Annotated in this window: 191 protein-coding genes and 1 pseudogene (2 of these 192 only partly in view); 145 read left to right on the forward strand and 47 right to left on the reverse strand. The window is 46.4% G+C overall.

Features of this window, described 5'->3' with window-relative positions; genetic code table 11:
* The 8 genes from ACE04G_RS08085 to ACE04G_RS08120 all read left to right on the forward strand — a co-directional run.
* A protein-coding gene (locus tag ACE04G_RS08085; protein WP_145321190.1) for a glycerol dehydrogenase crosses the window boundary here: on the forward strand, positions 1-939 show its 3' portion. It extends 204 nt beyond the left edge of the window; the window shows 939 of its 1143 coding nt (coding positions 205-1143); the start codon falls outside the window, past its left edge; the stop codon is at positions 937-939.
* Positions 939-2708 carry a dihydroxyacetone kinase subunit DhaK gene (gene dhaK / locus ACE04G_RS08090; protein WP_449005194.1) on the forward strand — a complete coding sequence of 590 codons (1770 nt, stop codon included), beginning with the start codon at positions 939-941 and terminating at the stop codon, positions 2706-2708. The genes ACE04G_RS08085 and dhaK overlap by 1 nt, the downstream gene beginning before the upstream one ends.
* A 395-nt stretch (positions 2709-3103) precedes the next feature.
* Entirely contained in the window at positions 3104-4141 is a 1038-nt protein-coding gene (locus tag ACE04G_RS08095) for a siderophore ABC transporter substrate-binding protein (RefSeq protein WP_449005195.1), read from the forward strand.
* 31 nt (positions 4142-4172) lie between these two features.
* Positions 4173-5183 carry an ABC transporter permease gene (locus ACE04G_RS08100; protein WP_372238406.1) on the forward strand — a complete coding sequence of 337 codons (1011 nt, stop codon included), beginning with the start codon at positions 4173-4175 and terminating at the stop codon, positions 5181-5183.
* A complete protein-coding gene (locus tag ACE04G_RS08105; protein ID WP_449005196.1) occupies positions 5180-6244 on the forward strand; it encodes an iron chelate uptake ABC transporter family permease subunit in 1065 nt (354 codons plus the stop codon). The genes ACE04G_RS08100 and ACE04G_RS08105 overlap by 4 nt, the downstream gene beginning before the upstream one ends.
* Positions 6241-6993, forward strand: a complete 753-nt coding sequence (locus ACE04G_RS08110) for an iron ABC transporter ATP-binding protein (RefSeq protein WP_449005197.1) — start codon at positions 6241-6243, stop codon at positions 6991-6993. The genes ACE04G_RS08105 and ACE04G_RS08110 overlap by 4 nt, the downstream gene beginning before the upstream one ends.
* A 260-nt stretch (positions 6994-7253) precedes the next feature.
* Positions 7254-8432, forward strand: coding sequence for an alanyl-tRNA editing protein (locus tag ACE04G_RS08115; protein WP_237176853.1), 1179 nt, complete (start codon positions 7254-7256; stop codon positions 8430-8432).
* A 106-nt stretch (positions 8433-8538) separates the two neighbouring features.
* A complete protein-coding gene (locus tag ACE04G_RS08120; RefSeq protein ID WP_449005198.1) occupies positions 8539-9843 on the forward strand; it encodes a DUF1963 domain-containing protein in 1305 nt (434 codons plus the stop codon).
* Between the two features lie 73 nt (positions 9844-9916).
* Here ACE04G_RS08120 and ACE04G_RS08125 read toward each other — a convergent pair whose 3' ends face one another.
* Positions 9917-10264 carry a DUF1801 domain-containing protein gene (locus tag ACE04G_RS08125; RefSeq protein WP_221818844.1) on the reverse strand — a complete coding sequence of 116 codons (348 nt, stop codon included), beginning with the start codon at positions 10262-10264 and terminating at the stop codon, positions 9917-9919.
* Positions 10261-10836 carry a GNAT family N-acetyltransferase gene (locus tag ACE04G_RS08130; protein WP_339182190.1) on the reverse strand — a complete coding sequence of 192 codons (576 nt, stop codon included), beginning with the start codon at positions 10834-10836 and terminating at the stop codon, positions 10261-10263. Before ACE04G_RS08130 ends, ACE04G_RS08125 begins: the two co-directional genes overlap by 4 nt.
* Before the next feature lie 255 nt (positions 10837-11091).
* On the opposite strand from ACE04G_RS08130, the gene ACE04G_RS08135 reads away from it, so the two are divergent.
* Together ACE04G_RS08135 and ACE04G_RS08140 are read left to right on the forward strand one after the other, a co-directional pair.
* Positions 11092-11547 carry a GNAT family N-acetyltransferase gene (locus ACE04G_RS08135; protein ID WP_449005199.1) on the forward strand — a complete coding sequence of 152 codons (456 nt, stop codon included), beginning with the start codon at positions 11092-11094 and terminating at the stop codon, positions 11545-11547.
* 433 nt (positions 11548-11980) lie between these two features.
* Entirely contained in the window at positions 11981-13333 is a 1353-nt protein-coding gene (locus ACE04G_RS08140; protein WP_215075598.1) for an amino acid permease, read from the forward strand.
* Between the two features lie 355 nt (positions 13334-13688).
* Here ACE04G_RS08140 and ACE04G_RS08145 read toward each other — a convergent pair whose 3' ends face one another.
* Complete coding sequence (locus tag ACE04G_RS08145; protein WP_221818847.1) at positions 13689-14576, reverse strand: SDR family oxidoreductase; 888 nt, start codon at positions 14574-14576, stop codon at positions 13689-13691.
* Between the two features lie 307 nt (positions 14577-14883).
* On the reverse strand, positions 14884-15231 hold the full coding sequence (locus ACE04G_RS08150; RefSeq protein ID WP_313771415.1) for a winged helix-turn-helix transcriptional regulator: 348 nt from the start codon (positions 15229-15231) through the stop codon (positions 14884-14886).
* 444 nt (positions 15232-15675) lie between these two features.
* Between ACE04G_RS08150 and ACE04G_RS08155 the strand changes: the two genes are divergently transcribed.
* The gene (locus tag ACE04G_RS08155) at positions 15676-17430 is read left to right on the forward strand and encodes a methyl-accepting chemotaxis protein (protein ID WP_449005200.1); all 1755 of its coding nucleotides are present in this window, start codon (positions 15676-15678) and stop codon (positions 17428-17430) included.
* A gap of 114 nt (positions 17431-17544) precedes the next feature.
* Here the strand turns inward: ACE04G_RS08155 and ACE04G_RS08160 are convergent, their stop codons facing one another.
* Complete coding sequence (locus tag ACE04G_RS08160) at positions 17545-18456, reverse strand: LysR family transcriptional regulator (protein ID WP_221818850.1); 912 nt, start codon at positions 18454-18456, stop codon at positions 17545-17547.
* Between the two features lie 116 nt (positions 18457-18572).
* On the opposite strand from ACE04G_RS08160, the gene ACE04G_RS08165 reads away from it, so the two are divergent.
* Positions 18573-19616, forward strand: a complete 1044-nt coding sequence (locus ACE04G_RS08165) for a 2,3-butanediol dehydrogenase (protein ID WP_221818851.1) — start codon at positions 18573-18575, stop codon at positions 19614-19616.
* 140 nt (positions 19617-19756) lie between these two features.
* On the opposite strand, the gene ACE04G_RS08170 is transcribed toward ACE04G_RS08165, so the two are convergent.
* Complete coding sequence (locus ACE04G_RS08170; RefSeq protein ID WP_221818852.1) at positions 19757-20269, reverse strand: GNAT family N-acetyltransferase; 513 nt, start codon at positions 20267-20269, stop codon at positions 19757-19759.
* A gap of 129 nt (positions 20270-20398) precedes the next feature.
* Positions 20399-21163, reverse strand: a complete 765-nt coding sequence (locus tag ACE04G_RS08175) for a helix-turn-helix transcriptional regulator (RefSeq protein WP_221818853.1) — start codon at positions 21161-21163, stop codon at positions 20399-20401.
* Between the two features lie 182 nt (positions 21164-21345).
* Between ACE04G_RS08175 and ACE04G_RS08180 the strand changes: the two genes are divergently transcribed.
* The 5 genes from ACE04G_RS08180 (at position 21346) to ACE04G_RS08200 (ending at position 28307) form a co-directional block, all read left to right on the forward strand.
* A complete protein-coding gene (locus ACE04G_RS08180; RefSeq protein WP_339306967.1) occupies positions 21346-23667 on the forward strand; it encodes a beta-L-arabinofuranosidase domain-containing protein in 2322 nt (773 codons plus the stop codon).
* A 267-nt stretch (positions 23668-23934) separates the two neighbouring features.
* Positions 23935-24318 (forward strand): Uma2 family endonuclease, encoded by a 384-nt coding sequence (locus tag ACE04G_RS08185; RefSeq protein ID WP_486094357.1) that lies wholly within the window; start codon positions 23935-23937, stop codon positions 24316-24318.
* Positions 24319-24714: 396 nt separating this feature from the next.
* Positions 24715-25446 (forward strand): hypothetical protein, encoded by a 732-nt coding sequence (locus tag ACE04G_RS08190; protein WP_313771416.1) that lies wholly within the window; start codon positions 24715-24717, stop codon positions 25444-25446.
* A 12-nt stretch (positions 25447-25458) separates the two neighbouring features.
* Positions 25459-27147, forward strand: a complete 1689-nt coding sequence (locus ACE04G_RS08195) for a vWA domain-containing protein (protein WP_221818857.1) — start codon at positions 25459-25461, stop codon at positions 27145-27147.
* A 20-nt stretch (positions 27148-27167) separates the two neighbouring features.
* Positions 27168-28307 carry a toxic anion resistance protein gene (locus ACE04G_RS08200; RefSeq protein ID WP_449005201.1) on the forward strand — a complete coding sequence of 380 codons (1140 nt, stop codon included), beginning with the start codon at positions 27168-27170 and terminating at the stop codon, positions 28305-28307.
* 121 nt (positions 28308-28428) lie between these two features.
* Here ACE04G_RS08200 and ACE04G_RS08205 read toward each other — a convergent pair whose 3' ends face one another.
* Both ACE04G_RS08205 and ACE04G_RS08210 read right to left on the reverse strand, forming a co-directional pair.
* Positions 28429-29055, reverse strand: a complete 627-nt coding sequence (locus ACE04G_RS08205) for a hypothetical protein (protein ID WP_449005202.1) — start codon at positions 29053-29055, stop codon at positions 28429-28431.
* Positions 29056-29198: 143 nt separating this feature from the next.
* On the reverse strand, positions 29199-29792 hold the full coding sequence (locus tag ACE04G_RS08210) for a TetR/AcrR family transcriptional regulator (protein ID WP_237176837.1): 594 nt from the start codon (positions 29790-29792) through the stop codon (positions 29199-29201).
* A gap of 192 nt (positions 29793-29984) precedes the next feature.
* On the opposite strand from ACE04G_RS08210, the gene ACE04G_RS08215 reads away from it, so the two are divergent.
* Positions 29985-30743 (forward strand): SDR family oxidoreductase, encoded by a 759-nt coding sequence (locus ACE04G_RS08215; protein WP_339182225.1) that lies wholly within the window; start codon positions 29985-29987, stop codon positions 30741-30743.
* A 171-nt stretch (positions 30744-30914) separates the two neighbouring features.
* Here ACE04G_RS08215 and ACE04G_RS08220 read toward each other — a convergent pair whose 3' ends face one another.
* Positions 30915-31949: a LacI family DNA-binding transcriptional regulator gene (locus ACE04G_RS08220; protein WP_449005203.1), complete on the reverse strand. Its 1035-nt coding sequence runs from the start codon at positions 31947-31949 to the stop codon at positions 30915-30917.
* 445 nt (positions 31950-32394) lie between these two features.
* Here ACE04G_RS08220 and ACE04G_RS08225 point away from each other — a divergent pair, with 445 nt between their 5' ends.
* From ACE04G_RS08225 to ACE04G_RS08240, 4 genes are all read left to right on the forward strand, one after another.
* Entirely contained in the window at positions 32395-33681 is a 1287-nt protein-coding gene (locus tag ACE04G_RS08225) for a sugar ABC transporter substrate-binding protein (protein WP_221818861.1), read from the forward strand.
* A gap of 259 nt (positions 33682-33940) precedes the next feature.
* The gene (locus ACE04G_RS08230; RefSeq protein WP_336758888.1) at positions 33941-35296 is read left to right on the forward strand and encodes a sugar ABC transporter permease; all 1356 of its coding nucleotides are present in this window, start codon (positions 33941-33943) and stop codon (positions 35294-35296) included.
* Positions 35293-36129 carry a sugar ABC transporter permease gene (locus ACE04G_RS08235; RefSeq protein WP_017690474.1) on the forward strand — a complete coding sequence of 279 codons (837 nt, stop codon included), beginning with the start codon at positions 35293-35295 and terminating at the stop codon, positions 36127-36129. The genes ACE04G_RS08230 and ACE04G_RS08235 overlap by 4 nt, the downstream gene beginning before the upstream one ends.
* A 148-nt stretch (positions 36130-36277) precedes the next feature.
* Positions 36278-37564 (forward strand): MFS transporter, encoded by a 1287-nt coding sequence (locus ACE04G_RS08240; protein ID WP_449005204.1) that lies wholly within the window; start codon positions 36278-36280, stop codon positions 37562-37564.
* A 156-nt stretch (positions 37565-37720) separates the two neighbouring features.
* Here ACE04G_RS08240 and ACE04G_RS08245 read toward each other — a convergent pair whose 3' ends face one another.
* Complete coding sequence (locus ACE04G_RS08245) at positions 37721-39877, reverse strand: alpha-amylase family glycosyl hydrolase (protein WP_449005205.1); 2157 nt, start codon at positions 39875-39877, stop codon at positions 37721-37723.
* Positions 39878-40330: 453 nt separating this feature from the next.
* Here ACE04G_RS08245 and ACE04G_RS08250 point away from each other — a divergent pair, with 453 nt between their 5' ends.
* The 3 genes from ACE04G_RS08250 to ACE04G_RS08260 are packed head-to-tail and all read left to right on the forward strand — an operon-like array spanning position 40331 to position 44498.
* Entirely contained in the window at positions 40331-41710 is a 1380-nt protein-coding gene (locus ACE04G_RS08250; protein ID WP_449005206.1) for an alpha/beta hydrolase, read from the forward strand.
* Complete coding sequence (locus tag ACE04G_RS08255; RefSeq protein ID WP_449005207.1) at positions 41707-43122, forward strand: cysteine peptidase family C39 domain-containing protein; 1416 nt, start codon at positions 41707-41709, stop codon at positions 43120-43122. Before ACE04G_RS08250 ends, ACE04G_RS08255 begins: the two co-directional genes overlap by 4 nt.
* Positions 43119-44498: an ANL family adenylate-forming protein gene (locus ACE04G_RS08260; RefSeq protein WP_339182244.1), complete on the forward strand. Its 1380-nt coding sequence runs from the start codon at positions 43119-43121 to the stop codon at positions 44496-44498. Before ACE04G_RS08255 ends, ACE04G_RS08260 begins: the two co-directional genes overlap by 4 nt.
* A 356-nt stretch (positions 44499-44854) precedes the next feature.
* On the opposite strand, the gene ACE04G_RS08265 is transcribed toward ACE04G_RS08260, so the two are convergent.
* Both ACE04G_RS08265 and ACE04G_RS08270 read right to left on the reverse strand, forming a co-directional pair.
* A complete protein-coding gene (locus ACE04G_RS08265; RefSeq protein WP_449005208.1) occupies positions 44855-46627 on the reverse strand; it encodes an alpha-glycosidase in 1773 nt (590 codons plus the stop codon).
* Between the two features lie 261 nt (positions 46628-46888).
* Positions 46889-47470: a hypothetical protein gene (locus ACE04G_RS08270; protein ID WP_237176826.1), complete on the reverse strand. Its 582-nt coding sequence runs from the start codon at positions 47468-47470 to the stop codon at positions 46889-46891.
* 424 nt (positions 47471-47894) lie between these two features.
* Between ACE04G_RS08270 and ACE04G_RS08275 the strand changes: the two genes are divergently transcribed.
* From ACE04G_RS08275 to ACE04G_RS08335, 13 genes are all read left to right on the forward strand, one after another.
* The gene (locus ACE04G_RS08275; RefSeq protein WP_449005209.1) at positions 47895-48908 is read left to right on the forward strand and encodes an ABC transporter substrate-binding protein; all 1014 of its coding nucleotides are present in this window, start codon (positions 47895-47897) and stop codon (positions 48906-48908) included.
* A 97-nt stretch (positions 48909-49005) separates the two neighbouring features.
* Entirely contained in the window at positions 49006-50019 is a 1014-nt protein-coding gene (locus ACE04G_RS08280; RefSeq protein WP_449005210.1) for a FecCD family ABC transporter permease, read from the forward strand.
* Entirely contained in the window at positions 50016-51059 is a 1044-nt protein-coding gene (locus ACE04G_RS08285; RefSeq protein ID WP_449005211.1) for a FecCD family ABC transporter permease, read from the forward strand. Before ACE04G_RS08280 ends, ACE04G_RS08285 begins: the two co-directional genes overlap by 4 nt.
* A gap of 13 nt (positions 51060-51072) precedes the next feature.
* Positions 51073-51894, forward strand: a complete 822-nt coding sequence (locus ACE04G_RS08290) for an ABC transporter ATP-binding protein (protein WP_100526515.1) — start codon at positions 51073-51075, stop codon at positions 51892-51894.
* A 542-nt stretch (positions 51895-52436) separates the two neighbouring features.
* Positions 52437-53462: an ATP-grasp domain-containing protein gene (locus ACE04G_RS08295; protein WP_449005212.1), complete on the forward strand. Its 1026-nt coding sequence runs from the start codon at positions 52437-52439 to the stop codon at positions 53460-53462.
* A 68-nt stretch (positions 53463-53530) separates the two neighbouring features.
* Positions 53531-54886 (forward strand): diaminobutyrate--2-oxoglutarate transaminase, encoded by a 1356-nt coding sequence (locus tag ACE04G_RS08300; protein WP_449005213.1) that lies wholly within the window; start codon positions 53531-53533, stop codon positions 54884-54886.
* Positions 54887-54897: 11 nt separating this feature from the next.
* Positions 54898-56313 carry an MFS transporter gene (locus tag ACE04G_RS08305; protein WP_486094359.1) on the forward strand — a complete coding sequence of 472 codons (1416 nt, stop codon included), beginning with the start codon at positions 54898-54900 and terminating at the stop codon, positions 56311-56313.
* A complete protein-coding gene (locus ACE04G_RS08310; protein WP_449005344.1) occupies positions 56291-58078 on the forward strand; it encodes an IucA/IucC family protein in 1788 nt (595 codons plus the stop codon). The genes ACE04G_RS08305 and ACE04G_RS08310 overlap by 23 nt, the downstream gene beginning before the upstream one ends.
* Positions 58053-60032, forward strand: coding sequence for an IucA/IucC family protein (locus ACE04G_RS08315; protein ID WP_449005215.1), 1980 nt, complete (start codon positions 58053-58055; stop codon positions 60030-60032). Before ACE04G_RS08310 ends, ACE04G_RS08315 begins: the two co-directional genes overlap by 26 nt.
* Complete coding sequence (locus tag ACE04G_RS08320; protein WP_449005216.1) at positions 60029-60805, forward strand: HpcH/HpaI aldolase family protein; 777 nt, start codon at positions 60029-60031, stop codon at positions 60803-60805. The genes ACE04G_RS08315 and ACE04G_RS08320 overlap by 4 nt, the downstream gene beginning before the upstream one ends.
* The gene (locus ACE04G_RS08325) at positions 60802-62127 is read left to right on the forward strand and encodes a type III PLP-dependent enzyme (protein ID WP_449005217.1); all 1326 of its coding nucleotides are present in this window, start codon (positions 60802-60804) and stop codon (positions 62125-62127) included. Before ACE04G_RS08320 ends, ACE04G_RS08325 begins: the two co-directional genes overlap by 4 nt.
* Complete coding sequence (locus ACE04G_RS08330; protein WP_449005218.1) at positions 62087-63934, forward strand: IucA/IucC family protein; 1848 nt, start codon at positions 62087-62089, stop codon at positions 63932-63934. The genes ACE04G_RS08325 and ACE04G_RS08330 overlap by 41 nt, the downstream gene beginning before the upstream one ends.
* Positions 63935-64248: 314 nt before the next feature.
* Positions 64249-67731, forward strand: coding sequence for a glycoside hydrolase family 2 TIM barrel-domain containing protein (locus ACE04G_RS08335; RefSeq protein WP_449005219.1), 3483 nt, complete (start codon positions 64249-64251; stop codon positions 67729-67731).
* A 267-nt stretch (positions 67732-67998) separates the two neighbouring features.
* Here ACE04G_RS08335 and sstT read toward each other — a convergent pair whose 3' ends face one another.
* Entirely contained in the window at positions 67999-69228 is a 1230-nt protein-coding gene (gene sstT, locus ACE04G_RS08340) for a serine/threonine transporter SstT (RefSeq protein WP_237176813.1), read from the reverse strand.
* A 738-nt stretch (positions 69229-69966) separates the two neighbouring features.
* Between sstT and ACE04G_RS08345 the strand changes: the two genes are divergently transcribed.
* The 5 genes from ACE04G_RS08345 (at position 69967) to ACE04G_RS08365 (ending at position 73891) form a co-directional block, all read left to right on the forward strand.
* Positions 69967-70851, forward strand: coding sequence for a DUF4183 domain-containing protein (locus ACE04G_RS08345; RefSeq protein ID WP_449005220.1), 885 nt, complete (start codon positions 69967-69969; stop codon positions 70849-70851).
* An 82-nt stretch (positions 70852-70933) separates the two neighbouring features.
* Positions 70934-71218 carry a DUF4183 domain-containing protein gene (locus ACE04G_RS08350; protein ID WP_036606220.1) on the forward strand — a complete coding sequence of 95 codons (285 nt, stop codon included), beginning with the start codon at positions 70934-70936 and terminating at the stop codon, positions 71216-71218.
* Positions 71219-71473: 255 nt separating this feature from the next.
* Positions 71474-72634, forward strand: a complete 1161-nt coding sequence (locus ACE04G_RS08355) for a CdiA C-terminal domain-containing protein (protein ID WP_449005221.1) — start codon at positions 71474-71476, stop codon at positions 72632-72634.
* A gap of 18 nt (positions 72635-72652) precedes the next feature.
* Entirely contained in the window at positions 72653-73141 is a 489-nt protein-coding gene (locus ACE04G_RS08360; protein WP_221818887.1) for a hypothetical protein, read from the forward strand.
* An 87-nt stretch (positions 73142-73228) separates the two neighbouring features.
* On the forward strand, positions 73229-73891 hold the full coding sequence (locus ACE04G_RS08365) for a hypothetical protein (RefSeq protein WP_449005222.1): 663 nt from the start codon (positions 73229-73231) through the stop codon (positions 73889-73891).
* 118 nt (positions 73892-74009) lie between these two features.
* Here the strand turns inward: ACE04G_RS08365 and ACE04G_RS08370 are convergent, their stop codons facing one another.
* Positions 74010-74882 (reverse strand): SHOCT domain-containing protein, encoded by an 873-nt coding sequence (locus tag ACE04G_RS08370; protein ID WP_449005223.1) that lies wholly within the window; start codon positions 74880-74882, stop codon positions 74010-74012.
* Positions 74883-75042: 160 nt separating this feature from the next.
* Between ACE04G_RS08370 and ACE04G_RS08375 the strand changes: the two are divergent.
* The 5 genes and pseudogenes from ACE04G_RS08375 to ACE04G_RS08395 all read left to right on the forward strand — a co-directional run.
* Positions 75043-78018 (forward strand): annotated as a pseudogene (locus tag ACE04G_RS08375) (DUF3427 domain-containing protein); the annotation flags it as partial.
* Positions 78019-78458: 440 nt separating this feature from the next.
* Positions 78459-79586 carry a hypothetical protein gene (locus ACE04G_RS08380; protein ID WP_449005224.1) on the forward strand — a complete coding sequence of 376 codons (1128 nt, stop codon included), beginning with the start codon at positions 78459-78461 and terminating at the stop codon, positions 79584-79586.
* 34 nt (positions 79587-79620) lie between these two features.
* Positions 79621-80001 (forward strand): hypothetical protein, encoded by a 381-nt coding sequence (locus ACE04G_RS08385; RefSeq protein WP_221818891.1) that lies wholly within the window; start codon positions 79621-79623, stop codon positions 79999-80001.
* Between the two features lie 256 nt (positions 80002-80257).
* Complete coding sequence (locus tag ACE04G_RS08390) at positions 80258-80578, forward strand: hypothetical protein (RefSeq protein WP_449005225.1); 321 nt, start codon at positions 80258-80260, stop codon at positions 80576-80578.
* Between the two features lie 580 nt (positions 80579-81158).
* Positions 81159-81716, forward strand: coding sequence for a restriction endonuclease (locus ACE04G_RS08395; RefSeq protein ID WP_486094363.1), 558 nt, complete (start codon positions 81159-81161; stop codon positions 81714-81716).
* Positions 81717-81796: 80 nt separating this feature from the next.
* Here the strand turns inward: ACE04G_RS08395 and ACE04G_RS08400 are convergent, their stop codons facing one another.
* Positions 81797-82138, reverse strand: a complete 342-nt coding sequence (locus ACE04G_RS08400; protein ID WP_076253421.1) for a helix-turn-helix domain-containing protein — start codon at positions 82136-82138, stop codon at positions 81797-81799.
* Between the two features lie 141 nt (positions 82139-82279).
* Between ACE04G_RS08400 and ACE04G_RS08405 the strand changes: the two genes are divergently transcribed.
* From ACE04G_RS08405 to ACE04G_RS08435, 7 genes are all read left to right on the forward strand, one after another.
* Positions 82280-82795 (forward strand): HEPN domain-containing protein, encoded by a 516-nt coding sequence (locus tag ACE04G_RS08405; RefSeq protein WP_339182300.1) that lies wholly within the window; start codon positions 82280-82282, stop codon positions 82793-82795.
* 578 nt (positions 82796-83373) lie between these two features.
* The gene (locus ACE04G_RS08410; protein ID WP_339182304.1) at positions 83374-84489 is read left to right on the forward strand and encodes a WXG100 family type VII secretion target; all 1116 of its coding nucleotides are present in this window, start codon (positions 83374-83376) and stop codon (positions 84487-84489) included.
* Positions 84490-84501: 12 nt separating this feature from the next.
* A complete protein-coding gene (locus tag ACE04G_RS08415) occupies positions 84502-84813 on the forward strand; it encodes a hypothetical protein (protein WP_339182306.1) in 312 nt (103 codons plus the stop codon).
* Between the two features lie 74 nt (positions 84814-84887).
* Positions 84888-85358, forward strand: a complete 471-nt coding sequence (locus ACE04G_RS08420; protein ID WP_486094365.1) for a hypothetical protein — start codon at positions 84888-84890, stop codon at positions 85356-85358.
* A gap of 47 nt (positions 85359-85405) precedes the next feature.
* The gene (locus ACE04G_RS08425) at positions 85406-85903 is read left to right on the forward strand and encodes a hypothetical protein (protein ID WP_449005228.1); all 498 of its coding nucleotides are present in this window, start codon (positions 85406-85408) and stop codon (positions 85901-85903) included.
* 226 nt (positions 85904-86129) lie between these two features.
* Positions 86130-86456 (forward strand): nucleoside triphosphate pyrophosphohydrolase, encoded by a 327-nt coding sequence (locus tag ACE04G_RS08430; protein WP_339182312.1) that lies wholly within the window; start codon positions 86130-86132, stop codon positions 86454-86456.
* Positions 86440-88878: a DEAD/DEAH box helicase family protein gene (locus tag ACE04G_RS08435; RefSeq protein WP_449005229.1), complete on the forward strand. Its 2439-nt coding sequence runs from the start codon at positions 86440-86442 to the stop codon at positions 88876-88878. The genes ACE04G_RS08430 and ACE04G_RS08435 overlap by 17 nt, the downstream gene beginning before the upstream one ends.
* A 396-nt stretch (positions 88879-89274) precedes the next feature.
* Here the strand turns inward: ACE04G_RS08435 and ACE04G_RS08440 are convergent, their stop codons facing one another.
* Positions 89275-89619, reverse strand: a complete 345-nt coding sequence (locus ACE04G_RS08440; protein ID WP_449005230.1) for a hypothetical protein — start codon at positions 89617-89619, stop codon at positions 89275-89277.
* Positions 89620-89693: 74 nt separating this feature from the next.
* On the opposite strand from ACE04G_RS08440, the gene ACE04G_RS08445 reads away from it, so the two are divergent.
* From ACE04G_RS08445 to ACE04G_RS08460, 4 genes are all read left to right on the forward strand, one after another.
* Positions 89694-91064: a Tle-like phospholipase domain-containing protein gene (locus ACE04G_RS08445; protein WP_449005231.1), complete on the forward strand. Its 1371-nt coding sequence runs from the start codon at positions 89694-89696 to the stop codon at positions 91062-91064.
* Positions 91065-91079: 15 nt separating this feature from the next.
* On the forward strand, positions 91080-91355 hold the full coding sequence (locus tag ACE04G_RS08450) for a hypothetical protein (protein ID WP_449005232.1): 276 nt from the start codon (positions 91080-91082) through the stop codon (positions 91353-91355).
* Between the two features lie 156 nt (positions 91356-91511).
* Complete coding sequence (locus tag ACE04G_RS08455; RefSeq protein ID WP_449005233.1) at positions 91512-92456, forward strand: copper amine oxidase N-terminal domain-containing protein; 945 nt, start codon at positions 91512-91514, stop codon at positions 92454-92456.
* Between the two features lie 12 nt (positions 92457-92468).
* A complete protein-coding gene (locus ACE04G_RS08460; protein WP_449005234.1) occupies positions 92469-95792 on the forward strand; it encodes a DUF5704 domain-containing protein in 3324 nt (1107 codons plus the stop codon).
* Between the two features lie 292 nt (positions 95793-96084).
* On the opposite strand, the gene ACE04G_RS08465 is transcribed toward ACE04G_RS08460, so the two are convergent.
* The 3 genes from ACE04G_RS08465 to ACE04G_RS08475 are packed head-to-tail and all read right to left on the reverse strand — an operon-like array spanning position 96085 to position 99078.
* Entirely contained in the window at positions 96085-96861 is a 777-nt protein-coding gene (locus tag ACE04G_RS08465; RefSeq protein ID WP_449005235.1) for a MerR family transcriptional regulator, read from the reverse strand.
* A complete protein-coding gene (locus ACE04G_RS08470) occupies positions 96836-97762 on the reverse strand; it encodes a DUF2268 domain-containing putative Zn-dependent protease (RefSeq protein WP_449005236.1) in 927 nt (308 codons plus the stop codon). The genes ACE04G_RS08465 and ACE04G_RS08470 overlap by 26 nt, the downstream gene beginning before the upstream one ends.
* Before the next feature lie 59 nt (positions 97763-97821).
* Positions 97822-99078 carry an MFS transporter gene (locus ACE04G_RS08475; protein WP_449005237.1) on the reverse strand — a complete coding sequence of 419 codons (1257 nt, stop codon included), beginning with the start codon at positions 99076-99078 and terminating at the stop codon, positions 97822-97824.
* Between the two features lie 276 nt (positions 99079-99354).
* Between ACE04G_RS08475 and ACE04G_RS08480 the strand changes: the two genes are divergently transcribed.
* Positions 99355-100653 carry a galactokinase gene (locus ACE04G_RS08480; protein ID WP_449005238.1) on the forward strand — a complete coding sequence of 433 codons (1299 nt, stop codon included), beginning with the start codon at positions 99355-99357 and terminating at the stop codon, positions 100651-100653.
* A 165-nt stretch (positions 100654-100818) separates the two neighbouring features.
* Positions 100819-101100 (forward strand): hypothetical protein, encoded by a 282-nt coding sequence (locus tag ACE04G_RS08485; RefSeq protein ID WP_405131497.1) that lies wholly within the window; start codon positions 100819-100821, stop codon positions 101098-101100.
* Between the two features lie 806 nt (positions 101101-101906).
* Here the strand turns inward: ACE04G_RS08485 and ACE04G_RS08490 are convergent.
* Together ACE04G_RS08490 and ACE04G_RS08495 are read right to left on the reverse strand one after the other, a co-directional pair.
* Positions 101907-102440 carry a hypothetical protein gene (locus tag ACE04G_RS08490; protein WP_100526550.1) on the reverse strand — a complete coding sequence of 178 codons (534 nt, stop codon included), beginning with the start codon at positions 102438-102440 and terminating at the stop codon, positions 101907-101909.
* A gap of 340 nt (positions 102441-102780) precedes the next feature.
* The gene (locus tag ACE04G_RS08495; RefSeq protein WP_405131498.1) at positions 102781-103077 is read right to left on the reverse strand and encodes a hypothetical protein; all 297 of its coding nucleotides are present in this window, start codon (positions 103075-103077) and stop codon (positions 102781-102783) included.
* Positions 103078-103223: 146 nt separating this feature from the next.
* Between ACE04G_RS08495 and ACE04G_RS08500 the strand changes: the two genes are divergently transcribed.
* Genes ACE04G_RS08500 through ACE04G_RS08515 form a run of 4 tightly spaced genes read left to right on the forward strand, consistent with a single transcriptional unit; the run spans position 103224 to position 105897 of the window.
* The gene (locus tag ACE04G_RS08500; protein ID WP_405131499.1) at positions 103224-104666 is read left to right on the forward strand and encodes a lipase family protein; all 1443 of its coding nucleotides are present in this window, start codon (positions 103224-103226) and stop codon (positions 104664-104666) included.
* Positions 104667-104701: 35 nt separating this feature from the next.
* Positions 104702-104995, forward strand: a complete 294-nt coding sequence (locus tag ACE04G_RS08505; protein ID WP_100526553.1) for a hypothetical protein — start codon at positions 104702-104704, stop codon at positions 104993-104995.
* A gap of 30 nt (positions 104996-105025) precedes the next feature.
* A complete protein-coding gene (locus ACE04G_RS08510; RefSeq protein ID WP_405131500.1) occupies positions 105026-105397 on the forward strand; it encodes a hypothetical protein in 372 nt (123 codons plus the stop codon).
* A complete protein-coding gene (locus ACE04G_RS08515; RefSeq protein ID WP_405131501.1) occupies positions 105394-105897 on the forward strand; it encodes a hypothetical protein in 504 nt (167 codons plus the stop codon). Before ACE04G_RS08510 ends, ACE04G_RS08515 begins: the two co-directional genes overlap by 4 nt.
* Positions 105898-105980: 83 nt before the next feature.
* Here the strand turns inward: ACE04G_RS08515 and ACE04G_RS08520 are convergent, their stop codons facing one another.
* From ACE04G_RS08520 to ACE04G_RS08530, 3 genes are read right to left on the reverse strand one after another with little or no spacing between them, the layout of a single operon-like run.
* A complete protein-coding gene (locus tag ACE04G_RS08520) occupies positions 105981-107144 on the reverse strand; it encodes a Ger(x)C family spore germination protein (RefSeq protein WP_449005239.1) in 1164 nt (387 codons plus the stop codon).
* Positions 107141-108643 carry a spore germination protein gene (locus tag ACE04G_RS08525; protein ID WP_449005240.1) on the reverse strand — a complete coding sequence of 501 codons (1503 nt, stop codon included), beginning with the start codon at positions 108641-108643 and terminating at the stop codon, positions 107141-107143. Before ACE04G_RS08525 ends, ACE04G_RS08520 begins: the two co-directional genes overlap by 4 nt.
* On the reverse strand, positions 108615-109736 hold the full coding sequence (locus ACE04G_RS08530) for a GerAB/ArcD/ProY family transporter (RefSeq protein ID WP_449005241.1): 1122 nt from the start codon (positions 109734-109736) through the stop codon (positions 108615-108617). Before ACE04G_RS08530 ends, ACE04G_RS08525 begins: the two co-directional genes overlap by 29 nt.
* A 195-nt stretch (positions 109737-109931) precedes the next feature.
* On the opposite strand from ACE04G_RS08530, the gene ACE04G_RS08535 reads away from it, so the two are divergent.
* From ACE04G_RS08535 to ACE04G_RS08635, 21 genes are all read left to right on the forward strand, one after another.
* Positions 109932-110825: an NAD(P)-dependent oxidoreductase gene (locus tag ACE04G_RS08535; RefSeq protein ID WP_449005242.1), complete on the forward strand. Its 894-nt coding sequence runs from the start codon at positions 109932-109934 to the stop codon at positions 110823-110825.
* 277 nt (positions 110826-111102) lie between these two features.
* Positions 111103-111834, forward strand: coding sequence for a nuclease-related domain-containing protein (locus tag ACE04G_RS08540; RefSeq protein ID WP_017690394.1), 732 nt, complete (start codon positions 111103-111105; stop codon positions 111832-111834).
* A gap of 265 nt (positions 111835-112099) precedes the next feature.
* The gene (locus ACE04G_RS08545) at positions 112100-112990 is read left to right on the forward strand and encodes a hypothetical protein (protein WP_221818913.1); all 891 of its coding nucleotides are present in this window, start codon (positions 112100-112102) and stop codon (positions 112988-112990) included.
* A 228-nt stretch (positions 112991-113218) separates the two neighbouring features.
* Positions 113219-114994 (forward strand): cache domain-containing sensor histidine kinase, encoded by a 1776-nt coding sequence (locus tag ACE04G_RS08550; RefSeq protein ID WP_449005243.1) that lies wholly within the window; start codon positions 113219-113221, stop codon positions 114992-114994.
* On the forward strand, positions 114991-116055 hold the full coding sequence (locus ACE04G_RS08555; RefSeq protein ID WP_339307066.1) for a response regulator transcription factor: 1065 nt from the start codon (positions 114991-114993) through the stop codon (positions 116053-116055). The genes ACE04G_RS08550 and ACE04G_RS08555 overlap by 4 nt, the downstream gene beginning before the upstream one ends.
* Positions 116056-116326: 271 nt before the next feature.
* The gene (locus ACE04G_RS08560) at positions 116327-117244 is read left to right on the forward strand and encodes an ABC transporter permease (RefSeq protein ID WP_449005345.1); all 918 of its coding nucleotides are present in this window, start codon (positions 116327-116329) and stop codon (positions 117242-117244) included.
* Positions 117245-117257: 13 nt separating this feature from the next.
* Positions 117258-118127, forward strand: a complete 870-nt coding sequence (locus tag ACE04G_RS08565; protein ID WP_036606256.1) for a carbohydrate ABC transporter permease — start codon at positions 117258-117260, stop codon at positions 118125-118127.
* 60 nt (positions 118128-118187) lie between these two features.
* Positions 118188-119843: an extracellular solute-binding protein gene (locus ACE04G_RS08570; protein ID WP_221818916.1), complete on the forward strand. Its 1656-nt coding sequence runs from the start codon at positions 118188-118190 to the stop codon at positions 119841-119843.
* A gap of 343 nt (positions 119844-120186) precedes the next feature.
* Positions 120187-120633 carry a tellurite resistance TerB family protein gene (locus ACE04G_RS08575; protein ID WP_221818917.1) on the forward strand — a complete coding sequence of 149 codons (447 nt, stop codon included), beginning with the start codon at positions 120187-120189 and terminating at the stop codon, positions 120631-120633.
* A gap of 35 nt (positions 120634-120668) precedes the next feature.
* On the forward strand, positions 120669-121262 hold the full coding sequence (locus tag ACE04G_RS08580) for a TerD family protein (RefSeq protein WP_145321026.1): 594 nt from the start codon (positions 120669-120671) through the stop codon (positions 121260-121262).
* Between the two features lie 91 nt (positions 121263-121353).
* Complete coding sequence (locus ACE04G_RS08585; RefSeq protein WP_221818919.1) at positions 121354-121929, forward strand: TerD family protein; 576 nt, start codon at positions 121354-121356, stop codon at positions 121927-121929.
* A 93-nt stretch (positions 121930-122022) separates the two neighbouring features.
* On the forward strand, positions 122023-122604 hold the full coding sequence (locus ACE04G_RS08590; RefSeq protein WP_221819295.1) for a TerD family protein: 582 nt from the start codon (positions 122023-122025) through the stop codon (positions 122602-122604).
* A 25-nt stretch (positions 122605-122629) separates the two neighbouring features.
* Positions 122630-123886, forward strand: a complete 1257-nt coding sequence (locus tag ACE04G_RS08595; protein WP_221818920.1) for a TerD family protein — start codon at positions 122630-122632, stop codon at positions 123884-123886.
* A gap of 119 nt (positions 123887-124005) precedes the next feature.
* A complete protein-coding gene (locus tag ACE04G_RS08600) occupies positions 124006-125226 on the forward strand; it encodes an HpcH/HpaI aldolase/citrate lyase family protein (protein WP_256704287.1) in 1221 nt (406 codons plus the stop codon).
* The gene (locus tag ACE04G_RS08605) at positions 125156-126589 is read left to right on the forward strand and encodes a phosphoribosyltransferase family protein (protein WP_405131509.1); all 1434 of its coding nucleotides are present in this window, start codon (positions 125156-125158) and stop codon (positions 126587-126589) included. Before ACE04G_RS08600 ends, ACE04G_RS08605 begins: the two co-directional genes overlap by 71 nt.
* Positions 126586-127737 carry a cysteine protease StiP family protein gene (locus ACE04G_RS08610; RefSeq protein ID WP_449005244.1) on the forward strand — a complete coding sequence of 384 codons (1152 nt, stop codon included), beginning with the start codon at positions 126586-126588 and terminating at the stop codon, positions 127735-127737. Before ACE04G_RS08605 ends, ACE04G_RS08610 begins: the two co-directional genes overlap by 4 nt.
* On the forward strand, positions 127737-128585 hold the full coding sequence (locus tag ACE04G_RS08615) for an HAD family hydrolase (protein WP_449005346.1): 849 nt from the start codon (positions 127737-127739) through the stop codon (positions 128583-128585). The genes ACE04G_RS08610 and ACE04G_RS08615 overlap by 1 nt, the downstream gene beginning before the upstream one ends.
* Positions 128586-129635: an ATP-grasp domain-containing protein gene (locus tag ACE04G_RS08620; RefSeq protein WP_449005245.1), complete on the forward strand. Its 1050-nt coding sequence runs from the start codon at positions 128586-128588 to the stop codon at positions 129633-129635. It begins immediately after the preceding gene.
* A gap of 84 nt (positions 129636-129719) precedes the next feature.
* Positions 129720-130475 (forward strand): hypothetical protein, encoded by a 756-nt coding sequence (locus ACE04G_RS08625; RefSeq protein WP_221818924.1) that lies wholly within the window; start codon positions 129720-129722, stop codon positions 130473-130475.
* A gap of 11 nt (positions 130476-130486) precedes the next feature.
* Entirely contained in the window at positions 130487-131590 is a 1104-nt protein-coding gene (locus ACE04G_RS08630; RefSeq protein WP_036606281.1) for a toxic anion resistance protein, read from the forward strand.
* A gap of 138 nt (positions 131591-131728) precedes the next feature.
* Positions 131729-132295: a hypothetical protein gene (locus ACE04G_RS08635; protein WP_449005246.1), complete on the forward strand. Its 567-nt coding sequence runs from the start codon at positions 131729-131731 to the stop codon at positions 132293-132295.
* A 209-nt stretch (positions 132296-132504) separates the two neighbouring features.
* On the opposite strand, the gene ACE04G_RS08640 is transcribed toward ACE04G_RS08635, so the two are convergent.
* Positions 132505-133236, reverse strand: coding sequence for a hypothetical protein (locus ACE04G_RS08640; protein WP_486094370.1), 732 nt, complete (start codon positions 133234-133236; stop codon positions 132505-132507).
* Between the two features lie 345 nt (positions 133237-133581).
* Between ACE04G_RS08640 and ACE04G_RS08645 the strand changes: the two genes are divergently transcribed.
* The 4 genes from ACE04G_RS08645 (at position 133582) to ACE04G_RS08660 (ending at position 139119) form a co-directional block, all read left to right on the forward strand.
* The gene (locus ACE04G_RS08645) at positions 133582-134634 is read left to right on the forward strand and encodes a CotH kinase family protein (protein WP_486094372.1); all 1053 of its coding nucleotides are present in this window, start codon (positions 133582-133584) and stop codon (positions 134632-134634) included.
* A 244-nt stretch (positions 134635-134878) separates the two neighbouring features.
* A complete protein-coding gene (locus ACE04G_RS08650; RefSeq protein WP_339182380.1) occupies positions 134879-136687 on the forward strand; it encodes an ABC transporter ATP-binding protein in 1809 nt (602 codons plus the stop codon).
* A complete protein-coding gene (locus ACE04G_RS08655; RefSeq protein ID WP_339182382.1) occupies positions 136668-138506 on the forward strand; it encodes an ABC transporter ATP-binding protein in 1839 nt (612 codons plus the stop codon). The genes ACE04G_RS08650 and ACE04G_RS08655 overlap by 20 nt, the downstream gene beginning before the upstream one ends.
* Before the next feature lie 277 nt (positions 138507-138783).
* Positions 138784-139119 carry a hypothetical protein gene (locus tag ACE04G_RS08660; protein WP_339182384.1) on the forward strand — a complete coding sequence of 112 codons (336 nt, stop codon included), beginning with the start codon at positions 138784-138786 and terminating at the stop codon, positions 139117-139119.
* A 92-nt stretch (positions 139120-139211) separates the two neighbouring features.
* Here the strand turns inward: ACE04G_RS08660 and ACE04G_RS08665 are convergent, their stop codons facing one another.
* Positions 139212-140816, reverse strand: coding sequence for a bifunctional metallophosphatase/5'-nucleotidase (locus ACE04G_RS08665; RefSeq protein WP_339182386.1), 1605 nt, complete (start codon positions 140814-140816; stop codon positions 139212-139214).
* A gap of 258 nt (positions 140817-141074) precedes the next feature.
* Here ACE04G_RS08665 and ACE04G_RS08670 point away from each other — a divergent pair, with 258 nt between their 5' ends.
* The 5 genes from ACE04G_RS08670 to ACE04G_RS08690 all read left to right on the forward strand — a co-directional run bounded on the left by ACE04G_RS08670 (position 141075) and on the right by ACE04G_RS08690 (position 145225).
* Positions 141075-142073: a phosphate/phosphite/phosphonate ABC transporter substrate-binding protein gene (locus ACE04G_RS08670; protein ID WP_373428267.1), complete on the forward strand. Its 999-nt coding sequence runs from the start codon at positions 141075-141077 to the stop codon at positions 142071-142073.
* A 177-nt stretch (positions 142074-142250) separates the two neighbouring features.
* Positions 142251-143048, forward strand: a complete 798-nt coding sequence (gene phnC / locus ACE04G_RS08675) for a phosphonate ABC transporter ATP-binding protein (protein ID WP_062837418.1) — start codon at positions 142251-142253, stop codon at positions 143046-143048.
* Entirely contained in the window at positions 143045-143896 is an 852-nt protein-coding gene (gene phnE / locus ACE04G_RS08680) for a phosphonate ABC transporter, permease protein PhnE (protein ID WP_260632567.1), read from the forward strand. Before phnC ends, phnE (ACE04G_RS08680) begins: the two co-directional genes overlap by 4 nt.
* Positions 143893-144699 carry a phosphonate ABC transporter, permease protein PhnE gene (gene phnE, locus ACE04G_RS08685; RefSeq protein WP_221818930.1) on the forward strand — a complete coding sequence of 269 codons (807 nt, stop codon included), beginning with the start codon at positions 143893-143895 and terminating at the stop codon, positions 144697-144699. The genes phnE (ACE04G_RS08680) and phnE (ACE04G_RS08685) overlap by 4 nt, the downstream gene beginning before the upstream one ends.
* A 265-nt stretch (positions 144700-144964) precedes the next feature.
* Positions 144965-145225, forward strand: a complete 261-nt coding sequence (locus ACE04G_RS08690; protein WP_405131521.1) for a hypothetical protein — start codon at positions 144965-144967, stop codon at positions 145223-145225.
* Positions 145226-145321: 96 nt separating this feature from the next.
* On the opposite strand, the gene ACE04G_RS08695 is transcribed toward ACE04G_RS08690, so the two are convergent.
* Positions 145322-148108, reverse strand: a complete 2787-nt coding sequence (locus ACE04G_RS08695) for a DUF5689 domain-containing protein (protein ID WP_449005347.1) — start codon at positions 148106-148108, stop codon at positions 145322-145324.
* A gap of 222 nt (positions 148109-148330) precedes the next feature.
* Complete coding sequence (locus tag ACE04G_RS08700) at positions 148331-148807, reverse strand: RNA polymerase sigma factor (RefSeq protein ID WP_076213502.1); 477 nt, start codon at positions 148805-148807, stop codon at positions 148331-148333.
* Positions 148808-149022: 215 nt separating this feature from the next.
* Between ACE04G_RS08700 and ACE04G_RS08705 the strand changes: the two genes are divergently transcribed.
* The 8 genes from ACE04G_RS08705 (at position 149023) to ACE04G_RS08740 (ending at position 161665) form a co-directional block, all read left to right on the forward strand.
* Positions 149023-149736, forward strand: coding sequence for a response regulator transcription factor (locus tag ACE04G_RS08705; protein ID WP_036606313.1), 714 nt, complete (start codon positions 149023-149025; stop codon positions 149734-149736).
* Positions 149733-151199, forward strand: coding sequence for a sensor histidine kinase (locus ACE04G_RS08710; protein WP_221818933.1), 1467 nt, complete (start codon positions 149733-149735; stop codon positions 151197-151199). Before ACE04G_RS08705 ends, ACE04G_RS08710 begins: the two co-directional genes overlap by 4 nt.
* Positions 151196-152359 carry a hypothetical protein gene (locus ACE04G_RS08715; protein ID WP_221818934.1) on the forward strand — a complete coding sequence of 388 codons (1164 nt, stop codon included), beginning with the start codon at positions 151196-151198 and terminating at the stop codon, positions 152357-152359. Before ACE04G_RS08710 ends, ACE04G_RS08715 begins: the two co-directional genes overlap by 4 nt.
* Positions 152360-152578: 219 nt before the next feature.
* The gene (locus ACE04G_RS08720) at positions 152579-153262 is read left to right on the forward strand and encodes an ABC transporter ATP-binding protein (RefSeq protein ID WP_221818935.1); all 684 of its coding nucleotides are present in this window, start codon (positions 152579-152581) and stop codon (positions 153260-153262) included.
* 18 nt (positions 153263-153280) lie between these two features.
* Entirely contained in the window at positions 153281-154651 is a 1371-nt protein-coding gene (locus tag ACE04G_RS08725; RefSeq protein ID WP_221818936.1) for an ABC transporter permease, read from the forward strand.
* Positions 154652-154679: 28 nt separating this feature from the next.
* On the forward strand, positions 154680-155756 hold the full coding sequence (locus ACE04G_RS08730) for an efflux RND transporter periplasmic adaptor subunit (protein WP_221818937.1): 1077 nt from the start codon (positions 154680-154682) through the stop codon (positions 155754-155756).
* 570 nt (positions 155757-156326) lie between these two features.
* The gene (locus tag ACE04G_RS08735) at positions 156327-158771 is read left to right on the forward strand and encodes a glycoside hydrolase family 6 protein (RefSeq protein ID WP_221818938.1); all 2445 of its coding nucleotides are present in this window, start codon (positions 156327-156329) and stop codon (positions 158769-158771) included.
* A gap of 557 nt (positions 158772-159328) precedes the next feature.
* Complete coding sequence (locus ACE04G_RS08740) at positions 159329-161665, forward strand: rhamnogalacturonan lyase (protein WP_221819300.1); 2337 nt, start codon at positions 159329-159331, stop codon at positions 161663-161665.
* 202 nt (positions 161666-161867) lie between these two features.
* On the opposite strand, the gene ACE04G_RS08745 is transcribed toward ACE04G_RS08740, so the two are convergent.
* Positions 161868-162494, reverse strand: a complete 627-nt coding sequence (locus ACE04G_RS08745) for a histidine phosphatase family protein (protein WP_221818939.1) — start codon at positions 162492-162494, stop codon at positions 161868-161870.
* A gap of 181 nt (positions 162495-162675) precedes the next feature.
* Here ACE04G_RS08745 and ACE04G_RS08750 point away from each other — a divergent pair, with 181 nt between their 5' ends.
* From ACE04G_RS08750 to melA, 5 genes are all read left to right on the forward strand, one after another.
* Positions 162676-163692, forward strand: a complete 1017-nt coding sequence (locus tag ACE04G_RS08750) for an AraC family transcriptional regulator (RefSeq protein WP_221818940.1) — start codon at positions 162676-162678, stop codon at positions 163690-163692.
* A 283-nt stretch (positions 163693-163975) separates the two neighbouring features.
* Positions 163976-164827 carry a BglG family transcription antiterminator LicT gene (gene licT / locus ACE04G_RS08755; RefSeq protein ID WP_221818941.1) on the forward strand — a complete coding sequence of 284 codons (852 nt, stop codon included), beginning with the start codon at positions 163976-163978 and terminating at the stop codon, positions 164825-164827.
* Positions 164828-165024: 197 nt separating this feature from the next.
* Positions 165025-166866, forward strand: coding sequence for a beta-glucoside-specific PTS transporter subunit IIABC (locus tag ACE04G_RS08760; RefSeq protein WP_221818942.1), 1842 nt, complete (start codon positions 165025-165027; stop codon positions 166864-166866).
* Positions 166867-166893: 27 nt separating this feature from the next.
* A complete protein-coding gene (locus ACE04G_RS08765) occupies positions 166894-167658 on the forward strand; it encodes a carbohydrate deacetylase (protein ID WP_221818943.1) in 765 nt (254 codons plus the stop codon).
* Between the two features lie 171 nt (positions 167659-167829).
* Complete coding sequence (melA, locus tag ACE04G_RS08770) at positions 167830-169335, forward strand: alpha-glucosidase/alpha-galactosidase (protein WP_405131526.1); 1506 nt, start codon at positions 167830-167832, stop codon at positions 169333-169335.
* 48 nt (positions 169336-169383) lie between these two features.
* Here melA and ACE04G_RS08775 read toward each other — a convergent pair whose 3' ends face one another.
* The gene (locus ACE04G_RS08775; protein ID WP_405131527.1) at positions 169384-169983 is read right to left on the reverse strand and encodes a hypothetical protein; all 600 of its coding nucleotides are present in this window, start codon (positions 169981-169983) and stop codon (positions 169384-169386) included.
* 80 nt (positions 169984-170063) lie between these two features.
* Between ACE04G_RS08775 and ACE04G_RS08780 the strand changes: the two genes are divergently transcribed.
* The 6 genes from ACE04G_RS08780 to ACE04G_RS08805 all read left to right on the forward strand — a co-directional run bounded on the left by ACE04G_RS08780 (position 170064) and on the right by ACE04G_RS08805 (position 174133).
* Positions 170064-170423 carry a PadR family transcriptional regulator gene (locus tag ACE04G_RS08780; RefSeq protein ID WP_047841826.1) on the forward strand — a complete coding sequence of 120 codons (360 nt, stop codon included), beginning with the start codon at positions 170064-170066 and terminating at the stop codon, positions 170421-170423.
* Complete coding sequence (locus tag ACE04G_RS08785; protein ID WP_339182409.1) at positions 170420-171115, forward strand: permease prefix domain 1-containing protein; 696 nt, start codon at positions 170420-170422, stop codon at positions 171113-171115. Before ACE04G_RS08780 ends, ACE04G_RS08785 begins: the two co-directional genes overlap by 4 nt.
* Positions 171112-171669, forward strand: coding sequence for a DUF4825 domain-containing protein (locus ACE04G_RS08790; protein ID WP_339182411.1), 558 nt, complete (start codon positions 171112-171114; stop codon positions 171667-171669). The genes ACE04G_RS08785 and ACE04G_RS08790 overlap by 4 nt, the downstream gene beginning before the upstream one ends.
* Positions 171670-171801: 132 nt before the next feature.
* Complete coding sequence (locus ACE04G_RS08795) at positions 171802-172572, forward strand: amino acid ABC transporter substrate-binding protein (protein ID WP_237176757.1); 771 nt, start codon at positions 171802-171804, stop codon at positions 172570-172572.
* A 112-nt stretch (positions 172573-172684) separates the two neighbouring features.
* Positions 172685-173344 carry an amino acid ABC transporter permease gene (locus ACE04G_RS08800; protein WP_221818950.1) on the forward strand — a complete coding sequence of 220 codons (660 nt, stop codon included), beginning with the start codon at positions 172685-172687 and terminating at the stop codon, positions 173342-173344.
* Between the two features lie 33 nt (positions 173345-173377).
* On the forward strand, positions 173378-174133 hold the full coding sequence (locus ACE04G_RS08805; RefSeq protein ID WP_339182415.1) for an amino acid ABC transporter ATP-binding protein: 756 nt from the start codon (positions 173378-173380) through the stop codon (positions 174131-174133).
* 79 nt (positions 174134-174212) lie between these two features.
* Here the strand turns inward: ACE04G_RS08805 and ACE04G_RS08810 are convergent, their stop codons facing one another.
* A complete protein-coding gene (locus tag ACE04G_RS08810) occupies positions 174213-174425 on the reverse strand; it encodes a hypothetical protein (RefSeq protein ID WP_076213543.1) in 213 nt (70 codons plus the stop codon).
* Between the two features lie 274 nt (positions 174426-174699).
* On the opposite strand from ACE04G_RS08810, the gene ACE04G_RS08815 reads away from it, so the two are divergent.
* Positions 174700-175023, forward strand: a complete 324-nt coding sequence (locus tag ACE04G_RS08815; RefSeq protein WP_449005249.1) for a DUF4190 domain-containing protein — start codon at positions 174700-174702, stop codon at positions 175021-175023.
* Between the two features lie 142 nt (positions 175024-175165).
* On the opposite strand, the gene ACE04G_RS08820 is transcribed toward ACE04G_RS08815, so the two are convergent.
* A complete protein-coding gene (locus tag ACE04G_RS08820) occupies positions 175166-177352 on the reverse strand; it encodes a YhgE/Pip family protein (RefSeq protein ID WP_339185341.1) in 2187 nt (728 codons plus the stop codon).
* A gap of 76 nt (positions 177353-177428) precedes the next feature.
* Positions 177429-178007 (reverse strand): TetR/AcrR family transcriptional regulator, encoded by a 579-nt coding sequence (locus ACE04G_RS08825; RefSeq protein ID WP_339182418.1) that lies wholly within the window; start codon positions 178005-178007, stop codon positions 177429-177431.
* 650 nt (positions 178008-178657) lie between these two features.
* On the opposite strand from ACE04G_RS08825, the gene ACE04G_RS08830 reads away from it, so the two are divergent.
* The 3 genes from ACE04G_RS08830 to ACE04G_RS08840 all read left to right on the forward strand — a co-directional run bounded on the left by ACE04G_RS08830 (position 178658) and on the right by ACE04G_RS08840 (position 180490).
* Entirely contained in the window at positions 178658-178918 is a 261-nt protein-coding gene (locus ACE04G_RS08830) for an AbrB/MazE/SpoVT family DNA-binding domain-containing protein (RefSeq protein ID WP_100528578.1), read from the forward strand.
* Positions 178919-178920: 2 nt separating this feature from the next.
* On the forward strand, positions 178921-179319 hold the full coding sequence (locus tag ACE04G_RS08835; protein ID WP_221818954.1) for a type II toxin-antitoxin system VapC family toxin: 399 nt from the start codon (positions 178921-178923) through the stop codon (positions 179317-179319).
* A 394-nt stretch (positions 179320-179713) separates the two neighbouring features.
* Entirely contained in the window at positions 179714-180490 is a 777-nt protein-coding gene (locus tag ACE04G_RS08840) for a hypothetical protein (RefSeq protein WP_339307094.1), read from the forward strand.
* A 177-nt stretch (positions 180491-180667) separates the two neighbouring features.
* Here ACE04G_RS08840 and ACE04G_RS08845 read toward each other — a convergent pair whose 3' ends face one another.
* Entirely contained in the window at positions 180668-182404 is a 1737-nt protein-coding gene (locus tag ACE04G_RS08845; RefSeq protein WP_101314730.1) for a methyl-accepting chemotaxis protein, read from the reverse strand.
* 458 nt (positions 182405-182862) lie between these two features.
* Between ACE04G_RS08845 and ACE04G_RS08850 the strand changes: the two genes are divergently transcribed.
* The 3 genes from ACE04G_RS08850 (at position 182863) to ACE04G_RS08860 (ending at position 187561) form a co-directional block, all read left to right on the forward strand.
* Positions 182863-184821, forward strand: a complete 1959-nt coding sequence (locus ACE04G_RS08850) for a CotH kinase family protein (RefSeq protein WP_449005250.1) — start codon at positions 182863-182865, stop codon at positions 184819-184821.
* Between the two features lie 371 nt (positions 184822-185192).
* On the forward strand, positions 185193-186881 hold the full coding sequence (locus ACE04G_RS08855; protein ID WP_221818958.1) for a methyl-accepting chemotaxis protein: 1689 nt from the start codon (positions 185193-185195) through the stop codon (positions 186879-186881).
* Between the two features lie 35 nt (positions 186882-186916).
* The gene (locus ACE04G_RS08860; RefSeq protein ID WP_339307100.1) at positions 186917-187561 is read left to right on the forward strand and encodes a Vat family streptogramin A O-acetyltransferase; all 645 of its coding nucleotides are present in this window, start codon (positions 186917-186919) and stop codon (positions 187559-187561) included.
* Positions 187562-187901: 340 nt separating this feature from the next.
* On the opposite strand, the gene ACE04G_RS08865 is transcribed toward ACE04G_RS08860, so the two are convergent.
* Both ACE04G_RS08865 and ACE04G_RS08870 read right to left on the reverse strand, forming a co-directional pair.
* On the reverse strand, positions 187902-188174 hold the full coding sequence (locus ACE04G_RS08865) for an HU family DNA-binding protein (RefSeq protein WP_036606368.1): 273 nt from the start codon (positions 188172-188174) through the stop codon (positions 187902-187904).
* Between the two features lie 103 nt (positions 188175-188277).
* Entirely contained in the window at positions 188278-188478 is a 201-nt protein-coding gene (locus tag ACE04G_RS08870; protein ID WP_017690333.1) for a cold-shock protein, read from the reverse strand.
* Between the two features lie 169 nt (positions 188479-188647).
* On the opposite strand from ACE04G_RS08870, the gene ACE04G_RS08875 reads away from it, so the two are divergent.
* The 7 genes from ACE04G_RS08875 (at position 188648) to mglC (ending at position 198439) form a co-directional block, all read left to right on the forward strand.
* Positions 188648-189550: a tyrosine-type recombinase/integrase gene (locus ACE04G_RS08875; protein ID WP_221818960.1), complete on the forward strand. Its 903-nt coding sequence runs from the start codon at positions 188648-188650 to the stop codon at positions 189548-189550.
* Between the two features lie 334 nt (positions 189551-189884).
* Positions 189885-191618, forward strand: a complete 1734-nt coding sequence (locus ACE04G_RS08880; protein WP_221818961.1) for a response regulator — start codon at positions 189885-189887, stop codon at positions 191616-191618.
* The gene (locus ACE04G_RS08885; RefSeq protein ID WP_221818962.1) at positions 191615-193441 is read left to right on the forward strand and encodes a cache domain-containing sensor histidine kinase; all 1827 of its coding nucleotides are present in this window, start codon (positions 191615-191617) and stop codon (positions 193439-193441) included. The genes ACE04G_RS08880 and ACE04G_RS08885 overlap by 4 nt, the downstream gene beginning before the upstream one ends.
* Positions 193419-194591, forward strand: a complete 1173-nt coding sequence (locus ACE04G_RS08890) for a substrate-binding domain-containing protein (RefSeq protein ID WP_221818963.1) — start codon at positions 193419-193421, stop codon at positions 194589-194591. Before ACE04G_RS08885 ends, ACE04G_RS08890 begins: the two co-directional genes overlap by 23 nt.
* A gap of 171 nt (positions 194592-194762) precedes the next feature.
* Complete coding sequence (locus ACE04G_RS08895) at positions 194763-195824, forward strand: galactose ABC transporter substrate-binding protein (RefSeq protein WP_036606548.1); 1062 nt, start codon at positions 194763-194765, stop codon at positions 195822-195824.
* Between the two features lie 74 nt (positions 195825-195898).
* A complete protein-coding gene (locus tag ACE04G_RS08900) occupies positions 195899-197404 on the forward strand; it encodes a sugar ABC transporter ATP-binding protein (protein WP_221818964.1) in 1506 nt (501 codons plus the stop codon).
* Positions 197405-197419: 15 nt separating this feature from the next.
* Positions 197420-198439, forward strand: a complete 1020-nt coding sequence (gene mglC, locus ACE04G_RS08905) for a galactose/methyl galactoside ABC transporter permease MglC (protein ID WP_221818965.1) — start codon at positions 197420-197422, stop codon at positions 198437-198439.
* A 240-nt stretch (positions 198440-198679) separates the two neighbouring features.
* Here mglC and ACE04G_RS08910 read toward each other — a convergent pair whose 3' ends face one another.
* On the reverse strand, positions 198680-199015 hold the full coding sequence (locus ACE04G_RS08910) for a hypothetical protein (protein ID WP_221818966.1): 336 nt from the start codon (positions 199013-199015) through the stop codon (positions 198680-198682).
* A 415-nt stretch (positions 199016-199430) separates the two neighbouring features.
* Here ACE04G_RS08910 and ACE04G_RS08915 point away from each other — a divergent pair, with 415 nt between their 5' ends.
* On the forward strand, positions 199431-200846 hold the full coding sequence (locus ACE04G_RS08915) for an ATP-binding protein (protein WP_221819310.1): 1416 nt from the start codon (positions 199431-199433) through the stop codon (positions 200844-200846).
* A gap of 360 nt (positions 200847-201206) precedes the next feature.
* On the opposite strand, the gene ACE04G_RS08920 is transcribed toward ACE04G_RS08915, so the two are convergent.
* From ACE04G_RS08920 to ACE04G_RS08930, 3 genes are all read right to left on the reverse strand, one after another.
* On the reverse strand, positions 201207-203039 hold the full coding sequence (locus ACE04G_RS08920; protein ID WP_221818967.1) for an ABC transporter ATP-binding protein: 1833 nt from the start codon (positions 203037-203039) through the stop codon (positions 201207-201209).
* Complete coding sequence (locus ACE04G_RS08925; protein ID WP_221818968.1) at positions 203032-204822, reverse strand: ABC transporter ATP-binding protein; 1791 nt, start codon at positions 204820-204822, stop codon at positions 203032-203034. The genes ACE04G_RS08920 and ACE04G_RS08925 overlap by 8 nt, the downstream gene beginning before the upstream one ends.
* A gap of 68 nt (positions 204823-204890) precedes the next feature.
* Positions 204891-205325 (reverse strand): MarR family winged helix-turn-helix transcriptional regulator, encoded by a 435-nt coding sequence (locus ACE04G_RS08930; RefSeq protein ID WP_221818969.1) that lies wholly within the window; start codon positions 205323-205325, stop codon positions 204891-204893.
* Positions 205326-205565: 240 nt separating this feature from the next.
* Between ACE04G_RS08930 and ACE04G_RS08935 the strand changes: the two genes are divergently transcribed.
* The 4 genes from ACE04G_RS08935 to ACE04G_RS08950 all read left to right on the forward strand — a co-directional run bounded on the left by ACE04G_RS08935 (position 205566) and on the right by ACE04G_RS08950 (position 208552).
* Entirely contained in the window at positions 205566-206504 is a 939-nt protein-coding gene (locus ACE04G_RS08935) for an NUDIX domain-containing protein (protein ID WP_449005253.1), read from the forward strand.
* Between the two features lie 90 nt (positions 206505-206594).
* Complete coding sequence (gene ybiA, locus ACE04G_RS08940) at positions 206595-207080, forward strand: riboflavin biosynthesis intermediates N-glycosidase (protein WP_449005254.1); 486 nt, start codon at positions 206595-206597, stop codon at positions 207078-207080.
* Positions 207073-207984, forward strand: coding sequence for a TIGR02452 family protein (locus tag ACE04G_RS08945; RefSeq protein WP_449005255.1), 912 nt, complete (start codon positions 207073-207075; stop codon positions 207982-207984). The genes ybiA and ACE04G_RS08945 overlap by 8 nt, the downstream gene beginning before the upstream one ends.
* A gap of 145 nt (positions 207985-208129) precedes the next feature.
* Positions 208130-208552, forward strand: a complete 423-nt coding sequence (locus ACE04G_RS08950; protein ID WP_449005256.1) for a macro domain-containing protein — start codon at positions 208130-208132, stop codon at positions 208550-208552.
* A 134-nt stretch (positions 208553-208686) separates the two neighbouring features.
* Here ACE04G_RS08950 and ACE04G_RS08955 read toward each other — a convergent pair whose 3' ends face one another.
* The 4 genes from ACE04G_RS08955 to ACE04G_RS08970 all read right to left on the reverse strand — a co-directional run bounded on the left by ACE04G_RS08955 (position 208687) and on the right by ACE04G_RS08970 (position 213617).
* Entirely contained in the window at positions 208687-209634 is a 948-nt protein-coding gene (locus ACE04G_RS08955) for an iron-hydroxamate ABC transporter substrate-binding protein (protein WP_449005257.1), read from the reverse strand.
* Between the two features lie 60 nt (positions 209635-209694).
* Positions 209695-210711 (reverse strand): FecCD family ABC transporter permease, encoded by a 1017-nt coding sequence (locus tag ACE04G_RS08960; RefSeq protein ID WP_221818971.1) that lies wholly within the window; start codon positions 210709-210711, stop codon positions 209695-209697.
* A 2-nt stretch (positions 210712-210713) separates the two neighbouring features.
* Positions 210714-211787: a FecCD family ABC transporter permease gene (locus ACE04G_RS08965; protein ID WP_449005258.1), complete on the reverse strand. Its 1074-nt coding sequence runs from the start codon at positions 211785-211787 to the stop codon at positions 210714-210716.
* A 99-nt stretch (positions 211788-211886) separates the two neighbouring features.
* Positions 211887-213617, reverse strand: a complete 1731-nt coding sequence (locus ACE04G_RS08970; protein WP_221818973.1) for an AraC family transcriptional regulator — start codon at positions 213615-213617, stop codon at positions 211887-211889.
* A gap of 496 nt (positions 213618-214113) precedes the next feature.
* Between ACE04G_RS08970 and ACE04G_RS08975 the strand changes: the two genes are divergently transcribed.
* Together ACE04G_RS08975 and ACE04G_RS08980 are read left to right on the forward strand one after the other, a co-directional pair.
* Positions 214114-215115, forward strand: coding sequence for a Gfo/Idh/MocA family protein (locus ACE04G_RS08975; protein WP_036672452.1), 1002 nt, complete (start codon positions 214114-214116; stop codon positions 215113-215115).
* A gap of 20 nt (positions 215116-215135) precedes the next feature.
* Positions 215136-215759: a pyroglutamyl-peptidase I gene (locus ACE04G_RS08980; RefSeq protein ID WP_449005259.1), complete on the forward strand. Its 624-nt coding sequence runs from the start codon at positions 215136-215138 to the stop codon at positions 215757-215759.
* Positions 215760-216594: 835 nt separating this feature from the next.
* Here ACE04G_RS08980 and ACE04G_RS08985 read toward each other — a convergent pair.
* Together ACE04G_RS08985 and ACE04G_RS08990 are read right to left on the reverse strand one after the other, a co-directional pair.
* The gene (locus ACE04G_RS08985) at positions 216595-217437 is read right to left on the reverse strand and encodes a 1,4-dihydroxy-6-naphtoate synthase (protein ID WP_036672450.1); all 843 of its coding nucleotides are present in this window, start codon (positions 217435-217437) and stop codon (positions 216595-216597) included.
* Positions 217434-218339 carry a futalosine hydrolase gene (locus ACE04G_RS08990; protein WP_449005260.1) on the reverse strand — a complete coding sequence of 302 codons (906 nt, stop codon included), beginning with the start codon at positions 218337-218339 and terminating at the stop codon, positions 217434-217436. Before ACE04G_RS08990 ends, ACE04G_RS08985 begins: the two co-directional genes overlap by 4 nt.
* Before the next feature lie 1210 nt (positions 218340-219549).
* Between ACE04G_RS08990 and ACE04G_RS08995 the strand changes: the two genes are divergently transcribed.
* The 10 genes from ACE04G_RS08995 to ACE04G_RS09040 form a co-directional block, all read left to right on the forward strand.
* Positions 219550-219939, forward strand: coding sequence for a GntR family transcriptional regulator (locus ACE04G_RS08995; RefSeq protein ID WP_449005261.1), 390 nt, complete (start codon positions 219550-219552; stop codon positions 219937-219939).
* A complete protein-coding gene (locus tag ACE04G_RS09000) occupies positions 219932-220834 on the forward strand; it encodes an ABC transporter ATP-binding protein (protein ID WP_047841850.1) in 903 nt (300 codons plus the stop codon). The genes ACE04G_RS08995 and ACE04G_RS09000 overlap by 8 nt, the downstream gene beginning before the upstream one ends.
* Entirely contained in the window at positions 220809-222836 is a 2028-nt protein-coding gene (locus tag ACE04G_RS09005) for a hypothetical protein (RefSeq protein WP_449005262.1), read from the forward strand. The genes ACE04G_RS09000 and ACE04G_RS09005 overlap by 26 nt, the downstream gene beginning before the upstream one ends.
* A 288-nt stretch (positions 222837-223124) precedes the next feature.
* Positions 223125-224228 (forward strand): hypothetical protein, encoded by a 1104-nt coding sequence (locus tag ACE04G_RS09010; RefSeq protein ID WP_449005263.1) that lies wholly within the window; start codon positions 223125-223127, stop codon positions 224226-224228.
* An 80-nt stretch (positions 224229-224308) separates the two neighbouring features.
* The gene (locus ACE04G_RS09015; protein WP_339307137.1) at positions 224309-225328 is read left to right on the forward strand and encodes an alpha/beta hydrolase; all 1020 of its coding nucleotides are present in this window, start codon (positions 224309-224311) and stop codon (positions 225326-225328) included.
* Positions 225329-225380: 52 nt separating this feature from the next.
* Positions 225381-225914 (forward strand): nickel-responsive transcriptional regulator NikR, encoded by a 534-nt coding sequence (nikR, locus tag ACE04G_RS09020; protein ID WP_339307139.1) that lies wholly within the window; start codon positions 225381-225383, stop codon positions 225912-225914.
* Positions 225915-226198: 284 nt separating this feature from the next.
* Positions 226199-227857, forward strand: coding sequence for an ABC transporter substrate-binding protein (locus tag ACE04G_RS09025; RefSeq protein WP_339307141.1), 1659 nt, complete (start codon positions 226199-226201; stop codon positions 227855-227857).
* A 42-nt stretch (positions 227858-227899) separates the two neighbouring features.
* Complete coding sequence (locus tag ACE04G_RS09030) at positions 227900-228895, forward strand: ABC transporter permease (protein ID WP_449005265.1); 996 nt, start codon at positions 227900-227902, stop codon at positions 228893-228895.
* The gene (locus ACE04G_RS09035) at positions 228892-229899 is read left to right on the forward strand and encodes an ABC transporter permease (protein WP_449005266.1); all 1008 of its coding nucleotides are present in this window, start codon (positions 228892-228894) and stop codon (positions 229897-229899) included. Before ACE04G_RS09030 ends, ACE04G_RS09035 begins: the two co-directional genes overlap by 4 nt.
* Before the next feature lie 2 nt (positions 229900-229901).
* Positions 229902-230686 carry the 5' portion of an ABC transporter ATP-binding protein gene (locus ACE04G_RS09040; protein ID WP_449005267.1) on the forward strand. Its footprint extends 172 nt past the window's final position, so 785 of the gene's 957 nt are visible here — the first part of the coding sequence; its start codon is at positions 229902-229904; the stop codon falls past the right edge of the window.

A 230686-nucleotide genomic window follows, 5' to 3' on the forward strand; every position in this document is an offset into this window, starting at 1 on the left:
TCCCGTGAGGAAGTTGCTCGTCTGCAAGAGATTGCGAAGGAAAAAGGTTGTCACTCTACCATTGGTCTAGGTGGCGGTAAAGCGATCGATGCTGCCAAATGTGTAGCTGAAGGCGAAGCATTGATCATCTGTCCAACCATTGCGGCAACGGATGCACCGACAAGTCACTCTGCTGTGTTGTACACACCGGAAGGTGCTTTTGATGACTATGCTTACTTCAAACAAAGCCCAAGTGTGGTTCTTGTCGATACAACGGTAATCGCCAATGCACCAACACGTTTCCTCGTATCCGGTATGGGAGATGCGCTCTCTACATACTTCGAAGCAAGAGCAACAGCGAAATCCTATTCCCGTGTAAATGCAAGTCTGCCAATGGGTTCCCGTGAAGGATATACCCCATCTGCAGTAGGGACGAATGCGGCACTTGCACTGGCAAAACTGTGTTATGAAATGCTGCTGACTGACGGTGCAAAAGCGAAAGTAGCGAGTGACAGCAACGTCGTGACACAAGCACTGGAAAACATCGTGGAGACCAACATTTTGTTGTCTGGTCTTGGATTCGAAAGTGGCGGTCTGGCCGCAGCACATGCAATCCACAACGGTTTGACTGTTCTGGAGGGAACACATCACTTCTTCCACGGTGAAAAAGTATCCTTCGGTACGATCGCACAACTCGTACTCGAAAATGCACCAACCGAAGAGCTGCACGAAGTCATGGACTTTTGTCTCGAAGTAGGACTACCTATTAGCTTGGCGGATATCGGTGTAGACACGATTAGTCAGGAAGAGTTGTTGAAAGTTGCAGAGATCGCTTGTATTCCGGAAGAATCCATTCACGCGATGCCATTCCCGATCACCGTTCCTGAAGTGGCTGCTGCCATTGCAGCGGCTGACCGCATGGGCCGTGAGTACAAAGCAGCTCGCCGGGAGGCAAAATAATGAAGAAAATTATTAACCAAGCAGAACATGTTGTTATGGAAATGTGCAACGGAATCGCGCTCGCGCATCCGGAGCTGGAATTCCTGAAGAAATATAAAGTCATCAAGCGCAGAGAGATTCAGGCCGATAAAGTCAGCCTAATCAGTGGTGGCGGCAGCGGACATGAACCGGCTCACGCTGGTTATGTGGGTAAAGGCATGCTGGATGCAGCGGTGTGTGGAGATGTATTCGCATCTCCTTCCCAAATCCAGGTGTATCAAGCGATCAAGGCAACAGCCAGCAACAAGGGTACACTCTTGATCATCAAGAACTACAGCGGCGACATGATGAACTTCAAGAATGCAGCGTATCTGGCTGAAGAAGATGGCATCGACGTACAGTATGTGCGTGTTGAGGATGACATCGCTGTACAAGACAGCTTGTATACCGTTGGACGTCGCGGCGTTGCCGGAACTGTACTGGTTCACAAAATTGCCGGAGCAGCAGCGGAGGAAGGCCGAAGTCTGGCTGATGTGAAGTCCGTTGCTGAGAAAGCAGCTCAGAACGTGCGCAGTATTGGTTTTGGATTCACATCCTGTACCGTACCCGCCAAAGGCACGCCTACATTCGAAATTGCTGAAGATGAGATGGAATTCGGCGTAGGGATTCATGGTGAGCCAGGAATTCGTCGGGAGAAAATTGTATCGGCTGATGAATTGGCAGGGCGTATGATCGAAGCATTGCTTGCCGATATGAAGCTGGATACGGATGATTCTGCTGAGATTGCCGTGCTGGTGAATGGGTTTGGCGCAACACCTTTGCAAGAGCTGTACCTGCTCAACAACTCGGTTCAGCGTGAGTTGTCACAGCGTTCAGGCCTCAATGTAGCTACTACATTTGTAGGCAACTACATGACAAGTATCGATATGGCGGGTGCATCGGTTACGATCCTGAAACTGGATGATGAACTGAAGTCATTGTTATTTAAGGAAAGTGATACCCCTGCATTTAAAGTATCCGGTCCTCCTGTAGCACAAGTGGCGTATTCCGAAGCGCTGGAAGCTGTCGTGGGTGAAGAGGCTCCCGTATCTTATGAAGTGGAGACGCCTGCAACATCTGCGGTGATCAGCAACAATCAATTTTCACTGGACAACATCGTCTATCTGATCGATAAAATGGGTGAGATCATCATCAAGAACGAGGTACCGTTCTGTGAACTGGATTCCCATGCCGGTGATGGCGATTTCGGTATGAGTGTGGCAAAAGGCTTCCGCCAGTTGAAACGCGAATGGAATCACATTATTAACGAAGATAAAAAAGACATCGGATCATTCCTGGATGCATGTTCCTTGGTCATCATGGAATATTGTGGCGGCGCATCCGGCCCAATCTGGGGTTCGGCATTCCGTGCGGCTGGCAAAGCAGTAGGGGATAAACAGCAATTAAACGTTGCTGAATTCGCCGAGATGATCCATGCAGCGGTGCAAGGGATTCAGTCTACAGGAGAACGTTCCTTCGGACGTGGCGCCGTTGTAGGTGATAAAACCTTGATCGATGCACTCGTTCCGTGTGCCGATTCCTGGACTCAAAGTGCGGAGTCTGGCGATGACTTCAAAACAGCATTTGCCAAAGGTGCAGCAGCAGCCGTTGAAGGTGCGAAGAAAACCGAAGACATCGTGGCACGTATGGGACGTGCAGGTGCTGTCGGCGATCGTAGTCTGGGCTACCCTGACGCTGGCGCATATGCGTTAGGTGTTATTTTCACAGAGCTGTCTGAGTCGATGAAATAAGGAATGTTGGTAAAAAATTAGATTATTTCGATGAGAAATATAAAAGTATAAAGTGTTCTTACCGCAAAAGAAGTATCACACAGTGATGCTTCTTTTTTTGTATTGAAATGTCGATTTTTATGCATATAAATACATACAATAGAATATTTGGTTCATAATTTCGCCATGAATTAAAACAATTAGGTTGTTGAAAATGCCTTCTAACTTGTTATAATATAACCTATTGATATTGATAATCACTATCATTTGTTGTTTTGTTACTCAGCACTACAGTGAAAAGGGGTTAAGTTTATTCTCTAAATTTACGTCTGAGGAGGTATATGATACTGAGTTTATCCAACACAGTACGCTGCGTTGGAATCCAAATTTTCTAAATCTAGGGGGATATAAATTAAATGAGAAAGTCTATTTCTTCAAAATTAATGTTTATCATGGTTGCAGCTATAACTTTGGTGTTGGCAGCTTGTTCAAGTAATGAACCTGCTTCGACGGATACGGCTAATACAGAGGCTGCAACTTCTGATGCTGCTACTACAGCTACAGCCACAACAGTTGAAATTACGGATGCTCATGGAACGGTAACTGTGCCTGTAAATCCAACGAAGGTCGTTGCTCTGGATAACAGAACATTTGAGACTCTGTCCACTTGGGGCGTCAAATTAGCAGCAGCGCCGAAGGATGTAATGCCTGCGGATTCACCATATGTGGCGGATGAATCGGTAATAAATATTGGAAATCATCGCGAACCAAACCTTGAACTATTGGCATCAATACAGCCTGACCTTGTCATTGTTGGTCAACGATTTGCTGGCTTTTATGAAGACATCAAAAAATTAGTACCTAATGCAGCAGTAATAGACCTTAATATTGAGCTTGAAGAAACAGCATCACCTGGGGAAAACTTTGTTAATGGACTTAAAGATGCAACAACCAATCTAGGTAAAATTTTTGAAAAGCAAGAAGAAGCTGCCCAACTGATTGCTGATTTTGATAAAGCTATTGAAGAAGCTAAGGCTGCTTATAATGGTGAAGATAAAATTATGAGTGTTGTCGTTTCTGGTGGAAACATCGGTTTCTCGGCTCCGCTTACTGGACGTGTGTGGGGACCGTTGTATGACATTTTCGGCTGGGTTCCAGCACTAGAAGTGGACAAATCTTCTTCTGATCATCAAGGTGATGATATTTCTGTTGAAGCGATCGCCCAAAGCAATCCGGATTGGATTTTCGTACTGGATCGGGATGCAGCTGTATCTGCTGAAGAAGGTGCCGTTCCGGCTCAGGACGTTATTGATAATTCACCTGCTCTGCAAAACACCACTGCTATTACTCAAAAACAAATCGTTTATGCTCCAAACGACACGTACACCAATGAATCCATCGAAACTTTCTTGGAGTTGATTAACAACCTTACGAAAGCTTTAGCTAAACAGTAAAAAGGAGTATGCTGCAGTGCAGAAAAATTTAATACCAAAATTAGCTGGGGTTGAGAATTCTCAACCCCAGCGTCATAACCCCAAAAAGCTATGGACCATACCTTTTATCATTGCGATTATAGCCACTATTATTTTAGGCATTACATCACTGCTTATTGGAGTCTATGACATACGAGGACAAGCGGATGGAATGGAGATGTTCTTCATTACTCGTGTCCCAAGAACTGTTGCATTAATGCTTACCGGTGCCGCCATGGCAATGGCAGGACTGGTCATGCAGCTTATTACACAGAATCGCTTGGTGGAACCTACCACAACCGGAACAATGGAATGGTCAGGACTGGGGATCATGTTTATTTATCTGGTCTTTCCTGCCCCGAGCTTAACGCTAAGAATGACTGGTGCAATCATTTTTTCTTTTATAGGGACGATGATTTTTTTTATGTTTCTAAAGAAAGTTAAACTCCGTTCGTCTTTAGTTGTCCCGATTATTGGGATGATGCTTGGAGCTGTCATTTCTGCATTTTCAACTTTCGTCGGGCTTGTGTTCCAAATGACTCAAAATATCGAAAGCTGGTTTGCAGGCTCCTTTTCATCTGTGCAAATTGGCAGGTATGAATATTTATGGCTCATCGTATTGGTGACTATTCTTATATTTGTTTTTGCTGATCGGCTGACATTAGCCGGACTAGGGGAAGACGTCGCTACCAGTCTTGGCGTAAATTATGACAGGATCATTCTTTTGGGTACTGCGCTTATTTCACTAGCCGTTGGAATCGTTGCAGCGGTCATTGGGAACTTGCCTTTTCTAGGGTTAATAGTCCCCAATATTGTTTCCATGTTTAGGGGGGACGATCTCAGGAGCAATTTGCCATGGGTGTGCTTATTAGGGATGGGCAGCATCATTGTGTGTGATATCCTGTCTCGTGTCATTATTATGCCTTTTGAAATACCTGTCTCGATGATCCTTGGAACAGTGGGAGCCGTCGTATTCATTGTCATTTTGTTAAGACAAAGGCGGTCAACAAGGAGGGTAAGATGAGCAACTTAGCAAGTAGAAATCCACTGAGTATCGAAATCGATTCTAGCCGTCGTCCTAAAAAAAGATCAGCTAGAGCCTTCCGTACCAAGAAAGAAGAAAAGCGCTATTGGATTTTGCTGATAACATTAATTGTTCTGGGCGTTTTTGCATCGGTTGGACTACTGGTTTATAACAATCCGGTCCCTGTGTCTTCGCCTTCTTTCATACCTGTTGTTACAAGAAGGGTAGTTGCTCTGGTTTCAATGCTGATCGCTGCAATCTGCCAAAGTTTGTCCACGGTTGCTTTTCAATCGATTACGAATAACAGAATTATAACTCCGTCCCTTTTAGGTTTTGATGCTATTTATTCAACCATTCATACGAGTACTATATTTTTCCTTGGTGCTACGGTATTTTTGAATTTTAGCGGTGTTGATTCCTTTTTATATCAAGTTGCTGCAATGGTCATCATGTGTTTGATTCTTTATGGATGGCTGCTTTCCGGAAAATACGGCAATTTACAACTTCTGCTTCTGGTCGGCATTATCATTGGCACCGGGCTGAGGTCCGTATCCTCGTTTATGAGAAGACTTCTTGCACCGTCCGAGTTTGATATTTTACAGGCAAGAATGTTTGCTTCCGTGAATAATGCGGATTCTGCCTATTTCCCGATTGCGATTCCTATCGTCATCATTGCAGCAATTCTGCTGCTTGCTAATGCCAAGAGGTTAAATGTACTGTCGCTGGGTAAGGATGTCTCGACTTCCTTGGGAACTAAACATCAAAGTAGTGTGATTTATACGCTGGTTCTGGTTTCCATTTTGATGGCCATTTCGACGGCTTTGGTTGGACCACTTACATTCTATGGATTTTTAGTTGCGATTTTGAGTTATCAGGCCGCGCAAACCTATGATCACAGATATGTTTTCCCAATGGCTCTTGCGATAGGGTTTGTGATCTTAACCGGTGCATACTTTATTATGAATCATGTTTTCAATGCCCAAGGTGTTGTTTCCATTATTATAGAATTGGTTGGCGGACTAACATTTTTAATTGTGATTTTAAGGAAGGGTTCTTTATGATACAGATCAATAATGTCAAAAAAACCTATGCAACCGAGGTAGAGATAGGCCCTTTGAATATTCATATACCCAAAGCCGGTCTTACTTCTTTAATTGGGCCCAATGGTGCGGGGAAGTCGACGACACTTCTCATGATCGGAAGACTTTTGGATTTGGATGAAGGTCAAATTAAGGTTGCCAATATGGATGTTTCTACGACCAAGTCAAAAGACTTGGCTAAAATAGTAACGGTTTTACGACAAGAAAATCATTTCGTCACAAGGCTTACCGTTAGACAACTTGCCGGATTCGGACGGTTTCCTTATTCTAAGGGAAGATTAACGGATGAGGATGAAGCTATTATCTCTAAATATATTGATTTTCTAGACTTAACTGATCTGGAAAATAGATATTTAGATGAGCTTTCTGGTGGTCAGAGGCAAAGAGCTTATGTCGCCATGGTTTTGTGTCAGGAGACGGAATATGTACTTTTGGACGAGCCTCTGAACAATCTGGATGTTGCTCGTTCTGTTCGGATGATGGAGCATTTGAGATATGCCGCTAATGAATTTGGAAGAACCATTCTGACGGTTTTGCATGATATTAATTTTGCAGCCAAATATTCAGATCGAATATGTGCGATGAAAGATGGACAAATCGCCGCTTTTGGAACCGTAGAAGAAGTGATGGACCCCGAAATTTTAACAGATATTTTTGAAACGAAAATTGAAATTATTGATGGTCCGTACGGACCGATAGCGATCTATTAGATACAGGGCTTCATAAAAAGTTGTTTGTTAAAACAGTTTTCAGAAAGTAGAGTGATTATTCACTCTGCTTTTTTTTGATCAATGTCGAGCATCCTCCTGCAAAATTTTTCTTTCTTATTCAAAAAGTATTTTCGCTCACAGAGCGTTCTTTTGGATATGGAAAGCAATTTTGCATGCCATAAATTGGCTTGAGGGTTCCAGATAGTGTAATCTGGAGATTATGAAAACCCATTTGAACGAGAAGGGATCGGGATGATTCAATGACGCAAAAAATCTATTATGACTCAGCTTATACAAGAGAGTGGCATACAACAATTACAGGCAAAGTGGAGAAGGAAGACGGTGTATATGTCACGCTGGCGGAGACTGCTTTTTACCCGCATGGGGGTGGACAGCCTTGTGATCTGGGACAAATTGGCGGCATCGCTGTTCTGGATGTGAACATCGAAGAGGGCGAGGTGTGGCATAAGCTGGAACGCACCCCTGAGCAGAACGAAGTACATTGTGAGATTGACTGGGAGCGAAGATTCGATCATATGCAGCAGCATACGGGTCAGCATTTGTTATCGGCAATCACGCTAAAGCTGACGGAAGCGATGACGCTCAGTTTCCATCTTGGTACGGAGTATGACACGATTGATGTGGCTGCGGCTGAACTGGGAGCGAATCAATTAACCGCCATTGAACAAGAAGTGAATCGTCAGATCTATCGTAATGCTCGCATCAACACGTCCTGGGTTACAGCAGAAGAGGTTGCACAATTACCACTGGTGAAGCAGCCTACGGTAACGGAAGACATTCGCATCGTTGAGATCGAGGGTGTGGAGTATAACGCCTGCGGTGGAACTCATGTGTCGGCGACAGGCGAGATTGGGATCATCAAACTGTTGAAAACCGAAAAAGTGAAGGGCGGCACCCGCATTTATTTCAAATGTGGAACAAGGGCGCTGAATGAATTCACAGCTACACAAAATGTGCTCAACAGCATCATGGTTAAATTAAAGACAAGTAAGGACGAGTTATTGGAGCGTATTGAGAAAATGGAACTGGAGCAAAAGCAGCTGCAAACTGAGCTGAATGCAGTGAAAACAACGAATGATGCCTATTATGCGGAGGAACTTCTGGCCGCTCGGCAAGGGCTGGTGATTGCTCAGGTCTTTGAAGACAAATCGCTCAAGGATATGCAGAGCCTGGCCACCAAGCTGACCGCAGACCATGAGGGGCTTGTACTCTTTGTGAGCATCTCGGAGGCCAAAGTAGTTCTGGCACAGAACGGCCAACCGCCTGAATGGGCTTGTGGACCTTTCTTCAAAGGCAATCTTGGAGCATACCAAGGCAAAGGTGGCGGCAGTGAAAAGATAGCTCAGGCAGGCTTTGCCAGCAGTGAAGATGCGCTTGCCTTTTACGAATTCACCAAGGACCAGTTGGGACATCACTGATTGCGTCTTGCGATATAAGACCGACAGCATTTAAATATGGAGTAAGGGACAAACACGTCACATTGTGGCGTGTTTTCCATTGCCGATAGTTGAAGGAGGTTGGAATATGACAGAACGAATTCCGTGTATACGGGAGGGGTGTGCAAATACCGTTTTACCAACAACAGCAGCGAAAACGGGTGGTTATTGCATGCCTTGCAAACAGGAGATGGAACGTGAGGAGCGCCAGAGATACATTGAAGCGAATCGACGTGACGTGAACTTGTATGCAGGTATCACAGACCCGGTCGAAATTTTGAAAATCATGCACAAACCTCAGGTTCGCGATCCACTAATTCGTTATACACCCTATGAACAATCCGAGGAACAGGTATATCTGTCTTTGTCTGTAGAGCAACAAGATCAGATGAAGGATTACGCGATGCAACGGATTCGTACAGGTGATGAAGATACGGGCAAAGACATTCTGGTATATCTGGTCTGCTACCATGATATATCGTTGACTGCTGAAATTCCTGAGCTGCTGGAACAGGAGATCTATTATCCTGCCATTTTGTATGAAGGTGCCTCGGGTGAGGTTCGTGATCGTCTCTTGCAGCAGGTGAACACCGATGATGAGAATCGGAACCATATTTTGCTCATGCTGGCCCATATCGGGGATGATGTTGTCGTGCAGCAGTTCCGGCAATGGAGAGAGTCTCCGCCATCTTGGGCGAGCGAATTGTACGTGGCGCCAGAGCATTACACCACTGAAGCTGGTTGGGAGCTTACAAAAGACGGGCAGCGCAGGGAATTATTCACCACCCCAAGTTATTCACTCTATAAAGTAAAAGAGAATGAAGGAGCTAACGTGGAGTTAACCGGAAATTCACTATCGATGCTGAACCCTAGCAAAAATTGCTGTCCATGGTGTGGCAATGCGTTAACCACCTTAATTAGTCTGGATGTTAAACATCCCGCTCTGAAGGACGTGTCTTGGCATGCCCAGCAACTTCAGATACAGACTTGCGTGATATGCAGCAGTTACGGTGTGGTTTACATGGAGCTGGACGTAGCAGGGGAACCGATATGGAGTTCACATAATGTCATGCCTGTGGGAATGGACGAGATTGACCTGGACGACTATGGTAAATTTGCACCGGATGTTGGCCGGCAGTTTCGAATTGCGAATGCATCACGTCATGCATTCCATGCCAGTGAGTGGGCGATGGAACCATCGCTATCTCAGGTCGGCGGCCATCCAGGATGGGTTCAGGATGCGGAGTACCCAACATGTCCACGCTGTTCCACGAGAATGAAGGCTGTCGCACAACTGGATTGGGGCGAGGTTGAGGAATATGGTGAGGGTATGTATTACATGTTCATATGTGAGCCTTGCCAGATGACCGCCGTATCGTACCAGCAATCTTGATGGTGGAAGCAATGAGGCATCCCGTAAGTTCTTGAACTTCATGGGATGCCTATTTAATATACGTCAGATTTTCCTACAATTCTGCAGATGCCTGCTTCAGCAGTCCCGACAGCCATTCATAATCCGGCGTATCTTTTTCCTTGAGCTTGATCGTTTTGCGCTCTTCCGGGCCTTCGAATATCCCATCGGGCAGATCGAGTCCGGTTGCATGGAAGATGGTGAAGGATACGGCCTGTTTGGATGGCGAGATGACCGCAGCGTACTTCCCGTTTTTTAGAAAATGAGGTTTCTTGTATTGCACGCGTTCCTGAACGTCAGGGATGGAATCATGTACCAACTGACGCAGTTGTTCAGCGATTTGTACTTGCCAAGGTATCTGAATCTGTTCAATAAACTCAGTGACTTCTGCATTCTTGGTCATGCTTGTTCACCCTCCGTATGGATCTGATTGTGTGCTTCCCATTCTGGTCTTAGAATTCCCATCATCAAGCGGTCGTAACGCTTACCATCACGATATACAGCTGAGCGTGCCCGACCTTCCAACTGAAAACCAACCTTCTCATAGGAACGGATTGCTTTGGCATTGTAGGCGATGACGTCGAGGCCAACCCGGTCCAGATTCATCTCATGGAACGCATATCGTAAAATAAGATTCAACGCTTCCGTACCATATCCCTTGTTACGATGTTTGGCAAGTCCGATGCCAATAGCAAGTTGTCCGCAGCGGTTATTCCATTCAATGCTGTGAATGACGACAAAACCAATCAGCGTATCCTCTTCATGCGTGCGCAGTCTGAAGTAAACTTCCTTGTTCTTCGTTTCGCCCTCATCTTCCAACTGTTTCTCTGAATAGGGAATGGCCAGATCAGTATCCACATTCCGAAGGTACTCCGGGTCTTCGTTCCATTGCAGCATGGTCTCCACGTCTTCAGGACGTGGGGGCGTCATTTTTAATCGTTGGCTATAAAACAGGTTGTCCGTACTTAGTGTCATAGGGGTCTCCTTTAAAATAGGTTAAGATGGCTTCACCTTGGTTTCACATTTAACTCTATGTATAATTCGCAATAGACCTCGCCCCTTTGGCATCTGATAGCCTCATCATACTGGAAATTATAGGTGAATCACAATAGCGTATTTCAGTGGATATAAGCAACCTCTTGTCATAAAACCTAACACGGTAGTAAGATGAAATGATTGATATACATTCAGTGATAAAAACAATAAAAATGTCGGCGGGAGTGGTACGTTATGGAGATCAAAGTGGATGATTTGAGTGGAGTCCAAGTTAAGGCTTTAATTGCGGAGCACTTGCAAGGGATGGCGGTAGATTCGCCTCCAGAGAGTATACATGCGTTGAATCTGGATGGACTCAAGAAGCCCGAAATTACTTTCTGGTGTGCTTGGGAAGGGGGCGACTTGCTCGGCTGCGGGGCTATCAAAGAACTTGATTCAGACCATGCAGAGTTGAAGTCGATGCGTACCGCTTCGGCTCATCTGAGAAAAGGCGTAGCGAGAAAAATTTTGGCTCATATTAAGAAGGTTGCCACAGACCGTGGTTATAAGCGAATCAGTCTGGAGACGGGTTCAATGGATTCATTTATCCCGGCACGGAAATTGTACGAAGACTTCGGTTTCGAATATTGCGAACCATTCGCAGATTATATATTGGACCCGAACAGCATGTTTATGACAAAAACAATCTAAGTGGAATCGCATGAGAAACCAGAATTCTGTTTTTTTACAGGATGCTGGTTTTTTTTATTGTGCAACATATCGTACATTTTAAGAGTTGGAAAACGAGTAGAATAAACTAAATAATACAGCATTAAAGCAACGTGGCCTTGTGACGAAGAATGTGGAGGGAGTCGTGCAGGATATATTGGTTGTTCGATCATATGAATCCGCTGTTTGCTGTCTTTATGTTATGTCCCATCATTGCTGTGGTGCTAACCTGGATTGTGCACAGATTGCTTCATGCGATTGTGGGGTATAAAACATAGGTTATGTCCCTATACGTTTGGGATGAATTGGCCATAAGGAACTTCTGGGCTGATTGATGGACAATAGGGTATACTGGACATTATGTCTATGAAACAAGACAGCATTACAGACGTTTTTTACATCAGGAGGACTTGAATTGGCTCAGACAGAAGGAACATTACAGAAGAAGCTTAAACCAAGACACATCAGTTTTATGGCTATGGGTGGTGTCATTGGAACAGGGATTTTCAAAGGTAGCGCAGAGACGATTGGACTCGCAGGTCCGGGCGTGATTGTCACGTACATTTTTGCTGGATTATTGCTGCTGGTTGTTATGGCCGCGATGGCTGAGATGGCTACGGTGTACAAGAACAAAAATATGAAAGACTTCGTGCAGGAGGCATTTGGTAGCCGAGTATCCTTTGTTATGGGATGGATGTATTGCTTTCTATGGTTATCGGTATGTGTCATTGAGGTGATTGCTGCCGGGAGTTTTTTGCAGTATTGGTTCGCGGAAGTACCGCTGTGGATGCTGAGTCTGGCTTGTGCGGCGTTCATTATACTCGTTAATCTGTTAAGTGTAGGTGTGTTCGGGGAATTTGAGTTTTGGCTGGCCGGGATCAAAATTGCCATGATCATTATTTTTATCTTCCTGGGTGCAGGGTTGATCTTTGGTATTATCCCAAGTGATAACACGCCATATCTGCAGAATTATACGCAAGCAGGAGGCTTCTTCCCGAACGGATGGTCATCGATCTTCTCGGCACTGCTTGTGGTTATGTTCTCTTACGGGGGATCGGAGCTGATTGGTCTGACCCTGACCGAGACGGAAAATGCAGAAAAAGTTATGCCCAAAATCGTGGGCAATTTCATGCTCAGAATTATTCTGTTCTTCACCTTGCCGATTCTCATCATCTGTGGTCTTATCCCATGGAATGAAATTGGGCCGGAGAGCAGTCCGTTTGTACAGGTGCTTGCCTCTACAGGCCTGCCGGGAGCAGCACATATAATGAACTTTATTTTGGTGACGGCAGTTCTGTCTGCTGCGAATTCAGGGATTTATGGTGCATCTCGGATGATGCACTCCATGGCAGTGGGCGGGGAAGCTCCGAAGGCATTGTCACAGACCAATCGCAACGGTAGCCCTGTTAACACACTTCTGGTGTGCTCAGTAGTTTTGCTTGGAGGTTCCTTGCTCGGCCTGTTCGCGCAGGATCAACTGTTCCGCGTATTGCTCGCAGTTCCGGGGTTTGTCGTAATCCTTGTGTGGATCTGTATTGCCTCATCACAGTTGAAACTGCGGAAGAAATATCCGGTTCAACCGACCTTCAAAGTTTGGGGATTCCCTTATATAACCGGAGTCGTGGTACTATGTCTCAGTGTGATTGCGGTGATGTTTGTGTTTGATGAAGGTAATCGGTTCAGCATTAGCATCTGTCTTGCCGTGCTTGCGTTGCTGATTATCTGGTCTCTGATTCGATTCAGGAAGACGAATGGACGAACAGTTTAGTATGGTTAGGTAGTCATAATTAATGAGAAAACTTTATAAGTAAGATAGGGACTGCTTTCAGCAGTCCCTATTTTATACACTTCTAAGCCCTACAACAGTAAACTGAAACAACTTGGAATGCTAAGAAGTCACTCTAGGCGTGAGAATTGCCTGGACAATGCCTGTATCGAGTCATCTTCTCTCATTTAAAGACTGAGAAAATTACTTGAATGAAGCAGTTAGCAAAAGCGGATGTTGAGCAGCAAGTGAGCGAATATATTTTGTTCTATAACCAGAACCGATTGCTAGAATGTACGTTAACACGTTCAAAATAACTCTGATTTTTCTTAGAGTCAGGTTAGTAACATGTCAGCTTTCAATCTTCAACTTTAGAAAACTGAGATTTGATTCTAAAGAATTCCTTATATGTCATTGGTTTTCGGCCAATCAGACGTTCAAGATCCCCAGACGTCTCCGAGAATTCTCCAGTGTTGATTCCTCGCACCCAACCTAATAAGAAATCAGTCATAAGAACAGGTAAGCCATTTGTTACCATAGTGTCTATATATTCTTTTTCGCTAATTGCCTCATAAGGGATATTTATCTCACTAATCTCCGAGAGGGCTGCAGCGATGTCTGCAAAAGAGCTTCCCTCGCTGCCACTTAGAGTATATGACTTATTTTCGTGCCCGTTTTGGGTGAGAACGGCTACGATGGCTGCCGCCAAATCATCCAGAGATGCAGCGGCTACTTTACCGGAACCCTCTGGTACTCGCACGCCAACTTTAAGCGCATCTCCGAAATACGAATGCATGACTTCAAGATACGGTGGATTCCGCAGAATGGTATAGGCTAATCCAGATGCTTTAAGTGTTTGTTCAGCAAATAGGTCTGACGTCGATACTTCGGGCACAATAAGATTTGAATTTTCTCTTCGTATGATCGACGTAAAGAGGACTTGTTTAACACCAGCCTGCTTTGCAGCTGCGATTACATTGAAATGTTGCGTATTGCGGTCGGTAAATGCTTGCGCGGAAATAAGCATCACTTTTTCAACACCACTAAAAGCTCGCAGAAGGGAGTTATAATCAAAATAGTCGCCCTGGTAAGCTTTCACACCTTCTTTAACAAACCTTTCCACTTTATCAGATTCCGGATCACGGACCAATATAGCGACCTGACTTGACGGAACTTTTTTAAGAAGAAGCTCTAGTGTCCTGCTACCGAGATTACCTGTTGCTCCAGTAATAAGTATTTTACCCATATTAATAACCCCTTTGGACTTTTATTAATATACTGCTGTAAATCTTACAATTAGAAACTAATCTAATCATTACTCTCCGATCGTTCACCAGTTGTATGACCATAGACTGTCGCAGAAAACTCCTTCCTTACCAGGTTTAAATTTTGAAACGCGTATTAGAATTACTATTTTTTGATTTTCTTCATGGTCACAAGTCTCATTATGTACCATGTATTACTTTTAAAATAGTACGTACTTTTAGGTTATATAGTAACTAAAAGGTGATAATTGGGACGAAGTACAAAATAACTTGGTTTTTGAAATTACTCTATTCTACATTTATTCTCTGATATTCATCCTTGCTCAATGTCTTCTCTGCATAATTCTTACCCCATTCACAAAGAGCTCGCAGAGTGGGTTCAAGTGACATACCCATTTCTGATATTGAATATTCCACTTTTGGTGGTACCTGATTATACATTTTTCTTATAACCAGATTATCACCCTCCAACTCCCGTAATGACTGGACTAACATTTTCTGAGAAATTGTTGGCATGAGCCTTTTCAATTCACCGGTCCGTTTAGGACCTTTTAATAAGTAATACAGAATAAGAGGTCTCCACTTTCCACCAATGACATCCAAGGTAATTTCCAGATCACAATAAAAAGTTTTCAATTGAGAAACACCATCCCTCATTTAATTTCCATTATTATAGTACATGTGTTGATTCAATCTGAAAAATGCAATCTCCGTGTAAAGGATGTAAAAAATGAACTTTATATTCAACACAGATAACTCAATAGTGTATACACAAAACTCCTAATACCGAATAAACATAACTCATGAATTCCTTATGAAAGAAACCTGTAATTAATATCTGCATGGTCAGTTATAATGACGCAGATTTTGTTTGGCAAACAAACTGAGATAAAGCCTGAATGCAACTCCAATGAATAAAGCTATCACGGCTATGATAGCGTTTTTACGTTAACCCAATATTTTCTTGCCTAATTCGACATATTCGTTTACTATTTTCCCATACATAGTGCTTCAAGCATGCGTTTTTTGGGTAGCGACTAGTCAAAAAGGCTTGGGTTCACGGGAGAGGAAGAGGAGCGGATGATTGGTTTTTTTAGAAAACGTTTGGTTGTGCGCATTGTTGCAGTAGTCACATTGGTCATTACGATTATAGCCGTTGGAAGCATGCTGTTACAGGTGGCCAATATGAAACTAGCTGCACAGGAGGCCATTTCGAGTTACAACATCCAGATTGCTCAGAGTTATGTGAATCAGCTGGATACAGCATCTTATGCCGAGTTTGCCAAGGACCCCAAGGAGAATGACGAATTCTTGAAGATTCGTGATGAACTGGATGACTTTCGCGTAAGCATTGGTGCAATGTATGTGTATTTTGTCAAAATAGATGAAAAAGGTACGCCACTAATTATGGTGGACGGCATGAAGGATGCAGATAAAGCCTCACCGATTAATGAAGTAACGGATGTCCCTCAGGAGGCTGTTCAGAAGCTGTTGCAGGGGCAAACAGCCAGTTCTTCGATCATTAACAATGAGGAGTACGGAGACTATATTTCCTCTTACGCTCCCATGCTGGATAGTAATGGCGCTGTAACAGGTATAATTGGTATTGATACGGCGGTATCGGTGATCGGGAGTATTGAATCGGATATTATGAAATCGAGTATTCCTTTCTATGCTTTGTTACTTTTAATTACACTTATAGGCATTGCTGTTGTCACGTGGTTTATCGTAAGAGGACTGCGACCACTTCAACCGCTGAAGGCGAGTGTGGAAAAGATGGCACAAGGTGAGCTTGCAGAAGCTAATCGAATTCTGACGTCGTATCGTTTACGCAGCCAAGATGAGATTGGAACAACATATCAAGCGATGATACATATGTCCGGGAACTTGAATAAGATTGTGAGTAACATGGTTGAAGGCGTAGCAGTAACCACAGATATTTTATCGGAATCAACGAAGGAATTTAATCGCAGTACCGAAGAGATGCTTGAGATGGGCAAGACGGTTGATCAATCTGTCGAACAGATTAGGCAGGGTGCACATACGCAGAAGCAGGGTGCAAGCGATAGCGCGAATGCGATGGAAGAGATTGCAAAAGGTATAACGGATATTTCCGAATCCTCGATGATTGTATCTGATGCAGCAACAAGTGCACTTGCTACGGCGGAGTCTGGTAAACAGAGCATGACACTGATGAAAACACAGATGGAGAGCATCTCAAATGTCTCAAGTGAAGTTGTAGCGATGGTCCAGGTGCTGAATAACTACTCCCAGGAAATTGGTGGTGCCCTGCACATGGTTCGTGATTTTGCGAGTCAGACGAAGCTGCTTGCGCTTAATGCATCCATTGAGGCAGCACATGCAGGAGAACACGGCAAAGGTTTTGCGGTTGTGGCGGATGAAGTTCGGAAGCTTGCAGAGGCCTCAAGCACATCCATGGAACGGATCTCCGACTTGCTGCTTCGTATTCAACAAGAATCACAACAGATTGGCTCACAGATGGGGGTTACTGCAACCGAGATTGGACAAGGGGTTACAATTACCGCAGAAGCGGAGCAAGCTTTCGCCCATGTGGTTGATGCGTTCCAACTGGTGACCAGCCGCATTCAGGAAGTCTCCGCTGCGGCAGAGGAAATCTCGGCAGGATCGGAAGAGGCTGCAGCCTCCGTCAATACGATCTCGCAGATATCAGCCGGGGTATCGGATCATTCGGATGAAATCTATCGCTTGATGCGTGAACAGTCGGCCATGTTCAACAGAGTGGCGCAGACCTCAACCATGTTGGAGCAGCAGACGAACGAGATGAGTGAAGCCGTACGCAAAGTTAAAGTATAGTTTGAGTAAGGTGTAGTAATAGTAACGCAAGAGGTAGTCAGAAAAGTGTTCCACTCTTGGAGAAGTTGGTGTTCATCCCAAACTTCATTCAAAGGGTGGAGCACTTTTTTAGATTTAAACTGTTAAATGATCCAGCTCTATCGCCTGTCTGAAGCGTCGGGCGAATCGTTCTGCGGCTACGGCGACCTCCTTGGATTCCGTCTGCACGAAGCCAATTTGCATTTTCGGTTGATCAATTCCAGCGATCTCTACCATCTTCACCAGACCTTCTTTCCATAAGGAATTTTGGTGAAAGGAAAAGTCGTGACCAATTGTGGCGGCAATATCGTTTCTTAACACCATGTTGATGGCTTCTGAATTATTTGTTTTGAACAGAATGGACAGAGATCCATGATCATACGTGAATTCCTTGATGAAGTCTTCAATGAAACCATCTCGATACAGTGCCAGTTTGTGTTCTTTTAATTGATCCGGTGTAACGCGGCTGTGCTTGGCAAGTTCAGACAGGTGATGAGTACCGACGACCAGCTTGCCCGAGTACATGGGACTGAAGTGAAGTCCATCGAATTCCCGCAATTGTTTCGCATAGATCGCGATAAAGCCCAGATGGGTTTTGTTGTTGCGAATATCTTCGATGATTTCCATGGACCCTTTCTCTTCAATGGAGATGTTAAGTTGCGGGTGCTCACGCTTCATATCCGCAGCAGACTGGACAAGATAGGGCATGACACTTGGAAAAGTAGCCACATGAAGCTCTCCGCTAAGAGAGGAGGCTTCTGCGTTCAGGGATTTCAATTCATCAATCCGCTGCAAAATGTCCAGTGCCTTGGCAATGAATTGTTTTCCTTCGGGAGTGGGATGAGTTCCCTGCCGCGAGCGTTCGAACAGGATGATACCCAATTCTTTCTCCAGACGATGAACCGATTGGCTGATCGCCGATTGTGTGACATGCAGATGCTCCGAGGCGGCGGAGAATGATTGCGTTTTCGCGATTTCAACGACATATTCGAGCTGTTCCAGATTCATGATTTCATCTCCATTTAGCATTAATACAACTAATGTTAACATTAGTATCTATAAATATGAATAATACATGAACAGCGATATAATATATAGACAATCATACAAAGGGGATGAACTTCATGAAAGCAGCAGTATGGTATGCCCATAAAGACGTGCGTGTAGAAGAGCGGGATATTCCGGTTGCTCAAGCGGGTCAGGTCAAAATCAAAGTGGAATATGCAGGGATCTGCGGCAGTGACCTGCATGCCTATCATCATGGTGTGGGGATTCAAGAAGGCGAGAATCATCCGCTCTCAGGACAAAAAGCACCGCTGACACTGGGTCATGAATTTGCAGGAACCGTGAGTGAATTGGGAAGTAATGTAAGCGGTATCAGCGTAGGGGATCGTGTTGTGGTAGAGCCGTTGTACCACTGTGGAAAATGCGAATACTGTATCCAGGGTCGTTATAACCAATGTACTCAATTTGGATTCGTTGGACTGAATGGTGATGGTGGTTTTGCAGAGTATGTTGTTGTTGAAGCATACATGGTTCATCCCATACCGGATAACGTATCTTTCGAAGAAGGCGCGCTCGTAGAGCCTACGGCAGTAGCCTTTCACGCGGTTCGTCACAGCAAGTTGAAAGTGGGGAACAAGGTAGCTGTATACGGAGCAGGTCCAATTGGATTATTGACCATTCTGTCTGCCAAAGCAGCAGGAGCCTCTGAAATCTATGCAGTTGATGTATTTGGGGAACGTCTGGACCTGGCAGCCAAGCTGGGAGCGATTCCGGTGAACAGTGCCAAAGTCAATGCAACCGAGGTGATCTTGCAACAATCGGGTGGCATCGATGTGGCCTATGAAGCAGCAGGTGTGCAACCAACGATGGACAGCGCCATTGCGGTGGTCAAAAAAGGTGGAGAAGTTGTTGTCATCGCTGCGATACCCAATCCGCTTCAAGTGAACTTCTTCGATCTTCTGGTCAAAGAAGCGAATCTGACGGCAACGCTGGCTTATCGCCACATTTTCCCTGAAGTAATTTCATTAATTGCGGAAGGATCTCTCGATGTGAAACAGGTCATTACCAAGAAAATCAAACTGGACGACATCGTGCAGGAAGGACTTGAACTGTTGATGAGCGACAAGAGCCATGCGAAGATTTTGGTGGAGATTGGCGGCTAAAAAAATCAATAGCGATGCATCATTTCAGATGCTGATTGATCATTTATAAACGTAGAAAAGACCGTCATGAAGATGATCGGTCTTTTTTACATTTCATTCTCGGCTGGCTGATCCCGTGTTGCTGTTACCCAACACTATCACTAGGAATCATAACGGTAACAGATCGCCTTGCCCCCGCCACTCTCGGAGCTGAATTCCTCATCCTCTGTAAATCCAAAACGCTCATATAAACGGATGGCATTGACCATCTGACCGCCCGTATATAAATACACCATATTTTTGCCCATTTCTTTGGCAGAATCTACGCATTGCTGGAGCAATACTCTGGCAATCCCGTGACCTCTCCATTTTGGATCAACACCCAGCAGCCGAATAAACGGATAATCAATTGGCAATTCAAAGTTGGGATAAGCGTTGCGTGCTGTTTCGAATAATTGGACTGTACCAACAATCTGATCATCAATCTTCGCGATCCATAATTGTGTCAGGTACGGATTAACCACAGACTCTCGAATATCTTTTAGGTAGGCCTCCCATCGTTCATTTTGCTCAAAAGTCTCCCGATACTCGGCATAACTTGCAACAAGGATATCTACAATCTCTGGATGGTCTGCTTCTGTGGCAGGATGAATCGTAACGGCAGCCGTTGTCATTGTATAATTCCTCTTCTCTTATAGGTAAAGTGTGGAATATAGTTTTCTTGCATTTTACCACAATTGACTCCATCTGATTAATTCGAATTTTCTATAGTTAACTCAGTCATTTCTATGGATCAGAGCACATCAGCGATTAAGCTGTGTGGAATACAGATGATTGCGATATTCGGTTGGCGTATTGCCTTCGTATTGTTTGAACATGCGCAGGAACAGCTTGTAGTCGGAGAAGCCGCATTGTCCGGCGATTTCTTTTACACTGGCATTGGTGTTCAGCAGCAATTGTTTCGCCCGGCGAATTCGTTCTGTGAGGATATAGGTTTTGAGTCCAGTACCTTTCTCACGTTTCACCATTTTGGAGATATAGTCTTTATTAAAATTAAAATTTTCCGCAATCTGACTCACCGTGATGTTTGTATGCAGATGAATATCGACCCACTTACAGATATGGTCCACAATTGCATTGTGCGGGCGATAATCCGCCTCTATATTCCGCTCCAGTTCTCTGAACAACAATAACAAAGCAGCGTTGGCTTCCTCGGGTGAGAAGGATGACACATGCAGCAATTGCTTGAATAACTGATTGGCCATGGAAGGGACCTGTATTGTGGCATGTGTCCTAAACCGGTTGAATTCTGGCAACATGGCATCATAGTGAACCCAGTAAAAGCTGACGGGGGCGTCGCTGATCTGGTAACCGTAATGGGTGCGACCAGCGCGCAGAAACAACAGATCGTTGGCACGAACGACATGTTGTTTCTCTTCTTCCGCGATGTACATCTCACCTTCCAGCATCAAAATGATCTCGTGAACGGGCATGCTGCGTCTCATGTGGCTCCAGTTGCCTTCGGATATGAACTTGCCGCACAGGTAATGTTCCAGTGGCTTTTGCATAGGACGGATTTATCCACCTTTTCTTGGATTATGAGTCTGATGTAATTGTATTTTATTTGATAATATGAGGATATTCAAGCTCTGAAGTAGATTGTTGAGTATTAGCCTTATGGAACAGAACACGGATTTTACCCCTCAAGAATGAATGGATATCTATTACATCCCGAGAAGGAGTGAGTGTCATGATTGATACGAAAAAAGGATTTCTGGGACCGGAACATGTAGATCTGTTAAATGGTGTGTTCCAAACATCACAAGAAGTGGGGGAGCGTTACCTGTTATCGCTGGATATGGATCGATTCCTGGCTCCATGCTTCGAAGCTCATGGGTTACCGGCCCGAAAAGAACGCTACGCGGGGTGGGAGGCACGTTCCATCAGCGGGCATTCCCTCGGCCACTATCTGTCGGCGCTGGCTGTAACGTATCAAGCTACCGGAAATATTACATTAAAAGAAACGTTGGATTATGCAGTTACCGAACTGGCGAGAATCCAGCAGACTACGGGGAGCGGATATATCGGCGGTTTGTCCGAAGAAGCATTCCACATGGCTTTTCGAGCAGAGAATATCGGTGGATTCAACATCGGTGAATACTGGGTTCCCTGGTATAGTGTGCACAAAATCTATCGCGGCCTGATTGATGCCTATAAACTGACTGGCAACGGACAGGCACTTGAGGTGGTTACTCGATTTGCAGATTGGGCAGTAGAAGGTTTGCTCCCGATGACAGAAGAACAGATGCAGACGATGCTTCAAAGTGAACACGGGGGCATGAATGAAGTATTTGCACATTTGTATGGGATTACCGGCAAAGCCTTATATCTTGAGATTGCTAACAAGTTCACCCATCAATTGATCCTGAGACCCTTGGAGCGCAAACAGGACGATCTTCAAGGCAAACACGCCAATACGCAGATTCCCAAAGTGATCGGTGCAGCCGAAATCTACAATCAGGACCATACTCATGAGAGTTATCGGACAGCGGCAGAGTTTTTCTGGAACACCACGGTGCATCATCGTTCTTACGTATTTGGTGCAACGAGCATATCGGAGCATTATGAAGCGAAGGGTATGGAGAGTCTCGGGATCAAGACAGGAGAGAGCTGCTGTACCCACAACATGATGCATCTGACGAAACAACTTTTCGCCTGGAATCACGATAGCGCCTACATGGACTATTATGAAAACGCCCTCTACAATCACATCCTGGGCACGCAGGACCCGGATACGGGGAACAAAACGTATTTTGCCTCAACGCTGCAAGGTCACTACAAAATCTATGGTACACACGATACGGCTTGGTGGTGCTGTACAGGATCAGGCATGGAGAATCCGGGCAAATATGCCGAGGCCATCTATTTCGAAGACGAGCAAGACCTGTACGTCAACCTGTATATCGCTTCCCAGCTGGATTGGACGTCTCAGGGTATATCCCTGAAGCTCGAAACCGACTTTCCTTATTCGGAAAAGGTAACCCTGACGATCACCGGAGGCAGCGCCTCGGCCCATCTAAGACTACGGTTGCCCTCATGGCTACAAGAGCCAATGACGGCAACCGTCAACGGGGATACGGAGCATCCGTATACACGGATGGAACCCGGCTATCTTTCCATCGACCGCACATGGACAGCGGGCGATGTCATCACAATCACACTGCCGATGTCACTCCGCCAGTACACTTCACGGGATGATGCCCACAAAGTGGCATTCCTGTACGGACCAATAGTGCTCGCTGGTGCACTAGGAAACGAGGGGCTCCCTGAGGATACGATTGTGGACGAAACAGCGCTGAATCCCAAGACTGCTTCCGTACCTGTGATCTGGACAGAACAGGAGGATGTACGAGAGTGGATTAAGGTTGTAGATGCAGATACGTTAACATTTGAACTTAGCAAGGATGTCACTTCGACGGGCGAAGCCGTGAAGCTCATTCCTTTCTATGATGTGCATCATGAATTTTATACCGTTTACTGGCCGTTTAACGATGAAGGAGATGCGCTGGAGAAAGAATTGAACGATATCACGATCGACAGGGTTCAAGCTGACGGTCAGCAGGATGAGATTGGACATCAACTGGACAGCAACTGCCGGGGTGAGCATCACAACGGTTCAACCACAGATGGACGTAAGAAGTTGCATATGTGGCGAGAAGCTTTTGGCGTCAATGGGGCTTACTTCAGTTACCAACTGGCAGTGGATCGAACGGCATCCAATTATCTATGTGTGGCCTATTGGGGCGGAGATCATTCCACGTTTGGATGGGAAGGTACGTTATATGACAGACAATTCGCCATTACCGTGGATGGAACACTCGTTGGTGAGCAGCGAATTCACATGAACAAAATCGGCGAAGTGTTCTATGTGACCTATGATATTCCTGAGGCGGTTACATCAGGCAAAGACAGCGTTACGGTAATGTTCCAGGCGAAGGGCGACAATGGTTGTGCCGGGAAAGTTGTAGAGGTACGCACCACGCGGAGCAAACCGGAATCCATCTTTTCATAATAAGAGGCATGGTGTGAAAAGGCGCAAAACACAATGTTATAATGGAGATAAATTACGGTTCGTTGGAAGAGGAGGATGGAAGTGTGGCAAAACCCGACGATAAAGGTACTTATAACTTTCAGGATTGGTTAACATGGGAAGGATCTTGGGAATTAATTAACGGCAAAGCTTTTAATATGTCGCCAGTACCTACTTCATCGCACCAGTTTATTGTGGGTGAGCTGTACTTCTCCTTGCGGACTTTTTTATCAGAATCGGAAATGTTTCGTGTTTGTAGCCCCTTTCGATGTGTATTTTAGCGAAAATGAACAATATGATGTACCAGATCAAATTGTACAACCTGACCTATCGGTGGTGTGCTCGAAAGACCAGATTTCCAAAAGTGGCTGCCACGGTGCACCTTCTTTAATTATAGAGGTGTTATCGCCTTCTACTGCGTTAAAGGATTTCAACGAAAAATTTAACTTGTATCAGAAATATGGTGTGAACGAATATTGGATTGTTGACCCCGGCAATCAAACCGTCCATGTGTACACGCTGGAGGATGGCAGTTACCAGACCCGTCATCTATATACAGAGCAGGAAACGATTCAATCCGTCGTGTGTCCTGACTTGCGCATTTCGCTGGAGTCGTTGTTCAAACTGAGGTAGTGGAAGCACGAAAATGATGAACCAACGCAAAAGGGACGAAACCGGATGAGCTCCGATTTGTCCTTTTTGCATTACTCCTTTTCAGACAAGTCTTATATAAAAAATGACACGCATAGCTATTTTCCACGTATTACCTGATAACATTTCTTCTCCACAATCTGCTGTCTCGTAAAACTCACTTTTAATGGATTGACCACCAAATTTCCTGCCAAGTTCTACGTTGTCCCTGAAAATATGAAATGGGATAAGCCCAAACCACGTATATTATGAGTATCCAAATATCCAATCATATCCACCTGAGAGCGTTAACATCATGTACAATAAGAATAAGTTGAACAGGAAAATTACGACATCAAGCACCAATATATAACATGAAAGGAGGTCGGATGATTGAACATGATCAAGTACATAAAATTGTTCGGATTAATCCTCTGTATTGTGGCTGTGAATGTTCTGGCATTCTCACCCGGCTTCATCGGGCTGAACTTCGATGAGGGTGCATTCACAACTGCACTATCCGTTACCCTTCTGTTCGGCAGTGCAATGGCACTCCTATATGGGAGTTACACCTTGCTGTTCAGACAACCGGTAGTCCTGCCTGTGAAGCATATTGAAACGCATGAAGATTATGTGGAAGCCTTATCTTTTTATAGGCGCATTAAAGTTCTCGAAGAAGATATTACGCTGGGGCTGTCCCAACTTAGTCGAATGAAAAAGAAAAAAGAAACCCTCCTGAATGTGCTTCATCAACGGTTTGATCCAGGAGAACTGAGCTACAAGAAATTTGCTTCGGTCACACTGGAAGTGGAGAAGCTGTTGTACCTGAACATCCGCAGTGTGCTGAACCGATTGAATGTATTTGATGAAGCTGACTATGCCAACATGATGAAATCCAAATCCTCAACACTTCCCCAGAAGCTTTTTCAGGAAAAAACCAAGGTATACAACGATTATCTGTCTTATGTGAAAAATGCATTACACACCAATGAGGAAATCTTGCTCAAGCTCGATCAGTTGTTACTGGAGATTTCACGCCTCGACAGCTTTGAAGCCGGAGATATTGAACAGATGCCTTGTATGCAGGAGATTGATCAGTTAATCAAGCACACCAAATTATACAGACAGTGAGGGGTTGCTCGTATGGCCAAGAAGGGAAAGTTTTTTTTCATATCAATCGTGATGCTGGTACTCGTATTTGGTCTGGTCTATGCAGGAATTACACTAACATCGAACTTTGGCAAGTCAACCACACAGGTGAGCACAGAGAATGCAGGTAAGGAACTGGGGAAACTGTACGCGGACATTGCGCCAGCGACGGCGGAACCGGTCAAAGGACAGATTGATCTCGACCCGGTCGATGTGGCAGAATCACTGCCGGATATCTCCAAATTCGCAATTGCTGTAGAGAATACAACAAATGATTACGTCGAAATCTTTTCTTCCACAGAGAAGTCGGGCAGCGGGGTAGACGGCTGGTTAACCGAAGTGGGCGAGGAGTTCAACAAAGCTAATATTACCATTGGTGGCAAACAGGTGTCGGTCAAAATTCGCAACATTGCCTCTGGTACGGCCACCGATTATATCAAGTCTGGTAAGTATATGCCGGATGCATTCACACCTTCCAATGAACTGTGGGGCGAGATGGTTGAGGCTAGTGGGGTGAAGACGGAGATGGTATCCGAGCGATTGGTTGGGAATGTTCCGGGTATTGTCATCTCCAAAGCCAAATATGATGCACTGGTTGATACGTACGGTTCCGTTAATGTAAAAACCGTAACCGAAGCCATTGCCAACAATGAACTCGCGATGGGATATACCGATCCATTTGCCAGCTCCACAGGACTTAATTTCCTGGTGACTGCACTGAATACGTATGACAGCGCCAACCCGCTTGGCGAGAAGGCCATTGAAGGGTTTGAAAAATTCCAGACGAATGTACCGTTTACAGCCTCAACAACGATTCAGATGCGGGAAGCTGCCAAGTCAGGCAGACTGGATGCCTTTGTACTCGAATACCAGACGTATGTGAATACCGCTGATCTGAAGAGTGGATACGTCTTTACACCATTTGGTGTGAGACATGATAGCCCGTTGTATGCATTGGGACAATTGCCGCAGAACAAACAGGAGATTATCCAGAAGTTTGCGGAATTCGTAACCCAGGCGAAGTACCAACAATCGGCGGAAGAATTTGGTTTCAACGGTTTGCAGGATTACAAATCCGAATTGGCTACCGTGGATGGCGGTACGTTGCTGTCCGCGCAGAAAGTCTGGAAAGAGAAGAAGAATGGCAGTAAACCTATTGCTGCCGTGTTCGTGACAGACGTGTCCGGAAGTATGGACGGCGAGCCGCTTAACCGACTGAAGGAGTCTTTGCGCAAAGGTCAGAAGTATCTGGGCACAGAGAACAGTATTGGATTGGTTTCTTACTCTAGCGGGGTAACTGTGAATCTGCCAATTGCCAAGTATGATACGAACCAGCAGTCCATGTTTGTCGGAACAGTCGATAGTCTGCAAGCTGGTGGCGGTACGGCGACTTTTGATGGGATCGTAGTGGCAATGAAGATGCTGGAAGATTATATGGCTGCTAATCCAAACGTGAAGCCGTTGATTTTTGTCCTGAGTGATGGTGAGACCAACGAAGGTCATACCCTGAAGGATATCCGGGATCTGGTCGAGACGTACAAAGTGCCGATCTATACGATTGGATACAATGCGGACATCAAGGCTTTGGAGAGCATCTCCAGCATTAACGAGGCTGCAAGCATCAATGCCGATACCGACGATGTCGTATACAAGATCGGAAACCTGTTTAACGTACAGATGTAAATTTAAAGGGGGAACTGTAGATGTCATTTTCAATGGAAATACCGAGCCAGAAGGAAATTCAGAAGGTCATTGAGGAAGAGATGAAACCCGTGCCCGCCGAGGTCGCGGAGCTTCAACAAGTGGCAAATGCCAACGTAGAGATGATCATGACACTGGATCTCGAATCCCTGGAGAAACGCAAAGAGATTTTGCAATCCATTGACGGCTTTGGCATGAACACGATGAGATCCTCTTCTGAGAAAAACGCCTTGCTTCAAGTCTCCGTTGGACATCTGTCCAAGACGGGAGACGAGGGCGGTCAGGTCGCCAAAGGTTTGACCGAGCTGCATATGCAATTGAAGGATCTCGACCCAAGCGTGGTCGACTTTGCCAAGACCGGTTTCCTCGGGAAATTGTTTAATCCGCTTCGCGCCTATTTCCTGAAATACCAGAAGGCTGACGCAGTCATCGCTGACATCGTAACCTCTTTGGATAAAGGCAGATCTACCCTGCGTAACGATAATACAACGCTGGAGATTGAACAGCAGAATCTACGGGAACTCACCAAACGATTGCAAAAGGAAATCCAACTTGGTGTACTCATGGATGAATCCATCGATGGCCAGATTGAAGCGGCCAAGGTCCGCAATGAAGACCCCGAGAAAGTTCGTTTTATTACGGAAGAAGTGCTGTTCCCGCTCCGTCAGCGTGTGATGGACCTGCAACAGATGTTGGTTGTGAACCAGCAGGGCATCATGGCGATCGAAGTAGTGATCCGCAACAACAAGGAACTGATCCGAGGCGTAGACCGGGCGAAGAATGTAACGATCTCGGCATTGAAGATTGCCGTTACAGTAGCGAGTGCTTTGTATAATCAGAAGATTGTATTGCAGAAGATTGAGTTGCTGAACCAGACAACCAACGATCTGATCGCCGGAACATCCAAGATGCTCAAAGATCAGGGGATTGCCATTCAGAAGCAGGCATATGAAGCCAGCATCTCCGTGGATACGATGAAACAGGCGTTTACCGATGTGTTGTCAGCACTCGATTCAATCAGTCTTTATAAGCAGGAAGCTCTGCCAAGAATGCGCGAGACGATTAACCAGTTCCGTGAACTTGCGGATACCGGAGAGCAGCAGATTCAGCGGTTGGAGAAAGGGCAGAAACTGGGGCTGTAATTTTAGAAGAAAAAAATAATTTTGCGTATTAGATTGGTTATCTTCTTTTATAATTAGAAAAAGCGACCGTTCCTCATTAAGCATGGGGAATGGTCGCTTTTTGGATTTATGAAGATTGGTACTAACTGTCATACCCGATATTCCGTGCATAAGGGTATATCTGTTGCTCGTATTGGTCGAGGAGAACGCCAGCCGCACGTACTTTGGCACGACCTTGTTGCAGTATCTTAGAATTCACTTTGTTTTTGGAAACGGCTTGTTTGTACAACAAGTATCCTTCCAGCTGAAGGTAGCTTCCCTTGACATAATAGGCATGTATTTTCTTAAGTTCAGGATTGGAAGGTTTGATTTGTTTTAACATGGAGACCGTTTTTGTATAATTAGGGATCACCGTATTCGTAAGTTTGAGGTACATGGACTTGCGATTGGTTGAATTCACCTCACCTCCCACACTACCCAACGTGTCGATTGCTTTATTCTCATAAGGTACCAGACGAGATATTTGTTCAAGGTATTTTTCGAATTCCTTTTGATCTTTAGTGAGCTCCTGTTCGGCATCATCTAATTCTAATTCGTCCATAAGTTCTTCGTGCAAATAATCATCTTCACTATAACTCTGATCTGAATATGTAGAGGTTGCTACTTTGGCTGCATCAGCAGAAGTGGCTGGAGAGAGAAGCACTCCGCCAAGCAAAACAAAACTGGTAATCAATGATATAATCCACGACTTCTTCAAATGTAATGTCATCCTCCTTTTGTTTGTATTCCATTGGATAACCTAACATATCATTACTAGAAATTACAGGAATGCATTTACATAATTTTGGTGGTGAATCTTTCTTAAATCACTCTCAATCACCCTGCTATAGGGAAGTAAGACAATTCAGAATCTCAGTTTCTCAACACGACATTATCCGGCTTGTAATGGATGATCTTGAACAACTCCTCGGCCATGTAAGCGGGGCTGTGTTTGAAATCCTGTCTGATCCACTCCATGATCATGCCGAATATCGCATGAGATTGGTAACTTGCCAATATTTCATGGTTGATGTGCTGCGGGAAGATGTGGTTCAGATCCTGTAAGGCCAGATCCCGAAGAACATCACAGATCATACGCTGGAAGTTGGAGGAGGCCTCAGATTTTACAACCAATGTGTAGAATTGTGCATGTTGGTGCACATGCTCAAATATAGTGATCGCCGAAGAGGGCATCAGATTGACTTGGAACTCTTCCTCATCCTGATAGGGTTTACGAAAAGAAGTCACCAGATCCTGAATCACATCATTGATGATTTCGTTGAACAGGTCTTCTTTGTACTGATAGTGCCTGTAGAAAGTTCCCCGATTCAGGTCGGCACGCTGCACAATATCCGTAATCGAAATTTCTTTAAAGGGATGTTTTTGCATCAAATGGATGAGTGCATCCTTCAGTGCAGCTTTTGATTTTTTAATTCTTCGGTCCATCGAATTCATAGTTTCAGACATCTATTTACCTCCTCGCGAGTTCACTTTATTAATTAAAGTACATTCGGGCTTAATAGTGTTGTTTAACGTACAACTGGGCAAGCTTTTACTGATTGAAGTAAAACGCTATGACTTATTATACTAAGGATAAGAGTTAATGAACATTTGTTTGTTAACTTATTGTAAACGAATACACAAAGGAGGATACATGGAATGAAACTTCAAGATAAAGTTGCAGTTGTTACAGGTGCTGGTTCAGGTATGGGGAAAGCAATTGCCACGTTGTATGCTCAAGAAGGCGCGAAAGTCGTCGTATCGGATATTAACGAAGAGTCCGCACAAGCGGTAGTTAATGATATTAAAGCACGGGGCGGAGAAGCAATTGTCGTTCTGGCCAATGTAGCCAAAGAAGAAGATGTGCAAAATCTGATCGATACGACAGTTAGCACATACGGTACAGTAGATATTCTGGTTAACAATGCGGGAATTATGGATGGCATGGAGCCGGCAGCAGATGTAACGGATGAGAAGTGGGAGAGATTGTTCGCTGTGAACACAACCAGTGTGATGCGGACAACACGTAAAGTATTGCCGATTTTCCTGGAAAAACAAAAAGGTATCATCGTGAATATTGCTTCGGCAGGGGGCCTACACGGCGGACGTGCAGGGGCAGCCTATACGGCGTCCAAACATGCGGTTGTGGGCTTCACCAAAAATACAGGCTATATGTATGCTGAGCAAGGCATTCGCTGTAATGCAATCGCTCCAGGCGCTGTGGCAACCAATATCAGCTCTTCCATGACAGGTATTAGCCATTTCGGTGCAGGGCGGCAACAGCTTGGGATGGCAATTAACCCACGCATCGGGACGAGCGAAGAGATCGCCAAAGTGGCTTTGTTCCTTGGATCTGACGAGTCCAGCTTCGTGAATGGAACTGTCGTTACAGCAGATGCTGGGTGGAGCTCTTACTAATCCATTCAAGCGCAGACAAGCATGGAGTACGGAAATAGTGTGTGAATTAAGGAAGCCGCATGTGTATATGCGGCTTCTTTTTTGCACCTATGCACCTACGTACGGTGGATAACAGCATCATATTCCGTGTAGGACAAACGTTTGCATTACTACGCGAATACTCGAAATGAATCAATCTAAGGGTGGCTTTGGCTTGGAAAAGAGTGAGGATTCGCGCACGATCAGACGATGGGGGATAATGACCGGATTATGAAGCTGTGGTTCCCCACTAAGAATTTTTAACAGTACCTGAACGGCTGTATAACCAAGCTGATAAGTCCCGATGTCGATAGAGCTTAGGGGTGGAGAAGCCAGTTCCGATAATGCAATATTGTTAAAACTGACCACACTGATATCTTCAGGCACCAGATAATGAAGCTCCGCAAGAGCCCTCAATACCCCGAAGGCCACATTGTCATCGATGACAACAATTGCGGTGGGTCTGTCCGGCAAGGACATGAACAGCGACATCGCTCTAAATCCACTTTCCTGCAGAAATTCACCTTCCACAATCCAGTCACTATCCGCATCCAGCCCGGCGTGGGCAAGCGCTTTTTGGTATCCTAACATACGATCATGCGATAACGTAATGTCCGGAGGACCGCTGACAAATCCGATTCGGGTATGGCCCTGAGCGATCAGATGATGAGTCGCATCATAAGCGGTCTGCACATTATTGTTATCCACCATGGGGGCATTTGGATGAGCTTCACTGCGACCGATTAACACAAAAGGAAACTTTTCCGCTTCCAAAAAAGAAATGATGGGATCGTCTCGTTTGGACCCAAGCAGTAGAATGCCATCCACTCTACGGCCATGAACAAGGCGTGATATTGCATGCAGTTCATTGTCTGATGATGTTTCGGTTGTTAGCAGCAATTCATAATTCATACGGGTGGCATGTGTAATAATACCTCGCAGCAGTTCCCCGAAAAAGTAATTCTGAAACAACTCTTCTGCAGGACGCGGAAGCATAATCCCAAGGGTATGTGTTGTTTTGGAAACCAGGCTCTTCGCGATGATGTTGGGATGGTAGTTTAATTCTTTCATGATTTGCTTCACTTTGAGAGATGTCTTGGTGCTGATTCTGGGATGGTTGGAAATCACCCGTGACACTGTAGAAGGGGAAACACCCGCCAATTTGGCAATATCCTTGATCGTAATCATGTAAAAAATCCCTTCTGAACAATCGTATAAATATTCTCCTATGGTAATCCAAAGGATACGAGAAATCAATTGCTAACTGCCGAGTAAGGGATACTCATGAAGTAATATTAAGGAAGAAAGAGTCAGAACAAGGAAACAGGAAATTACTGTAGGTAGAAGAAAAAAAATGGTTGAAATTGAGCAAATATGGCTTGTGCAAACGTTTGTGCAAATAAAGTTTGTTATTGTATGATGTGATTGTTATTGTAGCGCTTACATCAGTGGATTTACATACTTCTTGACTTTTTTACCCCTACATATTGAACGGAGAGGTCATCTTGTCTTCCATTTGAGCAAACGTTTGTACAAAAGGGGATATGGGGTGCAGAACCTGACAACATACGCAGACAAAAGGGTGAAAAGCGCGAACTTTGTTGGACCAAGCAGAGGGAAGGGGACATTTTACATGAGAAAATGGCAAGGGGCAACATTGTCCGTCATGATGGCTTTTACACTGGCTGCGTGCGGGGCTGGAGGCGGAAGTCCATCTCCAACAACGGCAGGTGAGAATCCGGAGGAAGTTGTAGAGCTGACAGCCGAGAACCTTCAACCGGAAGAAGGGGCGACCCTGGTGATCTGGGAGGATAAAAATCAAAGCAGCTTTATTGAACAAAGGGTCAAAAAATTCGAAGAAAAATATGGGGTAACGGTCAAAATGGAGGAATTACCTCCAACCGATCAGGTAACCAAGCTGACGACGGATGGCCCAGCGGGTCTGGCGGCAGATGTTGTTGTTTTCCCGCATGATAAGATTGGTAGCGCTTCAGAGGCGGGACTTATTCTGCCCAATGACATATTCGAAGCAGAAACCGTAGAGAACACCAGCGACAACGCGCTGAAGGCAGTGACGTTCAAGGATATCCTGTACGGCTATCCGTACAGCGTGGAGACCTACGCCCTTTTCTATAACAAGGCACTCTATCCGGAAGCTCCGAAAAACTTTGATGAGATTATCAGTTTCGCCAAGACGTTCAATAATGTGAAGTCCAATCAGTACGCACTGATGTGGGAATTGCAGCAGTTTTATTATAACTATGCATTCCTGGCTTCACAGGGCGGTTATATTTTTGGAGACAACGGAATGGACAGCGCGGATCTCGGTCTGAATAACGAAGGAGCCCAGAAGGGTGGACAGTTCCTGCAGACGCTGAAGTCGGAGGTGCTGCCGCTTAAGATGGGTGACGTGAACTATGATATCAAAAAAGGATTATTCTCCAGCGGAAAACTCGCTATGGACATTAATGGTCCGTGGACCATTGCCGATTATCGCAATGCAGGTATTGATTTTGGCGTTGCTCCGCTTCCGGCAATTGATGGCAAACCGATGACCTCCTTCTCAGGCGTTAAAGCCTATTATGTGAATGCATTTACGCAATATCCGAATGCGTCGAAGCTATTGGCAGCGTTCCTTTCCAATGAAGAGGCCCAGATGGAGAACTTTGACCTGAACGGTACACTTCCTGCGAACAAAAACGTAGCTGCTGATCCGAAGTTGCAAGAGGACTCAATCAACAAGGCGTTCCTGGAACAGTTCAACAACTCAACTCCAATGCCTTCGCTTCCTGCCATGGACAGCGTATGGGGACCGATCACTTCGGCCATTACGGATATATGGGATACCGAAAAGGACGTGAAGGCATCACTGGATAACGCCGTGAAACAGATCCAGGAAAGCCTTGCAACCGTCCAATAAGGACGAACGACGAATGCGAAGATATGCATAAGAGCTGCATAAATTGAACTTCATATTTACACAAAAACGTAGAGGACAGAAGAAAGATGAAGAAGTAAAACGTGCGCCTTTATCACCGGATTTTCCCTTTTGGAAAAGGGATCGAAAAAAATCTGGGGATAACAGCGATCGGAAGCTTATTCTGTCATCGGAGTGGTCAGTGTAAGTACACTTTTGTTCAATGTATGCAGGTTAGCAATAGGCGGGGAGGAGAGAGCGAATGCAACAGCAGCATGTCCCGGTGCCTGTTGGACCGAACACGGAAAGACAGCATCGGATGACAGCGGCCATATGTTCCATCATACTGCAAGGTCTTGGACAGCTGTACAATCGACAATGGATTAAGGGGATTTGTCTACTGTTACTGGAGGGAGCAGGGCTTGCGTACCTGCTTCCTCGCCTGTCACAGGCCGTATGGGGCATATGGACACTGGGGGAAAATACACAGCGTTTTGTCAAAGTGAATGGGTCCACTGTACTTCAAAGGGGAGACCATTCCATCTTTTTGCTGCTTGATGGCATTATCGTACTGCTGGTGTTTTTTGTGTTTATCTTAATCTACATCTTGAATATTCGGGATGCGTACGTCACGGGGCTTGCGAGGGAGGAAGGCAAACAGACCCTAGGCGCAGCGGCATCGCTTCGGAACATGATGGACAAAAACTTTCCGTATCTGTTCCTGTCCATCCCGGCCCTGGGCATTCTTTTCTTCACCGTTATGCCCATCCTGTTTACGATCACGATCGCGTTTACCAACTATTCGGCCCCGGATCATATTCCGCCAGCAAAACTCGTGGACTGGGTAGGCTTCAAGACGTTCAGTGATCTGATCCAGCTGAAATCCTGGAGTCAGACATTCTACGGCGTTCTGACCTGGACGGTCATCTGGGCCATCTTGGCGACAGTCACCACCTATTTTGGCGGCGTGTTAGTAGCACTGTTGATTGAACAGCGTGGCATACGCTTCAAAAAGCTGTGGCGGACGATTTTTATTTTGCCTTATGCGATCCCACAGATCATCTCCTTGCTGCTCATGCGTAATCTGTTCAATGGTCAGTTTGGTCCGATCAATACGTACATGAGAGCATTTGGGCTGGAGGGATTACCCTGGCTGACAGATCCGTTCTGGGCTAAAGTCACCGTCATTGTTGTCAACATGTGGATTGGTATTCCGGTCAGTATGGTGCTGATTCTGGGTGTATTGACAGCCATCCCTCGTGATCTCTACGAGGCTGCCGAAGTGGACGGAGCATCTGCGTTTCAGAAATTCCGGATCATTACCATGCCGTTCATTCTTTTTGCCACAACCCCGGTACTCATCATGCAATTCGCCGGGAACTTCAACAACTTCAACGTCATCTTCCTGCTGACCAATGGAAATCCACTGCGGGGAGACTATCAATACGCAGGGGCAACGGACCTGCTGGTGACCTGGCTCTACAAGCTCACGCTCGACAATAACAAATTCAACATGGCTTCAGCGGTAGGCATTATCATCTTCCTCATTATCGCTTCATTCTCTATCTGGAACTTCCGCCGCTCCAAATCATTCAAGGAGGAGGACATGATTCAATGAAGACACGTAATAATCCGCTGCGTTTGGCCCTGAGTTATGTGCTGTTGCTGATCATCGCCGTTGTCTCCATCTATCCGGTACTCTGGATCTTTCTCTCTTCCCTGAGACCTGGTGCGGCATTGTTCAGTGAACGGTTATGGCCGGAAGCTTTCACGTTGACCCATTACGGGGAGCTGTTCAATAACCCGTCCTTTATGTACGGCAGATGGTATATGAACACGCTGAAAATTGCCTTTTTCACGATGATCTTCTCCACGTTGATGGTGACACTTGGGATGTATGCCTTGTCCCGCTTCCGCTTCCGTGGACGTAAAACGATTCTCTCCACCATGCTAATCCTCGGCATGTTCCCGAGTTTCATGAGCATGATTGCCATCTATATCATTTTGCTGCAAATTAAATTGCTCGACACCCACGCTGCGCTCATCCTGGTCTATTCTTCAGGGGCGGTACTGGGCGGATTTATCGTCAAAGGTTTCTTTGATACGATTCCCCGCAGTCTGGATGAAGCGGCCCGCATGGATGGTGCAAGTCACCTGCGGGTATTCACCAGCATCATCCTGCCTTTATCCAAGCCGATGCTGACTTATGTGGCACTAACCAGTTTCACGGGTGCATGGATGGACTTTATCTTCGCCCGGCTGGTGCTGCGGACAAAGGAGAACTGGACGCTTGCGGTGGGTATGTGGGATCTGGTCAACCGTTATCAGGACAGTAACTTTACGATGTTCGCTGCGGGTGCGGTACTGATCGCGATTCCAATTACACTGCTGTTCGTTTTCCTGCAACGATTCCTTGTTCAGGGTCTGACGGCAGGAGCTTCGAAGGGGTAATACCGTGCCATAACAGCATAGTCAGCCGCGATCCCTGCGGCACTTTAACCAGGCACTTCCGTGATGTCATGTCTTTATCGACTGGCACTGCAGCGGAAGTGCCTGATTCTGCATGGGCTCGAATGATGATTAGGGAGGAACGTGATATATGGGCATGAACCCGTCCAGTGAGCCCGAGATTATCGGATACCAAGATGGACAAGCTGCATTGCATAATACTATAGCTCCACCAACACTTTGGCGTAATGTTACCTTTCGGAGGATATTGTACGGCTACGGGATCTCGGTCTTCGGGGATTGCTTCAATGGGATTGCGATCAGCCTGTGGGTGTTACAGACCACGGGGAGTGCAAAGAGCATGGCAGCCGTACAGATCTGCAATATGGCCGTCAGTTTTCTGTTTGGATCGGTGGCGGGTACGGTTGCAGACCGATTGGATCGCAGGAAGCTGATGCTGGCCTCGGATGTATTTCGGGGCGTAATGGCTATAATGATTGCGATTAGCTTGTTCGGTTGGCATGCGCCGTTCCCGGTGGTGCTGTTGTTGCTTTCGCTATCCATGTTTTCAAGTCTTTTTCAGGCACCTGCATTCCACGCCTCTGTAGCAAGTATGGTAGGCAGGGAGCATATTCAACAAGCAACCGGAACCATTCATATGGTAGATAATCTTGCCCGGATCAGTGGACTAGCCGCAGCGGGAGTGGCTGTTGCTGCATTTGGCGGATTCGTTGCCATATTAATTACAGGGGCAACCTTCCTGTTGTCTGCAGTATGTGTAGTGATGGCGGGCCGCTTTCCAGAGGTGCAGCGATCCGTTAGTCAACAGACCACGTTTGCTCAGGAGTGGCGCAGTTCGTTTGGCTACATCTATCGGAATCGTCTGATTCGATCCATCGTATTGCTCAATCCCGTGCTGATTTTGTTTTTCATGTCTGCGATGATGCTGGTTCAAGTGATGGCGGTCAAGGTATGGGAGGCAAATCCGGTACAGTTTGGATTAATTGAGACCTGTATTCCGCTGGGATACATGATTGGCTCTGCATTGCTGATTGTTTCGGGAAAACGATTGAAGCGAAGAGGGAGATGGGTGTTTATCGGTCTGATTGTGTTGGGACCGCTTTATATTATTTTGGCGAATGTATCCTCACCAATCATGGCGTTGCCGTTTATCGTGGGCGGAGGTGCGATGTTCGCCTGCTGTACGATGCTCACCCAGATTATGCTGAGGACAGCCGTTCCGGACGAGCTGCAGGGAAGGGTCTATGGCGTGGTTGGAACAATCACCAGTACAGCGCCTATTCTGGGATTGACGGTAGTCTCCGTATTGGCAGATCAATGGGGCGCAGCTTCTGTGCTGCAAGGCGTGGGCATATTACTGCTGGCGACAGGTATTCTGGCCGCTACAACATTGAAGTCGATCCGAACCTATCAATGACATGTATGATACATCAAAATGATATGAATTGAACCCACATGTACACATTCAACAGAGAGAGGATAGAAGCAATCTAAGCAAGCTCGCTAGGTACAGCAAAACCCGGAGCATACGCTGCGTTAGCGTAACTCCGGGTTACCTTGTGGACTGAATATCCTATTGCCAGTTTACATTTACAGTCGCTGTACCGCTGGTTGGTGTGGTGAACGTGTGGTTGGAACCACCTTCCCACGTAATGGTTGCACCATTTTTCTTGAAGAATTTGAACTCCAGTTGTTTCCCGGCAGGCACGCTCACATCAAAGTACCAAGTTGGGTAGGCGTGGATAACCTGATTGAAAGCAGGGCCAATAGCTGTTGTACCCGTACTCCAGTTGCCCAGTTCTGCCACGTTACCTGCCAGATAGATGTTCTGACCCAGTGTGGTGGAAGCATTGTTAATGACAAATCGTACAGTGACCTGATCACCCGTAAGGATGGTGAAGTTGTTATACGCATTGCTGTTGACGCCATTCGCAGCTACTTTTACAGCATAATTGCCTGCGGCAACAGCTGGGATCGTCACTTTAATCTGTGTATCTTCCCAGGATGTAATGGCTGCACCGGTAACGGCTGATGTACCGAAGTATACCGTGCCTTTGGTGGAACCGAATCCGCGTCCGCTAATCGTAACGACATTACCCGGTTTGCCCATCACCGGACCTACATGTCCGATCGTTGGGGTTGTCTCGCTCGTTGTATATTGCCATACCGCTGTTGCACCGGCTGCCAGTGTGAAGGAAGAGACGTTGCCATTGGTGGAAGTGATGTTATTACCGTTCAGTGCACCGCCCAATACATCGGTGTAGTTGCCTGTTGGCAGTGAAGTGCTTAGATTCGCAATGCTTGCTGGTGTGGAGAGATTACGGTTCACCGCAACAACAGCTACACTTTTGCCAAATTTGCGCTCATAGACGTACACATCATTATTGATCCAGCGTTGCTGAGTGGAGCCATAGGCAATCGCCGGATTGGATTTGCGCAGAGGGGCCAGCTTGCTGATCACGTTGAAGGCAGTGGTTGTTTTGGAGAAGGAAGGCATTTTGGCCCGATTATCAGGGTCCCCGTTACCCGTCAGATACTGCTCGGTACCATAATAGATGGCAGGTACGCCGCGTGAAGTCAGCGTGAAGGCCAGCGCTTGTTCCAGACGACGATTGTTCACGGCACTTGTTTTGAACCGATCCATATCATGGTTGTCGATGAACGTAACTTGATCATTCACCTGATTGTAATCTGCCGCTGTGCCTGTAATCATCGAATCCAGAGCATACATATTGGACGTGTTATCCCGGAAGACATCACGTACGGCAGAGTTAAAGCGGAAATCAAGCAGGCTCATCCCGGATTCGTTGGCAAATTCTGTGTTATCCGCATCGGATGCAGCAGATCCCAGGAACCATTCACCAAAGGTGAATACAGGTTTATGTGCATAGATGGAGGACATCCAACTCTTTTGCCAGCCGAGAGGCATATGTTTCACCGCATCTACACGAATGCCGTCCACGCCCATATCAAGCCAGAGCTTGATTGCATCTTTGAAATATTGGTCAATGGTATTGTTGTTGTGATTCAGGTCAGCGAGGTCGTAGAGGTTTTTGTAGATTCCATTCTCCAGGGAGGAAAAGTCGGAGCCGCCGTTGTGATGGAAATATCCATTCGTATCATTCGTGTATCCGCCAACAAGATTACCGTTATCATATAACTTGCCATTCTCAGCAAAGGACGTATCGGTTTCCATGGCAGGAGACGTGTGGTTTGGTGCAAAGTCAATTACGATCTTGATGCCTTTGGCATGAGCAGTCGTAATCAGATTTTGAAAGTCAGCCATTGTTCCGAAATACGGATTGGTCTTCTTGAAATCACGTGCCCAGTAGCCATGATACGCTGTGTTAATCACGCCGCCGTAGTTGATGGTAGCGAAGATATTTTCAACCGGTTGGGAGATCCACAATGCCGTTACGCCCAGATCGCTAAAATAGTTATCGTTGATTTTGTTAATCAAACCCTGCCAGTCGCCGCCACAATACAGCTTCAGGTTACTACAAGTGGCATCGTAGGCAGCTCCGGTAGGATTGTTGGAAGGATTGCCGTCCAGGAAGCGGTCCGTAAAGATCTGATAGATGACGTCTGTACTAAAGTTCTGCTTGTTGGTAACCGCGGTATCCGCATCGGCATAGATCGCGGAAGCAGGCAGATAGGGAAGTGCGCCTCCTGCAAGTAAACTGAGTGTCAGTGTTGTGCTGAGGAGTACGCGTTTGGCCATTTGAAACATAGTAATCCACCCTTCTCGTGAATGTAGTAGTTTAGATAAACAACCAACCTGGCTCTTGAATAACAGCGCTTTCAATACAACAGGATGTTACGCAATGGATTGAAGACTTCCCTCCTTTTGACACGCCAACAACCCCGGCATCTCCTTCGGGAGTTACCGGGGTTGTCCTAAACCGCTCTGGTTTAAAAGCATGGCCCTCGAGTTATGATCACAACGCTATCGTAAGAAATATTGGATCTTATGTCAATAACTTTTTTGAGAGCATTTATTTTCTATTTTTATGTTTACAAAAGCATGTCCGGGGATTTAAACTATTCGCAGATTCACAATATAAGGGCTATGTATTCCAGGGACATTCACATGTTCTGGGACAACCCCGTCTCTACTGAGGCGGGGTTATTTGTTTGTCTATGATGCAGTCGAATCGGGAGAAGAAAGGCGGTTGATGATCAGTTGAGTACCCATTCTGTCATCGAATGTTTGGAAAGTGTTCAGGCCTCGCAGCTCGGCAATATTCGCAACATCTATGTGTATCTCCCGCCAGGTTACCATGAGCAGACAGACCGGCAGTATCCTGTGCTGTACGTTCATGCAGGGCAGCGGGCTTTTGGTCCATCTGGGCCAGGCAATGAAACGTGGAATATGGATCAGGCAGCGGATGGTCTGATTGCCTCCGGGCAGATTGAATCACTGATTATTGTTGGTATTGCACATGTCCGTCCAGTCACGCACAACGAATTCTACCACTTCATCGCTCCTGAGAGAGAGGCCGTGAGCGTGGGTTGCTCAGGCATTGCCTATGAACATTTCATCATTCATGAGCTCAAACCGCTCATTGATCATCGTTACCGTACGCTGCCGGACAAGTCGAATACCGGACTGTTGGGTTCATCTGCCGCGGCGCTTTGTACATTGCACATGGGGATGCGAAATCCGGATGTTTTCGGAAAACTGATCATGATGTCACCATTCTATGTGGATGTGCAGCTGGACGAAACGTCGGATAACGGACTGTTGGAAGAAAACATGTACCGTCTGCCAGAGGAAGTACCTGCCGTTCGAATGTGGATGGATATTGGAGATACGGAAGGTTTGTTTCTGCCTTCCCAGGTCAGAAGGGTGGCTCATCAATTGCTTGAACGGGGAGTCAGATCGGGTGAGGAATTGGCATTTCTGGAACAGCAGGGTGCCTGTCATCAGGAAGGTGACTGGGGAGCACGCGTTCATCTCCCGTTAATATACATGTTCGGCCACGTGGGTAAGCCCTCTTCGCTCAAACTGCTTGGAAGGGATGTCATCGGACTACAGGGTGGAATGACCGTGTGTATCAATGCACAGATTCACTACGAGAGTGGGTTGGTTCAGAGTCTGCTGCATGGGAATTATACTTCGAGTGACCCGAATATACTTCAGGTGAATACGAGTGGAGAGTTAATTCCGGTCGGTATTGGAAGTGCATTCATCACGCTGACTGTGGGGGAACTGTCTGCTACACGCATCTACTCTGTCATTCCAGAATTGTCCACTCATGTGGAGGTCTGCGTTCGTGCAGAGGTAGCTCCCGACGAAGACTTGGAGGAAACGATATATGGTGGTATGGGCATGAAGCTTGTTCGTTCTGGTAAAGGTCGATATGAAGGTAGTTACCGAGTCCCGCGAGATAGTGGTTTCTCCTTCCGATTTACTCGCGGTTTCCGTCGTTTCGAGACCGATGTGGATGGCAAACCTATTGCCAATCGGGTATTTCGAGCAACAGATGATATGTCTGTGGATTACCAAATCCAGTCATGGGGCAGTGCGTCTGCCAAAATGGGAACAGGAGGCCAAAAATGATCATTCACTCATTCGCTCCGGTGCTGGACATTCCCTATTATTATCCCTGCAATTTTCCTCTGATTCATGAAGTGATCCATCGACAAGGATCCATCACAAGTCTTGCACTGCTGGCGGCAAGTCGGTTGTACAGCCTTCCTTCCTGTGGGGATAAGGGAGTGGTGAAGCCTTATTTTCACAAGCTGGATTATGTAGAACCGATCTGGGAGATGTATGGTCAGCGGGAGCTGGGAAGCTTAGAAGAGGGGAAGACGCTGATCCGGCAGTATATCGGCGAAGGTGAGCTTTTTCTGGCTACAGGAACCAGTTATCACCTGCCTTATTGTGAGGATTATCAGAATCCCGAGTACATTCGCAAACACGTGAAGCAAGGCTCGCGACTGCATCTGGTAGACCATTGGATTGCTGTATATGGTATGGAAGATGAGCATGTTCACGTCTACGATCCCGTGCCCTCCAAGTATAAGGGGAAGGTTGCTCAAAGGGCCTTTCATGACTTCTGGAAAGGTAACCAAAGCATACCCGAGCTTGCGCAGGCCAAACGCAAAGAAGAACTCCGAACGTATGGCACCATGGACATTCGGGCGACTGTGAAGCTGGACTCTGACGGTTACCGAGACATGTTGATCCAGGCGTTAACAACGCAGATTGAAGAATTTCTGACAGGCCGGACGATTACACAAGGAGAGCGCAATTATTATTTTGGACATGCGGTATCGCTGCAACTGTTACATGCACTGCATGTGGTGAGTGAAGGGGAGCAGGACAATGAAATGCTGATATCCGGTCTGCTGTTTGATATGCGATGGAGTCGATATTTTCTTCGAGATCTTCTTCAGGAGTCGGCCTTATGGCTCGGTTCTCCACTTGATCAATATGCGAGAGAATTCAGCGAAATTATCGTACGTTGGGAGAAGGCCTACAATATGCTTCAGGTCAGTCGAATAAAACAGCGTGAGCAGTGGAAAGTACAGCTAACAGGTGTAATTAAAATGTTGGTCACCGATGAATGGCACTGGTATGAGTCACTTCGACAGTCCATACCTCAGGCAGATTGCTTCCCACGCCAGACTGTGTCGATGATTGGACAAGAACACAGGGAGGATTTGCTCCGTATCGTATTGGATAGTTGTCGGGAGTTAAACGCGTACCATAATACATCGATTCCACTTGGTGAGGGTGGTAACGCTCCACTGTATGGACGAAGTGGGCAACTGGATTCGCTGGAACTCGTGTCATTACTTGCAGTGGTAGAGCAGGGAATCGAAGATCGATGGGGGACGGGGATGGGAGCCGCACTGGCGGAGATGGCTGCTGCTTCCATGCCGGAAAGCCCATATCAGACTGTAGGTTCACTTGTTGATTATCTCGCACAGCAATGGGCACCTGACCGTGAGGAGGATGCAAGATGATGAACCAATTCTTACTTGAACGATTCGCGGAACAGGGACAGCATCCTGCACTGATCTGGAAAGATCAGGAGTACAGCTATCGGTGGCTGCTGGAACAGGTTGGCATCATGAGTAAGTGGATTACAGCAGAAGGGCTGACTGGGCAACTTGTAACGCTGGAGGAAGACTATTCCCCCTATGCAGCGGCAGCATTGGTTGCTTTGCTCGGACAAGGGTGTATCGTGCTTCCCATGGATCGGTACCTGGTTGAAGCCAAACGACAGGAATATATCCAGCTGGCACAGGTGAAGTGGCGTTTGGGCATTGAGGATGGCCAGTTGTGCATTCGGCAAACGTGTGAATTATCTGGAGAGGTTCCTGTATTGTTATCCTCGCTGGCACAGGATGGCGTAGGGGGATTGGTACTCTTTTCATCCGGATCAACCGGAGTGAGTAAAGCGACTGTGCATCGTGCAGATCGGCTGTTACATGGTTTTCGGCGGCAAGTTCGGCCTTTGCGAACGATTCCATTCATGATGTTTGATCATATCGGTGGTGTAAATACCATGCTGCAATCCCTGTCCAGTGGGGGCTGTCTGTGTATCATTGCGGATCGATCTCCCGAAGAAGTGTGCCGAACGATTGAGAAGTTTCGTGTGCAGGCTCTTCCGGTCTCTCCAACATTCATGAATCTGTTGCTGCTGGGTAGAAATGATGAGGGGTATGATCTATCCAGTCTTGAAGTTGTGTCATACGGATCGGAAGTGATGCCAGAATCCGTACTGGCAGCTTGGAACCGGAGATTTCCACAACTAAGGACGATACAAGCCTATGGCATGTCTGAACTGGGCATTCTGCCAACCCGCTCCAAAGAGCCAGGCTCGTTGCTGTTTTCCATTCAAGACGAGGGAGTCAAGTACCGGGTAGTGGAAGGAGAATTGCAGATTCATACAGCAACAGCGATGATTGGATATCTGAATGCACCATCGCCCTTTACAGAGGATGGGTGGCTGCGAACAGGTGATGAAGCTGTGCTGGAAGAGGGATACATTCGTATTCTGGGCCGTCGTTCCGAGATCATTAACGTAGGGGGACGGAAAGTGTATCCTGCCGAGGTCGAGGGTGTTCTGGAAGAGATGGAATGTATTGAAGCGGCCGTAGTTTCGGGCGATCACAGCGGTATCACCGGTCAGAGGGTGAAGGTGACGATCCGGCTGGCTACAGAATGTACTCTCACCGATCTGCGGCGATCCATCTGGGAATATTGTCGGGACAAGCTGCCTTCATACAAGATTCCGCAGAAAATCGTAATTACACAGGAAGCTCTCGTAAGTTCAAGAATGAAGAAAATACGAAAACCGATGACTTCGACACCCTTCGCCTCGGCTGGGAAATAGGTCGCTGCTTCGAAGAGGTTCACCTTGCTTGAATCGGTATCGCTAACGAACCTCAAACATCGTATTGGGGGGATAATCAAGAAAAGTAAAACCTAACGAATCTCAGTAACGTTATTGCGTCAAAAATACGGCTTCTTCTTGCGAAAATCGACTTATTGAACGCAATAAGGTCTCTCTGATTCGTTAGGCATTTAGTCCGTGTATAATGAAGCGAATAACGTGTGCTGGGTTCGTTAGAATATGACGTATAAGATGCACAAGACGTATAAGATGCAGGAGAGGCTGTTCCCCGGTCGTCAATATGACCTAGGGGACAGCCTCTTTGAAGTTATTTTCCCTTGTTAGCCGTATTCATATCAGGCTTTCGCGGGTTGTTTGGCCTCCATTTGCAGTAAGGAGAATCCGTATGCTTCCAGATCGAGGGTCAGTTTATTTTGCCGAGCTTCCACGGTGTTTGATGTGAACAGATTTCGCCAGACGTTACGATCTGCCAAAGGGAGTTCAAGGGTACACGGCTCATCACCCGCATTCAGCACAAGAAGCATGCGCTCTCCCGTATGCGAATCCAATCGTTCAATGGCAAGACAAGGGTCTCCGGCTTTTGCATATACAATCTTCAGTTCTGTGCTGCGCAGGGCAGGGTGCTGTTTGCGCAGGGCAATCGTACGGGTGAAGAATTCCAGAAGCTCGCGGTTCTGCTTGGTCTCATCCCACTCCATACACTTGCGGCAACCCGGATCATATCCGCCATCAAGTCCCACTTCGTCTCCATAATAGATACATGGTACACCTGGATACGTAAGTAGTAACGTAACGGCAAGTTTCATCTTGCGCTCATCTCCATCACACAAGGACAGCAGTCTGGGTGTATCATGACTTCCGAGCAGATTGAAGGCGGCTTCCGTTACAGGCTGTGAATAGGCTGCAAGCAGTTTGCCAATCTCATTGGCAAATCCAAGTCCATCGAGCTTGCCATGCACCGTATAGTCCAATACCGAATTGGTAAACGGATAATTCATCACGGCATCGAACTGGTCTCCCTGAAGCCACATGAGCGAATCATGCCAGATCTCACCAAGCAAATAGGCGTCAGGTTTGATGGCTTTTACCGTCTGACGGAATTCCCGCCAGAACTGATGATCCACCTCGTTGGCTACATCGAGCCTCCAGCCGTCAATGTCCATCTCTTCAATCCAGAAACGTCCTACCTCCAGCAGATATGCCTTCACCTCAGGGTGTTCTGTATTTAGCTTCGGCATAAGCGGTTCAAAGGCAAAAGTGTCATAAGTCGGTATGCCATCTTCCACACGTGGCGGCCAGTCCTTGATATAGAACCAGTCTGCGTAGGGGGAAGAGGCTCCATTCTTCATGACATCGACAAAAGGAGGGAACTCTCTGCCGGAATGATTGAACACCGCATCCAGAACGACACGTATGCCGCGCTGATGACAAGCGTCCACGAACGCCTTGAACTGTTCATTGGTTCCAAAGTGAGGATCAACTTTCATGTAATCGCCTGTATTGTATTTGTGATTCGTCGTGGCCTCGAACAGCGGACAGAAGTAGATGGCATTGATGCCGAGCTGACTTATATGATCCAGATGATCCAGCACACCTTGGAGATCACCGCCGAAGAAGTTCACCGGTGTAGGTTCTCCTCCCCAGGGTTCTGCATTTTTGGGACTGATGGATGGATCGCCATTGGCATAACGTTCAGGGAAAATCTGATAAAACACAGCGTCCTTAACCCAGGCAGGCGGTTCAAAAATGTCGACTGGATTCATAAATGGAAAATCAAAGAATTCAAGTGGATGATCAGGCAGCGCCTGCTCGAATCCGCGTTCTGTCATCCAGACTGATTCCTCTCCCTGAATCAGTTGGAATCCATACCGCAATCTGCGATAGGGAGGTGAAGTCTCGGCTTCCCAATAATCGAACATTTCATCCCGGGCAAAGATGTGCATGGGGATATGTGTGATCGTCCGATCCCAGGCATATTTGTCACCGGTAATGGCAATCACCGCATCCAGATCCCCACGTTTGGACCGAAGTCGGAGGTGCATGGTCGAGCGGTCATAAGCATAAGACCAATTGAGTTTGGGGCGGTGGTAGATGGCTTCAAGAATCATGTAAATCACTCCTCGTCAGATGATGAAATTCAGATAAAAGTGGCCATTAAACGCAAAAAAGGCACAACCTCAATTGTTCACGAGGTTGTACCTTTCGGCAGCATAGCCTTTTGATTATAGTGCTATTATACGAACTAACGCAGCAAAAGAAAACACTTTTTTTCCTTAAATTTCAAAAATTCTTAAAAAGGATAAAACGATGATTCCATTCACACGTAACGCCAGAATAGTGTAGTCTGACGTTATACATGTGTGGCTGTTTTACATTTGGTAGCCGAGTTTTTCGCCGTAGGCTTTAATTTCAGCATGGTATTGTTGAATGCTTTTGATTCCTAATGCAATCTTGTCATTACCTTGTTTAAGGAGCTTGCTGTTTACTTTCGTTTTGGCAACAGACTTTTTGAACAATTGATATCCTTCAAGCTGAGCATAGCTGCCTTTGATCAGTTTGGCATGGATTTTTTTCAGTTCAGCGTTCTCCGGTTTGATCTGTTTCAGCATGGAGACATACTTGGTGTAGTTAGGGATGGCTGTATTATTTAGTTTCAGATAGAAGGATTTGCGATTGGAAGATGTGATGTACGTGCTGCCACCCACTGCATTCAAGGCTTTCTTCTCGTATACGGCAGGATCAGTCAATGCATCCAGGTAGTTGAGGAAATCTTCTTCTTCGACTGTAGGAATCGGTTCTTGTTCTGACGTGTCAACTTCTTCATAGTATTCGTCTTCCGAATATGTAGTGGTTGAGTCATCCGCAGCAGCGGCATAGGACCCTGCAGGTGCGAACACCCCGCCGAGCAATACAAAACTCATAATAAATGATAAAATCCAAGATTTTTTCACGTTAAAAATTCCCCTATCTATAGATGTGATTTTATTCCAATGGATAATCTAACATAGTACGACAAGAAATTACAGGAATTGTTTTACAGTTGATTCATCAGTTAAACGCATATGAATGAATAATTATTCACTAGCCAAAAGGACATGTATTAGATGAAGCTACAAGTAAGAAGAGAAATGTGCATGTTAAGTGATAGAGAACAAATTACATATATGGTTTATGTGGAGGCGTATTGTATTCATATATATTGTATTGGTTGGGTTAATATATCTTTATTTAATGTTGTTTTATGAAGTTACAGAGTTCGACAGGGAGTGAGAAGTTTTTCCAAATAAAATGCTTGTATAATGATTTCATCTCCATTACAATACAATTGATAATGAGATTCAATATCATTTAGATAAAAAAGGGGAGACGGATTTCATGTATAAAGTAAAGAAAAAGCTATACATTTATGCAGCACTTCTTCTGATGATTTCACTACTTGCTGGTTGTGCTTCGGGTGGAAGTGCCGAGACAACGAATACGTCCAGCCAAGCTGCAAGCAGCAATGAGAGCAATAATGAAAGTGATACAACCGCCAGTGCGGCTGAAGATCAGACCCGAGTGATCAAACATGCCATGGGCGAAACCACAATCAAGGGAACCCCGCAAAAGATAGTGACACTGTTCCAGGGTGCAAATGATGTCGTTGTTGCACTTGGCGTGAAACCGACAGGCGTGGTGGAATCATGGGTTCAGCAGCCGGTATATGAATATCTGAGAGCAGATCTGGATGGAGTAACCCAAGTGGGTCAGGAATCCCAGCCCAATCTGGAGGAGATCAACAAGTTGAAACCGGACTTGATTATTGCTACGAAGATCAGACATGAAGAAATCTATGAGCAACTGTCGCAGATCGCACCAACGGTAGTGACGGAGACGCTTTTTGACTGGAAAGAAACGGTGAAAACTGTTGGGGAAGCGATGAATATGGTTGAGCAATCGGATAAATTGTTGTCTGATTGGGATGGCCGTGTAGCTGATTTTAAAGAGAAAATGGGGGATCGTCTGCCGATTGAAGCAACCATCACGAACTTTAGAGCCGATCAGGTTCGTATTTTCTACATGGGATACGCAGGTAAGATTCTGAAAGAACTTGGGTTCACGAGACCAGCGGGACATGACGCAGACACATGGGGAGTTGAATTGACTTCCAAAGAAAACATTCCGGATATGAATGCAGACATGATCTTTAACTTCAACTCAGGTACAGAAACCGATGCCATTCAGAAAAATTATGATGATTGGACCAGCAGTCCACTGTGGAAAAACCTTGATGCAGTCAAGAACAACCAACTGGTTCAGGTCGATGAAGTGGCCTGGAACATGGCAGGTGGATACACATCGGCCAACATGATGCTGGACGATCTATATAAGCAGTTCAACCTGAACTAACTAACAGGAGCAGGACCTGCCATGCACCAGGACATTCGTTAACGAAGTGTATGGGCAGGCAGGTCTTTTATCATTTTACAGATGAAAGAGTGAGAGTATGTTTCCCCTTTTTACAAAGGCAAGCGCCAAGATCTATGGACTGGCTGGTTTATTCATATTACTTCTACTTGCTTGCCTAGCCAGTATGATTCTGGGACGTACACATATCACGTTTCAGATGGCATGGGAAGCATTGCAATTCTATGACGAGAGTTCTGTGGAACATGTGGTTCTGCTGACGGAACGGTTGCCACGTACAGTTATTGCTGCCGTCGTGGGAGCAAGTCTGGCCGTGTCGGGCGGACTCATGCAGGCATTGACACGTAACCCGCTGGCATCACCAAGTGTATTCGGGATCAATGCAGGTGCGATCTTTTTTATTGTCATTGCTATTGTGGTATTGTCCGTATCTTCGCTCACTACCATGATGTGGTTTGGTTTTGCCGGAGCTGCGGTTGCCGCGGCGATTGTATACGCACTGGGTTCCCTCGGTCGTGATGGCCTGACACCGATCAAAATTGTACTGGCAGGTACGGCTATCTCAGCGTTGTTTGCCTCGTTCACACAGGCCATTCTGGTGTTGGATGGAACCGGATTGCAGGATGTACTGTTCTGGCTTGCCGGTTCAGTAAGTGGTCGGACGTTGGATATGTTATATCCTGTTCTGCCGTACATGACAGCCGCAGCCATTGTCTCTCTGTTCATGGGCAGAGCCATCAATCTGCTCTTGACGGGTGATGATATCGCCAAAGGCATGGGACAGAATGTACTTTTGGTCAAGGTGCTCATGGGAATTGTTACGGTATTGCTGGCGGGTGGTTCGGTTGCCGTAGCCGGTTCGATCGGGCTCGTTGGTCTGGTTGTCCCACATATCATGCGTGCACTTGTAGGCAACGATTACCGCTGGCTCGTTCCTTACTCTATTGTAGGGGGAGCGATTCTGCTGTTGTCTGCGGATGTGGTGGCAAGGCTGGTGATTATGCCGCAGGAAGTTCCACTTGGTGTCATGACTGCACTGATTGGCGGACCCTTCTTCGTGTACATTGCCCGTAAGGGGGTGACGAAGATATGAGGAAGCTGTTGACTTTCCGCAACAAAAAAGACACCGTTTCGGTGCAAATGGAACGAAAATCATTGGTTGTCATCGGCACGTGTATCCTCTTGTTCCTGGTGGCCGGAGTTGTTGGTACCAGTATGGGCAGTGACTTTATCTCTCCGCTGGATGTGCTTCGAACGATATTCGGTCTGAATGAAGGGGAGCATGACTTCGTCGTACTGACCTTAAGACTGCCACGGGTGTTATTATCTCTGCTCGTAGGAGCAGCCCTCGGGATGTCAGGCGCACTTCTGCAAGGTATTATCCGTAATCCGCTGGCCTCACCGGATGTCATCGGCATCACCGGCGGCGCGGCCGTTGCAGCTGTAGGTTTTGTTACGTTGCTGGGTGGAGCGGTAAGTATCAAGTTGTTGCCATTGTTCGCCATCGCTGGCGCAATTGTGACGGCATTGATCATCTACGTGCTTGCCTGGAAAAAGGGAGTCAGTCCAATCCGTCTGGTGCTGATCGGAATTGGAGTTTCAGCTATTACCGGAGCCGGAACCACCTTTATGCTGATCCTGAGTCCGTTCTACACGGCAGGTCAAGCCTATATCTGGCTGACAGGAAGTGTATATGGAGCATCGTGGACTGATGTCCAAACGATTTTACCGGTTATCGTAATCGTTGTACCGCTGGCGATCTGGTTCGCCCGTAGCCTGAATGCACAGGAGTTCGGGGATGATCTGGCTACGGGATTGGGTGTTACCGTTCAACGGCATCGTTCGGCGTTGTTGTTATGCAGTGTATTGCTGGCGGGAATTGCCGTTGCAGTAGCCGGAACCATTGGGTTTGTTGGCCTGATCGCTCCGCATATTGCCCGGAAAATGGTTGGACGGATGTTCGGCAGTATGTTAATTGTGTCTGGCCTAGTCGGTGCTTTGCTTGTATTTGCAGCAGATTTGATTGCCCGCACCGCTTTTCTACCGTTAGATGTTCCCGCAGGGGTATTCACCGCAGGCGTAGGCGCACCATTTTTCCTGTATTTGTTGTTCAAGAATCGAAATCAGTTTTGAGGAGGAGCGAGCTGTGAGTATTCTGGAAGCCAAGGAGCTTACGATCTCCTATGGAGCAGATCCTATTATTGAAAATTTGAACCTGACCATTCCCAAGGGACAGATTACCGTCCTGATTGGCAGCAACGGCTGTGGTAAATCTACGCTGCTGCGTACGATGGCCCGGTTGCTGAAATCCAGCTCCGGTTCGGTGCTGCTGGATGGTGAAGAGATTGCAAAGCTGCCGACCAAGGAAATTTCAAGACGCATGTCCATCCTGCCACAGGGTCCGACCGCTCCGGAGGGCCTGACGGTGAACCAACTGGTTAAGCAAGGACGTTATCCACATCAAACATGGCTGAAGCAATGGTCACGAGAGGATGAGCGCATGGTCAAGCTGGCACTGGAATCCACACATCTGACTGAACTCGCGGATCGGCCTGTGGATGCACTGTCCGGTGGACAGCGTCAGCGTGCCTGGATTGCAATGACACTTGCGCAGGGCACCGAAACGCTACTGCTGGATGAACCTACAACCTATCTGGATATGACACATCAGATTGATATCCTTGATCTGCTATTTGAGTTGAACGAACGGGAAGGACGCACGATTGTCATGGTACTTCATGATCTGAATCTGGCATGTCGTTATGCGCATCACATTGTGGCTGTTCACAACAAGTCGATCTACGCGGAAGGTAAACCAGAGGATATCGTTACACAGGACATGGTCCGTAAAGTCTTCCAGATGGAGTGTGAGATTGCAGTTGATCCGTTGTTCGGTACACCAACCTGCATCCCGCATGGAAGAGGGAGGAAGCTGAATGGGGAACAGCGTTACACTCAGCTGGCTTGAGGATCAAAAAGTCCGCTCTTGATTCGTTCAACAGTTATTCAAAACTCCACATCGACTCCATTGCATAGCATACAGATAACAAATTAGGCAAGCTATTGGTTAAACCATGTCCCAGGCTTGCCTGGTTTGTTGTGCCTATTAATCGATCCTAAACCACATACGGCGACTCAAACCCACACTAAATTCAATCTTATTTTTCCTTAAAAGTTTATTATTGACAATATAACTCGAATTGCCATAAAATAGATTTTGTATGATATTGATAATCATTATCAATATTAAATTACAATAAAAATTGATGAACGTATGAGCAATATAAGTTGAATTAATCATTTACATGCAACGGAGAGGACAGAAAAAACCTGAAAAAGCGAAGCGTTCGCCTTTATCCCCGGATTTTTCCATTGAGAAAAGGGAATCGAAAAAATCTGGGGATAACAGCGATTGGAAGGTTGTTCTGTCATTGTAGTTTCGGTGTAAATAATCCTTAATTCAACTTATATAGGAGCGAGTACCTTCATTCGAATCGAGGAGGATTTTCAGTGTTTCCGAAAGGGATTCATAATCTGCAAAACCGACTCATTATAAGCAAAGCGAGAGAAATGGGCATCACCTGTGAGCCACTTCTTGAGGGATGCGAAGATTTTCTGAAGCTGTCTGTAGGGGACAAAGAGATCATCATTAACAAAACCAGATCTCACCATCTGCCCTTAATCGCTGGACTGCTCGCGAAGAACAAGCAGGCATGCAATATGTTGCTGCATGAGCAGGGGATGCCTGTACCATCGTTTATCGTGATCCCGGGGATGGGAAGCAATGCAGCAGATTTTCTGAATAGATACGGCTCCATTGTGGTGAAACCGCTGGATGCGAGCAGCAGCATGGGCGTGACGCTGGATGTGCGTACCGAAGATGAACTGGAGGTAGCCATTTATCTTGCGAGTGTCCATGGCAGCAGCATCATGTTGCAGCAATATGTAACCGGAATCGATTACAGAGTGCTGATCATCAACGGTGAAGTGGCGGCTGTGAACCAGTATCGGCCTGTCTATGTCGAGGGAGACGGAACTTCAACCGTTCGGGCATTGATAGAGCAGTTGAATCAGGATCGAATCGAGATGACGCACATTGGCGAGTATGAAGCTTTTCCTCAGGTTGATGCAGAAACGGAACGAGTGCTAGAGGTATTGCATGCACAAGGGACAACTCTGGATGAAGTTCCTGCCGCCGGAAAAGAAATCGAGTTATACGATCTTCGTAACTCAGCCGCCGGAAAAATCAGTGAATTCTACAAGGATTGTACCGAAATCATTCATCCCGATAATGCCCAAATGATCATTCAGGCGGCAAAGACTCTTCAGATCGATGTAGCAGGAGTTGATGTTCGTTGTTGTGATATCCGCACGCCGATCTCCAGAGATCAGGGAGGCATCCTGGAAGTGAACGCCTTGCCAGATCTGACACACCACGTCTTTCCCCATGGTGGAACAACTCGTGATGTGGTTCGGTTATACCTGGAATACCTGTGTCAGGAGCAACTCGAATATAAGACGTATAACAACGGATAAAAGATGCAGAACAAGAGTTACAGGCAGCTGGTTCAGCCTGAATCGATTATAAGGAGCGTTAGAGGGCTATGTCAGTAGAGGTGCAGACGGAATATCTGAAGATGCAAAATGAGAAGGAGTCCAATGCAAGATCGTACCCCAGACATTTCCCACTTGTCATTAGCAAGGCCCATGGGGTGAAGATTACCGATACGGAAGGCCGCGTATTCTACGATTGCCTGGCTGGTGCAGGAACATTGGCACTGGGGCATAACCATGACACGGTGGTCAACGCCATTCGAGATGTGCTGGATCAGCAGATTCCGCTTCATACACTGGATTTGGTAACACCGCTGAAGCTTGCATATATGCAAGAATTGTTCTCCATTCTTCCGGCAGAGATGCGAGATAAAGCCAAAATCCAGTTCTGTGGTCCAACCGGAGCGGATGCAGTAGAAGCAGCCATTAAGCTGGTCAAACATGCGACAGGTGGCAAGTCTATTCTTGCCTTTCAGGGAGGTTATCACGGTTCAACCCAAGCGACAATGTCGATGAGTGGCAACCTGAGCAAGAAACAACATCTGCAAAGCCTGTTACCCGATGTTCATTTCCTGCCGTTTCCTTATGAATACCGCTGCCCATTTGGTGTTGGTGAAGGCATGACGGCCCGGTTGAGCGCACAGTATATCGAGAACCTGCTCGATGATTGCGAGAGCGGTATTGCCGCACCGTGTGGGGTTATTGTGGAGACGGTACAGGGTGAAGGTGGAGCCATTCCGGCAGATATTGAATGGCTTAGGGAGCTGCGCCGAATCACGGCAGAGCGAAGCATTCCGCTTATCATCGACGAAGTGCAGACAGGCATCGGACGGACAGGGCGAATGTTTTCGTTCGAACATGCCGGGATTGTACCTGATGTAATCATCTGCTCCAAAGCAGTTGGCGGAAGTCTGCCCATGTCTGTCGTCATCTATAAGGAAGAGTTGGATCAATGGCAACCTGGTGCACACACAGGCACGTTCCGTGGCAATCAACTAGCCATGGCAGCGGGACTTGCGACACTTCGTTATATTCGGGAACAGGATGTTTTACACAACGTGCATCTACGCAGTGAGCAGTTCATGAATCAACTGAATGCAATGAAAGAGCGGTATGCAGAGATTGGTGATGTGCGAGGTAGAGGACTGATGATTGGCGTTGAGGTGGTTGATCCAATGGGACGCAAGGATCGTCTGGGTCATTATCTGCCTAATGGTGCGCTGGCTGAGTCTATTCAGCGTGAATGTTTCAAGAATGGATTAATTGTAGAACTGGGCGGGCGTCATTCAGCTGTTGTTCGTTTTCTGCCGCCGCTGAATATTACGGAACAAGAATCGGGTGCAATCCTTGCGATCTTTGAGAAATCGGTAGCTGAAGCGATTGCCCTGGCAACAGCCGCATGTTGAAGCTTTCCCTGATGAAGAGGCATGCAGTATTACTCGCGATTCTGATCGGTGCCTTTTCGCTGGTGCTGACGAACAGTGCATTTAACCTGCTGCTGCCTTATTTTGTGCAATATTATCAGATCTCTACGACAGCAGGCGGATGGATCATCGCGCTGTACATGCTGGCTATGACGTTAACAATGCCGCTGGCTTCCCTGATTGTGGACCGACTAGGGCGTAAGCAGACGTATATGTTGGGCATCAGTATCTATGGACTGTTCTCGGTAGCAGGTGCGTTGTTTTATCACTCTATTGAAGTACTCTTGCTGGTTCGTTTCATGCATGGCGTTGCCGCGGGGCTGATGATTCCGTTATCACTTGTGCTGTTGTTTGATGTATACGGCCCGGAGGTACGAGGGCGAATTACCGGAGCGTGGGGCTTGCTGCTTATGCTGGCTCCGGCTGCCGGACCAACACTGGGTGGTTTCATTATTCAGTATGGACGGCTTGAAATGCTGTTCTGGCTCAATGTTCCGCTGGCAGTGTTCTCGTTCATTGGGTGCGGTCGAGTCATTCAGACCTATATCCCTGCCCGCAGGAAAAAATGGCATCCATCCAGTGTGATAATGCTGATCAGTGCTGTAGGTGCTCTTAGTCTGGGGGTACAGTTGTACGCGAGTCCTGTTGTGGTGGTATGGGTACCTTGGCTGCTGATTGCACTGGGTGTGGTATTACTCATTCGTTTTATCCAGACAGAGAACGGTCGCAAGGAACCATTGATCCGATACCAGTTGCTGCGGCGTAATGCCGTCTTTCCGCTGACCGTGCTGATCTCGACGATTCAGGATTGTGTGATGTTTGGCGTGATCTTTGCATTGCCATTGTTGTTCCAGGATGTCTTCCACTTGTCACCAGCCATGTCCGGTGCGCTGTTCATTCCCTTATCCATCTGCACAAGTCTGTTCATGTGGATTGGCGGCAGCTTGCTGGACCGAGGTCGGTCCATACATTTTATCGCATGGGGCACGTTGCTGGTGTCGATATCCATTCTGTCGTTTGCGGTTCTACCCATGGGAGCATCGATCTGGATCATCGGTATGCTCATGGCGTGCCGGGGAATTGGCGTTGGTCTGTCAGGCATGAGTATCTCTGCTATTGGTTTACAGGCTTTACCGGAGGAAGACATGCATGAAGGCTCGGTGTTATCGACCACAATTGAGCGGCTCGCTTCTTCGTTTGCGGTGATGGGCTTGACCCTATATTACGATATGCGTTGGCAATGGCTTGCCGGGGCAGGAACGTCCATGGAGATGGCCAAATGGGGAGCGCTCAAAGAGATTTGTATCGGACTTGGCTGCGCCATACTGCTTACACTTCCCCTGGTCTTACTTATAACCCGAAAGAAGGTTGGCATCATTGTTCGAGATGGAAAACAAGCTCCGGTCTGAGGCTGAGCAGCAGGCCCATGAACATTCATGCAAACTGCTGCTGAACTGTTACATCCGTGAGCTTGCGCTAGAGAAGGAAAACGATATTCGGATCAATTCAAATACGCTGACGTACGCTGTTGCTTTTCAAGCCAGCGGGGTGACGGTGACAGGACGCTTGTCTTATTACTCTGCCATGGGGGAGCATGAATACCTCAGCATGGAATCTGGCAGGGAAGCGGTGCATTATCGTGACCTTGTTCGTTGGATCACATCTGAGCTAAGCGGGAATGGGAAACAGGGAGCGAGTTCGGACCAGCATGGAATGAAGAAAAGTGTGATGGAAATGAAGCGTTCACTTGAGCTGGAGAATGTACATCCATTGGATGAGAATACGAATCGCGTAGAGGCGACGTATGCCAAAGATTTTGCACAAAAGGTAGATAACAGTGTGGGCAACCTCACGTTGTATATCGAACAAGCAGCCGGTCTCGATATCCACGACTATCGCACATCGGAACAGTCACTGTTGTATGGTCATCCGTTCCATCCGTTCCCGAAGAACTCCAAAGGCTTCAGCGAGCAGGATGTGCAGAAGTACAGTCCGGAGTTACGGACATCATTTCAACTCTGTTATATCGCCGTGAGGCAGGATGTCTACGTTCAGGAATGGGTCGATGACGAGGCGGCAATGGATTTGCAAGACTTACTGTGGAGCCATGTGGAGCCTATTTTAAAAGAAAAGAGTGAGATGTATGGGCTGCTGCCTGTCCATCCATGGCAATACGCATACATATCACGGTTGTCAGAGGTACAGCACTATATTCGAGATGAAAAATTAATTCTGCTTGGTAGTGCGGGGCCTACCGTCTATCCAACCTCTTCGGTTCGTACGGTTTATGTTCCCGAATGGAACTGCAATATCAAGCTGTCACTGAATATGCAGATCACCAACATGATTCGCACCAACAGTGCTGAGCAGATGCGCAGAACACTGGATGCCTCCAAATACGTCAGGCAGCATGACTGCTTCGGTGCTGAAGCGAACACACATATTGCGTATGAGACGGGTGTAGCGACTTGTGCTTTTGAAGATGAAGAGTTAACCAGTCTGTTTACGATAGCTTATCGACCCATTGAGTTTGATGTTGAGCATACGTATGTCTTATCCAGTCTGGTTGAAGCACCGCTTCCCAGGATGCGGTCGAGACTGATGGCGATGCTGGGTGGTGGACGTGACATTGCCGAGCGTTGGCTGGAACGTTATCTGAAATGTTCTCTGTTGCCGATTGTACGGGCGGCGGGAGAGAAAGGCATTCATTTTGAAGCTCATTTGCAGAATACCCTTGTGACCTTAAAGGATGGGTTGCCTGTTGATTTTATCGTCCGCGATCTGGAAGGAGTCAGTGTGGATGAGGAACTTATAAGTGAGCAGGATCGTGCTGCGTCCGATTTATTATTTTATTCGCGAGAGAAAGCCTGGGCGCGGACTTCTTACTATTTTATCGTTAATCATCTGGGTTCTCTAATTCATGCCATGGCGCGAGATGTGAACGTATTCGAGGAGCATTTCTGGAAGCAGGTACGTGAGGTACTTGTAGATGAACTGGAACGAACGGGCAATGCATATGTGCAACATCTGCTGACAACGGATGCTTTTCTGGCCAAACAAAACTTGGTGAGTTGTCTAAGAGGGATCAGCCAGACCCCGGCCTACGTGCCGGTGAGCAATGTAATGAAACGAATGGGGAGTGAAGTACGTGGGAGTCGTGGGATACAGGGCTGAAGCAGGCGGCAGGACAGAAGCAGCCTACGTGGGTGTACAGGAACGGATCATGCGGCAGACGTTGGAGGCGATGTGGTTCGAAGGCATTCTGGACAGTCATGTAAGTGGGAGCGAATGGCGAACCGAGGGACTTACATCGTCAGGGAAACCTGTGGCGTACACGTGTGAAGCCGAACGGAAGTTTTCTTTTGGCCGAGTGAAGGTGAAGAAGGGTTCGATCCAAAGGGAAGGCGTCCGCTGCACCGATCTGGATCTGTTTCTGGAGGAAATCGTGCTGAATGCTTTGAAGGGTGCAAATGTGACGGCTTTTATCCAGGAACTGCTCGAAACGATGGCAAAGGATAGTCAATGCCGGGCGATATTGCCCATGAACATTCCGAGTGAAGATCGTCATTATGATGCGCTCGAAAGTCATATGACTGACGGTCATCTGTACCATCCGAGTTATAAGTCGAGGCTGGGATTTTCTTTGAAAGACAATCTGTCTTATGGCCCTGAATTTAACACGGAAGTTGCATTAGTCTGGGTTGCTGTGAAAAAAGAATTGGCTCAGACCGCTGTATCCGCAGGGTATAGCTCTGAAAAACTGGTGGGGCAACATCTGACGGCAGAGGATATGCAACGATTTCAACAGATCCTGCAACAACAAGGTCGTACGGACATGGCCGAGAACGTTAACGCATATGCGACGAGTGCAGATCAGCTTGAGAGCAGTGCCGAGGTTGGTGAAATAACAGCTGTTCATGATAGCTCAATAGGCTCTGGCGTAGGTAGCAAAGGCAGCAAGGTTGATGGAAAAATAAGTGCTGACGCTGGTGATCGCTATGTGTTCATACCAGTTCATCCATGGCAGTGGGAGCATCAGTTGGAATCGGTATTTGCCCGTCAACGGATGGATGGGGACATTGTGTATCTTGGTCCATCGTCTTCGCCCTATCGTGCACAGCAGTCGATCCGTTCACTCTCGAACCGGGTGAACCCGGAAGCCCCATACATCAAGCTGGCCCTTAGCATCACCAACACGTCGAGCACACGTATTCTGGCACAGCATACGACCCAGAACGCACCGCTGATCAGCGATTGGCTGGAAGAACTCGTTTGTGAGGATGAGCTGTTGCAGCAGGCTCAGTTTGGCATTTTGAAAGAAATCATGGGACTGTCATTCCGTTATGAACTGTTGCCTGCAACCCAATATGGACGAGCCTACGGCACACTTGGTGCGATCTGGCGGGAGAATGTATCGGTTCATCTGAAGGAAGGCGAGACAGCATGGCCGCTGAATGCGTTGATGTTGGTGCAGCCGGATGGTATTCCATTTATTCAGGATGCTGTAGAACGACATGGTGTGGAAAAGTGGAGCGAGGCCCTTGTTCGCACAGTTACACTGCCGATTATTCATCTGCTCTATGCACACGGGATTGCGCTGGAATCTCACGCTCAGAATATCATTTTGGTACTGGAAGATGAATTGCCCAAACGAATTATTATCAAGGATTTGCATGATGGTGTTCGCTATGTGCCGGATCAACTGTTGTACCCGGAACGGGCACCGAAACTGAATCCAGAGCCCGAAACTCATCGCAAGTTCAATCGGTATTCCTTCATCTATGCAGGCGATGTGTCGGAAGTCCGTGACTATACATATGATGCATTCTTTTTTATCTGTATGACGGATATTGCGCTGGCTTTGGAGAAGTTTGGGTTGTCGGAGGAAGCGTTCTGGCAGCTGTGCGCAGGTGTGATTGTGGATTATCAGAAGCAGCACCCGGAGTACGAAGAGCGATTCGCTGCATTTGACCTTTTTGCCGAAGATGCACTGATCGAAGAGATGACCAAGCGCCGTCTGTATGGGGACGGGGAGTTATATTTCCGCAAAGCGAGCAATCCGCTCAAGATATCAAAGGATGCACTTGAATCAGAGAGAACACCCGAATTAAAGGGAATCGTCGAATGAGGATTAACACGCTGAAGGAAAAAATTGCACGCAAACAGCCCGTATATGGTCTTTTTGTATCCATACCACACCCGATCATCATCGAGATGATCGGACATGCGGAATATGACTTTGTCATTATTGATCTGGAACATGCCGCAACATCGATGGAGTCGGTGGAAGAGTTGGTTCGTGCTGCGGAGCTGGTCGGCCTAACCCCGTTGGTACGGATCTCGAAGGTGGAGAGAGCGGAGATTCTCAAAGTGCTGGACTGCGGCGCACAAGGCATCGTCATTCCGCATGTCGAGCAACTGGAGCAGGTGGAAGAAGCGGTTCGCCACGCCTACTATCATCCGGTTGGCATGCGTAGCTTGAATAGTGGTCGTCCCGGTGTATTCGGGAAATATCCACTCACGGGATATATTGGGGAAGCGAACGAACAAGTGATGGTTGTACCTATGATTGAAAGTGCGGAGGGAGTTCGGCAAAGTGCACAGATTCTATCTCACCCACAGGTGAGTTTTGTATTGGAAGGAGCGGCGGATCTGTCGCAATCCCTCGGCGTGCCATGGCAGACAGAGCACCCGGATGTGAGACGTGCGCTGGATGAATTGCATGCTACTGCCCAGCAGTGCAAAGTACCTTATGCAACGGTCACCAGAGGTGTGGAGGATATGTCGCTTTGGGCTGAGCGGGGAGTACATATATACGTGCTTGGTGATGATCGGAATACGGCGTTTCGGGCATATGCTCAAAAACGGAATGACTACAGGAATGCGGGTGGGCAGATATGAAACCTAGTGTATGGCATGCGATTGATGAACTGCAACGCGGGATGGAAGAACCGGTATGTGCGTACGTTTACGACTTGGCTGGCATTCAGCAACAGGTACGTCAGATGTTAGGCTGTATGCCCGGAAACACACAGTTGTTTTACGCCATCAAGGCGAATCCAGATCCGCGGATCATTGAGGCGTTGCTTCCATTGGTGAAGGGTTTTGAAGTGGCTTCGATTGGAGAGCTACTCAAGGTTAGAGCGGTAAGCCGAGAGATTCCGATTCTGTTTGGAGGTCCGGGTAAAAAGGAGAGCGAACTGAGGCTAGCCATCGAGAATGGCGTGAGTTACATTCATGTGGAAAGTTGGCTGGAGTTGCGGCGGATTATCACGATTGCGAAAGAAAGAGCGAAGGAACATGAGCATGATCAGGTGCAGGGGAGCAGGCAGAAGCAAGAGTGGGAACTGAAGCCGGAGCAAGCGCAGGAAGTGCGCATACTGCTCCGAATCAACCTGCGAAGCAGTACGTTACCTCGGACGAAGATTGTTATGGGTGGTGGGCCGAGTCCTTTTGGAATCGATGAAGAGGCAGTGGAAGAAGCCATTGAACTCATTCGTGTGGAAGGCGCGGGTGTGGTTCGGTTAAGCGGGTTCCATTTCCATTCCTTGTCCAACAATATGGATGCCAGGCTGCATGCCGAGATGATCGAGCTGTATTTGCAAAAGGTGGAGCAGTGGCAGCAGCAGTATGATCTACCTGTGGAAGTGGTGAATGCAGGAGGTGGATTCGGTGTCACGTATGATGGCAGTCCCGGATTCGACTGGCCATTATTCACTTCTCTGCTGGAGCAAAGTGAAGCCAGACAGCGCCTTGTTTCACGCGGAGGCCAGCTGTATTTCGAATCGGGTCGACTGCTGGTGGCAGACCATGGGTATTACGCAGCAGAGGTTACGGATATCAAAACTTCTCATGGTCAGTATTTTGCCGTGTTAAGGGGAGGTACGCACCACAATCGTCTGCCTGCTTCATGGGGACATAACCACCCGTTTCAGATTATGGGGACAGACCGTTGGAAACATTCATTTGCCCGGCCAGAGGTAAGAGGTCGTCGAGTCCATATCGTAGGTGAGCTATGCACACCCAAAGATCGCATGCATTCCGATGCGGAGGTAGCGCTGCTACGGGTAGGAGACATTGTTGTATTTGAAAAGTCTGGGGCTTATTGCTGGACCATCTCGCATCATGATTTTCTGGGGCATCCGCACCCGGCATTCCATTATCTAACGGAGGACAATAATCATGTCAACACTGATGAAGCGTTCCAGTCTGCAAGCTGCTGAACGCCGGATTATGGCGGATCTGATGAATTCATTTTTGTCGGAGCAATTACTCCCACTGGAGGATTACCCATTTATTGATTTTGCTACGGCACCTGCACCGTTCCGGCGATTGTATAAGGAATATGACAGCGAAGAGCTTAATCAGAATGTAGCTTCTCGCTACAGATTACACACTCAAGGCGTGCTGTGTCTGGTTGAAGAAGGGGTGAGACAGGGGATTCAGTGGGTCCAGGGTTCACCGATCTACGAGGAGAAAACAGATGGAAGCTGGGTTCTCCTTGATTCTCCGGCAGAGGTTGGACGTGCCGTGTTACAGAAGGCTTTGTCGGATGAGGCCTATGCGCAGCCCGGAGTGGCGGAGTTTCTTGCTAGTCTGGACATTGCTGTGGAGCAGTATGCTCTGGGCTGGGAACAAGTCCAGTATCTGTCCACCAACGTCCCAGCTTCTGCTTATGAATGGTTTATCAAGGGGGAGCGCGTTGCGGCATTACGGGATCGTCCATTTCACCCATCGTCCAAAGCCAAAGTGGGATTCAATGCAGAGGATGTCACACGGTATGCAGCGGAATTCGGGAAGGCGATTTCGCTGCGCTGGGTGGCTATACGGTTGGATGCAGTGCAGCAAGGTTGCGAAGATGGGATGTCCATTTTGGACGTGTTAGACGATGTTCAGCGTGGAGTAGTGGAAGCCGAGTTTACCCGCAAAGGGATCACGTTGGACGAATATCTGCCGATGCCTGTTCATCCATGGCAATTGGAACATGTGATCCTGCCCCGTTTCACTGGAGAGGTCGAGGAAGGCAGCATTGTCGTATTGGATGTAGAAGGGGGCGACGTACAGGCCACATCCTCTCTGCGCTCGATGGCTCCGTCAACCGAATCTACCCTAATGCTCAAGCTACCGGTTAGTGTGCTGTCTCTGGGGGCTGCTCGTTACCTTCCAGTAGTCAAACTTCTGAATGGTCTTGCTGGAGAACGGATGCTAAGGCAAGCTGTTGCCTGTGACGAGACGTTGAAGCACAAAGTGTATATGTGTGAAGAACCGAACTGGTGGGGTTTCATGCCGGAATCCATGGGACTGTTCGATGATCATCCCCGGCATCTGGCTGCACAGATTCGTGTGTATCCCTCTGAGTTATTGGATGAAGATTACAAAGTAATCCCAATGGCCGCACTGGGTGTGAATCTGGAAGGGCATCATCTATTAACGGAGATTCTGGGGGATAACCTGAGCAGCACGGATGTCCTCGACTTCTATACCAGTATAGCTACGACGTTTTATGACATCGTGATACGTCTGTTCAAGGTGGGCGTTGTGCCTGAGATTCATGGTCAGAACTGTTGTCTGGTGTTACGGGATAATCAGGTAAAAGGTCTATTGTTCCGCGATCATGATTCGGTGCGTTTGCATCAGCCTTATCTGGACAAGCATGGCATTGCAGACCCTGCATACCATATTCGGCCGGGTTACTCGAACAGCCTGTATAACGAGACGATCCAGAAGCTGATCTTTTATGTGCAGTCTTTGGGGACGCAGGTGAATCTGGCTGCGATCATGGAGGCACTTAGCGAGGTGTATCACATCCCGGAAACGAAGTTATGGGAGATCACTGAGCAGGCTTGGAAGGAAGCGCTGCAACATGTGCAGCTTCCCGAATCTGATCGGGCCGCCCTCGCTCATGCGATATTCGAGAGCAGGGAGTGGCCCGTGAAGTTAGTTGTCCGTCCGCTGCTTGAAGCGGATGGGGTGCCTGGCGCGATGCCATCGGGCAAAGGCATAGGGTGGAACCCTTTTTACAAGGGATAGAAGTAGAGTAAGGTTGGTGTAGGAGTGTAGAGAGAAGAAGTGGCGTGCTAAAGGATTGATATAGAAGGTGACCCGTTAGACGGGTTGCCTTTTTGGTTTGTTGTCATCGAAAGTTACAATGCTTGGAGGGAATAAAATGTTCATTAATCTGGCTAAAAAATCTTCTGAAATGGAGGTACAGGAAAGAGACTGATGGTATAATCGGGTTATGTGTTATAGTCATACTTGTGTATTACCGAAAAGGTTTTCGGAAAAAGCGACATCTACTGTTGTAACCGCAATCATAATTTACTTCAAGAAAGTGAGAATCTACCATGAATCAGAAGAGACTTTTTAATGATGGATGGCAATTTGCGAAAAGTAAGCTGGATGTTACGGAACCTGCGGGTCTGGTCTATGAACCTGTGGAACTTCCCCATGATTGGCTGATATATAATACGCTTGAACTGTATGAGGACAGCATTGGATGGTACCGCAAGACGATCCATTACACGAAGGATGAGCAGCAGCTTTTGCTTTGTTTTGATGGCGTGTACATGGATTCTTCGGTGTATGTGAACGGGCAGTTGGTTGGGGAGTGGAAGTATGGCTATTCTGCTTTTGAACATGAGATCACGGATGCACTGGTGGAAGGCGACAATGAGATTGTAGTCAAAGTAGTGCATCAGAGCCCGAACAGCAGATGGTATTCCGGAGCCGGAATCTATCGCCATGTGTGGCTGAAAACGAGAGACCGCAATCACATCGTGACGGATGGAACGTATGTATCGATTCAGCAGCAGCCGGATGGCTGGCAGGTGGAAGTAGATACGGAGCTGAACCTGGAACAGAATCAACAAGCAGAGCTGATGCATACGATCTTGTATGAAGGTCAGGTGGTGGCATCCAGCCAAGCGAATGTTACGGCTTCGGTGGGTGAGAATGCGGCAGCATCAGTAGATAGCCAACAGCTTATGGTTGTGAATCCTAACCTATGGAGCCCGGATGCACCGCATCTGTATGAACTGGTGACGGAGCTGCGATTGACCTCGGAGGATCAGGAACATCGGACAGTGGAGTCGGTATCACAGCGCATTGGATTCCGGAATATCAAGCTGGATGCCAATGAAGGGTTCCACCTGAACGGAGTTAAGATGAAGCTGAACGGCGTGTGTGAACACCATGATCTCGGGGCGTTGGGAGCTGCGTTTAACCTGACGGCATTGCGTAGAAGATTCGTTTTGCTCAAAGAAATGGGTGTTAACGCCATCCGCACCGCGCATAATATGCCTGCCAAAGAGTTCATGGAACTTGCGGATGAGATGGGGATGTTGGTAGTATCGGAAGCCTTCGATATGTGGGAACGTGCCAAAACGCCATACGACTATGCGAGATTTTTCCCAGAGTGGGTGCATACCGATGTGAAGAGCTGGGTGAAGCGCGACCGTAACCATGCCAGCCTGATTATGTGGAGTATCGGGAATGAAATCTATGATACCCATGCGGATGAGCGTGGACAGGAAGTAACCCGGATGCTGATGGATTATGTGCTGGAATTTGATCCAAAAGGCAATGCTGGCGTGACGATTGGTTCCAACTACATGCCTTGGGAAAATGCACAAAAATGCGCAGATATCGTGAAGCTGGCAGGTTACAACTATGCGGAAAAATATTATGACAAACATCATGAAGAGCATCCGGATTGGATCATCTATGGTAGTGAGACGTCTTCTGTGGTGCAGAGCCGCGGCATTTATCACTTCCCGTTCGAACAGCCGATTCTGGCAGATGATGATGAGCAGTGCTCGGCTTTGGGTAACAGTACGACGAGCTGGGGTGCGAAGTCGGCAGAATACTGCATTTTGGCAGAGCGGGATACGCCTTATTCACTGGGCCAGTTCCTGTGGACCGGATTCGATTATATCGGAGAGCCGACACCGTATCATACGAAGAATTCGTATTTTGGACAGCTGGATACAGCAACGTTCCCGAAAGACTCCTATTACATCTACCAAGCGGCTTGGACGGATTATAAGAAAAGTCCGATGGTTCACTTGTTCCCTTACTGGGATTTCAGCCCGGGTCAGATCATTGATGTACGCGTGTGCAGCAACGCACCGAAGATTGAGCTGCAACTCAATGGCAAAACCATTGGCACGTACGATATCGATCATGCCAATGGAACACAACTATCCGGCTGGTGGAAAGTGCCTTATGAAGAGGGCGAGCTGAAAGCGATCGCCTATGATGAGAACGGGCAGATCATTGCAACCGATGTGCAAAGATCCTATACGGATGCGAAGAAAATTCGTCTGCAAGCAGATCGGGAGCAGCTGCAAGCGAATGGTACAGACCTCATTTTTGTCGAAATTGATGTGGAAGATGAGGCGGGTAATCCGGTTCACAATGCGAACAATCGCGTACAAGTTCAGGTGACGGGTGCAGGACGATTGCTGGGTCTGGATAACGGGGACAGCACGGACTACGATCCATACAAAGGGTTGAGCAGAAGACTGTTCAGCGGCAAACTGATGGCTATCATCGGAGCGACGAATGAACCTGGAACGGTGCGGATTGAAGTTTCTTCCGAAGGGTTGGAAGGGGCTGTAGCTGAGTTTGAATCGCGTATTGTGGATGCGGAACTGGTTGATGAGAAACTAGCGAAAGCTGTCTTCATGAACAATGAAGAACGTCCGGTGCTAACGGGGAATGCTCAGGAGATTCCTTTGCGGAAAATTGAGATCATCAGTAAAGCAGGACAGTTGCTCGATCCATCTAACCCGGAGCTGGTCGTAACCGCCAAGCTGTACCCGGAGAACACCTCTTATCGCGATATCGAGTGGGCCGTTGTGAATGATGCGGGGATCGAGTCCAACATTGCTAAAGTGGAAGCTGTCCAAGCAGAAACGGGCGACAACGGTGAGCATCAACATGCGGTGAAGGTATCGGCTATAGGTGACGGGGAGTTCCGGCTTCGCGCAACCAGTACCAACGGTACGGATAAAACGAAACTGATCTCGCAGCTGGAGTTCAAGGCGGACGGTCTGGGTACAGCATACAAAGATCCATACGGCTTCATCACGGGCGGACTGTACGATTACACCAAAGGTGAGGTTGGTAACGGCAATGAGCGTGGGGTAGCGACAAGTCGGGACGGGGAGACGCATGTAGGCTTCCGCAATATTGACTTCGGGCCATACGGTTCCGATACGATTACCATTCCAATCTTTACGTTGTCTACGGAGGACTACTTCATTCAGATCTGGGAAGGTATGCCGGATGAAGAAGGAAGTACGATGATCGCGGATGTGGTGTATGACAAAGAGTCCATTTGGAATGTGTACCAGGAAGAGACATACCAATTGTCCAAACGTCTTAGCGGAATTACGTCGATCTGTTTTGTACTGAAGCAGAAGATTCATATTAAAGGCTTCTCCTTCGAACGTCAGAGTCGGGCCTTCGAGCAGAATGCTGCTGCATCCTGTGATCATCTCTATGGAGATACGTTCAAAATTGAGGGTGACCGTGTTGAAGGTATCGGAAACAATGTGTCACTGGAGTTTGAAAACATGGACTTTACGGCAGAAGGTACGTCGAAGCTCGTGATCTACGGCCATTCACCGATTGATAAGAATACGATTCATATTCGCTTCACAGGTGCGGACGGACAGAGCAACCAGCTGGTTGAGTTCACACAGTCGAGTGGATACGAAGAACGGGTGTTTGAGCTTGAACAGGTGAAAGGTGAGCAGAAAGTAAGCTTTATCTTCCTGCCAGGCAGTCAGTTTGACTTCGGCTGGTTCCGATTCGAGAAGTAGAGTACAGATCAATCCCCTTCAAGTAAACGGTGTTCGTTCAGAACATGTGGTTACTTGAAGGGGATTTTTTAATAATGTGTAACGCTGATGCAAGAAAACGGAGCGCTCATGCCTTCTTCTATGGAGAAAAAATGTTGCAGAAGTTATTGTTCCATTTTACGTTGTAATGAAGAAATCCCCTCGGGTCCACGGTGTTGATCGCATGTCATCATGTGATCTTTTTTCACTGTAACCAGGAGGGGATATGGTAGGCCAACTGCTGTTGGTTTAGAGTTGAACTGCTGTTTTCTTACCTTCTTTACGTTTCTTAGCGTATTCTGCTGTAGCGGTAAACAAGACATCCGAGGATGAATTCAGGGACGTTTCAAATGAGTCTTGCAACACTCCGATGATGAAGCCAACCCCAACGACTTGCATCGCAATATCATTCGATATGCCGAACAAGCTGCATGCCATAGGAATAAGAAGAAGAGAGCCACCCGCCACACCCGAGGCGCCAGTAGCGGCAACAGCGGATAACACGCTGAGAATCAGCGCTGTTCCAAAATCCACTTGAATACCCATCGTATGAACAGCTGCAAGGGATAAGACCGATATGGTAACGGCTGCCCCCGCCATATTAATCGTAGCGCCCAACGGGATGGATACCGAATACGTATCCTTGTCCAAGCCTAACTTTTCACATAATCTCATATTGACTGGAATGTTCGCCGCAGAACTTCGTGTAAAGAATGCCGTAATCCCGCTTTCTCTTAAGCACTGAAAGACGAGGGGATATGGATTCTTACGAATGTTCAGATATACGATTAGTGGATTCACAACAAGCGCGGTGAACACCATACATCCAACAAGAACGGAAAGTAATTTTCCGTAACCCAACAAAGACGAAAGTCCGCTTGTTGTAATGGAGTCAAAAATAAGACCCATAATCCCGAACGGTGCAAACTGGATTACCCATTTCACAATCTTCGATACAGCTTCCGAGAATTGAGTAATCAGGTTTTTAGTGTTATCACTCGAGCTTTTGAGAGCAACACCTAGCAGCAAGGCCCAAGCCAGAATACCGATATAGTTAGCGTTCATCAGTGCACTTACCGGATTATCAACCAACTTCAATAATAAGCTCTTCAGGACCTCAACAATGCCATCAGGTGGAGTCAATTCTTGCACATCCGATACCAATGTCAATGTAACCGGAAATAAGAAACTTGCCACAACCGCGAGCAGCCCAGCCAGAAAGGTACTCATAACGTAAAGGACGATAATCCTTTTCATATTGGTTTGAACACCTTTTCGATGGTTGGATATAGCGGCCATCACCAAAAGTAACACTAAGATTGGAGCAACCGCCTTTAATGCTGAGACAAATAAGGAACCAAAAAGTGCAATTCCTGTTGCACCGGGCACGATCAGGGCCAAGACAATCCCCAAGACAATTCCTAGTAAAATTCGTTTAATAAGACTCATTCGGTTCCATTTCGTTAATGCCGTTCTCATCCATATTCCTCCGAGTTTCAATATAAAATCTTATCAAGCAACGCATCGTCGCTGTAATGGAGCATAGCGTTAGTTTATCACGGAATTTGTCTCTTGTGTGGTGTGGTAATATTTGTATTATAGATCATCCCATCCCCCGCTGTCCTTTTGCCTTCCCCATCGTGTATACCTTTGTTCATATGCTGATGTTTAGTCTCTATTATGTATTTTTCGCCTCAGAACAGTTCAGTTCCGCGGTAACTCAGGGGTACAGCGTTTTCTTGAATGGGAATATGCAGCGATTGGTGGAGATGGGGATAAGTTTGATCATGGCAGTAGCGTTGTTTGTAGTATTCCAAGGCTGGAGCTATTGGACGGCAAAAAGGAAGTTGAACTCCGCTTCATAAGGGTATTTCGCTTCCCTCATAATTAAACAATGAAGCCATGCTGGCAAGACAAAGGACAACTACAGCAGGACTCTTGTCTTTTTTATTGGGCTTTCCTCATAGTTATTCGCACACTCTCCGAATGTGCTAAGGACATAGTATAGGGCATATATACTGTGTGCCTTGGCCTAAGGAGATGACCATTTTGAAGTATCTGAACAAGAGGACAGCCACCCTCAACAAATTAAGGCCCAGTCGTTCTACGTTGAAATGTAGAAAAAAACACTTGGGAAAACGAAAGAAATGCCATATTATCCGCAGATCTTATCGGAAAAAGCGCTGCTCACTGAAGCGTCCATTAAGATCACAGAAAATGGCCCGTGACAAAAAAGTCATTGCATTACCGAGAGGGGTAGGCAGCAACCCGGTATGCTGTGAGCCCGCCCCCCAGCTGGCTCCGTTGAGACAGCACGAATTGGAGACTGTGAGTCTCCCTGGAACGCAAGGTGTGGCAGGTGCCCAGGGCCCTGCCGGATCTCACGGTGAGCCGGGGCAAGCGGGGCTTCATGGAGCGCAAGGCCCGGCTGGTCCTCAAGGTGAATCGGGGCAACGGGGAGTTCCTGGAGCGCAGGGTCCTGCAGGTGCTCAAGGCGAACCGGGTCAACCGGGAGCTCCCGGAGCGCAAGGCCCGGCAGGCCCTCAAGGTGAGCCGGGTCAACCGGGAATTCCGGGAGCGCAAGGCCCGGCTGGTCCTCAAGGTGAATCGGGTCAACCCGGAGTTCCCGGGGCGCAAGGTCCGGCTGGTCCTCAAGGTGAACCGGGTCAAGCAGGACTTCCCGGAGCGCAGGGTCCCGCAGGTCCTCAGGGTGAGCCAGGTCAACCGGGAACTCCCGGAGTCCAAGGACCAACGGGTCCCCCAGGTGAGCAAGGTCCGCCGGGCACCGTACCCGGAATTGAAATCATTCCTACGGCAAACCGTTACTTCTATTTTCCGGATACCGATCTGGATTTGTCGGCATCGGTTGTAATTCCTGCCACAGAATTCACAAATGACGATGGCGACAGCATAACCGAATTTGCCGGGGTTGGACTTACTAGTTTCAACAATCTTTATATAAACGGGATTGTCCAACCAAGAAACTCATACAGTGTAAGTGCAGAGAGGTTGTTTTTTTCGTCACAAAACGGTGTGATCTTTGCAGGGACACCTATCACTATCGAGATAATTATAATAACAGCCAATATTATAAATGGTTAAAATTGGATTTAGTTGCTGGTTCCTTTGCCTTCACTACTCCCAAACCTACCACATATACTATGTTAGGTAGGAGGTGAGAAACATGCCACTTGTGACACCATTTCAGAACAGTTTAAGATTTGTTGCAACCATTGGTGATGGGACCGGCACTGGGGCAACGTTTGCCATTGCTGCGACTGCTTTTACAAACGACGCTGGTGTAGCTGCAACCGCATTTCCAGGCACCTACAACTACTACAATCTTTATATTAATGGCCTTATGCAAACAGCAGATACATCCTCGGCTACGACGACTACAATTACAATTCCCGGTGGAGATGCATTAAATGATGGGACTCCAATTGTCGTACAATTTGTAGTGTCTTAAAGAAGATTTAATCATGCTGTATTGTTATCTTGTGCGACTTCTATCTGTGATAGAAGTTGTTCTTTTTGTACAAGATACCCAGTCGACTCAACGGCATTCATCCATGCATTAATGTGCAAAAATAGTTACCCAAGGATGTTGCCCAACGACCGGATAACCTCTGAGGAAATGATCCTTCCGTTTGATTCCAATCTTCCTTCCCACTTGTTAAAATTTAGGTACATAAACTAAGGTCAGGTTGGTGGTGAAAAGTAAATGCAGCGAATCGAGGTACATCCCGATCTATTGGAGGAAAAGGCCCGGTTGGTCCAACAGAAGAAACAGGAACTGGAGCGAATGGTCTGGGAACTGGAAAAATCGATCTATATGTTGCAGTCCGATTGGTCTGGTGTGACAGGAGAGCGATTCTTTTGGGATTTTATGCAGGTGAAAGAAGTGTTCCCGACTACACTCGGGCTGTTGGACGAAATCCAGAAAGAGTTTACGTTTATCGCCATGAACTTCAGAACAACGGATGGCACAGGAGAGGTTGCGCTATACATTCCAGAGGAGCTAAAGCGAAATTTCGCTGTAGGGCTGCTTGATAAATCAGTAGGAGAAACATTAACAGGAATGGGCCAGACGGCAGAAGCTTTCTTCTCTAACCCGTTCAGTACATTAAGCAGTGTGGCATATGCCATGACAGTGGACAAAGTTGTAGATGTTGGGCGTGGTATTCAGTTTGCATGGGATACCGCCTGGGGTACGGGAACCGCGAGATCTGACATAGAGCAATTTGTGGATGAGCAGAAGAAACAGATCGATGAGAGTGGAGCAGGATATTACGGTGGAGCGATGACAGGTCAGGCTTTGGCGTATGTTTTGTTTGGCAGAGCTTTTCGTTCGAAGGATGACATTGGATCTGGGGGATCAGGGGGAGATAAGAAGGAGCCTCAAAAGGGAATTGACAGTCCCAGAGATCTAATAAAGCCAAGTGAATCACCTAATCCAGAGGCCTTACCAAGTGGAGCGAGAACAAAAATTCCAAATAATGCGGATAAGGCGACTAAACAGTCTTTAGAATTAGAAAATGATGCTGCTGATCAATTGGCGAGAAGTGGATATCGGATTGAACAGAACCCTAAAGTTTTAGATAGTGATGGAATTGATTCCAAAAGAGATCCCGATTTTAGAATTGAAGGGCGTATATTTGATTGTTATGCACCAACTGAAAATAAAGGTATTAGAGGTATTTGGAGTGAGGTTCAAGAAAAGGTTGTGATTAAACAACAAACCAAGAATGTGGTGATTAATTTAACAAAGTGGTCTGGAGATGATTCTGCGTTGCTTAAGCAATTTAAAGAATGGGAAATCCAAGGTTTAGAAGAAGTTATCGCAATCAAAAAGGACGGTAAGATCATATCAGTATTCCCTTAAAGTAGAGGAGACAAGTTTATGGAATATTCACTGAAGTTGAATGGAAAACAAGATCCTTTATGGTTGAAAAGATTAATTGAAAGTAAGAGTTTTGAAGTGAATTATATGAACCGACAACACAATGCATTGTTCATTCATGAGTTTGATCTAAGCGGTGGTTTGAAAATAACTGCTTATGATAATATTTTCCCGGCTGATCATCCAGCAGCTTCTTATGAAACTATGTTTCAAGAAGAGGATTTTATGTATCAACAAACCATATCTTTTGAATTGGAGAATAATCAACAATATGAATTATGGTATAAAACAATGTACGAAATTTCCTTTTATGTTATCGGATCACTCAAAGTAGATGGAGTATTCTATCACACATCTGGAGAAGAGATATTTTTCTATAAAAACGGAACGTATACGTTCAACGTAACATATCTTGAATTACTCCAAACGCATTACGGAGAACTTCTTGAAAATATTGAGTATTCAATTTTTAAGAAACCTCACAACTGAATTACAGATAAATAATGTATAAAGGCACTTCTACCAGACAAATGTAGAGGTGCTTCTTACTATAAAATCTTAGGAGAACAAATTGCCATGATTTTAAAGAAACGCTTCGTAATGATTGGATGCTGTATTGGCTTAGCATTATTACTTGTTCTAACCTATAGCTTTTATAAAGAAAAAAGAATGTATGAACAGTATCTAACGATGAATGTACGACAAGATATGGTTGATATGAAAAGTACAATTATAAATAATGATATTTTGTTTGATCGAATACTTGAGAATGAGCAAATAACAAACGAGATGGTTGAGGATGGAGAACAAGCCAGCCAGCTCTATTACAACTTTACAAATATGACGCAGATTATAGATAAGTATAACTTGATGAATCTAAATTTCAGTGAAGAAGCTAACTGGCTGGTAATACCCGGATCTTTATTCACAAACGATCTAGGTCAAGATGATGTAATGCCACCTACACTTCACCGCATGCGAATGACGTTCGAGAGACTGGACATAACCAGTTATCCTGTAACACTTGAACTTAAAACCAGGATCGAGGAGTATCAACAGTTAAATCAGCGATGGCTGAACATTGTTGGGGATTTTGAATCCAAGGAAACTAACGAGAAGGACTGGCCCCAAATCTTGAATGATTTGGAGCAAGAGACTCGAGCTTACTTTCAAGAGAAAGATGTTGAATTTGTTGATGATGACGTATGGAGAGATGGTCTAAATCCAAGGTACGAATGACGAGTAAGAGTGACAGTTGATCTAGATATGCTTTGCACCAAAAGTGGAGTACTTCTGTCGTTCAGAGGCAATAGAAAGTACTCCATTTTTTTATTCACATACTGATTTTTAATCTAATCTAATTTAATAGTTTATTCTTTAAATGGTTGTATTCTTCTATACTAATAAGCTTCTTTTCAAGTAGATCCGATAGTTTTAATAATTCATCTGCTACAGAAGAGTGAGGAAATATTTTTTCTTCTTCTTTTCTAGATTCAATAAGTGTAGTTTGTTCTTCTTGATCCACTGTTTTAATGAGGTAACTAAGAAGGTTATGCCAATGAGTAGCTTTGTCGTTTGCTATTATAAATGAAGAAGAATTCTTAGCGACAGGTTGTTCGAACAAAGCAAAGTTAATCCTATAAAATGATCTTTGAGGGTCATTAACAACAACCTGCAATTGTATTGATCTAACATGGGTTTGAGAAGTTTGAAGCGCACTGAGACCACCGATGATCGCACCAACATTCCCGCCAACTAGGCTCCCAATCATGGCACCACCGACTTGGCTAGATCTTGAGGTTTTGGTGTGAGTTACTCCATCAATAATAATCTCGGACTGGAGTATATCTTCATAGTGAAATATTTTCGTTTCATAATTAAACTTGGAGAGAGTACGAGAGAGTTCAACCCCTTGGTTATCATGTGTGTTATACATAAAACATACTTGCTGCTTCGTTTCGTCAATTGCAATCATACTCTCTAAATCTACGGAACGAAACTCCTGACTAGCAGCGAATTGACTTGTACGATTAAGAGTCATATCCATTACTCCATCCATATCTTCAGCAAATCTCCTCTTCCTAACTTCACCAAGAATAAGAGCTCCGAAGTTGAATATGGCGAACCCCACTACTCCAAACCAAAAAACAAATTTACTATCATTGGAGATACCCAGCAAACTAATTGATCCAAAAATGATCATACCCAAACAACCTACACCATACCACAAACTACTCACACTCCTAATTATGTATAATTAAAATACGATCTGTTATATTTATCGGAATTTATCTTGAAAATTGAATAAGGAAGGATTCTATACTATCGGTTATAAATAGGGATGTATAGAGATTTACAATACGTTATCCACAACCATCCTACACCCACACAAGATTGTTCGGGAACAGACAGAAGATAAGACGGCAGTGTTGGCGCAGATCCGAACGTGTAATGAGATTATTGCTACCCTGAAAGGCACACTGGGGGAAGAAGAGTACAACGAATTGCAACTGGACGAGCAGGGGGAAGTGCTGACCCATGTGTATTCCAAGCTGAACAGCATTCGTGCGGTCCGGGATACCAAAATCGTTCGTCCAGATACGCCGATCTCCCAAAGCTCTTTATTCACAGGTGCAAAGTCCGAACCGAGTATGTTATTGGAGCTGCAAAAGGAGATCGTGACAGCCGATCGGATCGACTGGCTGGTGTCATTTATCAAATTTAGCGGGCTTCGCCTACTTCTGGAACAGCTTCAGCAATTTACAGCAGGCGGCGGGAAGTTGCGGATTATCACGACCACCTATATGGAAGCAACCGACCTCAAAGCCATTACCGAACTTAGCAAACTGCCCAACACGGAAATCCAGATTTCCTATGATACCAAAGTGACTCGGCTGCACGCCAAAACGTACATTTTTCACCGGGATACTGGATTCACTACTGCCTATGTCGGCTCCTCTAACCTGTCCAACCCGGCGCTGACCAGTGGTATGGAGTGGAACCTCAAGGTGACGGAGAAGGATTCACTCGATGTGCTGCGCAAGATTGAAGCGACCTTCGAGAGTTACTGGAATGACCGTGAATTTACGCGGTATGTAGCTGAGGATGAAGGCAATGAGGCACAGTTGAAGGCGGCTCTGAATCGCAAAAAAGATCAGTCCAACCACTTTCACCTCGACATCCAGCCTTACGATTATCAAAAAGAAGTACTTGAACAGCTTCACGCCGAGCGTACGCTGTATGGACGAACCCGTAATCTGATCGTCGCCGCCACAGGCGTTGGCAAAACGGTCATTTCAGCCTTCGATTACAAACGATTCCGTGCAAGCCATGCGGGAGCAAAGCTACTTTTTGTCGCCCATCGGGAAGAAATCTTAAAGCAAAGCCGGGATACGTTCCGGTATATCCTGAAGGATATGAACTTGGGCGAGCTACATGTGGGGAATTACCGAGCAGAGGCGCTGGATCACCTGTTTGTTAGTATTCAGAGTCTTAACTCCATGAAGCTGACGGAGGTCACCAGCCCAGATTATTACGATTACATCATTGTGGATGAATTCCACCATGCCGCTGCGCCTTCGTACCAGAAGCTGTTGTCCCACTACGAACCTAAGATTTTGCTAGGGCTTACTGCCACGCCTGAACGGATGGATGGCAAAGACATTACCGCCTACTTCGATCATACGATTGCCGCCGAGATCCGTCTGACTGATGCAATTGACCGCAAGCTCCTGAGCCCTTTTCAATATTTTGGCGTCACCGATACTGTCGATCTATCCCAGGTGAAGTGGTCGCGTAAAGGCTACGACCTGAACGAACTGGACAAGCTCTACACTCATAACAAAATCCGTGCCAACCAGATCATCCAAAGTCTGAACAAATACGTAACCGATCTGGACGATGTGAAGGGACTTGGGTTCTGCGTAGGGGTGGATCATGCGATGTACATGGCAAAAATATTTAACGAAGCCGGCATTCCATCCATAGCCCTGCATGGCAGGTCGAACGAACAGGAGCGTCATTCTGCGAAAGGACAGCTGGTGAACGGGGAACTGCGCATGATCTTTGTCGTTGATCTGTACAATGAGGGCGTGGATATCCCTGAGGTAAACACCATTCTGTTCCTGCGTCCTACCGAGAGTCTGACCGTATTCCTGCAACAGTTGGGACGCGGACTGCGGATGGCAGGTGGCAAAGAGTGCCTGACCGTGCTCGACTTCATCGGGCAATCGCATCAGGAGTACAGGTTCCAAGATAAGTTCCGCGCTCTGATCGGCGTCACCAAACATTCCATCTCGTACTACGTCGAGAACGGCTTTTCTAACCTGCCACGCGGCACGTTCATTCAATTAGAGAAGCAAGCGAAAGAATACATCATGCGCAACCTCAAGCAGATGAGTCGTAATCGCAGAGCGCTGATCCAGAAGCTGCAAACGTTCCAGCAAGACACCGGACTGCCGCTAACCTTGGCTCATTTTGTAGATCATCACGGGATATCACTGGTTGAATTGTATGGTGGACGTACGGGTAAAAGGTATTTCCGCGGTATGTTGGCCGAAGCTGGACTAACATCGCCCATCGAGGGCGAGCAGGAGGAATATATCCGCAGACTACCGTCGGTACTGACGATCAACTCCAGAAGCTGGCTGACGTTCCTGATCGACTTTATTGAAAAAGGCCAAGAACCGACTACCGCGGATGAACAGCGCATGTTGATCATGTTCTATTACACCTTCCACCGGGCTGCGCCCGAGAAGCTAGGACTGAGCAGCATCGAAGAGGGTGTGCAGCGTGTGCTGTCTTGTGAAGCATTCCGAGCAGAGCTTGTGGATATTTTCAAATATAATCTGGCTCATCTGCGATTTGTGGATAAAAGTAATCCGTTCCCGTACACTTGTCCACTGGATATCCACTGTACGTACTCCATCGACCAAGTGCTCGCCGCCTTCGGTTACTGGAATGATCAGCAATCACCCGCCTTCCGTGAAGGCGTGAAGTATTTTGCCGATGAACAGACGGACATCTTCTTCATTACATTGAACAAATCGGACAAAGATTTCTCACCATCTACTCTGTATGAGGATTATGCGATCAACGAGCGGCTATTCCACTGGCAGACTCAAAGCAGGGTGTCGGAGCATACGGTTACCGCGCAGCGGTATATCCATCACCGCGAGAGAGGTAACTGGATCGTGCTGTTCGTGCGGGAGTATAAGGAGGAGCATAACTATACATCTCCATTTGTCTTCCTGGGCGAAGCCGATTATGTGAGTCATGAGGGGAACAAACCTATGAGCTTTGTATGGCGACTGCGGGAAGAGATGCCTGCGAAGATGGTGGCGGTGGCGAATAAGTGTATTGTTTGAATTAGTAGAGGGTAAAGCCTGCTGTAGGTAGCAGGTTTTTTGTTCAGAATTCTATTCATACGAAAGTTCGTGATTCGTGATTATTAAAAGAAAATGTCGAATTATCTGGAAAAGGGTTTTTAGACTATTCATTCAAAAGTCATGTTCAAGATTAATTTTTGAGGGTCTTTTTCCTCATTTTTAATGATAATCGTTGCGATGTAAAACAGAAATTGGTAATGTTTAATGATGACTCACTAGTGTAGAATTCGTCTAACAATCCGTAATTACTCTTCATCAATACGATATGTCTTTATGAGATCGATAAGTTTAATGATTTGTAAATTGATGAGAGTAATTAAACGGCGAATTTCAAAATGTGGGCTAAGAAGCTCTTAAGCTGGCCAGCAAACAAAATTAGAGAGTTTCTACATTTATTATTTTATCAGGAGGTTTATTCATTGAGAAAAAGTATAATGTTTTTAGCTGTGATTTTGCTTGTTACTCTGTTTCCTAAGTCAACATATGCTGCAACTGATGATCAATTTACAATAAAGAATGTATATGAATATAACAATGAAACGTATGATAAAATTAAACAGTATGATCATTTAAACGTGGAACTGTTGTCAGAGAATAGCTTATCCATGGTTTTGGATACAGGAGAAGAAATTTTAAATGTGACTGATATTGCTTATGATATGAACTATGATAGCGAATCGAATACAACTTTAATTTCAGCTAGTGGGATGTTGCAAAATGGTAAATCTTTTGTATTGAAGTTAGGTTACGATCAGAAGGAGAACGCTAACGGAGACATTATTATTACATCTACTTCAGAGGAAAATGAATTTCCTGAAGAAACCTTTATTCGTTTCAATAATAATGAATGGATTTCTTTAAAGGAGATGCATGAAGGAATCCAGACTAATGAACAGCCAAGAGAAGTTCCGTCTGTGATCGGACCAATGGCCGCTGCTAATTTGCCTGTTGTTAAGTCGTCTAAATATGGAAAATATACATTCTCGAATGTACAATGGAATACAACGAATTTGATGTCAAATAACGATAATAACATGCAAATTAAATTCCAACCTTTGTTTTCTAATCTGGCAACATGGAAAGCACCGAATGGGAGTACAGGTCAGCTCATAAAGAAACAATCCGACATCCATACGATTTTAACTCGTTATGAATCTTACGATGTTAATTCGACATATGCTATTGCATACACTAGACCAATTGTTAAGACGTCGAGTCAGCGCTCCATTCCGATTGCTATATCCTATGCAGGAATAGGGACTGAATTCCAGATCCCTATTGGTTCGAGTAACACAAGTAATGAAGGAAACCCTGCTAGATGGGATCTGAAAAGTATGTCGATTCCGCTTCAAGACTCAAGTGGTAGAGACCTTGAAAAATATACAATACAAGGTGTCACAAGTATTACGGGTAAAGGGAAGAATGTGAAAATTCAAGCAGGTGTCTATGTTAAAATTGGGGCATTCTATTCCTTCGGTAATAAGCCTGCTCAGTGGACTACATTTACAGATACTTACACACATGATATAACCGCTAAAGTTCAATAATTACCTTAACGAGCTTTAGCTCTAAGGAGGAAATATGAAGAAACTCTTGCTTTTGGCATTGCTAGTTACATTGATTACTGGTTGCAGTTCAAATGATCGAGAAAAGGCAATAGATTATCTTGTGAAGAATCAAACCAATGATGTGACTGTCATCGTTTTTGGAGATAAGCCATCTGAGCGTTCCTACATCATAGATTTGCAAAAGGATCTCCAATTCATCAATGAGAACTTGAGAACAGATAATCCTATTGCGAATGTGAGCTATATTGATATTAGTGAGAAGCAACAGTATAATTTCGAGGAGATTTTCGAGATCCAAACTTATCCACATGTCATTGTATTTGAAAAGAATCAGATCGTCTTAGAAGCACAAACACCGGATGAGATTGTTCGCTTCTACGAGAAAGAAAAGTAGAATTATCTAAACCTTGCAGGGCAAATGCCTTTCAAGGTTTTTTATTTAACCAAGTTTTGTTAGTAGGGGTTGATAAGTGTATTGTATGAATAGCAAAAGTACGGGCTTATTGTTAGATAAGGTGTTTTGTTTGAAAAATAGTGGAAATAAGTGGATTTATGCTTGATAATGATTCTATAAGCCTGATTCTCTTTCAATTATCTAGTCCATTGACTTATATGTAGAAATTAAGATAAATAAGGAAGGTGATAAAGACATGGAAAGTGATGAAGTACATTATTCAAGTAATAAAAGTGGAAATTATAAATTTTGGATCTTAATTGGATTTATATTGATTTTGCTTGCCGTGACAAATCCAAGCAAAGACGATTTTGTTAAGTGGGTCGTAAACTCTTCAATAGAAGAGTCAGATAATGAATGGGTTAGTGCAGGGATCAGTTTGTTTGGGAGCTCAGTTGTAAGTGGCGTTACTACGCAACAAGATCTAATATTTGTTTCAATTTTTAAAATGGAGCTTGGAACAGAAACAACTTCTACATTGGGTTTCGGAAAACGCTTCTTTATTAGACTTCCTTAATTCTGAAGAAATGAAATTACTGCTATACAGCTGATTGAATAGGAAAATAAAACGATGAAGCATTTATATGTCATAATGTTGATCATAGTTATTACAGGCTGTGATTCTAGTAACGATCTGACTAACAAAGAAAATACTATAACTACTGAGTCAAGTACATATGAGAGTGTTGAAAAATGAGAAAAGCAATGTGGAGTGGACCACATATCAAAACAGCAGCTTCAGCTTCAGTATTAGTTATCCTGGATGTTTGATGATGAAATTGAATACAACTACTACGTTAAAGTATCAAAAGATTTTTTTGATGAAAACGAAAAAACTATACTTCGTATTGCTAAAAATATGAAAGCCATTTAAAAGGTAAATCGGTTATATTTTTATAAGTTCTAAGGAGAATAAGTGAATGAATGAAATAATATGGCTCGTTATTGGTGTTGTTACATTATCAGTTGTTGCTGGACTATTACAGCCTTCTAAAAAGTAAAAAAGAAAAAAGTTCAACCCACGGAAGAAACAGACTACTAAAAAAACTGTGAGTAGCGGATTTAATCGTGCCTCCTCTATGTGTAGATCAGACGAAGTGATTCTAACTTTACCACTAGATAAAATGATCGGAGCAGAGTTCGAACGTTTACTTACACTCTATTTTAGAGACAACGGTTATACCGTAAAAGAAGTTGGCGTTGGGGGTAAAGATGGAGGAGTAGATCTGGTTATTACGGATAAGCGCGGTGAAAAAACAGCAGTCCAAGCCAAATGTTATGCCGATCATAATAAGGTGCAAGTAATGACTGTTCGTGAGCTGGTAGGTGCGAAAAGGAATCATGACTGTATTTTGTCTCTAATCGTGACCACATCTGATCTTACGGGTCCAGCAAGAAAAGAAGCCGATCAATTCAAAGTGGATTATTGGCACGGTGGTTTAGTAGACAGCAAGCTTCGCAGTTGGGGTAAATGGGTGCCATCCAATAGAAAAATGAAAATTGCACCGATTAAGAACGAGCAAGCGTCATCTAAGACATTATCTAATATCAAATGTAGTTGTGGTTCTTTAATGGTTAAACGTAAGAATAAAGCTGGGGCGGAATTTTGGGGATGTAGTAGCTACCCTACTTGTAGAAGAACGAAAGCTATCTGAATGACCTCAATAAAATGACGGTGAAACAAAGGCGAAGCAGCTTGTAAGCTGCCTTGCCTTTGTTATTTTTATGTTCAAGATCACTTTAATATTTCTCGTATCACATTTTTGGTTAGTTGAATACTGTCAGGGGAGGCATCTCTTAACATTTCTAAAATCTCCTGTATAACTACTTCTGACTCTGTGAAATGAAAATCCTCGTCTACATAAGCGAAAAGCTGTATTAAGTTTACTTCAAGTGACTCAGCGATCTTTGCCAGGTTCACCAAAGAAACATTCTTTTCTCCACGTTCGATCTGTCCTATGTATGAAAAATGAAATCCACCTTTTTCTCCGAGGGATTCCTGTGAATACCCTCTTTCTTTGCGTAGTGCGCGAATTCTGGCTCCGACTAGCTTCAAAACTTCTCTGTCCTCGTTCATGGTATTCACCTCTCTATGTTCAAAAGTGTAGACAAGTTTCCTCAAGGTAAACACCAAACGAAAAATACAAATCGTTTATTTGATTACTATATGTATCATTTTATTGTATAATACTGGTATTAACTCTTTGGAGGGATGACAATGGCAAGAAATTGGTCCATAACCGAAGCACATTGTAATCACCAAGTAGATTTTACCCCACGTTTGCAAGACCATGATATCTCCACACAATCTAGGTCCAAACATATTCCTGCTTACCATATGCTACGTACCACAATAATGGGCTATCACCAACATGCTATGTATCATCTCCAACTTGCCGCCATCATGTGTAATCACAATCAGTTTAAAGCCTGCCTAATTCTATGTGATTGGGCTCTAGCCTCCATGATTAAGGCGCTTTATATCCATAAGTATCATTCAGTTCATCCACCCAAAGAACTCACCATGAATGAAATCTTGCCTTTAGTGCATACGGAGACTGAACCCGGACTAGATATTGCCTTGTTCATCGGCACGATGCAACATATGTCATCCCAAGCGGATTACCCATATGACCAGCCACTAGAACCGAACAATATCGAAAAGCTTATTCAACGAACAGAAGAGATATTGGATGATTTATCTGCACGTATGATGAAGGATTCATCAGAGTAAGATGTTTTTTTAATTGATCATTTGGGTTAAATGTTTGATTTATCTGTGTTACGCTTACAAGATGACATCATCCAAATAAAGGGTATATGATGCAGAGATTACAAAGGATGCTCTTTGCTTTGCATCTGGAAAGTAGGTGTACATTTTGAAAAGAGTAATTGCTATCGCGTTTTTCATATTATCTATAATGGAATTGGTTACATTAATCCTAATTGGTAAAAGCATGATGATTGGATACATGGAACCGAGTACGTTTAGAGGGATAATTTCATTCCCACTAGGCGCTACGTACCTCTCGATCTGGATGTTCTTTTCACGGCAAGAGTTTACCGGAGGACGAGTCGCGGCACAGATCAGTTTTACAGCGGCATTGTTGACGGCGTGCCCGTTGGTGTGTTTGTTAATTATTTTCTATTAAATCAAGAGATTAAGAAGATTTCCTTTGAATTAGGACCTATGAAGTACGTTGTTGGAAATATTGTTATGGTGGGAAAGGAAAAATCAGGATGTTAGAAGGATGTATATACATCAAGCTTCTGCTAACATGGTAAAATCCTATTTCAAACGCGGAGAATGATATGAGTACAATTAAAGTAACACCAGAGCAGCTGCTGCATGTATCCAGACAAATCGAGCAGGGTAGGCAGCAGTTGGAGGGTATACGTAATGACCTGATCGCACGGATCGGATTCATCCAGTCTCAGTGGGCGGGAGCAACGCAAGAACGGTTTTTCTATGATTTTCAGCAGTCACGTTCTGTACTGGATCGAGCACTGGAAAGTATGGTTATGTCATCCCAAGATATGTTCGCGATTGCTGAGAGATTCAAACAAGCGGATCAGGAACAGGTGAGCTTGGGAGCCATTGCTGGACAGATTGCTGCCCTTACAATGATGAACCATAATATAGGTAACACAGAAGAACAAAGACGAATGGTATATAATCCTTTGTTTGGAGTTAACATGCCTGCGAGTGAAGCAGAGGATGGTATGCCAGGGCAAAAAGAGTTTGTTAAGTATTGGGAAAATGGTGGCAGTTATGAAGAAATGAGAGCTGGACCGAAGCAACCGGAGTCTGGTGGTGGGGATCTATATGATGAACAGATTATTGCGTTTAAGGAAGGTCGTCATCCCATAACTGGAGAATCCATACCAGCATGGCAAGCAGCAGTTTCTATAGGAGGTTTACAGACTGCTAAGCTCGTATTGGCTTTTACTGGAATGTATAATAAGGGTTATAAGGTTCCGAAAGAAGGATTAGCACTCCCAAAAGGTATGATTGGTGGAAGAATTACAGTAAGTAATGAAAGAATTCACCATGCTTCACTTGGAGATTTTAATTCTAAAAATAGATTGATCAATGGTGGTCACGGTCAAGATAATATTAATTACCTACTTAAAAATAAGATCCCATTTAACATTGCTAAAGAATATGAAAATGGTGTACGGGTTGGTAATATACCTAATCACAAAAATAAAGCAAAGCGAAGTGGAGAGGGCCAAGCATGGTTCCCTAAGGAGTGGACATCGGAAGATATCAAAAAGTCAGGTGAGCATGTAGCAAATCTGCCTGAGAATAGAATTAAGGGGGACGGTGAATGGATGTTTGGAAACTATAATAACGTTAGAGTAGGCGTAATCAAGAACGATGGACAGATCGGAACGATTACTCCAGATAATTCAAGACAACCGTGAGGAGAATAAAACTTGGTAGACTACAGTGAAAAAGTTATCTCATTAATAAAGAAAAGAAAAGATTTACACCCTGACGATCCAGCTATTCAAACGATATGGAATGAGATGGTAGACATTCTAAAAGTGAACGAGCAAAGTGCCATATCATTTCTAAATCAATGTGGAGAAAAAGATTTATATTGGCTGAGTGAGATATTTGAAGATCTATCTTCTGAATTCCAAAGTCGAGCATTTATAGATTGTCTTCTTCAATTGCAAAAGAAGTATCCTGATCTGGATATGGAGCAAGACATAGAATATGCGATCCAATCAATGGAGGATTAATAATAAGATCATTGAAAGTAATCAGGAAAACATAGTTTTCAACAAATGAATAAACGGACTCTCAAGTGGGTGGCATGGTGTCAAAAAGTATTTATATGAAGAACAAAGAAGAGGTGCTTGCACCGGAACTTATGGCGTATACCTTGGCCAAATTAGGTTCGTATGAATGGAATAGAACAGAGATGTATAATCCGAATCGGATATATGAGAAACCTGCGGGTTTTTATTTTAGATTCCACAACGCTGATCAGCTTTACGAGGAATTAAAGCATTGTATTCAGCACTTTAAGGGTAACCTTGAGTGGACGATCTATGTAAGTCCTTCAACCAAAAATAAAAATTATGTCATTGAGCCTGCTGATGTATACCATGCGAAACAAACTGAGGCATATCAGGTGAATTTGGAACTTGAAGAAGTGCTTCAAGAATCATATAAAGAAATATGTGAGCAAGCGCTTCAAGACATCCCATTGTTATGTAACCATATTGAGCAATGGTTTGAGTTGGAACATAAGCAACTACATCCGCCTACAATACCGAATTGAAAACATTGGGAAAATGAAAGAATTATATGATGTAAGAAGGTTTGGATATGGAAAGTTTAGAAATTATTTTGATTGATTTTAACAAAAATAATCTAGATCGATTCATTAAGAATGATTTGAACATTCAGTTGGATCATATCAAAAGTTCTCACTTTTATGATAACCGTAGTGAAAACGATATTGAATTTCAGCAAATAGAGAGCCTTGAAGAGATTCTTTCTCCTAAGGGAACGGGGAATATATTATTGTCTCAGCTTTATCTGGGTCATACCTATAACGACGTGATGATTGTATTTTCATTCGATGAGGAATCTGGAGATATCGTTATGAATTTTCCTGAAGAGGAGTTGTTCAGCGGAGAAAATTCAGAGACAACGTTAAATGCTCAGAAGTTAATAGAGTATATTCTTGATATTATGAAGAAGTATGCAATTGAAAAAGTTAGAATCGGTTATGAACCAGCTATGGATGATGACACTTGTTTGGTTGAGATTGATAAAGAAACAAAGAATATGAATGCTATTGTCTCAAAACTGTTGGCTTAGAATCCTTCTGAACCAGAGTTTGTTGCAAAATAATTAGACATTAATAATGGCAGAAAGCCCATTTCAACTCGAATACGAGTAGTCATGGGCTATTTTTATCTCCTCAATCCAATCCACTACTTTACAAAATCACCCATCCCTCCCCATAGCAAATGGTATAATGGCAAAAAGGGAGATTCTTGCGCAAGGCTCGAAGGCTCTCACAGCAGAAAGGATGTTATACCACATGCCTACATACAACAAATTGGTGCGGGACAAGATTCCGCATATTATCACATCCAGTGGTAAGGAATGCCGGACGCGCATTCTGGACCTGGAGGAGTATAAGCAAGAACTAAGAACGAAGCTGCAAGAAGAATCGGATGAGTACGTAAATGCAGCGAGTGATCAGGAAGCCCTAGAAGAACTGGCTGACATGCTGGAGGTGATCCGGGCGCTGGCGGGGGTGCATGGAGCGAATGCAGCACAGTTGGATAAGCTGCGGGCGGACAAGGCCGAGGAGCGCGGTGGATTCCAGGAACGGGTGTATCTGATCGATGTCGACGAAGCTTAATGTTAAACTCATTACAGATAACTTGGCAGACGAACTCATTTCCCGGATGCAGCATGCGTCCGGGATTTATATTATGACTTCCTTTATTATGCAGTCTGGTGTGAAGCTGCTTGCTCCGCATTTGAAACGGGCAGCAGAACGTGGAGCAGAGGTACGAATGCTCGCAGGAGATTATCTGTATATCACACAGCCGGAAGGTTTGCGGGCGCTCTGTGAGGTTGATTCACGAATTGAAGCGCGGCTGTGGCGAAGTATGGGCACTTCTTTTCACCCGAAAGCGTATCTGTTCGATCATGACAACGGGGAAGGACTACTGATTGTCGGCTCGTCGAACTTTTCGTTCACGGCGCTGAAGACGGGATATGAATGGAATCTGGCGATGAATGCGGAGGCGGAGCCATATACGTTCCAGATGGCTTTGGACAAGTTCATGCAGAGCTTCTACCACGAGACAACCTTGCCGGTAAACCCGGATTCGATTGAACTGTATGAGGAAGAGTACCGCAAATATCACCAGAAGAACCCGGAGATGATCCAGCGCATCACGGAGATGGAAGAAGCGGAATTTGGCACAGGTCTACCAGAGGACAAAGAGGAAGAAACCGCCGAGCTGTCGCTGGTGCCGATTCAACCGCGCTTTGCGCAGTTGGACGCCCTCGAAGCACTTCATGGCACGATGGAGGAGCAGTACGACAAGGCGATGGTCGTTATGGCGACCGGGCTTGGCAAAACGTATCTGGCGGGTTTCTTCGCCCAGCGGTTCCAGCGGGTGTTGTTTGTGGCGCATCGTGAAGAGATTCTGTTCCAGGCGAAGAAGTCATTTCAACGGATCATGCCGGAGCGCAGTCATGGGATCTATAACGGGCAGTATAAAGATGGGACGGCGGATTGTGTGTATGCTTCGATCTTTACGCTGAGTATGCAGAAGCACCGGGATATGTTTTCCGTCGATGCATTTGATCTGATCGTGGTGGACGAATTTCATCATGCGGCGGCGAAGACGTATATGTCGGTGATTGAGCATTTTCAGCCTAAGTTCTTGTTGGGCATCACGGCTACCCCGGATCGACTGGATGGCAAGGATGTGTATGCGCTCTGTGATGGGAATGTGGCGTACCAGATGCACTTTATTGAAGCGATCCGGAGGGGTTGGTTGGCTCCATTTCAATATTACGGAGTATTCGACGATACGGACTACTCGCAGATTCGTTGGATTGGGACGAAGTATGATGAAGAACAGCTTATGGCTGTTCAGTTGCAAGAGGAGCATGTGGAGACCATTTATGAAGCCTGGCGGCGGCACAAGCAGACTAGAACGATTGGCTTTTGCTCCTCGATCCGGCAGGCGGACTATTTGGCTGCGTATTTTCGCAGTCAGGGGGTGAAGGTGCTCAGTCTACATTCGCGCACATCGGAGATGTCCCGGGAGGAAGCCATTCGCCAGCTTGATGCGGGCGATCTGGAGGTTGTGCTGACGGTGGATCTGTTCAATGAGGGGACAGATATCCCGCGTGTGGATACGCTTTTGTTCGTACGTCCAACGGAGTCACTCACCGTGTTCACCCAGCAGGTGGGGCGTGGTCTAAGGCTGGCGGAGGGCAAATCGCATTGTGTCATCATCGACCTGATCGGAAACTACCGCAATGCGGATGTGAAGCTGAGTCTGCTGGACGTGCGCGGGGACGAGGAACGAAGCGGGAAAGCGATGGATTCGGCTGTGCCTGAAGTTCCGGACAACTGTGGGATTCATCTGGAGACTCGAGTGGTGAACCTACTTCAGGAGCTAAGCCGCAAACGGCTGCCGCGCCGCGAGAAGTTGCATCAGGATTTTCTGGATGTGAAACGAGAGCTGGGGCGTATTCCGAACTATCTGGAGTTGCATCTGATGGGACATTCGAAGAGTATCGGGTACCGGAACGAATTTGGCTCCTATGTTGGATTTCTCTATTGGGCGGAGCTGCTGTCCCCGGCTGAGGGAGAGGTGTACGTTCGGCATGAGGCGTGGCTGCGTGATGTGGAGAATACACTCATGAACAAAAGCTACAAAATGATCGTGCTGTTGTACATGCTGGAGCGAGGTGAAGCCTACTGGATGGACCCGATCACACCGGGGGAGATGGCGAGATTCTTCCATACGTATCTGACGGAGAAGGAGTACCGGAAACGGAAAGACTTTTCGGACAAAGGCAAACTTGGGTTATGGGAATGGAATGAAAAGACGGCAACACGGATTGAGAAACTGATTATCGACATGCCGATGTCAATGTGGAGCGGGGCGAAGGGTAGCATGACGCGATTCGAGGATGGCGTGTTCTCGCTGAATGTGCAGGTTAAGGATGCGGAGGAAAAGGCGCTACTGTATCGTTGGACGAAGGAGATTTGTCAGTATCGTTTGCATGCGTATTTTGAGCGAGGACAGTAGAATAATACACGAAAAGCTGCTTTTGCATTCAGGTTGGTCTGAATTCAGGCAGCTTTTTTTGTCTATCGTATGTAGGGTGGAACGTGCAATTTTACTAGGATCTTTCGTTTCTTAATAAAATCTCCTGGTCCGCTTTCAGATTTAACCTCTAGGGAAGGGAAATAGAAAGAGAGTGAAACATGAGTATAGCGATCATCTTTAAGATACCTTTTAGCACCATGGTTGAAGACATGGGAATATTGATGTAAAACTCCGTAAATCCCACTTCCACATCGTAATATTTTTTGAAGTATTCTTGTCCCATCGGAATTGCTTTTTCAAAATATACTTGTTCCTCTTTATAAGATAGTCCTCCACAGTCAGTTGAAATAAGTACAAGGGTTTAAGTTGGAAGCTTCATTGGGAGTTAACCTCTTCCTCACTCTTGCGTTTGTCTATAAATTCTGCAGGTCCTCCAGCTGAATCAACTTTTAGAGAGGGCAGGGAGAAAGATAAAGAGAGAGAAGTATATGGGTCATCTTTAACATGACCATACAATACGATTGTAGATGACATAGGTAAATGAACTTCGAAACGATTGAATTCTACATCTGCATCGTAATATTTCTTAAAGTATTCTTGTCCAATAGGTATCGCTTTCTCATAATAATCTTGTTCATCAGCTTTAGAAAGGCCACCACAGCCTGTGAGAATAGCTATCGATATTATGAATAGTGTGACTGTACGAATAATTTTTGACAAAATCAATAAACCTCCTTTCTTGGAAAAAAGTATGCAACATAGTATACTATAAACCTAAAGAAAGGAGAATAGTAATGAATGGCTATATAACTGAAGAAACATACCATTACATATCTAAAACAGTATATAACTCGGACATAGAAGCAGGACAGAAATATGACGAAATCCCCGACTGGAAAATAGTAAAACCCCATTCAACTTTACATGACAGCAAGACCGGATTTGACGCTGAAGTATTCCATAATGAAAATACGAATCAAATCATCATAGGTTATAGAGGTACAGAGCCCGGAGGTCGTCCTATTAAGGAGAAACTTCCCGATCTGGAAACGGATGTACTTGACGTTGTTATGGGAAGAGCGAAGCAACTTGAGAATACATACAATCAACATCAGAGCGGAGTAGAACGGACTCCAAGCAAGTACGACCAAAACGTGATTAACGAGGGGTACAAGGATACACAATTTTATCAGGCAGAGGAACTGTATAGAACGGTTAAGAAGGAATATCCAACTGCGGATATCACCACAACAGGACATTCACTGGGCGGTGGATTAGCCGAGTACGTAGCGGCAAGAAATGACTTATCGGCAGTAACATATGACCCAGCTGATATATTGCCTGTATTGTCGGACGACATCATTAAGCGTATTGATAACGGTGATTATAAAGATAAGATCTATTCTATATCACATCCTGGTGACATTGTTAGCTCTGGTATTATGAGTGCGCGCAAAACAGTAGGAACAGGACTTTTTATTAACAATACATATGAAGAAGCCAACAGCAGATTTTATGTACGAGTATCTATCCCTGACAAGGACAGCGAATATAATTTTTTTAAGAGCTTTCTAGGTTTGACTGAAAATAAAGTGGTTTATGTGCCTATCAATGTCCCATTTCTGAATCAAGATCCTATAAGCAAATTTTTGAATTCATTTGGTAACCAGAAAACTCATGATTTGAACTATTTCCAGTTTGATGAACATGGATTTATCACAAATAAGTTATTCACAACTACCGATGGACAACCTGTAAACGGTAATCTGCGTTTTGATGCTTACATAAAATCTTTGGTAGCTCAAGACAACATGAAAAAAGCATTTGATCAACTTCTACAAAAATATGGGTCGAAGTTGGGTGTGTATGGGCAATATGCAGCAGCAGCGAGTGGTGTTACCATACAGCTCTCTGTTGAGGATTTGAAGGCCGCGGGGCAGAAGATGGAGCAATATGTGCAAGAATTTCAGTCAAGTCTACCTACAGCGATTAATTCCATCTTACGATTGGTTGAAACGAGTCGAAGTCGATCTTTGGAACCGATCGTGGACAGACTAACACATGACTTGTATCAATTTAGCCGCTGGTATGAAGAGGAAGCGCATCTTATCGCAGAGTATATCAATAAAAAGGCGGAAGATTTCAGAATTGCTGACGAGGGATAACAAGGAGGATTAGAGGTGTCTGGACGAATTTTGGTTGAGTTGCACGATTTGATGCAAGCAGAGAAAGATCTGACTCATTTGATGAATCTATTAAAAGCGAATAAGGCCCACGTTCAGTCTATAGGGGAAAGTGTAGGCGATTGGAAAGGCCAAGCAGCAGAAGAAATGAGAAGTAAAATGGATCAATTCCTGACTGTAATGGCAAGAAGGATCGCCGAATTTGAGTATCAACAGGTGGATTTAGCAAGATATAATTATCGTATGGAAGAAGCAGATCGCGCTGGAAACTAAATCTTCTACCTATTATCATTTGCGATTTTAGTGGTGAAATATTCTTATTATTGGAAAGTTTGGTTTATATTTAGGATCTGTAAGACCTATACGTAGAAAAGAGTTTAAAGTGATAGTAAAGAAGAAGTACATACGGAAAGTAGAGGGATTTAGAAAATGAAGAAACTGATATTAACGGTATTAGCAGGTATATTGACGGTAAGCTTGATGGGATCAGGAACGGAATCGCTTGCAGCTGCAAGCACACCAAAGCAAGTCGAGGTACTATTAAACACTGTGAAAATGAAATTTCCAGATGCGAAGCCGTTTCAGGATAGTCAAGGTAGTGTGATGGTGCCAATCCGATTTGTGTCTGAAGCCCTTGGCGCAAAGGTGACGTATGCGAAGACCGGGAAAGTGTCCCATGTAGGTATTGTTGGTAAAGACCATAAGGTGGATATGACGATTGGCCAAACAACTGCCCTGATAGACGGCCAGAAGAAGGACTATGGCACACAGATTATTCTGATACAGAATCGGACATTCGTTCCGCTGCGTCTGGTGAGTGAAGGACTGGGCCAAAAAGTGGAATGGGACAAGATTGATCGCTGGGTCTGGATCGGGAACAAAGACTTTCGGAGTACGGATAATAAGCAGTTTAAGCTGAACTCCCTGGGTGATTTTAAAACTTATGGTAAGACAGATTATTTGTTCAAGAATATTAAAGGAAAAACTTTTTCTGGGATCAAGGTTATTAAGCAAACTGATCTTCCGATTCGTTTAGGTGATGGTCAGGTCATTTATAGTATCGAATTAGTTCAGGTCAAAGGTAAGGATTATATCGCGATTCGCAGTAGCCATAGAGGAACTCCTATTGAGTTCTTGATAAAAAATCAATTTTCTAAGGGACGTAATCACATCGATAACGCCTTTGTGAATAACGGTGATAAAACAGGAACAGGCTACTATCCGATCATAGATGAATCAGATCTTTTCCAAAACGGAAAATTTGTAGAAGACTATGACTACACGAAATTCAAGTTGAGTTCAGCAGACTACATTATGTTGCGAGATGGTGATATGGCTGACTACGCAGTAGTTGTCGTTAATCCGTTCAAGTAGGAGAATGGACCAATGGTGAAAAAGTTAATCAACTCATCACTAAGTGCAATTTTCGTACTATCATCTTTATTTATGATTTTTATATTTCGTCCTGGTCAGGCTGAGGCAATCGGCAGTTCTCGTCTATTTCAAGATCCGGATAAACCTAATGTTTATTATTTTGTTGGTATGGTGTATTACGAAGTATGGCGGAATAGTGCTGGAACTTGGACTGGAGATGGTAAGAAACCAAGTGATACAATTCAGCGTGTTGATGGAGGGCCATATGAGTTTACCTTTGCCTCGGGCCGGAAGGTTAAAAGTGTTGAGGTAAGCCCTTATAAATTCAATTGGAAGTATGCAGATGAGACTTTTAACACTTCACGAACAGGCGAACTGGCAGCAAACAATAAGCAGTATTACCAAGATGCTACTTCGATAGAAAATTACACTCTAAGCAGGAGCAGTCCCGTGGGAGTTGGAACAAATTCAGTCAATATGAGAGTTTTTGTAGATCAGGGGAAACTAGAAGCAGCCAGACCTGTTAACCGAAAACTCGAAGAAGAGCAGAATGGTCAAACCTTTGCCCAAGGAGTCCTTGGCTATCGTTACTTCTTCCCAACCCTGTTCACGATCGAGCTTGAACCTGAAGAAGGTAAGGCGGTAGTCAAACACTGGACCACGACAGGCCAAAGCTTGGATGGTATGGATGGGTTTACAGATAAGGAAGTGAAGCTGGAGAAGGACAAGGAATACAACTTTGCCCATACCGCTCCTGGAGAGAAGTACTCCTACGAGGGCTACAAAAAAAGCACCGTGGCCGCGCCGAGCGGTGGATCAAGGAGTTCTGGAGATCCTGGGAAATTTACGTACAACGGGAAGTACCCTGTGTACTACGTGTATTTCTACTATAAGCTGAAGAACGATGAAACGCCAGAAATTCCGAACAACGTATGTACGCCGCCGCAGCCGGGACGCATGCTAGAAGGCAAGTACATGGACCCGGTTGTCACTGGCATAATCAAAGCGGATCAGCGTGGCAGTGAACCATTTGATGTGCTGAAGGGCATTCCTACATCAGAAAGCTTGTACGGCAATGTCTTCAGCCGAGATTATTTGTTTCAGAACCAATTTGTACAGATGACAGGTACATGTACATATACGGTCAATGTAGAACAAACATGGACATTGACTTGGACGGAGGAAAGCACGACCACTGATGCGGAAGGAAACAGCCAAACGGTTCGAACGCCAAAGAGTGATACTGAAGTCGTACCCAGCCAATACCAGGTCGTTCGGCCATACGCGTACTGGACAATTGATGAGCTGAGCGTATACAACATTCAGGAAGCCACGTTGATCAACTACGCTTTCAATGGTGAACAGATTACGATTACACCAGAAGGGTACACGCCGCCAGAGTTCCAGGCTGAAGAGACCGGCAATCTATATCCGCCACCCCAGCCGGGCACGCAGCAAGGACCATCACGTACCAAGTCGGGTGGAAACAGCCGACCCTCTCCAGATCAGGAGAATTTGCAGGATGTAGCGGAGGCCGCAGTTCCGGATGTCGAGGTCGAAAATGACTCTCTCGTGTTCAAGGGTCAAACGATCATGAACAAGCTACGGACCGCGAAAGAAGGACCGCAGCCTGAACAGATTCCGGTGCCAGTACAGATTGGGAAAGATGTGCTGTACAGCCCGTATCATTATATCCCGATCGGAAAGACCAACAAGAAGGACACTACTAGCAAAGGACTTATTAATTATATCTTAGCCGATGGCAGTATCGATGCCGAAGAGGAAGAACTGGAATATGATATCTATGGCATCAACACTGTCACTGTGCACACGCCAGTCGTGAACTACTCGCTGGTTTCGGATGACCAGCCGCATAATCAGAAAACGACACCCAATATGAATCGCTCTGCCCTTATTTTGGAGCGTCCGTTCACTGTGCGCATTCCCACCAGTGGACAGCATTTGGATGTCAACTCGTATCCAGGGTATGGAAACCGGGATTATGCCAAGTATTATCGTATCAAACAGGTGCGGTTTCCGTTTGACGTGTACAGTACCGACCGGACGCAGTTTTATCCTCGGGATACGTGGATTGATATTCCGGTGTATGTACTGGACACGACCTTCTATCTTCCCGTGTGGGTCGATGAAGGAGATTATCAGGTGGAGTTTCGCAATATTGCCGAAAATGCACCTGCCGACTTTGAATCGATGTCCAGAAGTAATGCTCAGCCGGACGCGAACACAGACCTGACCTACCACCTGGCAAGTGACGAAGTATCTGTGGAGGTCATCGGCCGATTGTATGATTTTCAGATTACGGACATTGCAGACTATAACTGGGAACTGGTCTTCCGCCGTTTTAAGGGAAGCATTGCGCCGACTTGGATCAGTTACTGGACAGGTACGCAGGATATCGATGGGGACAAGCGAGGCAACAACCCACAGTTTACCGTACCGATTCGACCCGGTAGTCATCCGCTGCAAGGATACCAGAATGTAGCGGTAAAGACAGGATATCACTTCAAATTCGATTTTAAAACGAAAGGCAATATGTTTGGTCCGAGGGACGGCATTCGCCTGACCCCGACCTTTGATTTTGTGAGCAAGGACGGGAAAACGCGCGTGCCGGTGGATTTGTATTACTCCACGAATCAGCGCAACTTTATCCGCATCGGCTCGGCCGAGGACCAAGTGAAGCGGTTCGTAATTCTGAATGATCGGTTGCGTCAGGTACCGTCAGAACAGCTACGGGATACCGCAACATACAAATACAACCGATATGGCGAAATTCATCCGGGGATGATGAGTGAGCGGTCGTATCAGGACTATTATCGGGAGAAATATACGAAGATGAAAACTCCGGTAGGTGGGTATAGCCTGCTGCTGATGCCAGAGCAGTTGCGGACGTTTATCGGTCCCAAAACGAACATTCCCACTACCGCTAGTGCTGATGTACTGCGTACCAATGCGGCCATTCAGCAATGGTACGGCGAGTATAGTTTGCCTGCGGAACCGTATGTCGTGCAGGCAGGGACTAATTTGGCCGAGTACGGGCGGACCCATGGTGGTTTGGATGCAAAGTCACCGATCTTTTTGAAGGATGGTTATATCGTTGTGAACTTCAACCTCGAATCGATCCGGGAGGGGAATTTGGCGGCACCGCATCTGCAATACATTCATGCGCCGCTGATGAACCAATGGCTGCTAGAGGGCTTCCAGCGTCAGGTGGAGGACAGCTACGGGAATAGCTTTGCTTTGCGAGATGGAGACGTGGTGTTCTACCATGCGGATCGTTCCAGTCGTGATGATTTTAGCGCACAGGTACCGCATTAAGAGGTAGGGTAGCGAAGTCGGATGGACTCTTTGCGGCGAGAGAAATCATTATCTCTTAAGGATATTGGCATCTCATATAGGTTCAGGAATTTGACGTTTGATAGATCAGAGGGGTTGTATTTCAAGGCTCTACTTATCATCGCTATTTAAACGATGCTACGCAAGCCGGGAAGGACAGATGGATAAGGCGGTAAGCAAGGGTAATCACATGTGGTTTGAAAAACGTATCTTCCATACATATGGAAGATACGTTTTTTTTACTATGTTACCTTGTATGTGGAGGGGATCCAATTCACACAAAACACTTTTGCTTACCCTCCACATAAACCATAATAGCTTGATACAAAAACCTCAAAAAGTCCTCATCACCAAACTGATCAAAATAACCCGCATAGCGACGATCCGTCGTATAGGCTTCAGCGATACATCTCAGAATCTCATCATCACAGCTCATAAACTGTTCCAGACAACTCTTCCATTCACGCACTAACGCTTGTACCTCACCAGAAGCAGGGGACAGATCCTGATGTTTCGCCAATTCCCGAAATACCTGCTCCATGTTGACCGAGAACTGCTGGTAAGCTTGTTCTTGTTCTTCCGCAGACAGTTGGTTCACATTGGCTTCGAATTCCTGATATTTCTCGGTATCCCCGTAGATGAACTTCGCCTCAGATTCATATTGTTCTTGAATGGACAGGATGGAAGAGTCATCAAACAGATGAAGATGAGAGATATCCGTTCCATCTACATACTCGTCCAACTGGTCGATGATGGTTTCGAGCTTTTGTTTGCGTTGAACGAGTGTACTACGGTGCTCTCTTAGGATATCTTTCTGTTCTTCTTTGGAGAGTTGCATCATGGCTGCAATGTCTTTTAATGAGAAATTCATTTCTTTGAACAGAAGAATCATTTGCAGATTCCCCAGTGCCTCTTGATCGTAATACCGATAGCCATTGTCCTCGACTTTGCTCGGTTTTAGGAGATCCGTTTTATCGTAATAATGTAATGCGCGTTTGGTGATGCCTGTAATCTGAATGATATCTTTAACGGTGAAATAGGGTATCTTCATTCCAAAATTCCTTTGTTTCAGCAAGGATGACACTTGCCGGAGTAATGGTTGCTTCGGTAATCGGTGTACCTGTTTTGTTCAGATAATATTGGATTAAGTGATAACCGCAGGCATAGCCAGCCGCATAGGGCATACCTACGGGAGTGAAGTTCTGCAGTGTGGCAAGTTCATCGCCGTATAGGTACGGATTAATCTGGTCAAAACCGGTGACATGCAGCTGGTCTTTCATTTTTGGCTTGATTACGGTATTCAATGTCTCCATATCCGTTTTGGCTACCCAGGGTCCTAGCAACTCTTCTCCATACAGGGATGTCGCAAAGCTCTCGGCCAACCCCTCGCTAACAACCATCTCGCCAAGCGTAATCTGTGGATTCCACTGGATATATTGATACCTTACGTTATGATTGCATTCATGGGCTAACACGGATTGCATACGAGGTAGAGTATACCTATTGGGGATCAGGTTCGCAATAATATAACCCGGGATTCCACCATCTCCGCTGATACCTTCGTTCATCATGAGTGAAGGGCTATTCTTGTCGCCTAATAAAATCGTGTATAGATATTCGGAGACCGGTAGCTCAATCCCGTGATCTGTAAAGGTAGATAGACTCGTACGAACAGCTTCATGGCACTGTTGCCAAAATGCTTCAGACGAGATCGCTGCTAACGATTCGTTAATCTCAGGTGTGATATCTGCTGGAGCGATATTCATAAAGTTATTCATCATAATCACGTCGAAGCCGTGAGGCTCTTGAGAGCGAAACGGGATCTGTTGAATGTTCCATTTGTTCATGAATGGATTCATCATAAGCTCGCGGTATAACTCCAATTTCTCATCGGGTACAGCCTGGATGATCTCCTTATAGATTTTATCTGAACGTAAAGCGGTAATTTTCATCCTTAATCTCTCCTTCATGTAAGCTTGAGATCATTATCAAGTATGACCTAACGTAACAGTCAAGCGTTGATGTTACGCTGCTGGCTCTCTGAATGATTCTGCATTTTCATAGCGAATATCAGAGCAGACAGGATATAGATCAGGCTTAACAAGAGATAAGGAAGTTGGAGCGAGAATACGCGATCAAATGTCGTTTCACTAACCCGCACCAATAATCCGCCGAGAAGCGTACCGATGGCACTAATGCCAAAGGATAGAAAGCGAAACACACTTCCGACCCTGCCAAGCATCTCATTAGGAACGGAACGTTGCAGGATGGAGGAACGGGTAACATTGTAGACAATGATGAAAAATGCAGCACAGAAGTACAGACTACCTACCATATACGCATTTGTAGTTAGACCCACCACACCGTAGATGATTCCCATGCACAAAATGGAGGAGATAATCAATTGTTTTGTACTCCATTTCTTGCGCATATAAGCAACAGCTTGGCTCCCTACAATGCTACCAATTGTTGCAATGGAGATGAGAATACCGAATGCAAAAGCATCCAACTGAAGCACATCTCGTACAAAGAAGATCTGAGTAGCCAGAATGATCGAATACATCAGCGTAATGGTCACAGACAGAATCGCTAGTCCGCGGAGAAAACGATCACGATAGACATATTGAATACCGGACCACATCTCGCGTTTCCAATTCTTCATCGGTCGAACTTCTTTCTTGGTTGTTTCCGTATCCCCAGGGTAGAAGTTTCCCTTCAAACTGATTAAAAAAAGTAGAGCAATAACAGCCGTTACGGCGTCTATGGCAAAAGGAAAAACAATATGCAGGGTGACGATAAACCCTCCCAGAGCAACGCCCAGAATATCACTTGTGATTAACTGTCCCGCGGTGAATTGCCCATTGGCTTTCTCCAATTTACTTTCATCTACTAGTTGTGGGATTACCGTCTGCACTGTACTGTCGAATACGACTCGGCTAAGGCCAATTCCAAACATGAACAGAGCCAGAATCGGAATGCTCACCCATCCTCCCCAGATGCATAACGTCAGAGCAAGTAGAAGGATCATTCGAGTAAAGCCTGCGCCAATCAGCATATGTTTCCGTGAGTAACGGTCGATGAGGACACCTACAGGTAGACTGAAGAGAAGCCAAGGCAAACGAAGTGCCGTCATCGTGACAGAGGCATACAGCGTATCGCTCGTTAGTGTTGATATGAGCCAAGGGACCGCAGCAAGTGTAAGTCCATCACCCAAAAAGGTAAGCGAAAATGCACCGAATAACTTGGTATAGTTCGACTTGAATTTCATCGTTCCCTCCATCAATGAGATGTATAGCATAGCAACATTAAGGTTGGAAAATAATATGTTTTCACTTAAACCAAATTTAAGTTATTCTAAAATGGTTTTCAATCCTATTTTTACAATAAATAACTTCACAAAACGCTTACAAACTTTCAATTCTACCCTACCTTTTCCGTTACGAAGCTGAGATAATGGGAGAGGATTAAGGCGTGAAACAGACGCGACAACCATGTTCACCAACAGTCTAAAAATAACAGCTGCACATCCATAGGAGGATTATTAATGACGACACAACCATTGAATCTGATCCAATCCACGGAGGGCCAAGCGTTGCTTGCCCAAATGTATGGACAATCACAAGTAGAGGAACAGACCGCACGTTACACAAAGCTGAACGCAACGTTTGAAGAGTACTTTGGCGCGCAAGAGGGAAGCAAGTTGTTCAGCGCAGCAGGACGCAGTGAGATTGGCGGCAACCACACGGATCATAACCATGGTAAAGTGCTAGCGGGCAGCATTACGCTGGATACGATTGCAGTGGCTGCGCCAACGGCAGAATCGGTTATTACTTTTTATTCGGAAGGCTACGACAAGAAATATGTAATCGATCTCACAGATCTCACGCCAAATGCGGAAGACGATGGCACAACAGCATTGATTCGTGGTATGGCTGCGGGATTCGGAGAGTTTGGACACCAGGTTGGCGGCTTCCAAGCGTACATCTCTAGTAACGTATTCTCGGCATCAGGTCTCAGTTCATCGGCATCATTCGAGATGCTGATCTGTACGATTTTGAATCATTTCTATAATGATGGAGCATTGGATGTTGTAACCTTGGCCAAAATCGGTCAGTATGCGGAGAATCACTATTGGAACAAACCTTCCGGTCTGTTGGATCAGATGGCTTGTGCGTATGGTGGACTCATTGCCATTGATTTTGAAAATCCTGCACAGCCGGTTATCGAGCCTGTTCAGTGGGATTTCCAACAAAACGGCTACTCATTGGTCATTGTGAATACGGGCGGCAACCACGCTGATCTGACGGAAGATTACGCTGCTGTGCCATATGAGATGAGAGCGGTTGCTCAGGCACTGGGCAGTGAGTATGTTCGGGAAATTACAGCTGACGCAATCTACGCCAACCTCAAGAAGGTTCGTGAAGCGGCTGGGGATCGTGCAGTGCTGCGTGCGCTTCATTTCCTGGAGGAAAACAATCGTGTCGATGGTCAGGTTCAGGCGTTGCGTGATGGACGTTTTGCTGATTTCCTCAAACTGATTACGGCGTCTGGTAATTCGTCATGGAAATGGTTGCAGAATGTATATCAGAGTGGTGCTGTGAAGGAACAGGAGATTGGCATTGCGCTGGCTGTGACGGAAAATTATCTGCAAAACTTGGGTGATGGCGCTTGTCGTATTCATGGTGGTGGATTCGCAGGGGTTATTCTGACGATCCTTCCAAACGAAAAAGTAGAAGAGTATATGTCATGGATGCACGACATGCTGGAAACGCCGATTATTGTCGTTAATGTGCGTGCACAAGGCGCAGTATGTCTGAATGCTTTGATCGCTAACGCGGGCTAAAAAGCACTTAGATAAATAGTTCAACATGATTCAACGAAGTCCGGGCCATGCCCGGGCTTTTTGGATTGTCCATTTTTTGAAAAAACTTCAAACTTTGAAGGTCTGTAATGTGTTATTTAAGTAGTTGCTATATCTCAATAATGTTCTTATGGGAGGAAGGGTCAGATGAGTACACCTACAGTGGCTGGTCAGGAAGAGGCTCAATTATACGAGGAGTTGCGGCGTGCGATCGATGAATTCGAAGAGGGCGAGCAGCGGCAAATAGTTCTGAGTCGGATGGTCAGACAGCTCAGGTTTGCCAAGTGGCGCAAAGATCGTATGCGCAAGGTTGATGCATACTCTCAAAAGATCAAACCGGCGACACTTTGGATCATAATAGCCACAGGTGCACTTGCGCCGGTATTGTTATTTAGCGTGTTCATCTGGGTGTCGTTGTGGGTGGAATAATGAGGAAATGGAGTTTTTTACGAGACTCCTAATTATCAATTCTTCTTACGCTCATACATCTACTTAAGAGGTTTGATGTCATCAGGTGCTGAGGCTGTTTTGACTTCATAAGTATCATAATCTACCATTGCAAATATTTCTTGAGTTTTATTCCCTTTTACGTACCCGTTAGTGATACCGTATGAGACAAGTCAGATGGAATGAATTTGTGGCCTGTAAACTCAACATCAATTCCATAGGTTTCTTTAAAATAAGCTAGGCTTGCGATTTCGGCTTTTTGTACAATTTCTTTTTGCTCGTTGGACATGCAACCGCAAAATACAGTGATACTTAATCAATTAGGATAGTGATTTCGGTTTCCTTATGATCTTTAACATGTCCACTCAAACTAATATTGTGGCTAAGATCTTTCGGCATAAATTTATGATCAATGAATTCCACTTTAGTATTATAGTGATTAATGAAGTATTGATGACCCACTTGAGTGGCTTCTTCAATAATCTTGTCTTGATTCGTTATAGAGTTACATCCTCCCAATATAAGGGATAAGATTATAAGTATAAAAGATACAGATTGAATATTTTTAAAATAATCTTTAACCTCCTATATATGTTAACTTAGCACATTATAATATACTTTAACTTTTTAGATCAGTAAACAGAGAAGAGTTTTTATGCGTACGATTCATGGAAGGTTGCAGTAAGATACAGTAATTGTCTAAATCTGCTCATAAGTAAAGAGTCAGATAGGAAGTGATCCTCCTACCTAACTCTTTACTTTCCTTGGGTAAGCAGTGCTATAACTGATTAGTGTATATCAGTAGTATTCCTGTTCAATGTTTGAATTTTCTCTTGAATATACTGGTGGTAATCGCGGAAGCTGCTAATGTGATGCAAGGAATCAGAATTCTCGGACTGAATCTTAATTTTACCGTCCTGAGGCAGATTTTTCATCTCAGCAATGACGGATTTGGAACCTTGGATATCACCGGACATGTCCTGGATTCGCTGTAATAATGCCGGATGTCCTTCATGTTGGAGCATTTCGGCGAGCGGTCTCATTTCCTCCAACTTTTGGCTCGACCGTTCAAGTGTGGTCATTACTTTGTCTCCATCTGTACTTGCACTAAGCGAAACCATTCGGTGAATATGGTCTTTCTCCATACGTTCAAGCGCCTCAAGATGGGAAGCTTCCAGTCGTTTGGGATCGCTCCAACTCTCCGACCGAACGGTGTCATTCTGTTGCTGGGAAGCATTGTTCGCAGTGCCATTACCACAGCCCCATAACAGAGATGAGCAGGTTAACACGGCTCCAACGGCGATGATACTTTTTAACCTCATGCTGTCACTCCTTCGATAATTTTCCTGAAGGTAGTATGAGCTATAATATCCAAAATCATGCTTCTTCTCTTCATTTCTGTCCCATAATTAAGCATATCACTGATTTTATCTGGTAAAAATGGCCTAGAAGGATTCATTATTATTTGCTATTTAAACTCAAATTACAGACTTTCTACTTATTTTTGCAGGCATGTGTTTTCGGGTGTGTAGATATTGATTTATAATAAATGGATATAAATACAGGTAAATTGTTACAAATAAACTACGTCTAACAACTGCAAAAAAAGAGACCTGGACGTTTCCTCCAGGTCATTCCTAATGAAACATTAACATTGGTATATTACTTTGCTGTTTTTTCTGGGGAAGAAGGTACTTCCTTTTTTGGATTTCGACTATCGATAAACCAGCCTGGTCCTTGTACACTGATAACCTCCTGTGAGTCGTAGTTATAGGAAACTGTGATACGTTCATCCTCATGTCCCGTTATATGACCGTATAGATATAGACGTGAATGAATGGAAGGATCATCAATATCGTGACTCGTTACAATAAAGTCCGCATTATAGTATTTCTTTATGTACTGAACACTTATTGGTTTAGCTGTTTCTACAATACTTTGCTTCTCTGAGGTAGACATACTTGAACATCCTCCTAATAAGAATAGAAAAATAAGTACGGTCAGAGCTATAGGCTTTATTTGCATAAGCGTTAATTCTCCTTTTATGGAAATAAACTCTAAAGACACTTTAATACAAATTATTGTAATAGACAAGGTGGGGTATCATGACATACATAAATGATAAGACCTATTGGACCATTGCTGATGAGGTATACATACGAGAATTACCATCATCCGGATATAAAAATGAAAATCTTCCAGGTTGGACAATAGTTGAACCGAAGGGAGCAATACTCCACGATACGAATGGTTCGGGATTTGATGCTTCAGTGTTTTACAATGAGGATAATAATCAAGTTATTATTGGTTATAGAGGAACTGAACCACCTGATCGTCCCAAATGGAGTGTACTAACAGACTGGGAGACTGATTTAAATGATGTTGTGGGTAATCGAACCAAGAATTTGGAGGAAACTCACAATTATATGGAGCAATATAAGGAAGAGATTGCCTCGCTACCTCTGCATAAACAAATGCCTTTTATTGAGGCTGAGTCTAGGTATCAGAATAATCAATTTGTTCAGGCAATGGACCTCTTTGATAAAGTGAAGGAGGAGTACCCAGAAGCTGATATATCAACGACTGGACACTCGTTGGGAGGTGCTCAGGCGGAATATGTGGCGATTCGTAATGGAATATCGTCAGCTAGTTATAATCCGCCAAGTATTGTGCATTTACTTCCTGATGATTTACAAGAAAAGGTTCGGAACGGAGATTATCTGAAAACGAATGTGGCCTATGTCCATCCAGGGGATTCTGTGGGTTCTGGTGTGAAGAATGCTGAGCAGCATGTCGGTGCTACTTATTATATCAATTCGACTTTTGAAGATGCTAATCGATACGAGACCATCCCCATGTTCTTACCGGCACCTCGGGAGACGTGGTGGGAACAAAGATTGTTTGGTAACAAGTGGTCGTTTGAATTTATTCGTGTTCCGTCTATATCCGGAGAACAAAGTGTACTATCTAAGTTTTTGGATTCCATGCTAGTGGGTCAGAGAACACATAGTATGGATCATTTTACATTCGATGAGAAAGGGAACATAAGTAATACATTGTATACGATAGATGGGCGACGTGTGGATGGTCAGCCTAGAGTAGAAAATTATTCAGAGATGATGAAGGCAAGAGAAGAGTTTAAGGAAGCGATGAATATGCTTGTCGAGAAGCATGGTTCTGCTATGGGAGGTTTTGGCCAACTTGCGGCAGCATTACTAGGAATCAGCCCAGTCGATATGAATAGACAGAACTCAGCGTACTATGTTGGCGACCAACACGGAAGCACCATTCAGCTAACACCTGAGGAGCTTGGACATGCTTCCAGACAGATGCGGGATAGTCTACATGGTTTTGCCAATGATGCGCGCTCTTCAATCCAGATGTTTCAAGCGCATATATCAACAAGTGAGAGCCAGTCCTTTACACCCATTGCCTATGATGCTACAGCAACGTTGGAGCGGGTCAATCGGTGGTACCAAGAATCCATTACAGAGATCGCAGATTATATCGAACGAAAAAGACAGGATTTTGTTCTGGCAGATCGATAATAGTTTAGTTGCAATGAACTACAGGAGGTGTACATATGGGGAGAATATCTGTCTCTCTGTCAGATTTGAGAAGAGCGATCCAGCAGTGTGAACAGTTGCAGCAACGCTTGATTCAACAGGAACAGCAGATGCGAAACATATATGGAAGACTGCACGATTGGAAGGGGGAGTCTGCAGTACAGTTGTCTGCAAAAATGTCGACATTTCTTGAAGGAACTACATCCAAATTAGCAGAGTTAGAAGCACACAAAGAACAATTAAAACAATATATAAGGAAGATGGAAGAGGCCGACCGCGAAGATCGACGCAAAGCTCAGTACCCTTATTAATCGTCCTTATTTTCCGAACTGGGGGGAATTATGTATATCTATAACAATTTGATATGGCGCTGGACCATCAATCTTCTGTATCCTGCCATTATCTTTGTCTTCCAGAGCTGGGGACCGATATTGGATTCTTGGACAGGTCCTATTTTGTTCGTCGCGGTGTTCTGCTTTCTATGGAGCGATGTAAAAGACATGTTCCTCTCTACAGGATTGACATGGTTTATTGCCATCCCGTGTTGGTGGTATTTCATCGAGCGTCCGAAACCATCGTTCGGTGCAGAACATTTTGCGGCACATCTATGGTTAATTGTACTTATGTATATTGTCCTTGTGCTCATTCCTCAGACCTTAATTCTGACTACTCGGTTGCGGGTAATGGATTATATTAGGGGGAAGCAGATATGAGTCGCATCAAAAGAATCAACAAGCCATACTTCATCTTCCTCATCTGGAACGTACTTATGATTGGTGCTGTACAGGGGTTAACCTTCCAGCATGAGCCTGGTAGAGGCGTGTCTGGTAACGGTAACCTGGGACTTCTGGTGTTAGCTCCATCTCTTCTGACCTTTCTTATTCTATGTATCTGGAAGACAACTTTGTCCAAATGGTGGTTGTACGATCAGCGTCAGCGCTGGGGAGGGAAGGTGCATGCTTTTGTACCCTTGGGTGCTCTTCTACTGTGTGTGTTGTCAGTCTTTCTGGAGTTACGTATCATGGATGACTTACGCATACAACTCAATGGATTTACGAATGATCCGAATTCGGCAGTATACCGTTTTGGTTGGCTGAACCAATACACGAACATACTGTTTTACAACGTGCCGATCCTGCTGTTCGGCTTGTCTTTCTCAATACTGACAGGCTGGCTGATGGAATGGAAACTTCGCAGCCATAGATCCGCATGATCCGATCTGCAAGCGAACGACATCCATCTACACAAACACCCCTTATCCGGCTCCAGACGGACAAGGGGTGTTTTGCGTTCTTGCTATACTTTCCGTTTATATTTCCCTGTGTACGGGATGGTGAGGTGGATTTTTAGATCCTGAATCGAGTCTTCGGTAAGCATCATCTTGCTGCCATTGTTTGATAACTTTCGCCAGAGTTTCGGATTTTTGCGATACAGCTTCTCCTGAAGACCGTAAATATCCACACCACGCTCAAGGCCGTGACGATAGGTCTGCATGATCTGCTCGCGCAACTTCACTTCACTAATCTGGATCATCTCTTCATACGAGGTGGGCACCAGGTATTCGTACAGGGCAGTGAGGTATTGGGCGTCAATGTTGAACGTAACGTTTTCTCCATGAATGACAGGTTTAATTTTGATCTTTGGCAATCCTACACTGAGTGCCCCATAGATCGTTCCATCCTTCTGCACAAGCAAGGGAGCACGCCGCATGTCTTTGATTAGCCAATGATAACCGGGAAGCTGACTGCGTGGAAAGTATTCAAAGTCATAGCCAGTCTTTTCGAAAAAGGCCCCTTCCACCAGAAACAAATCATGTTTCTTCTCATTCTCAGCCCACTGGGTATCGTTCAATGCAAGACTCGGCAGATACGTCGTGGTAGCGGGATCATTATGTGTTGCAATGAGCTTAAAACTAAGCACAGGCGGGTACAACGATTCTTCCATATAAGTGGGGAGTGGGTTGTGAAGAATGCTGTCCAGTGGCGACATATTATAGATGGACGTTGCACTCAGGATTTTCTCCAGAGGCTCTCGTGTTCCGTACACCCAGGTAGTATAACGGGATTCTGGAAACCGTCCCAGCATGTCGAACACTTCTTTGATGTGTTTGCTGGTCAGCACACCTTCGGCCATAACGATGGCTGTCACATGCCCCCAAGCCATGTGTAATTGAGCCGTGCGGAACAGCTCGTTCAGCGCTAGACTCATGGTTTTCCCCTCGGCATGTCCGACCCATACAGGCGGTGTATCTGCACTTTTGGTTGAACTTTCACTTTTGGCGACACTGGCAAAATCCAGCGTTTGTACATACAGGTGATACATGCCGTCTTTATAATCAATGCCAAATGCTTTGGCGTAGTCTACCTGTTGAATCTCAAAGGCACTCCAGCACCCACTTGTCATCACACACATCGATAGGCTTAACAGACCCAGCAAATATCGCTGTAACAAGTGTTTCATCGTCCGTTTCCTTTCTTACGGGGTTCTTGAGTCTCAAGATAGACGGGTCTTCGTTTACCTAACCCCTTTGGCAGTTTGAATAATGAAGCTATCGCTTGTTTGAAATGAAGTGGTGTTAACGGCGTGAGATATGGAATGCCAAATGATTTGAGATCGGCCAGGTAGATGAGGAACATAATCAACGACAGGATGAACCCATAGATACCGAGGGAAGCTCCCAAGACAAAACAAAGGAACCGCAGGATCAGCACAGAACTGGTCATGACCTGATTCACAATGGTTGCTCCAGCTACAACGGTAACTGCGATGATGACAATCATGAGGGGAGAGACCATACCGGCTCGAATGGCGGAATCTCCGATAATCAGACCTCCAACGACAGTTAGTGTCTGGCCGATGGCACTTGGCAAACGTACCCCTGCCTCACGGAACAGCTCCATCAGCAGCATAATGAGAAACATCTCCATTCCCGATTCCATCGGAAGTCCCATGCGTCCAACCGAGATCGTCGCGACTAGAGGAAAGGGGATCTGATCCATATGAAAGGAGGTCAGCGCAATATAGAATCCGGGCAGGAACACGGTGATCATCAGGCCAAGAAAGCGCAGCATCCGTCCTACGTTCACAGCCAAGAAGGGAAAGCTGGCATCCTCCGGTGATTTGAGCAAAAGAAACAGATTGACTGGCCCAATAATAGCGCTGGGATTGCCGTCGACAATGAGGATAAAACGTCCGTTCAGGAGACATTCTGCAGCAAAGTCAGGCCTGCCCGTATAATGGGTGACGGGAAACAAAGTAATCTTCGAAGGGGACAGCAATTCTTCCAGTTCATTGGCGGTCAAGATGCGTTCGGTCTCAATCTTACGCAACCGATCCTGGACGTCTTCGATTAGCTCCGGGTTCGCGATATTCTTGATATACATCAGGGCTACCTTGGTTGCAGAACGTGAACCGATCAGTTCGATATTACAGGCCAGCTGGTTCGTACGCAGACGTGTACGTATCAGAGCAACATTGACGGCAAGGGGTTCAATGAATCCGTCTCTCGCTCCGCGAATCGAAACCTCGGTGGTCGATTCCTCCGGCGTTCGAGTGGGGATGTTGGAAATATCAATACTCCACATGGCTTGAAGGGAAGGAATACAGATCAACATATGGCCTTCAAATACACGGAGAGACATCAGTTCAGTTCCAAATGCCGGATCTTGCAGATCCATTCGGGTCCAATCCAGGCTGATGCACTTTTCAATGTCTGATGTACGGATAAAGTGTGTATTTTCATATGTTCGTTTGAGTTCCGGAAGAATAATATCGTAGATCGCTTCACTATCCACCATACCGCTGCAATAGGTCATAAGGAGTTGCATCGGAGGTTCTCCGAACATATGACTATTGATGATGACATCATCAGATCCCGCAAAAAAGGTGTTCAGGTTATGCTCGTTCATTCGGAACGGTTCAACTTCACGATTATTCTTGGGCTGGGTTGAGATCGGCATGTTCGGGAGCCTCCTTGTCCTTTTTGTGGATTAATGCGGCAATGGTTAATATCACGGTAACGATTGAGACATAGGCCAGCATGACCGGGAACTGAATATGATCTACGTAATAGTCTACGTAATCAATGCGCCACCATTGCATCGCCATGAAGCTCATGATGACGGTGATGGTAAGAATGGCGATATATCGTTTCTTCGGCCTGCGGAAATTCAGCAGATCGACGATGAGATACAAAGATATGGCCACTCTTGCGAAAGAACCACTAAGCCACTGATAGATGGACAGAAAATCAACGTGTTGCAGCAGCTTGCCGATATTTACAAGTTTCCATTGCTCATAGGGACTGTTCCGTTGTTTTGCTGCTTCTTCTGGGCCGAATTCCACGATGGCTCCGATGGTTGGTCCAATCGCCATACTAAGCATGAACAAGCCGAGGATCAGAACATACCACCACCGAATTTTGCCTTTGACTTCATGTTGGAACAGCATGAGTATCCAGATTTCCATAAGCCCGGCAAGGGAGTAGATCATGCCCCGCCACACGGGGCCCATGCCGTTCTCCATGATCGGGAACAATAGGCTGTAGTCCTTATATTTCATATTGGCGGACATTACAAAATAACCAAGCAAAATTACAAAGGGTAGCAGCAGACTGGAAGTCATGGCAATGGAGCGTATGCCTTTAGCCGCTGCCCACGCAGCAACCAGTGCTCCGCCACCAGCCAGAACATAGGGAGGCGTGAATTGAAGATATGTGGATACGGTCCAGTTAGTTGTCTCGTACAACGTATGTGTGCCAAGTGTGAACAGCAGAATGGAAGCAGAGATCCGGAAGATCCAGGAAGGAACAGCACCGAATTCTCGCGTAATCCAATCTGTTAGCCGCTGTCCACGTACACGTCGAATGATGATATACATCATACACAGAAACAACATGAACAGTGGAGCGGCGGCTACGACAGACAACCAGCCGTCTCTGCCGCCAGCTTCGAGTATCGCTGGAACAGACAAGACATGGCAAACGAGCCCTGCACTTAATAAAAGGATGGAAAAGGACAACCAAATGGTAATTTGACCTTTTTCACGACTCATGGAAATCCTCCTTTCCAATGAAGGAAGTTTCCGTTAGGTTGTACAGCATACAGGAAGTTGATTCCTTTTTCAGATTTTTTCACAGAAAGCTGCAAGCGATATGGACGGACTAAGCAGAAAGCTTTAACATACAGATATAGCAATGTCGAAGACAAGCACTGAGCGAAGCATAGAGAAATAGGGAGGAAACCTACGATGACAATAACGACTAAGGCACCTGGAGAGACAAAAGTTGGCTTTATTGGTACAGGCGTGATGGGTAAAAGCATGGCTGGGCACATCCAGCAAGCGGGATACCCGCTTCATGTGTACACGCGAACTGCTACCAAAGCGGAAGCGTTGGTGAAGGAAGGTGCTGTATGGCATGACACACCAGGCAAACTGGCTGCTGCGTGTGATGTCATCATCACAATGGTGGGGTATCCGAAGGATGTCGAGGAGATTTATCTCGGTGAGGATGGTCTCGTGGCCAATGCCAAACCGGGTTCATATCTGATTGATATGACAACATCCAGTCCGCTACTGGCTGCACGAATCTTTGAAGCTGCGGAAGCCAAAGGACTGCATGCACTGGACGCGCCTGTATCGGGCGGTGATATCGGAGCGCAGAACGCGAAGCTGTCCATTATGGTTGGTGGTAGCTCGGAGGCCTTTGAAGCCGTGCGTCCGCTGTTTGAGCAGATGGGCACCAACATTGTGCTGCAAGGCAAGGCGGGAGCCGGACAGCATACCAAAATGTGCAACCAGATTGCCATTGCCTCTGGCATGATGGGTGTATGCGAAGCACTTGCCTATGCCAAGACGTCTGGTCTGGACGCGGAGACCGTGCTGAAGAGCATTGCTACCGGCGCAGCCGGAAGCTGGTCGCTCAGCAATCTCGGTCCGCGCATGATCGCAGGCGATTATGAGCCTGGATTCTATGTGAAACATTTTATCAAAGACATGGGAATTGCACTGGAGTCTGCAAAAGCGATGGGCATGAAAACACCTGGGTTGGCTCTGGCCGAATCCCTGTATCAGGAAATAGCGAATAATGGTTTGGACGAGAAGGGTACTCAGGTGCTCTACACCTATTATCTTCAGGCTTAACATCCAAGAGAACAGCAGCGTATTCTTTTTCTATTCAGGAAAGGGTTGCGCTGTTTTTTTCAATTTTGCGGTTTGTTTATGCGTCTAAAGTCACGGAATTGGTTAAATGTTCATATGTACTTTGCGTATTGGAGAGATTTTGATCGTTTTCCCTTTATTTTTACCCCGCTTTATCCGACATAAGTAATAGAAGTTTACATAATGAATGTGTCAAAGGATGTTATTCCTCCTGTAATGGTCACCCGTAACCCACACTATAATAGAACGGAGCTTGCCCATGTTCAAGAAAATCCTGTCTCTGTTCAAGACACAACCAGAGCTTGCGAACCAGATTACAGCCTCCGCTTCAGCGTTACCATCGACGACAACCATTCCCCCGCGTATGGTCCGTAGTAAGCGCAAGAAAAAGGCGGAAGGGGATTGGACACGCCAGCCGGAGGAACCTAGTACAGCAGATCAGCTGATCGGTCTTCCAAGTCAATATAAAGTGCTGAACGACCTGCTCGTTACCAATCCGAAGTCACGCTCCGGTTATTCGCAGATTGATCATGTCGTGATCGGGCCTCGGGCAATCTTTGTGATCGAAACCCGAAATCTGACGACAGGTGAGATTCGCGGCGGAAGAAGAGAGGCCAATTGGTCGGTCAGCAGCAGTCGGGTCAAAATGTACAATCCACTTATGCAGCATCGTGCACATGTGGAAGCCATCCATGCACACCTCGGAGACTACAAAAGAGTACGTCTTGTCTCCATGGTGACCTTCACCAACCGTTGCCGCATCAGTGTTGATCCTGCTGTGAGATATGTGAATTCAGATGAACTGATCATCTACGATCATGAATTGGTGGAAACGATTCAGCGCAAGACAGAACGACTTGAGACAGAGGTTCCCGAAACCGTATTTCAAGAGAAGGATATCCAGGCGATCTACGCTCTGTTATCATCGGTCAATTCCACCGATCCTCAGATTCGGTCAGAGCATATGGAGAAGGCTAAAGGGATCAAATAATTACGCTTCACGAACACTGTTGTCCATACGGGCGGCAGTGTTTTTGTGTTGCGGTGGTAGTTAATGTGCGAGTAGTAAAAGGCTTTAGACACAGGTATATCGTCGTATACAACCGATTTTTAACTTATGATAGAATGTAGACCATGTCCAATTGTGTGAATCAAGCATGTTATATGAAAGGATATTTTTGTAAGAGAGTGTTCAAGTCTTGGAGCAGAGGTTAATGGCTCTCAGGAATATACATAGGATAGGGGAAGATTATACGATGAAATGGAATTATACGATAAAGACGTTTACAGTTATGCTTGGTTTGGCAGCGATTCTGACAGCTTGTGGTGGCGGAGCGAAAGAGACGTCATCGCCGGAGTCTGCTTCCGGTACAGAAGTTGCTTCATCAGAAACAAGCAGCTCGAATGCTGCCGTAACAGAAACTGCAGCAACCGGTTCGAATGGGAGTGAGGAGACAGGTTCAGCCGCAAAAGAATCTTCTTCAGCCGACGACGGCAAGATTGGAAAGGACTCCACACTGGAAGAGTTGAAGCAGCAGTATGCCGATAAACTCGGTTATATCCGTATCCCGCTTACGGATCATCCGGTGCGTCGGGTCAGTGAGGAAGGTTCCAAAAATATTAATGTAGCCAACTACAGCGATGCCGTTGTAGACATGAATGCAGGGGTGCCAATTCACTCTGATTCGCAGCAGTTGATTGATGATGCCTTTCCTTTTTTTACAACCGTACAAGCACCTGACGAATCTTATATAACTTGGGAAGAAGCAACCAATCTGGAGCGTGCCATGGTGAAAACACTGTTTATCGCGCGTGAAGGCCTGCTGATTACCGAAGATGCGATGAAAAATAAGGACTACAGCAGTACATCGTTCCAGGACTCCAAAGATTTTTTCAGCATTACCGCGAAATTTGAATCCATGGCGCCTGTCGCACAGCATCCGCGTGACATTACGTTGAGTACGTTATACGACAAAGCCCGCACGTCGTGGGGCAAGCTTGCTGCGATGGACCCGGAGCAGGATGAAGCGGCGTTTGCCGAGATGTACAAGACGACGAGAACCGATGCCAATAATGCCATGGGGTTGCTTAATGTTCTGTTGTCTACGAATGAGGAAGAACGGATCAAAGAGATTTACGGGGAATAAAAATGCCGTGATTCAGAGATAAATTTGGATCATCCGGGTAACAAGTCTGGATCACATGCCTTCAAACTCTGACTACCGATTGAAGCGGGGTCAGGGTTTTTCTGGTTTTTTCCAATAGGTGTATGATATGTTTTTAGGAGTAAGACATGTCCGGAATATAGGTGAGGTGTGTGAAAGATGTGGTGGATGAAATTTTGTAAACGCTTTAAATTTAAAACGAAGCTAATCTTGTTTTTATCTACCGCAACGGTCTTAATCTCCGGAATCACAGGGTTGATCACCTATCGCATCCATATCGACCTGTTCAATGAAGAGGTCAGTCGCCAGTATAGTCTTACCGCAGAGCAGATTCTTGCACGTCTGGATTCCAGGGTACACGACATGTATAAAGTCACCGATTATATCACACTGAATCCCTCCGTAAAAGATGCCATCAAAGCACAGACCTCTGGCATCTCGTCCTATGATCAGATGAAGCTGGAAGATGAACTGGATGATCAGTTGTATCAGGTAAGGCTGGATGCACCGGAGATTATGGGGCTCCGCATATATGACCTGAAGGAAAACATATTTAATCTCGGTGCCTTTGCCGGCTCATTTCAACAGATGGATCCTTCCTATCTGGCAGAGATGGTTCATAGACTGGAAGGAACGGGCGGCGAATATGGTTGGAATCGTTTGGGGCCGGATGCTTTCTTGCAGGAGGAACAATCCAATTGGATTCTGGCGGGACGATTAATGCGGTCTGTTGATCTGGAGACCTATGGCGTAATGCTAATTCTGTTTAACACCTCGTTGTTCGAATCGTATCTCAAAGATCTGCGACTGAATGAGGAAGTGGCTGTCTACTTGTTTGACGCAGATGGCGAGCTTTTGTATGCCTTTCATAATCAGGATGCAGATCCACCACCACTCACCGAGCTAAGTCTGGGGGCGACTGAGATCAGGGACGAGCAGGGAACAACCCAATTGTATACGAAACAAACGTCAGACAAAGCGGGCTTCACTCTGGTCAGCAAGGTCTCACTCGCTCAGATTCAGAACAAGGGAAAGATCATTGTAAAAGTTGCTGTGTTCTCTGCATTAGCCAGCATATTATGCTCCTGGTTCATCATTACCGTAATTAGCGGCAGACTGTTGCGTCCACTTGCGAGTCTAGTCAACGCGATGAAAAGAGTGCGTGATGGACAGTTCGATACACGGGTTCGGATCGAGACACGGGATGAGCTCGGTTTCATCGGTGAACGATTCAATGCAATGGCTTCCCGGATTGATACGCTTATACATGAAGTGTACGAGCGCGAACTCAGTGAAAAAGAAGCTGAACTCAAAGCTATTCAGGCCCAGCTGAATCCCCATTTTCTGTATAACACCTTGAGCATGTTTTTCTGGAAGTTCTATATGCTTGGTGATGAGAAATCGGCTCGCCTGGTCACTGCCTTGTCCGAGATGCTGCAGTATACGCTGGAACCCGTGCAGCAACTGACGACCGTTCAGGATGAGATGAAGCAAATAGATCACTACCTGCAGATTCAGCAGGTCCGGTATCAGGAAGCCTTGTCGATTGAAATTGCCGTTCCTGCTGAATTGTTTCGCTGTCAGGTGATCCGGCTGTTGCTTCAGCCCATCGTGGAGAATGTTTTTGTTCATGCCTTCTCGGACAAAAGGAACAACCGCCATCTGGAGATTCGTGGCTCGCGGCAAAACGGGCATGAAGGAGAGCCGGATCTGCTCATCATTGAAATTTCAGATAACGGCTGCGGCATGCACGCATCGGTCATTGAACGCATTATGACGCCAGTGGCACATGCAGATGAGGAACGTCAGCACATTGGCATGCGGAGTGTACTTCGAAGAATTGAGTTGATTCACGGTGAACCCTACGGTGTACAGATCGAGTCGACTGTGGGAGAGGGTACGCTAGTACGTCTTCGTTTGCCTTATCAGATCGGTGAGGACTCATGCCGGGAAATTCAGGTGACTGAGAGGAGTAGGTTCTGTTGAATGGACGTATGCTCGTAGTGGATGATGAAGCATTATTTCGTCAGGGTCTGATTCATCTGGTTCGCAATAATCCCCTCGGGTGGGAGGTCGTTGGGGAAGCGGCCGATGGAGAAGAAGCGATACAGGCTGTACACAGCTGCACACCTGATCTGATCATTACGGATATCAACATGCCTGTGATGGATGGTCTAGATTTGGCCGAACGCATACACGAGAGTGGACTGGACATTATGATTATCATTTTGACAGGTTATCGTGAGTTCGAATATGCACAGCGTGCCATCCGGTATGGGGCAATTGAATTTTTGTTAAAGCCGTTCTCGCTCGATGAAGCATGTCAGGTGTTACAAAAGGCACATGAACGATATCGCCGAAAACAGTCCGACATTCGAAGCAGGGAACAATACAGCCAAGTGGACCGTACCGAGAGACTACGAGAGGAACTGACTTCGTTGCTGCTCCACCATCAATTCGGATCAATAATGAATCGGATCGAGATGTTGCTAGAAGAAGCGTCCGGGATGAGCTTGTCACAAGGCAAAGCGGAGATTCATATGCTTATGAAGGTCATGATGGACTTACTGGTACAACAGCTTCAGCCTAAGGAATCCGGTGGTATGGACTCCACTGCCCCAGATCCACTGCTCTGGATTCATACCATACCTGAAGTCATCGCTTGGGCCAGATGCAAGAGCGAAGAGTGGCTGGATATGCTAATGCGGCTAACTCAGGAACAGCAGGATCATGTCGTTACACGAGTTATACAGTATATTGAAATGAACTATTCCAGCACATGTACGTTGCAGGCCGTGGCTGCCCATGTTCATGTGACACCCAACTACTTGAGCCATTTGTTCAAAAAAGAAACAGGACAAGGCTTCAGCCAATATGTCAGCAAGCGCCGAATCGATAAGGCGAAGCTGCTGCTGCACAGCACTCGGCAGAGCATGGCAGATATCGCGGAACTGACTGGGTTCGATAACTCCAGTTATTTTACAACCGTATTCAAACAGATGACGGGGGTATCGCCCCGTGAATATCGCAAGCAAGTAGCCAAGTGAAGTGCCCGGTAGCAATCCCCCTTGAACTACTGTAGGGTCCACAATTAAAGAGAAGCATTCTCTTAATATCTGTTCGTTTCCAAGGCAACCCCACCATGTGGGGTTATTTTTGTGTAGAAAATTATAAAAGGATCGTTAAATAACAAATGTTTACGCTTACATTTTTATCTAAAATACAACTATAGTACATCAACAGCAGAGAGGAGTGATGGATATGAAGGGGGAACTGACCGCAGGTCCGCCGTCTGGATTACAACCGCCGGACAGTGAGATGAAGCATCGGATTCGGCAGCAGCAGCTTCGACGATTCAAGATGAATATACCGTTAATCTTGATGTTTGTTCCGGTGATTATGTTCTACCTTACCTTTCGTTATGCACCCATCGGAGGGCTGGTCATGGCCTTCAAGGACTACAACTTCTATGATGGGCTGTGGAACAGTCCATGGGTGGGCTTTCAGCATTTTCAGACGCTGTTCAGTGATCCGCGCACGGTGGAGATTATTCGCAACACCTTGTTCCTCAGTCTGTTAAGCATCATTATCGGGTTTCCCATTCCAATTATTCTGGCCATTATGCTGAATGAAGTGCGAAACATGGCCTTTAAGCGAACGGTGCAGACGGTGGTCTATATGCCACACTTCTTTTCCTGGGTCATCATTGCGATGATGATCATGACGGTTTTCTCTTTGGAAAATGGGATCGTAAACCGCTGGGTCGAGGCCTGGACGGGAGCACCTTATCCGTTCATGTACAACAAGGGTTCATGGGTTGCGGTATTTGTCGGCTCAGGGATCTGGAAGGACATGGGCTTCAATGCCATCATTTTTCTCGCGGCACTAACGACCATTGATCCGAGCCAATACGAGGCTGCACAGATGGATGGGGCCAGCAAAATGCGTCAGATCTGGCATGTCACCCTTCCGGGTATACGCTCCACCATTATTCTTCTGCTGATTCTGTCGATGGGGCGGGTGATGGAGGTCGGATTCGACCAGGTGTATATGCTTCAGAATTCCAATGTCAATGAGATAGCGGATGTAATCAGTACCTATATCTACCGCACCGGTCTTCAGGGAGCACAGTTCAGCCTGACAACGGCGATGGGATTGTTCGAATCACTGGTTGCATTTATCCTCATTTTTAGTGCAAATTATATCGCGCGTCGATTTAACGAAGGTTTGTGGTAGGAGGGAGAACAGCATGAGAAAAACCAAAGGAGAAAAAGTCTTTTATCTAATCAATTATGTATTGTTGTCATTGGTTGCCGTTAGCTGTATCCTGCCCTTACTGAACATTGTTGCCTTGTCATTTAGTGATGCGAGAGCGGTTGTTTCAGGTCAAGTGGGGTTATGGCCCGTCGATTTCACTTGGTTCTCCTATCACAGCCTAATTACGGGAACGCCGATTCTGAATGCATTCTGGAACAGTGTGGAGATCACATTGATCGGTACAGGGCTCAGCATGGCGGTGACGATTATGGCGGCATATCCGCTGTCACGTAGACATTTTTATCACCGGCGCTTCTTTACGATGGCGATGGTGTTCACGATGATTTTTAACGGTGGACTCATCCCGACGTATTTGGTCGTGCAAAATCTCGGTCTTGTGAACAGTTACGGCGCGCTTTGGCTACCGGGCCTGGTGAGCACTTACAACATGCTGATTATGCGATCTTATTTTGAAAATCTGCCGGGGGAAGTGGACGAGGCTGCGCGCATCGATGGTTGTGGTGAACTGGGGCTTTTGTTCCGAATCGTATTGCCATTATCCAAACCTTTGCTGGCGACTATTGCTCTCTTTTACGGCGTGGGTTACTGGAATTCGTTCATGAGTGTGATGATTTATATCAATGATACGTCCAAATACAACATGACCGTGCTCGTCCAAAATATGATTATGTCCAATCTGAATGTACAGGATTTTACCGATCCAACGATGATATCGAATCTGACCCCGGAAGGCATCCGGGCAGCAGCTGTCATTGTGATGGTCATACCCATTTTGGCAGTGTATCCGTTCTTGCAGAAGTACTTCGTTAAAGGGGTCATGCTCGGATCAATTAAAGGTTAAAGCAGGCTGTGGGTTAACCCGCATGGGTTCATATTACAGGAAAGAAAGAGGGTCTTATCTATGGCGTTAACGATGAAGGCATGGATGAAGTCGGGTCTCGTTCTGGGCTTGATCGGTGGTTTGCTGGCGGGATGTACAGGAGGTAACGGTAGCGAACAGGCGGAAGGCGAAGGCAACAGGGGGAACATTACGTCAACGATCTATGATCGGGGCGCGGTCCCAAGCGGCATGGGTACGATCGAAGATAATATGTGGTCCAAGTGGATTAACGAGCATGGCCCGGCAAATGTAAAATATACAGCAGTTCCCCGCTGGGAGTCCCAGTCCAAACTTAATGTATTATTCGCTTCTGGCAGTGCACCGGATATTATTTTTGAATTCGGTACGCCCATCCGTAACACACTGTTTAATCAGAAACAGCTGATGCCGCTGGATGAGTTGATCGAGAACTCAAGTGTGGAATACAAAGCCTTGATGGAGAAATATCCCCAGCTCAAGAAGGCCGGTATCAAAAGCGATGGTAAGCTCTATGAAGTGGGACGTATGAACGAGGTGTTTCCACTAACGAGCTTCTTCATTCGGGAAGACTGGCTGGAAAAGTTGAATCTGGAGGTACCGACCAATGAAGAAGAGATGCTGGCGGTAGCCAAGGCCTTCACGGAGAATGATCCCGATGGAAACGGAGCTAAGGATACATACGGCATCGGTGGATTTCAGTTCGGCGATACAGCGGGTCTATTCCGCTATATGTACAACGCTAACTGGGTGAATGTGGAGGACGGGGAGATGGTGGTTGGTCCCAACAACATGAAAGAAGCCACGGCATTCAAACGTGCATTATATGAAGCAGGTGTGGTCGATAAGGACTTATTGACCGACAAGGACGGGGCCAAGGCGAAGCAGGATTTCCTGAACGGCAAAATCGGTATGTACGCGGCCATGACTTCGGATTATACCGGGTTTGCAGCGAAGGAACTGGATACACTGATGCAGAATGTTCCTGAGGCCAGATTAAAGGTCATCGCTCTGCCAACCACGTCCGTAGGACAGCACACGATGGTGTGGAATAACCCCGTTCAGATGACTGCAGCTGTGAATGCGCGAGCCAAAAATCCGGAAGCAGTTATGCAATATATCGATTTTCTGACCAAAACAGAGTCGGGCCGAACCTTCAAAAATGGATTTGAAAACACGCATTATACGTTAAACGATCAAGGCTGTCCGCGCATCTCTGATCAAGAGAAATACAAGCAGGAGATCAGCTGGGCAGGCGATTACGCCATGTTGTACAGCCGTCTGGAGGAAGGCAAATGCGGGTACACAGAAATGCTGTTCAGCGAAGAGATCCCGTCGCAGAAGGAAGGACTTCGACTATTCAAGGAAGCGCGTGAGGTATACATGACGGATCTTCCGGTGGGAGAGGGCGTTACCCATTCAGAACATATGCCGCAGCTACCCAAGGAGCTTCAGGTCAAGTTGACCAATGTGACAACAGCGATCAACGATATTTTTACCCGTTCCATCATTGGGGGAAGCAAATATACGATCGAACAGGCTGCAACGGAAGCACAGCAGAAGTGGGAACAAGGCGGTGGCCCGGAGATTGAAGCATGGTACAAAGACTGGTGGGGCAAGGAAAAGGATAATGTATTGGTCTGGGACGATTTCTATGAAATCTATGAACAGCAACAAGCTGATTTTGAAAAAGCAGAGTGAATTCAAGGATTCAAATCATTCATACGATTTATAATTTTGGTATTGGTAGAAATAAGCGCTCTGATCCCCTGATCAGAGCCTTTTTAGGTTTGGGCTTCAAATAGGGGAATATTTGACTGAAAAATGAAGTGAATAGAAAGTTCTCGCATTTCGCATGAAACTATATCCAGAACGATGCGTATCATAAGGTATTAATTGTTTTTAAATGTAGAATATTGCCGTATTTCAGAGTATAGTTAAGGAATAATTTAACTTATATTCAACATGATGTAGACATGAAAGTTACTGAAAAATCTTGAAAAGAATGTATGGAACACCAGGTTGAAACTATTGGAGGTTGAGTATGAGTTCATTTAAAGGCTGGTTAAATTCAACAAAACAAGGACTTGAAGAGCAAGTCAAAAAGTTTAAAAATAAAGATTTTATGGATGCCGTGGTTGCAGGGTGTGCACTGGTTGCTTTTGCAGATGGTTCCATTGACGAAGCGGAAAAGAACAAGATGGCCGGTTATATCAACCTGAGTCAGGAATTGAAGGTATTTGATATGGCTGAAGTGATTACACGATTCAATCATTATGTCGCGAACTTTGAGTTCTCTCCAGAGATCGGGAAGCAGGAAGCGCTGAAAGCCATTGGGAAATTCAAAGCCAAGCCGGATGTAGGGCGCGTTATTGTGGGTGTATGCAGTGCGATTGGTTCAGCTGACGGCAACTTTGATGATCAGGAGAAAAGAGTCGTTGCCGAGATATGCATCGTACTTGGACTGAACCCGAGTGAATTCAATCTCTAAGTAGCTATTTTACATATGAAGGGAGGTGAAAATCAGTGGCAAGCATTAATTTGGTCAAAGGACAGAAGATTGATTTAACCAAAGGCAATGCAGGACTTACTGAGGTGATTGCTGGTCTCGGTTGGGACCCGGTAACTGCCAAAGGTTTTTTCGGAAGAAAAAAACAAGCGGATGTCGATTGTGATGCATCGGCGATCATGTTGAATGAGGAAGGCAAGTTGGTTAAGGACTCCAACCTGGTTTGCTTCCACAACAAGCAAAGTGCATGTCGTTCGGTTATCCATTCAGGTGACAATCTAACAGGACAGGGAGACGGTGACGACGAACAGATCAAAATGGATCTGTCCCGTATTCCTGCTGATGTTCATAAAGTATTAATCGTTGTTAATATCTACGATTGTGTCAATCGCAAGCAAGATTTTGGCATGATTGAGAAGGCTTATATTCGTATTCTGGATGGTAAAAATTCCAGTGAGCTCGTGAAGTTCAATCTATCCGATAACTACACAGGTTCAACAGCGTTGATCTGTGGTGAATTGTATCGTCATGGAGGCGAATGGAAATTCTCGGCAATTGGAGAGGGTTCCCATGCGGTACATATCAACGAACTCGCTCGCAAGTACTCCTAAGTACAAGATTTAATCTAATTCGACAATTATCCTGATATTCATATGTAACGATAACTACAATAAATTATAAATAAGCGAGGATGATCATACGATGGCAATTAATCTCTCTAAAGGTCAAAAAATCGATCTGACTAAAACGAACCCAGGTTTGACAAAAATCACAGTAGGCTTGGGCTGGGATACCAACAAGTATGATGGCGGAAAAGACTTTGACCTGGACGTATCGGTATTCTGTGCCAATGCAAACGGTAAAGTAGAAGGCGAGAAAAACTTCATTTTCTTCAACAATCCACAAAATGAAAATGGTTCTGTTGTTCACACCGGTGACAACCGTACAGGAGATGGCGATGGTGATGATGAGCAGATCAATATCGACCTGCCTAACGTACCCGCAAATGTAGAGAAAATTGCATTCTCCATTACGATCTACGAAGCTACGGACCGTAGCCAGAACTTCGGACAAGTCTCCCGTGCTTATGTGCGAATTGTTAACGAAGCAAACAACGAAGAACTGATTCGTTTCGACCTGGGAGAAGACTTCTCCATTGAAACGGGTGTAGTTGTTGGTGAATTGTATCGTCATAACGGCGAGTGGAAGTTCAGTGCCATCGGTAGTGGTTACCAGGATGGATTGGTTGGATTAACACGCGATTACGGTTTGCAATAGGACGTACAGAGCGACTTACAGGATGGGAAGAACCGTCTCCTGGACGGTTCTCCTTTTCATTTAATCACATAACTTGGAAAGGTGGAAAAACAAATGACGATCAGTCTTGCCAAAGGACAACGTATTGACCTGACTAAGACGAATCCGGGCCTTACCCGTGTGGTAGTTGGTTTAGGTTGGGATACAAACAAATATAGTGGTGGAGTCGATTTTGACCTGGACGCTTCGGCTTTTTTGTTGTACGAAGATGGAAAAGCCAAAGGTACGGATGACTTTGTTTTTTACAACAATCCAAGCGGCGGTGAGGGTTCAGTGACACATACCGGTGACAATCGTACGGGTGAGGGAGACGGCGATGATGAGCAAGTTGTCGTTGACTTCAGCAAAATCCCTGCGCACATTCACCGGATCGGTATTACGGTAACCATCTATGATGGAGATGGACGAGGGCAGAATTTTGGACAAGTCTCCAACGCTTTTGTTCGTGTTGTAGATGCTGCAAGTGATCGGGAAGTGCTTCGTTTCGACCTCGGAGAGGACTATTCCACAGAAACAGCTGTGGTGTTCTGCGAGTTTTACCGTGCAGGTGCGGACTGGAAATTCCAGGCGGTAGGCAGTGGCTTCACCGGTGGACTATCTGCTTTATGCAAAAATTACGGACTGGATGCACAATAACTTGGCATAGAAAGGTGAGTCTGCTATGGCGATTTCTGTCGTGAAAGGCCAGAAGAGTGATCTGACCAAAACCAATCCGGGCTTGTCCCGTCTAACGGTAGGCATTGGTTGGGAGGCAGCCTCGGGTGTGGAGCTGGACACATCAGCATTCCTTCTGGGTTCAGACAATAAAGTGGCTGGAGATGAAGATTTTATCTTCTATAATCAGCCCTCTACCTCGTTCATCACGTATATGGATGGTGGACAGGTTGGTGGCGAGAAGAAACAATTCGCCATTGATCTTGGCAAAATCCCTGCCAGAATTGAGAAAATCGCCTTCAGCCTGACGATTCATGACGGTGAAGCACGACGCCATCATTTTGGACAGGTTCAGCATGGTTTTCTACGGTTTGCCAATGCAGCTACAGGTCAGGAAGTGATGAGATATGATCTGGGAAGCGGTTTTACAGTGGAGACCGCGATTGTCATCGGTGAATTGTATCGTCATAACGGAGAATGGAAGTTCAATGCGATAGGATCGGGTTTTGCAGGTGGTTTGAATGCACTCTGCGCTAACTTTGGTGTGGATGTGGATGGTGGATCAGACGCTGCGCCAACCACATCAACCGTCCCCCCGACAGCTGTACCGACTCCACCACCCCCGGCACCCGCACCAGAACTGACGCCTGCTCCTGTGAATTCAATCAATTTCAGCAAAATTGAATTGAAGAAGAAGGGCGACACCATTAACCTCAAGAAAAATGCGGGGGGACTTGGTGAAATCCTGATTAACCTGAACTGGAATCAACAGGGCAGCAAAGGGTTATTTGGTCGCAGCAAGAGTGTGGATCTGGACTTGGGCTGCCTGTTCGAGATGAAGGATGGTACACGAGATGTGATTCAGGCCTTGGGACAGACGTTTGGTTCATTGAACCGTTTCCCTTATATTGCACTGGATGGGGATGACCGGACGGGATCTGTTAAGACGGGAGAGAATCTGCGGATTAATGGTGCACGTATCTCGGAAATTGAGCGCATCTTGGTATTTACCTATATTTATGGTGGTGTGGCCAACTGGTCTCAAGTAGACGGTGTGGTAACCATCCAGCAGAAGGACGGCCCGGATATCATTGTCCGAATGAATGAATACGGGAGCCCGCTTGGCATGTGTGGCATCGCGATGTTACGCAATGTGAACAATGAGACATTCAGTATTGAACGAATTGTGCAATTCTATAATGGGCATCAGGCGTTGGACGAGGCTCATGATTGGGGAATGCAGTGGGTTGCGGGAAGAAAGTAATCATTCGTATGTATTCATTCAATCCCTCCAGACTAAGGAGGGATTGGTTTTTATGCCCCGACAGCTGGAATCAACTATTGCAGATTGGCTATTGCCAAAGGTGCGAGGAGGAGACAATCCTGAAATATTTTAACTTTTTGAGTCTGGAAGAAGAAGATACTTTATTTTTCTCTTCACCCGTCTCGTTCAATCACCGGACTTCCAAAGATCTACTGGCATATGCTGTTGGGGCTGCTTTATATATGCCCGCGACGCGCGCACATATCGCGGACGACATTATAAATGGTAAGCATGAAGGTCTGACGACCATTATTATTGATCTGGAGGACGCTGTAGGTGACGACCAAGTAGAGTTTGCCGAGCAGTGCCTGGTACAGCATCTAACTCAACTGATGACTTATATGGAGACAGGCATGCTGAGTCAGGATCAAATGCCTCTTCTGTTTGCTCGTGTACGTTCACCACAACAGTTGGAACGTCTGATTGATACGTTGGGAGAATTGGTGTCCATGCTGACAGGTGTGGCATTGCCCAAGTTTTGTGTGGGCAATGGAAGAGCCTATTTTGACCAGATCCGCAAGTATAATCAACGGAAACCGGATCATTATCCCGTTCTCTATGGAATGCCCATATTGGAAACGGCTTCAATTATATATCGGGAGACACGTTGGGAGACCTTACTGGGCCTTCGAAACATCCTCGATGAACATGTTGAATATGTGCTCAATGTACGCATTGGTGCGACCGATTTCTCAAGCCTGTTTGGACTACGCCGAAGTCCTGAATTGACCATATACGATATCGCCACGATCCGTGACTGCATCTCGGATATTATCAATCTGTTTGGACGAATGGACAAGCCGTATGTGATCTCAGGTCCTGTCTGGGAATATTTCAGTCAGCGGGAGCGCGTGTTCAAACCTCAATTACGACAGACTCCATTCGAAGAAACCCTGGGCAAATCAGGGCTGCATCTGAGAATGAAATATATTACGAACACAATGGATGGATTGATGCGTGAAGTCATGATGGACAAGGAAAATGGAATTGTTGGCAAAACGATCATTCATCCTTCTCATATTAAGCCCGTACAAGCGATGTACGTTGTTACACATGAAGAATATTCTGATGCCCAAGACATCATCGCCCGTAATGACGGTAGCCTGGGTGTGTTCAAAAGTAATTACTATAACAAAATGAATGAGATTAAACCACACTTGAGCTGGGCGAATCGAATTCTAATCCGATCACAAATATATGGGGTGTTACATGAACAGCAGCATTTTGTCGGGCTCTTGCCCAAACATGAGCAACAACACAACTACGTTCCCAATTCTTGATCAATTCAGTCTGAACGTTCAGGTTACACATAACCCGCTGCAACTTCCACTAGAATCTCTATTTTCCATGGCTGCACGAATCAATAAGAAACGTTCATTTCTGTTTGTAAGCAGACTGCTGGGCAAGCACATCCCGGTTAACCCGTATACCTCGCTTCTGAGCGGCGCGGCATTGGCTGTTCTGTTATATGAGCACCTGACTGAGGAGACGGAAGAGACCAAAGATCAGATCACCAAGTGGAAACGGGAAATGGTCGAAGGATTGATTGATCCCCAGCAAGCTCGGCAAGTGTACAACATGCTGTTGCAAGAAAGCTTGAGTTTGCCGGAAACGATTCGTTTTGTTGGTTTTGCCGAGACAGCGACAGCGCTGGGCCACAGCATGTACGAGATGTTTGCTGATCAAGCTTCCTATATTCACACCACTCGAGAATATGTTCCAGCGATGAATCCAGATATTCAATTTGAAGAAGAACATTCTCACGCGATGGCTCATCGTTGTTATGCGCTGGATCATGAAGCCTTTGCAGGAGAGGGCCCGATTGTTCTGGTGGACGACGAGATTACGACGGGCAAAACGACGTTGAATATCATTCGGGATATTCAGGCCAGATATCCCCGGAAGCAATATGTGATTGCTTCGCTGCTAGACTGGCGTACGGAAGCGGACGAACTTCGATTTGCCGAACTGGAAGCAGAATTGGGAATTACCATTACACCGTTAAGCCTGTTGAAGGGCCGTATTGAAGTGGTAGGTACTCCACAGTTGGAACCAACACAGCAAGATGAGCAGTTATCTCATTCTGCCGTAACGCTTCAGACTTCTACCGTTGCAGATGCCTTCCATCAGCTGCAAGCCACTTCCGAGGATGGTGAAGGTAAACGTAGCACAGCCAGCTACGTCCAGCATACGGGCAGGTTTGGTGTGCAATCCCGTCATAATAGCGTATTACGTCAGGAGGTTAGCCGGATTGCAGAACGACTTCGGTTGCAGCGTACGGGAGAACGGACTTTGGTGATGGGAACAGGGGAGTTCATGTACATTCCAATGCGTGTTGCTGCCGAGATGGGAGAAGGTGTGTGGTATCAATCCACTACCCGCAGTCCAATCCATACACATCCCGCTCCAGGATATGCTGTTCGTAGTGGTGCCGGATATGCCTCACCGGAAGACGCATCTGTTCGTAACTTTATCTACAACATCGCCCCGGGACAATATGACGAGGTTTTTGTTTTGCTGGAGAGACAGATGTCCGAAGAGCGAATGGAACCGATGGTGAAGGTACTGGAGCAGTTGGGATGCGGTCACATTCATATTGTGTATTGCGGCTTGCCAGAGAAGACAGGGGACAACGAGCAATGAACTTAACTACACTGGAGCTAATCAGACAACGTGAGATTCAGTCTCCCGCGCCGATGGGCAGCTATGCTGCATCGGACGTTGTTTTCCTACTGAAGGATATCAGCCATGTGGATCTGGAAAAGGGAACAGGTGAACGGGAGCAGGCGATCCAATCGGGGGTTCATTATTCGGAGATGTTACCTGTGGAATATCAGCCCACCGCCGAATACATCGGGCTGTTTCACCAGACGTTGGAACAATCCGCTGCAAGAATTGCACTTCATACCGCCATCGTGGCTGAGAAGATCGTAGAGCGCAGGGGCCTGAATCTTGTGCTGGTTTCATTGGCTCGAGCAGGAACCCCTGTTGGCATCCTGATCAAGCGTTATATTGAATTGAAATACAAAGTGACGATTCCGCATTATAGCATTTCCATTATTCGTGGCAAAGGTATGGACGAGAACGCAATTTTATATATCTTACAGCAGCATGGGCTGGAAACAGCCATTCAGTTTGTAGACGGTTGGACCGGCAAAGGGGCTATTCGCAAAGTGCTGAAAGAATCCTGTGACCAAATGGAACGGACTTATGGCGTAAACCTCGATGATGATCTTGCCGTGTTGGCCGATCCGGGGCAATGTTCAGGCACATTTGGGACAAGAGAAGATTATCTCATTCCTAGCGCTTGTCTGAATTCCACCGTCTCCGGACTGGTGAGTCGTACAGTGCTTCGGGATGATCTGATTGGGCCGGCAGATTTTCACGGAGCCAAATGGTATCGTGAATGGTCCTCTGACGATGTGTCAAACCAATACGTGGATACCATCGCTCAGCATTTTCCACAGGTGATGAACCAAGCAGAGATTCGCTCGGATGACAATGCTACCGGTACTTCGGAAATCACCTGGAAAGGCTGGCAGGATATCGAGGCCATCCAGCAATCCTTTGGCATTGCGAACATCAATCTGATTAAACCTGGAATTGGAGAAACAACCCGGGTGTTATTACGTCGGGTCCCTTGGAAGATTCTTGTGGACCGTCTGGATAATCCGGATTTGCAACATATCATGATGCTCGCCAGAGACAGAAATGTGCCGGTTGAGGTATATCCGGGACTAACCTATTCCTGTTGCGGCATTATTCAATCCCTGGGAGGTGGCGGAGAATGATGATCTACGCAAGTGATCTGGACCAGACGTTGGTGTACTCCCGTCGTGCGCTCCGTATTCCTGAAGATACACCGGGACTTGTTCCGGCAGAGTGGATTAACGGCAAGTTGTCCGCTTTTATGTCAGCATATGCACTGGAGCGTTTGCAGTCTTTGCCACAAGACATTGTATTTATGCCTGTGACGACACGTACTGTGGAGCAGTACCGACGCATTCATATTTTTCAGACCGAATGTATTCCGAAATATGCGGTGACGAGTAATGGTGGCAACATTATTGTTGACGGTCAGGTAGACGATGAGTGGAACCAGCATATTCGTTCTTTACTTCGTCAGCAGGCAGCTGCTCCTGAAGAGATCCTGGATTTATTAGACGATGTACTCAGCCCGGAATGGGTGATTAACCAGCGATTGTGTGATGAGCTGTTCTATGCACTGTTGATCGAACGTGACAAGCTTCCAATGGAGCGTATTGCGGACAAGATTCGGGTGTTAGAGACGCTGGGATGGGAGAGTTCGATCCAGGGTCGGAAGCTCTATCTGGTGCCTTCGGCCGTGAACAAACGAGCTGCAGTGGAGCACATTAGGCAACGCATTGGCGATGTGGCTGTGATTGCTTCGGGTGATTCCTTGCTGGATCGCTGTTTGCTGGACTTTGCGCAGCATGCCATTGCTCCGTCCCACGGAGAATTACATGTGGAGAGACAGCGTGCACCTGAGCTGGTGCCGTATCAATTTACGGAACAATTCGGTGCTTTTGCAGCAGATGAGATTCTCGATTACGTTCACCGTATTCACAACGATCAACAGACTCAGCTAGACCATGCCGAGATAAGGGAGACCGTATAAATGAAAAAAATGAAGATTTACTTCAACCGTTGGTTCTCTGTAACGTATCATTATATGAATGCAATTCGGGACAATGAGGACGGCATGGAATTTGAGATCTACGGTACTCATCCTGATCCGGGACACATGGCATTACAGGGCTGTGATGTTGCAGAAGTTGAACCGCGTCTAACGGGCAGGGAGTATGTTGATTTTTGCCTCGACTTTTGCCGTCGTCATCAGATTGATGTGTTTATTCCACGCTGGAACATGCTGGACATCAGCAGACATATCTCCTTGTTCGAAGAGATCGGTACACGGGTTATCGTATGCTCGGATACGGAATTGCTGGAACAATTGATGGAGAAAGACCGATTCTATGAATCAGTGCGTGAGAAAGGCATTATGGAGATTCCGGATTATTTCACGGTCAGTAATGCTGCACAATTCCAGCAAGCCTATGAGGCGCTGCGCGCAAGTGGACACGATGTATGTTTCAAACCATGTAATGGTGAGGGCGGCATGGGATTCCGGGTGATCAACAATGAACGTGATCCGTTGCAGGAGTTGTTCGGGTATGCGCTTAACTCGATTTCGTATGAAGATGCCCTGCGTGCGTTCTCTTCTGCTCCGTCCTTTCCCAATGTCATGGTGATGGAGGTGCTGGAAGGATATGAATACAGTATTGATTGTCTTTCGGATCGCAATGGGAAACTATTAACGGCTATTCCGCGTAGAAAAGAAAGAGGACGTTTACGCTTGCTCGAAGAAAACGAGGAATTACTGGAAATTGCCCGTAATGTGGCAGAAGCATATCGGATTCCTTATAATTTTAATATACAGATGAAATATCGCAAGGATACACCGAAACTGCTGGAGATTAATCCGCGTATGTCGGGTGGGTTGCACATGTCTTGTCTGTCGGGCGTGAACTTCCCGTATCTGGCGGTCAAATCTGCACTTGGCCATGATATTGGACCACTTCATCCGAAGTTTGGTCTTCTGGGAAGTCATATCGAACAGCCATTTATAATCGACGTTCAGAAGGTAAGCGGAGTACACCACGTCTAGCTGAGAATTTCCCTCAACATTGACACCTTCTGGATGGTTTTCTTACAATACGTATAAGTGTTGTTACAGGCAGGAGGACAAGTAATGTTACGGAAAACGAAGATAGGTATAGGCGCATTGGTCGGTTATGGTCTCGCGGCGATCTCGAGTCCCTTTCTACCGGATGTCATCACGTGGGCAATTCCGGCACTGGCAACTGTGGTTGGGGGACTGATTCCTTCACGTTCCGCGCCACGTACACAGGTCGAGGGTTCGTCATCAGCCCCTGTACCCATTACAGATATCGGAAATGAACCATCCCGTTTGAATGGAGGACAAGCGCCGAGCGCAGTGCCAACAGGGGCAAGAGAAGCTTCTCCGGCACAGTCCCATTCGAGCTCCACTCCCGCACAACACGCGGGCTCAGAACAACAAGCGAAGCCTTCCCGGACTGAACCAGATCCTGTATTTGATCCGGTGATTGAGTACCTGGAAGTTCTGGAAGACATGATCATCTCCGAAGGTCAGAAGAACGAACTGGATAATGAGATCGTGGAGAAATCACTGGCGTTGTTTGCCCGTTTGCAGCGTGTGATTCCTTCCCTTCAGGAACTAAATAACGGAGATATCAACCATACGGTGCGCAGACTTATTTTGAAAGACCTGAACGGTTTTATTAATCCATTTCTACGTTTAAGTGGAGAAGCCAAACGCAACAATCGGCGTATGCTGCTGAATGGTCTTCGAGATGTAGATTCCAAGATATCGGATATTGTATCAACGATTGAACATAAAGACTTAATGGAGCTCCAGAACAAAGCGGAACTAATACATCAACGGTATAACAGCTCTGAATTATAGGAGGGATTGGCATGGCAACGGAATGGGCTCAGTTGAAGCAGGAAGATGAGCAACGGATTAACCAGGAAGCAACGCAGCTTATTCAGAAAGTGTCCCAAAGTGATCCGGCTCACCTGGATACCTTAATGGATGATATCGGCAAGTTGGGCGTGAAAACACAAGAGAGAGCAGGACAGACTCTCAAGTTGCTTGATCGTCCAGTCAATGAACTGATGTCTGGGAATCGGGCAGAGGTATCCAACATGATCCTGAAGCTCCGTGATGAATGTGAGAGTCTGCAGCAGAGTAAAAATGTGAGTTTTGTCGGGAAGTTGTTACGTAAAAGCCCGCTGAAAAACTATGTATACCGTTATCAATCTGTTCGCACGAACATTGATGCGATCATTAACGGGTTGCGGGACGGCAAGGACAACCTGGAAGAAAGCATCGTAAATATGCGCCAATTGAAACGTTCCTCCATTCAGGAGATCTACAATCTGCAGACCAAAATCTCTTTTGGTAATCAATTGAAAGCATTGTTCGAAACCGAGATCGCCAAGCCTGAGAACGAGAATCGCAAAGCACATCTGGAGCGTGGGTTGCGCAAAGTGGTAACACGTACCCAATCCATGACAGAGATGATCATGCTGTACAATCAGGCGATTGCAGCTACCGACATCATTAATGATAACAATGACAAGTTGATTGATTCAGTGAATAACGCCATTGATAAAACAGCGAATCTGATCACCGTTTCGGCCATGATTGCGATGGCACTTAATGATCAGGAGAAGGTCATTTCTGCTGTGGAAGCTACGAATAAGACGATTGAAGATCAATTCAAGGAGAACGCCAGATTGTTGAAGACAACAACAGAGAAAACGAATGAACTGTTGTCCAAACCGGCTATGTCCCTTGAAGCAGTCAATCAGGCGATGGGTGATCTGATGTCTGCGCTGGATCTGTCCGAGCAGTCCAATCGCCGGATTATCGAGAGCTGTAATGACTATACCAACAAGATGACAACACTTAACGCCAAAATGAGCGATCGACTGGGTCTGGAAGGGCCGAAGGCTGCTGCCATTCCGGAGAAAAACAAACCGGATTCCAGTGCATTAGGGTCTTTCCTGGATTAGGGTAAGACTCGCTGCATATCGTATCGAGAGTGCTACATGGTTTTATTTTCTACGAGGGACGCTGAGTGCGTCTCTTTGTTTCATTTATTTGATAGAATGAAGGTAAAATCTGGGGTTGTGCAAAGGAGCTTGCTGAACATGCTGGACTTTTCATTTGAGATTATTGATGAGACCAAGATTAATATTCAATACAAATATGGCAGTGAATTCTTTAACTTTAACCTGTATTATGCGAACGGGAATTGGACACTGCATCCTTTTGACGGCATACTGATCCAAAATCGTGAAATGTGCAGTCTGATTGTATCGGAGCTGCTCCGTAACAAAGATTTTCATGTCATGTTGGCCAAAGAGAAAATCATCTTATCCCAATTACGCACCAGTGTTAACCTCCAGTCCAATGAGCCGGATGAATGGGTTACAGATCGAAGAAACGTAGATTATTCCAGTCCTGATGATGAGTTGATGGATTACATAGGGAACCACAGTTTCGAAGACATATTACAGCTTGAGCAAGAACAGATTGAGGCCAGAGTGCAATTCTTCCAACAGATCATTCAGAGAATGTTTATGGAGGGACTTGGACCGGAAGATGCTGATTTTATCAAAGTTCAGGCCGTGATTCGGATATATAAAGAGACATACGATCGTCTTGGTGAGTTGAATAATCACAACAGGGGTGACCGTGGACGTAGAAGATGGTAGTGAACATCCCGCTTAGTATGTAAGCAGATAACTATATTTCTGCGAAGTTAGGCAGATACTCCTGATTTATATGTGTCATATGGAGGGCGATCTTCATATGTTATTTTACAGGGATCTCCCAGAGGGAGAAGTTCTGGCGGCGCCTTAAGGGCCCCACTGTTACTCTCCCTTTGAAACTGGCAGATCACTACTAGCATTGCAGGCATGGCTTACTTTCTCCGGCCTGAGACATAACCCGTAGATTTATGAGGGTGCTTCTCGCAACACTTGTTTCCGGTAGATTTGTGAGGATGCTTCTCGCAACACTTGTGTCCAGTAGATTTGTGAGGGTGCTTCTCGCAACACTTGTGTCCGGTAGATTTATGAGGGTGCTTCTCGCAACACTTGTGTCCGGTAGATTTGTGAGGGTGCTTCTCGCAACACTTGTTTCCGGTAGATTTGTGAGGATGTTTCTCGCAACACTTGTGTCCACTGGATTTGTCAGGGTGAGAAGGTTTCCCACAGGACTTATTTCCGCTAGATTTGTTGCCGCCACGTACGATGCATATCGATTTGACATGATATGTCGGAATTCGAACCACTTCTTGACGATCTGTTGTGATAATTAACTGGTTTTGGTTAGCCTCAGCGAGGATTCCTTCCACCTCATCCCGGCTGCCTTCATTAATCAGTACACGTCTGAAACGCAGTGCCTGTACGACTTCCAAAAAGGAATTAGAAGGAATGGGATTGTTCATTGGAGTCGAGCTGCCACTGGAGCGACCTGTGTCGGTGATGCTTTTGACATTTAATCCATTTACATATACAAATCCTTTTTTACAGCTAACAGCCATGTAGTCACCACGAACATCTATTAATTTCCCTTGAACTGCTTCCGGACCCCGATTGACTTTGACTTCTCTCCCAAGCAAACCTCGAATTCCCTGACCATTCATAGACATTGTATTTACCCCTTCCAAAATATAAGTTCAGATCAACTAAAATGACGGGTGCTGTGATAATCTCTCAATCTGCATTCAAGTTTGTCTGTAGTTTAATCATATGTGGCATGCTCGTTGAAGGGTCTGGCCAACAAACCATTTGTATATCAAATTGGCTATCATCTATACAAAGTTTTGTATATTCATAGATGATAGATTCCTGATTTTGTTCGTATTTGAGTACATTACATTTGTATTTGCTTGCATGATCCTGTGCATATGCCCGTTCGATCTGCTGTGCTCCTGCATAGGATGCAGGAAGTACGTACCGGACCAATATCACAGGTCATTGAAAGGCGGATGAACATGGGTTTACCTGTCTACCGGATTGCTGTGCCTGCGCAGGAGTATCAACAACTGACATCCGATATATGGTCTGAACAACTGGTTAAAGGCTCCATGCAGATGGACGGCAAACAGATCCCGATCCGGATTCGTTATCGAGGAGGGCATACACGCGGTTATCCCAAAAAGTCATTTGAGATTCGTACATCCAGCCGGACGTATCATTTTAATGCGGAGTATGATGATCCTTCGTTGTTGCGTAATGCACTTTCTTTTCGTTTTTTTGAGTCGATTCGTGTACCCGCACCGTCTACACAACACTGCGTACTCTATCTGAACGGGCAGCTTCTGGGTGTATACCTGAGGATCGAAGGAGTGAAATCCTTCTTTTTTCGCCAAAGGAAAATCCCTGTGCGCAGTATCTTCTATGCGGTGAATGATCATGCTGGTTTTACGATAAATTCGGATTCCTCTTCAACAAGTACCGATCTATTGTCAGGGTACAGCTTAATTCGTGGCAAAAATGTGGATCGCACAAGGCTGCGTAACTTTATTCAGCAGTTGAACACTAAGTCCAAACTGGAATTGTTTCGTTTTTTACAGTCGAGGGTGGATACAGACAATTATTTACGCTGGTTAAGTGGAGCTGTACTTACAGGGAACTTCGACGGATTTCATCAGAATTACACATGGTATGAGAAAATCAAAAGCGGTAAATATGGCATCCTGCCTTGGGATTATGAGGGTACTTGGGGGAGGAACTGTTATGGAACACGAGTTGACCCCAATCTTGTTCGTATTCAGGGGTATAACAGACTTACTGGACGATTGCTGGCATTCCGCAGTTTCCGTCAGCAATATAAGAAGCTGTTGCGACAGCATCTGATGAATGCTTTTACAGAGAAGCGAATTATGCCCTTGGTGAATCGGTTACACAATGAGATTCGTGAAGATGTCAACAAAGATCCTTACATGAAATGGCCCATGGATGTATTTGCAGGTGAACCGGAAAGAATTCGCGAATATGTGGTGAAACGTCGGGAGTATCTAAGTGAAAAACTACATCAGCTGTAAGCACTTAACTAGCGCGGGGAGGGAGACCTTCCTTTTTTTACTGCCAAAATGAAGAGAAGTTTATTGTAATGGGAAAAGTAGGGTAATAAGAATAGAAGCGGCATTGTAAAATACGCTATAATAACCATATGTGTACATAGAAATGATTACATATTGGACGCTGTGGAGAAAACAACATGTCTAATGGAGGCTCTGAGCTGGAACGTGTTATCGGTTTAGGGTGCTCCAAGCCGGAGGAATGCTTATGATCAAGCTGTTGTACTACTTGAAGAAGTACCGAGTTGCCGCGATTGCAGCCCTGGTCATGATGTTAATTGAGCTTGCGGTGGAGCTGGCTCAGCCTTATCTGATCTCCAAGATCATCGATAACGGGATTCAGCAGGGAGACTTATCTGTCGTCTGGTTGTGGGGCGGTGTGCTGGTTGGTAGTGCTGTTGTGGCCTTTGCTGCCGGAATTGCGAGTTCGTTCTTTGCATCCCATGCAAGTCTGGGGTTCGGATACGATCTGCGGGAGAAGCTGTATGAGAAAGTGCAAACGTTCTCTTATGCCGTCTTTAACCGGTTCGCGACGTCGTCCCTGATTACACGATTAACGGGGGACGTGACCCAGGTTCAGGACACCGTCTTCATGAGTCTGCGCTTCATGACGCGTGTGCCCCTTGTGGTGATTGGTAGCATGATTATGGCAGTGATCGTGAACCCGAGGCTGGGTCTGCTGCTGGTTGTCATGGTGCCTGTACTGCTCATTGTTGTGGTGTGGATGATCAAAAAGGCAGCGCTGCTGTTCCGCAATGTGCAGCGCAGACTGGATGCCGTCAACGGAGTCATCCAGGAGAATCTGACAGGCATTCGGCTGATCCGTGTTTTCGTACGGATGGGCCATGAGATTGAGCGCTTTGCCGGTTTCAGCGGCAAGCTGATGAAAGGCACAATCTCCGCGCTGCGCCTGACGGAGACCACAATGCCGTTCATGCTACTAATGATGAACGTTTGTATCATCGCCGTGCTTTGGTTTGGACGAGTCGACATTGCCTCCGGTAATGCAACTGTGGGTGAAGTGGTCGCTGTCATTAACTACCTGCTTCGTACAATTGGTGCCATGTCTGCGTTGTCATGGATTCTGGTAACCTTCTCCAGAGCAAGCGCTTCGGCGCAACGACTGAATGAAGTGTTTAATACGGAGGACACGTCGGAGACTGAACAGACGAAGTTGTTATCAGCGTCTGTACCATCTGCTGGATCTGTGAAATCTTCGCATTTTCCGCAATCTGTATACCCGGCGAAGAAACAGCGAGCTGTACAGGGAGCGGTTGAATTCCGCAGTGTAGGCTTCAGTTATCCGAATAGTGAAATTACAGTACTGGATAACATTACATTCACGGCAAAAGCGGGGGAGCGCATTGCCATTATGGGAGCAACTGGCTCAGGCAAATCTTCGCTCGTACAGCTCATTCCACGATTATACACAGAGGATCAAGGAAAGGTACGGATTGATGGTGCCGATGCATCAGAGCTGGATCTGTCCATGTTGCGTGGTGCGATTGGTTATGTGCCTCAGGAAGTTGTCCTGTTTACCGGTTCCATACGGGAGAATATTGCCTGGGGTCAGGAAGATGCTACCTTGGATGAGATCGTGGAAGCCGCAAAGCGCGCGCAGATCCATGAAACGATTGAGAATTTATCAAACGGTTATGATACATTGCTGGGTCAACGGGGAGTTAATCTCTCCGGTGGACAGAAGCAGCGACTTTCCATTGCACGAGCACTGGTACGTAGACCAAGGATTCTGATTCTGGACGATAGCACAAGTGCACTGGATGTGGCTACAGAAGGCAGACTGCTGGATGCGCTGGAAGAATTGTCGTGTACAACGTTTATCATCACCCAGAAGATCAGTTCGACCACTTCGGCGGATCTGATTCTGCTACTTGATGATGGACAACTCATTGGGCAAGGAAAACATGAAGACCTGATGGAATCGTCAGAGCTGTATCGTCGAATCCATGAATCACAATACGGGGAGGGTGCACAGCATGTTCAAAGCATTCATTGAGCCTTTCCGTCAGCCGCCACCGCCGATTGATCCGGAGACGTTACGATCAGGTGGTGGTCGCAAACCCAAGGCACGGGCGAAGAACTGGTCCGGTACGTTAGGTCGTATCTGGACCTATCTGGCACGTCGCAAGGTTAAGCTGTCCATGGTACTGTTGATGGTGTTTGCCAGCTCCGCACTCGCTTTGCTTGGCCCTTACATGGTAGGGGTGGCCGTGGATGATTTCATCGCGGGTGAAGTCGACTCAAGCTGGACTCGGTTTCTGATTGGATTAACTGCAGTGTATGTCTTGTTCTCTCTTACGTCTTGGTTACAAAATATATGGATGATCGAAATTGCACAGGAAACTGTGTTCCGCATGCGGTATGATCTGTTCTCCCATCTGCACAAGCTGCCGATTCCATTCTTCGGTAAACGCCAGCAGGGTGAGATTATGAGCCGGGTGACCAATGATATCGAGAATGTCAGCGGTACGTTGAATAGCTCGGCGATCCAGATTTTCTCGAGTGTACTAACACTGCTCGGAACATTTGGGGTTATGCTCTGGCTCAGTCCGCTACTGACCCTGCTTACCTTTATCGTTGTGCCTTTGATGGCCATCGGCATGCGTTGGATTACGCGCAGAACGGGACCGCTCTTCAAGGAGCGGCAGCGCAATCTCGGTGAACTTAACGGTTATATCGAAGAGACTTTATCCGGGCAGCGGATCATTAAGGCATTCTCCCAAGAGGAGCGAGTGATTCGCGGTTTTGAGGAACGAAATACCCGCATCCGGATTTCCGGTTTCTGGGCACAGACGATCTCTGGTTTTATCCCGAAACTGATGAATGGATTGAACAACCTGAGCTTTGCGATTGTGGCGGGCATCGGTGGTATTCTGGCGATTCAGGGTTCCGTTACGGTCGGGGTGATTATTATCTTTGTGGAATATGCCCGTCAGTTCACCCGTCCGCTGAATGATCTGGCGAACCAGTGGAATACGTTATTGTCCGCGATTGCGGGGGCTGAGCGCGTATTTGAGGTGCTGGATGAAGATGAGGAAGCGAAGGATGAAGGGGCAGCGGTATCTCTGGACAAGGTAGAGGGAGCCGTTCGTTTCGACAAAGTATCCTTTGGATACGATGAAGGGCGTAACATTTTGCATGAGATCAGCTTTGAAGCCAAACCGGGGGAGATGATTGCCCTTGTGGGTCCGACCGGAGCGGGGAAAACAACTTTAATTCAGCTGTTATCCCGTTTCTATGATCCAACAGGTGGCACATTAACGGTAGATGGACGCGATATGACCACCATTCGGCGTGAGAATCTGCGGTCACATATGGCATTTGTATTACAGGATTCATTTTTGTTTCAGGGTACGATTCGGGAAAATATTCGATTTGGCCGTCTGGACGCGACGGATGAAGAGGTGGAAGCAGCCTCCCGGCTGGCTAATGCCCATTCCTTCATTGTACGGATGAAGGATGGATACGACAAAGTGCTCCAGGCCGACGGGAGCGGCATTAGTCAGGGGCAGAAGCAACTACTCGCCATTACCCGGGCAATCTTGGCAGATCCATCCATACTTGTATTGGACGAAGCGACGAGCAGTATTGATACTGTTACGGAGATTAAAATCCAGGAAGGGCTACAACGCCTGATGCAAGGCCGTACCAGCTTTGTCATTGCCCACAGGCTGAACACGATCCGTCAGGCCGACCGGATTCTGGTGCTGAAGGATGGGCAACTACTGGAGCAAGGCTCGCATGATTCATTGCTGGAACAAGGCGGTTTCTACAGCGAGCTGTATTACAGTCAGCTGCGTAAAAAAGCTCAGTAGTCATTATGGATAATATGTGACATGTATTAGAAAAAAACTTGTAGGTATGTAAAATGAGCAGGGATGAGGGCACGGTGCTCCTCACTTCTGCTCTTTTTGCATATTTTATTGAATAAACGTGGGAAATGGAACTGTGATTGTATGTTAAAATAAGGATATATTGGAATAGGTCCGATTTTGGAAGGTTGCCAGCGGTTTTGAAGCATGAGAATGAATTTTTACACGTATGCCTGTAGTCAGTCATGTGATGCATTAAAAGAGAGGAGGGCAATGCGGAATGGAATTTAAATTTGGGAATGCTGCTCTTCTTTTTCCCCCTTTACACATTACGATTATCGCAATCATTATTATTTTCATTCTAGTAAGGTGGAGCAAGCAGTTAGAAACAAGACGTTTTACGGTTTTCTTTTACTTTTTGATCAGTACGTTCATTACTCCAATTTATTCTCAAAGTACATCAGAAGGTGTCTTTGAGCTATGGATCCCCGCAGGGTTTATTTTGGTTTTCTTTTATTTGATTCGCAGCGAAAGAAATCATCCATCTAAAATGAAAGCGAGTATCTTAGGATTTTCAATAGCGTTATATCAGTTAATTCTTCAATATGTCGGATAACGGGACAGGACAGGATAATTCAACAAGAACAAGTAAGCAATAGGTTGAAAACAAAAGAGCAGATCCTGATCACAGGACCTGCTCTTTCTCATTTAACTTCCAATAACTTTCCAGTTATTAGCCTGCTCCACCGTTAACGGCTGGTGTCTGCGAATATAATCCTCCGCCAGTGCGGCCATGTCCGTGGCACCTTCGTGCAGTACCTTTTTGCCCGGATACATTGCATAATCCCCGCCGCCAGCAGCGCGGTAGCTGTTCATCACCACAGAGTACATGCCATCCATGTCCATTGGCTTGCCTTCATGTTCCAACTTTACAACTCGACTGCCAACAGGTTGGGAGATATCCAGCTCGTATTCCATGCCAGACCACATATCGTAATTATAATGTTGGGGTTTGGGTTCCATATAAGCCGGATTGACTGCCACCTCACCAGAAGCATTCACTTCAAAGTAACGTGCCGTTTGTTCCAGTGCCTCCCGGATATCCTGACCACTTAACTCAAGTACCGTCAGAGTATTAGGATAGATGAAGTTGGATAATACGTCCCGAACGGTGATGTGACTCCCGAAACCGCGAGCTTCTTCACTCAGCATGGCGGTATTGGAGAGCTGCGCTCCAGTCGCTTCCATCTGCACTTGATGTACAAAAGCAATGAATGGATGTGCCTTGAGTCGCAGAGCCGTAGCATTGGTGATGGATAAATCCCCAGCCACCTCGCCAATGGGTTGATCAAGCCATGCTTGTGCCTCAGTTTCCAGCTCTTCCGTTAGTTTCATGACGGTTGCATCAGGTTCAACCTCATGATGTTCATCCAGAAGTAACAACCGAGCCTGTTTATCTGTAATCTGCCACTTGCCGCCCGATGATTGTTCCAACTGAATGGATACATGCCCCGCACCATTTCCACTGAAGCCCGGCTGAATGACGGTTACACCATGAATATTAGCGGTAAGCTGACGATGCTGGTGTCCGGTAAGCAACACATCGATACCTTCGATGTCCCGGCAGATGGCATAGCCTTGATTTTCTCCAGTTAACCGTTCTGCGGGCTCGCCTGTCTCCAGATCACTCTCAAATCCGCCGTGATAACTGACAACCATTACATCTGGTTGTTCATGCTCGCGTATATAGCTAACCCATGTACGAATGGTCTCCAAGGCATCAAGGAACTGTAAACCCTCAATATTTTTCGGGTGCTCCCAGTTTGGAATGTAATGCGTAGTTGCGCCCAACAGGGCAATTTTGACGCCAGAAGATAAGGTTTTGATTAGATACGGAGGACCGAAGGCAGGTACATCTGGTTGCTCATTTTTTACAATATTGGCAGACAGCCAGGGGAAATTAGAAGCTTCAACTGCTCCGCGCAACAGACTCTGACCATAGTTAAACTCGTGATTGCCCATCACCGCAGCATCATAACCGAGTTCATTCAGTACCGTTATGAATGGATGAACTTCGTTTGTGGAAACCTGTGAAGCTGCATAGGAGGCCAAGGGTGATCCTTGCAGCAGATCCCCGTTATCCACCAGCATCAATTCAGGTGAACGTTCACGTTCCTTACGAATCAGGGAAGCCAGCAGGGCAAGCCCAGCGGGGCGGTAGGCATTGGTATTGTAATGAATGGGACGGATCGCCCCGTGCAGATCACTGGTATACAGAATATCGAAGCTTGCCGTATGGTTTGTGGATGTCATTTTACAATCTCCTCTAATATATAAGTTCAGATATATGGAATTACCATAAAACGGAGAAGAATGAATAGCCTGAAGAACCGAAGCATACGCCGTGATCTCCGATGTTCTTCCTATATCTTCAACCATAATGAGCCTATTCTAACAGATACAAGTCGCGCTGACAGCCTGACAGGAAACTTTACAAAACTCCAAATTTCGTTTCACATCGCGCTAATATTTGGCAACTATAGTAGATAAGTACTGAAAAATAGAAACTCTTTGGAGGGTGTTCGTTTGAAGAAGTCTGCTTTATTTTTACCATTGTTGATTTTGGTTCTGTTTCTGAGTGCTTGTGGGTCTAGTAGTAGTACAACAGGTTCGGCTAACGGGGAAAATGCGAGTTCTAATGCATCCGGTACGTCTACGGCAGAGACAGAGAAAGCTGTCGAAGGATATGTGCCAACTGAATTGACGGTTCAATTTGTTCCTTCCCAGAACGCAGACACGCTTGAAGCCAAAGCGAAACCGCTGGAGAAGCTGCTTGGTGACAAACTGGGCATTCCGGTAAAAGTCAGCGTATCCACCGACTACAACACAATTATTGAAGCAATGGCTTCCAACAAAGTAGACGTAGGTTTCTTGCCTCCGACAGCTTATGTACTGGCTAAAGAAAAAGGCGCTGCGCAGGTTATTTTGCAAGCACAACGTTTCGGTGTAAATGATGAGACAGGAGCTCCTACAGAGCAACTGGCAGATTCATATAAATCCATGTTCATTGTGAAAAAAGATTCGCCGATTCAATCCATCGAGGACCTTAAAGGTAAAAAAGTCGCTTACCAAAACGTAACGTCTTCCGCAGGTTATGTATGGCCAGCAGGTCTGTTGTTGGACAGAGGCATTGATCCATTAAAAGATGTAACACCTGTAACGTTGAAAGGTCATGACCAAGGAGTTATCGCTGTATTGAACGGTGACGTTGATGCAGCAGCTATCTTCCAGGATGCCCGCAACACGGTAGCTAAAGACTATCCGACTGTATTTGAAGATACACGTGTACTGGCGTTTACTGAGCCTATTCCTAACGATACCATTGCCGTTCGTACAGACATGAATGCAGATTGGACTGCGAAGATCAAACAAGCCTTCATCGATATCGGTAAAGATACTGAAGGTCACCAGATCATCAAAGAAATCTATACGCATGAAGGTTATGTAGAGTCCGATGATAGCAAGTTTGAGATCGTTCGTCAGTATGGCGAAAAAGTGAAAGGTGAATAATTCTGATCCAAAAGTAGTTCGGGATCTGTTCACTTTGTAGTAGCTTTCTTGGATGGGAACAGCTTAATCGTAGCAATGGACAGGCCAGTTCAGCGTGATCTACGCTGCGCTGGCTTGTGCTATTATAGCAAGGACTCATGTATGGTTGATCATTATGAATGAAAGAAGGATATTGTCATGATTGAGCTTCATAACGTTACCAAAACTTACGCTAACGGCACCAAGGGCCTGGATAATATTAATCTGAAATTTGAGCAGGGTGAATTCATTGCTGTTGTGGGCCTGTCCGGTGCGGGTAAATCAACGCTCTTACGCTCCATTAACCGACTGCACGACATTAGTGAGGGAGAGATTCTGATTAACGGAAGCTCCATCACGAAGGCACAAGGCAAACGGTTACGCATGATCAGACGTGACATCGGCATGATCTTCCAGAGTTTCAATCTGGTGAAACGGTCCAGTGTACTTCGTAACGTACTCGCTGGACGGGTTGGATATCATTCCACCATGCGTACCATTCTGGGTCGTTTTCCAAAAGAGGATATTGAACTGGCATTCACTGCGCTGGATCGTGTGAATATCTCGGAGAAAGCTTATTCCCGTGCAGATCAGTTGTCTGGTGGACAACAACAGCGTGTGGCTATTGCCCGTGTACTGGCACAGGAAGCAAAAATCATTCTGGCCGACGAACCGGTTGCTTCACTCGACCCGCTTACAACGAAGCAGGTTATGGATGACCTGAAACGTATTAATCAGGACCTTGGGATTACGACCATCGTCAACCTTCACTTTATTGATCTGGCGAGAGAGTATGCGACCCGTATTGTCGGATTACGAGCAGGTGAGGTGGTCTTCGACGGCCCGGTGGAAGAGGCAACGGATGAGCGCTTTGCAGAGATTTACGGCAGACCGATTCTGGCCGACGAATTGCTGGACAAGCAGGCTGTGCATGAGCAGGGAGAAGTTGTGGTATGAAGGGGCAGTCCAACGTTCCACTTCAGAATTCAGGCGGAGTGGGGAAGGAACCTGGTTCCAGCCCGGCTCAAGTTGTGAACCGCCCGAAACCGCCTGGGCGTACGAAACATTTGCTCACCTTAGTGATCATTCTGCTCCTTTTGTGGGCTAGTGCCAAACAGACGGATGCCAGTTTTACGGAGTTGTTTGAAGGTTTCCCCAACATGTTGGATCTGCTGAAGGAGATGTTTCCGCCCCGGTGGAGTTACTTTGATAATATCGTGCAAGGCATGCTGGAAACGATTCGAATGGCCCTGATTGGGACAACCATTGGTGCAATTATTGCGATTCCGGTCTCGATTATCTGTGCCGGTAACCTGATGCCAAGTCGCTGGATCTACTATCCGGCGCGCTTTCTGCTGAACCTGATTCGGACCGTGCCGGATCTGTTGCTTGCTGCTTTGTTCGTTGCTGTGTTTGGTTTGGGGCCAATCCCCGGAATCTTGGCACTGGCTGTGTTCTCGATAGGTCTGATTGCGAAGCTGACCTATGAGACGCTGGAAACCATTGATCAGGGGCCGCTGGAAGCGATGACGGCTGTTGGTATGAACCGGATTCAGCTCATTGTATATGGCGTGGTGCCGCAACTGGCTGCCCAGTTCACATCCTATGTGCTGTATGCCTTCGAAATTAATATACGTGCCGCTGCCATTCTGGGACTGGTGGGAGCCGGAGGAATTGGACTCTACTATGAGGCAACACTTGGATTCCTGGAGTATGACAAGACCAGCGTAATCATTCTGTTTACCCTTGTCATTGTTCTGATCATTGATTATGTAAGTACTAAGCTGCGGGAGAAATTGCTATGATGAAAAATGAAACAAGCCGCATCCGGCCTAAACCACGGAAGAACCCGCTACGCTGGGTCATTGTGTTACTGTTAATCCTCTTGTATGCCTGGGCGCTTGCCGGTGTACCGTTTACTGGGTTTAAGGAAACTGCCGCTCAGATTATGAAAGCCATTGTAGCCGGGATTTTCTCACCGGACTGGGAGTTTGTATATTTGCCTGAGGGAGAGGACTTGCTGCGAGGTCTCCTGGATACGTTGGCAATCTCCGTACTAGGTACTGTAATCTCGGCCGTGCTCTGTATCCCGTTTGCATTCTGGTCTGCCCGGAACATGAGTGGACATCGTTCCATCTCAGGTGCAGGTAAAATGGTACTCAGCTTTATCCGTACGTTTCCTGAGATTATCATGGCCTTGTTGTTTATTAAGGCAGTAGGCCCCGGATCGTTCGCAGGGGTACTCGCCCTTGGATTGCACTCCATCGGCATGTTAGGCAAATTGTACGCGGATGAAGTTGAAAATATCGACTACGGCCCATCTGAGGCGCTGCTTGCCTCCGGAGCCAATCGCATGCAGCAGTTGTGGTTCGCCATCCTGCCGCAGGTTATGCCTGGATTCCTGAACTATACGTTGTATCGTTTCGAGATTAATGTACGTTCCGCGACCATACTGGGTGTAATCGGAGCAGGGGGGATTGGTACACCGCTGATCTTTGCACTTAGCACACGGAACTGGCCGCGAGTAGGTATTATCCTGCTGGGTATTATCGTGATGATCACGATTATCGACCTGATCTCGGGGTATATTCGGAAGAAACTGGTGTAGAGTTAATGTGGCGCTACGAATATATTAGATGATAAATTAAGATAAGTTGATAGCGTAAGAAGAGAGGGCTATTCGGTGCCGGAATATTGGCAGGGATAGTCTTTTTTTGTGTCTGCAAATAAACAACGTTTTTTGTTGCTCACCTAACCGTTGAGGAATAAGAGGGTTCCAAGAATATGTATAAAATGATTGAATTATTTTCCAAATACATGTAAAATTAATAGGTTTCTATATAAAGGGAATTCAGGGATAAGGAAGGTGACCTATGGAATTATTTCAAAATATATGGATTGGGTTTATGGTACTCCTATTACTGTACAGAATGATCTTTCAGAAGTTTAAAAAACATAACAGAGAAAATATTGGACTCAGTGTAATCCTGATTATTTTCACAGGAAGCAGTTATACGTTTACACAGATGAACTTGATTTTTGTCATTAGTGTTATCGCCGTGGCCGCTTATTCTGCTGTATGGAACAGCATTCTATTTGTTAGAAATGGATATGAGCCTGAACGTTTGAAATGAATGAAAAAAACCGAAACCAGGTTGCCCTGTGAATCAGGCAATGTTGGTTTCGGTTTTTTAGTTGTTTGGTTAAATGTTAGGCTTCTTTACTGAGACTTAGCTAGCTAAAGGCAATGCTTTAGTAACTTGAACCGTAATTGTCTCGGTGCTGGTTACGCCTGCGGCGTTGATCAGCTCAGCACGGTACGTGTACGTTCCGTTAGCGCGACCGGACAATTCAGTTGTAGCACTTTGAGAAGCTGGTGTTGCTGCGTTCAACGCTTGTGTATCAATCAATACATCATTCTCATAGAGACGGTATTCCGTTGCGTTTGTACCCCACCAGAGGTTCATGGATACGTTATAGTTGCCATCACCATCCCAGTTGTTTTGGGACAACGTAGCTTTGCCTGGAGCAGCATTGGTTACTTGTACTGTCAGCACGTCACTGCGTGTTGTGCCTTTGTCATTGGTCAGCTCGGCTACGTAGGTATACGTACCGTTGGCTTTACCTGTAATAGCCGTTTTGGAGGACTGAGCCGATGGTGAAGCCGCAGTCAACTTCTGTGTATCGATTAGAACGCCGTTCTCATACAGTTTGTACTCGGAACCATTTTCGCCCCACCAGAGGTTCATGTTTACGTTATACGAACCTTCGAACAGGCCAGTGGTATATCCATTATCAGAAGAAAGCACCGGTTTACCCGGTGCTCCTGCAGCTGGAGTGGAAGGCACTTCGCCTCCACCTTGATCTACAGCAGGTACAAAATCATTCAAACTTCTAGGTTTCAATTGATATACATCTTTGAAAATAGCGGAAACGCCTGTGATATCGATTTTGTCACCAGCAGCATAAGGGAAGGAAGTCTCCGTCACACCTGTACGGGTATCTACACGGATGTGTGTGCTCGTTCCATCTGCTGCTACCGCGTCGAATTCAAAAGATCCAACTGGTGTGGCACTGATGATATTCTCGATTGTTACATCCTTCAATTGAACCAGTTGACCTTGGTTCGCATCTGTAATTGCTGTAACTTCGATTGGAGCAGGTATGGAAGCTGTACCTGTTTTCTCAACCGCAACGATATCGGTAAGCTCAAACTCGCTGTTATAGATGGTTGTTGCTGCCGTTACTTTTACTTTATCACCTGCATGGAAGCCGCTAGTATGCTGGAATACGTAGATTCCAGCAGTTTCATCTTGAAGATAGAAGGCTTGTCCACCAAATGCACCCGGCTCTGTCGTCACAACACCTTCAATCGTTACGGTAGTGCCAGCTGCTTTGGTGCGTGCTTCAGCAACGGTGATAGCTGCTGGAATCGGTCCTTCTTCTTCTGGAAGCTGTTCTGCTGGCACATTACCTACGGTCACGGCATTAGTGATCAGGTTGCTACCATTCAGACGCAGACGCAAGCTGGCAGCGCCAGTTGTACCTGGTTTGATGCGTACGTTCAGATCTTTGATCGCGCGACCTTTGCTGTCTGAGGTTACACTGAATGTGGAGCTGTAGCCGTACGAAGTCGGCCAAGTACCACTTTCATTCTGGATCATGGCGACCTGTGTTCCGCCAGTCAGATAGATACCGGCACTATAACCGGATACGGTTGTGTTGGGTGGCATGTTCTCCACAACTACACGAACCTGGAAGTCTTCTGCATTTGGGAGAGTATCCTGTTTCACGAAGCTGTAGGCAGCATTTGCACTGGATGCAGGGCCGCCGTAAGAACCAGCCTTGAACGTGGAACGATCGTACCACTTGTATCCGGCAGCAGGTGCGGACCAAGGTTCAGCTTGTGGTTCTGTGGAAGCAGCCGGCTCTTCGAATGGCAGCAACGCTGTAGCTGTGTCCAGTTCAAGTCCGTTCACTTCAGTCAGGCTTGTGTAGTTCTCTTGTGTAGCAAGCCAGTTCACGGTGTTCACGAGCAGCACGGCATCATCGGCTTCTTTAAAACCGTCATAAGTTGTTTTGCGTGTGCCTGTCTCTTCACGCAAATATTTTGGTGATGCATCTTCTACTGGAGAGGAGTCACCGATGAAGGCAGCTTTACCTGCGCCCAGCTTGGATACAGCCACGTATGGACCTTCTTCAATCCCGCCACCGTTGTAGACGCCTTGGTCCACTGCATTATTCCATTTTGCATTGGTTTTTGGCAGGTACACAATGCCTTTTGCTTTTTCCGGATCGGTGATTGCGAGTGTTGAACCGGCGTGCATGGCTACAGCCGATACTCCTTCTGTGATGCCGAAGGCTTGATCTGCCGGTACGACGATATTGGCGTTGATATCGCCAAGTGCGTTATAGCGGAATCGTACGCCAAAGTTATCGGACAACCAGTCCGTGCCGGTTACATTTTGCATGGCTTCAGAATTACGCTCATCAGTGCTCATACCTTTGGCCGGATCTTCGAATGCTCCCCGACGATAGCCGTTGATGACCTCAGAGCCATCCCAGCGGTTTTTGTTACGGTCGGCATTATAGTGATCTCCAACAAAGAAGATGCTGCCGCCTGTTTCAACATATTGTTTAAGTGCTGCTTGTTCGGATGTTTTGAAAGGAATTTGAGGCTCTGCAATAACGAATACGTTATACTCTTTCAGATCATCATAGGTAAATGGAGTTGTCTTGCGAAGTTCTTTGACATCGTAACCATCATTCGCGAGTGCATTCCCGAAGTCGGAGAAACCTCCATCAATCACCCAGTCTGCAGCTCCAGCCGTTTGGCCGTGAGAGTTGTCGAATAGTACTTTCTTACCTGCATTTTGGTTCACAATCTTTGCCTGGATGAACGGTGCCGGGTCTGTCGGTCCTTCCGCATGAACCGATGCATCTCCGTTCCATAATCCGATCTGAAGTGGCAAAGCCATGGACAATGCCAGGAGTGATTTTAGAAATACTCCTCGCATACCTGTTAATTTATCCAACCAAATCCCTCCCAAATATTAGTTGATTCATGAGTTCGTCCATATTCTACCACATGAAAATCTCACATAGTCATAACAATTTGTAAAAATTAACTCGATATTTGTAAAATTGGGTCTTTTGACATATCCATAGGTAATTCGATCCTGTCTTTATTTATCCAATCTACCTTCGTATATTGATTTCGGCATTAAAAAAGCCATCTCTTATGAGATGACTTTGGCCCGAATTCGATTGACGGCATGGAAGACAGAGGATTTAATCATACCTTCACTCCGATTCACCAGCTCTGCCGTTTCCTTAATGGAGTATCCATGGATGAGGCGAAGTTCTAATATTTTACGATGTTCGGTGTTGTTAATATGGGAAACAAGATCATGAACACCTTCGCTAATTTCAAGGTGGGATGTATCGACGTGGTGGGTAGGTACCTCCAGACGGCTGTCTCGTCTAAGTGTACGGGTCCGCCTGCGGAAGCTGTCCATCGCCAGGTTACGGGCAATGCGTTTGAGATAATAGAGAATGCGATCTTCAGGGATATCCACGGTAACGTTCATTAATCGAATGAAACAATCCTGAGCCAGATCTTCTGCATCTTGCGGTTGTTTGACGATATGGGATAGATACCTCGTGATTTCTGATTTATAGTTGATATAAGCTTCATTAATTCGTGTGCTGTTCATATGATGTGAATCCCCCTTGGATACAGATCAGGCATGGGTCCGGTCTGGTATGAGTCTCTTATGATCCAAGTATATCGGGAGGTTGTTTCCAAAAGGTTCAGAGTTGTATCGGAGTTGTAACATTTCGTGCTTCCCTCTATCCAAGCATACGGCTTGGGATACAAAATATAGGCAGATGAAGGAAATTCATAGAGCAGGGAGATTACGAAAGTATCATGAGACAAAAAGAGATTTTGATTATTGAGGACGAGGAGTCCATTCGCGATATTTTGTCCTATTCGTTACGTAAGGAAGGATTTGAGATCAAGGAAGCAGCTACGGGAAAAGAGGGCCTGGATCTGCTTCGGGATTCGAAGCCGGATCTGATCCTGCTGGATCTGATGCTGCCGGATATGAGCGGTTTTGATGTGTGCAGACAATTATCTGTGAACTCCAAGATACCTGTCATCATGATCACTGCGAAGTCGGACATGCTGGACAAGGTACTTGGCATGGAGCTTGGGGCGGATGATTATATCACGAAACCTTTTGATATCCGGGAGGTGGTTGCGCGCATTCGGGCGATTTTTCGCCGGATTGATCTCATCAGCGAGACACTGGAGAATCAGTCCTATGAGGTTGTAAGGCTAGGCAAGCATATTGAGATTCGCAAGGATGAACGGGAAGTGTGGAAAGACGGGGAACGGGCAGGACTTACGAACAAGGAATATGATCTGTTGTTATTTCTCGTGACCCATCATCGTAAGGTTCATACACGTTCTGAACTGCTGGACAAGGTATGGGGATTTGATTTTGCAGGGGATACCCGAACAGTGGACATTCATGTGCAACGGATTCGCAAGAAACTGGATAGTGGTGTGCAAGGCATTTCGATGATTGAAACGGTATTCGGTGTGGGGTACAAGCTGAATATTCAGGTACAGACATGAAGTGGACGATCCAGTTCAAAATGGTGGTGTTATTCTCTGTCATCGTCTTTATCGGATTCTCCGTTCTGCTGATTCTATCCAATAAGGTAGCTCAGGAGAATATGTACCGGGAAGTGCATGAGGATATGGTGCAATCCAAACGAAATCTGGACATCGCGCTGAATCAATACTTCCTGATCCATAACAAACGCATGAGCAGAGACTCGCTCGAAGCCGGAAGTCGCGAGCTCGCGGAGCAGATTGGATCAGCCGTTGGAGGGGAGATTACAGTATTTCGTCCTGATGCCTCGTCATACGGATCGGTGGGCAACGAGGTTAACGTGGCTAAGCGGTCTGACCATCCTGATATGGAAGAAGCCAAACACTCCCGAATCGCGTACACCACAGTTGTGGATAAAGGCCAGGTCACGGCCAGTCTGTCCTTCCCGCTCCAGACGGATCAACAATTGATTGGAATCGTACAGATGGAGAAGGATTATACGGACTTGTTTAAACGCAACCTTCGTTTTCAAAATACGATCAAGCTGTTCGCAGCAGTTATTTTTGTATTTTTATTTATCGCATCCATCTTTATTTCCCGGAAAATCACACAACCCATCCGTGTACTCACAAAGCGTTCTGCCGAAGTGGCCCAAGGGAGTCTGAACGCAGACATCCAGATTACCACCAAGGATGAGATCGGTGAACTGGCTTCAAGCTTCACCGTCATGATTGATCGGATAAGGGAGCAGATTGATGTGATTGAGCGGGAGCGGGACGAAGTGAAACAAGTACAGGCGCGAAGCAAAGTCTTTTTTGACAATGTGACGCATGAATTAAAGACACCGCTCACGACGATTCTGGGATACGCCCAGATTTTGCGGGATAACGGATTCACCGATCAGGACTTTTTTGACAAAGGCATGAATTATATTATCAAGGAAAGCCAGCGTCTCAACACGATGGTTGCTGATATTCTGGAGGTGTCGGTCTCGTCTGCGGTCATTCAGGCGTACCGATTTGAACGTATAGATGTATCGGACATCATTCGTGAAGCTTGTGAGGACATGTCGATTAAGGCGGGCAAGTACAATATAGGCATCCATTATGAGCTGGAGGAACATCAGTATTTACAGGGAGATCGGGATAAGTTGAAGGAGGTCTTCCTTAACGTTCTGGATAACTCAATCAAGTACAGTGATGTGAATTCAATCATCGAGGTGCAATCTTTCCGGTTGGCTGATGTCATAGCTATCGTAATTCGTGATCAGGGAGAGGGTATTGGTGCTGAGGCACTTCAGCATGTATTTGAACCTTTTTACCAGGATAAAGAGATCAATAGGGCGGAGAAAGGCAGCGCGGGGCTCGGCTTGTCTATTGTGAAGAACATCGTTGAACGTCACGGAGGAACAGTGGAGATGAAGAGTATCATGCGTCAAGGGACACAAGTAAATATCAGTCTTCCGGGGGAAATGAACACATGAGACATCCCGGATTTTGGCGTAAAAACCGCGACAGATTGATGCTGTCAGGGCTGTTAATTGCATTTGTCAGCGGAATCTTCGGGATTGGCAGCCTGTTCAGTATCGCAAACCTCAAACCAAGAACCGTAATTTTGCCAGGTGAGCAATTCAATAGCCGTCTGGCGCCGCCACCGAGCAGCACAATTCAGATCGAGTCAGCTACCAAGATTCCAAATGACTTTCCGATCTTTGATTTTGAAGTGGTAGACCGGAACACGATTATATTAAATCAACTGGAATCTTCCTATTCCAGACTTCAGTTGTCTCTCCTGCATCTGGATGATAATGAAGTGAAGAGTATTGCGAGTAATACAGATTACGGTGTAGCGATCAGCCCGGATCACAAGAAGATCATATACTCCCAATACCGGGCGGGTCAGACGCTGAAGACGACGTATGAGTATGTGATTGAGAGCGGGGAGCGTCGCAAGCTTCCGAACGACAACTCCTATTATAGAGTGTTTGTAGGGAACGAATCCTACATCGGTCAGGATGATCTCTTATTCAAACAAGTAGATCTGAGCCAGGGGACGAGTCAAGTCATCTACACATATGATGAGCTGATGGACATGTTCACAGGACCAAGACAAGGGAAAGGTTCGAATGATACGTTTATCGTGATGGATGTCTTGCAGGTTAGTGAAGACCTGAAACAGTTTTATATGCTGGTGATGCTAAAAGACAATTATGCCATCTATCGTGTATCGCTTGAGGACGAGCATGAAGTGAAGGCATATGCTGCAATGGAAGACATTCAACAATTCAAGTTACTGAAAAGTGGTGACATGCTCATCCAGGGAACGATGAATAAGGTACAGGGGCTGTATCGGTATCGTGCAGCACAGGAGCAGTATGATCTGGTATTAAAAGGTTCCATCTGGAACTTCGAACTGGATGCAGAGGAATCGCGAATCGCATACTTTTACCCGATGGATAATCAGAATCAGAAGAATGAGTTGCATATTGCCTACCTGAATGACAGCAAGCTTTCGTCGGATACGGTGATCTACCGCAATATTGATAACTTCATCAATCTGAAATGGAATGACGATGAGCTATTTGCAGTGGGCAGCACGATGGATAAAAGTGAGATGTACCGCTTTAGTTTTAGAGCCTGGTAAGCAGCAAAAGGTACAAGAATATTAGACCTTGGGTCTGGATGGAGCTGGCGATAGCTACTCTGCGGACAAGGTCTTTTTGTTTTGATATTTTACAAGTTGGATACAACTCCGGCCAGCCCGGATACATCTCGAACCTATAATAAAAGGGAATGTGCGACGCGAATCTTTACGTAACAACCTCTGTACATATTTAGTAAGTAGAAAGGAAGACATGTAGCAATGCTTCAAGTTGAACAATTATCCCACTCGTTCCGCAATGGCCAGGGAACCGTGCCGGTTCTTCAAGATATCAACCTGACGATTGGAGAAGGCAAGATGGTGGCCCTGCTGGGCAGTTCGGGTTCAGGCAAGTCTACACTGCTTAATCTGATGGCGGGGCTGATGAAACCGGATCAGGGCAAGATTCTAATTGCTGGACAAGATATTGTACGTTTCAGTGAAAATCGCCTGGCGGAGTTCAGGCGCAATCATATCGGGTTTATTTTTCAATCCTATGAGCTGCTGTCCAATCTTACGATCCGGGAAAATGTAGAGTTACCCTTGGTGTTCATGGGTGTAAGCCCTTCGAAACGCAAAGCAAAAGCATTGAAGCTGTTGGAGCAGGTTGGACTGGGGGAAAAGGCAAGCTTATTCCCGTCCCAGTTGTCGGGCGGTCAACAACAACGTGTCAGTATTGCACGCTCGCTCATTACCGAACCCTCGGTTATCTTTGCAGATGAGCCGACAGGAAATTTGGATACCGAGACGGAGGAAGAGATTATTGCGATTTTGCAGCAGCTTAACCGGGATATGAATACAACCTTTGTGATTGTGACACATGAAGCAGAGGTCGCCGAGCAGATGCAGGTCGTTCTTACCCTGCAACATGGGATACTGGTCGAAGAAGCTGTAAGGAAAGTTTGAGGCAAAAGGAGAGGAAATGTGAGAATACGGGATGTAGCACGTATGGCCTGGGGACAGATCATTCGCAGAAAAATGGTCACCCTGTTGTGCATGATGGGGCTGTCCATCGGCTCTGCCGCCATGATCATTGCACTTAGTGTGGGGCAGTCCGTACAGACCTATAGCGAGAGAACATTAAACGACAATTACAAGATGGATGAGATTACGATTACGCCCAATGAAGGCATTCGTACAGGGAACGGCAAGGGGAGCGGTCAGACATCGAAGTTTGAACGGGGCGCGTTGACGTTGGAAAAGATCCAGATTATCCAAAGGCTCCCCCATGTGGTTGCCGTGGCTCCCATGTTAAAGCTGGATTCGCTGGAAATGGTGCTTCCAGATGGTCGCAGTACCTATGTTGAGGTCATTGGTACTCAGCTGGAGACCCTGGGTGGGTTTGGATACAAGTATGCTGAGGGGCGTGGTGCGGAAGATGGTCGTATGGCGGTGACCAGTTATGGGACCGCATTTGGACTCGTAGACCCGAAAGTAACTCAGAAGTTATTCGAGCAGTTGAATGCTGATCCATACAACAATGCGCTTTTGGAAGAGTATATGGCGATTGCATCGAAGCAGGATCAGCTCGTCCAGCAGCATGTTCAATTTCGATATGAAGACTTTGTGAATGCAAGCAAAACCAGAATGAGCGGCTCCATACGTGTATCTGGAGAACTAATGAAACCCTCCAATATGGATGATATGACTGCTCAGGGTGACAAAAAAGTATATCTGCCACTCGATACAGCTCGTGCATTGCAGGATGAGCTTGGATTGCAACAGACAGACAATAGTTCGGCCAAACATCTTAACTCGGCCTTGGTCAAGGTAGAGGATAAACGCTATGTATCTCAGGTGGAAGAACAGATCCAAAAGCTAACGTTAAACACACAGAGCAATCTGTTCCAGGAGGAAGCGATGTCAGGTCAATTGGCGATGTACCAAAAAGCGGCATTGGGCATCGGTGGTTTTATCATGCTGCTGGCCTCATTATCCATTATTGTAGCAATGATTATGTCTACGCATCAACGGCGTAAGCAGATTGGTGTAATGAAGGTGCTGGGCGCAAATCTGTGGCAAATCCGCCAGATGTTTATTACGGAAGCAGCGATGCTTGGATTAATGGGCGGTGTGGCTGGTGTGGGGATTGCCTTTGCTGCCCTCGGCGGGGTGAACAGTCTGCTGGCGAGTCAGATGGCAGATCAGATGAATGGTCCGATGACCGTCGTTATTCAGCAGTCGGCTCTGCCACTGGGCATCGTTTTTGCTGTTCTGGTTGGCATTGTATCGGGTATATATCCGGCAATCAGCGCATCTCGGACCAATGCATTAACTGTGATCAAATCGATGTAATTTTATCAGCGAAAGGGAAATGGGGCACATGAAGAAATGGATTAAAATCATCATCACCGTTGTACTTTTGGCAGGTGCGGGGTACTGGTCATATGAAAAGTACAAGCCAAAACCGGAGGCACCTATAGAGATGCCACCCCCGATTACCTTTGATGTGACACAGGAAACGATGACGCAAACGATACAGGTGAAGGGGAAATCCGTATACACCGATCAGACGGATATCTTCGCTCCGTATGCTTCCAACATCAAGCAGTGGAACGTGAAAAGTGGTGAGCAGGTGAGCAAAGGCGATATCCTGTTCACCCTCGATACTTCCACGTTGCAAACAGAAGTTGAACAGTTGCAGAGTGATCTGGAGAAAGCCCAGCTGGAAAATAAGATGAATCAGGTTAGCCTGGATCAGGCGAATATGAGCGAGTCGCTTGGCGTGACGGAAGAGGAGCGCAAGAAGGCATTTGCAGATCGGGAAGGTAAACGCCTGACGAATGAGTTGAATCAGAAAGCGCTGGTCCTCAAGGAGAAAGAGATACAGAAAAAGCAGGCAGTAATAAGTAAGTCTGTTGTATATGCTTCCGCTTCCGGTATATTTCAGATGAATGAAGAGGATAGCAAGACACGTGCGGTGACGGAAGGACAGCTGATCGGATCCATTACAAACATCAGCAAACTGAAATTTATGACGATCGTTGGTGAGGAAGAAATGTTCAGGCTCAAGGTGGGGATGCCGGTTAAGGTGCGAATGACAGCGCAGAAAGACCTGCAATTCACCGGGAAGGTGAGTAAGGTATCCAAATTCGCCCGCAAGAGTACCGATACGGACCTCAAGCAAGCTTCACAGTTTGACGTGGTCATTGATCTGAAGCCGGACGCCAGAATGTATGGAGGCGTGAGTCTGGAAGGCGATATCGAGACAATGCGGAAGGATAAAGTGACGGTAGTGTCCAGTCTCGCGATTATGCGGGATCAGACCGAGCCTTACGTACTGTTAGACAAAGGCAATGGACAGACAGAGCCGCTGACGATCCAGGCTGGAATGGAAACGGGGGACAAGACGGAAGTGGTTAGTGGGTTGAAACCGGGAGACATTGTCGTTTTACCGTAGACGTAGGAAACTATGAACAAGGCATTATATGTAATGACTAGCTAGACGAGCGGTCGATTCGACCTTGAAAAACACAAGGTTCATTGTGGCATATGGCCATGATGAGCCTTTACTGTGGTGAGGGGCAAGGGATGTTCAGATTCCTGCCTGAATTATGGAAAAAAATATAATTAAATTTATATAATTCAATTTACAGTAATATTTACATGTCGTATAATTAGAACATAAGGAGGTGACACCGAACATCATGTTTGTAGATGGATAGGCGAAGACCTTTTTTTTAACTGCTTGAAGAAAGCGCTTACCAAATTTAGGAATCAGACATCCCACAAGTCTTTTTTCACACTTCTTCATGTCTAACACACGTACAACCACACCCACCATATTATACTCATTCGCATGATTCGCCCTCACACACTATTTGTTTGCTCAAGATTCCAGTTATACAACCATTTCTTTTGGAGGTGATACAACCAACTCATCCGAACGTTCTCTTCGTGCGAAGCATCATAATGACACAGAGGATCAGACATGAGTACAACCCAATCTAACTAAAGGAAAGGTGGAACTATGAAGACTAAATTGAAAACCAAATCGAGAGGTAAGAAGATCCTGCGCAAAGGTGTAAAACAAATGCTTGCAGCAACGCTGCTCGCTGCGGGGATTTTCCCTGGACTGTCTCCAGGCTTGACTCAGGCCGCTGAAGCACATGTGGATAATCCATTTGTAGGGGCAACCGCTTATCTGAACGAGGATTATTCAGCTCTCGTGGATACATCCATTGCGATGACCAATGATGCATCGTTGAAGGCCAAGATGGAGACAGTCAAATCGTACCCAACCGCAGTATGGGTTGACCGGATTGCTGCAATCTATGGCGGGACGGACAACGCTGGTCGCAAAAGTGTAGAGCAACATCTGGATGCCGTTCTCGCTCAAAAGAAACCGGGTACGCCTATAACGGCTTCATTTGTTATCTATAACTTGCCTGGACGGGATTGTCATGCACTCGCATCGAATGGTGAACTTCCACTAACACAGGCAGCACTGCAGACATATAAAACAGATTATATTGATGTCATTGCAGATATCTTTGCAGATCCGAAGTATCAGGATATTCGTATTATTGCCGTCATTGAACCGGACAGTCTGCCTAACCTTGTGACCAACCTGAGTACACCAGCTTGTGGTCAAGCCAGCTCAACAGGTATCTATGAGGCGGGTGTGAAGTATGCATTGGACAAGCTGCACGCCATTCCGAATGTGTACAACTATCTGGATATCGGCCATTCCGGCTGGCTTGGATGGGATAACAACCGTTCTGCAGCAGTCGCGCTGTATACAAGTGTTGTGCAAGGGACAGCCGCGGGTCTGAGCAGTGCAGATGGCTTCATTACGAATACAGCGAACACCACACCGCTGGGGGAGCCGAACCTGTCTAACCCTGATCTCAATATCGGTGGACAACCGATTAAATCTGCCAAGTTTTATGAGTGGAATCCTTATTTTGACGAAACCGATTTCACCGCTGCGCTGTATGCCGATTTTGTACAAGCTGGCTGGCCAAGCAGTACAGGTTTCCTGATTGATACTAGCCGGAATGGCTGGGGCGGGGTAGACCGTCCAGCATCTGCTACGGGCAGCAACATCAACGATTATGTGAATACCGGACGTGTAGATCGCCGGGAGCATCGGGGGAACTGGTGTAATGCCAGTGGCGCAGGTATTGGTGAAGCACCTAAGGCTGCACCAGGACCAGCGCATCTGGATGCTTATGTATGGGTGAAACCTCCTGGTGAATCCGATGGCTCCAGCTCTGAAATTCCGAATAACGAAGGCAAAGGTTTCGACCGGATGTGTGATCCAACCTTCACAACGCGGGATGGTGTATTAACAGGTGCATTGCCTAATGCCCCAGTATCGGGCCACTGGTTCCATGATCAATTCGTGGCACTGGTGAAAAACGCATTCCCTGTACTGCCTGCCAGTAACGGTGGAGGCAACCCTCCGGGCGGAACAACAGCTCCGGCAGCACCAGCAGCATTGACGGCTTCTGGCGGTAATGCCCAGGTCTCCTTGACGTGGACTGCTTCCACAGGGGCTACAAGTTATAGTGTGAAGCGGGCACTGAGTGCATCAGGTCCATTCACAACAATTGCAGCTAATGTAAGTGGAACGTCTTACAGCAACACCGGCCTGATCAATGGTACAACCTATTATTATGTGGTAACAGCAACAAATGCAGTAGGTGAAAGTGTTAACTCTGCAACAGCAACAGCTACACCCGTTGCAGGTGTGACGGCGCCAGCAGCACCGACTGCTCTCACAGCAACCGCAGGCAATGCACAGGTGAGCCTGACGTGGACCGCTTCTACAGGTGCAACAAGTTATGATGTGAAACGCGCGCTGAGTGCATCAGGTCCGTTCACAACGATCGCCACGAATGTGAGTGGCACGTCCTACACCAACACTGCCCTGACGAACGGCACAACGTATCATTATGTGGTAAGTGCAGTGAATGCTGCAGGGCAAAGTGCCGATTCCGCTGTAGCTTCCGCGACACCTCAAAGTGTCGTTGTACCAACCAGTGATCTTGTCGTGCAATATCGTGCTGGAGATACCAATGCTCAAGATAGCCAGATCAAACCGTATTTCAACATCAAAAACCTGGGCAGTACTGCTGTGAATCTGAGTGATCTGAAGATCCGGTATTACTTCTCCAAAGAAGGCTCAGCTGCGATGGATTCTGCCATCGATTACGCTCAAGTTGGCGGAGCCAATATCCAGCGGACCTTCACAGATTCGTATGTGGAGCTGAGCTTCACATCTGGCGCTGGCAGCATTCAGGCTGGTGGACAGACTGGAGACATCCAGCTTCGCATGTACAAAACAGACTGGTCCAACTTGGACGAGACGAATGACTACTCCTTCGATCCAACGAAAACATCCTATCAGGATTGGAACAAGGTAACACTCTACCAAGGTGGAAACCTGGTATGGGGCATTGAGCCTTAAACTTTATTTGTAACTGTCTTAACCGCGATCCTCTGTGTGTTAGAGGATCGCGGTTTTTTGCTATGCATTACAAGAGTCATCTGGAAAAGGGATAGAAGAAAATCCGGAGATAACAGCGATCATAAGAACGATTCGTAACCGGAGCGGCTATCCCTCACAGTTGCAAGTACTTTTTTTCAAAATGTCTCCTATAAACACTGATTATTGATCGTTTTGGACGGATATTTGCCTAGGGTCTGGTAAGCAGGATGTCTATAATAGAACCCGATGGGCGAGATCACCTCGCTCGGATTGGAAAGAGAATGGAAGGGGGACCGTACTCTGGTAGTCGGGCAAGCTGATTTCTCTTTTTTAATTTTGTAAGCGTAATCATTGCGGGTTGAAACCTTCTTTCGAAGAAGGCCTCTATGAATTATCGAACGTCCAATCATTATCAATGTGTATATGCGTCACCTATTCTGTCTCAAGGAGCGTGAAGGTGGATGAACTCAGGAACAACAGCGCCGGTACATAAGGGATCGGTGTCAGGTCGACAATCAGGTCGCAGGAAGGCACGTATGCCACTTGCAGCCAAGGTGCTCTCTTCGGCACTCAGCGTAGCTTTGCTCATTGGAGGAACAGCTGGCGTTACGGGAGCGGAAGCTTCGAACGGTAATGGGGCGCCGGAGGCCAGCCTGCAATCACATAAGGGGGGCAGTCACGTGAAAGAGATTCAACTGGAATATCTGGATCGGGGTTTGGTGGCTGCATCGACATCTGAAGGTGTTTTTCTCAGTTGGAGATTGCTTGGTGATGAGGCCACAGGGTACAGCGACAACGGGCTGACAGGTACGGACTTCAACGTCTATCGTGATGGCAAAAAGATCGCTACCGTCACCGACAGCACCAACTATGTTGATGCCGCGGGTAAATCGTCTTCCCGTTATGAAGTGGCAGCGGTGAACAAGAAGGGCAAGGAAAGCAAACGCAGTGCATCCGTCAAACCTTGGGCGAACGGATATGTGGACATTCCACTGCAAAAACCGGCTGATGGCGTGACGCCAGCAGGAGAAGCCTATACGTATTCCGCCAATGACATGAGCGTGGGTGATGTGGATGGGGATGGCCAATATGAGTTTTTCGTCAAATGGGACCCTTCCAACGCCAAGGACGTATCGCAAAAAGGGTACACCGGTAAAACCTATATTGATGCTTACACCCTGGACGGACAATTGTTGTACCGGATCGACCTTGGGGTCAACATCCGTGCAGGTGCTCATTATACACAGATGCTCGTTTACGATTTTGACGGGGATGGCAAAGCCGAGATGATGTTTAAGACCGCTCCGGGCACAAAGATTATTAAATATAACAAAAAAGGAAAAGTAACCTCCGAGAAGTACATCACACTTCCCAAGCAGGATCGCAAGGCAGGGTACTCGAACGAAGATGATTATCGTTTAAGTGCGGATGGTTACTACGATCACGTGGTGGATATGTTCAAGAACTGGCATAAACATGATGAGGTTGTGAAGGGCAACTGGCCTGCGACATTGGAAGAGGCTTTTGGAATGGAGAAAAAGTATAACTACCCATTATCTCAGCAAGATGCCGAGAGCCTGGCCGACTACTTCATTGATGTGTATGCGGTAGAACGCAGTAACCGAAATGAGCTGCGCAAGTTTGAAGGTTTTATCGTGGATGGACCGGAGTATGTTACGGTATTTGAAGGAAAATCAGGCAAAGAGCTGGAGACCATTCCATATGAACCCGAGCGTCATGATGATGGTCTGATGTGGGGCGATTATGCCATGGCACGGATTGAACCGGGGAATCGAGTGGACCGTTTCCTGGCAGGAGTGGCCTATCTGGACGGCAAGAAACCGTCTGCAATCTTTGCACGCGGATACTATACACGTTCGACGATGGTTGCCTACAATTGGGACGGCAAGAAGCTGAAAAAGGAATGGAAAGTGGACAGCGGCTGGACGCCAATGAAGAACCCATTCAATGACGGACCGCATGGTGTGGATGGCACAGATCCGCAGTATGGCTCCATAACAACCCAGGGAGCGCACTATTTCAGTGTGGCGGATGTGGATGGAGACGGCAAACAGGAGATTATCTATGGCTCCGCTACGATTGATCATGACGGCAGCGTGCTGTACAGCTCCACAGACCTGATGCCTGCCGAGAGTGCTGCGCCGGGAACCATTGCCCGTCTGGGTCATGGGGACGCACTTCATGTGGCAGATATCGACCCGGATCGTCCGGGACTTGAGATTTTCATGGTTCACGAGGGCGGCCCGTGGGCGCCGTACGGCTATTCCCTGCGTGATGCGAAGACCGGAGAAGTGATCTACGGTGGATACACAGGGAAAGATACCGGTCGCGGCATGGTGGGGGATGTTGATCCGACTCGTCGTGGACTGGAGACATGGGCTGTAGGCTTGTGGACAGCTAAGGGTGAGAAAATCAGTGATCAGATGCCGGGAACGAATATGAATATCCGTTGGGCTGGTGATATGACGACACAGATCGTTGATGGTGCCATCGACGTCACACCTACAATCAAAGACTGGAATCGTGGCACGTTGCTGACGGCAACAGGCACATTGACCAACAATCACACCAAAGGTACACCTTCTCTCGTAGCTGATATCTTCGGGGATTGGCGGGAAGAGATGTTGGTGAGAACCACGGACAGTTCAGCGATTCGTATCTATCTGAGTACCGAGAAAACGGACCGCAAATTGTACACGCTGATGCATGATGCGATGTATCGTGTGGGCATTGCCGGACAGAACAGTGGATACAACCAGCCTTCCTATCCGTCCTTCTACATGGCATCGGATATTGACTGGTCCAAAGTAACGCTGCCTAAGTTTTACACGCCAGGTAAGGGTGGAAAGTAAGCAGACCGGATGAGCAATAGCAACATAACACATGTTCAAGATCAGGCTGTAACGTAAGGAAGCATCGTTAGTTTTGAGAGTTAGCATCGAAGCTTGGAAGCTCTGGAATCCCAATGTGTATAGCACATGGAGGTTTCAGAGCTTTCTTCACATTAGGATCTGCGAAACAGACCTTGGCGAGTTCCCAGCCACCCATGTTACGTCATTCTTTTACATCGTTGGAGTCTAAATGCTCGGTAGAAGCGAACGCTTTAATGGTGTAATTTCCTTGATCATAGATCAATGTGGTAATGGAGCACTCGGGGATCAATTGGTTCTGCATAGCTATAAAATTGGAATGCCAGACGTTAAGCTCGCCCTCGCTAAAGGTTTGCACCAGAAAATCAGTAATGAGTCCACCATGTGCAACCACAATAATGTTACTGTTCTCTGGCTCTTCATTAGCTAATGCGGTTAGGAGGGAGGCCAGACGTTCACCAGCCTGTTTGGCCGAGTCTCCCACGGCTGGAACGTAATCTGGATCAGACGTACATCGATCCCACATTGCAATGAATTCTTCGAATGACTGATCGGGGCAATCGCCCCAATTGGCACGTTCGCGCAGGCGAGGATCTTCGGTTATATGGGAATGGGTGTGGCGGGCAATCATATTTGCGGTTTCTTGGGCTCGTCGAAGTGGGCTGGTAAGGATTTTAGTAACGGGAAAGGTAGCTCTGGCAAAATGAAGTGCCGTGGCTTCGGCTTGTAAGACCCCTTCGGAAGTGAGGGAGACATCACCGATTCGTCGTTCTTTGAGACCATGTCTCACGAGATGATAGGTGGTACTCATGCGTGGAAACCTCCTTAAGTATAGATAATTTACACAGATAATTAGATGATATACTAATTATATATTTATCTAATTTAACAATGCAATAAAGCTTTTAACGAAGACAGTTTATATTCAACCTACGGAATTGTTACAATGGAGAAAATTGAGGATCGATCGTCGCAGGAATGGAGGCATGGACATGAGCATCAGAAAGCGTTGGACAGGAAGCCTGTACCAGGAGGCATTGCGAACAGAGGACTGCGGGCCGCGTTTCTACGCGTACTATTACAAGCAGTGGGACAACTATCGTATGTCCTATCACCATCATGATTCCACAGAGATCATGTATATTATTTCGGGAATGTGCCGGGTGGATGTGCAGATGTCGGATGGGAGTTCGGAGCAGACCGTTTTGAAAAAAGGGCAGTTCATTATGCTCGACGCAGGTGTCCCGCACCGTTTGCTGGTGGAAGATGGTGTCCCTTGCCGGATGCTCAATGTGGAGTTTGGTTTCTCCACCTCGTCTCCCGGACAGCTATCCATCCGCCAGCTTGCGCTGGAAGAGGAAGAAGTTCACACTCTACTCACTAATGCTTCGCCATATCTGGTACTGCCTGACCCGGAAGAGGTGTATCACATTATGAAAAGTCTGGTGTTGGAACTCGATCAGCGTGGTCTACTGGAGCAAGGAAGATCAACTGTGCCGATGAAGATCATTCCACCAGAGGAAAGGTTGTATCACCGCGAGGCGCGCAATCTCTCGTCCCCGGAACAGGGCATGCTGGTGCGTACGCTGTTTATCCAGTTGCTGGTCCGTGTTGCGCGTCTGCGCGGAGAAATGAGCCGGAGTGCGCCAGATCAGGCGGAGTTGTATGTCAAACGAACCATTGAATTCATGCATCACAATATGGATCGCAACATTCAGATGAAGGATATCGCGGCAGCCGTCAATCTGCATCCAGGTTATTTACATCGTATTTTTCGTCAGCACACGCAGCGCACACCTACCGACTACCTGACGATGCTTCGAATGGAAAAGGCCAAGATGTTGTTACAACAGTCCAATATTCCCATCTCCGAAATTTCAGACTATGTTGGTGTGGGGAGTCGGCAGTATTTTCATATGCTTTTCAAAAAGTATACGGGTAAGACACCTGTTCAATACAGGGGTTCCATGGAGCGAATAGAGTGGAGCTACCCGGAGGAATCGGAGTAGGCGCAACACCTGGGGCTGACAAGGCATGGTAGAAACTAAATGTTGAACTGAAAGGGTATTCATGATATCCTTTGTTCAGAAGTAACAGATTCGTCGATAATGTAGTGGTTAATCTCATATATTCAGGATTGTGACTGTTCGGCAGGCGATACCTAAATTGTTCGTAGTAGACATGAGTTGTACATGTTGCTGCTTCAATTTAGGTTTTTTTTATGGGAGATTTTTTTGAAGTTCTAATGGAATATTAATGGGATGAGCGTGTGATGAGTTGGGGGTGATGCAGATGAAGATCAGGAAAATCTTTAATAACAATGTGATTTTACTGACGGATGATAACGGGGACGAAATGATCGTGATGGGAAAAGGGATTGGGTATAACAAACATAACAGTGATGTGATTGATTTCTCGCAGGTAGAGAAAAAGTTTGTGGTTGAAAAAGCAACATCTGACAAACTGATGGGTCTGATTGGTGAGATTCCAACCGAACATCTGGAGTTATCGAATGAAATTATTGAATACGCCGAACAACAGCTTGCCCTCAAATTCAGTGATAACATCTACATCACCCTGACGGATCATATCAGTTTCGCGATAAGAAGGTTTCCAGAAGGCATTATTGTCAAGAATGCTTTGCTGTGGGAGATCAAAAAGTTCTATGCAGCCGAGTATGAAGTTGCCCTGAATGCGCTGAACATTATTGAACAGAAAACAGGTGTGAAACTGCCGGAGGATGAGGCAGGTTCCATTGCCCTACATTTTGTCAATGCACAGCAGCGAGGACAGGATATGAAACAAACCTATCAGATGACAAAGATTGTTAATGATTTGGCGAATATTGTGAAATATCATTTTGGAATTAAACTGGACGAAAGCTCGATTAATTATAGCCGTTTCCTCACACATCTGCGGTATTTTGCTTACAGAATTCTACATGATGAGTTGATTCCGGAAGAGAGAGATTCTTTGTATGATCATGTAAAGGACAAGTACCCCGAATCGTATGCGTGCGCCAGAAAGATTAGAAACTACCTGGAGATTAATTACGAGAAGAAAACAACGAATGAGGAAATGGTTTATTTCATGATCCACATTCACCGGGTCACGAACCGTGAGCAGGATCTGACGGAAGAATGAAGGAATACTGATACAACTATATATTAAGGGATTGTGACTGTTCGGCAGGCGAAACCTGAATTGAGGCTTGTGTATTGACTAAGGTCAGTAGACGAGCTTCAGTTCAGGTTTTTATTTTGCCATCGTAATATGTTATTCGAAATGATGGAGTCAAGACGTGAACTGTAGGAATTAAACAAATGTATGGGGGGAACAACATGGATCATCTCAAATTAGCACAAAACATTGTAGACCGCGTTGGAGGAAAGGATAACATTCAATCGCTGACTCACTGCGCTACCCGTTTAAGATTTGTCTTGAACGATAACCGAAAGGCTGATGCAGACATATTGGAAAACACAGCAGGCATCCTGAAGGTTGTTGAAAGCGGTGGGCAATTTCAGGTTGTTGTAGGTAATGATGTTTCCGAGGTGTACAAACATATCGTTGCCGAAGGGGAATTCGACGGAGCAGGGTCCGATGGAAGCTCAGAGAAAGAAAAAAGGAGCATCCGTTCAGCCATCTTTGGCCTGATATCGGGTAGTTTAACGCCATTAATCCCGGTATTTGCTGGAGCAGGGCTAGTTAAGGCTCTGTTAATTGTTCTTGAAAGAGCAGGCTGGATCGCTGTGGATAGTGGAACATACGCTATATTGGCTGCGGCGGGGAACTCGATCTTTTATTTCCTGCCGATTCTTCTCGGCATCACGATTGCCAAAGTTCTAAATGTGAATTCTTATGTGGCAGCGGCGATCGGGGCCGCATTGATGGAACCGAATTTTACGGCTTTGACAGCAGCAGGAAGCACCACTCATTTTCTCGGGATACCCGTATCGTTAATGAACTATGCTTCGTCGGTCTTTCCGATGTTTATCGCCGTTAGCATCTATGCGGTTTTGGAGAAGTTTTTGAAGAAAATCATGCACAAAAATGTGCAGCTGTTCGCAGTTCCATTCCTGTCACTCGTCATTATGGTACCACTAACAGCCATGTTGATTGGTCCATTCGGGCAATATGTGGGCCAATGGATTGGAAATATTGTTAATTTCCTGATTAACAGCAACTCTGTCATCGCAGGGACTATTCTTGGGGGTACCTGGTCTTTTCTCGTATTGCTTGGATTACACTGGGCGACGGTGCCTATTATTATGGGGAACCTAAGCGCTGGGGGAGATCTCATTGCACCCCTTGCGGCAACATCGGTAGCTGCTTCCATGGGTATCGGTCTCGGGGTATTCCTGAAAACAAAGGATAAAGATCTCAAGGCTTTAAGCGGCTCGTCTTTCCTTTCTGCAATTTTGTCAGGGGTTACTGAACCAATTCTGTACGGTATCATTCTGCGTTACCGCAAAACACTCATTTATCTGGTGGCCGCTGGAGCCATTGGCGGTGGTCTGATGGGTTATCTCGGCGTGAAGTTGGTTGTGTTCAATTTCTTCCTTAATGTGTTCACCCTGCCTGCTCAGAGTCCGATGTTGTATTACATTATTGGTGTATTGACTGCCATTGCGGGCGGAGCCTTGTGCGTGGTGCTGTTTGGCTACGAGAGTAAGAAAAATGATCGGGGGACTGAAGCTCCTGATGTACACACGAATGCAGCGATGGAAAGCTTGATTACCAGTCCGCTTGAAGGCACTGTTATTACACTTCGTGAAGTGGAGGATGTCGTGTTTTCCTCAGAGTCGATGGGTAAAGGCGTAGCGATCATTCCGTCCAAAGGTCAGCTGGTGTCCCCGGTAGACGGCGTTGTTTCTGTAACAATGAAAAGCGCACATGCCATTGCGGTTACTTCGGATGAAGGCGTCGAAATTCTCATGCATATCGGCATAGATACGGTGAGATTAAAAGGGAAGTATTTTACACAGAAAGTTCAGCAAGGTGACCGAATCCGTAAGGGGGAGGTACTGATTGAATTTGATCTGGATCAGATCCGGAACGAAGGCTTTAAACTGACGACTCCGATTGTTGTAACGAACTCTGATCAATTCCGCGTCATTACGCCGTTGCAGTCAGAAGGGACAGTTGCTGCAACAGACGAGCTGTTGTCTGTTCGATCATAAATGGATACAGAGAAGGGGAGGAGCAAAATGAAGCTGATTGTTAATGCAGATGATTATGGCATCACCATGAGAGTAAGCGAAGGCATCCTTCATGGGATGAAACAGGGTCTGATTACAGATACCTCGGCGTTGGTGAATTCGGTACATTTTGAGAAGAGTAGTGTCATGGCTCTTGAAGCAGGCATCACGGCTATGGGCGTTCATTTGAATCTGACATTCATGGCTCCGGTGCTGGAAGCATCAGCAGTTCAGAGTATCGTCGACAAGTCGGGTCGTTTCTATCGAAAACCTGGGCTTATTCCTGCATCCTATGATCCTGGGGAAGTGCGCACGGAGTTGAAGGCACAAATCGAGAAGTTTTTGGCTTCCGGATTGAAGTTAAATCATCTGGATACCCATCATGGGGTGAGTATTAAAGATACGCAAATTCTTGATTTGGTGATGGAACTGGCTCGGGAGTATAACGTTCCTATGAGAAGAGATGACCTCTTATCTGGCCAGTTTGAGGGGAAGCTGGCGGATGCAGGTATTCGGTCTACAGATAGGTTATGTGGTGATCCAGCTATGCCTTCTCTACAGGAATCATGGTTTCGCAGCGTGCTGGAGCAGTATAAGGATACAGAATATATCGTTGAAATTGCTGGACATCCAGGATATGCAGATGAAGAATTACGCAATATCTCATCTCTGGTAGATGAACGGGAGCACGATCTTGCTTTATTGATGAATCCAGCGTTGAAAGAATATGTGACAGAACAAGGTATTCAACTCATTAGCTACAGTCAGTTGTAGCAGAGGTACGGCTGTTTCATCGAGTCAGAAGATTAAGTTAGGATTTTTGACAACAAGATCATGAACAGGTCATGATTTTGATAACGCTTCCCTATTTGCGGTTGGTACAATGATTTCATGAAGAGAGTCATTAACCGAAGCGAAAGATTCGGATTAGGGGAGGACATAGGGATGTCGTTTAAAGTGGCGTTTATCGGGGCAGGAAGTATCGGATTTACACGGGGATTGTTAAGGGATTTGCTCACGGTACCAGAGTTTAACAACATTGAAATTGCGTTCTGCGATATTAACCAACACAATCTGGACATGGTGACTGAGCTGTGTCAGCGGGATATCCGTGAGAATGGATTGAATATTCAGATTCAGCCGACAACAGATCGGAAAGAAGCGTTAAAAGATGCGAAGTATGTACTGTGTACGATTCGTGTAGGGGGACTGGAAGCATTTGCAACCGATGTGGACATTCCACTGAAGTATGGGGTAGATCAATGTGTCGGCGATACGCTGTGTGCAGGCGGCATTATGTATGGACAACGCGGAATCGCCGAGATGCTGGACATCTGTAAAGATATTCGTGAACAGAGTGCACCCGACGTGCTGCTCTTGAACTATTCCAATCCGATGGCGATGTTGACTTGGGTATGCAACAAATATGGTGGTGTGCGGACGATTGGACTGTGTCATGGCGTACAGCATGGTCATCATCAGATTGCGGAAGCTTTTGGATTGAAAAAGAGTGAAGTGGATATTGTCTGTGCCGGCATCAACCATCAGACTTGGTATATTCAAGCGTCTCATGAGGGCAAAGACCTTACAGGTGATCTGCTCGAAGCCTTCGAGAAACATCCAGAGTACAGCCGCACTGAGAAAGTGCGGATCGATATGCTGCGCCGCTTCGGTTACTACAGCACAGAATCGAATGGTCACCTGAGTGAATATGTGCCGTGGTACCGCAAACGTCCGGAAGAGATTAACGAATGGATCGACCTGGGCAATTGGATCAACGGAGAGACAGGTGGTTATCTGCGGGTGTGTACAGAGGGGCGCAACTGGTTTGAGACTGATTTTCCTAACTGGATGAAGGATGAACCGATGCAATTCATTCCGGAAAAACGGGGCGAGGAGCACGGTTCGTATATTATCGAAGGTCTGGAGACGGGACGTGTCTATCGTGGACATTTCAATACCATTAATAATGGAGTAATCTCGAACCTGCCGGATGATGCGATTATTGAAGCACCGGGATATGTGGACCGCAACGGCATCTCCATGCCTCATGTAGGCGATCTGCCACTTGGTCCGGCTGCGGTATGTAATGTGAGTATTTCCGTGCAACGTCTTGCGGTTGAAGCAGCGGTGAACGGAGACGACAAATTACTTCGTCAGGCGTTCATGATGGACCCGCTCGTGGGTGCCGTGTGTAATCCGAAAGAGATCTGGCAGATGGTCGATGAGATGCTAGTTGCGCAGGCCCAGTGGTTGCCGCAGTATGGGGATGCGATTGTAGCTGCAGAAGCAAGACTTGCTGCTGGCGACCTTATTCCAACAAAGGAATATGAAGGTGCAGCACGTCTTAAGGTGAAAACGGTGGAAGAGATGAAACAGGATCGCGATGCTGCCAACAAAAACGCGGGTGAATCCGATAAAGGGAAAGATCGCGAGAAAGTGCAGCATTAGATAAAAATGTGTAAGGGCCTCTCCAAAATTGGAGGGGCCTGTTTATTTCTATTTTTTTTCGACACCACGGATAACAAAGGCAAAAGAGGTATCACCCAAGGAAACCTGCGAATTTTGAGAGGAAGTCCAGCGGGCAAAGGCTCCATAATAATGAGTACCTTTTTCCTGCGCTAACTGGAATGAACCTTCTCGCAAAGAGATGGGACGTGCCACTCCATTTACATATTCGACAAGAGTTAACTCGTCAGGTGGTACATTTGTACCCAGATGAATAGATATATTCTCGCCTACCAACACGGAGACAGGTACTTGACCTTCCAGCAGTTCCATATGACCTGCATAGTCTGCACACATACTTTCCCAGCAATAACTGCCCTGTATAGCAGGAATAGGAGTGCCACTTTCAGTCTGTATCACTGGTGTAGGCAGTTCCTGATTTTGTTTTAATTCCGTTTTGGCTTGATTTGCATTGGTTGTTGAGGGTGAGGCAGTTTTGTTTGTACCATGACTTGGAGTAGGATTACAGCCGGATAATATAAGCAAAGTTGAAAGAAATAACAATGTGGTCAATGTTCTTATCGTATTGAAGAATTTTATTTGCAAGAGAGGAATGTTGCTAGTGTTACTCTTGCGATGCATATTTACCATGTGATACATATTACCTTTACAGACATAGTAATGTGTCTTATAGTATACACAGGACGGAAGAAAGTCGGTGAAACTCGTAGATGGATGTGCAAGTGATTAACAGTGATCTGATTCGGGGCAATATTGACCCCATCATTCTGAGTGTACTTATACCCGCAGATAACTATGGTTACAGCATTATTAAGGAGATCTACCGTAAGAGCGGAGAGCAGTTTGAATTGAAGGAACCTACGCTTTATTCCAGTTTGAAGAGGCTGGAGAAGAGTGGATATGTGGAGTCCTACTGGGGGGAAGAGACGCAGGGAGGACGACGCAAATATTACCGAATTACAACGCAAGGCCTTGAAGCCTATAGAGAGCAGGTTCATGCTTGGCAAGCAGCCAAGGCACTGATTGATTGCATGATTGTCACTGGAGAAAAAGGAGATGAAGACCTATGAGATTGGAAGCTCGCATCACTCGTCATGTGAATCGTTTGTTCGCTCACGCACAAGATACATTAGACAATCGAGAATTAAAAGAAGAGATTCACAGCAATCTCGCTGCGCGGATTGACGATTATATCTCGCAGGGTATGAGTGAAGAGAAGGCGTTCCAGACCGCCATTCAGCATATCGCTGGTATGGATGAAGTGATGAGTGACCATCGAAGGGTACAACGTGTTCCTTACTGGACAGCGTTGTTGCAGTCTGCTCTGATTTATAGCCTCATAGCCTGGATCATTACCATTCCAATGAGAGTGCTGATGCAAGGCTCCGCCATAAACAATCTGCTTATGATCGTGAGTCTCATTGTTGGTGGCATGTATGTATTGTATCTGTTGATCAACAAGACGAACGATTCTGCAACTTCCGTGAAAACCACGGTTATTCGAATCCCTGCCTTAGTGCAGTGGAATCGCAGGATATGGTGGTTGTGGGCGGCATTAATACTCGTACTATGGGGAACGCAGGCAGCGTTGCGATTCGGAAGCAACATCTGGTTTAATCGACCCATTCAGGTGGATGGACCCTACCAGTTTGCTGTGATCGTCATTGCCTTTGCCATCCCGTTACTAAGCGTTATTATCCCTTTGGTAGTGCATCGGGCGTATCGGATCGTTAGTAAGTATGAAGTGAGTGATGCGTTATGAGAATTAGAAACATATGGATTATAACACTTGTTGTGTTGGGCATCATTGGCTTAGTGATTGTTGAAGGCTACGTTAATCCGAAGATCGAGGCGAAACAGGCTCGGTACGAGGAAGAGCAGCAGAATCCGCTGACACATGATTTTGCCGCTTTAGCCAAATATCGCAGTCCCTACATGGGTGATAATTCAAACCTTAGTCATCTGAATCAGGCTTTACCTTTACGTGAAAGATTGAATGGTTACCAACTGTACCCGGAGACGTTCACGGTCCAAGTGAATTATAGCTTGGATACGCGTGAGATGGATGCAGAGGAACTTGAGCGGATACTTGTATATAATGCGGTTGCGAACTTTGTTATGATTGATAATCTGGAGCAGATCGTCTACCAGTTTGAGAATACCAGCCATACCTTACGTCGTGAATCTGCCCAACAATGGACAGGTACGGAATTAAAGGAGCTTCAGAACCTGGAGCTATGGAATTCGACTGTACGCGAGAAGCTGGTAGAACCGGCACAAGTGAAAAAGGCTTTTTCACAGATTGTTGACAATTAAGCTGCATGAAATAGAAGGAAATAGGCAAGAGACTCGACTCTTCTCCCATGCTATGTTATTATAAATCTCTGATAACGTGGTAACGAACTAAAGCGTTTGGGTTTTGGTTATAGACATGGAGGGGTTCGAGAGATGAGAAAAAAAGCGATTCTACTATTATTCATTAGTATATGTGTATTGATTGTGGCTGGTTGTTCCAGTTCCGCAAGCAAAGACGATAACACGATTGTTGTAGGAATTGATGACAAGTTTGCTCCAATGGGCTTCCGGGACGAGCAAAATGAAATTGTTGGTTTTGATATTGATTACGCAAGAGCTGCAGCGGAGAAAATGGGTAAAGAAATCACATTCCAGCCAATCGACTGGTCTTCCAAAGAATCAGAGCTGAACAGTGGCCGGATCGATATGATCTGGAACGGGTACACCATTACGGATGAGCGTAAAGAGAAAGTGCTCTTCACGAAGCCGTATCTGGAAAACAGCCAAGTAGCTATTACCTTGGCAGACTCGCCAATCACAAAGCTGGATGAACTCGATGGCAAAAATGTGGGATTGCAGGCGCTGTCCTCCGCGGCAGATGCATTGGCAGCAAGTCCTCTGAAGGATAAAGTGAAAGCTTCCGAATTCAAGGATAACGTGCTTGCACTGACGGATCTGAAGACAAAACGTCTGGATGCGGTCATCATTGATGAAGTGGTAGCGAGATACTACATGTCCAAAGAAGAGGGAACATTCAAACTGCTGGATGAATCTCTTGCACCGGAACAATATGGCATTGGTATCAAAAAGGGAAATGAAGAGCTTCTGAATCAGCTACAAAAAGCGCTGGATGAGCTGAATGCAGACGGAACAGCGGCTAAAATCTCCGCCCAATGGTTGGGTGAAGATAAGGTTCTGAAATAGGCAGGTTACACACCTGATATATAGTTAGAAACAAAACGGACCCCGTATTCCATGCTGGAGCGATTTATGCCCCAGAGGAATGCGGGGTTAACAGATTAGAGGAGACGAAACAATGAGTTGGGATTATTTATCGACCATTTTAAAACCGATGCTAGAGGGTGCGCAGACCACCATTTTCATGTTCTTGCTAGCGATCGTGTTATCTGTACCGCTTGGATTTGCGGTCACGCTTGCGATGAGAAGCCAGATTAAACTGCTGGCGTGGATTGCCCATACGTATGTATACGTGATGCGAGGAACACCGCTACTGCTCCAAATTCTATTCTTCTGCTTCGGTTTACCGTTGCTTCCGGTGATTGGAGAGTATCTGGTGTTTGATCGTTTTGTTGCAGCGGGGATTGCGTTCATCCTGAACTATGCGGCGTACTTCGCTGAAATCTTCAGGGGCGGACTGCTTTCCATTGATAAGGGGCAACATGAAGCAGCCAAGGTCCTTGGATTAACGAAGTGGCAGACGATGACCAAAGTCATTATTCCTCAGATGATTCGTGTAGTATTGCCTGCAACGGCCAATGAGTCCATTACGCTCATCAAGGATACGGCTCTGCTCTATGCCGTGGCTGTGCCTGAGCTGTTGTATTACGCCCAAGCGGCGGTAAATCGCGACATAAAGCTGTTACCTTTCTTCGTGGCGGCGGTTATGTATCTGCTCATGACACTTGTACTCACCGTGCTGTTCAAGGCACTTGAGAAGCGGTTTTCATTTGAATAAATTAAATCTGATCAATCAAAGGACTGTCTGCATATGACACATATAATAGAAGTAAATCAGTTGAGAAAATCATTCGGCACACTTGATGTGCTGAAACAGGTATCCTTCAACGTGGAACCAGGCGAAGTAATTGCCGTGATCGGGCCTTCTGGTTCGGGGAAAAGTACGATGCTGCGCAGCCTGATTCATCTGGAGGATATTTCGGGCGGAACGATTCGCATTCAGGATCAGACGTTGGTCGATAATGGCCGTTACGCAGGTGCCGCGGATATTCGCAAGATTACGGATCGCATGGGCATGGTGTTTCAGCATTTTAACTTGTTCCCGCATCTGACCGTACAGGCTAATCTGGAACTCGCACCGAAGACTTTGAAAAAAGAAAGTTCAAGCGTCATCAGACATCGCAGTCTTGAATTACTTGGAAAAGTAGGGCTGTCGGACAAGGCCGATGCCTATCCGGCCAATCTATCCGGTGGACAGAAACAGCGTGTAGCTATTGCCCGAGCACTCATGATGCAACCGGATATCCTCCTGTTTGATGAGCCAACGTCGGCACTCGATCCAGAGCTGACCGGGGAAGTGTTACGTGTAATCAAACAACTGGCGCAGGAAAATATGACGATGTTAATCGTCACGCATGAGATGGGCTTCGCCCGTGACGTTGCGGATCGTGTATTTTTCATGGATAACGGCGAGATCGCAGAGGCGGGGCCTCCAGAACAGATCTTCGGCAATCCAAAGCTTGCACGTACCCGGACGTTTTTGCAGCGGGTGGAAGTGGAGAGGTAGAAGAAACCTCAAATTATATGATGTGAAAGAACGCAATCCGTTGATAATAAGGGATTGCGTTCTTTTTTGAAATAATGGCTTATGTCCACAGGTATATGTTCCAGATCATCAATACAAGGGTCAACACGATATAAGTTACTACATTCCAACGTGTTCGCATTCGATAAGTGGTGTAACTCATGATTCCAAACAAAACAATACTAAAACATAATACAGCTACATTATTTCGATATAGAGCAATAGGTAGAAGCATCACAATCATAAGTATGTTCATTACTTTATCGATTTTCATCGTAGTGATCCCCCAAAGATATTCAGAAAAGTATTACGACTATAATAATATCTATATGTTAGAGGTATTCTTGGTTTATATCATCACACGGATAAACGGTTCTTAAATTCATATCCTTGAAGTACAATTTATAAGCTTGTGGATGTAGGTATATGTCCGGGGATGATGAGAATAAAATAAATCTAATGGTAATTCATAATTAACACAATATGGATATTATTTTTCCTAATAATTGATTATAATGAACATACTTAAAGAAAAGGGAGGATTTACCTTGGAACATCACGAAAATGATGTAGATCGTTATTATAACGACACATTGCCACCACCGCCTTATGTAGTACCAAAGACCAATAGCAAGTCGATTGTATCACTAGTTCTGGGGATTCTGTCCGTCACGATTCCTTACGTGGGAATTTTAATCGGAATCGTCGCGATTATATTTGCATCTTTAGCCTTCAAAGAGATCAGAGTTCGCATGGAGCAAGGCAGAGGATTGGCCATTGCTGGACTTGTTTGTGGAATCATCGGTACAGCGATGTATGTATTACTTATTTTGCTCGTGCTATTGTTTAGTTTCGCTATCTCAAGTTCTTAAATTTACTCTACATACTAGAAATATGAAGTTAGCAAACTTAGATTGTATCTAAAACTAAAAAAAGCAAAGGCGTACCTTAGCTCACATCTCCTGTAGAAGAGGATGGAGCTTAAGTATACACCTTTGCTTTTTATTTTACTTTTTACAGGTGAAGTGAGACTTCACTGCTGACGTTTGCGTTCTCCGTGGTATGAGGCATCAGGAAATACGTTAAGGTTCCTCCCAGGCCAATCACGGCGAAGATGCACAGAATACCAATCTGATCCCAAGCCACACCGAACTGTCCACTTGAGATAACTGCTTTATAACCTGTTACCGAATAGGTCATAGGCAGCCATGGATTAAACACTTTCAGCCAATTTGGAATCAGTTCGAGCGGGAAGGTGCCTGCGCTGGTGGTAAGCTGAAAGATCAGCATCAGAATCGCGAGGAATCGACCCGGATTCTCCAGCCAAGTCACCAGTGCCTGAATGATGTACATGAAGCTTAGACTGGTAACAAAGCTGAACAAGAGGAATAATGGAACGCTCTGAACATCCAGACCCAAGCCGTATAAGACCAGCCATGAAGCAAGTAGGGACTGCACTGCACTCATGAGTGTGAAAGCCAGCGTTTTACTCACAAAACAATTCCAGCCACTTGCCTCGCTAACCGTGCTGCCGCGTGTTGGCACAACCAATGTCGCAATCAATGCCCCGACAAATAGCCCAAGTGACAGGAAGTATGGCGAGAATCCTGTACCGTAGTTGGGTACCTCATTATATTTATGCTCATCGACCTGAACAGGCTCTGCATACATGGTTACCAGCTCATCCGTCTTTTTCACACTACCCGTCTGCTCAGCCGCTTCATTCAACTTGATGGCAAGTTCGCCAGAGCCGTCGGTTAATTTGGTAGTGCCTTCTTTTAATGTTCCCGCACCATCATCCAGCTTGCGGGAACCTTCGGTAATGGTGGTGATTCCGTCTGAAAGCTGGTTTATACCCGTAACCAATTGGCCTGCACCTGTATTTAACTGACTCGAACCTTCTGCAAGTTTGGCTCCTCCGGCTGCTGCTTCGGTCAACTTGGTGTTAAATTGTTGAAGGCCCGTTGCAAGCTGCGTATGTCCGGTTGATAATTGTGTTGCTCCTTGTAAAAGTTGCTGTTCACCCTGCACTAGCTGACTGCTGCCTTGATGCAGTTGCTGTTGCGCAGCCTGAAGGCTTTTGCTGCCTTCCACTAATTGCTGTCCACCTTGATAGACCTGTTCGCTGCCAGCGGCAACGGCCTGACTTGCTGCCAGTAATTGCTGAACAGCCGGGTTAGCGGCAAGATCGGGACTTGCTTCGGCTAATTGGGCAAGCCCTTGTGCAACGGCCTTGGCACCTTCACTTACTTTGCTGCTGCCTTCCACTGAGGTTTGCAATCCGGCTACCAGCTTCGCACTTCCTTGTTCGGAAGCTTCCAGTCCAGCATCCAACTTAGCCGCGCCTTCTTGAGCGGACTGAATACCTGCCTGTAACTGTTTGCCGCCAGTTTCAGCCTGCAATGCACCGTTACCCAGTTTCGTGCCTGCTGCCGCCAATTGGGACAATCCATCCGACAGGGAGCTGGCTCCTGCATGAAGCGTACCGATTCCTTGTGCCAAGGTAGCTGTTCCCTCTTTTAATGGTGCCATACCTGTTTCCAATTTGTCGGTTCCATCCGCCAGTTTGGACAGGTTCTTTTTCAAAGTAGAGGCACCATTATCCAGCTTGGCTGCGCCCTCGTTGATCTTGCTAGCACCATCTCCGGCATCCGATAAACCGCTAGAGATCTTCTCCACCTGATCCAGTAGCGTTTCGGTATACGATTCTGTGATTTTGGCAGCGACTTTGGAGCGAATTTGTTTGACCGCCGTGCCGCCAATCTGACCCGCGAGGAAGTTGTATCCTTCATTGGGTTCGTAGATAAGGTCGGCCGGCTCGGGGTGCTCATCCATCAGGGTTGTTGCTTTGGTGGAAAAGTCCTCTGGAATCACAATCGTCATATAATACGTGTTGTTTTGCATACCTTGTTCTGCTTGTTCACGAGTCACGAATTGCCAGTTGAAATCATCACTTTTTTTCAATTCATCGACCAGATTCTGACCGACCTCCAGTGATTTGTCATTGTAGACTGCACCCTGATCTGTGTTGACCACGGCTACAGGTAATTCATTCATTTTGCCATAGGGGTCCCAGAATGCGTTCAGGAACAGGCCGCTATACAGCACCGGAATGAACAGTACAACGAGAATTGGAATAAATACTTTTGGTTTCTTAAAGGCGGACTTCAGATCCTGCCCAAATACGTGGAATGATTTCATCATGTTCTCTCCCTATCCTTACGCTAATCCGTTTGTTCTATCTCTATTATGTGTTGAATCTAGTGCATGCCTTTCTCTAGGTGGGGGATAAGCCATTCTTGAGAAAGAGGCCCACAAAATCCTTGATCTGATCTTTGTGCAACGTTGGATGCGCTTTGTTCCAATCTGAGGTTAAGGTGACATACAGCTTCAGCAGGACAAAAGAAACCAGCTTGGGATCGTCCCTGCGAATCTGCTCTAACTCCATGGCACGGCTCACCTGACGCTCCAGATATTCGAGAATGGCTGTCTCCACTTTTTGCAGACCTTCTTTGGCCTGTGGTGTACCGAACTCGTTAACCTCCTGAAAGAGCTTGATCAACAGCTCATGTTCCTCACGATACTCCAGCAAAGAATCCATACTCATATGCACGTTATCTAGAAAGGAATTCTCTTCTTTCACCGTCTGCTCTGTAATCTGTCTCATATCCGCAATGATCGAGCACAGAATCTCGCTGAACAGTTCTTCTTTATTTTCGAAAAAAGTATAGATCGTTCCCTTGCCCACATTGGCAAGTCTCGCAACCTGCTCCATCGTTGTGGCTTTGTAGCCAAACAGGGCAAAGGATTTCTCGGCAGAATCCATCACCTGTTGCCTTCGATCTATCGTTTTCATCGCATATACACCTCCTTGTAGGTTGAAAGGATAATGGTAAGGTAAGTCCTGTATTGACCATTTTACTATTATGGTCAGTTGGTCGTTAACAACTGTAGCACTTGAACAGGGGAGCTAGATATGATCATTGTCATAAACGGATGGGACAGGTGCGAATGTGATGCTCACATGAAAACCCTGGGGGATTCGCACCTCAGAATTTGTCGAAATGGGCAAAATTGTTACCTTAAGGCAACACGTAGGCATAATGTGATTGAATAATGATATGGAAAGTCATAGAATAATAGTGAAAAAACGTGTTTTGGATGGCTCAAATCGTTAAAATACGTACTTTTTCGCTGTCGCACTCCGTATGGAGTGCGTGGATTGAAATATTGTCCTTAATGACCATGTTAATGGGAAATAACTCACATTAAAGAAGTACATTGGAACGGCAAATACCTACTTATGACTGGGAAGTTGAAGTTTATAATACACATGAACATGTAAAACAGCTTTGGGCTTACATATTGACGCTGAAATTACTCAGCATTAGAAATTCAATTCCAAATGACTATACTTGGAATGTATATTACTTGATGTAAAAAGTAATACTTGAACATTAAAGTAGTACATTGTAATATAGGTAATAGAGTAGGAGGTAGTAGTGTATGAGTATGTATGAATCAGGTAAGGTAACTTCGAAAGGACAAGTTACAATTCCAGTTGAGGTAAGGAAACAACTAGGTATAGCTACAGGCGACAAAATTATTGTAATTATCCAAAATGGCGAAGCAAAATTAGAAGTTAGGAAACAGAAAAAGTTAACTGATCTTGTAGGAATCTTAAAGACAGGGCAAGAACATGATCTTCAGGAAGCTAGGAAGTCAGCGATTGACTGGGTGGGGAACAGTTACAAAAAAGGGGAATAGCAATGGATTTTTTGGCTGATACAAACATACTAGTACGGTTGTTCACTCAAGACGATAAGGAGCAGTTTGAAAAAGTTTCTGAAATGCTAGATAGCGGAGATTTTCAGATAATTGTTTCATCACCAGTAATTATTGAAACATGTTGGGTACTGAGATCACATTACAAGCATTCTAATGTTGATGTAGGAAATGCCCTGTTTAGTCTATCGCAAATTGATAACATTATCTTTGAGGAAGATTACATGAAAGATGCGTTAAGGCTGTTTGTTGAAAAGGGTAACGTTGACATTGTGGACTGTTATCTTAGCGCAAAATCAAAAACAATTAACATGCCAGTAGTAACATGGGACAGTGATTTTAAGAAGCTGGGATGCGAGTATTACAAGCCAAATCAACTTTAAATGTTGTTTAGGTAATTGAAACCAGCGGTAGCAGTAACATTACAGTAAATAATGCTGGTACAAGTATTCTAAATCGTACTCTGTATGGAGTGCGTGATTGAAATTTTGGTAAGAGGACGAGAATGGATTTTGTATCTAACTGAGCTCCCATACCTGTAAAAAAACACAGATAGTTGTACTGTCTGTGTTTTTTTGTATAACGACGGATAGAACTACGAGTACCTGTTTTTTGAATGATACAGAGATGCAGCTTGCATGAAATGCACCAAGGAGGAGCACATTGGCCCAATAACTGTTCCCTGTTCTTAGGCGTTTATTGAGTTGAATAGCTGATCGTAAAAAGCTCGTAACTAAGTCTTAGTTAAATCCGTCTAATAAGTTGAGGTGATTGAACATGAAACCATTTAAATATTGGAGCCAGCGCTTGAGTATACTTTTTGTTCTAGTCATTATTGTTGGCTGTGGAACATCGAATAAGGGTGAAATAACATCCAAACCCCAGGAAACGGATACGGAAGAAGTTTCAAAGGAATCAACGAAGCGATGCCCGGGAACCCTTGAATGGATTGATTTTCTAATGCTCAATAATATTACATATTTTCAAAACAACGAGGGGACCAAAGAGGTACCCGCAGAGCAAATTGGGGATAGGGTAGGGGAAGTGAGCTTCATGCTGAACGAGCATGCGTGTGCGGATCACGTGACCGAGAATGGTGATGCGGCATATCTTCCAATTGGAACTGTTATATATGAACTAAAAGGTTATAAGTCGCATTATCGCGTAGTAGCGAATAAAAAGGTTTACGAAGCAAAAGAAAATCCCAATGCTAAGACAATGGGAGACCTGATGGACATTGAAGACAAAGTGGAAAAAGTCAGCCTTGAAAGCGGGAACGATGGCAGCCCAATCGGTGACTTTCCCCAGGAAGCCGCATCCGAATTCATGAACGAGCTTTTGCTGTTGCGATATGTTGGCTTTGATGAGGTGTATAAGAAATCCAAGCATGAGACAGGGATTTTTTTACGTGTGCACCTTCAAGATGGAACATCTTTTCGAATGGTTTATTATCCCAAAGCGAATGCTTTCTCAGCAGGTGCATTTGGAACAGAAAAGATACAATCATTAATCGTTTCTCAGAGAAAAGAAATTAAAGCAGCTGCAGGATTATAGTGGATTGGAGGTTCAACAATCAGTTGATGACACCACTGTCTGTTAAATGATACCGGGAAGGTATAGAACCTACCCACCTAAGTTGGTAACAACAAAAAAACCAAGGCTTTGAGTGTAGTCACTCATGAGCCTTGGTTTTTACTGTGTCGTATTCTTGTTCTCTATATCCTATTAATTCTATTCTGCACGTACTTTAAAGAATGAGATCAGTTCTTGCAGTTGTTCGGATACAACCGAGAGCTCATCGGAGGCACTCACAATGGCTGCCATGGAGGCTTCCTGCTCATCAATTGACTGCTCAATTTGTTTACTGCTGCTTGCTGCCTTGCTGACATTGGCAGACAGTTCATCGGCCGTAGCAGACATTTCTTGTGTGCTTGCCGAGATCTCTTCAGTAGAACTGGAGATATCCTGAATCTGGTTTGCAACTTTATTCGTAGCAGTCAGAATATTCTCGAAGAATACACCAGTCTCTTGGGTAACTTCCAAGCCTTTGGTAACTTCCTTGGAACCCAACTGCATCGCTTCGGAAGACTGCATGATATCCCGTTGAATTTCTTCAATTAACTGTCGAATTTGCTTCGCTGATTCCTGCGATTGCTCTGCCAGGTTACGTACCTCACCTGCAACCACCGCAAAACCTCTTCCTTCTTCACCTGCACGGGCTGCCTCGATTGAAGCGTTAAGTGCAAGCAAGTTGGTTTGTCCGGCAATCTCCGTGATTACGTTAACAATGTTGCTAATCTGGTTCGAGTTATTTTCCAAAGACTGAATCGAGTTTGACGTATTTTGCACCGCACCGGAGATCAGGCGCATCTGCTCAATGACTTGTTGCATCACCACATTACCTGTGCTGGAGCGCTGCTCCATGCTGAGTGCTTCATCTGCCACATCGGCTGAGCTGCTGGCGATCGTCTGCACTACCGTTGACATCTCAGTCATGGCACGTGCGTTCTCCACAGTGGCTTTGTCTTGTGACACCAGTCCAGTAGATATTTCCCGAATATTGGTGCTAATGGATTGAATGTTCACATTATTTTTCTCGGAAATGCCCAGTAGTTGTTTGGAAGATTCCGAGAGGTGATGCGAAGTATTCTGTACTTTATAGATGGTTGTATTGAATCGATGGATCATCGCATTAAACTTCTCGTTGATGATACCCAGATCATCTCGCCCGGTATCGATGGTTACGTCCAGATTACCCGTGCTGACTTCTTCGATACCTTTCATCAGATTGCGGATCGGAAGCAACGTTCTTTTCAGCAAAATGAATTGCAACACCATGAACAGGATCAAGAAACCGATCAGGAACATCAAACCGTACGTAAGCAGTTTGTTAAGGCCTTTTGGAACGGCACTTGCATCTACATCGAAGTAAAGAGCAGCGTACATGGAGCCATCTGCGTTATTAATCGGATAGATCAGAGTGGTCCAAGTTCCGTACTCATCCGTGTAGAAATCACTGAAGGCAGGCTTTCCGTCCTTTTTCATCTGTTCCAGCACTACGACGTTATTCTGAGGCAGCGGGTACATGGCACCTGCAGGCAGATTACCCTCCTCGAATGGTTCCAACAGGTTGGTTGGAATCGCGATGATGGACGTTCCGTTTCCTTCCTCAAGTTCTGAACCAAAAATGTACGCTTGCGCGATGTTTGGATAGAATTCATGGATGGAATCGAGATAAGCTTTCATTTCCAGCTGTACAGGACCGGAGTAGCTTTTTTCCTTAGCCGCTTCTGCCACTTTGGCAGTGTCGAGATCGTCATACCATTTCTGGGTGATGACGGTAGCCTGGTCGTGCAACTGTTCAACCAAGATATTTTTTTGCAATTGATACGCGGCAGTAATCAGGATTACACCGATCAACATGATGCTGCCGAATGAAATCACCAAATTTTTGATGAAGAAAGGCATGGTACTCCAGCGAAGCTTATTAAACAAGATGGTTCACTCCTTCTACGATTGTGACGAAGGACTTATCCTGGGGGTTTACACGCTATGTAATTGTTGACTTAAAAAAATGCAATGTGGTCCCTAAATATCTTGTCTGCTCAAATTCTCTTTTGTTTCTAAAAGCTTTTTGTAAAGAGTTTTGCTATTCACGTATATGAACTCCAGGTAAGTTCTACTCTTCAGATATATCGTTATAAAGGCATATTAATGTTAGATAATTGCAATAAAATAGGACTTATGAACCGGTTCCAAGGTTATAATTGCGCTTTTTTTCATTATATTTCTTGTATGTCCATGAAAATTTCATAGTGATACATATCATTTTTAATCGCGTTTAAGATTCACTAAAGGTTAGTCCCCTACCATGATTACATAAGCCTCAGTAGCTTAATAGAAACCAAGAAGGAGGATTCATCATTTTGAATATTTTATTACGAAAAGTTACAGTAACGGCATTGTCCGTGACGATGGTAACGACATCTTTTGGGCTGATCGGAAGTCCGAATGCGGCATATGCTTCAGAAAGTACAGCGACAACCACGAGTGCAGGCGTGACGCAAGCTTATGAATCATTGTTCCAGACGGATAACGTCATAGATGTGAATGTAACGATTGATGATGCAGACTGGAAGAGCATGCTCGAAAGTCCGCTGGATAAGGATTATAAGAATGTGAGTGTGGAAGTGGACGGCAACAAGCTGGACAACGTCGGTTTTTCCACCAAGGGCAATCTGACCCTGAAAGCTGTAGCCTCAATGGAAGATTCGGACCGTTACAGCTTCAGACTGAAGTTTGATAAATACGATAAAACACAAAGCCTGCTTGGACTGGACAAAATGGTGCTGAACAATAACTACGCCGATCCGTCGTATATGCGTGAAGTTCTACACTATGAAGCACTGCGGAGTATTGGCATGGATGTCCCAATGACGAACTATGTTAATCTGTACGTTAACGGCGAGCTGGTTGGTTTCTATACTGGCGTTGAAGCAGTGGATGATAGCTATCTGGAGCGCAACTACGGTGAGAATTACGAAGAAGGTGACCTCTATGATACGGATGAGAAGAGTTATCTTCAATACGAAGAGGGCAGTGACTACAGTACAATCACCAAAGACTTGGGTACGGATAAGGACAAAACCAAACTCAAAACCTTCATCCAAACACTAAATGAGATGCCAGAAGGAGAAAAGGGTGATATTGAAAGTGTACTGGACGTAGATTCGGCGCTTCAATATATTGCAGGCAACATGGTTTTTGGCAACTATGACAGCTATAACGGCGACAAAGGACACAACTACATGCTCTACAGTGATGCCGCTGGCAAGTTCACGGTTGTTCCTTGGGACTTCAACATGTCCTTCAACGGGTACTCGGGCGGAGGCGGACGTGGCACAACAACCGGATCAACCACGACTAACACCAATGCTACGAACGTATCTGTAGACGAGCCTGTATTGGGCATCAGCATGGAAAATGTACCGATGATCAATAACCTGCTTGCTGTGCCGGAGTATAAGGAAAAATATTTGAGTTACGTCAACGAACTGACGGACTACATGGAAGGCATTCAAGATCGTATTACTGGCCTTGCCGATGAGATTCGTCCTTATGTAGAAGCAGATCCAACGAAATTTTATACGACAGAACAGTTTGAATCCAACATCGCTTATTCTGCCAATGCAGATGCGGCAGGTGGTATGGGCGGTACACCACCAGAAGGATTTGAGGGAATGACCCCACCTGAAGGCATGGAAGGTATGACGCCGCCTGAAGGTTTCGAAGGAATGACACCTCCGGATGAAGCAACAGATCCAACAACGAATACAGGAAATACTCAGACACGCCCTGGTGGTAACTTTGGCGGCGGGGGCGGAGGTATGGGCTCCATGGCAGCCGGATCACTGACGACATTTGCACTGAACCGTCTTGCAAATCTGCAAGGACAACTCGGACGTGAAGTAACGCCTTTGCCTGAGAATTCGGAAGAGACAGGTTCGAATACTTCATCCGGAACAACCGACAAAACTATTACCGTAACACTCGATGGTAAATCGATCACATTCCCGGATCAGGACCCGCTGCAGCAAAATGGACGAGTAATGGTACCTGTGAACGCAATCCTCGAAGCAATGGGTGCAGAAGTGACTTGGGACAAAACGGCTAAGACGGTAACGGCGGTTCTGAATGATCAGACCTTTGTGCTCAAGGTCGGAAGCAGCACCGCAACCGTAAATGGAGAGACACTCGAAATTGATGCACCAGCGATCATTCAAAACAGTCGCACACTCGTTCCTGTACGCTTCATCTCAGAAGGACTGGGACTTACCGTGGACTGGGATCAAACCGCTGCACAAGTAAGCCTTACATCCAAATAAGAGATATCTTCTCAAGAGCAACGTTGTTGTATGGAGAATAAGAAAAGGGATTCGATGGTCAGATCGAATCCCTTTTTGCTCTGCTTTGTCAGGTTAGACGGAGCGAACATCCAGCAAAATCCGGCCTCGTTCATGTCTGGCCTTACTTTTGGCATGTGTTTGATTGGCTTCACTTAAAGAACATTCTTACATGATTACGGATAATTCGTAAAATATTAGGCTTCAACAAGTTATTTTTGTGATAAAAGTCACTGAAATATTATAAATATTGTGATCACTCCTACCGATAAGACTATAGTGATATTCGAAACGGATTCGAAATTGGCTTGAATATCCCCACAACTACATAGGGAAAAGGGTGGCTCACACACATGCCAAGCATGAGCATCGGTACCAAAATCAGTTTGATCGTTATCAGTATATTTATCACCTTCTCTTCAGCCGTGGCGGTAAGTGTAATCCTGGAGATGAGACAGGGGATTACGACATTTGCTACAGAGAAGGCAAAGCGAGATTTGGAGATGGCGAATAGTATCATTACATATAAGCATCCAGGAGATTGGGCCATTAAGGATGGACAATTATTCAAGGGAGATGCCGCGCTGGAAGGCAACTTTGAATTGGTGGATGAGATTGGACAAGCGTCTGGGGACACGGTGACGATCTTCCGAGGTGACGAACGTGTTGCAACAAATGTCATGGTGGACGGAAAGCGTGCTGTCGGCACGAAGGTATCGGACGAGGTCGCCCAGACCGTTTTGCAGCAAGGGGAAAAATACTACGGTGAAGCCGTGGTTGTGGGTCAGAAATATCAGACGGCCTATGAACCAATCAAGAACGCATCCGGAGACATTATTGGAATTTTCTATGTGGGTGCTTCTCAATCGTTAATTGATGTGATTATCTCCTCGTTCCTCAAGACATTCCTGATCGTATTCCTGCTTGCAATGTTGGTCGCAATTACCCTGATCCTGCTGTACGTTCGCAGGGTGAGAGTAAGAATCGAGCGGGTATCTGTGGCGATTAAACGTGCGGGGACGGGCGATTTCACACAGCCAGTTGTGGACAACATCCAAGACGAGATTGGCATGCTGGGTACGGGATACAATGAGATGAGAAGTAATCTCCAGGTCATCATTCAAGGCGGACTTCAAGCTGCGGAGAAAGCAGAGAATTCGACTGGACTGCTACTCAAGATTGCGGATCAAACGGCCAAAGAATCGGCGCAGATTGCATCCTCCGTTGAACAAGTGGCGCACGGAGCCGATAGTCAGACGATCAGTACAGAAGAAAATCTGCAGGCCATGGAAGAAGTGGCTATAGGTGTACAACGTATGGCGGACAAGGCCTCCAGTATCTCGGACTCTGCCTTGTATTCACGCAAACAGGCAGAAACCGGAGGTGAAGCGGTGCAACTTACCGTTCAGCAGATGTCTACAATTGAATCTTCCGTTACCACAACGGATGAAGTCATTCGTATGCTGGAAGGGAAGTCGGCACAGATTAGCCAGATGGTTTCCGCCATTCATGAGATTGCAAATCAAACGAATCTACTCGCCCTCAATGCATCCATTGAAGCGGCAAGAGCAGGGGAGCATGGCAGAGGATTTGCCGTCGTATCTACCGAGGTTCGTAAACTGGCTGAACAAGCTGGAGACTCTTCAGATCGTATTGAAGAACTGGTCGAAGCCATGGAACAAGATATGCAGCAATCGCTATCGGCCATGTCGAGAGTGAAGGACGAAGTACAGGAAGGACTGCGCTTGACCCGGGAAACGGAGCAAAACTTCAGCCTGATCCGGGATACAAACCTGCGTATTGCTACAGAGATTGAGGACATGGCTGCGACGAGTGAAGAGATGTCCGCAGGCGTGGAACAGATCGTGGCTTCTGTGCATGAGATCGCTCGCCATGCGCAGACGGCCAGTACCAATTCACAGCAGGCTGCAAGATCTGTTCATGAACAGCTCAAGTCGGTAGAACAGATCAAGGCATCTGCGGCTATTTTGTCTGATGTGTCGACAGAGCTCCAGACCTCACTTAGTCCGTTTAAGATTTAATATCTGTTACAATAGGGAAAAGGAGGGACTACAATATGGCCCCTGATAAAACAAAACTTTTCCCGAATGAGAATATCCGTACGGTATGTTATATTCAAAACCTGCCGCCGCGTTCCAACGTGGACATCGGTGATTATACCTATTATAGCGATAACACGAATCCGCCAGAGCAATTCTATGACCGGATACAGCATCATTATGACTTCATTGGTGATCGCCTGGTCATTGGGAATTTCTGTGCAATTGCGGAAGGTGTGACATTCATTATGAATGGCGCTAATCATCGGATGGAGGGTATGACCACTTATCCGTTCAACATTTTTGGTGGAGGATGGGAACGTGTGACACCTACACTGGAACAACTTCCATATAAGGGTGACACGGTACTGGGGAACGATGTATGGCTTGGACAAAATGTAACGATCATGCCTGGTATCACGATTGGAGACGGGGCAATCGTTGCCTCCAATTCAACCGTTGTTAAGGACATTGAACCCTATACGATTGTTGGTGGTAATCCAGCCAAGACTATTAAAAAGCGTTTTGACGAAGAGACGATTGGACTGCTGCTGGAATTGAAGTGGTGGGATCAGGATGAGGAATGGCTGGATACGCATTTGGAACGTCTTGTCTCTACATATGATCTCCAGATCTTGCGCGAACTACAGAACAGCAAATAGGATGGTTGTACATTGTGCATAAAAGATAAAAAAGCTGGTTCCCTGACGGAGCCGGCTTCCAAGCAAATCAGGCCCTGGACCGTTTTGAGCGGATCAGGGCCTCTTGTTGTCCAAGATGAAATGTTAATTTAGCGGGTGGGTGGTCGTAGGTTGCAATCAGACTGTACTGATGGGGGCTTTAAATGAGTATGAGCTTCTGTATGATCCGAGTTTGTCTGTTTGCCTGAATAAAAGTTAATGATATCATCAACGGTAGTAAACACGACATTTAAATCCATATTATCATTGTGTGTTTGAATAAAAACCTCTTTTCAATGGGTTGTTACGTTTGTTACGTGGTTTAATTTAAAGCTTCTTTCATGCTTAAACCTGCTGTGAATACAGGAACTTTACCTGCAGGTAGTTGAATTTCCTTGCCTGTTTTCCGGCTTCTTCCTGTTCTTGCCTCACGCTTCTGCACTTCAAATTTCCCGAATCCAACCAGTTGAACTTCTTTACCTTCTTTGAGAGCTTCGAGAATCGAGTCCAGTACAACGGTTACAGCTTTTTCAGCATTCTTCTTGGAGAAACCGCCAGCCTTAGCTACTTCTGTGATCAATTGTTCTTTATCCATGGGAATACCTCGCTTTCATTCTTGTGATGTGAAATCTTTTCTTTACTGTGCAACATATGTGTAAATAAAAAGCTGCCTTATTAATAAGGCAGCTTTCATATAATTAAAGTTTAGTAACGTTCTCAGCTTGTGGTCCACGGTTACCTTGAGTTACTTCAAATTGAACGCGTTGACCTTCGTCCAAAGATTTGTAACCTTCACCTTGAATTGCACTGAAATGAACGAATACATCTGTTCCTTCTTCAGTTTCGATAAAGCCGAATCCTTTATCCGCGTTGAACCATTTCACTGTACCTGTTTGCATGTGATTCCTCCAAAAAATAAGTTTTTAGCCGATCATTATGACGAGTATTATTGAAAAATTGACACTCACCTGGTGCATTTAAACCACGAACTTGATGTCCGCTAATGTATCGATTAATATGATAATACCATGTCCGCTAATATAAGTCAAGATTTGGAGGTATTTTCTAATGAATCAGTCATCAGGGATTTCGGTGCAGCGGGAACCGACGATAGAGGAATTCATACATATGCTTGCTAATGAGGGAGAATTGCATCCCAAAACCGTGAAGGAATATACAAGTGATCTGAAACACTTTATCGAATGGTACAAGGAAAGCACCATGCTTAGTGAAGAGTTCTCACTGCGAATTGAAGATGTGGATACATCCACTTTAGTCAGTTATCGTGAAAATGCTCACAACGTTATGTTATTGAAACCAGCCACCATTAACCGGAGGTTGATTACGCTGAAGCGTTTTTTCAAATGGGCTGTCTTGGAATCCAGGCTCAGTCATGACCCTTCCAAACCATTAAAATTCATTCCGGAAGACAAAGTAAGTCCACGCCGAATGACATTAGAAGAAGAGCAGGCATTCCTCGCGGCAGTGGAGTACGGTAATTCCCTTCGTGATCAGACAATCCTGACCCTAATGTTTCACACAGGCTTGCGAACGATGGAGGTATGCAACCTCAAGCCTCAGGATATCGAACTTGGTAGACGAAGCGGTCACCTGACAGTGAGAGCCGATAAACGCAACGTGCAACGTAAGATCCCTTTGAATATACAATGTGTTGTCATGTTGAATCAGTACTTATCTGATCTTGCTACCGATCCTGCTTACCTTTTTCCTTCAGAGAAGACAAACGATCGTTTAACGGAGAGAGCATTGCGGCACCTGATTAAAAAAGTAATGATAACAGCAGGGCTGGAAGGATTGAGTTCACACGATCTGCGTCATCGTTTTGGCTACGTCATGGCTGAGCATACGCCACTGCACCGTTTAGCCGAGATAATGGGACACACCAACCCAGATACAACCATGATTTATTTTAAAGCATTAAGTACAAATCATCGTAAAGAACAAGAATGAAGTCTGAATTATAGTTAGAATCAAAACACCTCTTATTAGAAGTACTTCGAAATTTCCCGTGTTTGTATTACTTTAACCTGCCTTTAGCACTCATATACTATCCTTCACATTTCACTTAGGCACTGCCCAACAGGGTTGCCTTACCTCTATTAAAGAAAGCGATTACATATCCCTGATAATATTGTATATTATGATGGCAACCTTGGAGCAGATCAACATGAGCCTTTGCATTTTGCTTCAATTCGGTGAGCCATAAGAAATCAAATGATTCACAATGCTACATATATATTCGTTGCTAGGGCATAAGGCCGTCATCAAAAGGAGGAATCCAAACATGTACCGGGTACTGCTGGTGGATGATGAAGAAGATGTGCGTGAAGGACTTGTTGTAGAGGTCGATTGGGAAGCGCTCGATCTGCGGATTGTCGGTTTGGCTGAGAATGGGCGGGAAGCATTGGAGATGGCGGAGCGGGTAGAGCCGGACATTGTGGTGACGGATATCAGCATGCCATTCATGAATGGTCTGGAACTCGCACAAAGATTGAGGAAGCGTAATCCACTCGTGAAGGTGGTCATTTTGACTGGATATGATGAATTTGATTATGCGAGGCAAGCCATCTCGTTAAGTGTGGATGAATATCTGCTGAAGCCGTTCTCGGCAGGGCATCTCACCGAACTGCTCACAAGATTGCGCGCCCAGATGGCGGCTGAAGTGGCTGAGCGTGAAGATGTACAGCAGCTGCGTGAGCACTATCATACCAGTTTGCCTTTATTACAGGCAGATCTGATGGCGACCTTGCTCCATCGGCAGAAATCCTCGACATATATTCATAGTAAAGCCAAACAATGCGGATTGGACCTGACAGGAGAGCGCTATGGGGTGTCCGTATTGACACTGCACATGGATGGAGAAGTACAGAAGGAGAAGTCTGAGGGAGTATTTATCGAGCCCCCACAGCGACATAACAAAACATCATCCGAGGTAGCGGATCAGTCTGAGATATTGGTTCCCGGAGGTTCCTTGCGTCAATCTGAGGATGCTGAGCTGAAACGCTTTGCTGCACTTAACATTGCGGCAGAAGTCTGGGCGGAGCATGGGGCAGGTCATGCCTTTATGCATCAGGAGACGATTGTCCTGCTCTATGTGGATCGCTCGGGCGGTACAGATGGAGCGAAGCGGCAACAGAAAGCGTTGGAAAATGTGATGCGCAGCATCAACCACTATTTACGTATCCCGGCTACGGTGGGATCTGGTCAGATTGTCGATACACTCGCGGATGTGAATCATGCCTATGAAGATGCCCTGCTGGCATTGGATTATCGACTTGTGCCCGGGACGGATTCAATTATATACATCGCGGACGTGGAGCGACAGACAGCGGGCAAGCTGCGGTTCGACGAGTTGAAGCAGCAGACGCTGACACGTTGTCTGAAGGCGGGTACACAAGCGGAGCTGGAGGAAGCACTTGCGATCATTTTCCGGGAAATTACAGTGGAACACGGGCGAAGTGATATTCAGCTCTATTTAATTGAAGTATTAACAACAGTATGGAAGGCAGCACAGGCATCAGGGGAGGAAATGGAGGACATCTTTGGTGCAGGGTTCCAGTTGTATGCGGATTTGTTCCGACTGCCGGGACTTACTGATGCACAGAAGAAGGTACGGGAAGTCTGTCTACTCGTACAACATCGCATTGCCAGCGGACGCCAGCATGTATACAAGGATATTGTCGAGCAGGCGTTAGTCTTCACCAAGGAGCATTATGCCGACCCGGACCTGTCCATTCAGAAGGTGTGTGGGCATTTGCATATCAGCTCCGGTTATTTTTGTGGCATTTTCAAAAAAGAAGTGCAGCTTACCTTTCTGCAATACCTAATGCAGATCCGAATGGAGGCAGCGCGGGAACTGCTTCGCTCGACAGAACTGAAGTCATTTGAGATTGCAGAGCAGGTTGGCTTTGCTGAACCCAATTACTTCAGTTTTTGTTTCAAAAAACATATTGGCGTCTCGCCCAAAGAATATCGTAAACAGGCTTCTCAGACAGCAAGTGAAGGTTCGATCCGATGAAGTTTTTGTCCAGATGGGTGAAGTCCACGGGACCTCAATTACGCTCTCGTCTGCGTTCGTCCAGAGTCAGCAGTATCCGGTTTATTATTACGTGGTCCTTTTCCGTCTTCATCGTTTTGGTACTGACCATCATGGCGATGCTTCTGCATGACAAGTTCACGCAGGCTGCCGAGCGAAGTGCGGAACTCACGACGAGACAGATTGTGGATCAGGTCAGTTATAACCTGGAGGATTACGTCCGCAGTATGTCTCATCTGTACCGTGCCATTGAGGAACACATGCTGCGTGACGGGACATGGGAAGGGGAACTGGTGGACAAACAACTCGACACACTGCTCAGCAGTCGTGAAGATATCATTTCAATTACTCTGCTCGATTCCACGGGGAAATTGCTCAAGAACCGACCTACAGCTGAATTAAAACCAAGTGCCCATGTGACACAGCAAGGGTGGTTTCAGTCTGCGCTTCGTGTGCCGGATCACCTGAGTTTCTCGTTGCCTCATATTCAGAACATGTACACAGGCCCATATAAATGGGTCGTTTCCATGAGCAAAGGCATAACGATACGGCAAAATGGTCAGGATCGGCAGGTTATTCTGCTGGTCGATATCAATTTCAAACAGATGGATGAACTGAGCCGTCGGGTCAGTCTGGGGCAACGAGGATACGTGTATATCATCGATGAAAGTGCAGGCAATATCGTGTACCATCCGCAGCAGCAATTGATGTATATGGGGCTCAAAAGCGAGAATATTGAACAGGCTTTGGTGGCTTCCGGCAGTTACGAAGATGAAGCAGATGGACAGAAAAGGCTGAATACCGTGAAATCCGTTGCCAATATCGGGTGGAAAATAGTCGGTGTTGCTTATCTGGATGAGATTATGACAACGCGTCAGGAGGTCAATGGATATCTCATTCGTGTACTGGTCGTTGTTCTGGTACTGGTCATTCTCGTATCCCTGTTTCTTTCCTCCAGTCTGACGCGTCCGATCCGGCGAATGGAACGTAAGATGAAGGCGGTGGAGCGCGGGGATTTCAACGTGGAGTTGCCTATTGAAGGGCCGCTGGAGGTGGAACGACTATCCCGTCGCTTCAACCTGATGGTCAATAAAATTCGCACCTTGATGGATGAGATCATCCATGAACAGGAACAGAAGCGGCGTCTGGAGCTGGAGGCTTTACAGGCTCAGATCAATCCGCATTTTCTATATAATACGCTGAATTCTGTGGTGCGCATGGTAGGCATGAGCCGCAATGAGGAAGTGATCACGATGATCACATCTCTTTCGCGCCTGTTCCGCATAAGTCTTAGTCAAGGCAAAACGATTATCACGGTCAGGGAAGAGCTGGAGCATGCGCAGCATTATTTGACGATTCAGCAGATGAGGTTCAAGCGCAAATTCAACTTTACGATTAAGGCCGATGATACGCTTCTGGATTGCCTGACATTAAAGCTGGTGCTTCAACCCCTGATTGAGAACGCCATTGTTCATGGCATCGAGTACCACATGGACGAAGGAAGTATTGAGGTCGATGTCTATCATGAGGACAACAAGCTGGTGTTTCGCATTACAGATAATGGGGTCGGCATGACGGAAGAACAGATGTCGGGATTATTGAGTGGTCGTCCTGTGGTCAAAAGCGGTGCAGGCTCCGGCGTAGCGGTACGCAACGTCCATGACCGAATTCGGCTTTATTATGGGGAGGGCTTCGGCCTTGATTTTGCAAGTGAGTTGGAAGAAGGTACCACGGTCTGGGTTCGGATTCCCATTCAATCGCAGCAGAAGGAGGGTGAGCCTGATGACAAACAACCAAGTGAATAAGAACGATACTCATAGAGTTAAAGGATTGAATATCCGTACATTTTGGAAAAAGGTTGTTGCGAGCTTCCCTGGAATCTGGAAACGTCGGTTATTAACCCAGACAGCTGCAAGCTGCTGTCTGCTCATATGCAGTGCCTGTGGCTTATCGAGTCCCGATGCTACGGCAGCACCGCCACGTATTGCGCTGATTACGCCAGCTGGGACAGGGGAACTTGCGGAAGCCATCCGGCTTGGCGCCGAAGCGGCTGCCAAAGAGAGTGGGGCCGAACTGATTACCGTGGAAGCATACCCTTCCGATGGTGATGTGTACACACCTGCCATTCTGGACTCTGCTGGAAGCCAGATGCAGGTCAAACAGGAAAATATCAACAGCCAAACGTTGTCTCGCAGTGCACGAGAGCAGGCTCAAGTGGAGGCCGCCGCATCGGCTCTGAAGCAGGGGGCATCAGCTCTATTGGTTGATCCCCTAAGTGAGAAGGCACTTAGTGACATCATTCAGGAGGCACAGACAATGAATTCTGATGGAACCATTGTTCCTGTCATTGTGCTTAACGATGAATTTCCCGTGAAAGGCATCACCAGTTTCATCTCGATGGATAATGTTGAGGCGGGAAGACAGGCCGGCCAGGCTATGGCGGGGCTTCTGGAAGGAAAAGGGCTTGTGGCCTTATTGGGCCCCGATCCTCTTAATTCTGGTCTGATTCAGAGAGAGCAGGGAGTTATGGAAGCTTTGGTACAGTATCCTGATATTCAAGTAGAACCCAAATCGATATGTAATACACGGGATGGATGTTGGCAGACTGCAAAGCAATTGCTGGACCAGCAGGAGGTGGATGGCTTCATTACTCTTCAGGAACCTGCTTCTCTGGGAGCAGCCGATGAACTGAATCGACGCAAATCTGCGGGCAAAGTAAGGATTGTTGGATTCGGCAGTGAACAACAGCAACTGGAGCAATTGCAAGAAGGGGTCTTTGATCATCTCATCGTCCAGAATGGATACAGTGCAGGTTATCTGGGATTGAATCAAGCCGTTGCACGGCTGAACAATCAACAGGTGCAAGCGAGAGTGTTACTTGAGACCAAGCTGGTTAGTACAGACAATATGTTCTGGATGGATAACCAGAAGCTGTTGTTTCCTTTTGTACAATAAAAGAGTGCCGGAACGAATGCTGAATGAAGAAATTAAGGAGTTTGTTAACTTGAGGAAGATTTCGATAGAACAGGTGAAGATATTGTATTCGAATTTAATGTAAACCCTTTCATAATAAAGACATCGGTGAAGCCGAATGAACTTGGGGGAGGTCATTAGGATATGAAGAATATGAAGAAAACGTGGATGACACTGTTGATTACGGCATGTATGGTTGTGGCGGCGGGGTGTAGCAGCGGCGGAGACAGTGCAGGTGGAAGTACGGGAACAGATACAGGAGGTCAGACAGCAGCCGGGACGGAAACGCCAAAGATTGGTGTTGCCATCTACAAATTCGATGATACATTCATGACGGGTGTACGTAATGCAATGACCGCAGCAGCGGAAGGCGTTGCGACTCTGGATATCGTGGACAGCCAGAATGCACAGCCGACCCAGAATGAGAAAGTGGATCTGTTTGTATCCAAGAAATACAATGCAATGGCCGTGAACCCGGTGGACCGGACGGCGGCAGGTGTCATCATTGACAAGGCTAAGGCAGCGAATATTCCAGTAGTATTCCTCAACCGTGAGCCGGTGGCGGAAGATATGAACAAATGGGATAAAGTGTACTACGTAGGAGCCAAAGCGGAGGAGTCCGGTACGATCTCCGGTCAGCTAATTGTGGATTACTGGAAAGCACATCCGGAAGCGGACAAAAACGGTGATGGCAAACTGCAATACGTCATGCTGAAAGGGGAACCGGGTCACCAGGATGCAGAGCTTCGGACCAAATATTCGGTTCAGGCGATCCAGGATGCCGGAATTGAAGTGGAAGCGCTGGCGGAAGACACGGCGATGTGGGATCGGGTAAAAGGTCAGGAGAAAATGCAGGCGTTCCTGGCTTCACATGGTGACAAGATTGAAGCCGTTCTCGCAAACAATGATGACATGGCCTTGGGAGCCATTGAGGCATTGAAAGCAGCCGGATACTTCAAGGACGGCAAATCCATGCCGGTTGTAGGTGTGGATGCAACAGCTCCAGCCATTCAGGCTCTCCAGGATGGTACAATGCTGGGCACGGTGCTTAATGATGCCAAGAATCAGGGTGCAGCCACGGTGGCACTGGCTTCCGTACTTGCCAAAGGTGAGACACCAACAAAGGAAAATACCAAATACGACATTACAGATGGTAAATACGTCTGGATTGCATACAAAAAGATTACAAAAGACAACATCGCCGACGCCCAATAACAGCACGAGACAGGGACGTCCGACATTCGGGTAGCGTCCCTTTTTTGCCGGTCATATGGAAGGGAGGAACCAAGATGGAGTCACCTTACCTGCTGGAGATGAATGGAGTTTCCAAGGCATTTCCGGGTGTGCAGGCACTAAGTCAGGTCACATTGAAAGTGAAACCGGGGACGGTTCACGCCTTGATGGGAGAGAATGGAGCGGGGAAATCCACACTTATGAAATGTCTGTTCGGCATGTATCACCCGGATGAAGGAACGATACGTATCGAAGGAAAGGATGTGGATATTCCGAATTCCAAAGCGGCCCTTCAGCAAGGCATATCCATGATTCATCAGGAGCTGAATCCGGTCCCGCATCGTCCGGTGATGGAGAATATATGGCTGGGTCGTTTTCCGATGAGGGGAATACTAGTGGACGAGAAACGGATGTATACCGAAACGCTGGCCCTGTTCAAGGACTTGAACCTGGATATTGATCCGAAGGCTCAGGCGGGAACACTGTCTGTCTCCAAGATTCAATCCATGGAAATCGCCAAGGCGGTCTCGTTTCAATCCAAAGTCATCGTCATGGATGAGCCAACTTCTTCCCTGACAGGCAAGGAAGTGGATCAGCTCTTCGCCATTATTAATGAACTGCGCAGTCGCGGCGTATCCATTATCTATATTTCACACAAGATGGAGGAGATCCTGACGATCTCGGATGAAGTGACGATCATGCGTGATGGTTTCGTTGTAGGAACTTGGGATGCTGCTGATTTAACAACAGATCTGATCATTACGCGTATGGTTGGCCGTGATCTGGACGAACGTTTCCCGGAACGGACGAACGTACCCGGTGAAGTGATATTAAAAGCCGAGGGTCTGACATCAAGCCAGTCCAAATCGTTTTGTGATGTATCCTTTGAGCTGCGAAAAGGTGAAGTGCTTGGCATTGGCGGCTTGGTTGGAGCACAGCGGACAGAACTGATTGAGTCCTTGTTTGGACTGCGTGGACTCGCTTCAGGTACAATTTCGATTCATGGGCGCAAGGTGAAGATTAACTCCCCCGCAGCAGCGAAGCGTCATAACATCGCGTTGCTCACCGAAGAACGAAGGGTCACAGGAATCTTCCCGGTGTTGTCGGTGTATGAGAACACGATCATTGCCAGTCTGGGGCGCTACCGAAATCGAATGGGCTTGCTGGACGAGAAAAAGGGCCGCGAAGAGGCACGTGAGCAGACGCAGAAGTTCAGAACCAAAACGCCTTCAGTTAACACGCTGATTCGCAACCTATCTGGCGGTAATCAGCAGAAAGTTCTGCTGGCCCGTTGGTTATTGACCGACCCGGAGATACTCCTGCTGGATGAACCGACGCGTGGAATTGATGTAGGGGCCAAGTTTGAGATTTACACCATTATTACGGAACTGGCTCGTCAGGGCAAAAGCATTATCATGATTAGCTCGGAGATGCCAGAACTGCTGGGTATGTCGGATCGCATTATGGTGATGAGCGAAGGGCGTCTCACCGGAATCGTGGACGGAGCCGAGGCAACAGAGCAGGATATTATGAGGCTGGCCGCGCAGCAGCGGATGGCTTAGTCAGGAGGGAAACAGATGAACACACAGATGATCAATCAAGTGAAACAATATGTAACACAACGCGCCATCTTTATCGTATTGATCCTGCTCATTATTGGTATCGCGATTGCCGATCCGAATTTTCTGGCCTTCTCCACACTACGGGACATCTTGCAGCAGTCCTCCACACGGGCCATTATTGCGCTCGGTGCAGCTTTTATCCTTGTCACGGGCGGGGTCGATCTGTCCGCTGGACGGGTGGTTGGTCTGACAGCGGTTGTATCGGCATCGATGCTGCAAATTGACGAGTATGCCAATCGCTTCTTCCCCGATCTGCCCCACTTATGGGTGGGTCTGCCGATCCTTGTCGGGATTACCGCGGGTCTATTCGTGGGATTGGTCAATGGACTCATTGTCGCCAAATTACATGTACCTCCTTTTATCGCAACGCTGGGTACGATGGTTGCCGTGTACGGACTGAACTCCATTTATTTTGATACGGAACCCAACCAGTCACAGCCGATCGGAGGATTACGACCGGACTTCACCGTTATTGGCTCTGGATACATTGATCTGGGCGGAGGTTATTCCATCCCGTATATTGTCCTGATTGCTATTGCGGTGGCATTAATCTGCTGGGTGGTCTTTAACAAAACACGTCTCGGCAAAAACATGTACGCGATTGGTGGCAACATTCAGGCAGCGCATGTATCCGGGATTCATGTGGCACGCAACCTGGTTGCGCTGTATGCTATTGCGGGTGCACTATATGGTCTGGGCGGTGTACTTGAGGCAGCACGCACAGGTGGAGCAACAAACAATTACGGTAACATGTATGAGCTGGATGCGATTGCCGCATGTGTGGTAGGCGGCGTATCAACGGCAGGAGGTATTGGAACGGTTCCTGGGGTTATGGCGGGTGTGCTGATCTTCGGGGTCATTAACTATGGTCTGACGTTTATTGGTGTGAGCCCATACTGGCAGTTGATTATCAAAGGATTGATCATTGTTGCTGCGGTGGCTTTTGATATCCGTAAGTATATGGCGAAGAAATAAGATGAGCCTCAAGAGGTTACACCAGTCACTCCGATGACAGAACAACCTTCTGATCGCTGTTATCCCCAGATTTTTTTGATTCCCTTCTAAAAGAAGTGAAAATCCGGGGATAAAGGCGAACGCTCCGCTTCTTCAGGTTATTTCTGTCCTCTACGTTGTTGTGTAAATAATTTGTTCATCTTATATGGAAAAGCAGCAAAGAAGCCAGCCCTCTGAATATAGAGAGCTGGCTTTAAGCGTTTAACCATTGACCATCCAATCGATAACGGGGATAACTGGTCCAATGATGCATAAGAGCAACATGAATCCGGCGACGTTATAAGATACACTTGTGCCATAATGTGAACGATTTTTTTTGGCAAGCAAGAAGGCTGGAATCCAGAAGAGGGCTGCTACTACAAAAGGAATATGAAGTCCTTGAGTTCCGTTGCTATAAATCGGTATGTTTATTAAGTTAAAAAGATAGTGACTGATCATAAAATTTGTTTTGCCCCATTGGAAATTAAAGGCGAGACCCATCAATAGTACGAGTAGAGAGAGCGTTCCGAGGCCCAGTGGTTTTCGTTGTGTTATCATGTGATATCCTCCATAAGAAAGTATTTATCCTAAATTAATCCATTAATGTATTGTACCACAATAATGATTTATGCGAAGAGGAATTGTTTCACTTTTGTTGATTACAATTACATCATATGTCCTATTGCCTTCATAATTTATACATTCGTGCGAATTTGACGAGCCTCCACTAATCGACAACATCAGCTAATCATAATCGATATAATACATGTACATAAGTTGTTTGATGTGAGTTTTATGTCAAAGGGGGCGAGGCTGTTTGCTTAGTTACACGATGAAAATGGTGATATTCCCGCTAGGTTGTCTGCTTGTCATTCTGTCCTCTTATGTTCTCAGGCTTACCCCTAATATGGCAATAATGTCACTTTCGGCGACATTATTGGTAGCAAGTATTTATGGGGAGAGACGATATCCTGTGCTGCGAAAATTTCAGTGGATTTTTCTCGGGATATTCCACTATTTCAGTGAACTGAACTGGTGCAACATGCTGTATTATATGCTCATTATTTCAATGATCCAGGACAAACCAAGGTTGGCACAGACCTTGCCGATTTCGTTGCTGCTTATGCTGCAATATACGTTGATTCGGCTTTCGTATGTGCCTGTAGATACATATGCTTTGCTGGTTTCGTTATTTGACCTGTTAACCTCGGTTGTTATCATTTTTTTGTATCATACCTTAATCAACAGTGAGGTCGAGAAGCGCAGGCTTCGGGAAAAGAATCGGTTCCTGACCCTGCATGATCCGCTTACCGGACTGTTGAATTACGAAGGTTACATGGAGATGTTACATAAGACAGTAGAAGAGCAACGGTCTTTTTTGCTTGTCCTTTTGAACGTCAATAACTTTAGCGGCTTTAAAAAAGATTCAGAAGATCCTTGGTGTACGGTAATCACAGGTACAGGCCAGATGATCAGCAATCATTTCACCGAAGCCTATGGCATATCCCGGTATGCAGGAGACCGATTTGCGGTCGTTTTGCCAGAGATACAGGATGTGGAAGAACGAATGTCGTCACTGCTATCCGTGCAGCTTCAAGGACTCCAGGTAAGCTACAGCATCTCTCTGTACCCTGAAATGTCAGATTCGTTGCAGCACTTTATGACGGTAGCCGAGGATAGGCTGCTTCAACAACAGCGCAGCAAATGGCTGAAAAATGAAGAAGAAGTATTTCGTTCCGAAAGACTGAGGGCAGTAGGTGAACTGGCTGCGGGTATGGCTCACGAAATTCGGAACCCGCTTACCGCAATTCGGGGATTCCTGCAGCTGTCCCGTGGACAAGCGTTTAATATCGCGCCATGGTATGAAGTGATTATGGGTGAGGTGACGAGAGTAACCGATCTGACGGCTGAATTTTTGCAGTTTTCCAAACCACATGCCAATCACATGAAGCCTGAACATTTGGGTCACTGCCTTGAACGAGTGATGTCTTTGACCGAGTCAGATGCGGCATCCCGAGGGCATCAAATTACGCTTGAAATGACTAATGAGCCAGTTGTGATCATCATGGATCGAGATAAAATTGTGCAGGTATTGATTAATCTGATTCGTAACGCTTTTGAAGCAATGACAGACCCTGGTGAGGTTCATATGGATTTGTTGCAGGACGGGGACGCAGTACTCATTTCAATTACAGATACAGGAAGCGGCATTCCGGAAAATTCGCTATCCACAATCTTTAATCCATTTTATACAACCAAAGAAGAAGGTACGGGGCTTGGACTTGCACTCTGCCAGAAAATCGTTCAGGATCACAATGGTAAAATTACCGTCCATAGCGAAATGGGGGTTGGTTCGACCTTCACGCTTCATCTGCCAATGGAGACGTAAATCATATAACTTACCTAGAGATAGCAATTAAGTAGTCATTAGACAAGATATAAAAACGCCGCATGGGTCCTGAAGAACCCCATGCGGCGTTAAATATTTCAATTCATAAGTTAATGTGCGGAGACCACATCGGTTCAGATCAGACTATATTGGGTTGAACTAATCATTTACACGTAAGGGAGAGGATAGAAAAAAACTGAAAAAGCGGAGCTGAAAACTTTCTGAAAGAAAGCTACTTCGGAAGCATGCACCTCGTCTTTATCCCCGAATTTCCCCCTTGTGAAAAGGGAATCGATGAAATCTGGGGATAACAGCGATTGGAAGGTTATTCTGTCATCGTAGTGTCTGTGTAAATAATCATTAGTTCGACTTATTGAGCTGTCCCTGATGTAACTGATAGTAGAATCCTTGTTGCTGCATCAACTCATCATGGTTGCCCTGTTCAGCGATCTGTCCATCATCAATGACGAGAATCTGATCGGCTTCACGAATCGTGCTCAGTCTGTGGGCGATGACAAAGCTGGTGCGGTCTTTCATTAAAGTGCGCATCGCTTCCTGGATCTTCATCTCTGTACGCGTATCAATGCTGCTGGTTGCTTCATCCAGAATAAGAATGGCCGGATCAGCCAGAATTGCCCGGGCAATGGTCAGCAGTTGTCGTTGTCCCTGACTCAGGTTGCTTCCCCCGGAAATGATGGGGGTATCGTAACCCTGTGGCAGTTTGCGGATGAACGAATGTGCATTTGCCAGCTCAGCCGCTTGCCTGATCTGTTCATCCGTTGCGTCCGACTTGCCGTAGGCAAGATTGTCGCGAATGGTACCCGAGAACAGGTAGGCATCCTGAAGGACAATGCCGAGTTGCCGACGGAGTTGATCCTTCTCCAGTTCCGAGATGTCACATCCATCAATGGTAATCTGTCCGCCTGTAATCTCGTAGAAACGGGGCAACAGGTTGATAATGGTCGTTTTACCTGCCCCGGTAGGTCCAACAAGTGCAATCATCTCACCAGGTTTTACAGTAAAACTAACCTTCTTGAGAATGTCTCGCTCCGCGCTATACCCAAAAGAGACGTCTTCAAATACAACTCTACCTTGAATCTGATCCAGCTGTTTCTTCTGTTCCTCTACGTATTCGCCAGGTGTATCCATAATGTGGAACACACGTTCAGCACCTGCGATTGCAGCCTGAATGAGATTGTACTGATTGGCTAGATCGTTGAGTGGCCGCTCAATCTGGCGGGAGTAAGCGAGAAAGCTGACGATCAGTCCAATGGACGTCATTTCATGATAAGCCATCCATCCACCTACAGAAGCGAGTATGGCAAACCCGATATTGTTCATCACGTTCATCGTGGGTCCAACTAAACCTGAAACGGTCTGGGCCTGTGTGCTGGATGTGCGCAGTTTCTCGTTCAGATTCTGAAAATGCCGATGTGCCTGATCCTGACGGTTATAGGCAGCAACGACTTTTTGTCCAGCAATGGTTTCCTGAGCATACCCATTAAGCTCACCAAGTAATTTCTGCTGGGCGGTGAAGTGTTTGCGTGTTCTTGACGCGATCAGGCGAGTGGCGATGGTTATCAAGGGTACAGTCACCAGACTGAGCAGGGTGAGCCGAACATCGAGTGCAAACATGATCGACAAGGAGCCAACGAGCAGGATGGCACTGGACATCAATTGGGTTACGCTTTGATTCAGCGTTGTAGATACGTTATCGATATCATTAGTGGCTCGGCTCATCAGGTCCCCGCTTTGATTTTTATCAAAAAAGCTAATAGGCAGCTCTTGCAGTCGAGAGAACAACGCATGTCGCAGATCTTTGACGGTCAGTTGGGACACACCAATCATGACATAGGATTGAGCCCACATCAGGAGTGAGCCAAGGGCATAAACACTCAGCAAGAGGAGACATTCCTTCAGCAAACCCGCTGTTATTTTGGGCACGATATGTTCGTTAACGGCACGGCCGAGAAGGTAAGGTCCTGCCAGGTTAAGCAGTGTTCCAAGAGCCGTCAGCACTAATGCAGCAATAACTCCTTTGCGATGACGTCCCATGTACGACCATACCCGGATTAGGGCGTGGCGAGCATTTTTGGCTCTGACTTTGGGAACAGGTCCTCTGCCCGCAGGTCCGGGTCTTCCGATGGGAGGCACGACCGTTTGTTGTATGGAGGAAGATGCAGGTTTAGCCAAATTGAACATCCTCCTTCCGTTGCTGCGAATAATAGATGGCTTGATAGTGTGATGAATGAGCCATAAGGTCATCATGTGTGCCTCTGGCAACGATCTGTCCTTCATCAATGACATATATACAGTCTGCATCCTTCACGGAGGAGATCCGCTGTGCAATCAAAAAGGTGGTACTGTCTTTCATCAAGGATTGCAAAGCCTTCTGAATGCTCGCTTCCGTGCGTAGATCCACAGCACTGGTGCTATCATCCAGAATCAGTACTTCCGGTCGCATGAGCAGGGCGCGTGCAATGGATATCCGCTGTTTCTGTCCACCGGACAGATTGACCCCGCGTTGACCCAGCTCCGTGTCATACCCATCTTTCAGTTTCATAATAAAATCATCCGCTGCCGCAGCTTGTGCCGCAGCACGCAATTCAGCATCTGTTGCACCTGGCCGGCCGAAACAAATGTTATCCCGGATGCTGCCGCTGAACAGGATGGATTCCTGTAGCACAATGGACACACGGCTGCGAAGATCCTGAAGATCCCAGTGGCGAACGTTCACTCCATTCACGAGCACTTCACCCTGCGAAGCATCGTATAGACGGGGAATCAGCTGCACCAGCGAGGTTTTGCCTGAACCTGTTGAACCGATCAGGGCCACTTTCTCACCCGGGCGAGCCCTCAGGTTAATGTCAGTGAGTGCATGGTCTCCGTCATAACGAAAAGATACGTCTCTGAACTCCACTTGACCGCCTGTGTGTGAGGGAAGAGAAGACGTTTGGTTTCGGGACTGATCACGAGTAGACGGGGATGACTGTACATTCCCCGAGTTATCGTTGTCGGTTCCCGATTGGATATCTGGCTCTGTATGTAACACCTCGTTGATCCGGGCAGCAGATACCTTGGCACGGGAGAAGCTCATCATCATCATGCCGATTGACGTGAGGGAAGAGAGTACAACCGTGACATAGTTGATAAAAGCAATCAGATCCCCGGCGGCAATATCGCCTCCCACTACCTGGGAACCTCCAAACCACAGCACCGCTACAATGGTAGCGTTCAGCATCAGGCTGAGTACGGGTGCGTTCAGCGTTACAATACGCCAGGCTTTGACGGCGGTTGTAGTGTAATCTTCGTTGGATTGCTTGAACCGTTTTTTCTCCAGACGTGCACGTGCAAACGCCTTGACGACACGAATGCCGGCAAGATTCTCCTGAAGCACGGCGTTGACCTGATCAAGCTTGATCTGCACACTGGCGAACAGCGGATAGGAAGCTTTTATTAGAATAAATAAAATAATAAACAGTACCGGTACTGTCGCAATAAGAATCAAAGCCAGTTTCACACTGATCGTAAACGCCATGATGATACTTCCGATGATCAGCATTGGCGAACGGATAAACATCCGCAGCAGCATCTGCACAAAGGTCTGCATCTGGGTAATGTCACTGGTCAGACGAGTGATCAGAGATCCTTCCTGAAACGTATCCAGATTGCGGAAGGAGAAGGTTTGAATATGGTCAAACAGTTCCTGGCGAAGATCTGTGCCGTATCCAACGGCAGCTTTGCTTGAATAGAGTGTACAGCCTGCGCCGCCAACCCAGCCGATTAACGCAACAAGTAACATGATCAGACCTGTGGTCACGATATGGGGCAGGTTCCCTGCAAGTACACCATCATCCACAATGCTGGACATCAGCTTGGGCTGGAGCAGGTCCATGGTAACCTCAAGTACCATGAGCAGCGGGGCGACGATTGCCGCCGACTTATACGGGGTCAAGAATCGTTTTAACGTCCACAATAGGGAATCACCTCAATCTTCATTGCATAATTATTTTCTTTTAAACGATGTCACGAGTCTGCATCACCTCAGGATTCACGCAGGTTTTGGAGCATACGCTGTGCAAGTGCAGACATGATCCGGAGTTCTTCCGGTGTAAAATCTTTCTGGGCCTGCTGTTCCAACTCCTGAATCACTTCTTTCAATTCTTGTAGCGCGGATCGGCCCTGATCCGTCAGGTATACCCGCAGACTGCGCAGATCCTTCGGGTCTGCTTCGCGTCTCACATAACCGGATGATTCCATGCGCTTGAGCATGACAGTTACCGTTGCGGGACTGCGCTGAAGTTGTTCGGCCAGGTTTTTCTGGGATTGGCCATCTTTCCGTTCAAGCTGGAACAGCAAAGGGGGCTGCCCCGGGTATAACTCGGGGTGGTTCACAAGTTTCTCATGAACCTTGTAGCGTTTCAGTTTCACGAGTTCGGATAGCTGTCCCATTAACCGATCATTTTGGACTGGGTTCATATCATCTACTCCATTTCTACCTTCATTCCATTTTCTCGGTACTGAAAACCAGACTTTTTGAACACGCACATTTAGTTAGTCGACTAAATAAATCTTAAGTTTGATTTGACATATCGTCAAGTGAATACAGATCATTTATTTAGGACTGGAAATATTGACCTGAGATAAAATGATGTGATAAATTGATATTATCTAATTGTTAATAACATAATGTTAATAACAGAATGGAGTTTGGTTATTATGACTTACGAAGGTTCCTCTGGAGGAAAAGCCCCCGAATACCGGGAGCATCAGGATCAGGTACATATCAGTGAACAACAGTTTCTGGAAACGTATAATGCTGGTGATTACGAACGTCCTTCCGTCACCGTGGACATGTTGGTCTTTACGATTCGCAGTGAAGCTCAGGAGAATTATCGCAAGCTCGCTGAACCCGAACTCCAGTTACTACTAATCCGGCGGGGTGGTCATCCCTATCTGGGCCAATGGGCGTTACCGGGCGGATTTGTCTCCATGCAGGAATCATTGGAAGATGCTGCTCGACGGGAATTGTTGACGGAGACGGGGCTGGATGATATTTATCTGGAGCAACTATACACCTGGGGAGATGTGGAGCGAGATCCGCGTACACGGGTCATCAGCTGTTCCTATATGGCGCTGGTCGATAGCAGCGAGCTGGAACTTCAGGCTGGCGATGATGCGAGTGAGGCCAATTGGTTTCGGGTGGAGCAGCGTCTTCTGGAAGAGAAGCGCCATATCCATGAGCGTGGACGTGTGACAGAACGCAGGTTGCAGTTGATTTTGACCAATGGAACAGAAGAGTTGTCGGCAATTGTTGAGACAAAAGAAACAATAGAAGGAAAAGTACGGAGCCATCGTTTGACGTTGGAGGAGGTTCAGGGGATTGCATTTGATCATGCCAAAATCATTCATTATGCGCTTGAGCGTCTGCGATCCAAGATCGAGTACACGGATATTGCATTTAATCTGATGCCGGAGACGTTTACGCTGACTGCGCTTCAGAAAGTACATGAGATCATCAGTGGCAAAAAACTGCTGGCTGCTGCTTTCCGGCGCAAAATCGCCGATTGGGTCATTGAGACGGGAGAGTATGCGAGCAGTGCCGGTCATCGACCATCACGTTTATACAGATTGAACCCAGAGAGGCAGACACTCTGAAAAGGGGAAGCATCAATGAAATAGGAGAAGTGATTCAAGCCATGGGCGGGATCGCTGCAACCATGAGGAACAAGTAAAGAGGGGATATGGATGGAAAAGTTTACGTTTTTCTGGCGGACTGTATCTCCGTTCTCGCAGTGGCACCCGGCGGATTTTACCGTGAACGGGGTTCACTACACAAGTGCGGAGCAATACATGATGCATCAGAAAGCACTGCTGTTTGGCGATCAGACCAGCGCAGACAAGATTCTGAAGGCAAGCTCTGCTTCGGTACAAAAAAAGCTGGGCAGACAGGTCGCAGGTTTCGACCAGACTTTATGGGAAACGGAATGCCAGCGCATTGTCTACGAAGGCAATTGGGCCAAATTTACACAAAACGAAGAACTGCTAACCGCGCTGCGTGCCACCCGTGGAACGACCCTCGTGGAAGCAAGTCCGGATGATCGCATCTGGGGTGTGGGACTGGCGGAGGAAGATCCGCGTATTCGGAATAGAAGAACATGGCGGGGAACCAACTGGCTGGGTGAGATTCTCACCCGTCTAAGAGAAGATATAGGAAGTGATTCAGATGAGTGATAAACATAGCTCCAATCCACGTACCATGCGGGCCAGTATCGCACAGCAGACGCTGGCTATTCTGGAAGAAGGACAATACGTGAATGGATATAATCGCAAGGTTGAGATGGGCGCCGATGTGCAGCAAGCGATCCGTAATTCGGTATTATACCGTCCTTCGGAGCTTTCCGCACTCAGGGGAAAGCTCCGTACAGAAGCTCGCGCAGAAACTCATTCGATAGCCTCATCAACTGAAACTGAAGCTGTATCGGTATCGGTTCGCATTGAAGTTACTGGCGAGACTACACTTGGAGCGGCTTCACGTTTGACAGTAGCTGAAGGAAGAGAAGATGTGGTCTGTTTGAACTTTGCATCGGCGAAAAATCCTGGCGGCGGTTTCCTTGGGGGAAGTCAGGCACAGGAAGAGAGTCTGGCCCGAGCGACAGGATTATACCCGTGCATCGCGCAAATGGACGAAATGTACGAGTACAATCGCAAGCAGCGATCGGGTCTTTATTCCGATCATATGATCTATTCACCTCGTGTTCCTGTAATCCGTGATGATGAAGACCGGTTGCTGGACCAGTATTATGTATCATCATTCATTACTGCGCCAGCGGTGAATGCGGGTGTGGTGAAAGAGCGTGGAGAAGCTGATGATCTACAGATTGAGTCCGTGATGAAGGAACGTATCCGTTATATTCTGGACGTGGCTGCTACGAATGGTCATCAGACGATTGTTCTCGGTGCATATGGTTGCGGCGTATTTCGTAATGAACCGGCAGTGGTGGCGAAGTATTTTCATGATGTGTTAGTGGGAGAGGGATTTAAGGACTCCTTTGAACGTATTGTATTTGCTGTATATGATCGATCCGCAGGTCAACGAACATTAAAGGCATTTCAACGTTTTTTGACAGAGGCCTAATAAAAAAATATGGGATCTACATAGTTTGAACTAATCATTTGCACGATAACAGTGATTGGAAGGTTGTTCTGTCATCGTAGTGTCAGTGTAAATAATCTTTAGTTCAACTATTGAATGAGAGCGCTTGATAAAGGAGAGGAATGCGATGCAGTTTCATGAGAGAGAACAGGATTTATTTGAACTGGGGGAGGAGTACACGCTTGCTCACTGTATATCAGCCGATGCAAGAATGGGGAAAGGCATTGCGGTACAGTTCCGGGAGAGATTCGGTTTGGAAAATCTTCAAAAACAGGCGAACCAAGAGCCGCTTGAGATTGGAAGATGTTATCCGGTAGGACGGACGATGAATCTGGTCACCAAGGCAAAGTTCTCCAATAAGCCGACGTATCAATCGTTGACTAGTGCGGTAGAATCTATGCGGGACGTATGTATGCTGGATGGCATTACAAAACTGGCTATGCCCCGAATAGGATGCGGGCTGGACAGGCTAAAATGGGAGAAGGTCAGTCCGATTATTCAGGAAACTTTTGCCGATACGGATGTTGAGATCATTGTCTGTACACTGTGAGCACACTTGGTGGAAGAGGATGGACTACAGCTTGCAGGCAGATCCAAACCAAAAAAAACCTCAGCTTTGAGGGGAATAGAGTGTACGTATGATTCATACAGACGCTGTTCCGATTTCAAAGTGAGGTTTTTTGTTTATTTTTTGGAGAACATTTCTTTGGCTTCATCCATGGCCATTTTATTACCGATCGATGAGTAATCGAGCCAAGGTTGTGCGCCAATCGGGTAGACGTGGCCGGCTTTGACTGCTTTCAGACCTTGCCAGATCGGATTGTTTTGCAGCTCCTTGAACATGGTCTGGGCTTCATCATCCGAATTCACAACCACAAAGATCGCATCTGCATCATAGTCCGGCAATATTTCACGGGAGACAATTTGATAAGGTTTAGTCGAATCGATATCTGTGATCCCTCTGGCAGGAGTCAGACCGAGATCCTCATATAAAATGGGACCCATGGGACGGCGTGTACTGAATACACGTAATTCTTTGGCAGTAACACGGATCGCCATCACAGTACCATCACCAATCGTGTCATGAATCAGAGATTTCACTTCTTCTGTTTCGGTCGCGTAGTCCTGAATGTATTGCTCGGCTTCTTTCTCGCGATTCACGAGTTTGCCAATCTCTTTCAGATGGTCGCGCCATGTACCGTTATTCAGATTGAAGACATGCACCGGAGCAATTTTTTCGAATTTGGCAATATCACCACCGGAGAATTCTTCGTCCAGATAGATCACATCGGGTTTCAGGGCAAGCAAAACTTCCATATCCGGGTCTTTAACCGGACCAAGTGGTGTTGTATTTTGAAGTTGATCAGCAACATGGGACAGGAAGCCTTTGGCTTCACCACCGATAACGGAACCAACCGGAGTAATGCCGAGAGACAGCAGATCATTGGTCAGATGGATCGACATGGAGGCAATGCGTTGCTCTCCCGAACTTGCACTGTTGTCTTGATTCTTGGTTGAATTATCCGTAGACGAACCACCAGAAGCAGATGGTGAATTATTGGTCGTTCCACAGGCTGCGAGTACAAGTACCAGACAGATACTCATAACAAGCATAAGATTTTTCTTTAACATGGGTAGTCACATTCTCCTTGAACATCTCTTGGATGTCTTAATTGTTTTCTGAAAAAAAGATCACTTGCTTCGTACTAACAGGTACAAAAAGTAAGGTGCACCAATCGCAGCAACCACCACACCTGCCGGAATGGCATTAGGCTGAAAGATCGTTCGCCCGATCGTATCAGCGGTCACCAGAATAACCATACCGATGAGCCCGGCAGCAGGGATCAGATGCCGATGCATCGGACCGACAAGCCTGCGTGCCAGATGTGGTGCTGCCAGACCGATAAAGCCGATCCCACCAGCCATCGATACACTAACGGCAGACAAAGCCACGGCACAGAGCAGCAAAATAATACGTTGGGATCGGACAGGTGTCCCGATACTGGTTGCGGCAGCATCTCCAAGATTGAAGGCATCGAGTGTTTTGGATCGACTCCAAATATAAGAAATACATAGCACCACCCAAGGAAGCAAAGATTGCACATGAATCCAATCCCGGCCCCAGACGCTTCCTGCCAGCCAGCGAGCGGCAAAGGAATAGGTATCTTCATCCAGACGCAGGGATAGGTAGAGTGTTAACGCATGGAACCCGGCCGCTACCGCGATTCCCACCAGAATCAGCTTAATGGGCGATACGCCGTTATGGCGATCATAAGATAACAGCATGATGATCAGGGCGGCGGCCACACTTCCTGCAAAAGCAAACAACGGGATTAGCAAGGCCACAGAGCCATCCATCGTAAAGGAGAGACTAACAAACACCATTAGTCCAAAGGCTGCCCCCGCATGTAATCCCAGAATCCCCGGGTCCGCAAGTGGATTGCGGGTGATCCCTTGCAAGGCCGCTCCGGCAATACCAAGTCCTGCTCCAGCCAATACAGTTACCAGGATGCGAGGCAGTCGGTAATCAAACAGTACAATCTGATCATCCGAATTGCCATTACCAAGCAAAGTCTGTAACACAGCCATTGGGGAGAGACGAATGGTTCCGGTGTTCAGGCTGATCACAATAACGGCAATGGCGATGCAGAGCAGCGTGATACTGACGATGATCGAACGTTTACCTCGTGAAGGTGTATTGAAATTCATCGCTACAAGGCCCTCCTTTCTTTACGGGCCAGATAGAGGAAGAACGGTACACCGACAAAAGCGACCATAATGCCTACCGCGAGCTCCTCGGGCGGGTTCACGATGCGTGAGCCCAGATCGGCGAGCACCAGTAATATCGCTCCAAGCAGAGAAGACATCGGAATGATGAGCCGATAATCCACACCCACCAGTTTGCGGGAGATATGAGGGATGACCAGTCCGACAAATCCAATGGAGCCTACTGCCGACACGGACACACCAGCCAGCACAACAACCGCTGCAAGGGCGATTAATCTCGTCCAGCGCAGGTTGATCCCGAGATTAATCGCCACTTCTTCACCGAGTGACATAAGCGATACACGCCGGGCAAGTGGCATAATCAGTATTAGTGTGGCGAGCAGCACGGGAAGAATCAGCTTGAGATGCCGCCATTCTATTCCACCGAAACCTCCCGCATACCAGAAGGCCAGATCCTGACTCAGGTCAAAATAAATGGCAACGCCTGTGCTGAGCGAGGTTAACATGGCTGCAATAACGGCTCCGGCAACGGTCAGTCTAATGGAATTCAGACCACCAGGTGCTGCCATTCCAAGCAGGAAGATAAGCAGTGTGCCCAGAACAGCCCCCATGAATGATAAAAACATAATCCAGCCGTATGGCAGTCCGGGCCAAAAGGCAAAGCTCAGTGCTACGACAAAAGTGGCTCCAGCATTGATGCCCAGAATGCCTGTGTCTGCCAGCGGATTGCGTGTAATGCCCTGCATTAAAGCTCCTGCAACAGCAAAGGAAGCGCCGATCATAACCGCGGCAAGGACACGAGGCAACCGCAGCTCATGGATAATCTGATGTGGTGTCAAAGCTGGGTTGTACTGAAATATGGCAGCCCATACGGTTTCCAGCGTTAACCCTTTGGCACCTAAAGAGATTGCGACAAACATACTTAGCAGCAGTATGGCTATGGCAGACAAAAACGTCAGCCCAACAGTCACTGCAGATTTTCTTGAATTAGACGGACGATGTGGCAGTCCCGGATGTTGAATACGGGTCACTCCTTTGGTACCAACAACGTATTTCATTGTTATTGATTATCATTATCAATTAGTGATCATTATAAAATCTTAATTCAGGCCCGTACATGGCATAAATTAAGATTTTGGAGATGGACATTTTTTAGATTACAAAAGTGAAGGTTTGTTCGTCAACATAGAGAGCGCTTCATCGAGCTGGATGTTGATGGAATATGGAGCATATACAACCCATGAGTTCCAGTCGATGAGATGTACACGTCCGTTTTTTACCGCAGGATGGCTGTTCCACAGTGGATTCGAAGCCATCTCTTTCAACAGTGTTGCCTTTTCATGCATAGAATTAATCGCCAGTACCAGCACATCTGCCTCCAGTCCGTCCCATTCTCCTGGTGTGAAGGGCAGCCAGTTGAATCCAACGCCGGGAGATTTGCCAGCCAGTTCGGTCTGAATACGCTGAGGAGCGGCCAGTTGCAAGGTTCGATAAAAGACATGTCCAAAGTTCCGATGGCTGTACATCCGTGGACCTTTAGGCGTTAACGTGCCAACAGCAACGGTGATGTCCCCGACGAATTCCTTGATTTTTTTGCGTGCACGCTCTGTCTTGCGTTCATGTCGATCCAGCCAATCTGTCGCTGCTTGGGTACGATCCACAATGGATGCAATCTGATGCAGATGACCAAAGACGTCAGTCTGGTTCCAGGGAATCGTGATGATGGGAGCGACATCGCCAATATGCTCCATCGCTTTGGCAGCTGCATTGTCCTTGGTCAGAATCAATTCGGGATTCACATCCAGGAAAGCCTGACGTCCCTGTTCCCAAGGTTCATAGGCGTGAAAGGGCAGCGTCAGCGATTTGGGCATATGAGGAAGATGGCCTTGGATCTGAGCTGCGCATGGCGTGATGCCAAGTGTCATCAGGTGGTCCGTGTATGGATAGGAGAGTGACACGATATTTCGGTGGACCTGCTTCGAATAGGAAGTTGGCGCATAACCGGCATGGTTTCGGAAACGTCGGCTGAAATAAAACTCGTCACGGTAACCCACTTCACGAGCCACATCCCGGATACGCAGATCGGAAGTGAGCAGTAATTCCTTGGCCCGGTTCATACGCAGATGAGTGATGTATTCAATCGGATTTTTCTGCATGCGGCTCTTGAATAGCTGCGAGTAATAGGACGGGTGCATGTCAGCCAGTTCAGCCAACTTTTCGAGCTTGATCTCGTGCATATAGTTTTCGCGCATGTATTGCAGGGTGGACCTGAGCCACTGTTCGGGTTCATCCTGCCCAGCCCCTACGTCAGTCTGGTCTTCTTGGGGCCAGAGCATATGTAACAGTTCCGTCAGGAAGAGCTGTGCCTTGAGGCCTGTTTCCAAACCTTCATTGCTTAATTGTGTAAGCTGTGCGGCAATGCGCTGTATACCGTAAAACGGGCCCTGAATCCAGCCTGTAACAGGTGAACTGAGCTCACGTTCGTAGATTCGTCTGGCTTTTGTTTTCTCCGTAGCCCGATACAGATCAAAGTGAATCATATACAGTTCAATATCATGGTCATCATCACTAATCAGTTCAATTGCAGTTCCTGGTAGGGACAGACAGGCTGATTTGCGAACCACATGAGATTTGATCTCATTCATGATCAGTTGGCCTGTGAATTTGTGCATGTATATGAAGGTATGATGAGCCAGCTCAGTTGTGGACCAGCGCCATTCCCCACGGGTTATAATATGTTCTGCCTGACGAAGTTCGATCAGGGTATCATTCAGGAATGCATTCAGATCTGCTCGGGTTGAGGATTCCTTTTCTGCATTGGGACTTGTCTGCTGATGCAACATGTGTGGATTCATGCAGCTGTGGGCGGTACCAGGGATGGTAGTCATGATGTTATGCGTCCTCCTTTCTTTTGAACAGTTTAGGTAATGATTGAATCTGGAACGCACTATATTTTCTCGGACCTGAACGTCTTTCTTGAATGTCTATTGATGCGTTTTGCATGATGTTATGATTACTGGCTGTCTTGTCAAAAGCGCGTTTGCAGTATAGTCAGATGTTTTATGAATAGCACAGGGTATATGATCCTGATCCTGTTATCAGATGTGATCGATAGTTTAACCAGATTGTCGTTAGTAACAAGTATGCTTAGGGACAAGAATTCTTGGCCAAGGTCTGCTGATAATCTTAGCAAATCTACTGGAGAATTGAAATGTATACAGATATGTTCGAGGCCCTGATGAGCTTGGATTCTATTGAAAGCACATAATCGAAATCGTTTTCTGACGTAAGCGTTTCTTTTTGGTAAAATAAAGGGGATAACATGTTGGCCTGATCAGAATCATGAACCTTTTCAACTCAAATTGCAGTAGGGAGGCTTTAAATATGACAGAAGTAGTGGGACGGGACAAAGTACGCTGGGGCATTATGGGCACGGGATGGATTGCATCCCAGTTTGCAAGGGATTTGGAGCATGCGGGGAACGCAGTGAAAGCAGCGGTAGGTTCACGGACAGCGGGAAGTGCGGAGAAGTTTGCAGCTGAATATGGTTTTGCACGCGCTTACGGTTCTTATGATGAGATGCTGCAAGATCCTGAGGTAGATATTATCTATGTGGCAACACCTCACCCTGTGCATAAGGAGAATGTAATGGCTTGTCTGGAGGCAGGCAAGGCGGTGCTCTGTGAAAAGCCGTTTACGATGAATGCACGTCAGTTGGAGCAACTGGTGGAGACGGCACGGGAGCGTAACCTTTTCCTGATGGAAGGGATGTGGACACGCTTTTTGCCGCCGATCGCTCAAGCCAGAGCATGGATTGCAGAAGGACGAATCGGTGAAGTACGTTTGCTGCAGGCAGACTTTGGATTCCGTGTCGGCTGGGAGCCGGAAGGAAGGTTGCTTAATCCGGATCTGGGTGGAGGAGCTTTGCTGGATGCAGGGGTGTACCCGATCTCCTTTGCTTCGATGATCTTTGGCGAACAGCCCCAGCATGTATGGAGTACGGCCAATATCGGTGAGACGGGTGTGGACGAGCAATTTTCCGTATTGTTGTCCTATTCTGAGGGACGTTCTGCATCACTGAGTGCTGCCATTCGTCTGAACCTTAGCAATGAAGCAGTCATATACGGTACGGAAGGCAAGATTCGTCTTCCTTTATTCCTGGCGGGCAAAGAAGCCTATCTGCATGTGAATGGTCAGGACGAGCCCGAGAAGTTCACCGATGATCGAACGTGCATTGGTTATGCTTTTGAGGCAGAAGAAGCGGGACGTTGTATCCTCGAAGGTCGGACGGAGAGCAACACCATTAAACTGGACGAATCCTTGGAAATCATGAAGCTGATGGACACGATTCGGGGCCAGTGGGGATTACGTTACAAATCGGAGTAACAGACAGGAGCTGACGTGTGATGGTGAAGATTCTGATATCCGGGTTTGAACCTTTTGGCGGGGATGCGGTGAATCCGACGGGGGCGTTAATGGATGCTCTTGCAAACGAAGTGATCGAGGGTGCTGAGCTAAAAACAGTACTGTTGCCCGTGCACTTTGATGAATGTGCAGACCTGCTGATCGCAGAGATGGAAGCCTATCGGCCAGATGTGGTCATCGCCTGTGGGCTGGCCAAGGGCAGAACGTCCATCACACCGGAGCGGATTGCCGTGAATGTCAAAGACATTCCGCCTGGCTCCTACGCGGATAACCAGGGACAGCGTCCTGTGGACGAGCCAATTGTAAACGGCAGCCCGGACGGTTTGTTCTCCACGTTGCCCATACGTGCCATGGTGAATGACATGTCCGCAGCGCGTATTCCAGCTACCGTGTCCAATACAGCAGGTACGTATATATGTAACAACACGATGTACCGGGTGCTGGATTACATTCGAGTAGGGCAACTTCCGATCCGTGCAGGATTTGTACACTTTCCCGCCTCCACAGAGATGGCTGTGTTGCAGCCTTCTGTCCCGTCGCTGCCTATTCCCATGATGCTGGATGCGCTGCGGATCATGATTCGCACGGTTGTGGCTGATTCATAGGGATGGTTCCGATTGTTTGGCTGCGGTTGCAGCAGATCGTAGGCGATGGTTGGTTGGATTCGTAGATCGCCGTTGCGAGAGGGAGAGCAGGGGGTTGGGATGATGGAGTACAGTAGGGTTCAAGATGAAGTGGAGAGCGTGGAGTTGCATGGGTTTCTTTCTGCTTCGATCTTGGGTTGAGTAGAGTGATAGATATGAGTATAGATATGAAGTTGAACATAGAGTGAAAAAAGAGCTGTCCCATCGTCTTAAGTCTGACGTTAGGGACAGCTCTTTCTATTTCGTGTGTCATGTGTAGTGTAGTCCAACATGGTTAGTGAGGTCACTAGTCTGCAGCAAAGTATCTTGATGAAAGTTTTTTGCCTAGTTAAAGATTAGACTCTAAAACCGCAACCACGAACCTCAAATCCGAAACCCGGTAAGGCTTATATAACTGTTGCTGGAAGGTAGGAATTCAGCAAAACAGGTACGGGGAAGTTAAAGGACAGACTCCGATTCGTGCCCTCCTGAATACGACCTTTACTACCCCTAAGTAACTAAGCTCTAAAAATAAAAGATGGCAAGGACATCGCCATCACCCTGGATACTAAGAAGTTTGTATCAAATGAACACCCTATACAGGACCCTAACGAAACGAGCGCACGCTATACGCCGAAAATCCGCACATACCAATTTCTAACGAATCGTAGAAGCGTTATTGTGTGGAATGAAGCGAGTTTGTCGGTGATATGAACGAATTTTAGCCGAATACGGTGTCTGAGATTCTTTAGAATTCTCATACCACGTTATTCGGCTAAATAAGGTGCGCTGGTTATAGAGCGTACAGATATAGATGTTAGATTCGCAACAGATCAAGGTCGAACTCAGGAACGAGTCCTTCTTTCATGGCGCGGCCAAGCAGTGCAGTGATTGCGCCGTAACCATCATCACCCAGGTTGGCGCTGAATTCGTTAACATACAGTCCAATGTGCTGTGCAGCTACGTCAGGGTCCATTTCTTGGGCATGTTCCATAACGTATGCTCTCGACTCATCCGGGTGCGCCCATGCATATTCAACCGACGCGCGTGCCCATCCGGCGAGGGCATGAGCATCCATGTTGCGACGTGCGATGATTGCTCCAAGCGGGATCGGAAGGCCTGTGTCGCTTTCCCACCAGTTCCCGAGATCTGTCATTAGTTTGAGATCATAGTTCTGGTACGTGAAGCGTGCTTCATGGATGACAAGTCCGGCATCGATCTTGCCGTCTCGCACAGCAGGCATGATCTGGTCGAATGGCATGACAACAATCTCGCCTACACCACCCGGAACATTTTGCGCTGCCCACAGACGGAATAATAGATATGCTGTCGAGCGTTCACTTGGCACAGCAACCCGTCGTCCAGACAGATATGCTGGATCGGTCGTGCCATTTGCGGTCAGAACCAACGGACCACATCCTCTGCCAAGTGCGCCTCCAGCAGGAAGCAGAGCATAGTCAGATAACACGTATGGCAGTGCTGCATAAGATATTTTCATCACTTCAGGTGTGTCGGGTCCATCGGGATTTGCCGCCAGACCATTGGTGATATCAATATCAGCATAACGGACATCCAGCTCAGGTGCGCCCGGGATCAACCCGTGTACCCACGCGTGAAAGATAAATGTATCGTTTGGACAAGGGGAAAATGCAATTTTCATGATGTAATAACCTCCCGTATAATGGAACTTGCAGCCTGAAGCGCATCGAGGGCATCCTTGATGCGCCAAGCGTCGCGGTCGCGTGGACCGACCGCGTTGGATATGGCCCGCAGTTCGAGTGCTGGCACGCCGAACTGCTGGGCAGCTGTTGCCACGCCGAAGCCTTCCATGCCTTCGGCGGCGGCATCCGGCACGCGGCGCAATAGCTCCGCGGCCGTCTCCGCTGTTCCGGTCGCCGTAGACACGGTGACCGCAGTGCCTCCGCTGACAGCGAGCCCAGCCCGCTGCAGCTCATGGCGCAGGCGAGCGGCAAGCTCCGCGTCCGCCGCCACAATGGACGAGCCGAATCCGAGCTCGTCCACACTAAGGAAGCCGTCTGGCGTCTGCGAGCCCAGATCGGCGGCAACCATGGCGTCCGCTACCACGAGGGAGCCGACGTCCGCCCGGCCGGGGAACCCGCCGCCGATGCCGGCACTGATCACCAGCATGTAGGCTGGTGAAGATCCGGCTCCAGCAAGGGGCCCCGGCCTTGAAGATGTGGCAGATGCCTGTGCCACATCGGATGGGCTTGGCGTAGTGGAACCCTGCGCCAATGCCCTAGTACTTGCAGCCGCTACGGCATATGCCAATGTAGCGGCTGTTCCTGCTGCGGCTGAGGCTGGGCCAACGCCCGCAGTGATGACATCAAATCGTTCCGCGGCCGTATCTCCCAAACCACGGAGGACCGCATCTTTTTCCGCATCAACCGCAGTTACAATTAACACACGTTGTGATGAATTTGTTTGAACCGGACTTATATCTGAAGTGTTTATTTCCCCAGTTGAATCCCCGTGGTGTCCACTATTTTCGAATGATGCGTTTGATTTATTATTCTGATCTTCATCCTGTCTATGTTCATTCATCTCGGATTCTCCTTATGAGGTATTAGAGGCGTAGCATATGCCTCCATAGCATCGTACTTACAACAAGCTTTTAGCTACACTTCTTTGAGTTATTACTGCCTTGTTATTTCTGTGTAAATGTATAGTCCAACTTATATAAATGGAATTCGGGCATGTATTTGTCCACTACAAAAGGACATTCATCTTAATTTTGTCTTTCAAAGAGTGGACACTTTTCTTAAAAGATACTATATCCATCCAGGAATATGAAACACTACATATAGATGTTTTCAGATATAAAATTAAAAATGATCTATATGTAGAATATCAATTCCGAAGTGCTTTCTCATGTCCGTGTCCACCCTTTGAAAGACATATCTACAATATGTATGCTCAGTGCGGACAGCACGAGTTGGCCCTCCAAACGAACAGATAAACGACTAAAAAGGCTGAAGACTGCCCCAATCCAATCAACGCTAATCATATATCGACCTTCGGATGTTAGACCAACAGACCAAACGAATAACGGGCCCAGTCTACACTCGACCACTGCATAGTAGCTCATTTGTGCAAAACCGAATTTAAGCAAATACACAGTTTTGCTAACTCTGATAAGCTACCTGCTAAACAGCCACTACTGTGCAGACAATAGGTCTATAACGCAACGCAACACAACATATATAACGAATAACAGACCTAACAATCAATCAGATTAAACGCGCACAAAAAAGTAACAAAGACACAGTGATCACTGAACATAATTTTATCTCCATCATAACGGAAGGGGAAAGACCTGAACAACCTTGGCATGTAATTCTGTCAAAAGTGGTCAAGCAAAAGGTTTTGGGTAGCCGTATCACTTCAAGTAGCCACATCTAGCCACATCGCTTCAGATAGCCGTTTTGCTTCACTTCATGTGAACGCCACCCTGATCATGCCGCGTCCTAAGCCGGAATGAACCTGCTTCCCCAAAATACATATGTCATTTAAACCATATAACCTATCTTTATTAACGTACTCCCAATAAAACAAGAAGTCAAAGTCAACGGTTGACAATTCGATTTAACTGTATTAATAATAGTAGTACAGTTAATACACATAAGAGTTGAATACGTACAGCTGTACAGCTTAGGTAATGCCTTTCTACACCCAGATAACTACACATACACCTCAGATACAGTCATTTAAAACCCATAGGTTATTTCACACATTTACAGAAAGGAGGTGCGGGATGTTCGAATTAGATGTACGCAGCCGTAAGGCGATCTACGAGCAACTTGTGGACAAAGTCAAAGAAATGATCGTATACGGTATTCTAAAGCCCGACGAGCAGCTTCCTTCCGTTCGTGCGTTATCCACGCAGCTGACCGTGAATCCAAATACGATTCAGAAAGCGTATCGTGAGCTTGAACGTGAAGGTTACATTTATTCTTTGCAGGGAAAAGGGAGCTTCGTATCATCGTCAGTGGAACATCCGAATGAAGCCATGAGAGATGAGATCAGAGAGTCTCTGGTGAAGTTGATTGCAGAAGCTTCGTATTCCGGTTTAACCAAAGCGGATATGAGGCTTTTGTTTGAGGAAGCGATGGCCCGTATAGAGAAGGAGGAGCCTCATGATTGAGCTGAATCAAGTCGTCAAAGCATTTGAACAGGAAAAGGCAGTGGATGGCGTAACGATGCACATACATAAGGGGTCAATCTATGGTTTGCTCGGTTCCAACGGGGCAGGCAAGACATCGCTGCTCAAAATGATGGCTGGCATTTATCGTCAGGACAGCGGGACTGTTCGTATCGAAGATAATGAGATTTATGAAAATATGGACCTCAAAGGCCGCACAATTTTTATGGCAGATTCGCCCTACTTTTTCCCGCAATCTTCAATTACTCAAATGGCTGCATTTTATCGTTCTGTCTACCCGCGCTGGAATGAGGAGCGGTTCAAGCAACTGGCCACCGTATTCAAACTGGATGTAAAACGCAAGCTGCATCGTATGTCGAAAGGCATGCGCCGTCAGGCAGCCGTATGGCTGGGACTTAGCTGTATGCCTGAAGTGCTGCTGATGGATGAGCCGATTGATGGCCTCGACCCGGTCATGCGCCAGCAGATCAAAAACTTGCTGTTCCAGGAAGCAGCTGAGCGTCAAGTAACTATTGTTATCTCGTCGCACAACTTGCGTGAGATCGAAGATCTGTGTGACCATGTGGCGATTATGCACAAAGGCCGAATTATTGTAGAGAAGGATCTTGATGATCTGAAGGCCGATACGCATAAAATCCAAGTCGCATTCCGCCACCCGGACCATGCCAAAGCCATGGATGAGCAGATTGATATTTTGCATGAAGAGAAACGGGGAAGTGTATCCCTGTACATTGTCAAAGGCAACCGACAACAGGTAACGGATCAATTCCGTGTACATGATCCGTATCTGCTGGATGTACTGCCTTTGACGCTCGAAGAAATCTTTATCTATGAAATGGAGGACGCAGGGTATGATATTCAACCGATTGTTCTGTAACCGGGGCATCCTGATCCAAAATTTCAGACAGCATGGATGGATAGGCATTTTATATCTCATCACATTGTTGTTCTCACTTCCGTTATATATCGCTACCGAGTACAGGGATGTGCCACAACAGATTACAAGTTTGTTTCAGGCTAATGGTGAAGTGCAGATTTTGTTCGCCATTACACTGCCGGTAGCTGCGGGTATCTTTCTTTTCCGCTATGTTCAATCCGGTGCACCTTCGGATCTATTTCATAGTTTGCCGTTACGTCGTAAACATCTGTTAACGGTGAATCTGTTGACCGGATATGCCATGATCCTGATTCCAATCTGGATTACAACTGCGATTACCGGCTGGGTGTGGGCGGTACTGGATCAACCGGCTTTTCTGTTCGATGGCAGTACGATCTGGATGTGGGGCTTGAGCATGAGTATCTACTCGCTGTTTATGTTCATGCTAACTGTGGCGGTCGGTATGTGTATCGGGCAATCTGTATTACAGGGGCTCACCGTGTACGCGCTCCTATTGTTACCTGTTGTCGTGTGGTTCATTATGTCACTTCATCTCCAACATTATTTGCTCGGATATGCTTATGATAAAGTAGGCATTAATGCGGAGAAACTCTCACTTGTCCTGCGTGTGGGTTCGATTAGTATCCTCCCTGTAATCCGTCAGGAATTAATTATCTATGGGATATTTGCAATCCTGTTTATTCCTCTAACTTATGTGCTTTATGCGAAGAGACAGGTTGAATCTGCTACTCAAGCAGTTACGTTTAAGCTTATAAAACCTATATTCCGCTTTGGATTGATGTTTACATTGGTTCTGATTGGCGGAGGTTACTTTACAATGATTGCTCCAAGAGGATCAGCTGGATGGGGAATCTTCGGATATATCCTCGGAGGAATTGTAGGTTATATCGTTGCCGAGATGATTATTCGCAAAACATGGCTGATCTGGAGCAGCAGGCTGCTACCCAAGTTGATTCTATATGGTATCATCGCTGGTCTGATACTATACGTACCTATTGCCGACTGGAATGGATACGCCGCTCGAGTGCCTGAAATGAGCAAGGTGAACAGCATCAAGCTTGGTGGGGAGAGTTATACCTACAGTAACGGTGTCAGTCAGAAAAAGGGCGATGCTCACCTCTATTCTAATGATCCGGAATATATTGGGGCAGTTATCGCTCTTCATCAAAAAATCGTGGATTCCGATCTTCCTTTACTGAATGATCCGATCAATACAGGTATGCGTAATGATGAGTATATATTTATTAACTACAAGCTGGATAACGGCAAAGTGATGAAACGTAAATACTATATTCCAGAAGCCGAATTCCATCAGGAATTAATGGCTCTGAAACAGTCCCAGGATTACAAAAGAGTCGCCTTTGAAACGTATAAGCTGGATGAAGATGCATTAAGTTTCGGCATTCGCTCTGCCATAAGTTCATACCGGAAGGTTTATATTAGCAATCCGGAGCAAGTCCGTGAGTTCAAAGCATTGTTGAAACAGGACATTTTGGATCAGACCTATGAAGAACAGCGCTCCCCGTGGCAGTCGTTTGCCTACGCGGAGATGAATCAGGATTCGTCTTCAAAAGATCCATTTCAACCGAAAGAGATGTGGAATTTTGAGATCAAACCTAGCTATGATCGGGTGTTGACTTGGCTGAAGGAGAACAAATTATACGATCAGTTGCTTGTCCAGGCAGACGAGATTGTCTCCGCTCAGTTTGTGAAGCAAGAGATCAACAGTCCGGGTTCGCTTCAGTGGGCCACTCCGCAGTCAGAATATATCGATGGGAGTCTTAGCATCAAGAAGCAGGTCGCGACCAAAAACAAAAAAATCATTAGCGATCTACTCAATCGTCAACGGTCGGGTTATCTAACAGAGAAAGATACCATCTATCAGATCAAGTTGAATGTAACTCGTGGCGAGAACATCTATATGATGCTGAAAGAAGAGGATCTGACCGAGGAAATGAAAGCTATTTTGGTCAATCAATAAGCTGAGCTGTATCAGTTGTTAACTATAAGCGGGAAGGGTTCTCCCGTTGATTGAAGGGCAGATATTAGAACAGTCAAGCTAGCACGACTTGACCAGATACAACGAATGGAATATATTAGAAAAATGAAAGGTTCGAGCAACTCGTTCAATCGAATCTCATATGGAACGGCTTATGAGGGAAGCACCCGTAAGAGCAGGCAAATGCCTGACTTGCGGGTGCTTTTTTGTCGTTCGCTGATTTCGTTGGCTATTCTGCTAAATATTTTAGAAGAAAGGGTGTAGAGACGCATGCAAACAGAAGCATGGAAGGAAACGATAAATGAACAGGAGGCCATGGTATGTTGTTCCCTATTGGAACGATCAAGCTCTCATAACTTCATAGAACATCACGGTTTAGTAGAAGAGAAGAAGGGGCGACAGCATATCGAAGATATAGCTACAGAAGATATCGCTTTAATGGAGACGAGTGACATTTTATACCCTTCTCCAATAGCAGGTAGCCCTAGTCAGATGATGGGACAAAGTAACGTCCGGCGGCGTCAATTCCCATCATTCGCTCATCTTATTTTCAGATCACGCCTGCTTATAGGGCTTGTGATTCTGTTCAGCGCAAGCACGATCTACTTTGCTTCTTCAGTCGAGGCAGCGGGCATAGATCTTGGCGTAACCGCGCAAAAAGCATGGGACTCCGTTTTGAACAAAGCCGATGCACAAACCAAGCTAACGTTGAAGCAAGCGTACGAGAAAGTGGGGAACTGGAAGACACAAGAGCAGGTTTGGGAACAAAAGATAAAGACACTTCATGCCACCAATACTGCGGAATTGGAGCGATTACGTGTAGAAATAAGACAAACCGATGATGCGAAGGTCGCAGCTCTAGCTGAAAAGGTAAAGCAAACCCAAGCCCGATATGAACCGCTATTCGCCCTCTATAGTTCAGTCAATCGACAGTTGGATGCAGCCAAAGCCATCAAAAACAAGGAATGGAGTACAGCAATCCGCACTCAGGCAGAGACGTTGAGACCCGTAGTGAAGCTTGCCAGAGAAGACATCCGGATCAAGAAAAAGGAACTTGCCGAAGCACGTAAACGGAAGAGCACTGAAATAAAACGTTTACGAGCTATGCTAGCAGGGGCCGACTCCGCGAAGAAACAGATTCAAACGGCTAAAAAACAGACGAGTCTGGCAAAAGAACGATATGCAAACGCCCTGCAACAGTTCAAACAGAGTACAAAACAAAGCCAAACGTCACGTGTACTCAGCTCATTGAACACCTTGGCGTCTGCAGCAGAGAAGTGGGCAGGCACAAAACAACATATCCACACACTGGAGCAAAAAGTATCCACTACGTATGTGAAAGTCAGACAGGAAATCGCCAAGAGACCCAAATAAGAGGAAACCCGGTCCTCTCCGCAACGTACACAACTTTAGGTGTAAAGACGCTTCGATGATGATGGAACGAGGTGGAACTATTGCAGTCCAAGTTGGAAACGAAACGTATGGGGGCCAAAGGTTTTAAACGTAAACGTTACTGGATTCCCAGCGTTGTACTAATTTTGATCATAGGTTTTATTGGGATTGGTACACAATGGACACCCAAAATAACAGTATTTTTATTAAAATCATTGATTGAAATTGCTAATCCAGACACTAAGGACACTATGCTCTCGGAAGGGATAACTCGTGTTGCGGATGTACCCTATGCAGACGAAGGGCGTAATGACAGTACGCTGGATATCTATTATCCTTCCGTAACATCGGAACCTTTGCCTGTTGTGTTGTGGGTTCATGGTGGTGGATGGGTCTTGGGTGACAAAGAGGACATCGCAGATTATGCCGTACAATTAGCCAAGCAGGGTTACGTTGTGGTCAGTATGAATTATGCGCTCGCACCGGATACGAAATATCCCACTCCCGTGATCCAGACGAATCAGGCTTTGACTTACGTGAAGAACCATGTCAGTGAGTATCAGGGTGACCCAAAAAAAATATTTCTCGCAGGCAATTCGGCAGGTGCCCAGATTGCAAGTCAGACTGCGGCAGTGGTGACGAATCCTTCCCTCGCCAAACTGATGAATATAACACCAGCCGCCCAGCCGGAAGAGTTGCGTGGAGTTCTTCTATTCTGTGGTCCTTACAATCTGAGTACAGTAGCGGAAACGGGATTTCCGCTTATACGGACATTTCTCTGGTCATATACCGGAGTCAAAACATTCGAAGACTATCCACGTCTGCATGAAATGTCGACCGTGCTTCAGGCCACAGCAGCGTACCCGCCTGCATTTATTACCTCAGGCAATGATGACCCATTGACCAGTCAATCGATTGAGCTGGCACAAGTATTGAAGCGCCTTGATGTTGAGGTGGAAACCTTGTTTTTCTCAAACTCATCAGAGAAGCTGGGACATGATTATCAATTTGATCTGGAGAGTGATGCTGGACAACAGGCGATACATTCGGCAGTACGATTCATGAAACAGTATAGTCGATGAGCAGACAAGTCTGTGGTACACTCGAAGCAAATGAGGGCGCAGGAGGAGAAGTATGGCAGATAAAGAAGATTTGACCCGGTTCGGGGTGGCGTTTCCTACACCTCTAATTGAGCAGTTTGACCACTATATTGAGGAACAGGGATACAAAAACCGATCTGAGGCTTTCCGTGATCTTGTTCGCAAAACATTACTGCAACCTTCTGCATTACAATCCGACCAGGATGTGGCAGGCACCATTGTGATGGTCTACGATCACCATATCAGTGATCTTCCCATTCGTTTGATGGAGCTGCAACATGAGGCGCATCATGACATCATTTCCAATATGCACGTGCACCTGAACCATGACCAATGCCTGGAGGTAATTGCCGTACGGGGTAACCTGGAACGATTGCGTCATTTGCATCAACAGATCCAGGTACAAAAAGGTGTTTTGTATGCGGAGCTGTCTGTGACTTATGTGGATGAACTCAACAAACTGGCTCATGCTCAGAGTCGTCAGGATGGCAATCCGGATCAAGGCCTGGATCACAATCACAGTGCGGGTCAGCATGGTCACAGCCATCATCATCGATCTGCGGAGTAAGACAAATACGAGTGTAATTTCTATGAAAATATAACAAATCTAAAAAAACAGATTATTGGTTAAATGCCAACGTCTGTTTTTTTTGTTTGTTATAATACCTGACTTTATAGAGAGCTACAAATGCTCGGTTATATAACTTTTTAATTATTAATTCTGTAATTTGAAAAAATATGGATTATGAAGTTAACTTTGTTGACATATGATTTATGTTTTGTGCTACAATTTCTCTAAAAAGTAACACGAAAAAGTGATTGCAGCACAACTTTAGAGGGGGAACGACCAGAATGGGCAGATTTTCATGGAGATGGGGAAAACGAAAAGTTAGAACAGGATTAGGCATCTTGCTTGTATGTTCCATTGGTTTATCAGGTTGTGCACAGGGCACAGCGCCAACAGCTTCATCAGTAGAGGATGGACGATCAGGTACAGCCTTAACCAAAGACGAATTGGTGCTGGCCGTTGGCACCGAGCCGGAAGGCGGGTTTGATCCAACAACCGGATGGGGGCAATATGGGTCACCACTTTTCCAGAGTACCTTGCTGAAGCGGGATGCCAAGCTACAACTGGTTAACGATCTGGCTACCGCATACTCAGTTAGTGAAGATGGGCTGACCTGGACGGTTACACTCCGGAATGATGTAAAATTCGCTGATGGGGAGCCACTTACGGCTGAAGATGTAAAATTTACGTTTAATACGGCTGCTCAGAGTGGGTCTGTGATTGATTTGACGAATATGGCTGATGTGCAGGCACCCGACGATAGCACGGTTATATTCACATTGAAGTCGCCGCAGTCTACATTCATCAGTCTGCTGACGACACTTGGCATTGTACCTGAACACGCCTATGGCGCTGATTATGCGGAACATCCAGTCGGATCAGGACCGTACAAGCTGGTTCAGTGGGACAAAGGACAACAGGCTATCGTTGAAGCCAATGAAGAATATTACGGTAACAAGTCTGCATTCCACAAACTCACCTTCCTCTATCTGGATGAAGATGCAGCCTACGCCGCTGCACAGGCAGGTACGGTGGATATCGCTGCTATCCCGGCAGCGTTTAGCAAGCAACAGGTGAATGGCATGAGCTTAGAGGCCGTGAAAACCGTAGATAACCGGGGCATCATGTTCCCCATGCAACCTGCTGGTGCCAGGTCGGGCGAGGGTCTTCCCGCAGGGAATGATGTGACATCTGATCTGGCGATTCGCCAAGCGGTGAATGTTGTGATTGATCGTAAGGCTTTGGTTGAGGGTGTACTGGAAGGGTATGGTCGTCCGGCTTATTCCGTTAGTGATGATCTGCCTTGGAGTAATGCGGAAGCTGTATTTACGGATGCCAATCTCGAAGAAGCGAGGCAGATTCTGGCCGCTGGTGGCTGGGTGGATGCGGATGGTGATGGTATCGTCGAGAAAAACGGCGTGAAGGCCGAGTTCAATCTGCTTTATTTTGCAGGTGATTTAACAAGACAATCTCTGGCACTGGCTGCTGCGGATATGGTAGCCCAGGCGGGAATCAAAATCAATGTTGAAGGCAAAAGCCGTGAAGAAACAAAAAAGCTGGCTTTCTCCAACGCTGTGTTATTTGGTTGGGGCAGTCATGATCCACTAGAGACGTATAACCTCTATAGCAGTACTCATAAAGGAGAAGGGTATTACAATGTGGGGCTGTACAGTAATCCTGTCGTGGATTCTTGGATGGACAAAGCCCTTCAGGCAACAAGTGAAGAAGAGGCATTGCCGTTCTGGCAGAAAGCGGAATGGGATGGAACAACAGGTTTCAGTTATCAGGGTGATGCGCCATGGGCATGGCTCGTAAATATAGATCATCTGTATCTGGTTACGAATGGACTGAACATTGGTGAGCAGCAGATCCATCCTCATGGTCACGGCTGGCCGGTGACAACCAATCTGGAGGAATGGTCCTGGGATAACAGTACAAAGTAGGAAACGTACCGGTAGCTTTAGCCTGAATTGGGGAGAGATTGGATGACGGACAGGAATGGATGGGCCAGATTTGTTGGTATTAAAATGTTGCGACTTGTATCTTTATTGGTTGGAGTCAGTGTGTTGTCTTTTATATTAATGCAATTCTCTCCTGTGGACCCGATCGAAGCCTACATTGGTGGAGACATGATCAGGGTAAGCGCCGAACAGCGCAGTTTAATCGAAGAACGTTGGGGATTGAATGAATCTCCCGTGGAACGATTACTAACCTGGGGACAAGCGCTGATTCAGGGAGATCTGGGGACATCAATGATTTACAGACAGCCTGTAGCGGATATTATCCAGGAACGGTTCATGAATTCTGTTGCGCTTATGGCTGTGGCTTGGATATTATCCGGCATCATTGGTTTCACTCTTGGTGTAGTTGCTGCCATGAGACGGAATTCGAAGCTGGATCGCCTGATCTGTTGGTATTGTTATACGCTGGCTTCCACGCCGGTATTCTGGATTGCGCTGTTGCTGCTGATGGTATTTGGGGTGTGGCTTGGATGGCTTCCAGTTGGCCTTGGGGTACCCGCAGGAATGTCAGCTGATCAGGTCACATGGGGAGATCGAGCTATTCATATGATTCTGCCAGCGTTGACCCTCAGCTTGACTGGGGTAGCTTCGATCGCTTTGCATACCCGGCAGAAACTCACGGATGTACTCGAGTCAGATTATATTCTGTTTGCGAGAGCGCGGGGTGAGCGTGGATTTCAGCTGTTCCGTCGACATGGGTTCAGACATGTTGTTTTGCCAGCCATCACGCTGCAGTTTGCTTCGTTCAGTGAACTGTTTGGTGGGGCTGTGCTTGCAGAACAGGTATTTTCATACCCCGGCCTTGGTCAGGCAACGGTTCAGGCGGGGTTGCGTGGAGATGTTCCACTGCTGCTTGGACTTGTGATGTGCAGTGCAATCTTTGTTTTTACAGGTAATATGGTTGCAGACATTCTGTATCGTATGATTGATCCACGGATGAAGGAGGAGCTGATGTCATGAAGCAGACGGTAGAACGCTCCTCCGAACAGACGGCAGAAACAGCCGAAGCACAGAAAGTGAAAACTGCGAATCAAGAGGTACGGTACAACATTAATACAGGGTCTCTACAAGCTGAGACTGGAAAAGGAACAGGGACAACACGCCAAACGAGAAAAGATTATACGGCTGCCAGAGACCAAAATTTCCGAAACCCTCGCCAAAGAGCGGTGATCTGGGGAAGCCTCGCGGTGATCTGGATTGCTGTTGTGTGGTTGACGGGCAGGCTTCTTCCGGCTGGTTCTACGCTGACTTCATTAATGGATCGGAATATGGCTCCAACCTGGGCGCATCCATTTGGCACGGATTGGCTCGGAAGAGATATGTTCATGCGCACGTTAAAAGGATTGGCAACCAGCATTCAAGTTGGTTTGCTTGCAGCTTGTGGTGGCGGACTGATCGCACTACTGCTTGGTCTGGGGGCGGCTTCTAGCAAGGTTGCTGACCGGGTAATCTCATGGATCATCGACCTGTTCCTGAGTGTGCCACATCTGGTATCGCTGGTCATGCTGGCCTTTGTATTCGGTGGAGGTCTGGCAGGAGTGGCGGCAGCGATCGCGCTGACGCACTGGCCGAATCTGGCACGGATTGTAAGAGCGGAGATGATTCAGCTAAAATCCGCAGAATACATTCAGATTTCACACAAGTTGGGTCAATCGCGGTTACAGATTGCGGTGCAGCATATGCTGCCACATCTGGTCCCGCAGCTGTTCGTGGGTGTACTGCTAATCTTTCCCCATGCGATTCTGCATGAGGCAGCCATTACGTTTCTGGGGCTGGGATTGTCCCCACAACAACCGGCCATCGGAATTATTTTGTCAGAGTCGATGAGATATTTATCTGCTGGCATGTGGTGGCTCGCCTTTTTCCCGGGACTGGCATTGTTGCTGGTTGTTCGTGCGTTTGATGTATTGGGCAACAGTCTGAAGACATTGACGGGTACAGGTAGTTCAAGGGAGGTGAGGTAAATATGGCTCTGCTTGATATTGAGGGAGTGTCGGTGTCATTTCGGCGCGCTCGTGGTTGGTTTGGGCATGAACAGACGTATGTCATTCAGAATCTGGATCTTTCCATAAACGAGGGCGAGATCGTGGCTGTTGTAGGCGCAAGTGGATCGGGTAAAAGTGTGCTGGCGCAGGCCATTATGGGTATTCTACCTGCCAATGCCAGGTTGGAGGGGTGTATTAGCTATAGTGGCGAGCCTTTGACCCCGGAGCGGCAGCTTCATCTGCGTGGTGATGAACTGATGTTGATTCCACAATCCGTCAGTTATTTGGACCCGCTGATGAAGGTGGGAAGGCAAGTTCAGCCGGTGACCCTGGATTTGGGACGGAAGCGTAGGTTCATGAATCAAACTCACTTGAGAAAGACGGAGCAGGAGCTGACGGATCGTTATCATCTACCTCGGGGAACAGCCGGGAAATACCCGTTTGAGTTGTCCGGAGGTATGGCAAGGCGGGTGTTGATGGCTACAGCGACCTCCGGTCAGCCGAAACTGATCATTGCAGATGAGCCGACACCAGGCATCCATCCCGAAGTGCTGGCCGAGACGATGAAGCAATTTCGTGAGCTTGCAAATCAAGGCGTAGGTATCCTATGGATCACCCATGATGTCACGACATCCCTGACAGCAGCCGATCGCATCGCTGTATTTTATGCGGGGACCAATGTAGAGACGGCGCAGGTGGATGATTTTAAAGGGAATGGAGAATGTCTGCGTCATCCATATACAAAAGCGCTCTGGAATGCGTTGCC

Source organism: Paenibacillus sp. AGC31, assembly GCF_057334655.1.

What these genes read in the sequence shown, in the direction of transcription:
- ACE04G_RS08165 (WP_221818851.1), top strand. Translation starts at nt 18,573, where the DNA reads ATGAAAGCAGCAGTATGGTATGCCCATAAAGACGTGCGTGTAGAAGAG.
- ACE04G_RS08855 (WP_221818958.1), top strand. Translation starts at nt 185,193, where the DNA reads ATGCCAAGCATGAGCATCGGTACCAAAATCAGTTTGATCGTTATCAGT.
- ACE04G_RS08895 (WP_036606548.1), top strand. Translation starts at nt 194,763, where the DNA reads ATGAAGAAAACGTGGATGACACTGTTGATTACGGCATGTATGGTTGTG.
- ACE04G_RS08575 (WP_221818917.1), top strand. Translation starts at nt 120,187, where the DNA reads ATGAGTTCATTTAAAGGCTGGTTAAATTCAACAAAACAAGGACTTGAA.
- ACE04G_RS08645 (WP_486094372.1), top strand. Translation starts at nt 133,582, where the DNA reads ATGGGTTTACCTGTCTACCGGATTGCTGTGCCTGCGCAGGAGTATCAA.
- ACE04G_RS08790 (WP_339182411.1), top strand. Translation starts at nt 171,112, where the DNA reads ATGAGAATTAGAAACATATGGATTATAACACTTGTTGTGTTGGGCATC.
- ACE04G_RS08605 (WP_405131509.1), top strand. Translation starts at nt 125,156, where the DNA reads ATGAACAGCAGCATTTTGTCGGGCTCTTGCCCAAACATGAGCAACAAC.
- ACE04G_RS08990 (WP_449005260.1), bottom strand. Translation starts at nt 218,339, where the DNA reads ATGAATGAACATAGACAGGATGAAGATCAGAATAATAAATCAAACGCA.
- melA (WP_405131526.1), top strand. Translation starts at nt 167,830, where the DNA reads ATGTCGTTTAAAGTGGCGTTTATCGGGGCAGGAAGTATCGGATTTACA.
- ACE04G_RS09035 (WP_449005266.1), top strand. Translation starts at nt 228,892, where the DNA reads ATGAAGCAGACGGTAGAACGCTCCTCCGAACAGACGGCAGAAACAGCC.
- ACE04G_RS08220 (WP_449005203.1), bottom strand. Translation starts at nt 31,949, where the DNA reads ATGATTACGATCAAGGATATTGCCAAATTGGCGGGTGTTTCCCCTTCT.
- ACE04G_RS08650 (WP_339182380.1), top strand. Translation starts at nt 134,879, where the DNA reads ATGATCAAGCTGTTGTACTACTTGAAGAAGTACCGAGTTGCCGCGATT.
- ACE04G_RS08345 (WP_449005220.1), top strand. Translation starts at nt 69,967, where the DNA reads ATGGCCCGTGACAAAAAAGTCATTGCATTACCGAGAGGGGTAGGCAGC.
- ACE04G_RS08470 (WP_449005236.1), bottom strand. Translation starts at nt 97,762, where the DNA reads ATGAAAATTACCGCTTTACGTTCAGATAAAATCTATAAGGAGATCATC.
- ACE04G_RS08735 (WP_221818938.1), top strand. Translation starts at nt 156,327, where the DNA reads ATGAAGACTAAATTGAAAACCAAATCGAGAGGTAAGAAGATCCTGCGC.
- ACE04G_RS08985 (WP_036672450.1), bottom strand. Translation starts at nt 217,437, where the DNA reads ATGAAAATTGCATTTTCCCCTTGTCCAAACGATACATTTATCTTTCAC.
- ACE04G_RS08840 (WP_339307094.1), top strand. Translation starts at nt 179,714, where the DNA reads ATGAAACCATTTAAATATTGGAGCCAGCGCTTGAGTATACTTTTTGTT.
- ACE04G_RS08155 (WP_449005200.1), top strand. Translation starts at nt 15,676, where the DNA reads ATGATTGGTTTTTTTAGAAAACGTTTGGTTGTGCGCATTGTTGCAGTA.
- ACE04G_RS08235 (WP_017690474.1), top strand. Translation starts at nt 35,293, where the DNA reads ATGAAGACACGTAATAATCCGCTGCGTTTGGCCCTGAGTTATGTGCTG.
- ACE04G_RS08710 (WP_221818933.1), top strand. Translation starts at nt 149,733, where the DNA reads ATGAAGTGGACGATCCAGTTCAAAATGGTGGTGTTATTCTCTGTCATC.
- ACE04G_RS08950 (WP_449005256.1), top strand. Translation starts at nt 208,130, where the DNA reads ATGCAGTTTCATGAGAGAGAACAGGATTTATTTGAACTGGGGGAGGAG.
- ACE04G_RS08160 (WP_221818850.1), bottom strand. Translation starts at nt 18,456, where the DNA reads ATGAATCTGGAACAGCTCGAATATGTCGTTGAAATCGCGAAAACGCAA.
- ACE04G_RS08510 (WP_405131500.1), top strand. Translation starts at nt 105,026, where the DNA reads ATGTATATCTATAACAATTTGATATGGCGCTGGACCATCAATCTTCTG.
- ACE04G_RS08365 (WP_449005222.1), top strand. Translation starts at nt 73,229, where the DNA reads ATGATTTTAAAGAAACGCTTCGTAATGATTGGATGCTGTATTGGCTTA.
- ACE04G_RS08190 (WP_313771416.1), top strand. Translation starts at nt 24,715, where the DNA reads ATGATCAAGTACATAAAATTGTTCGGATTAATCCTCTGTATTGTGGCT.
- ACE04G_RS08130 (WP_339182190.1), bottom strand. Translation starts at nt 10,836, where the DNA reads ATGACACTAAGTACGGACAACCTGTTTTATAGCCAACGATTAAAAATG.
- ACE04G_RS08355 (WP_449005221.1), top strand. Translation starts at nt 71,474, where the DNA reads ATGCAGCGAATCGAGGTACATCCCGATCTATTGGAGGAAAAGGCCCGG.
- ACE04G_RS09005 (WP_449005262.1), top strand. Translation starts at nt 220,809, where the DNA reads ATGATATTCAACCGATTGTTCTGTAACCGGGGCATCCTGATCCAAAAT.
- nikR (WP_339307139.1), top strand. Translation starts at nt 225,381, where the DNA reads ATGGCAGATAAAGAAGATTTGACCCGGTTCGGGGTGGCGTTTCCTACA.
- dhaK (WP_449005194.1), top strand. Translation starts at nt 939, where the DNA reads ATGAAGAAAATTATTAACCAAGCAGAACATGTTGTTATGGAAATGTGC.
- ACE04G_RS08860 (WP_339307100.1), top strand. Translation starts at nt 186,917, where the DNA reads ATGGCCCCTGATAAAACAAAACTTTTCCCGAATGAGAATATCCGTACG.
- ACE04G_RS08420 (WP_486094365.1), top strand. Translation starts at nt 84,888, where the DNA reads ATGGTGTCAAAAAGTATTTATATGAAGAACAAAGAAGAGGTGCTTGCA.
- ACE04G_RS09000 (WP_047841850.1), top strand. Translation starts at nt 219,932, where the DNA reads ATGATTGAGCTGAATCAAGTCGTCAAAGCATTTGAACAGGAAAAGGCA.
- ACE04G_RS08615 (WP_449005346.1), top strand. Translation starts at nt 127,737, where the DNA reads ATGATCTACGCAAGTGATCTGGACCAGACGTTGGTGTACTCCCGTCGT.
- ACE04G_RS08765 (WP_221818943.1), top strand. Translation starts at nt 166,894, where the DNA reads ATGAAGCTGATTGTTAATGCAGATGATTATGGCATCACCATGAGAGTA.
- licT (WP_221818941.1), top strand. Translation starts at nt 163,976, where the DNA reads ATGAAGATCAGGAAAATCTTTAATAACAATGTGATTTTACTGACGGAT.
- ACE04G_RS08745 (WP_221818939.1), bottom strand. Translation starts at nt 162,494, where the DNA reads ATGAGTACCACCTATCATCTCGTGAGACATGGTCTCAAAGAACGACGA.
- ACE04G_RS08325 (WP_449005217.1), top strand. Translation starts at nt 60,802, where the DNA reads ATGAAACCTAGTGTATGGCATGCGATTGATGAACTGCAACGCGGGATG.
- ACE04G_RS08900 (WP_221818964.1), top strand. Translation starts at nt 195,899, where the DNA reads ATGGAGTCACCTTACCTGCTGGAGATGAATGGAGTTTCCAAGGCATTT.
- ACE04G_RS08730 (WP_221818937.1), top strand. Translation starts at nt 154,680, where the DNA reads ATGAAGAAATGGATTAAAATCATCATCACCGTTGTACTTTTGGCAGGT.
- ACE04G_RS08530 (WP_449005241.1), bottom strand. Translation starts at nt 109,736, where the DNA reads ATGAGTCGTGAAAAAGGTCAAATTACCATTTGGTTGTCCTTTTCCATC.
- ACE04G_RS08930 (WP_221818969.1), bottom strand. Translation starts at nt 205,325, where the DNA reads ATGAACCCAGTCCAAAATGATCGGTTAATGGGACAGCTATCCGAACTC.
- ACE04G_RS08255 (WP_449005207.1), top strand. Translation starts at nt 41,707, where the DNA reads ATGATCATTCACTCATTCGCTCCGGTGCTGGACATTCCCTATTATTAT.
- ACE04G_RS08520 (WP_449005239.1), bottom strand. Translation starts at nt 107,144, where the DNA reads ATGAAACACTTGTTACAGCGATATTTGCTGGGTCTGTTAAGCCTATCG.
- ACE04G_RS08585 (WP_221818919.1), top strand. Translation starts at nt 121,354, where the DNA reads ATGGCAATTAATCTCTCTAAAGGTCAAAAAATCGATCTGACTAAAACG.
- ACE04G_RS08285 (WP_449005211.1), top strand. Translation starts at nt 50,016, where the DNA reads ATGAGGAAGCTGTTGACTTTCCGCAACAAAAAAGACACCGTTTCGGTG.
- ACE04G_RS08705 (WP_036606313.1), top strand. Translation starts at nt 149,023, where the DNA reads ATGAGACAAAAAGAGATTTTGATTATTGAGGACGAGGAGTCCATTCGC.
- ACE04G_RS08945 (WP_449005255.1), top strand. Translation starts at nt 207,073, where the DNA reads ATGAGTGATAAACATAGCTCCAATCCACGTACCATGCGGGCCAGTATC.
- ACE04G_RS08995 (WP_449005261.1), top strand. Translation starts at nt 219,550, where the DNA reads ATGTTCGAATTAGATGTACGCAGCCGTAAGGCGATCTACGAGCAACTT.
- ACE04G_RS08385 (WP_221818891.1), top strand. Translation starts at nt 79,621, where the DNA reads ATGAAGAAACTCTTGCTTTTGGCATTGCTAGTTACATTGATTACTGGT.
- ACE04G_RS08890 (WP_221818963.1), top strand. Translation starts at nt 193,419, where the DNA reads ATGACAAACAACCAAGTGAATAAGAACGATACTCATAGAGTTAAAGGA.
- ACE04G_RS08785 (WP_339182409.1), top strand. Translation starts at nt 170,420, where the DNA reads ATGAGATTGGAAGCTCGCATCACTCGTCATGTGAATCGTTTGTTCGCT.
- ACE04G_RS08635 (WP_449005246.1), top strand. Translation starts at nt 131,729, where the DNA reads ATGCTGGACTTTTCATTTGAGATTATTGATGAGACCAAGATTAATATT.
- ACE04G_RS08490 (WP_100526550.1), bottom strand. Translation starts at nt 102,440, where the DNA reads ATGAGGTTAAAAAGTATCATCGCCGTTGGAGCCGTGTTAACCTGCTCA.
- ACE04G_RS08265 (WP_449005208.1), bottom strand. Translation starts at nt 46,627, where the DNA reads ATGATTCTTGAAGCCATCTACCACCGCCCCAAACTCAATTGGTCTTAT.
- ACE04G_RS08335 (WP_449005219.1), top strand. Translation starts at nt 64,249, where the DNA reads ATGAATCAGAAGAGACTTTTTAATGATGGATGGCAATTTGCGAAAAGT.
- ACE04G_RS09010 (WP_449005263.1), top strand. Translation starts at nt 223,125, where the DNA reads ATGCAAACAGAAGCATGGAAGGAAACGATAAATGAACAGGAGGCCATG.
- ACE04G_RS08410 (WP_339182304.1), top strand. Translation starts at nt 83,374, where the DNA reads ATGAGTACAATTAAAGTAACACCAGAGCAGCTGCTGCATGTATCCAGA.
- ACE04G_RS08750 (WP_221818940.1), top strand. Translation starts at nt 162,676, where the DNA reads ATGAGCATCAGAAAGCGTTGGACAGGAAGCCTGTACCAGGAGGCATTG.
- ACE04G_RS08700 (WP_076213502.1), bottom strand. Translation starts at nt 148,807, where the DNA reads ATGAACAGCACACGAATTAATGAAGCTTATATCAACTATAAATCAGAA.
- ACE04G_RS08310 (WP_449005344.1), top strand. Translation starts at nt 56,291, where the DNA reads ATGGAAAACAAGCTCCGGTCTGAGGCTGAGCAGCAGGCCCATGAACAT.
- ACE04G_RS08810 (WP_076213543.1), bottom strand. Translation starts at nt 174,425, where the DNA reads ATGAAAATCGATAAAGTAATGAACATACTTATGATTGTGATGCTTCTA.
- ACE04G_RS08110 (WP_449005197.1), top strand. Translation starts at nt 6,241, where the DNA reads ATGATACAGATCAATAATGTCAAAAAAACCTATGCAACCGAGGTAGAG.
- ACE04G_RS08865 (WP_036606368.1), bottom strand. Translation starts at nt 188,174, where the DNA reads ATGGATAAAGAACAATTGATCACAGAAGTAGCTAAGGCTGGCGGTTTC.
- ACE04G_RS08305 (WP_486094359.1), top strand. Translation starts at nt 54,898, where the DNA reads ATGAAGAGGCATGCAGTATTACTCGCGATTCTGATCGGTGCCTTTTCG.
- ACE04G_RS08225 (WP_221818861.1), top strand. Translation starts at nt 32,395, where the DNA reads ATGAGAAAATGGCAAGGGGCAACATTGTCCGTCATGATGGCTTTTACA.
- ACE04G_RS08260 (WP_339182244.1), top strand. Translation starts at nt 43,119, where the DNA reads ATGATGAACCAATTCTTACTTGAACGATTCGCGGAACAGGGACAGCAT.
- ACE04G_RS08175 (WP_221818853.1), bottom strand. Translation starts at nt 21,163, where the DNA reads ATGCAAAAGCCACTGGAACATTACCTGTGCGGCAAGTTCATATCCGAA.
- ACE04G_RS08980 (WP_449005259.1), top strand. Translation starts at nt 215,136, where the DNA reads ATGGTGAAGATTCTGATATCCGGGTTTGAACCTTTTGGCGGGGATGCG.
- ACE04G_RS08630 (WP_036606281.1), top strand. Translation starts at nt 130,487, where the DNA reads ATGGCAACGGAATGGGCTCAGTTGAAGCAGGAAGATGAGCAACGGATT.
- ACE04G_RS08525 (WP_449005240.1), bottom strand. Translation starts at nt 108,643, where the DNA reads ATGCCGATCTCAACCCAGCCCAAGAATAATCGTGAAGTTGAACCGTTC.
- ACE04G_RS08515 (WP_405131501.1), top strand. Translation starts at nt 105,394, where the DNA reads ATGAGTCGCATCAAAAGAATCAACAAGCCATACTTCATCTTCCTCATC.
- ACE04G_RS08740 (WP_221819300.1), top strand. Translation starts at nt 159,329, where the DNA reads ATGCCACTTGCAGCCAAGGTGCTCTCTTCGGCACTCAGCGTAGCTTTG.
- ACE04G_RS08240 (WP_449005204.1), top strand. Translation starts at nt 36,278, where the DNA reads ATGGGCATGAACCCGTCCAGTGAGCCCGAGATTATCGGATACCAAGAT.
- ACE04G_RS08330 (WP_449005218.1), top strand. Translation starts at nt 62,087, where the DNA reads ATGTCAACACTGATGAAGCGTTCCAGTCTGCAAGCTGCTGAACGCCGG.
- ACE04G_RS08455 (WP_449005233.1), top strand. Translation starts at nt 91,512, where the DNA reads ATGAAGAAACTGATATTAACGGTATTAGCAGGTATATTGACGGTAAGC.
- ACE04G_RS08505 (WP_100526553.1), top strand. Translation starts at nt 104,702, where the DNA reads ATGGGGAGAATATCTGTCTCTCTGTCAGATTTGAGAAGAGCGATCCAG.
- ACE04G_RS08200 (WP_449005201.1), top strand. Translation starts at nt 27,168, where the DNA reads ATGTCATTTTCAATGGAAATACCGAGCCAGAAGGAAATTCAGAAGGTC.
- ACE04G_RS08935 (WP_449005253.1), top strand. Translation starts at nt 205,566, where the DNA reads ATGACTTACGAAGGTTCCTCTGGAGGAAAAGCCCCCGAATACCGGGAG.
- ACE04G_RS08430 (WP_339182312.1), top strand. Translation starts at nt 86,130, where the DNA reads ATGCCTACATACAACAAATTGGTGCGGGACAAGATTCCGCATATTATC.
- ACE04G_RS08195 (WP_221818857.1), top strand. Translation starts at nt 25,459, where the DNA reads ATGGCCAAGAAGGGAAAGTTTTTTTTCATATCAATCGTGATGCTGGTA.
- ACE04G_RS08805 (WP_339182415.1), top strand. Translation starts at nt 173,378, where the DNA reads ATGACACATATAATAGAAGTAAATCAGTTGAGAAAATCATTCGGCACA.
- ACE04G_RS08795 (WP_237176757.1), top strand. Translation starts at nt 171,802, where the DNA reads ATGAGAAAAAAAGCGATTCTACTATTATTCATTAGTATATGTGTATTG.
- ACE04G_RS08105 (WP_449005196.1), top strand. Translation starts at nt 5,180, where the DNA reads ATGAGCAACTTAGCAAGTAGAAATCCACTGAGTATCGAAATCGATTCT.
- ACE04G_RS08095 (WP_449005195.1), top strand. Translation starts at nt 3,104, where the DNA reads ATGAGAAAGTCTATTTCTTCAAAATTAATGTTTATCATGGTTGCAGCT.
- ACE04G_RS08625 (WP_221818924.1), top strand. Translation starts at nt 129,720, where the DNA reads ATGTTACGGAAAACGAAGATAGGTATAGGCGCATTGGTCGGTTATGGT.
- ACE04G_RS08820 (WP_339185341.1), bottom strand. Translation starts at nt 177,352, where the DNA reads ATGAAATCATTCCACGTATTTGGGCAGGATCTGAAGTCCGCCTTTAAG.
- ACE04G_RS08425 (WP_449005228.1), top strand. Translation starts at nt 85,406, where the DNA reads ATGGAAAGTTTAGAAATTATTTTGATTGATTTTAACAAAAATAATCTA.
- ACE04G_RS08495 (WP_405131498.1), bottom strand. Translation starts at nt 103,077, where the DNA reads ATGTCTACCTCAGAGAAGCAAAGTATTGTAGAAACAGCTAAACCAATA.
- ACE04G_RS08540 (WP_017690394.1), top strand. Translation starts at nt 111,103, where the DNA reads ATGTTCAAGAAAATCCTGTCTCTGTTCAAGACACAACCAGAGCTTGCG.
- ACE04G_RS08180 (WP_339306967.1), top strand. Translation starts at nt 21,346, where the DNA reads ATGATTGATACGAAAAAAGGATTTCTGGGACCGGAACATGTAGATCTG.
- ACE04G_RS08445 (WP_449005231.1), top strand. Translation starts at nt 89,694, where the DNA reads ATGAATGGCTATATAACTGAAGAAACATACCATTACATATCTAAAACA.
- ACE04G_RS08465 (WP_449005235.1), bottom strand. Translation starts at nt 96,861, where the DNA reads ATGAAGATACCCTATTTCACCGTTAAAGATATCATTCAGATTACAGGC.
- ACE04G_RS08880 (WP_221818961.1), top strand. Translation starts at nt 189,885, where the DNA reads ATGTACCGGGTACTGCTGGTGGATGATGAAGAAGATGTGCGTGAAGGA.
- ACE04G_RS08715 (WP_221818934.1), top strand. Translation starts at nt 151,196, where the DNA reads ATGAGACATCCCGGATTTTGGCGTAAAAACCGCGACAGATTGATGCTG.
- ACE04G_RS08230 (WP_336758888.1), top strand. Translation starts at nt 33,941, where the DNA reads ATGCAACAGCAGCATGTCCCGGTGCCTGTTGGACCGAACACGGAAAGA.
- ACE04G_RS08660 (WP_339182384.1), top strand. Translation starts at nt 138,784, where the DNA reads ATGGAATTTAAATTTGGGAATGCTGCTCTTCTTTTTCCCCCTTTACAC.
- ACE04G_RS08280 (WP_449005210.1), top strand. Translation starts at nt 49,006, where the DNA reads ATGTTTCCCCTTTTTACAAAGGCAAGCGCCAAGATCTATGGACTGGCT.
- ACE04G_RS08120 (WP_449005198.1), top strand. Translation starts at nt 8,539, where the DNA reads ATGACAGAACGAATTCCGTGTATACGGGAGGGGTGTGCAAATACCGTT.
- ACE04G_RS08955 (WP_449005257.1), bottom strand. Translation starts at nt 209,634, where the DNA reads ATGTTAAAGAAAAATCTTATGCTTGTTATGAGTATCTGTCTGGTACTT.
- ACE04G_RS08360 (WP_221818887.1), top strand. Translation starts at nt 72,653, where the DNA reads ATGGAATATTCACTGAAGTTGAATGGAAAACAAGATCCTTTATGGTTG.
- ACE04G_RS08545 (WP_221818913.1), top strand. Translation starts at nt 112,100, where the DNA reads ATGAAATGGAATTATACGATAAAGACGTTTACAGTTATGCTTGGTTTG.
- mglC (WP_221818965.1), top strand. Translation starts at nt 197,420, where the DNA reads ATGAACACACAGATGATCAATCAAGTGAAACAATATGTAACACAACGC.
- ACE04G_RS08480 (WP_449005238.1), top strand. Translation starts at nt 99,355, where the DNA reads ATGACGACACAACCATTGAATCTGATCCAATCCACGGAGGGCCAAGCG.
- ACE04G_RS08300 (WP_449005213.1), top strand. Translation starts at nt 53,531, where the DNA reads ATGTCAGTAGAGGTGCAGACGGAATATCTGAAGATGCAAAATGAGAAG.
- sstT (WP_237176813.1), bottom strand. Translation starts at nt 69,228, where the DNA reads ATGAGAACGGCATTAACGAAATGGAACCGAATGAGTCTTATTAAACGA.
- ACE04G_RS09025 (WP_339307141.1), top strand. Translation starts at nt 226,199, where the DNA reads ATGGGCAGATTTTCATGGAGATGGGGAAAACGAAAAGTTAGAACAGGA.
- ACE04G_RS08910 (WP_221818966.1), bottom strand. Translation starts at nt 199,015, where the DNA reads ATGATAACACAACGAAAACCACTGGGCCTCGGAACGCTCTCTCTACTC.
- ACE04G_RS08595 (WP_221818920.1), top strand. Translation starts at nt 122,630, where the DNA reads ATGGCGATTTCTGTCGTGAAAGGCCAGAAGAGTGATCTGACCAAAACC.
- ACE04G_RS08760 (WP_221818942.1), top strand. Translation starts at nt 165,025, where the DNA reads ATGGATCATCTCAAATTAGCACAAAACATTGTAGACCGCGTTGGAGGA.
- ACE04G_RS08535 (WP_449005242.1), top strand. Translation starts at nt 109,932, where the DNA reads ATGACAATAACGACTAAGGCACCTGGAGAGACAAAAGTTGGCTTTATT.
- ACE04G_RS08390 (WP_449005225.1), top strand. Translation starts at nt 80,258, where the DNA reads ATGGAAAGTGATGAAGTACATTATTCAAGTAATAAAAGTGGAAATTAT.
- ACE04G_RS08115 (WP_237176853.1), top strand. Translation starts at nt 7,254, where the DNA reads ATGACGCAAAAAATCTATTATGACTCAGCTTATACAAGAGAGTGGCAT.
- ACE04G_RS08475 (WP_449005237.1), bottom strand. Translation starts at nt 99,078, where the DNA reads ATGAAATTCAAGTCGAACTATACCAAGTTATTCGGTGCATTTTCGCTT.
- ACE04G_RS08570 (WP_221818916.1), top strand. Translation starts at nt 118,188, where the DNA reads ATGGCGTTAACGATGAAGGCATGGATGAAGTCGGGTCTCGTTCTGGGC.
- ACE04G_RS08500 (WP_405131499.1), top strand. Translation starts at nt 103,224, where the DNA reads ATGACATACATAAATGATAAGACCTATTGGACCATTGCTGATGAGGTA.
- ACE04G_RS08610 (WP_449005244.1), top strand. Translation starts at nt 126,586, where the DNA reads ATGAACTTAACTACACTGGAGCTAATCAGACAACGTGAGATTCAGTCT.
- ACE04G_RS08835 (WP_221818954.1), top strand. Translation starts at nt 178,921, where the DNA reads ATGGATTTTTTGGCTGATACAAACATACTAGTACGGTTGTTCACTCAA.
- ACE04G_RS08435 (WP_449005229.1), top strand. Translation starts at nt 86,440, where the DNA reads ATGTCGACGAAGCTTAATGTTAAACTCATTACAGATAACTTGGCAGAC.
- ACE04G_RS08400 (WP_076253421.1), bottom strand. Translation starts at nt 82,138, where the DNA reads ATGAACGAGGACAGAGAAGTTTTGAAGCTAGTCGGAGCCAGAATTCGC.
- ACE04G_RS08695 (WP_449005347.1), bottom strand. Translation starts at nt 148,108, where the DNA reads ATGCGAGGAGTATTTCTAAAATCACTCCTGGCATTGTCCATGGCTTTG.
- ACE04G_RS08800 (WP_221818950.1), top strand. Translation starts at nt 172,685, where the DNA reads ATGAGTTGGGATTATTTATCGACCATTTTAAAACCGATGCTAGAGGGT.
- ACE04G_RS08560 (WP_449005345.1), top strand. Translation starts at nt 116,327, where the DNA reads ATGAAGCATCGGATTCGGCAGCAGCAGCTTCGACGATTCAAGATGAAT.
- ACE04G_RS08775 (WP_405131527.1), bottom strand. Translation starts at nt 169,983, where the DNA reads ATGGTAAATATGCATCGCAAGAGTAACACTAGCAACATTCCTCTCTTG.
- ACE04G_RS08135 (WP_449005199.1), top strand. Translation starts at nt 11,092, where the DNA reads ATGGAGATCAAAGTGGATGATTTGAGTGGAGTCCAAGTTAAGGCTTTA.
- phnE (WP_221818930.1), top strand. Translation starts at nt 143,893, where the DNA reads ATGATGAAAAATGAAACAAGCCGCATCCGGCCTAAACCACGGAAGAAC.
- ACE04G_RS08845 (WP_101314730.1), bottom strand. Translation starts at nt 182,404, where the DNA reads ATGCCTTTCTTCATCAAAAATTTGGTGATTTCATTCGGCAGCATCATG.
- ACE04G_RS08485 (WP_405131497.1), top strand. Translation starts at nt 100,819, where the DNA reads ATGAGTACACCTACAGTGGCTGGTCAGGAAGAGGCTCAATTATACGAG.
- ACE04G_RS08350 (WP_036606220.1), top strand. Translation starts at nt 70,934, where the DNA reads ATGCCACTTGTGACACCATTTCAGAACAGTTTAAGATTTGTTGCAACC.
- ACE04G_RS08665 (WP_339182386.1), bottom strand. Translation starts at nt 140,816, where the DNA reads ATGACATCCACAAACCATACGGCAAGCTTCGATATTCTGTATACCAGT.
- ACE04G_RS08825 (WP_339182418.1), bottom strand. Translation starts at nt 178,007, where the DNA reads ATGAAAACGATAGATCGAAGGCAACAGGTGATGGATTCTGCCGAGAAA.
- ACE04G_RS08975 (WP_036672452.1), top strand. Translation starts at nt 214,114, where the DNA reads ATGACAGAAGTAGTGGGACGGGACAAAGTACGCTGGGGCATTATGGGC.
- ACE04G_RS08125 (WP_221818844.1), bottom strand. Translation starts at nt 10,264, where the DNA reads ATGACCAAGAATGCAGAAGTCACTGAGTTTATTGAACAGATTCAGATA.
- ACE04G_RS08245 (WP_449005205.1), bottom strand. Translation starts at nt 39,877, where the DNA reads ATGTTTCAAATGGCCAAACGCGTACTCCTCAGCACAACACTGACACTC.
- ACE04G_RS08655 (WP_339182382.1), top strand. Translation starts at nt 136,668, where the DNA reads ATGTTCAAAGCATTCATTGAGCCTTTCCGTCAGCCGCCACCGCCGATT.
- ACE04G_RS08690 (WP_405131521.1), top strand. Translation starts at nt 144,965, where the DNA reads ATGGAATTATTTCAAAATATATGGATTGGGTTTATGGTACTCCTATTA.
- ACE04G_RS08205 (WP_449005202.1), bottom strand. Translation starts at nt 29,055, where the DNA reads ATGACATTACATTTGAAGAAGTCGTGGATTATATCATTGATTACCAGT.
- ACE04G_RS08320 (WP_449005216.1), top strand. Translation starts at nt 60,029, where the DNA reads ATGAGGATTAACACGCTGAAGGAAAAAATTGCACGCAAACAGCCCGTA.
- ACE04G_RS08405 (WP_339182300.1), top strand. Translation starts at nt 82,280, where the DNA reads ATGGCAAGAAATTGGTCCATAACCGAAGCACATTGTAATCACCAAGTA.
- ACE04G_RS08565 (WP_036606256.1), top strand. Translation starts at nt 117,258, where the DNA reads ATGAGAAAAACCAAAGGAGAAAAAGTCTTTTATCTAATCAATTATGTA.
- ACE04G_RS08830 (WP_100528578.1), top strand. Translation starts at nt 178,658, where the DNA reads ATGAGTATGTATGAATCAGGTAAGGTAACTTCGAAAGGACAAGTTACA.
- ACE04G_RS08170 (WP_221818852.1), bottom strand. Translation starts at nt 20,269, where the DNA reads ATGACAACGGCTGCCGTTACGATTCATCCTGCCACAGAAGCAGACCAT.
- ACE04G_RS09030 (WP_449005265.1), top strand. Translation starts at nt 227,900, where the DNA reads ATGACGGACAGGAATGGATGGGCCAGATTTGTTGGTATTAAAATGTTG.
- ACE04G_RS08640 (WP_486094370.1), bottom strand. Translation starts at nt 133,236, where the DNA reads ATGTCTATGAATGGTCAGGGAATTCGAGGTTTGCTTGGGAGAGAAGTC.
- ACE04G_RS08875 (WP_221818960.1), top strand. Translation starts at nt 188,648, where the DNA reads ATGAATCAGTCATCAGGGATTTCGGTGCAGCGGGAACCGACGATAGAG.
- ACE04G_RS08145 (WP_221818847.1), bottom strand. Translation starts at nt 14,576, where the DNA reads ATGGGTAAAATACTTATTACTGGAGCAACAGGTAATCTCGGTAGCAGG.
- ACE04G_RS08620 (WP_449005245.1), top strand. Translation starts at nt 128,586, where the DNA reads ATGAAAAAAATGAAGATTTACTTCAACCGTTGGTTCTCTGTAACGTAT.
- ACE04G_RS08885 (WP_221818962.1), top strand. Translation starts at nt 191,615, where the DNA reads ATGAAGTTTTTGTCCAGATGGGTGAAGTCCACGGGACCTCAATTACGC.
- ACE04G_RS08210 (WP_237176837.1), bottom strand. Translation starts at nt 29,792, where the DNA reads ATGTCTGAAACTATGAATTCGATGGACCGAAGAATTAAAAAATCAAAA.
- ACE04G_RS08215 (WP_339182225.1), top strand. Translation starts at nt 29,985, where the DNA reads ATGAAACTTCAAGATAAAGTTGCAGTTGTTACAGGTGCTGGTTCAGGT.
- phnE (WP_260632567.1), top strand. Translation starts at nt 143,045, where the DNA reads ATGAAGGGGCAGTCCAACGTTCCACTTCAGAATTCAGGCGGAGTGGGG.
- phnC (WP_062837418.1), top strand. Translation starts at nt 142,251, where the DNA reads ATGATTGAGCTTCATAACGTTACCAAAACTTACGCTAACGGCACCAAG.
- ACE04G_RS08275 (WP_449005209.1), top strand. Translation starts at nt 47,895, where the DNA reads ATGTATAAAGTAAAGAAAAAGCTATACATTTATGCAGCACTTCTTCTG.
- ACE04G_RS08965 (WP_449005258.1), bottom strand. Translation starts at nt 211,787, where the DNA reads ATGAAATACGTTGTTGGTACCAAAGGAGTGACCCGTATTCAACATCCG.
- ACE04G_RS08780 (WP_047841826.1), top strand. Translation starts at nt 170,064, where the DNA reads ATGGATGTGCAAGTGATTAACAGTGATCTGATTCGGGGCAATATTGAC.
- ACE04G_RS08460 (WP_449005234.1), top strand. Translation starts at nt 92,469, where the DNA reads ATGGTGAAAAAGTTAATCAACTCATCACTAAGTGCAATTTTCGTACTA.
- ACE04G_RS08590 (WP_221819295.1), top strand. Translation starts at nt 122,023, where the DNA reads ATGACGATCAGTCTTGCCAAAGGACAACGTATTGACCTGACTAAGACG.
- ybiA (WP_449005254.1), top strand. Translation starts at nt 206,595, where the DNA reads ATGGAAAAGTTTACGTTTTTCTGGCGGACTGTATCTCCGTTCTCGCAG.
- ACE04G_RS08970 (WP_221818973.1), bottom strand. Translation starts at nt 213,617, where the DNA reads ATGACTACCATCCCTGGTACCGCCCACAGCTGCATGAATCCACACATG.
- ACE04G_RS08960 (WP_221818971.1), bottom strand. Translation starts at nt 210,711, where the DNA reads ATGAATTTCAATACACCTTCACGAGGTAAACGTTCGATCATCGTCAGT.
- ACE04G_RS08870 (WP_017690333.1), bottom strand. Translation starts at nt 188,478, where the DNA reads ATGCAAACAGGTACAGTGAAATGGTTCAACGCGGATAAAGGATTCGGC.
- ACE04G_RS08720 (WP_221818935.1), top strand. Translation starts at nt 152,579, where the DNA reads ATGCTTCAAGTTGAACAATTATCCCACTCGTTCCGCAATGGCCAGGGA.